We start from the raw sequence: 189,486 nt of genomic DNA on the forward strand, positions 1-189,486 counted from the left end.
CCCGCGGAGCGGGTACCACATCGCTGCGCGATGTGCAAGCGAACAACCGTGCTGCGCACGGTTGTTGCGCTCCCGCTCCGCGGGAGCGCTGGCGCACGGCTGCGCTGCGCGCGCATCGGGCTTGCTGCGCAAGCCCGATGACGCTCCGTCCGCTGCGCTTCCGGAGCGGCGAGGCCTTTGCCTCGCTTGCGGGGTCACGGCTTTGCTCGTGACCCCGCGGTCGGTGGGTCCGCTGCGCTCCCCCACCGCAATGGTCCTTCCGGCTGCGCCTCCAGGACTAGGGCCCGCCTGCGCGGGCCGGGCTGGCTGCGAGGGTGCGGTGCTCGTTTGTCGGGTTCCGGTGTCACATGGATCAAATTGATGCAGCATGTAGTGTTGGCAGAAATGTGGGATGCCCGCCAGCCGTTTCGTGCTTTTTCGCGCGAATTGCCTGCCTCAGGCACGGACAAGCCCGGGGGAGAGGGTTTGTACCTCCGGCAGGAATTCGGGTGCTGATTTTCGTTGTGTGGGTGGGATGTTGGGGTTTGAGTTGAGGATTCATCATGATGCTTAAGCAAGGTGGAGTTTCGGGGAAATCTCCGATTCCCTTAGGAGTGAGGATATTTGATTCGTATTCCGTGAGGGAAAGTAAATCACGGAATACGAGAGGAAGTCGGGCCCCTTCGGGGCCCGATCCTCTGGTATGAGGTGAACGGTTGGGGCTGCCTCCGGTAGACCGCAGTGCGGTTTGGGCGCTCCAGCGCCCGAGCGCGGAGGCCCCGCCGACGCGCAACCTAAAACCCCGGCCCCGATCCCCGAGGCCGTCGCGCCGCCCCAGCCCGCCCTCACCTCTTCTCTCATTCGGGCAGGGAGAGCGGCAGCAGAGGGGATGTCAGCACCTCTGACCACGCGTAAGGCGCCTCGTGACCTGGGGTGTTGGAAAGGCCGGCCGCTGGTCGAGGGCAGGGGATGGCGCAGGAGATAGCGCAGGAGTTTGCGTGTGGGGTGGTGCAACAGATCGAGACTGCTGTATTATGGAACATGTCGGAGGGTGGCCCCCTAACCGGCACCGCCGAACGTTCGTCAACAGAAAGGCGTAAGCGTGGAGATCGTCATCAGCGGAGGCAAGGTGGCTCTCAGCTCGGACGAGATCAAGACCCCTCAGGCCGCAAAGGCCCGCCAGATCGCCAATTTCCTCCCGCGCCCGGAACTTCTCTGGGACGCCGTCATCGTCCACAACCAGGACGACAACACGACGTCTATCCGGTTCGACACCATGGCCGGTCCCATCCGCATTCTTCTGCCCGTCGCTCAGGGGTTTGAGTTCCACATCATCCACGACAGCGAAACCGGGCCCCGCATTCTCGGAACCTTCCGGAGCGCAAAACTTTCGGTGCGAGCCGTCGCATTCCGCATCAGTGAATTCCTGCGGACGCACGGACTGAAGTAAGAGGCAGCTTCGGGGGCCCGGCCAACCGGGCCCCCGGGCAAGCCCAACACTCACACCAATCGGAGGGACAGTCACTGTGAGCATGACGAGCATTGAGCCCGACCGCCGCGCCGTTCCGGCGAGCGAGGGCGAGCGAGAGCAGATGGAGGCCGCTTTCCGGGCGGCACTGGAACAGCTTCCCGAGAACACCCGTTTCCCGCACGCCGTGCGCGAGCTGGCCCGGCCCCTGTTCGAGGCGGGATGGATCTCTGGCGTACGGACCGGGCACACCGGGCCCGCACTGGCCGATGTGCCGTTGCCGCCCCACACGTTCGGTACGGCACTGTCCAACCTGACCACTGCCATGAGCGCGGTCAGTGGCCCCAGCATCGGACAGTTGGTCAGCTATCACGGGTCGCAGCAGGTCTACCACGGCCGCTACTGGGTGACGCGCATTGAGCGCGAACTGGACCGCCGGGGACGGGAGTCCGTGACCTACCGCCTCAGCGAGTACAGGGACGGCGCATTCGTCACCGTACTGACCGGAGTCCACACGTGGAGCGTCGCGGCACTGCCGAGCCACTGGCAGCGGTGAACCCGCGCGGAAGGGGACTGATCATGAGTCAGAGGATCACCAAGCAGCTCAAGACCCACCCGCGCGCCCATGTGGTCGAGCAGGGCGGTACCGACCGGACCGGCGCCATGCGCTACCGCGCACAGGTCAAGTACCTCGAAGTCGGTGACACGCTCGCAGGCTTCGACAAGGTTCTGCAGTGGTCGGAGACTGACGCGGTCGACGGGTGGCGGATGTTCCGGATGGTGACCGAGCACCCGCAGATGCGGCACAAGTCGCCGTAGTCGTAGCCGCAGGTCAGCAGTCCGCCCCGGGGTGGGGCGCGCCGGAGATTTAAGCGGTTGCCCCACCCTCAGGATTAGGTATTATGGAACCAGTTCGGAAGGGTTGGCCCCCTACCGGACACGCCGAAAGTTCGTCACCAGAAGGGAAGCCCCAAGTGGCTCACGAGATCGAGCAGTTCACCGACGGCACCGCCGCTTTCGCCTCCGCCAACACGAGCGCCTGGCACAAGCTCGGCACCGTCACCAACGGCGCGATGACCGCCCAAGACGCCATGCGCATCGCGTCTCTGTCCGGCTGGAACGTGCGACTCCTCCCCCTGACCGCGACCGAGATCACGGCCGACGGAACCACGCCGCTGGAGGTACCGCAGCACTTCGCGACCGCGCGCACGCACCCCAAGACCGGCCGCACGCAGACGCTCGGAGTGGTCGGCAGCGACTACCACCCCGTGCAGAACGAGGAACACGCCGAGTTCCTCAACCTTCTGGCCGACGAGTCCGGCGCGCACTTCGAGACCGCCGGATCGCTCAAGGACGGCCGTCAGGTGTTCCTGACCATGAAGATGCCGCAGGGTCTCACGATCGGCGGGAACGACGACGTTGATCTGTACATCGCAGCGTTCAACAGCCACGACGGAGGCTCAGCGTTCCGCATCGTGGTGACGCCGGTCCGGGTGGTGTGCGCGAACACCATGCGTGCGGCCATCCACGGGGCCCGTTCCTCGTTCGTGGTGCGGCACACCGCCGGAGCCAAGGCCCGGATCGCGCAGGCCCGTTCCGCCCTCGGTCTGACGTTCCGGTACGCCGAGGAGTTCGAGCAGGCCGCCCAGCGCATGATCGAAGCCGAGATGACGCTCAGCGAGCTGAAGTCGGTGGTGGACGAGCTGTGGCCGGTCAAGGACAGCGACCACGCCCGCGCCAAGACCAACCAGCGCCAGCGGTGGGGGGCGATCTCGAACCTGTTCGAGATCGCCGACACCCAGGCCGGTATCCGGGGCACGCGGTGGGCCGGATACAACGCGCTGACCGAGTACGCCAACCACGTCGCCCCGACCCGGGGCAAGACCGACGCCGAGAAGGCGAACGCCCGCGCCGAGCGGGTCATCAGCGGAGCGGCGAACGACCTGATGGAGAAGGCATTCGCCCTCACCACGGTCTGACCCCCTGACCGCCGGGTGGGCACCCCAACTCCCCCACGGGGGTGCCCACCCGGCCCCACCGGCCAGCAGTGGCCGCACCCGCCCCCGAGCGCGGAGCGCTCAACCCCGCACCCAGGAGCGCGGAGCGCTGCCCACCGGCCCCTGCCGCGTAGCGGCAGCGCGTCGCGTCTGCGGAGCAGACCGCGCGCCAAGAACACGTCCGCCCCTCCCAGCGCCCAGGCCGCGCCGGCGGACGCCCAGCAGCTCGACACCCACCGCCCACCCACCGCCCCACGGAAGGCCATCCATGCCCATCCCGAAGTGGACGATCAAAGGCATCGTCGACGACTACGACACGTGCGGTTGCTGCGACCGCCGCGGACTCAAGCGCACCGTCGCGCTCATGCCGCTGGACGCCGACGGGAACGAGGACGGCACCGCCGAAGACGTCGTGTACTACGGCACGTCGTGCGCCGCTACCGCGCTGAGCTGGACGCAGGGCAAGGTGACCGACACCGCGCGCGCCGCCCAGGCCGAGCGGGACCAGCGCGACGCCTACGCCCGCCGGGTGATCAGCATCTACGCCCCGGTGGAGTTCGCCCCCGTCCGCGACAAGGCCCGCGTCTACTACGGCCGCAACCAGCACCAGCGGGACACGGGCGTGAAGGCGACCGAGGAAGTGGCGAAACTGCTGGACAAGGCCCGCGCCACGCTGGCCGACACCACCACCGGCCCGGCCCGCCCCTCGCGTATCGAGGACTTCCGCCGCTACCTCGTGATCTTCACCAGCGACGACCGGATCTTCCTCGTGCGGCGCGTGCCGGAGGAGGAGGCCGAGCGCCAGGAGCAGGCCGCCGCCGCCCAGCGCCGCGCGGACCAGATCCGGGGCAGCGTCCGGGTCGTGGCCGCGCTGGACGCCGAGTCCGCGCGCGACGTCGCGTATGCCGACGAACTGACCCGCGAGTGGAACACGAAGGCCTGGCAGGCCGCCCATGCCTGAGACCGCCCCCGCGCCCAGGTTGTTCATCGGTAGCCGCGTCACCTACCACGGCAGCATCACCGAGATGCACGACCGCCCCCTGTACCTCCTGCCGTGCACGTGGTTCGGACACTGCGACGCCTGCTGGGAGCAGGACGACGAGTTCGGCGAGCAGCACCCGGAAGAGCGGGACCACTTCACGGCGGTCGACCTCACCACCGACCGCCGTTTGCACCACGCCCGCCGAGCGCACCTGACCCCGGTCCCGCACGAGTGGCCCGAGGACGCCGTTCCGTTCAACATCAACGGCTACTGGTACGCCGCCGCGTACACCACGGCAGGCGGAAGCGGCCGGGCCCGGACGGTGCACTTCTACACCGCCGAGGACTTCATGGGGCGCACCTGGTGCCACTTCCGGGAGCCCGCGCCCGACATCCGCCGCCTGGACGAGTTGGGCCGCCGCCGCCCCGTCATCTGACCAGTGCCCGCGCGCCACAGCGCGCGGGACACCCCCGCCCGCCGCGCGCAGCCGGCCCCCAACCCGTCGCCCCGCTGGAGTCACCGTGCTGAACCCGCAGCCCGACCAGCCCGCCCGCGCCGACCGCCGCAGCCTGCCCTACCCCGGAGACGAAGCGATCACCGCCGCCCGCGACCGCGCGCACCTCGCATTCGCCCAGCTCTTCACCGCCCTGGGGGCCGGACGTCACCGCCTGCACTACGCCGCGGTGGACGTCGACGGCCGGTACCGCCTGGCCAGCGCCACCGTCACGGTCACGACCGCCCCCGCATGGCACCTGGACGCCGACCCGGACGAGTTCGCCACCATCGAGGCCGCCGTCACGGCCGCCCTGGAGGGCAGCTGCACCGTCCTGGCCACCCTGGTCGTGCAGACCGACCAGGAACCAGACCCGGTTGTCTGCGGGTGGCGCATCGAGCGCGAATGGCTGCACGGCATGAAGCCCGCCGCCGTGCAGGCCGCCGTACGGCCGTGCGGGGGCAGCTCAGCGCCCGTCGCCCGCGCATACCCCGCCCCGTTCCTCCCGGACCCGTCCGTCACCGGCTGAGGCCCCCGCCCGGCCCCGACGGGGCCGGGCCGCCCGCCAACTCCCCATTCCCGTACGCCCTGTGAGGAGACACCCCGTGATCACCATTGCAACCCCGTCCGGCACCGTCCGCGCCGTTCCCTCCGAGGCGGACGCCACCGGAGCCGTGCTCTACACCCTCACCGGCGCAGCCACGGGAACTGTCCACGTGACCGCGACCAGCAGCCCCGCCCGATGGGACCGCTTCGACGCCGTCCGCGCCAGTCTCGGATCCGTCAGCGCGCGCGAGCTCCCCGCCGAGCCGCTGGTATGCATCCGCGGCCGCGCCTACCACGGCAACACGGTCCGGGTGCTCGCCCACTCCGCCGACGTGCCCTGGGGATGGCTGGAACGCGACCTGACCGACACCGACGACCGGCCCGCGCCCCCGCAGGCCAGCCAGACGCTGACCGCCATCCTGCGCGCGTGCGCCGGCCACTACTCCGCGCGCAGCGACTTCCCCAGCCTCCAGCACGCGGCCCGCCTCCACGACACCCCGCAGCTGCTGAGGTGGCTGGACGCGATGATCTCGCACGCCGAACGGACGCAGGCCCGCTGGCTGGAGGAGGCCGAGGCCCACCGGGTCCAGGCCGCCCGCAGCCTGGCCGCCTGGTGGACGCTGGCCCGCTGGTTCACCGCCCGTCCGCACCCGGTGCTCGCACTCCTGCTGGCACCGGACCGCGAGAGCCTGGCCCACCGCGCCGAGTACCTCCCGAAGTGGGCCGAGATCAGCACGCGCGCAGCCGAGGACGAGGGCCGCCGTCTGACGCTCTTCCGGTCGGAGTACGAGGGGTTGGCCCGGCCCGCCGCCGCGCCGGAGAGCCAGGACCGCCCGTACTTCGTGGTCGGTCAGTGGAAGGGCGGCGGCGACGTCGACATCTGGCACGTCGAGGAGGCCCCCACCGATCCGGGCGAACTGTCCGACCTGTGCGAGCAGCACACCGTGAACGCTGAAGACGCGTTCGGCAGCGTCGAAATCGTCTACGCCGCCAGCCCGGAAGCCGCAGCCGAGCAGGCCCGCCGGGAGGCGAGCGAGACCAGCGAGCGCATCCACCGCGAGCTCACCCGCCCGTAGGCCGATACGGCCGCTCCCCGGGGTGGCCTACCGCCAGGCCGCCCCGGCCCCGCCCCTGATCACGAGGCGAGACGACCCGTGGCAACGTTCGCGCACGCCACCCCGGAACGCTGCGCCCAGCTCGGCCGCGCCCTCACCGCCGCCGGCCTTCGCTGGAGCGACAACGGCCGCCAGGACGACCCGCAGTTCCTCACCTACACCGTGACCGACCCGCACGGCCGCACGTGGCAGGTCAGCCCGGCCACCAACTTTCAGATATCCCCGTCCAGTCCGGGGCAGATCTGGCAGGCCAACTGCGCGGCCCTGATGACGAGGGCCCCGGTGCTGTCCGCCCGCCTGGTGGCGGAGCACATCAAGGACGTCCCGGCATGAGCAGCCCACCGCCGCCGTTTAGGCCCGAGGACTTCGAAGAGCGGTGCGAGACCTGCAACGCCCCGCCCGGACAGCTCTGCCACGCCTGGTGCGACACCGGATACACCGCCGAAGACGCCCGCGCCGACGCCGAGCGCCACGCCGCCCAGCGCGACGCCAAGCCCCCTGCGCCGTAGGCGCACCGCCCCGACTCCCCCGCCCTCCCCACTTCCTCGAAGGAGACCCGCTATGGAACTGTCCACCCCCGCCGGCCTTGAGTTGCTCGCACGCTCGGTTGCCGAGCAGCTCGGCGCCGACCGCACCGAGAAGGACGGTGACACGGGCCGGGTGCGTGTCGTCTACGCCGACGGCCGCGCCCTGGAACTCACCCCCAACCGCCCCCGGACCCGGATCACCGTCACCGCGGTTCTGCCCGAGCAGGCCACCGCGCACGGCATCGAGGTCAAGGCGATCACGGTCACCGCCCTGCCCCGCCCGCGCCCCAGCGAGAGCCAGGCCAAGGCCACCGCGCGGCACACGGCCGACCACATCCGTCAGCGGCTGCTGCCCGCGCACACCGCCGCCCTGGCCGAGCTGCGCGAGCGCACCGCCCCCCCAGGTGGCCACGTTCCAGCGTGCCGAATCCGCCCTTGCCGGATTCCTTGACCGCCCCCGGGGCGGAGTGGCGATCTCCGAGCAGCCGGTACGCCGCCCGCTGGGGCTGACCGCCCGGTGCGCCGTCGCCTGGTGGCACACGCTCGACGGCCCCTCCCGCGCCGTGGCACCGTTCATGGCCGACGCCCTGCGCCGGGCCGGACTGGCGACGACGGAGCCGCACGGCAGCGGCTACGTGTTCTTCGCCGAGCCCCCGGCCGAGCAGTCCGACACCCGGTTCCGGATCGCCCCTGCCGCCAGCGGCGCAGGGTGGGACCTGGTCGACGAGTTCACCGGCGCGTGCGTACGGACGTACGACGACCGGGAGTGGGCTCAGGGGATCGCCGAGAGCGCGAACGGCGAGGAGGACGCCGCCCGGCGCGCCGCCGTCGCGTCCATGGACCTGCCGGGACTGTCTGCAGATCTGATCGAGGACGATCAATTCCGGTCCCTGGCCGTGGAGTTGGCCACCGTCGGACACATGCCCTACGGCCTGACCGACGTCGACTACACGCAGACGCCGGGATTCCACATCTACCCCAGCGCGGAGCCGGGCAAGGCCAAGGTGGCACGGCTGCTGGAGCCCTGGGGGGCGATCCGGCCCGGTGCCCGCTTCGAGGCGCCCGAACGCGAAGTCGAGCGCTACGACAAGGACATGGAGGCCTACGCGCGGCTCCTGGCCAGGCCCGGCCGGACGGTGGCCGTCAGGCTGGACGGCATCCAGGTCACGTTCAGCGATCCACCGACCGGGCCCTGACCTGCATGTATCGGGTGGGGCAGCGCCGAGAAAAGCGGTTGCCACCCTTCGCTTTAGGTATTATGGAATAATAGGCCCGCGGGGGCGCGTCAGCGCCGCGTGAACCCGCACCACGACCGCGCTACTCACCGGACCGAATACGCCGAGCGAGGGGCCAGCCCCTCCACCCACCACACCCGCACCAAGAAAGGGCACCTACCGGCCAGCTGGAGGGATCCGAATGGGATCAATGGAAGGTGGCCGCCGTGGCGGACGCGGGCCTGCGAGGCTCAGCACCTGACCAGCATCAACGAGCCGTCCGGCTGGTTCCGACCGGCCGACCGGGCCAGACAGGAGAGGGCCGGGAACGCAAGGGCGGGCAGGCGTACGACGCCTCCACCGTCCTACGGCTGGAACGTGACGGTCCCGTCGCACCTGGGTGCCCGCGCAATGGCCGAGAAGCACCGCCGCGAAGCCACCAGCGGCGAACCCGCGTAATCGCCGACATCCCCGTCCGCGAAGGGCGCGCACGGCACTCCCCGACGAAGAAGGAGGCTCCTCCATGCCCCGATTCGTACTGTCCCCGCCGCCCGCGCCGGCCCCCGCGTCAGATGACGACCGCAGGTGCGTCGACTGCGGCCTGTCCTGCACCGAGCAGGTGACGTCCATCCCCCTCATCGGGGGCGGCACGCGCGCCGTGTACGCCTGCTCAGTACACGCGGCCCGTCGCCGCCGGGCACCCTGAGATGCTCCTCGAACAGAACGCCGTCCTCCGCCACAACCTTGAGGAGGCGCGAGCTCAGCACCGTGCGCTACTCGTGCAGGAACCCCGCGCCCGGGCCCGCGACGGCCCGGGGCTGCCAGCTGCACGGGATTCGACGACGGCTGGGACGACAACGCTGCCGTCCGCCACGGAGCCGAACTCCTCTTCCAGATCCCGACCGAACGCGAGGAGAAGAACAGCGTCGCGATTACCTCGAACGAATCGTTCGGCAAAGCGCACATGTTCCGGCGAACCCGTGCGAGGTGCCGCCGAAACTTCACGGGTTCGATCTGTGTGTGGTCCGGAAGTCTTGGTACTCGTCGCAGACGATGCCCTGGTTGACCCAGCGTTCGGGGTCCGCGGCGAGTTCGTGCTCTGCTAGGTGCAGGGCTTCTTCGGGAGTGGGCAGGACGGCGACCTCCCGGCCCCACGTCTCCTCGTCGGGATCCAAGGGCGGGAACTCGGTGATGTCGAGGAAGGTGTCGGTACCGACGTCCTCGACATCGCTCAGATAGATGGTGACGCCCGTCGGGCCGGGGCCGAGGGCGATCCAGCGGAGCCCGGGCTGGCCGTCGATTTCGATGGCGCCGAGGAACTGCTCGATCTGCTTCCCGCGCCGGAGGGCACCGAGGGCGAAGGCGGGGGTGAGGTGCCGCATGTCAGTTCCTTTGCTGGTGCTGGTCGGGTAGGCGTCCCGGGTCTACGTGGTCGGCGAGGTAGATCATGACGCCTTCGGGGTCCATGCCGAGGGCTGCGGCGATGAGCTTGGGGTCAAGGGTGTTCACCAGCTCGGCGAGCCGGGTGCTCCGCAGGGTCCGCGGTGGGACGCCACAGGGGTCGAGGACGTGGCTGACATAGGCGGTCGAGGCTGGTGTCCGGCCGGATTTGGTGATCTTGGTGACGATCACGTGGGGGTTGTCGGTGTGCTGGCTCTCGCGGTGGGCCAGGCATCGTTGAAGCACCGACCAGCTGGCCGGGTCCATGGGCACTGGATGCGGCCGTTTGCCCAAGCGGATGCTGCGGTTGGTGGGGTCGAGGTCGTCCACGCGCATGAGCCGGACCTCACTGCTGGTGGCTGCGTGGATGAGGGCCAGGATTCCGAGCAGTGCCTCGTGCGGGTGCGCGTCGGTGTCGGTGGTCCAGCGGCGGAACAGCTGGCGCTGCTGGTCGACTGCGACGGTGGTGCCACTGAATCCTGACGAGCCCTTGGCCTTCACGCCCCGGGTGGGATCGATGAGCACGATCTTGCGGGAGCGCGCGAAGCGGAAGAACTGCCGCAGCACGGTCAGTCTGCGCTGGCGGGCCTTGGGCATGGTCGCCAGGAACGCTTCGAGGTCGTGGACGTCGGTCAGGGCCCAGTCCTGCTTGTTGCGCGTGCCGGTCAGGAAGCGGGCGAGGTCGCGGACGATGGCCAGGGCCGCTTCGATGGTGCTGTCGGTGCGGGGCAGGGTGCCGGCTTTGAGGGCGCGCTCGCGTGCTCGCAGCATGGACTCGGCGAACGCATGGACCTGCGGTTGAAGCGGGAGCGGGGTCGCGTCGATGCGGCGTTGGCGGCGTCCGGTGGCGAGCCGTTGCGCTTGGTCGGTTGGGAGCGCGAGGCCGCGCTGGGTGAAGAAGCCTTCGAGAGCGCGGGCGTGACATCCCACGCCGGCCGGCCCAGGGCCTTCAACGTCCGCTCCAGCAGGCCGATGTCGTTGTCGACCGTCACCGGGCTGAACCCCCGGGCCCGCCAGGAGGCCACGAACGCCTCGACGCATAGGGCCTGGAACTCCCACGGATCCCAGGAAACGGGCGCCTCGGGCACCGTCCGGCCCTCGATCACCCGCAGACGCGACTCCACCATCCGGCACACCTTCCTCGCACCTGACGAATGAAGGTAGCGCCTACAAAACCGCGCTGTCAGCAAGACAATCAAAGAGACGCCCAAGACCCCGAAACCGGCAGGTCGCAGGACAGATGCTCTCCAGGGAACAAGTGCCAGCCCCAGATAGCTGGACCAAAACCTTCACCGACCCCCGGCTCTGCGCGGCCGTCGTCGACCGCCTCACCTTCAACGGCAGAGACCGGCACTGACTCCTATAGCCTCGCCAGCACACGAGCCTCAGTGGCGTCCAGACGCCGCTGGCGCGGTGTGGCGCATCGGCGCCGTGGTGGCGCCGATGGCGTTCGGCTGCCGCCTGTGCGCGGCACGGCGGACCGGGACGGCGGTGCGGCTGGTGCGGTATGCGCCGCGGTGGGAGCGGGTGTGCGCCCGACACGGCCGGTGGCTCCTGGACGCCGACGCCGACCAGACGCTGGAGCACCTCGACCTGCGTGCCCTGCCGGAGGTGGCCGCGGCACAGCAGCAGTGGGTCCGGGTGGCCCGCCGAGCGGTACGGGCCGCAACGGAGCCAGCAAGGGTATTCGTCCTGGCGCACGCGGCGGTGACCCGGTGGTGGGAGCAGGCCCTGCACCGGGAAGGCGAGGTGCTCTGGCCGCCGACGGGCTGTCTGCCACCGGCTCGACGAGCGGATGGGCCACACGTGGCTGGGGCCGGCTGGCCGCGACCGATTACGGCAGCCCGCCGACCTCCTGGATGGGCGCTGTCATCCGCGTCCGCCGCGGCGGATGCGGGCCACCCGAATACGCCAACGACCCCTGGTGGGCGCGCCAAGAACACCAGCCCACCACCATGGCCGGACAATTGCGGGTGCTGGGCAAAGAGAAGAAGGCACCGGGCTCGGGAAGGGATGTGGCGCGCGACGGGACCCGCCGGGCAGCGCGCACTGATCACCACCATGATCGAAAGCGCCGAGGAACAGCTCGTCCAGCTACGCGGGGTCCAGACGGGGCCGTGTGAGCGGTGATGGGGGGTGATCGCGCCCTCTGTGGCTTCCGCCTGGCTGACATACATGTCGTGCGCAATGTCCAGGCCGCGGCTGGGCGGTGTGTCGCCGAAGTGACGGTCGTTGATCTCTTTGAGGCGTGTTCCAGACTTCTTGGCTCCCGCCGGGCCGTGCTTCCATGCGGTCGACCAGCCGCTTCGGAGTCTGCTCGGCGCTGCGGCCGCAGTTCGGTGGGGAAGGCAGGCGTGGCTGATCCTTCGCACCCGCGGCCAGGCTGCGATGCGAAGGATCAGAGAGCAAAACAGTCCCCGGTAGTGCTGCGCGTGTCTTGAAGCTTCAGCCGTCACTGTCGCCTCGGTGTCGCGCCGGCTTGCCGGGGGCCTAAACCACATCCTGTCCAAGTCGCTCCGCCGATTAGACGTCCTCATCGACTTTGCAGCTCTTCCGGTGTTATGGCCTATTACCTACTTTATCCGAATCACACTGGATAAATAGCTTCTATGCGAATTTTCCATATATTGGTGGTGCACGTGCGTGGCCGGCCCCCGTTGGTTCTGGACTGCGGGCGGTGGCCTTCAACGGCTCGCGGCAGTGCCTGCACCGGCGCACGACGGGCTGGCGGGGTTCGGCCTGGTGGCGTCCCAGCAAAGAGACTAGCGTGATCCACAGAGTAGTCGTGGTTCCGAAGTCGTTCGCCCGCGGTCACCTTGCCCGCGGGCGCTTTGCTGTGCAGCCCTCTCCGGACCAGGGCGATTACCTCCGGGCCCGCACGGTGCGGGTCCGAACCCCCTCGAAGGAGACAGCCATGGCCAAGGGCACTGTGAAGTGGTTCAACGCGGAGAAGGGCTTCGGCTTCATCGAGCAGGAGGGCGGCGGCCCGGACGTGTTCGCCCACTACTCCAACATCGCCGCTCAGGGCTTCCGCGAACTGCAGGAGGGCCAGCACGTGGAGTTCGACATCACCCAAGGCCAGAAGGGCCCCCAGGCGGAGAACATCCGCGTCGTCTGACCCCAGCACCCCAACAGGCCCGGCACCGTGAAGGGTGCCGGGCCTGCGTGCCTGACCACGCCTTACTCATCGGCGCCGACTGCCGCTCCCCCACACAGCCGCCCTTCGTAGGCGCCAGCGCAGGACACCGGGCTCGCCAGCTTCGTTGGCATGCTCGGCGGCCTGGCAGGCTCGCTGATCTGCTACCTGGTGGTACGGCCCCTGGGTGCCGCACCGCTCGGTGCCGCCGCCTCTTCCGGAGGTAGCTTCATTACGGTCTCCACCTTCATCTACTTCATCGAGGAGAAGCTCGGTCTCCTCTGAGAGGTGGGCGGTCACGGCGGCGGTGGTCCGCGAACCCGGGCTGCGGTGCGCGACTCGGTTGGGCCCCGTTACAGCTAATGGGGCCCAACCGATCTTCATCAGGCAGTCTGTGCGCGGTCGGTGTCGTCTGGGCTGCGTCGGCGTTCCGGAGCGATGTCGTTGTGCGGGTGCTCGCGTCCACGGGACGCCCTCCCGCGTGGCCGTGGCCGTCTCGCGGCGACGGCGAGCCGGGCGGTCCCGGCGCGGTGTGCTGGCCTAGAGCTGGGGGCCCTGGCCGTACTCGCCGGCTTGCGGATCGGGACCGTCAGGCGCCATCCCTGACCGGTCAGGCAACCCCCTTCCCCCCGGAACGTCAACGGGCATTTTCTGGAGCACCCCAGGGTCCGCCGCGGGTTGAAGCGTGCCCCAGTGCAGGGGAAGGCCCCGCCCATCCGCCACGGGGGAGACGGACGAGCGGGGCCGGTCGTGAGGCCTACCAGTGGATGCTCTGACCCTCAGGAGTCACGCGCACGGTGGCCTCTTCCACCGTCGGCGTGCGAGCGGCATGCCACCGGCCGAGCTGTTCCTCTACGGCATCCCAGAGCGCGTCCGAACCGCCCTGCCGGACGACCCAGCGGCCGTCCTCTTCGTGGAGCGCGGCGAACGATCCGGTCTCGGCGTCGATGAGGACGTCCTCGTCGTACTGGCCGTTCCGTAGTTTCAGACGTTGCGCAGTCGGTACGGCGAACTGCGCGACGAACCGGGTGGTCCAATCGTCCAGGACGTCGGCCCCGATGATGGCCTCGCGTTCCTCGCCCGCGCTCAGGTCCGGAAGCATGCCGAGCGAAGGCGCCTGGTGGGGGCGGGCGAGCATGAAACTGACCTGTCCGCTCAGCACCGGCCCGGATGCTGTGCCGTCTTCGTGGACCGTCAGGCGCACCAGCTCGGATGCGTTCAGCCAACCGCCGATGGTCGTCAGAATCTGCCCGCCGGGCCGGATCTGCTCAAGCCAGACCGCCGGCACGGTGCGTACGGCGCACGTGGCGATGATCCGGTCGTACAGTGCGCCCTGGTCACCGCCCAGGAGGCCGTCACCGATCAGCAGGTTCGGGTGTGTGCCGATCCGGCCGAGAGCCTCCCGGGCGCGCAGGGCCACCTCCTCGTCGTACTCGATCGAGGTGACGCGGCCGCCGCCCAGGCGCGCGCAGAGCACCGCGGTCGAGTAGCCGGTGCCGGTGCCGATCTCCAGCACCGTCATGTCCGGCTCGACCTGGAGGTCCTCGAGCATGCGCAGAACGAGGGAGGGGAGCGTGCTCGAGCTGGTCGGTTCCCGCATGATCTCGCCGCGGATGTCCGCCGGTTTGATCGTGCCGGCGATCTGCGTCACCAGGGACTCATCGGCGTAGCAGGCCTCGAGCCAGCCATCTCCGTCCTCCAAGACCGGGGCCCAGGCGGTAGGCGAGGATCCGGACACCACGCGGAAGAAGCCGCTGCGGAGGAACTCGTGCCTGGGTACCGCCGCAGCGGCGTCCTTCCACGGTTGCGTGCGCAGGGAGCCACCGGCGGTCATGTTCTCGATGAGCCGCTGGACGAGCTTGTCGTGGTCGCTCACGGCTTCCTTTCCAGTAGGTCGACCAGGGCCGCGCACATCGGCAGGCCGGTCTCGTGCTCCAGCCAGTGCCATTGACCGGAAGGGTTGCATTCCAGGAACCACCATTGCCCGTCGGCGCCCAGGGCGAAGTCGAAAGCGCCGAAATGGAGCTGGAAGTGGTCCATGTACTCGTGAAGCCCCAGCTCGACGTCCGCGGGCGTGGGTACGGGGGTGTAGCTCAGGCGGCTGTAGTCGGTCCGCCAGTCCAGGAGGTCGGAGTCGATCCGGACGCTGAAGGTGTGCGGGCCGATGACAGTCACGCGGATGTCGGCCGTCTTCGGTACGCGCTGCTGGAACAGGTGGGCGGTGCCGGCGACCCGCTCGTCGATGTCCTCGACGGTCACCTCGGCGATCTCGACGACGGAGGAGACGTCGTCGACCCGGTACACGGGGTTCCACAGGGGTTTGTAGATCACGGAGTCGTGCCGCTTGATGAAGGCTCTGGCGGCGTCGGGGTTCGACGTGATGAGCGTGCGCGGCACCTGCAGGCCGGCCGCTGCCGCGGCGGCCAGGCCGGACGGCTTGAATTCGGCGTCACCGATGTAGTGCGGATGATTGACGTACAGGCAGTTCGGAAGGGACGCGAGCACGCCTCCGAGGCCGTAGCGGGCCTGGGTGATGGCGAACCGTGCGTCCTGCTCGTCGAGGTGCGGGAAGGCGAAGCCGGTCGGACGCCGGTAGTACAGCGCGCGGACGTCGTCGAGGTCGGCAGTGCGCGAGGGGGTGTCGAGGCGCCCCCGGATGCCGTCCTGGGTGATTTCGGCCTCCACCGACAGTGATGCGGGGAAGTCCCCCGAGTCGAACCGCACTACCGGGACGCCCCGGTCGTGCAGCTCGCCTATCACCACGTCGGCGGTGGGGTCGTACAGGCTGGTGACGACCAACACCGGACGCAGGTCATTCACTGGTCGTTGTCGCTCCCCTGGTCGCTGTCCTGGGTGCTGCCGTTGCCGTCGGGGCTGGTCCCCGTGGACGGGGAGGTGCCGGTGCTGGTGCCGTGGCCGGGCATCTCCATCACCTGACCGGAGCGGTCGAAGAACACGGCAGTCTGGGTGGCCGGGTTCAGCTCGACCCGGGCGTGCTCCGGGGCCATGGTCGGGTACGGCGCCATGCGGCTGAGGCCCCACGGCTTCGGGGTGATGGTGCCCTGCGGGACCGCCGGGCTGGTGGGCAGGCGGTCGGTGTGGACGAACATGCGGCTCCTTCGTGTCGCAGTTCCAAGGTGGGTGGGTGGGCCCGGTGCAGAGGTGGAGCCGGGGGCTGCTCCGCGGGCCCGCCCGACGCCGGCCGCCTGTCCTTCGTACGTGGCCGGCCGGCGCGTCGGGCCCCGGCGCGGGGCGATGTTCGAGCCGTGGGGGGACGGTTCGGTGTTGTCCATCCCTGCGCCGGGAGTCTTAGGCCTGTCCGATGGACTGGGCCGAGAGGGCATCCGGGCCACCGGACAGAAGTCATGCGGTGGGTACGTGGTTCACGGACCGAGTACGGCGCGTACGGTCTTGCCTCCGCCTTCGTGTGGCAGGAACCAGGTAACCCGGGGCCCCAGGTGGGCGACGTGCCAGAGGCCGTATCCCTTCTCCCCGCGGATGGCGGCTTCTGCATCAGGGAAGGCTGGTACCAGGTCGCGGACATCGAAGACCATGGTGTCGGCGTCCCGTGAGGGACGCGGTCAGGGAGAGCCTGCGCTCCTCGGCGGGCGCGCGGGCGGGCAGGCCGTGGCGTACGCCGTTGGCCACAAGGCGGCTGACGACTTCCACGGCATGCAGCATGTCGCCGTTCCAGCCCATCGCGGCAACCGTCGTTCGGGTCCAGAAGCGGGCTGCCAGGATGGCGCGCTGAGTGCCGGGAAGCTCGGCGGTCCGGCTGATGAGCGCCACACCAGTGGGGGTGAGGGGGCCGGGGGCGGTCACAGGTTCTCGCTCAGGGAGTCCGGAGCTTTCACATACCCGATCTCGACCAGCAGCTCGAGTAACTCATGGACGGCCCACCCCAGCCGCCGCAGGTGGCTCACTGCCTTCGCGTAGTCGCCTGGCATCTCGGCCTGGATCAAATCGTGGGCGCAGCCGATGTGCTGCTGGGCTCGCGGGTCCTGCTTCTCGGCCTCGAACGTGATGGCGATGCCGACGAGCTGCTTCAGGTTTCCGCGCAGCCGCTGGCCTAGTTCCTCCACCACTTCCTCGGCGGGGGCCACGGTGTCGAGAACGTCGCCGGCGTCGTCTAGCAGGGCGTCCCCGTCGTAGGGCTTCCAGGCGCGTACCGCCGCGAGCGCTGTCCGTAAGGCTGCTTCGTTCGGGGGCTGCGCGGGTTCCACCGAGTGGTGCCACCTGGATACGGCATCGCCGGCGCGGTTGAGATGGATGGTCGTGGTCACTGGCTCTTGGCCTCTCTGCGGAGTTCGCACCACACGCCGGTTCCCTGGTCGGTGCCGCCCCAGGTCCCCCCGTTCTCCTTCACCAGCGCTGCGACGAGGGTGAGGCCCCTGCCCGTTTCGGCATCGTCGTCTGCGTTGTGCGGCTCGATCGTGGCTGGCCTTCCGTCATCGACCACGATGCGGAGGGAGCCGCCCTGCAGGATGAGACGGAGTCGGATCTCCTGAGTGCCGCTGTGGAGGAGCGCGTTCGTCAGCAGTTCAGAGACGATCAACATTGCCGCGTCTATCAAGGCCTCGCATCCGCCGAAGCGGAGTTTCGCTGCAGCGATCCGGCGCATGGTCCCGATGCGCCATGCGTCTTCTTCCCGGGGTGGCCCATCGCCGCGGCGCGGAGCAACGCGAATACGTTCGTCCATCAGGTCCCCGTCACGGCGGAGGCCGGCGTAACGCGCCCATACGGCTGTCGTCGTCATCACGTCCTCTTGGGGAAACGCGGGGCCAGCAGGGGGGATTGACCGGCTTCTAAGGCGCTTAGACGGGTGCGCCCCGAGGCCGGGATGTGGGCAGTCGTCATGTCGCTTGCCTCGCGCTCGCGGTCGGTTCGGCGCCCTGCCCGTCCCTTACGGGGGGTGAAGAAGCGGGCAGAGCCGTCGGCGGCCAGCCACGCGGGGAAGGGGCTGGCCGGTAACCAGATAACTCCGTTGCGTGGCGAACTGGTTAGGACGATCGGACGCTGATCCGACGGAACGTCCTAGGGCGATTTGGCTGTCGCTTTGCCTGACGGGTGCGCGGGACCGCTACGGTGCGGCCATGGAAGCCACGCGCAATGAGGCTCTTGAGGCGTGGATGGACGAGCACGGCTACAGCTCCAACAGCCTGGCTGAAGCGGTGAACAGGGCCCATGAGCGCCTTACCGGACGGCCCGGCGGACTGGACGGATCATCCATCCGGGGCTGGAAGGCGGGCAAGGTCCGCTGGCCCAAATCCGCCCAGCGCGCAGCACTTGAGGACGTCAGCGGACTGCCCGCCACCGCTTTAGGGTTCGTCCCACGGGGCCGGACTCCGTCCGCCCCAGCCCCACCGCAGGAGGACCTCGATATGAAGCGTCGTCACCTCGTCGGCGGTATCGCTGCCGCCGCTGCAGCAGCTGCCGCACCCGGCACCGTAGGACCCCGCCGTATCGGCATGAGCGACGTCCAGCGCCTACAGCGACGCTTCGCCGAGATCATCGCCAGTGACCACCGCTACGGCGGCCAGCTCGGCATCGAGCAGCAGGCCGCCGCGCTCGCCGACGAGGCACTGAACCTGCAGAGCGCCGGCAGCGCCACGCAGCGCGTACGCAACAATCTCTACGCGTGCGCCGCCTCGTTCCGCTCCTCCGCGATGTGGGCAGCGATCGACGGCCGCCGCTACGCCGACGCCAAGGCGCACATGCGCGAGGCCCAGGCCCTCGCCGAGATGTCCGGCGACCAGGAGATCAAGTTCCGCATCTGGAGCCATGCGGGGACCATGTTCCGGCACATCGGCCGCCCCGCCGAAGCCTTCGCGGCGAACGACGTCGCCCGCAACCTGCACATCACGCGCCGCGACCCGATGTTCGCCTCCCTCGGCTTGGCCCGGCAGGGGGCTATCTACGGCGCGGCGCATGACCGCACCGGCGCCCGCCGCGCGTTCGGTCAGGCCGAGGACGCCCTTGAGCGTGCTGACCCGCACGCCTACCGGCCGATGTGGCTGCTCGCCTTCTACGACCAGGCCGAGCTGCATTCACTCGCGCTCTCCGCCAATCTCTCCCTCGGCGACTACCCGACCGCCGAGTTCCACGCCCACCGCTGCCTGTCCATCCTGCGACCCCACATGCGCCGCTCCCACGCCATCACCACCACACGCCTCGCGCACGCCCAACTCGCCCAGGGCGACATCGAAGCCGCCACGGCCACCGCTATGAAGGTCCCCACTGACGCCGCTACCCAGCACGCCCGTGTGTCTCGCATGCTGCAAGAGTTCGGTGCCGCGCTGCGTGCGCGAGCGCCGCGCAGTTCCACCGCGCAGACCTGGACCGAGCACACCCGCGACGCCTGGAAGGCCACCGCATGACCACGGCACCCGCGACCGAAATCCGAACCTTCACCGACCTCGACCTCATCCGCGGCGACGTGATCGATGTCTACGCCGAGGTGCGCGCCCCGCTGCTCCACCTGCCGAACTATGCGATCCACGCCTTCGGCGAGCGGCTGGACCGACACGGCGACGAGCCGGGGTTCACGGCAGTCCTCGCGTACGCGGACAATCAGCCGGTCGGATACGCCTACGGAAACCGCATCGAGCATGGTGACCGTTACTGGCAGCGCACCACCCCCGAACCGGCGGAGGAATACACCAGCCGCCCGGCCGTGGCCCTGAAGGAGATCGGCGTACGGCCAGCGTGGCGGAAGACCGGCACCGCCCGGCGCATCCATGACACCTTCCTCACCACACGAGAAGAGCCGAACGTGACGCTCATGGTGAACCCGACGGCCGGCGACGGGAAGGTCCACAGGCTCTACCAATCGTGGGGCTACCACGACATCGGTCAGAGCCAACCGTCAGCGGCCTCGCCGGTCCTCACCGTGATGATCCGCGCCACCCACTGACGCGGGCACGCGGCACAGGTCCGAGCCGCCCGCAAAGCGTGTGGTCGAGCGGTCCGGAGGGATGGCTCGTAATGCTCATCAAGGATCCTCTCGCGGTGGCGGACGGGGGCGCCGTGCCGGGTCAGGGCCGCACGGGAGGAACGGTAGGGCCAGGATCGGACATCGCCGGTCGCTGCCACCCCTACAGTGGATGAGAAATGACCATGGAGATGAACCCCACCGCCCTGCTACTCGGTCTTACCACCCGGGCCCAGAGCGTGAGCGACCCGGACACGCTGCACGATTTGCTGTCTGCGGGCCACCGGGCCTGGTGCGGGGGCGTCGCCGACGTCCTAGCCGACGTCGGCCGGGAGACCGCGAGCCTGTCCGACGCCGAGCTCGCCGAGCGGTGTGCCGCTGCGGGCGCGCCATGGGAGGAGGGGATGACGCGCAGCGAGGCGGTTGCCGCTCTCGCGTTCGCGACTTGGGATGCCACACCGGCCGCCATGGCCTACGCGGAGCTGGAGGAACGTGCGGCGTGCTTTGGGGTGTGTCTGCTGGGCGAGGAAGTGCTGTAGGCCGTCTTGGTGTCAGGCTGGACAGCAAACCACCGCCTTTGGCATTATCGAACATGTCAAGCTTGTCCGAGTGCCGGCACCGCCGTGCTGATTCTTCCAAAGGGGCCCTGATGTCTTCCGCCGACCGGCTCGTGGACACCGCGCAGATCGTGTCCGAGTTCGGTACGAGCAAGCCCCGGATCAGCGACTGGAGCAACAACCCCGACAGCGGCTTCCCCCCAGTCGCGCACACCGAGGGCCGCAAACGGTTCTGGCGCCACGACGAGGTCGCGGCGTTCTTCGCCCAGCGTGCCCCGAAGAAGCGCGTGCTGCCGGCCGCGGTACTCGAGGCCGACCAGGACGAGCTGCTCACCAAGCGGGAGGTGGCCCAGCTTCTCGGCTACACCCGCACGTCGACCATCGACGCCTACTTCCGCGACCGGCCCGGGTACTTCCCCGAGCCCGACGACGACGCCGACGGCCCGATGTGGCGCCGCGGCACGATCGTGGCCTGGGTCGCCAGCCGCCCCGGCAAGGGCCGGCGCAGCTCCGCTCTGGCGGCAGCCCGGCCTGAGGTGTCGGCAGAGGGCGACCCCGACGAGCTCCTCGGCACAGCCGAGGTCGCCGCGCTGCTCGGCTACGGCAGCCCGGCCTCCTTCTCCAGCGCCCTCTACCAGGGGCGCATCCCCGAACTGCCCGAACCGGACACCCTGGAGAAGGAAGAAGGCAGCCGCGGTCCAGGCCGCAAGAAGTGGCGGCGGGCCACCGTCGTCGCCGCAGCACGCCAGCGTGGAGTGCTGCCGCCGGTCGACCAGGACAAGAACGAGGACCTGGTCGGCGCCGCCGAAGCAGCCCAAATTCTCGGATACAGCAACGCCGACAGCTTCATCAGCGCACTCGGGCACGGACTCCTGCCCGACCTCGAGCAACCCCACGGATACGAGTACCGGCGCGGCAGCGGCGGCCGCCCCCGCCAGCAGCGCTGGAAACGCTCCCGTCTCGAGGACCTGGCAGCCCGCCGCTCCTCACCCTCCTGACTGCGGCACGACCAGCCGCGCCGCAGGCGGGATACCGTAAGACCGCGGCCTCTGGTTTAAGGGATCGACGAACTCCCGGCGGGCCAGACGCCGCACGATGGCCGGTATGGAGAGGCCAGCCACCTCTCCCCCGCAAAGCCGCACGGCCTTGCGGAACCGGCCATCGCTACGGATCCCCTACTACCTCTGCCCCAGCCGCTCGGGAAAGTACGTCCTGAGCATGTTGAGGGACGCCCGGCCCTCGTGGAGCTCATCTGCTGGAAGTTCTGCCCCAGCGCTACGCCTACGCCCAGAAGCGTGAAGAGAAACTGTCGGAGCTGCTTGGCAAGGTCAGCAGTCTCCGTGAACGCCGGGGCGGTGAGAGTCGGCCCCTCCCGCTGACCCGACTCCGCGAACGCAACAACTGATCAAAGGACTACAGCGCCCCCAGAGATGGCCGGGGGGCGCTGTAGTCCATGACTAGCGGTAGATGTGCTGTGACTGACTTCGGCGCTTCGAGGTGGGGCCGGTTCATGCGGCTGACTGATGGTCAGCGGCGCGCTACGTCGTTGCTATGCGCTATGCAGATGGGGACGGGCTGACGGCGAAGGGCCGCCGGCGCCGCGAGGCGGCGCGTTTGGAGGCCGCCGGGTTGTTCGCCAAGGAGGTCGCCCCGTCGGAGGTCGCTCGCCGGTTGCGGGTCAGCTCGAAACCGGCCTACCAGTGGCACGAGGCCTGGCGGGGGGGCGGGACAGCGGCGCTGACCTCCCGCGAACTCCTCGCCGACCTACACCATCTCCGACACCGTCGTCGAACACCACCTGCAGGGCCGGAACCGCACCCGCGCTGACCTGCCCGGCAGCTACCGGCTGCCCCCTTCATACCCAAGTGGCAGTAGGACGCCGTCGACCTGGTTGCGTAGGAACGAGGAAGTCCCGCCCGTGCGCATCGGGGGTATGCGCGCGGGCGGAGCTGCATGTGGGTGGTCAGAGCCGCTGTGACCAGCTACCCCGCGACAGGGTCGCCGAGCCGTCCGGGTCGATGTTCACCTTCGCACCGTAGACCGGAAGGGCGCCACTGCGGTTGAGCCGGTTGCGGATGCGGTCCATCTGCGACCACAGCCGCTGAGGGCCGCGCTCGTGCACCACGGGCGAGTCCAGGAACCCGCCGGCTGTCGCCCGCGCCCACGAGCCGTCCGGATGCAGCACCCACACCGTGCGGCTCTCGCCGTCCTGTTCCTGGCGGTAGATGAGGCCGGGCAGCTGGAGCTCCAGCATCGACATCACATCCCAGGCGTCCTCCGGGTACAGCAGCGGGTACCGGCTGGTGAAGGGTCGACGAGCGGAGGCAGCAGACCATCGCCGGGCCAGAGGGACTGCTCGGCCACGAGCTCGGCGAGGAACCTGCCGACTTGGGTCAAGGCCTCGGCGCGCTCAGTGGGCCCGTAGACGATGAATTCGTCGGCCGCGGCGTCGTAGGCGCGGACTTGGCTGTGCGAACCGTTACACAGGAGGGCGCGCGCGATCTCGGGCAGTCCGAGACTGAGGGCATCGCAGCGCCCTGCGTGTACCAGCTGCACCAGGTCGGTGGTGACGACCTCCCAGTCGCCGACCTTCGGCCAGTCGGCGCCACCGTTCAGTTCGTGGGTGAGAGTGGCCAGCGGGATGATTCCGCCCGGCTGCCTTCCTTGGGTGAGGAGGTCGTGGATGCGGGCTCCGTCGGGCTGGCGCACCTGCGGGTGGAGAAGGGAGTCGGCAGCGACGACGGTGGTGTTGATCTCCTGGGTTCCGGGGCCGGGGTAGTACGGCTCGTGCGCGAAGAGGAGGTACACGTCCGGGGTGCGGGCGGCGGGGCTGGATTCGGGCTGGGGCATGAGCACGGTTTCCTTCAGCGATGATGTGGCGGTCATGTGAGGTGTCGCCGGCCGGGCGCCCGGTGGGTGCGGCCCCAGGGGCCGCCCGGATTCGGGGGTGTGGTCCGCGTCGGCAGTGCGATGGATGATCTGGGCGACTTGGTGGGCGAGTTGGAGCATCAGCCGTTCGCGGGCGATGAGGTCGTCAGAGGCCGCGTGGGTGTCCCGGGCCTGGAGAAGCCCGGCGGCGTCCCACAGCAGGTTGTGGCCGATCTCGGCCGAGCGGCGTAGCTCGTAGCGGTCGCTGCCGGCAGCGGTCCGGGCAAGTGAGGTGTGCAGGGCGGCGAGGCGCTGCAGATAGCGGCAGGCATTGTCGCCTTCGACGATGCGGACGTGTTGGCGGGCCCAGGCTTCCAGTCGGTCGGGCAGGTGCTCGGCGAGCAGCGGGGCGAGGAGCATCGCCGGCAGGGCGACGTCGAAGGGGACTCCGTGGCCGGTGGCGAAGATGCCGGCGAGGAGACTGATGAGGGCGACTGCAGCGGCGGAGAACCGCAGGGATCCGGGGACGGTGTCCAGGGCGATGCGCTGGGCGGGGCGCCTGGTCAGCCAGCGCAGGGCAAGGCGCTGCGTACGCGTGGCGGCTGGGGTGAGCACCGCGATCTGGTGGGGGATCTCGGGCGGGCTGCCGTCGCCGGGGACGGTCCAGGCGAGCCAGCCCCATGGGGTGCGTTCGTGGACGAGCACGGTCTCGCAGGCGGCCGAGCAGGTGTGGTCGCGGACGTGGCCGGTCCGCAGGGCGCGGGAGCGTTTCCTTTCCCACCGTCCCGGGTCGTGGGTGAAGGGGCACTGGTGGTGGGCGGCCGCGGCCGGGGGTGGTGTGTGGAGCGTGGTTGTCACGGGCTGATTCCTTCCGGTTCGTTGGTGAAGGCGGAGGCGCACGTGGTGCAGCGGCCGTCGCCGTCGGGGTGGGCGCGCCGGGGTGTGGGGCCGGGGCAGGTGCGGCAGGGCGGCCAGCCGAGGCAGGCCGGGCAGAGGTCTTCGCCGGGGGCGGTGCCGGGAACGCCGCAGCCGGCGCATTCGACCAGCGCCCGGTAGGTCAGGGCCTCGCTCACCGTGCGTGCGGCGCCGGAGCCACTGATCGGCTGCTGCGGCGGGTCGTCCCACACGGGTGCGTCGTGGTGGTCGGCCGCGCGGGTGGGCGGCGGGTAAGCCTGGGCGGCGCGCAGGCGGGCAGCGATGATCGCGCCGACCGTGGTCCGCACCGGATGGGGCAAGGGCCGGGCGGCGATGACGTGCCGCAGCTGGTCGCGGCTCCAGCCGGATTCCAGCATCACCGTCACGACGCGGCCCTGGTCTGTCAGCGCCTGCCCGGTCAGCAGCAGCTCGGGGCGAGCCGCCCCAAGTTCGAGCAGCAGCAGGATCCCCGGGGGCGTCTCATCCGCCGCGGGCGAGGCCAGCGGGGGCGTCGGCGTGTCCGGCCGGTCCGTCCGTCCAGGTGCTCGCGACGCGTCGCCGCGGCACGGACGGAGGGGGCTGGTGTTCTGCTGAGTGGTCTTCTTTCTGTTGGTGTTCTTAGTGGACCGATCAGCCAACGTAGGGTCATCCACTGGTGGAAAACCCGACTCTGGTTGTGACCTGCTGCTTTGCAGAGCGGGCAGGTCGGTGATGAAATACGCCGCCGCGCCGAGGGTGCCGTCTGGGCCGCGCTCACGTTCACGGACCAGGAAGCCGTGTTTCTCCAGCTCCTTCAGCCCGCTCTTGACGGCTGAGTCACCGTCGCGGCCACGGCGGGCGATGTCGGTGACGGTCATCCGCCAGCCGTCCCGGTGCGTAGAGAGCAGTCCGAACAGGCCCTTGGCCTTGAAGGACAACTGGGTGTCGCGGAAGAGCCCGTTGGCGATCTGGGTGAACTGATCGGTCGCCATCACGCCCCGGCGGATCCCCGCCGGGAGGCCGTCGGCGTGCTCGGCCTTGGGGGCCGTGACCACCAAGTCGGCTTCGATCAGCGCGATGTCCACGGTGGCCGGGCGGTCGGTGATGCAGTAGACGATCTCGCCGAGGGTGCCGTCCGGGCGGCGCAGGCGGTCACGGATCAGGTAGCCGTGCGCCTCGAGCTCCTGCAGGCCGTTGCGTACCGCTTCCCGTCCGTCCGGGCCCAGGCGGACGAGGTCGGTGACCGTCACCTGCCAGCCGTTCCTGTGCGTACTGACGTACCCGAAGATCCCCTTCGCTTTGAACGACAGCCGGGAGTCACGGAACAGCGCGTTGGCGATCTGGGTGAACTGATCGGCCGCCATGACGCCCCGGCGGATCCCCGCCCCGAAGCGGCTCACCGCCGTGCCCCCGACGCACGCCGCGCGCAATGGCCACGGCGGCACACCGGGCCCGCCGAGGTGGGGCGGTCGGTAGTCCTGGGCGTGGAGGCGTGCGTGTGTTCCATGGCGTCAGCTCACCCGCCGACCCCGACCAGGCTGACGGCCACGAACCCCGACCATGGGTCACGATCCGGCAACGGAGCCGTCTGGCTGCCGTGGTCGGGCTCATGGTCGGGCCGACCACGCACCTTCAGCCCGGGCGCTCAGCGGTTGCGCAGCCGACTGCGTAGCCCCGGACGGGCGTTGCGCAATCGGGCTGCGCAGCCGGTCGAGGATCCTGCGCAGTCGAGTTGTGCCGAGGCGGCTGCGCAGTCCGCCCGAGGGTTCCTGATCTCCTCTTGCGCAGGTCCGTCTGGCGCACTGCGCAGGTGTCTGTCGCGGCCCGGCCGGCTTTCGTCTGCGCATCGGTGTCCGGGCCCTGTGGCCGGGCGGCACGTGATCGCACGGCGGTCGCCGGTTCCGGGCAACGCGCGCCGGACGCGATGGCCTGTCGACAGTCCGAGCCTGCCCCATGGTCGGGGTCATGGTCGGCCCGACCATGACCCCGACCATGGACTTCGTGTCCCCATCGTGACCATGGTCGGGGGTTCGTGGTCGGTGGTCGGGTCGGGGTCGACGGGTTTTCTCAAGGTCAGCAACATCCGTTCTGACCTGGGAGTTTGACCATGTCTCCTGGCAAACAAGCCTCACAGAGCGAGGCCGCTGCTCCGATGGCGGCCGGCGCCCGGCTGGAGGCGACGCGCCGCCGCGTACGCCTCTCACGCGTGGCGGTGTGGACCGTCATCGCGGCCGGCCCCGTCGCCCTGTGTGTCGCCGTCGCCTCCACCCCGACCACGGTCGCGGCGGCCACGGCGGCCAAGCCCGCCGCCGTGCGCACCGCGGCGGCCGCCGCCGACCCGGGCGGTTATGCGCAGGTGTTCGTCGGCGCGTGGTTGCGCAGCAGCGCGGACGACGCGACGAGTGCGCAGGCGCGGCTTGCGCAGTCGATGGCGCCGGACGTCGATCTGCCCGACCCGGCCGCCGATGCGCAATCGGCGCCTCAGTCGGTGACGTCGGTGCGCAGTGCGCAGCGCGCGGACGGTGCGTGGGCGGTGACGGTTGCTGCGCAGTACGCAGGCGGATCGGTGCGGTACTTCGCCGTGCCGGTGGCCGCCGACAGCGCGGGTTCCTCGTTCACGGTGACCGGGACGCCCGGCGTGGTGGCTGGCCCGGCCCGGGCCGAGGTGCCGAAGTCGTCGTACGCCGTGACAGTCCCGGAGGGGGATCTGTCGTCCGCCGTCGGGCAGTTCCTCGCCGCCTACCTGACGGGTGCCGGTGAGGTCGACCGCTACCTCGCGCCCGGTGTGAAGCTGTCGGCCGTCTCCCCCGCACCGTACTCGGCGGTCGCCGTCCAGCAGGTGTCCGCCGTCGAGGAGGCTGCGGCCGCCGAGCAGGTACCGGCGGACGACACGAAGGTGCGTGTCTTCGCCTCGGTGGAAGCCCGGGACGCGACCGGTCGGTGGCCGCTGGCCTACGAGCTCACGCTCAAGGCCCGCTCGGGCCGGTGGGAAGTCGCGGCGCTGGAGTCCGGGACCGCCCAGGACGGGGGTGTCCGATGAACACGGTGCACAGCCTGGTGCTCGCCGGGGAGCTGGGGGACTTCGGCGATGGGTGGATCGCCATGTTCAGCCACTGGGCGACCAAGGGTCTGCAGACCGGTCTGGTCGTGCTCGTCGTCGTCATCATGATCCAGCGGTTCAGCCTCAAGGCCGGGATCGGCGCGCTGATCCTGATGGTGATCGCGCTCGGTCTGTACAACTCGCGCAACGACCTGGCGGAAAAGTTCGAGGACGAGGTGAAACACCCGTCCAAGGGCGCTCCCGCCGTCCCCGGCATCGTCCAGTTCGAGCTCCCTGCCTCTCGTGATCACTCGCCGGGCGTCGGAGGGTGGCTGTGAGCGCGGCCGCAGGGCGGGTGGGCCGCTTCTACACCGCCGCCCGCCGCCACCCGTGGGTGCTGGGCAAGGTCGCCGACTGGAAGATCCCGCTTGGGCCATACACCCCGGCACAGATCGCAGTGGCGGTCGGTGGCGGCTTCCTCCTGATCAAGACCATCAGCTGGTGGTCGTGGATGGGACCGGTCCCCCTCGTCGCCTGGGTGTTGGCCATTTGGGCGGTGCGCCGGCCGAAGATCGCCGGCCGGGCGCCGATGCAGGCCGCTTTGGGCTGGGTGCTGCTCGGCTGGCAGCCCAGGGGAGGGCGGATCGGCGGGCGGGCCGCCCGCGACCGCGCTCCCCACCCGCTGCTCGGTGGCTTCACCATCGAGGGCGCGCCCGCACCGGGCCCTGCTGCCAAGGCCTCGCCGTCCCGGCCGGCTCGGCAGCGTGCCCCTCTGCCGGCCCCCGCGGGCCGCTCGTCCGCACCCTGCCGCACACATCCGCGGGCTCCGGCTGCGGCAGTGGGGCCGGTGTCGGGGGTGCAGCAGTTGCTCGCCCGCGCCCAGCAGAGCGGGGGTGCGCGGTGAGGGTTCCGATCCGTCACATCGCCGGGCACCTGGTGTGGTCGACCCAGGGAAGCGTGTGGGCCGTCTACCGGCTGCGCCCGGGTCCGGACGCGCGGGGACAGCGAGAGGAGACCGTTCAGGGCACCTATGTGCCCGCCGCGGTCCGCGACGAACAGCTCGCGAAGATCACCCATCTGATCCGCTCGCTGTCCGGGGCGCCGCGGTTGTTCGGTCTGTGCGCGCAGGTCGACCCCGGTGAGATCGCCCTGCGCATGATCGAAGGCATCGAGCCGGCCGAGCAGGCCCCGGCTTCGGGCCGGCATCCGTGGGTGGAGAACGTCGAGGCCACCCTGGATCTCCTGGATGACCAGGAGATGCACCGCCGCACCCTGTGGCTGGCCGTGCCCCTCCAGAGCGACACCACCGGCCTGCAGGTGTCTGCGTCCCTCGGCGCAGCGTGGGCCGAGGTCGCGCCGATGCTCGGCATGCGCCCGGCGCCGGTGGCGCGGCGCGAGGTGAGCGCCTACCGCGAGAAGGCCTCCCGGGTGGAGGCCGCGCTCGCCGGCGGCATCGCGTTCCGCCCCGCCCGCCCGGCGGAGATCGTGTGGATGATCCAGCACGCCCTGCACCGCGGCCTCGCAGAGCCACTGCTGGCCGAGGCCGAGAGCAGCGACCTGTACGGCGGGCACATCCGTGACGGCGTGCTGCGCTCCCCCAGCTACGCCGACCTCGGGCAGGTCCGCCTGCAAGAGGGCGGCATCGACCCGGAGCTCGACGACGTCGACGAACTCAAGAACGCGGGCCGGATCACACGGTCGGGCCGCAAGGCCTGGTGGCGGCTGAACACCGGCTCGCCGCTCGGGCGGCGGTGGCTGCAGGTCGAGTCCGACGCCGGGGTGGGCTACCAGGCGCAGTTGGCGCTGGCCGAGTGCCCGCCCGCGGTCAGCCAGGAAGCCGCCGATCTGTTCGCCCAGTTGGAGACGCTCGACTTCCCCGTCGACTACACCGTCGACCTCGCCCTCGTGCCCGCGGAGAAGGCCCGCGACCAGGTGCGGCGCAAGAAGAACGAACTCATCGACCAGGCCGACCAGTACGACGCCCGCCCCACTGGCATGCCCGCCTCGATCACGGAGGCCGCCCGCGACCTCGGCGAGCTCGATGCTCGCCTTTCCCGCACCAGCGTGGAGGTCGAGGTGCAGTCGGTGACCGTGCTGACGGTGTGGGGGCCGACCGCCGCCGTCTGCGACACCCGGGCCCGCGCCCTGGCCGCCCTGCTCGGCGGCGCTGACTACCGCGCGGTGCGCCCGGCCGGCCTGCAGGAGGCCCTGTTCACCTTGGGCCTGCCCGGCACGGTACGGCCCGGCGTCGTGCGTGAGTTCACCCAGCACCAGATCAGTGAGGACTGGGCACTGTCCGGGGCCTTCACCGCCGCGGACGTCGGCGACCCGAACGGGATGTTCCTCGGCATCGACCTGGACAGCGGCACCACCCGTCCCGTCATGATCAACGTGGCGGATGCGCCCAAGGTGGACGCGTCCGCCTCCATGGGCATCGTCGGGGACCTCGGCGCGGGCAAGAGCGTCCTGCAGAAGCTGATCGCGGAAGCCGTGTGGGCGCGCGGCGGCTGCGCGATCTGCATCGACCGCACCCCCGTACGCGAGTGGGCCACCTTCGCCCGCACCGCCGCCAAGGGCCGCGTCCAGATCATCGACGCGGCTCAGGCCGAGGTGTCCATCGACCCGCTGCGGATGTTCGACGGCCCTGAAGGCCGCCACTACGCCCTGTCCTACCTCACCCTCCAACTCGGCATCGGCCCGATGAGCACCAACGGCGAGGTCCTCCACCACGCCGTCGAGCAGGCCGCCCTCAGCGACGCCCCCTCCATGCACCGCGTCCTTGAGGTCCTCGAGGAGATGGCCATGCGCGAGGTGGCCAAGCGGCAGGACGCGGCCGCCACCCTCGCCGGCCTCATCCGGGTCGTCGCCACCAACTCCCTGGCCCGGATGGTCTTCGACCCGACGCTGCGGCCAGTGCGGCTGGATGCCTCCAGCGCCTCCGACATGATCGTGATCACGACGACCGGCCTGAAGCTGCCGCCGAAGGCCGCATTCGACAAGCCGGAAGTCCTGCACCAGCAGCCGCTGGAGGCGCTGATCGGCCGCGCGGTGCTCTACCTGATCGCCGCGATCGCCCGGCAGACCGCGTTCGAGGACCCCGAGCGATTCACCGCCGTGGTCCTGGACGAGCTGTACTGGCTCACCTCGTCCGCCGAAGGCACCGCCCTGGTCCACGAGATCCTCCACGACGGCCGCAAGCACGGCGCCGGCCTGCTGGGCGCTTCCCATGACGCCCTGGAACTCGGCCCCGACCGCGGACTGATGGCCTACCGCGCCCTCGCCCGCACCACCGACCGTGAACGCGCCCGCCGAGGCCTGGAGTTCGTCGGTCTCGACCCAAACGACGGCGAACTGCTGCGGCTGGTGACCACCGGCCTGTCCCCCGTCGGCCAGAAGGGCCGGGAGGGCGAGTTCCTGCTGACCTGCCCGCGACAGAACACCGGCCGCATCAAGGTCTCCATCCCCCGCATCCCGCGCATCACCACCTCCATCACCACCACGCCAGGACACCGCACGAGCGCCGTCTCACCCTCCGTGCCGGAGCCACTCGCCGGTGAGGCCGTTCAGACCCGTCCGAAGGAACACGTCTGATGACTACTTCTTCCTGGGACCGCACCCGGCGCGTCGCCGCCGCTGCGAGCGCCCTCACCGTGATCGCCGTCCTGGCTGCCGCGGTCGTGCTCGCCCTCGGGGTGGGCGTGCCGCAGGCGTGGTGGCCGCACACCGGACGGGCCTTCGCCGCCGACGCCGCGCACCGGGATCCCTGCGCCCTGATCGTGGGCCCGGCCAAGGCGTACTGCGAGCGCGGCGCCGCGACCACTGCTTCCGCCAGCCAGCAGGACGTGGCCGGTGGAGCGTGGAGGCTGGTGCCCGCCGGTGCAGGTGTGGGTGCTCTCGTGGTGTGGCGTCTTCGGAGCACCACACAAGGGCGGCGCTGAAATGTTCCGTCCAGACCGCGGTGCCCTTCGTTCGGCCGGGTTCGTCGTGCTGCTGGCCGGCGTGTTTCTCCTGGTGAACAGCCAGGTCGTGTACGCGGCGAGCAGCAGCAGCGAGACCGGGGACCTGCTCGCCCCGCTGAACATCACCTCCTCCGAGGGCGTGCCGATCAACGGCTACGAGCTGAACGCTTCGGGCGGCTCGATCGTCGACTTCAAGGGCCAGGCCCTCGCCTTCGCCCTGTCCGGGCTGTTCACCCTGATCCGCCTGCTGGTGGGTCTGTCCGGGTGGGCGATCGAGCTGGCCTTCCGGTTCCCGCTGCTGAAGATCCTCACCGCGCCGGCGCAGAAGGTCGCCGACGTCTACAACGGGATCGTCGTCGACACGCTGGGGTTGAAGGGACTGCTGCTGGCGTGGGCGTTCGTGTTCGCCGCCTTCATGATCGTGCGCGGGAGGGTCGCACGCGGCCTGGGCGAGATTTTCCTGACTCTGCTGATCGCGGCCATCGCGGCGTCCGCTTTTGTCCGCCCTGACTACCTGCTCGCCCAGGACGGGCCACTCGGGCAGGGCCAGCAGGTGGCCGCCGAGGTCGCGCAGGATTCGGTCAACTCCTACAACTGGGGCGGGAAGATCGCCAGCCACAGCCCATGCGACGGCATGGCGGGCAACGCTGAGCTGAAGTGCCTGCAGCGGGAGGGTGAGGGCCCGGTATCCGCCGCCGAGGTGGCCCGCCCGATCCAGGACTCGATCACCAACGCGCTGATCGTCAAGCCCTTCATGCTGCTCGAGTACGGCCGCATCCTCGACCCGGCCAAGCCGTCCGACCGCAAGGCCTACGCCGTTCACCTCAGGTGGATCACCGGCGGCTACAAGGCCTCCGGCGGCAGTGACGGCAGCAACAAGGGGTGCGACAAGCTCGCGCCGCCGTCCCGGCCCTACTGCGAGGACCACCAGAGGGCTGACCCCTGTGAACTGGTCAAGGGCCCGGCCAAGGAGTTCTGCGAGGACGACAACAGCGGCCGACCCGGCAGGGCCGACAAGCTGCCAGCCCTGACGCCGGGCGGCGAGTTGCTGGACGCCTCGCACGCGCTCGTGTCCGACGAGGACCGGGAGTTCTCCGCCTTCCTGCAGGACATGAAGGGAGCGGGCCCGGTCGGCAAGTCTTGCGCCACCTACGCCGAAAAGCCCACGTGGTGGCGGGTCGGCGGAGCTGCCCTCCTCCTCGTCGCCGCGCTGTTCATCTGCGGCATGCTCCTGTCCAGCGCCATCGTTCTGCTCGCCACCCAGGGCATCTGCGCGGCCGCCGCCGCAGCCGGCGGTGTCACCTTCGTGGCCGGCATGCTGCCCGGTCCTGCCCGGCAGTCGGTGTGGAAGTGGCTGTCGCTGTGGGGCGTCGCCATCCTCATGCTGGTCGGGGTCTGTGCGTTCATGCCGTTCTTCGGGATCGCCGTGGACGCCACCATCACCAACGGCCCCGACCTGATGGTGGAACGGATCCTGCTCATCGACGTCCTCGCCATCGCCGGCGCCGCCGGGCACCGCCGCCTGCTGACCGGGATCACCTCGTTCGGCCAGCGCATGGCCATGCGGATGCGCTACGCCAAGGTCGGCGGCACCCACATGCCCGGCGACACCAGCGAACTCGGCGCAGCCCTCGCCATGAACTCCCCCGCCGCGCGCGGCGGATACGGCGGTGGTCTGCGGATGTTCGCCGGTGGCGGCCGGTTCGGCCTGCTCGGCACTCGCCACCGCCTGATGGGGGCGTTGACCTCGCTGTTCGACGGGGCGGGTCTGCCGGTGGACACCGGGGGGATGCTCGCGGATGCCACCGCCGAGGCAGGGCGCGGTCTCGCACCGCTCACTGCGGCAGCGGCAGTGGGCGGGCTGGGGGTGCGGCTCGGCGCGAAGGGCGCGTACTGGATGCTGATCGGCCGCCGCCCGGACAGAGAGCAGCTGGCCCAGTGGCGCAAGCCCACCGCCGGCGGCGACCCGAACACAGGTGGCCCGGCAGGTGCGGGCAGCGGGGGGCCGCGCAGGCCCGGGGGTCCGCCCGACCGCTACCGCAACGCTGAGGGGCAGATCGTCGACCGCCGCACCGGCGAAGTCCTGCATGACCAGAACACCGACCGCGCTCTGCTGTCGACGCGCGCCCACAACCGGCTGGTCCGCTTCCGTGGATACCGCATCGCCCACCGAGGCGGCCGCGCCGCCTACGGGGCGACGGTCGGTCTGCCGGCCAACATCCAACGCACCCGTGCCGGGGGCTCGCGCTACTCCCAGGACGCCCGCCAGCAGGTGCGGGTGTGGGGCAACACCGTGCGCGAGGACGGCCGTGCCTGGGCTGGCGCAGGACGGCAGGTCGCGGGCGTCGTGCGGGAGCACACCGACGACCGCGGTGGTCCCGGCGCCTTGGCCAGCCGCCGACTGCCCACCGCAACATCTTCCGCCGTCCCGTCCTCTCGCGGCACAACCACGCAGCAGCCGCCTGGCACGCGCGTCTCAGGGCAGGGTCGACCGACCGGTGCCCGGACAGCGGCGCCACCCGCACGCACGACCTCCGGCAGCCGCGCCAGCCGCCCGTCTGCTCCAGGGCCGTCCCTGGACCGCTTCGAGCGGCTGATGAACGATCCGGCGGAACTCCGGCGCGCCACCATCCGAAATGTCGCCCGGGTCGACCCCGACCTCGCACGCCGCATGCAAGGCAGCAGCGCATCGCAGGCCGGCAACAGGCCAGGCCCTTCAGGTGCCGGGAGCTCCACACGCGAGGAGGCGCGCGCCCGGTGGGAGGCGCTGATGCGGCGCACAGCAGCCGACGCCGACCGGCTGCGCCAGCAGCGCAGCCAGCCGGACGCCCCCGAGGGCGGTGACGACGAGTGAAGAGTCGACGCCGTCTCGGGCGATGGGCGTGCGTGACAGCTCTGCTGCTGTTCACCGCCGTGTGCTGTGCAGCTCCGGTCTCCGGAGCGATCAGCGCGATCGTTGCGCTGCAGACCGCCCGGCAGGACGACGGCGGGATCGCCGACGGTGGCACCGCCGCAGACATCCCCCCGCGCATGCTGACCGCCTACAAGAAGGCCGTCGTGCAGGTCGGCCGGTACGCGCCGAAGTGCAACGGCATGCGCTGGCCGATCCTTGCCGGGATCGCCAAGGTCGAGTCCAACCACGCGGTGGGCCGCAACATCGCCGCCAGTGGAGACATCCGACCGAAGATCTACGGGGTGCTCCTCAACGGCTCTGGCCAGGGCGGCAACACCACCGCCTTCCCCGACACCGACAACGGCCGCTGGGACGGCACCGCCACCGGTGAGCGCGCCGTCGGCCCCTTCCAGTTCCTGCCCTCCACCTGGGAAGGCAACGACAAGGACGCCAACGGCGACCAGAAGGCCGACCCGCACAACGCCGACGACGCCGCCCTCGGCGCCGCCCTCTACCTGTGCGGAAACGGCCGAGACCTGACCAGGCGCACCCAGCTCAAGGCTGCGATCCTCCAGTACAACCACTCCAACGAGTACGTCGCCAACGTTCTGGGCTGGATCGACCAGTACACGGCGGCGGCCAAGAACCCCGACCTGAAGAACGTGTCCGAGAAGGTCCGCACCGTCATCGAGGCGGCACTCTCCCAGCGGGGCGTGCCCTACTCATGGGGCGGCGGCAACGCTGGCGGCCCGTCCTACGGCTTCTGCTGCTCTCCCAGCGGGAAAAGCGGCGCGAGCATCAAGGGATTCGACTGCTCGGGCCTGACCACCTACGCGTACGCCAAGGCCGGCATCAGCCTGCCGCGCACCGCCGCCGCGCAAGCCGGCGTCGGCCAGCGCATCCCCGCCAGCCTTGGCACGAGCGCCCTTAAACCCGGCGACCTCGTCTTCTTTGCCTACGCCCCTGGACACGATTCCACGATCTATCACGTCGGGATCTACGCCGGCAGCGGACAGATGATCAACGCCGCCCGCCCGGGCACGGTCGTCCGGCTGGACTCGGTCAGCGCCATGTCGGGCTATGCGGGGGGAGCACGCCTACTGTGACCACCAACCCGCGCTCACCGCGTCTGCTGGTGCTGTGCACCATCACGCTCGCCGTCGCTGGCGTCGCCCTCCTCGGCATACCGCACGGCCAGGAGCCACCGGTCCCGAAGGCTTCCCCGACTGCTCACGCAACGACGGATCCGTCACTTGCGGCCTCTACGCCGACCACTGACCAGCCGACCGTCGGCACGTCTGTCTCGACGCCCGCCGCGTCGACACCGGCGGTCCTTGAGTCTGCACTGCCGCCGCACGGCGAAGGCCCGGCCGGCGACGCGACCATCCAAAAGGCGTTGGAGGCCGCGTGGCCCCCAGACCTTTCCTCCCGCGACGCACGCGAACTGCTGGCATCAGGACGCGACCTTCTGCGCGCCGACGCCACCGGGATCGGCCGCGCGAGATGGCCTGCGGTCTTCCCCGCCTCATGGCAGGGCCTCGCGCCGGCGTTCGCCACCGCCCGTTTCCGGATCCAGGCCGCGATCGCCCGCCGCGACGGCAGCCCGGACAAGGCGGTGGTGCACCTGGTGTGGGCCGGTACCGACCGCGGCGGCACCTTCACCGACGGCCGCATCACCGACTGGCACTTCACCCGCACCACGACAAAGAAGGGGGCGTCCACGTGGACTCCCAAGCCCCATACCTGACCAGACAGGTGCTCGGCCTCATCTCCGGCATCGTTCACACCGTCGGCTGGGCTATCACAAACTGGTGGGTGGTGGCCTTGGCCGCCCTCGCGGTCTGGGCCGCGGGCGAGGCGGTGGTGCGCCATCTGGCGCGGAAGGCCTCGGCCGAACGGATGGCGCTGGAGCTCGTTCCGTCGCGGCACTTCGACCCTGGTCTGGAGGAGATCTTCCGCCGGGGTGTTCAGCTCGCCCGGGCCTCGACGAGCATGCCGTGGTGGGCGCCGCGCCGGTCGAAGGCGGTGCAGATCCGGCTGCGCGCCGACGGCTCCAGCCCGCTGCGCTATCGCATCGAGGGCCCGGCCGGCGGCGAACGCCTTCTGTCGATCACGCCGTTCGGTCCGGCCGTCACCGTGAACCGGGCCCGTCCCCTCGTCGACAAGCCCCGTGATCACGTGGTGCGGGCGGAGTTCATCCTGCGCGGCAAGCCGACCGCACCCCTGCGTGAGGTTCCGCTGAGCCCGGATCCGTTGCAGCCGCTGATCGACGCCGTCTCGGACCTCCGTGCCGAGCTGGGGGACCTTGCCGAGATCCGGCTCGACATCCAGCGCGCCCCCAAGTGGGCGCTGCGGGCGCGCCGTATGCAGCTGATGAGCAACGCGCGTCGCGCGGAGCGGCGGGAGGCCCAGCGGGCCGCGCGGTGGGTGCGGCAGGACGCCACCGGCATCGAGGACTCGCTCACCTGGCAGCTGCAGCAACTGGTATCCGGCAAGCAGGGGGGAGGTGGGCGCCGGCTGGTCATGCCTCCCGTCCCGCGCCGGGTGGACCCGGAGGAGGCGCTGGGCAAGCTCGCCGGGGACGACCACCTGGTGCGGGTGCAGCTGCTGGTGATGTGCGCGTCGAACACCGAGGGCCGCGCCCAGGCCCGGCTCGCTCAACTCCAGGCCGCCCTGGATGTGTTCGGCGGCGGTTCGCGCTGGGCGATGCGGGGCTGGAGGGTAGGCCCCTGGCGGTTCGGGGCGGACCGCTGGCCCAGCCGGCGCGGCTTCGAACGCCGCTGGGCTCTGGGGCACTGCCAGCCACCCCGTCCGAACTGGGTCCGGCTGGAAGAGCTGACCGGCCTGCTCAAGCCGCCCACGGCGCACTGCCGTCTGCCTCTGCTCGCTGGAGACCTGCCGACGTTCGCGCATGGGGATCCCGAGCTGTTGCTGCAGGGGATCTACCGCGGCCCGGACGGCCGCCGACGCCTGGTCGCCACCTACGCCAAGGAGACGCTGTTCGAGGTCGGGGTGGGCAAGGCGGGCGGCGGCAAGACGGAGCGCGCCCTTGGCCAGGCGATCGGCTGGGCGCATGCCGGCGGCGGGCTGATGTTCGTCGACCCGCACCGCGACTCGTGGCCGCGTGCCCTGCCGTTCCTCGCCCACGACAACCTGATGTCGCGTGTAGCGCTGATCGATCTCAACGCCAGCGGGCCCGCTCCGCAGCTCAGTTGCTGGAATCCGATCGGCATGCACCAGGGCCAGGTCGCGCACGAGGTCGTCGAGGCGACCGCAGACGCCTACGCGTCCGTGCTCGGCTGGGACGACGCCACCGCTCCCCGCGCGCTCACCATCTTCACCGCCGCTCTGGCGGTGCTGGTGGCCGTCAACGAGGCCGCCTGCCTGGCCGGGCGGCCGGAGGACCAAGCCACGGTCTTTCACATGCGGTCCTTGCTCACCGACCCGATCTTCCGTACGACGGCGCTCACCGCGGTCGAGACACGCCTGGACGAGGAGACCCGCTCATGGTGGCGGACGGTGTTCCCGACGCTGCCCACCGACGCGTTCGCCGTCGTCCTCAACCCGATCGCCCGCCTGGCCGCCAACCCCGTCACCCGGGCGTTCCTCGGTCAGCCGGCTGGTATCTACAACATCCGTGCCGCGATGGACTCGCGGATGATCGTGTGGGTGTGCCCGGGCGGTAACGGGCCCACCGACCGGCTGATCACCGCGCTGCTGGCCCGGGACCTGCTGCGGGCCGTGCGCTCGAGGAGGGACACCGCGGAAGAGCGGCGGGTGCCGTTCCGCCCGTACTTCGACGAGCTGATCACCCTCACGGGCGCGGCCCCGGAGACGATCGCTGCGATGTTCGAGGACTTCCGCAAGTACAAGGTCCACGTCCACGGCATGACCCAGCTCCTTGGCCGCCTACCCCAGGCGGTGCGGCTGTCGCTGCTCCAGAACGCCTCCACCCTGGCCTCCACCGCGGGCTCGCAGTCCGCCATCGCCCCCATCACCGCAGAGTGGGGCGACACCCCCAGCCCGGACGTCGTCGCCGGCCTGGACCGGTTCGAGCACTACATGTCGCTGACCGTCGAGGGCCGTCGTGTCGGTCCCGTCCAGATCACCGGCCCTCACCTGGACGAGGTGTTCGCCGACTACGCCCGCCCGGGCCAGGCCAGGGCACTGGAGCACGCTGCCCGAGCCACGGCCGGCGCCGCCCCCCTTCACCAGCTCACCGACCGGGCCGCTAACCAGCTCACCCGCGTAAGCGACTTCCTCGCCCAGCACTCCTCCGCCGCCAAGCCGGCCGTCCATCTGCAGAAGAAGGGATACAAGTGACCACCACCTTCGAGACCATGCCGTCCGGCCGTACGCCGAGCCCGGTCGAGCCGCTGCCGCATCTGCTCCTGGCCGTGCTCGGCCAGCACCGGATGGCGACCACGAATCAGCTCCACGAGCTGCTGCGGCCCGGCGCAGCGCGGCAGACCGTCTCCGCGCCGCTCAACAAGCTGCGCCGCGACGGCCTGGTGGACTACACGGTGCTGCCACAGTCCAACCGGTCCCGCGCCTGGTACCTGACGAGCGAGGGCGCACGGCTGACCCGGGACTTCCCGGCCCTGCGCGGACGTCCCGCGTACCCGATCAACTCGGCCACGGCGGCCTCGCTGAAGACCCCGCACACCCTGACCGTGGTCCGCACCCACCTCGCGTTCGTCACCGACGCCCGCCGGCGCGGCGACGAACACGGCCACCTGGACTGGACACCGGAGGTCTCCCACCCGCTCAGCGACGGCGAGCGGATCATCACGGACGCGGTGATGCACTACACCCTCATCGGTGACGAGGAGCGGACGAAGCTGCGGGCGTTTGTCGAGGTCGACCGGACGACCATGGGCAGTGAGCGGCTCGCCTCCAAGCTGATCGAGTACGCCCGGCTGTGGTCGTACGAGCCGCAGCCCGTCGGCCGGACACGCTCGCGGCAGCCCGCCGCTACCGGGGCGGTGTGGCTGCGCTGGTATCCCGTCTTTCCCCGGGTGTTGTTCGTCCTGACCGGGGCCTCCCGGTACGTCCTGGGCAACCGGATCAACGACCTGCAGGCCATGGTGGCCGAGCACCCCCTCGTGGGCACGCTGGCCCGGCAAGTCCCACTGGGGGCAGCCGTCCTCGACGACCTCGAAAACCAGGGGCCCACCGGCGACGTCTGGGTGCCTCTGGCCGGCGGCGAACCGCGTCCCTGGACCGATCTGTGAATCGGCGGCCAGATACCCGACGCGGTACAACGGCCACGCCTTCGGAACCAGGCGCCTACGAGAAGCCGTCAATGCCTCCAGAACCGACGGGTCGGTCTCCTCCTTCTGCGAGCAGGAGACACTCGGGCGGAGTACGGCCAGTTCGACCCGGTCGGGTTGCGATTGGAACAAGCGAAGGCCCAGAACTACAAATCGACATCCGGTTTCGAAAGTGACCGGTTACATCCCGAGTTGCGCGAGTCAACTCAAAGAAGTCGCTAGGAAGTTGACAGGCGCATGCGTAATCTGGCGACTACACAGACACATCACAGCAGCTTGATCCAGCCACTGTGGTGGGTTGCCGCCTGCCGGCACCCAGCACACCGATCATCGCGAATCGCGCCGTACAGGGAGACAAGGTGACACGAGCAGCACGACTCCGAACCAGGCTCGGCCCTGTTCGCATCCGCATGTCCGCAACCGCTTTGCTCGGCGTGAGCGTGCTGGTCGCCCTGTCCGGGTGTAGCGGCGGGGACGGCTCATCGCAGGACAAGGACAAGGGAAACCAGACCGCCGCCGCTGTTCCGTCAACGACGAAACCCGCGTCGGCGGACCCTGAAGCCGCGGAGAAGACGGCCGTCCTGCAGGCCTACGACTCCTATTGGAATGAGCAGGTCAAGGCCTACACGCGGGCCGATATCAAGGGCACCGGCCTGAAGAAGTACGCCACAGAGAGGGCGCTGACGCGCGCCATGGGTGACCTGCTGGTGATGCAGAAGGCGGGAACGGCCACCACGGGCCGCCCTGGTCACAAGGTTGAAGTCACCTCGCTGACGCTCACTGGGAAGATCCCCAAGGCCAGCCTCCGAGACTGCCTCGACATTTCGAACTGGAAGACAGTGAAGAGGAACACAGGGCAGGTCAAGCCTTTCCCACCGAATCAGCCTCTGCGGTACCTCACGACTGTGTCAGCGGAGAAGTGGGGGAAGCAGTGGATGATCACCGATGCCGCGCCAGACGGGACGAAAACGTGCTGACCCGTGCAGCATCGACGTCGGCCGTGCTGCTGATTGTTCTGTGTGCCCTCGCTGCCCCCTCGGCCTCAGCCGATGACGGTCCGGTCATCGGCGGCCACTGCGAGGGGGAGCCTTCATGGGTCACGGTCTGTCGGCAGCAGCCAGGCCGAGGCCACGGTGAGAACCAGAAGCCGTCCGGCAAGCGCGGGAGGAGAGACTCCGAGCCTCACCCGCAGACGTGCGTGGTGGAACGCCTGGATCCACAGCCTCCAGCAAGCGATCCCGTATGGAAGGGCCACAAGCCTGGAGACGGCGCAATCTACGCCCGGGTCTGCCTCAGCGACGCTCTCGGCCAGGCAGCAGGAGCGGACGCGCTCCCTGGCGTCTTCTGGGCCGCTGAGGCACCGGCCGTCAACGTGGATCCAGAACAACTCGCCCGGGAAGCCGTAGACCGGATGCTTTTGACTGGTCCGGACATTGCCAGCCCCACACCCACGGGCCGCTACCTCGTCGGAATGCCCGTGTGGATGTGGGCCAATCAGGGCCCCACAACCTACGGGCCGAACACGGCGTCGGCTTCGCTCGCGGGCGTCACCGTCACCGCGACTGCCAAAGTCACAAGGATCGACTGGGCGATGGGCGATGGCGGCACTGTGACGTGTCAGGGCCCAGGCACCAAATACGTGGCCTCGTACGGCAAGCAGGACTCGCCGACGTGCGGTCACACCTATACACGTACGTCGGCATCCAGGCACGGCGGGAAGTACACCGTGGCTGCGACCGCCATCTGGACCGTGGACTGGCAGGTGAACGACGGCGGAGAAACGGGCCAGTTCACTGAGGTCAGACAGTCCCAGGAACAAGTAGCGGTCGGTGAGCTACAGGTAGTCCGATAGACAGCACGCCGGAAGGATGGAGCGTTGAGCAAGACCCAAGAACGTGCAAACGCCGCCAGCTCAAACGGCTTTCCCCAGCAGGGCAGCGTGGCCGGCCCCGTGACTCCCCCGCGGGTGTCAGCCCGCCGTCGCCGGCCTGGTGTGATCGCGCTGTCACTGGCGCTCATCGCCGCGGGAGGGGCCGGTGTCGCCGTCCTGGTGCTCCAGGTCGGCCACCGTACCGAGGTCGTGACTGTGGTCCGCGACGTCCAGGTCGGGCAGGTCCTCACGGAGGACGACCTGGGCAAGGCCTCTCTCGCCCTGGACCCTGCCGTGAAGGCGGTGCGCGCTGACAACCTGGATTCGGTGGTGGGTAGGCGGGCCGCTGTGGAGCTGAGGCCTGGTTCCCTCTTGGCGCCGTCGCAGGTGACGAAGGACTCCTTGGTGAAGGCCGGCGAGCAGCTGGTGCCGATCGGGCTCAAGCCCGAACAGGTTCCGGCGACGGCGCTGGTGCCGGGTCAGAAGGTGGAGTTGGTCCACGTGCCGGCCCAGGGGCAGGCGCCGGACACGGGTAAGTCGTCCGAGCCGTCGCCGCGGACTGTCGAGGGGCGGGTCGTGAAGGCGTCTGGGGCCGCACCCGGCACTGGGATCGTGGTCGTCGACGTCGCTACTTCTGCCGAGGACGGCCCCATGGCTGCCGCGTGGGTGTCGGCGGGCGCCCTGCACCTGGTTCTCGCTGCCCCGGACGGTAGCTGATGGCTGTGATCGCGCTGGCAGGCTGCAGTGGCGCGCCCGGCGTGACCACGAGCGCTCTCGCGTTGCTGCTGTCGTGGCCGCTGGAACCAGGCCGGCGGATGGTCCTGGCCGAGTGTGATCCGGACGGCGGGGCGGTGCTGCACGGGCTGTTGCAGGGCACGCTCGGCGACCGATACGGGATGCGTAACCTCTCGGTGGCGGCCCGCAAGGGCGAGTTCGGCGATGCCTTCTGGCGTCAGCTGATCGACCTGAGCAGCGATGACGGCAAGCAGGACTCGCCGCGTGACCGGCTGCTGCTGCCGGGCATCACCGATCCCGCCCAGGCGGCGAGCCTGGGCTCGGTGTGGAAGTCCCTGGCCGTGATCTTCCGTGGCATCGAGGTCGAACACGGCCACGATGTCCTGATCGACCTCGGCCGCCGAGGAGCGTTCGGGCCCTGCGGCGTCCTGGCCGAGCAGGCCGATGCCGTGGTCGTGGTGGTGCGTAACACGCTTCGCTGCCTGCAAGCCGCCCAGGCTCGGGTGAGCGCGTTGGAGGAGCGTGTCGGAGAGGTGGGGCTGATGGTGATCGACGAGGGCCCCTACCCGGCGGGCGAAGTGCAGAGGGTTCTGCAGGCGCCGGTGGTGGCGACCCTGCCGTGTGCGCCGAAGGAAGCTCGTGTGCTGTCCGACGGGGCCGAGCAGCCACGGCACTTCACCAAATCGCCGCTGATGAAGGCCGCCCGCACGGCCAGCGCCCTGCTGGTCCAGCGGGCTGCAGTACGGCGGGCGCGCCTCGATCCGCGCGGCGCGTTTGCGGCAGGTGAGGTGACCCGTGCGTGGTAGGCCGTTGCACTCCGATCCGACCGTGGCCCCGCCCCCCGGGCGTCCCCCGCAGGCATGGCCGCACCAGGTGAGCGGAACCCCTTCCGGTGCTGCCTCCAGTACACGGGGGCTCGGTGCCACCACGCCGCAGATCACCGTCGATTACGGCGTTGCCCGGCACATCGCGTCCCAGGTCGCCAAGCAGCGTGAGGAGCTGCTGAAGACCGCCCCGGACATGGACCGGGCCAGCGAAGAGCAGCGGTGCCTGGACTGGATCAACGAGGCCGTCGCGCTGTGGTCGGACGCGCACGCGGCCACTCCGCAGGAGGACGAGGCGCTGCGGCGCGCCGTGTACGACCTGCTGTACCGGGCCGGCCGGCTCCAGCCCTATCTGGACGACGACCGGGTCGAGGACATCATCATCCAGGGCCCGCAGGAGATATGGCTCGACTACGGCGACGGCGAACGCCGCAGGGTGGGACCGATCGCGGACTCGGAGGAAGAACTACTCGACCTGCTGCGCGAGCTGGCGCGGAGTTCCGGGCACAGCGAGCGCACCATCTCCACCGCGAACCCCACCTTGGCCCTGTCCTTGCAGGACGGCTCCCGGCTGCAGGCGATAACGGGGCTGGGCCCGATGACCTATGCGGTCATCCGCCGGCACCGGGTCTCCCACGCCGATCTCGACGACCTGGTGCGACTGGGCACGATCGATTCGGTCCTGCGGGAGTTCCTCGGCGCGTGCGTGCGCGCCGAGAAGAACGTCATGATCGCGGGTAAGCAGAAGGCCGGGAAGACGACCCTGCTGCGGGCGATGCTCAAGGAGTTCGACCCGGAGTGCCGGTTTGCCACCATCCAGACCGAGGACGAGCTGTTCTGTCACGCCAACGGCTACCACCGGCAGGTGGTCTCCCTGGTGGGCCGCGAGTCCAACGGGGAGCGGGACGTCACCGGCCGCGGTGCCGGCGAGATCACGCTCCTGGACCTGATGCATCCGGCGCTGCGGATGTCGCTGGAGCGGATCGTGGTCGGTGAGGTCCGGGGTCCGGAAGTCGTGGCCATGATGCAGGCGTTGACGAACGGGTCGGGCGGCAACCTGTGCACGATCCACGCCCGCCGCCCGGACATCATCTTCGACCGGGTCGCCGAGCTGTACGCGCTCGCCCAGGGCAACCTGTCCGAGCAGCTCGCCTACCGGCAGACCGCCAATGGCCTGGACTTCATCGTGTACGTCGACATGACGGATGAGACGCGGATCGGCGGCCGGCGCCACCGCTATGTCTCCCACGTCCTGGAGCTGACGGGAATCGGCGAGATGGGCCGTCCCGCCACCAACTCCGTCTTCTCGCCGGGGACCGAGTTCGGGGAGCTGCGGGCGGTGCCCCGGATGGACCCTGGCTGCATCGATGACCTGCGGCGCGTCGGCTTCGACTCCGCGCTGCTGCAGCAGCCCTACGGTGCCTGGCCCGCACCGCTGCCGTTGAAGGTGGGGGCGGTCCGGTGATCCTGCTGTGGGCGCTGCTGTGCGGCATGGCCGTCATAGGTGGGCTGATCGGCGTCGTGGCCGGCGTGGTGGGGACCGCGGCGCCGCGCCGGGCCCCGCTGCGGCAGCGATGGCAGGAGCTGCGCGCCAGAAAAGATCAGGGCGAGGACGCCCGGATGCGCCGGTGGACCCTCGCCGTCGCCTCGGTCGCGGTCTTCGTAGCCGTGTGGGTGGCCTCGGGGAACTTCGTCGGGGGTGCGCTGTTCGGCGCCGCCGTGGTCGGTGTGCCCTGGCTGATCACCCCGGCGCAGATGGCCCAGGCGCGCATCGGCCAGCTGGAGGCCATGAGCGAGTGGACCCAGAGGCTGGCCGGTCTGCTGCGCCTCGGCATGGGCCTGGAACAGGCGATGATCACCAGCCGTCAGGGGGCACCGGAGGAACTCACCGAGCAGATCGTCACCCTGTCCGACCGGCTGCGTCTGGGCTGGCGTCCGGAGGAGGCGCTGCGCGCGTTCGCCGAGGAGCTGGACGATGTCACCGCGGACAAGGTCGTCGCCGCGCTCATCCTGTCGGTCAACGACCGCGGCCCCGGCCTGGCACAGGCGCTTGAGGACCTGTCGGGCACCGTCCGCGACGAGGTCGCCCGTAAACGTTCGATCGAGGCGGACCGTGCCAAGCCGCGGACCACCGTGCGATGGATGACGATCATCACTGTGGGCGTGGTGGTGGCCGGGTTCGTCGTGCCCTCCTACACCAAGCCCTACTCCACGCTGCTCGGTCAGCTGGTGCTCGCTCTCCTGACGGCGGGGTTCATCGGGGTGCTCGCCTTGATGCGGCAAATGGGATCCTTCCGCCGCGTTCCACGATTCCTGGTCACCGACCCGACCAGCACGGTCCGGCTGCCCGCGCCCCTGACCGCTGGCGAGCCCGACCTGCCCGTGGCAGGCCGTGAGCCGGAAGAAGTCACCTCATGAACCTGCTTCCTGCCATGCTGACCGGTGGCACCGTCGGCGCCGGCCTGGCACTCCTGGTGCGGGAACTGCTCCGGCCCCAGCCCGCGTTGGCGCCGGCGCTCGCGCGCAGCGCCCCAGCCACCCTGACCATGCCCGAGCCGGAACTGGACCGCGAGGAACGGTGGGGCCGCTGGCTCCTGGCCCGCCTCGAGCGCCTGCCCGGCGTGCGCGTTCCGGCAACGAACCTGGCCCTGCTCGGACAGGGCCCGGGCCAGTTCATGCTGAAGAAGACCTTGCTCGCCGGACTCGGCCTGCTCTGCCCGATGGTCGCAACGGTCCCGTGGATCATCGCGGGTGTCTCTCTGCCGTTCTACGTGCCTGGCGGTGTCGGGCTCCTTCTCGCGGTCCTGCTGTTCATCACACCCGATCTCGCCGTGCGGGACCAGGCCAAGCGGGCCCAGGAGGAGTTCGCGCACGCCCTGTCCGCCTACCTGGACCTGGTTGCCCTCAAGCGGGCCGCCGACGCCGGCCCTGCGGAGGCGCTAGAGAAGGCCGCCGAGGTAGGCAGCGGCTGGCCCTTCCTCTACCTGCAGGGAGCGCTGCGCCGGGCCCGGCTGGAGAAGATCCCGCCCTATCAGGCACTGACCGAACTCGCCGCCGAGTACGACCTGCCCGTCCTGGTCGACGTCGCCGACATCATGCGGGGATCGGCGACCGACGGTGCCGCCGTCTACAAGGCGCTGCGGGCCCGCACCGCCGCCCTCAACGCCGAACTGCTCGCCGATCAGGCCGCGGAAGCGAACACCGCCAGCGAGAAGATGACCGCCCCGGGTGCCCTGCTCGCCGTGCTGGTGATGCTGCTGATGGCGTTCCCCGCGGTGATCCGCATGCTCACCGTCTAACACCCCACAACTCGACGAACCCTTTTGAGGAGCACCCGTCATGAGGTACATCGCCACCCGCACCCACGGTGCCGTGCACTGGCTCAGGACCCGCTTCGAGGAAAGCCTTCAGGAAGCCAGGCGCCGGCCGGACCGAGGCGACATCAGCATCACCACCGTGATCATCTGGGTAGCCGCCGTCACCGGCGCCCTACTGATCGCCGGAACCATCGCCATCGTGATCGGCAAGTACAACAACAAGCTCACCGGGCTGTGATGTCCCCACCGAAGCGGCCGCACGCCCGGTGGCGAAGCCAACGGCGCGACGACCGCGGCGACGCCTCCATCCAGATGGCGATCATCTTCCCCGTCGTACTGCTCGCCACAATCGCCGTCATCCAGGCCTCCATGTGGTACTTCGCACGCCAGATCGCCCTGACCGCTGCGCGGGAAGGAGCCACCGCTGCCCGCGCCTACCAGGCGGGCCCCGGCGACGGTGCGGCCCGGGCACGAAGCGTGCTGGAGCGGACAGCGGGTGACAGCCTGCGCGGCTACAGCGTCTCGGTGAGCAGCGACGGACAGCGCGTGCGGGTCGAGGTCTCCGGCACGGCTATGTCGATGATCCCGGGCCTTTCAGGTCTGCAGGTCACCCAATCCGCTTCGGGGCCGGTGGAGCGCTGGACGGTCCCGGGGGAGTGAATCACGTGCGACACCTGAGCCGTTGGGCTCGAAGAGTCCGCAGCGATGAGGGCAGCGTCGCGATCGAGGCGGCCATCGTCCTCCCGGCGCTCATCATGTTCGTCTGCCTGGCGATCGCCGGCGGCCGTATCGTCACGTCCGGCTCGAAGATCGACGCTGCTGCCGAGGATGCGGCGAGAGAGGCGTCCATTCACCGCACGGCGGCGGCCGCCCAGGGTGCCGCGCAGGCGGCGGCCGCCGAGTCCCTGAACGACCAGGGCATCAAGTGCGCCTCGACGTCGGTCAGCGTCAACGCTGGCGGCCTGAATGTGCCCGTGGGCCAGGTAGGGACCGTCACGGTGACCGTGACGTGCACGGTCAGCCTGTCCGATCTGCTGCTGCCGGGCGTACCCGGGGCCAAGACCCTCACCTCGACGGCGACCTCGGTGGTGGATCAGTACCGGCAGCGGGGGGATTGATGACCAGACGACGGCTGCTGCGGGCGCACCGAGATGACCGAGGTGGAGTCACGGTGTTCGTTGCCGTGTGCGTGGTTGCGCTGATCGGCATCATCGGCCTCACCGTCGACGGCGGCAGCAAAATGCGCGCCACCGAACACGCCGACTACATCGCTGGTGAAGCCGCCCGCGCCGGCGGCCAGGCCGTCGATCCCGCAGGCGCCATCAGTGGCAAGAAGATCGCCGTGGATCCGCAGGCCGCCCAGGCCGCCGCTCAGGCCTATCTGCGCGCTGCCGGCGCCACCGGCACCGTCAGCATCTCCGACGACGGCAAGACGCTCACGGTCACCGTCACCGGCTCCTACGACACCAAATTCCTGTCGGCGGTCGGGATCGGCTCGTTGTCGGTGACCGGCCATGGCCAGGCCACCCTCCTGCACGGCGTCACAGCTCCTGAAGGAAATTGATGCGCACCACCCACTCCCCTGCAGCGGCGGCCCGCCGAACCCTGAGCAGACTCTTCAAGGCTGGCCTGAGTCTTCTCGTCCTGGCCGCCGTGGTCGCGGGGCTGCCAGCCCTGCTGGCCTGGGTCACCCCCGTCATCTGGGCTTACACCCATGACGACCTCACGCACCTGCTGGACCGCCAAGACACCGGCGCGGCGTTCCTGCTGCTGCTCGTCGCGATCGGGTGGATCGGATGGGCGCAGTTCACGTTCTGCGCCGTACGCGAGCTGCTGGCGCAGCTGCGCGGCCGGACCTGGCATGTGCCGCGCGGACTGGGCGCCTCACAACGTGCCGCGGCCCTTCTGATCGGCAGCATTCTGGTGCTGTTGCCCACGAGTTCGGCGCTGGCCTCCGATGCCCAGGCCGCACCAGCCCCGACGGCGGCCCGCGTCCCCGGACAGGCCCAGGCCCCGCAGGCAACCGATACCCGTCAGTCCCAGGCCTCCGCCGCGAGCACACCGCGCGCCCACACCTACACGGTCCGGGAGGCGCGGCCTGCGGAGAGTCTGTGGAGCATCGCCGAGCGGGAGTTGGGGGACGGTGAGCGGTGGAGGGAGATCGCCGACCTGAACGAGGGCCGGACCATGGTCGACGGCACGGTCTTCCGCGCGAACAGCTTTCTGCAGCCCGGCTGGCAGCTTCAGATGCCCGAGACCGCTGCGGCTGTGGGAGGCGTCCGTACGCAGCTGGGTGACGGCGCGCCCGCTGCCGACGACAAGGGTGGGCACGTCGTCACGGTCCACTCGGGCGACTTCCTGTCGAAGATCGCAGAGGAGGAGCTCGGCGACGGCGACGAATGGCCGCAGCTGTTCGCGGCCAGCCAGGGCAGGCCCCAGCCGCACGGCCTGCCCGAGATCACCGATCCCGACGTCATCTACGCGGGGCAGCAGGTCACCGTGCCCGGTGCCCAACCCGACCCGCCGCCCCGAGACCGCGACCCAGCTGAGGAGTCGGGCAGCCAGGAAACCACTCCCCCGGCCAACCAGAACCCTCACGGCACGCAGGCTCCGGGCGACGGCACGGGGAATGCACCAGCGCTCGCGCCCAGCCACACCCAGGCGCCTGCACCGCGGTCGTCGGGGCCCAGCGCACCGTCCAGTCGCCTTGCCGAGCAGCCCGGGCAGGACCAGTCCTCTCCGTCCGAGGCAGCGTCCACGACGCCCGAGCCCAGCGTCAGCGCCTCGGCTTCGGCTGCCTCCCCCTCCATGTCGGCCGAGCCGTCCAGCTCCGCCGGCTCCTCCCCCGCGCCCAAGGCCCCGGCGACAGCTCCGGCCAGCAGCCCACTGAACTTGCGCATCGTGCTCGGCGCTGGCGCGCTGCTTGCTGCCGCCGTCACCGGTGCGCTCGCCCTGCGCAGGACGCTGCAGCGCAGGCGCCGCAAGCCGGGCGAGAAGATCGCCATCGCGTCGGAGACGTCCGCCGCGGAGGCCCAGTTGGCGGCGGCCGCCGAGACCGGCGGTGCTGCCCGTCTGGACGTGGCGCTGCGGACCCTGGCCCACCACGTGGCCCAGCAGGAGAAGGAGGCCGACACGGTCCTGCCGCCGCTGCGGGCCGCCCGGATCGGGACCCGTGCGGTTCAGGTGCTGCCCGAGGACCTCGCCCAGGAACCGGTAGCGCCCTTCACTGCCGGGCGGGGCGGCTGGTGGGTTCTGCCCGCTGATGCCGCCCTCTTGGACGAGGAAACAGCCCGCAACGTGCCGGCACCCTATCCGGGGCTGGTCACGATCGGCAACACCGAGACGGGCGACCTGCTGCTGCTCAACCTCGCCGCCCTGCCCGCGCTACTCCTGGACGGCAACCCGGTCCATATCACCGAGGTGTGCACCTCGCTCGCGCTGGAACTCGGGATGAGTCCGTGGGCGGCCGAAGTCGAGGTCGTCACCGTGGGGTTCGGCGAGGACCTGCCGCAACTGCTGCCCACCGCGCGGATCGCCCACGTGCGCCAGGCCGCGCACGCGCTACGCCATCTGAGCGAACGCCTGCTGGAAGCGCACCAGATGCCCGAAACCCAGCATCACCCGTATCTGTTGCTGTGCGCGTCATCCCTAAACGAGGACACGGCCTGGCAGTTCGCCGACGTCATCGACCGGGCGGGGGCGGTACCCGTCACGCTGATCGCCCCGGCGAGCACCGCGGCCGCTCGTTTCCCCGAGGCGGAGATCCTCAACGCCTCTCTCAGCGAGCCGCAGAACCTCGAGCATGTCGGCACCGACATCACGGTGCAGCGCCTGGAGCACTCCGCCTACCTGCAGATCGCCACCGCGTTGAAGGTGTCCGGGCAGCCGTCCTACCCGGCCGAGGGGCCCTGGCAGGACGTCCCGGACGAGCTCGACAGCGTGGAACAGCCCGAGCAGGTGTCGCTGGAGGATTTCGCGCCCGCAACCGTTGCCACCTCGATTCCTTCGCCGGCGGCGGCAACGGATGTGAGCGGCGAGGTCTTCCCGGCCCTACTCGCCGCCAGCACCGATCCGTCTGGGCTCCGTCTCCTCTCCCCCGCCGCGTCGTCGACCCGGGTCGACGACGACACCGGATCGGACACCGACGCAGCGGTGCCTTCGGCCCCGGCTTCCCCGACTGCTGCGGACTCCATCAACGTTGCAGAGGCAGCGGAGTCTGACGATCCGGGGGCCGACGCCGAGGAACCTGCGGGGCCGGAGGCGAAAGAATGCGAGGGGCAGGGCCTGCACGCCCCGGAGATCCGGGTGCTGGGGCCGGTTGAGGTGACGGGCGTGGACAGCACCGGCCACGGTCCCAGGATGGCGCAGCTGGCCGCCTTGTTGTACTTCCGGCCCGGCCGGAGCGCGGATGTCCTATGTGCCGACATGGATCCCCTCAGCCCATGGTCCACGAGCACCCTCAACGCGCGGATGCAGGGCCTGCGCAGCTCCCTGGGCAGCGACTCGTCCGGCAGCCTCTACGTGCCGCGTCGCAAAGCGGGCGAGGACCCCTACCGGCTCGCTCCCGGCGTGCGCTGCGACTGGACCCGTTTCCTGCACCTCGTCGAACGCGCGCTGCCGCTGGGACCGTCCGGCCTGACCGACTTGGAGAAGGCCCTGACTCTGGTGCGGGGCAAGCCGTTCGGCGGCCGGCCACTGCCATGGGCCGAGCCCCACCAGCAGGAAATGATCACGCGGATCATCGATGTCGCCCACACCGTGGCCACCCACCGCACACCCGCAGGCCCCCACCACGACCTCAACGCCGCGCGCCAAGCCGTCGCGACCGGCCTCGAGACAGACGAGACGGCAGAGCTGCTGTACCGGGACTGGATGCGTCTTGAGGCTGCACGCGGGAACCGCTCCGGCCTGCACACCGCCATCACCCGCATCCAGCACATCAACCAGACATTGGACTGCTCACTCGAGACGGAGACCGAACAACTCATCAACCACCTGCTCAACAGTGCAGTGGAGCCAGGACAGGGCATTCTCTGACACCCCATAGCACCGCCGAGAGCATGCGGCACATGGGCAGGGTCATCACCTGATGCAGAAGGGGAGTACGAGTGGCCGCGCCATTGCAGCTGACTCGGATGCACCGCATCTCATCGGCGTGGTCGTTTCCGGTGCGTTGATCATCGCCGGCATCGGCTTCGCCGGTTCGTACGCGGCCGTCCGTGAGCTGGCCATCAAAAAGGGCTTCGGGAACTTCTCCTACGTCTTCCCGGTCGGTATCGACGCGGGCATCTGTGTCCTGCTCGCCCTCGACCTGCTGCTGACCTGGATCCGCACCCCCCTCCCGCTGCTGCGCCAGACGGCCTGGCTCCTGACGGCGGCGACCGTCGCCTTCAACGGCGCCGCAGCCTGGCCCAACCCGCTGGGCGTGGGCATGCACGCGGTGATCCCGATCCTGTTCGTCATCGCCGTCGAGGCGGCCCGGCACGCGATCGGCCGCATCGCCGACATCACCGCCGACAAGCACATGGAGACATCAAGGCGTGGGCGTACCAGGTCGAGCTTCTGCAGGTGAGCGCTTCGGGACCATCCCCGCGGGTGCGGGGAGCAGGTGTTGAGGCATCGCCAGGGGTCTCGGATCCTGGGACCATCCCCGCGGGTGCAGGGAGCAGCGCTCCCGCGCCTACGCTCCGAAGACCTGGGACCATCCCCGCGGGTGCGGGGAGCAGCTGCCCTTCCTGCCGACGAACAGCATGATTTGGGGACCATCCCCGCGGGTGCGGGGAGCAGTTCTGGTTCAAGAGCACGGTGATGTAGGGCATGGGACCATCCCCGCGGGTGCGGGGAGCAGCGCAGGCTGAGCGCTTCTACCTCAACCGGATCGGGACCATCCCCGCGGGTGCGGGGAGCAGCGTTTCGCCGCTCATGCTGCTTCCTCCATCTGGGGACCATCCCCGCGGGTGCGGGGAGCAGACTCAGTGACCTGCGGGTTTATGACCGCAGGTCACGGAAATTGAGCACTTCCATGTAATCCGACATCTGCTGTAAATAAGGGCACATCAGGCGTCCAGCGGGTCAGCGTTTACCGAAGCGGCGGCGCTTGGCCGCCTTGCTCCAACCCGACTGGGGTGGGGTCACCGAGGAGGAGGAGGCTCGGTCGTTGGGGCGGCGGATCAGGGTGAGGCCCTCGTGGTCGACGGGGTGCCAGGCGTGCTTATGGGTACAGAAGGTAAAGCCTTGCTCGTTGTTGGTGATGTGGGCAAGCAGAGCGCGACCCTGGCCAGAATACTGGCGGACCTCATCCCACAGTACGTCGCGGACACAGGCGGAGGGGCTGCCGATGAAGACGCCGGGCAAGATTTCGAGCAACCAGCGAGTGAGGAAGCCGCGCAGGCTATCGACGACAACCCGCGGCGCGGGCTCGCACTCCGCCAGGCGCTACGTGAACTCACCGCCTCAGCGGGAAAACCGCATCAACCGCAATAGGTCAACGCCGCCGCCGTGCCGGTCGGCGTAGTCGGTGCAGCGCTCAAGCTCGGTGGCGAGGTGGACCAGGGCCTGATGGATGTCGGCGACGTCAGCGCGGCAGGCCGTGCCTGGCGCACCCGTCCGACGTTCCCTGCCCTGCGCGAGCACTCTTCCGGGTGGTCAACAGGCTCGCTTTTCGGGGTCCACAGCCCCGACGTCGACGTATTCCATGTCGGTGAAGCAGACCTCTTCCTGTCCGGCTCCGGCCGTTCGGGCCGCCGCGCGTACGCATCGTGAGCAGGCGATGCACGAAACCGTAGGACCTGCCGCAGTCCTGCGCGAGGGTCCGGATCGAGGCACCCTTGTCGTATGACTTCTTCAAGTCGGCGCCCAGTTTCTCCCTGACAAGTCCCTTGAGCTGGGCGCGGCTTCGCATCATATCGGCTCCCTGTCCGTCTCGTCGCAGACCGTGAACAGCCACTGCCGTACGCCGGGAGCGATGCCGGGCGGCTCACGGCCGGGTGGCGTCGATATCGCTGGCGTTGATCAACGCCGTCCTCAATTCCTCCAGCGCGGCCGGACGTCCGGGCTGTGGCAGGGCCGTCGCGGCGTCCAGCAGGGCGCGAGCGTGCCATCGTCCCGCCACGTCCCGACGGCGCGGGAGACCAGCAGGGCGTCCTGGCTGCCGGGGTGGGCGGCGGTCCAAGAAGGAACGCCAGGCCCTGCCCCGCCTGCAGGTGATCGCCATGACCGACTATGCCGCCGAACTCGACGAACTCATTCAGAGCGTCACCGCGGACGGCAGCAAGGAAGGTACGAGGTCGGCGTGAACGACGAGACACGGCTGCGTATCCGGCATACCTTCGACCGCCTCCCGGCCAGCGGAAGAGCGCTCACGGACATCGACCGCGGGCTGATGGAGGCGTTCGAGCGGCTGATGCACGGGCTGCCCGAGCTCACCGACGGCAAGATCACGGTCGTGAATCTGTGCACGGAGGCCGGTGTCTCCCGCGCGTCCTACTACCGCTCGCCGGTGGCGCAGGCGGTGAAGGAGATCCTGGAAGCGCCGCAGACCCGCCGACCGGAACCGGAGGAACTGCGAGCGGAGGTATCCCGGCTGAAGAAGGCGGAGCGTGAGCTTCGCAGCGAGCACGCTGCCGAGATTCGGGAGTTGAAGGACACCGTGGCCACCTACGCCAACCAGATCCAGGTCCTGGCCTTGCGCAACGCCGAACTGGAGACAGAGAACGCCCGTCTCCTTGAACGGCTGCGGCAGTGGGGGGACAACATCGCGGTCCTGCCGGCCCCGAGTCCTCCTTTGCCCTGACCGGGCGCGTCACCTGCCCGTTCGCGTGGCCTTCAGCGGTGTGACTAATGTGTCGCGCGACAGGCATATGCGGCCCGCCACGGGGGACCTGCTCCTCCCAGAACGACAGGGGCGGGCCTTTGACCTGGCAGAGCACGTTTCGGGCGAGTGGGTATGCGAGCTATCTGGTGATGCGCGAGCTGGACGAGACGGCCGCTGGCGGCCCGATTGGGGCCCGCCTGGCCGCCTGGCGCCGCCGCCGGGGACTGACCTGGGATGACCTTGCCTCCAACACCGGTCTGGAGCCCGATTACCTCGCCGGGCTGGAGGCAGGCCGGGAGTGGATGGACCGCCGCGGCCGACTGGCGGCGCTGGCCACAGCCTTGCGGCTGGATGTCGCGGACCTGACCGGTCAGCCCTACCCGCCACGCGGGGAGGAGCACGCGGCGGTGCGGGCGGTCGCCTTCCACCTGCGGCGCCGCCTGGTCCACCGACAAGCTGACACGGCCCCCGGCGTGCTGCTGGAAGACCTGGCGGAACGGACCCGGGCTGCCGCACGGGCCAATGCCGCGGGCGATGAGCACCATCTCGCGCTCGCGCTGCCGGAGCTGATCGAGGCGGCCGACCGCGCGATGGCCGCCGCTGCGGGGCCAGGGCGGGAGGAGGCGGTGCGGCTGCGCGTGGACGCGCATGTGCTGGGCGCCGGGCTGCTGCGTCGGCTGGGCTACAAGGACCTGGCGTGGATGCTGCTGCACCGGGCTCGTCCCGGCACGCTCGAACCGCTGCCGGTGCTGGTCGAGGAGGTGCGGCTGCTGATCGATCTCGGCCTGCCGGAGTACGCGCTGGCCCGCGCCGAACGCGCCGAGGACGCCGGAGCCGACTGGCAACTGCCGGCGCTGGCCGCCGTCGCCCAGGCTATGGCCGGGCACCGCCCGGAGGCCGAACAACTCCTTGCCACCGCCGCCGAACGGGCCACCGACGCACGGGAGTCGTCCCTGGTGGTCGCAGCCCGCGCCGCTGTCGCCGCCGAGTACGGCGACGCGGGCGAGGCCGCCGACCACGCCCGCGCGGCGGACCAGGAAGCCCTCAGCAGCGCGGGCCGCTCCGGTCTGCTGCTGGTCGCCGCAGCGGCCGAGGCCCGCCAGGACCGCGCCGACCAGGCCGCCGCCCGGCTCGTCGAGGCCGAAGCTGTGGCACCGCTGCGGCTGCGGCTGGACCCCTTCGCCCGGGACCTGGTCGCCGCGCTCATTGACCGCACCACCGTTCAGGCCGCGGCGGTCCGGGATCTGGCCGAGCGGGCCGGGCTGCGGTGATGCCGCTCGTCTTGGCGGGAAAGACCCCTGGGGGCGGCAGGCTCGCCCTACGCTACGGCTGAGGCACGGGAGTTGAGGCGGGGGCGATGGACGAAGAGCAGGCCAGGCGGATCGGCGAGCGCCTGCGGTCGGCCCGCCGCCAGCGCGGGATGAGCCTGCGCAACCTCGCGGGCCTGGCCGGGGTGTCGGTCGGCTACCTGTCGATGGTGGAGAACGGCCGGCGGCTGCTGGATCGCTCCAGCCACATCACCGCCTTCGCCGAGGCCCTGCAGATCGCCCCGTCCGAGCTGACCGGCCAGCCCTTCGCCCCGGCAGACCCGCATGCGAGCGCGGCGCATGAGGCGATCCCAGCCCTGCGGCTGACGCTGATGGGGATCACCATGGCCACCCCGCCGGACCGCCGCCCGCCCCGGGTTCCGGCGGCGGTGCTGGCCGAGCGGGTGGAGAAGGCAAACCGGCTCTACCACGCGGCCGAATACGGCACCCTCGCCGCCGGGCTGCCCGCCCTGCTGTCCGACCTGCACGCCGCTGCCGAGGCCGCCATCGGTGCCGCCCGGCACCCGTTGCTGAAGCTGCTGGCGGACGCCTACCACCCGGCCTGCACGCTGCTGCTGAAGAACCTCGGCTACACCGACCTGGCGTTCATCGCCGTCACCCGGGCGTCCGAAGCGATCGCGGAACTGGATGATCCGGTCTACTCCGCTCTCTCCGGCTTCTTCCACACCCATGTGCTGATGTCGGCCGGCAGCCCCACTCAGGCCCTGGCCCAGGCCACCGCCGCGGCCAACACCCTGGAAGCCCATCTGACGAGCCTGGCCGCGCACGCTCTGCTCGGCGAACTCCACCTGATCTCCGCCACCTCGCTGACCCAGGACCGGCAACGGCCCGGGAAGGCCCGCGCCTCAGAAGTCCGCGGCCACCTCGCCGAGGCCGCGAACCTCGCCGGCCGCACCGGCGAGACGCGCGCCTGGCACCTGAACTTCGGCCCCACCAACGTCGGCATCCACAAGGTGAGCCTCAACACCGACCTGGGCCTGCACGGCGAGGCCGTCACCGCCGGGGACGGGGTACATCCCGAGGCCCTGGAACACGCTCCGGGGAGGCAGGCAGCCTTCCACGCCGATCTGGGCCGGTCCCTGTCCCATCTGCGCGGCCGGGAGGCCGATGCGGTCGCAGCCCTGCTGACCGCCGAACAGATCGCCCCCCAGCGCATCCACGCCAACGCGCCGGTGAGGAACACCGTCGAGTTCCTCACCGACCGGCAGCTGCCCGCCCACACCGCCCGGGACCTGCTGGGCCTGGCCCACCGCATCGGCCTGCCACTCTGACCGGCGGCGCCTCTTCGCCCGGCTGGGGACATAAGCCCGTACGCGTCACAGTCGTACGCGGCTGAGTACCTTCGCCCGTACACACCTCAGCGCGGAGTCCGTACGCGACGGAGCACGTTGCTTCGTACACGAACGATCCGTGCGGCGGTGCTTCGTCGGCCCTGAACCGGTTCGGGGGTCCATGGGTTCACGACGGTGAACACCCCTGCGTGCCGGGGCCCTTACCTTCGGTCACGGTCCGGGCGGTTGCCGCCCGGAGAGAGGGTGAGCTGCGCGATGTCCAGCACTGCGATGCACCACGACCTCCAGGTGATCTCCACGGCCGAGCACGTCCCGCTGGCCCGGCGCGAGACCGTCAACGTCCTCGCGAGCTGGGGTATGTCCGAGCAGGTCGTGGACACCGCGTGCCTGATCATCAGCGAGCTCGTGACCAACGTGGTGCGGCACGCGGCCGTGCTCTCGCCCACCGCCACGGTCACCTTCACCGTCGAGGACGAGGCCGAGCTGGTGCTGGCCGTCGCGGATGCCCACCCGTTCAAGCCGAAGCCTCTGCCGGCTGCCCACGACTTTGGGGGCCGCGGCCTGTTCCTGGTCAACGCCCTGGTGAAGGAGGTCCATGGCCGGGCCGAGGTCGTCCCGGACCCGGCTACTGGCGGCAAGCGGATCGTCATCCGCCTGCCCCTGGTCCCCGTCCCCGCCTGATCCATCGCACTTCCGCGCAAAACCTCCGCAGGCGAACTCCCGTCACAAGAAAGGGACATGCTGATTCACCAACGCCGGTACTGACCTCGCCGGTGACCCTGGCGGCAGGCACGCCCCTGAGGCCCCACGGCCCGACGAAACACACCCGCTGTCGGACCGCCTTCGGCGTCCGGACGACAGCAGCACCCGAACGACACCCCGAGAGTGCCAAGAGAGAAGGGGCTCCGCGTGTTCATCGACATCCCTAGCGAACTCGAAGCCGCTCTGATCGACCGTTTTCTCCCGCCCTGGGAGCTGGACGGTTCGTTCCTGGCGCGGTCCACCATGGAGGAGTACCGGACGGAGCTGACAGTCACGCCGCGGTTCGAGGAGACCGCCGCGACGCTGCACCACGCGCTGGCCGGGGAGGGTGACGGATACGCCGTGCTGCGCCTGGGGAACCTCGCCAAGGCGCTGGGGGTTGACGACGACCGGTTCCTGCGGCTGGCGACGGGCTTCGCGGCCGAGGTGGCTGTCCCCTTCTCGCCCTTCCCGCGCTGGCCCCTCTGGAAGGACATCGGGGTCAAGGTCGACAAGGACCCCGGGAAGTCCAGCGGCATCGGGTACAACGCCTTTCACATGGACCTGGTGAACGGAACCTTGCCCCCGGACTACACCACGCTCCTGTGCGTTCGCCCCGACCCGCTCGGCGGCGGCCCCAGCATCCTCTCCGACGCACACGCTGCGGTGGCGCGGCTGTCGGAGGACAGCCGCGCCCTGCTGGCTGAGTCGGCCTACCACTACGGGACCTTCTTCGACCTGTTCGGCGTGGGCGAGGAGTACAAGCCGTTCCCGATCTTGGATGGCTCCGACCCGGGCGAGGGGTTCGTCCGGTTCACCGCCAAAATGCTGGAGCGGTCCCAGCTCAGCCAGGCTCACGCCGACGCCGCCGGGGAGCTCGCCGAGGAGCTCGTCCGAGGGCAGGTCTCCTTCATGCTCCAGCCCGGGGACTACCTCATCGTGAATCAGCGCCGCTTCCTGCACGGCCGGGAGGCGCTCCACAGCGGTCAGGAGAACGTCCCGGTCGCCGACCGGCGGCTGCTCCTCCAGCTGTTCCTGCGTGCGAGGGCCGGCGACGGCTCGGCCGCGTAGCCGGCGGACGGCACCGGTGACCCACCGAGTCCCACGCCCGGGTCCCGCCCCCGAGCACGCCGCACGGCCACGGGGCGGGACCCGGTCGGGCACCCCCGGAAACAGTCGCGCACCAGGCTCCCTGGGCCCGTGCGCGGAGCTAGATGCGAGAGTTGCGCAGCGACTGCCACACAGCTCCGGCCAGCGCCCGCGTCGACCGGGGAACCGACAGATGCTCGTGCTCGCGGTACAGGGCCCAGTTGTATTGCACGAGCGACAGCTTGTTGGAGGACAACGATCCCGCCTGGTGGGCCCTGTACACCGCAAGCGGCTCATCCAGGCCGCGGGCGTCAGCGCCGTCCCGCATGATCGACAGCCAGAGGGCGTAGTCCTGGCGCTTACGCATCTCCGGCATCAGCCTCGTGCCCAGGACATTGCGGTCGTACATAGCGGTGAGGGCACCGATGTGGTCTCGGACCAGCATCGCGCGGTAGTCCACGTGCTCCCGCGCACGGACCACCCGCCCGTTCGGGACCCAGTCGGTGCTCTCGCCGTCGTAGTCGGCGTCCATCTTGAAGTACGAGGCGAACGTCAACGGCGCAGTGCCCTCCGCAGCGAAGGCGAGCTGCTTCTCGGTCTTCTCCGGAAGCCACATGTCATCGCTGTCCAGGAAAGCGATGTAGTCCCCGCGGGCCCGCTTGATCGCGAGGTTGCGGGCCCGGCCGGCACCGCCCCGCTCGGGTGCCGACTCCGGCAGGACGCGCTCGTCCTGCTCAGCGAACTCGCGGAGCAGGTCCATGGAGCCATCGGAGGACTGGTCGTCGGTGACCAGAAGCTCCAGGTCGCTGTGGGTCTGCGTGAGCACCGATCGGACGGCTGCGCCGAGCGTGGCGGCCGAGTTGTAGACGGGCATCACGACGGACACCAGGGGCACTGCGCTTCTCCTTGCTCGGTCAGGAACGACGGTCCATTCAAACACTGGAATCACTAGGAGCTGTCATGCATGTTGTTGTCGCTGGTCAGGGCTATGTGGGGCTGCCGCTGGCGGTGCGCGCCGCCGAGGTGGGCCACCGAGTCGTCGGCTACGACGTGGACACGGACCGCATCAAGCGGCTCACCGTCGGTGATTCGTACGTGAGGGACGTGGACTCCTCGCGGCTCCGCGAGGTGCTGGACTCCGGGGCCTACTCCGCGACCGCCGACACTGCCGCTCTGGCCGGCTTCGACATCGCGGTGATCACTGTGCCGACTCCGCTGACCGAGGGCGTGCCCGATCTGACCTACATCGAGTCCTGCGCCCGGACCCTGGGCAAGCACCTTCGCCCTGGCGCGACGGTGGTCCTGGAGTCCACGAGCTATCCCGGCACCACCGAGGAGCTGCTGCTGCCGATCCTGGAAGAGGTGTCGGGCCTCAAGGGTGGGGTGGACTTCCTGGCCGGATTCAGTCCCGAGCGGATCGGAAACAAGCGGTGGTCGTTCGACGGGACGCCGAAGTTGGTGTCCGGAATCAACGCCACATCACTCGATGTGATCAAGGGTTTCTACGACGGCATCTTTCAGACCACGGTGCCGATGTCCGGGACGAAGGTCGCCGAGCTGGCCAAGCTGATCGAGAACACCTTCCGATTCGTCAACATCTCCATGGTCAACGAGATGGCGATGCTGGCCGCTTCCCTCGGTGTGAACATCTGGGAGGCGATCGACGCCGCCGCGACCAAGCCCTTCGGATTCACGCGGTTCACCCCGGGGCCGGGAGTCGGCGGGCACTGCCTGCCCGTTGACCCGATGTTCCTCTCGTGGAAGGCCCAGCAGGAGCTCGGCGTCCCCTTCCGGTTCGCGGAACTCGCCGCCGACGTGAACCGCCACATGCCCGACTACGTCGTTCGGCGTGTCGTGGAAGGACTCGACAAGCGCGGGCTGCCCGCCAGGGGATCTCGGGTTCTGCTGCTCGGCCTGACCTACAAGTTCAACGCCACCGACCTGCGCAATTCCCCTTCGACTCGTGTCGTCGAACTTCTCATCGACCTCGGCGCCGACGTGCGCGGCGCCGAACCCAACGTCCCGAGCGACGCCAAGCTGGACGTGCCCAGGGTCGATGCGACTCCAGACGAGGTAGCGGCTGCTGATGCGGTGGTTCTTCTCATGGACCACCCGCGATTCGACCTCCCGATGATCGAGCAATGCGCGACCTATGTTCTCGACTGCCGAAACCGCTTGTCAGGAGCGAATGTCGAGACCCTGTAGCTCCCGAACTCCCCTGGCCCGCTGCAGACTTCAACCCCAGGAGTTCCCTTGCGTGACGAATGGGAGAACGCCCACACGGACTACACCCGGCCCGCGCAGCGCCCGGCCCCGGCCTCGCTGGCCGAGAGCGAGGGCGAATGGCGCCGCTACCTGGAAGGTGACACCCCCAACGGCTGGCTGATCCAGCACAGTGCGATGACCGACGCGCTCGTCAGCGGCCGACCCATGTACCTGCTGCACACCACCAAGGACATCGCCGCCATCCGCACCAGCGGCGAGCTGCACGTCTCCACCGGTTGCCTGGTCGGGGCCCTGTACTGCTCCCCTCTGGCCCGTCAGCGCGAGGGACTGCGCCCGCACAACCTCGGGGCCTACCTGATGCAGACGAAGCCCAACACCACACCCGTGATCTTCGAGGTCATCCCGGACGCTCCGATCCCCACCAAGGGCGTGGACTATCTGCACCTCGGGGCCATTCACCTGCGCACCTACCTGCGCTACCAGAGCTTTCTCACCCTGGCCGAGAGCGACCAGCTTGACCATGCCGTGGCGGCCGGGCTGGGCGCCGCGGCCGTGTTCCTAGACACGGCTCTGCGCAACGCAGCCGGCCGCGCCACGGCGGCTCCCGAGTTCATCGACCAGTTGGCCGCTGCCGTGCCTGCCGTGCCGTTCCTCGGATACCTGTACTTCGAGGTGCTGTCCGAGTACCTGATGCTCCACTCCACGACTCCAGAGACCAAGAACTACGCCCAGGCCGGGGAGCTGAACAATTGGCTGTACAAGCGACTCGCGTTCGCCGCCGTGGACGGCATGCACCAGTTGTTCGACCTGGCCCGCTTCCACCCGCGCCACCAGCAGCTCGTCCAGCTCATCGAGGGTGTGGAACCGGCGCTCGCCCCGGGGGCTGCCGAGTACGTACGGCGGCGGCTGTCCCACCTGCTCGCCCGGACCGCGCTGCACCCGTCCCAAGACGCGGCGTCGGTCAGCTTCCGGGGCACTGATCTCAGCACGCTCCGGCACGTCGCGCCGGGCCTGATCGGTCAGATGGTCTTCCGTGAGATCCGGTACATGCGTCGCTACAAGCAGCTTTACCACTGCTTCGAGAAGGCCAAGGCGCTGGAGGCATGGAACTACTGGAACCACGAGGGCATCCCCACGCCGTTCAACGGCATCCTTCCCAAGGGCGAGATCGGGATACACCCCGTCTACCCGCGGTCAGCCGTCAGAGCGTGGACGGCTCAGCAGGACAACAGAGGTCTCCTGCACCCGGTCCAGGAGGTGAACGCCGTCCTCACGCCACACCTGGCGTCGTGGTGGGCGCCACCTCGCAACCGCAGCCGGAAGGCCACCACCGATCCGCGGATCACGGTGGACCGTAGTGCCTCGCTTCCCGCCCGCCACCTATCGATCAAGGGGAACTCCGCATGACCACGAAACCCCTGACCATCCTCACCGGAATCAACCGCACGTCCGAGCCCTCGTCCGGGAGCCTAATCCTCGTCAACGACCTCTACCGTGCCATGCCTGACACCCATACGATCTACCTCGGCCGGACGCCGGTCGATCAGGCGTGGAAGGCCGCGTTCGATCACCTGATCCCCCTCTCCACTACGAAACGCCCCCAGGGCCCCGGCTTCGCCGACTACGTGGACGAGCTGACGCGTGAGGTCGGTGCGCTCGTCGAGAAGATCCAGCCGAACGTCATTCACGCTCAGTACCTTGGGTTCGCTCTCAGTCTGGCCTTCAGCAGAACCGCCGGCAGCATCCCGATCGTCGCCATCGCCCACGGTCCCGACGTGATGGCGGCCGAACGCAGCCCATCGGAACGCGAGGGCATGAATGAAGTCGCTGCCGCAAGCGCCGCGATCGTCGCCCCGACCTCCGCCCTCGCCGACCACATCGACCGTCTCACCGGACGCCGATTCACTGATCGACTCACCATCATCCCGTGGGGTATCCGGTTGAGCGATGCCCAGGTACGCGATCAACCGCCTACTGGAATCGGACCGCTGTCTCTGGTGCATGCCGGTCGCCTGGACGACAACAAATCCACGATCACCGCCATCGAAGCCCTCGCTTTAACCGATCAGCCGCACCACTTGACCGTGATCGGCAAAGGAACGCTACGGGAGGGTCTGGAACAGCGGGCTCTCGAACTCGGGCTGCGGGACCGGGTTCGGTTCGATCCGTTCGTGTCCCGCACCGAACTGTGGCGCCGCCTGCCGAACTTCGACGCCTTCGTCTTCACAACCAGAGGTCTGGAGGCTTTCGGGCTCGTCCTCATTGAGGCCCAAGCCCACGGACTTCCGGTTGCCTACTCCGATCTTCCCGGTGCGAGGGACATCCTCGGGAGCACTGGTGTTCCCTACACTCCTGGCGACCCGCGCTCGCTGGCCGTGGTCCTGGACGACATGAGCCGGGACTTCCACCGGCGCCAGGCCCTGACCAAGGCGGCTCTCAATAACGCGCGCGGATACGACATCACGACCACCGGCCGCCAGCTACGCGAGCTGACGCTCTGCGTTACGAAGTCGTACGCACCGAAGCCATTATCGCCACCCTGACGACTTGCGCGTTGCTGCCTGGCCGACGACCTCGTCATGCGGCCAGGCAGCAGCGCAGTCTTGAGACACTCCCGGACTGGAACAGGTTGACAGACGGCATAACGGCAGTGCTCATCCACTGGCACCAGGACGGAGCCGGGTCCTGCGCATTCGTCAGCAGCGTCGCCTCGGCCGCCTTCAGGTCCTGGTCATGCGCCGGCGTTTCCCATCGCGGCGTGTGCACGGGCCCGGCGCAGATGGAGCACCGACTGGGCCACGGGGTGCTTCGTGTGAATGAGGGCCTGGCTCAGCGGCTCCACGGCCGACTCTGGCTTCCCGAGCCAGATCGCTTGATACGCGAAGTCTGACAAGACCCCCGAGCCCTGGTCTCGGTCCCGGACAGTGTGTGCGTTGGACAGTGCGGCGTTCCACAGCTTCCCGGCCGCGCAGTGCTGGCCCTGGTCGAACCTGTACCAGCCGCATGTACTGGCGAGCGACGACGCCAGCAGGTGCAGACGGCACCCCGTCGGCTCGTTGTAGCGGCCTGCCTCCAGCAGGTCCATGGCCGTGTCCAAGTGCGCTTCGGCCAGCTTGATCATGTGCTGGCGCTTCTCCGTTGGGAGCGACGACAACTTCGCGCCGGTCTGCTCCAGCCAGCTCATCAGCTCCTCGTCGACACGGGTGCCGCCGTCTGCGGCAGCTGTGAGGCGTTCGGGTTCCAGGTCGGCCCACTGCGAGGCGAGCCCCGCCAGGGCGAGTGCGCTGTAGGTCAGGAAGGTTCGACGTTCGCGGTCCATCACGGCTCTCTGTGCATCTCGAAGGGCGTGGACGGTGTACGCCGACCCGAGCGGCACCGGGTCCTCGCGGCCAGGCAGCCAGTGAGGCCACGGATCCCGCTCGAGGTCGGAGATCGGTACGTCGAACGCGTCAGCGATGAGGAGCTGCGATTCGACGTCGGGCTTCTTCCGGTCGTTCTCCCACCGACTGACGGCCGCCTTGTCCGCCCCGCACCGAAGCCCCTCTGGACGCATCCGTGCGGCCTTGTGCATCCGGGTTACCAGATCGCTCTGCGACCAACCGCGCAGGAACCGCGCATATGCGAGGGGATGCCGGATCGGTTCGTCCACGGAATCAACCCCATCATCGACAGCTGCCCCGAGGGTAGCGAGTGTGCGTCCGGGACAACCCCGGGACAACACCCAATACCTGGATGAGGCACGGAAGTTGGGCTGTACTCGTCATCCCCGGAAGCGTTCGACGCAGACCCGGACACCCCCCGCACACAAAGCGACGCGCCGCCGTACTCCCGCGCGCCCAGAGAGAACCCCAAGAAGGGACTTCCTACGTGGATCGCTGCTTACCCCGTCGCGAACGGCTGCTGACGTCATCCAGGCCCCTGCCGGACTTCGACGTCGTGGCCGCGAGCGGACCCTGGCTCCACTGTGCTGACGGCCGCCGGATCTTCGACGGATCGAGCGGACTCATCTGCGTGAACGTGGGACAAGGCAGCCCCAAGGTCTTCTCCCGCATCGAGCAGCAGTTCCCCCGCTCCTAGTTCGCAGGCGCCGCCGTCGTGCGGCCCCACACCCAACTGGAGCTGATGGGCCGCCTGTGCCTTGCGGTGGGACGTCCCGAGGACTCCGTCGCGCTGATCACCTGCGGGACGCTCGGCGTAGAGATCGCCGTCGGGCTGGCCCGCAACATCGCGCGCGTCCGCGGGGGGAAGTGGCTTCACGTTCGTCCTGGCGCCGGGCCGGGACCCGCAGCCGTTGCACGCACCGGCTCCACGAGATGTACCACGTCAACGAGATCGAGGACGAGCTACTCCGCAGCCGGCTACACCAGTGTGGGCGCGGTCCTGGTGTCCCCCGAGATCGCACCGCTGCTCCGCCACGACAGCGCAGACCCCCTGCCCGCGATGGGGACCATGGCCACCCACCCCCTCCAGGCGGCGGCCTGCCTCGGTGTCCTGGACGAGCTCGAATCCATGGACTTCGGTGCTTTCACGGCTCGCGGACCGCACCTGGGACCGGCGCATGCGCGAGATCGTCCGTCCCGACCTGCTGATCCTCGACGACTTCGCCATGCGTCAGATGACAGCCCCGCAAGCCGACGACCTCTATGAACTCATCTCCGAGCGGCAGGGCCGGTCCGTGATCATCACCAGCAACCGGGCACCCAGCGAGTGGTATCCGCTCTTTAGCAGCTCGATGGCGCTCCTGCCTCGTTGCCCTTGCCGCGTGAGAGGCTACCCGGCGACACCAGGAGAGGGATGGAGAGCTGGCGGGATGAGGTTCGAGGGCGAAGTCTGGCGACTGATGCGGCAGGAGGACCTGCTCGGCGAGATCGTGATCGACGAGGCCGACTTTCCATGGTTGAACGGCCGCTTCGTTCCAACGCCGACGTTCGGAGATGTGAAGCCGTGGTTCGACGAGTCGTTGGCTCTGCTGGAGGCGGAGGAGTACGAGCGGTTCGACGACTCCTACGACCAGATCGCGGACACCTTGTCGCTGGTGGCCCCGTCAGGTCCGGTCGCGGAGTTTCTTCTGCACATCAGTGACGGCCGTGCTTGGTTCAGGTGGAGTGACGAACCATTCGATGAGGTCTGAGCCCGCCAGACCTTGGGGAATTGCGTGACCACAGCCCCTGGGGAATTCCACCGTCGTCGACACGAGCCTTCGCCCGACTCAAGTCCTGGCGCATCATGCGACGAGCACGCTGCTCCACCCGCCGCATCAGCCGCACCGTCCAAGCCATCCACGTACTACTGACCTGCGACTATTCAGGATGAAAGAAGTTCACTGACACCAAACCGGAACATCGCACAGGGAAGCGGCGTGATAGCGTTTGCATACAAGCTGTATGCGATGTCTGGGGGTTGCCGTGCCGTCCGGTCGGGAAAGGGCGTACGCGTATCTCAAGGACACGGTGCTGACGGATCCCGAGATGCAGGGGGTCTTCCTGTCGGAGCAGGAACTCGCCGACCGGATCGGTGTCTCCCGTACACCGATCCGGGAGGCTCTGCTGCAGCTCGCGGCCGAGGACCTGGTCGAGCTCGTGCCCAAGCGCGGCGCCCGGGTGGCGCCGTTGGCGGGGCGGGAGATCCGGGAGCTGATGGAGTTGCGGGGCATCGTCGAGCGGTACGCCGCCCAGCAGCTCGTCTCCCGGGGAGGAGCGCCGGTCGCGGAGCTGCGGTGCCTGCTGGAACGGCAGCGCGAACTCACCGGGGAGGACCAGGCCCGGGAGTTCATCGCCGTGGACCACCAGTTCCACTCGGCGCTGGTGTCCGCCGTCGGCAACACTCTCCTGGATCGGCACTACGACGGTCTGCGAAGCCGTCAGGTTCGCGCCGGAGTGGTGGCCCTCTTCAACCGGCAGGGGCGTCAGGAAGCCGTACTGGAAGAACACGGGGCCATCCTGGACGCCCTGGCCGCCGGTGACGCCGAGGCGGCGTGTGCCGCCATCGACCACCATCTGGGGTCGACGCTCAAGGTACTGCTCGCGGGCTAGACGCTCCGGCGGCTGGACCCGCATGGTGGAACGGCCTGACCACCTGTGCATCAGATCTTCCCCGGCGCTTGGGCCACTCCGGCGACGCCCTCGTGGGCTTGCCGGCCGCCGTACCGGGGTCGCGTCTGCCTCGGTCCGTCGATCACTGCCTGCCGGGGTCAGGGTAGGTGATCACCAGCATGGTGACACCGTCCTGCGACGTCCAGGGGCCGTGCGGCATCCCGGGAGGGCGGCACGCATACATGCCCGCGGTGAAGGTCCGGCCCAGTGTCAGGTCGTGCAGCGTTCCCTCGACGAGGTAGACCTCCTCCCAGAAGTCGTGGTGTACCACGCCCTGTGCCGAGGTGTCGGTGCCCGGAGCCCAGCGGACGAGCGCGGTACGGCACCCGCGCCCGGGGTCATCGGCCAGGACCCGCTCCTCGACGCCCGGGCCGGCGCCGACCGGGGTGCTCCACGGTCCGCCGGGGAGGTGGAACTCCAGCTCGGGCTTGCTCACCGCCACACCTCCGGACGCCGGTTGGCCAGCACGGAGGTCTTCTGCCGGACCGCGGTGACCTCGTCGATGTCCAGGTCGGCCAGTAGCAGTTCGGGCTCGGCACCGAGGGAGTTGCGGACCGTGCCGTCGGGTCCGACGACCTGGCTGTGCCCGATGCCCGTCGGCAAGTGGCCCGCCGGAGTACCCGGGCAGGCCTGGTCGACGGCGGCGACCCATACGGTGGCGTCCAGCGCACGGGCCCGCACCAGCAGCTCCCATTGCGCGAGCTTGCCAGGCCCGGCGCCCCAGGAGGCGGCCAGCAGCGTGCCGACGGCTCCGGCGTCGGCGTGGGCCCGGAACAGTTCCGGGAAGCGCACGTCATAGCAGGTGGCGAGGCCCAGCCGGGTGCCGTCCACGTCGATCACCGTCGGGGTGGAGCCCTGGGCGACGGTCTCGGACTCGCGGTAGCCGAAGGCGTCGTACAGATGGATCTTGTCGTACGACGCCTCGACACCGGCCCCGGTGGCCAGCAGGGTGTTCGCCACCCTGCCGCCGGGAGCCGGGGTGAACATGCCGGCTACGACCACCGTGGAGGTGGCCCGGGCGATCTGCCGTACCCCGTCGGCCCAGGGACCGTCCAGGGGCTCGGCTACCGGGGCCAGCGGGGTGCCGAAACAGGCCATCGACGCCTCCGGGAAGACTACGACGCGGGCTCCAGCGTCCGCTGCGCGCTGGGTCCATTCCTCGATGAGCCGGAGGTTCTTCTCAGGATCGGGACCGGTGATGAACTGGCTCAGGGCGATCCGCACGGTGCGGTTCCTCCTCTGCGGGACGGGGTCGGGGGAATTCACAGGGAAACGGACGGGGGGAGGACGCCGATCAGGAAGGTGGCCGCGCCGATGAGGACCAGCGTGGCCATCAGCACCTTCTCGCGGCCGATCACATCACCGAGGCGACCGAAGACGACCCCGCCGAGCGGACGCGATACATAGCCGACCGCACAGCTGGAGAACGCCAGGAGCGCTGCGGTGAGCGGGTCCTCCGAGGGAAAGAACAGCTTGCCCAAGACCAGGGCAGCCGCCGCGGAGTAGACGGCGAAGTCGTACCGCTCCAAGGTCGTGCCGGTCAGGCTCGCGGCGAAGGCCCGGCCGACACCGGAGTGCCTGTCGTATGCCCTCGCGTCGCCGTTCGAGGTGTCGTGCATGGTTCTCATCCTTGCTCGGGGACATCGACCCTCTGGCATACTTCTTGTATACAGGTCGTATGCGCAAGTCCTGCGCGAGAACTCGACCACGGAGAATGCCGGCCGTGGTCCCTCACCCGATCTGCGGGAGTGCCCTCATGGCCGTACTGACCTTCGAACTGCCCGACGGATCGACGCGCGAGGTCGACGTCGTCCAGGTCCTCAACGCCGGGTACGCCGGACGCAGTCAGGAGGACGTCGCCGCGCACGTCGCAGAGCTCGCCGAGCTGGGCGTGCCCGGCCCGTCCGTGACGCCGGCCCTCTACCCCGTCTCCCCATATCTGGCCCAACAGACCGACCGGGTCCTGGCACAGCATGCGCGCACCTCCGGGGAGGCGGAGTGGGCGCTCGTGGTGACGGACGGCGGGGAGCTCCTGCTGACGGCCGCCTGCGACCATACCGACCGTGACCTCGAGGTGCACGGCGTGGCCTGGAGCAAGAACGCCGGCCCCGACGTCCTCGCCCGGCGCGCCTGGCTCCTGGCCGACGTCGAGTCCCGCATCGACGAACTCACCCTGCGCGCCTGGGTCACGCACGGCGACCAGCGGACCGAGATCCAGCGCGGCACCCTCGCCGAACTCCTCACCCCCGCGTACTGGGTCGACGTCCTGCGCTCACGCGGCGCGCTCACACCCGGCACCGTCCTGATCTCCGGCACCATCCCCATGGCCCCTGGCGTCGACCAGTTCGCAGGCGGCTGGAGCGTGGAACTGGGGGACCCCGCCACCGGGAACACCATCCGCCTCAACTACGACGTCCAGCCGATGCCGGCTCCCATCGGCTGACACGACCGCTCGCCTGTCAGGCAGAGAGACATCTCACGTGCCCAAGAAGTCACGCCGCGACCGCGAGATCGGCTGAGGAGGAGGTGAAGGCCTGTTGCTCGTCGAAGGGCTGCCGCGTATGCAGGCAGTGGTGGAGTTGGCCGATCACGCGATTGAACAGATGCCGCTGGGCCCGGGCAGCGAATGCCGGGCCAAGCCCTCGAACGCACTGCAAACCGCCGTCTTGGCTGGCCTGCGGTACGTCCCTACGCTCAAGGCCCGTGACGACCATGGTAGCCACCCCGCCACCGCTTGGGCAGGTCCCAGCTGTCCGCACTAACGACCTCGTGCACGGTTGGCTGTGGCACGTCGAGGTGCGTGGACTGTCGGTGTTCACGCTCGAAGGCTGCGGCCGAGGGTAGCGGTCTGCTGGTGTGAGAGCAGACTGGCGACGGCTTGGACGATGTCACTCATGTGTTCGCGTCGGCCATGGTGGCGGGCGAGAGCCCGCCAGTTTTTCAGGTGTGCAATGCCGTGCTCGACGCGGATGCGCCGCGAGGAATGGGCCTTGCGTTGCTGCTCGTGCCGCTCCTCGTACCAGGCAGGAGCGTTCTTCTTGAACTTGCGATGTGGTGGTCTCAGCACGCGTCCGCCGGTCTGCGCGCCCATGCCCTCGTAGCCAGCATCCGCGAGGATCTCCATGAACGGGCCGTCGGCCAGGAGCTGGGCCAGTCCCAGCTGCCGGGCCTGGGTGATGTCGGCGCAACTACCCGGCCGGACAGGGCTGCAGAACAGCATGCGTCCCTCGGCGTCCGTGAGGACCATGGACTTCACCGCGTTCTGCTTGGTCTTTCCGGAGACGAATTTGTCCCGGTCCTGGCGGCCTGCGGCCGGGCGTCGCACACGGATCTCCGTGCCATCGATGATGCCGGTCCCGCTGGCGCCCAGGTACTCGATGACCTCGGCGAGAGTGCGCAGTCGGATGCCCCGGGCGACGGTGCAGCCCCGTTGCGCCAGCAGAGGCCGTACCTCGCCGATGGCACGGGTGACGGTGGAACGGTCCACGCCGAACCAGCAGGCCAGCACGTCGTGCGTGGCGCCATGGCGCAGACTGACCAGCGTGGCCAACAGCCGATCGATGAAGACGAACTTGTGCCTCGCTCCGGCTCCGACCGCCCGCTGCCGTGGCCGAGCGGTGAGCCGAGCCTGATGCTGCTCGCGCCACAACGGCGCTACCTCGGCGACAAGTGCAGCGAACACCGTCGGCGACAACCCCGTGACCCGGTACTCCGCCACGATCAACTCACGCGCCCCAACCCCCATCCATGCCCAATTCAACGAGCTACCGAGCCGCCGAGTACGGCCAACCGTGCACGAGGTCGTTAGTCCGGTCGGTTGGGGAGGGCCGCTGTTACTCACTTTCGGGTGACGATGCCTCAGGGACCGAGGTGCCGGATCGGTATCGGCACACCAGACAGGCCAGTGACGGTACGGCCCGCTTCCCTGACAAACGGCCAGTCCGGCGCGTCAGAGGCATACATGGACATTGCAGTGGAGAGTCACAGAAATATGCTGAACTCGTAATGACGCACACATCTCCCCCACGATTCGGGCGCACGGGCTGCACAGTGTGAGTGCGCGGCCAGCCGGCCGCCACCCGCACAACGCACCACCACCGGCCTGCGGCGTTTCTTACGCCGGCAGGTTCGTACCGGGGGGTGCCATGGACTCCTGTAGGGGGATCCTCGTGACCGTTTCCGCATCCGTGCGTCGCATGACCGCCGTTGCCGCCGTAGCGGCCGCCGCCGTGGCCACTGTGGCGCTGCCGGCCGCGGCCGCCGACCACCACCCGGGCCGCCACCACAGCACCGTCTACATCAGCGCCGTTCAGTACGACTCGCCGGGACGCGACGACCGCTCCAACCGCTCCCTGAACAGGGAGTGGGTGGACATCACCAACAACAGCCGCCGCGCGGTCAACCTCGACGGCTGGACCCTCTCGGACGAGGACGGCCACACCTACACCTTCGACCACTACCGCCTCCAGGGCCGCTCCACCGTCCGCGTCCACACCGGCACCGGCCACGACACCCGCACCGACGTGTTCCAGGACCGCCGCCACTACGTCTGGAACAACGACTACGACACCGCAACCCTGCGCAACGACCACGACCGCTTCGTCGACGAATACTCCTGGGGCCAGCACCGCATCCGCCACTGACCCCACCTCACCCCCTCGCCGGTGAACGCCTCATCGTCGTTCACCGGCAACCGGTGGGTGTGGCACGCGCCCAGGCGCGTGCCACACCCACCGGGCCGTCGACACGCGGCACCTCGCCCCTTGGTCGCCGCCGACAGGCCGCAGCGATGAACCTGGCGGCCTCGCCACCCAGGCAAGCAAAGCTGAACTGTCCGTCAGGTGAGACCGAGCCGGCTGAGCGCGGTGGTCCAATCGGAGACGATGGCCTGCTGCGCGGCTTTGAGGGTGACCTTCCCGGAGCAGACCGCGGTGTGCAGCTTCGTCTCCACCGGGTCCTTCTTGTTGTTCACCCCGCTGCCCGGCTGGTGGCCCGGATCGGCCGGCTCGACCCAGAGGTTGCGGGCATCGTTCGGGTCACCGCCAAGCTGGAGGGAGATGAGGTGGTCATACTCCGCGTCCCCGAGGCTGCCTGTGTAACCGTACGAGGCGGCATTCAGCTGCTTCTCCTTACGGGTGATGGACTCCGGCGGCCGGATGTTCTTGGTGTAGCCGCCCTTGCGGCAGATCGTCGAGCCCAGGTTCGCCTGCGTCACAGCCGGCGAAGTTGCACCCGGTGTGCACGCCGGGTCCTCGAGGGGCTCACCCTTCTCGTACCGGAAGTGGCAACGGCCCGCAGGCGGCTGCTGCTGCACCGTGTACGTCGTCTGCGGTCCCGCACCCACCGGAATCTGCGCCGTCCCCGCAGGTACGGCCGTCCCCGACGCCCCCGCCGCCGACGCTCCACCCCTGTCCGAGACACCCGCCCCGGAATGCGAACCGGATGAACAGCCCGCCACCAGCAGGCAGACGAGCAGCATCCTCGGCGCAGCCCGGCGAATGGAACCCATGACAACCCCTCACGAACAAGCAACAACTAGGCAGATACTCCCCCACCCAGACACCCTTCTACCGCTCGACTTGAGACGCAAAGGAGACACGTACCGACCAGCCGGGGAGGGTGCACCGGATCCGAGCCCGGCTCATGGATCTTGGATACTGCTGCGGGCGGCCGCCCACATCACGCCCCACTGACCGTCACCGAACCACACAGGCACAGCACTACGTCACGCCCGGCTCGGCCCCCAAGACCCCTGGCACACCATCAACGACAGTGGACTACAGCCCGAGTCCATCGACGACATCTCACCCGCGTTGGTGAGCGCGCCAAGATCGAGATCCGATTCACCGACGGAACCATCCCCGCAGGTGCGGGGGGGGCGGAGCTGTTGGCGGAGAGGCACCCGCGGCCCGCAGGCACCACCCCACCATCGTCCCTGCCATCAGCACCACCAGGACGTGACCGTTCACCAGCCGAGTCCCTTCACCGGGAGGGAGCGGGCCCGTTGCCCCTCCCTCACCCTTCCGGGACGGCCGGCAGCAGGACCGGCAAAGAATCTTTCCGCTCTCTTGTTCTTGCGAGGTCTTCGCCGATCGCCTCGCACAGCGGTGCCAGGGCGCGGGGCAGCGCGTGGGGCGCCGTCCTCGGCGGCCGGTTCCAGACAGAGCTCGACACCGGCTTCACCATGGCCGGTGAACCCTTGGGGGCCGACCCGTCACTCCTTTCGATTCCGCACCGCGAGCACGGCGCCGGCGAGCGCGGCGATCCCGCCGCCGATCATGGGTACCACCTGCATCGACGCTTTGTGGTCCACGGCGTAGAACCCCAGCCAGACGAAGGCCACCCCGAACCCCACCACGATCGCCTGCTCAAGCAGCCGAAACCCGTAGCCCGCCCACTGGTCGAGGCGTTCGCGGCGCAGTTGGCTCTCGACGAGGTCCCGTCGCCAGGCGAGGTGGTCCGGGTCGATCTCCTGCCACTTGCGCGCCTCGTCGGCTGCGGGGAAGGACGGCACCATCGAGGCGGGCGCCTCGGCAGGCGGTGTCTCCTGGTCAGACATCACTCGTCCCCCTGCCCCTGCCCCTGCCCCTGCCCCTGCCCCTGCCCCTGCCCCTGCCCCTGCCCCTGCCTGATGATGCGGCTGCCACCCGCTGGTCGACCGTCAGCAGTACCTCGTCCACGCCCTGTTCGGCGGCAGTACGGCGTCGGTCACGCTCCTCGTCGGTCCACGGTTCGGGTGGTGCAAGCGATCGGACGTAGCTCCGCCATAGGGGTACCTTGGGGGAGCGCCGGTGTGCGAGGGCCATGCGTGCTTGTACAGCGAGGACGCAGACTCCGAGGGCGAAGACCACCCAGGGCAGCAGAGTCACGAAGAAGCCCGAGACGTCAGACGCACTGACGTGCGCCAGTGCCAAGGCGCCTGCCATCGCGAGGACCAGCCCGAGCCCCCACTCGACCACGCCGACGAGGTAATTGACCGTCGCCCTGCGCTGCAACACACGGGATCGCAACAGACGGGGTCGCGTCGTGGAGGCTCCCGCCGCGCTGGCGCTGGCACCCGAGTACGTCTCCCTTTCGCCCCAGCCGAGCTCCCGCCGCGCCGCGGCCACCGTCAGCCGCCTGTCAGGGTCCTTGACCAGGAGCCCCTCGATGAGCCGTTCAAGCCTGCCGCTGTGCCCCAGTGGCGGCGGCTCCTCCATCACGACGGCCCCGAGGGTCGCCACGACGCTCTCCCGGTGGAAGGGCGCGTGCCCTGCGACGAGGTGGTAGAGCGTCGCCCCCAGCGAGAACAGGTCACTGCTCGGCATCCGGAGACCGCCGTGCAGGACCTCGGGGGCGCTGTAGTCCGCCGTGGCGAAGCTCTCATCGTCGTCCCGGGTGGTCTCGAAGTCCGCCCATGCCAGTGCGCCTGTTCCGGGAAGCAGGACCCACCGGGATTGATCTAGGCGGATGTTGGCGGGCCGTACATCTCCGTGGACAACCCCGGCCTCGTGTATGGCCTCCAGCGCGGCAAGCACAACCCTCGCGACCTCCCGCGTCTCCCCGGTAGACATCCGGCCGCCGACCAAGAAGTCGGCGAGGGACGGGCCGGCGACAAAGGGCGCGACAGCCCACACCACACCGCCTGCCTCCACGACGTCGTCCACAGGGATGACGTAGGGATGGCCCCGCAGCCTTCTTGCGGCCGCGCGCAGGGCCCCTGCCACCCACTGCGTCCTCTCCGCATCTGCCGCCCCGACTTCCTCGATCGTCACCTCCTTGTGCAGTTCCTCGTCGTAGGCCGTCCACACGCGCCTGTACCTGCCGGATCCGATCTGACTGCGGACCCGATAGCGCCCACCGAGCACCCGCCCAGGCTGCATCCTCTGCACCACGGCCCCCCTCCCGTACGGCCGAAGACGCCGTACCCACCGTCCCGCGTCGGCAAGCCCCCGCCACCAGTTTCACCATCTCCTGGCTTCGTTCACGTGAAGTAGCAGTGATTGGTCATCGCTTTGGGCAGCAGCTGACGATCTTGCGTGCTGCGGATGTTCACCAGAGATGACGTCGCCCAGCGGCGATGAGGATCGTTGAAACTGGGTCTGGCCGCAGCTTCGTGAGAGAACTTGGAGCGCCCTGCCCTGGCAACAGGGTTGAGTAGAAAGCCTCGGCCCCCACGTCTCCGCGCGACTACCGTGCTGCTGGCAGATCGTCGTGACCAACGAAGGGAGCTGAGTCGTGCTGACCACTACGCACCCGCCGTAGGTGCCTCTGGAAAGCCCAGGGGGCCTACGGCGGGTCTCGATGTCCCGAACTGTCCGCACGACTCCCAGGCGATTCCGCGTCCAAGAGGGCGCATCGGAGTCCATGTCGCTGTACGACCTGCGCTATGCGACTGCTGAACTGGCCCAAGCCGTCCGCGAAGACGGTCGCCCCGCCCCGGCGAAGACGCTGCGCCGGCTCACCTCTTGGCAGTGGATGGTGCTCTACTGCAGGAAGGGCTCGTTTTCCGCCGAGATCGCCACGACTGAGGGCCGCGCCCGGCTTCAGAGTCGACTCGAAGCCCAGCGGATCCGCGCACTGCACCGCGCCGGCCACGAACTTGACGACGCGGACATACCGCCGGTCCGCCACCGTCATGGTGTGCTCTGGAATGCCTGGTAGAGGCGAAGCGCCCAGGATTGACCGGCACTCGCGAGCGTAGGAAGTGCGCACTGGTGGTGTCCCTCCGCCCGGAGGGCCGCCAAGCAGGAGCCTGCGCAGCCATCCGGCCTTGGCGGGCGCTTCGGTCCGCGCCCGGGTGCTGGCGAGGCGGTAGTACAGAGCCCCCCGCTCGCCGCATTGACCTCAACTGACCGAAGCGGCTCCAGCAGGCGCACAGGCCTCCCGGTATGCCCGATGGACAACCGCCTGGGGGTATCGGATCGCAGTCCGGGCTCGAGCCAGCGCTTTCGCCGTTCCTGTCCCACGTGCTCGCGGGCACAGGCACCATGGTTTGTGCCAGGGCGAGTTGACCAGTTCCTCGGTGCGGCGCTATCTGACGGTGGCCGCGGCGATGCAGTCGCGGAAGGGGCCACATGATTGTGCTGGGGTGGGTCGTCGCAGTGACGGCCCTGGGAGTGCGGTGGGTTCTCTGGCGGCTTGTCCGGCACCCCGGGGGCTGCACGTACGCGTTTCACAAGGAGCACCAGGAGGCACGCAGCGCTCCGGAAGATGCTCGCAGCGCCGTGCGCGGGCTGCGCAGAACAGCTCGTCGTGAAAGATGGCGGGCGTCGGCTGGGGGGAAGCGGGCGGAATGGGTGTACCGGCGCCGGGTCCGCCGGGCCGAGTCCGAGCTGGAGCAGCTGGGCGCGACGTACCGTGGTGCACGTGTCGAGAAGCCGGGTGACAGGCCGGCCCCACGGCTGCTCTTCCAGGACCGCATCGCCTCCACCGGGCTCGCCGTGCGGCCGGTTCGCCCGCCCGGAACTGTGTGGGTCGGCTTCGCCCCGGCTATCGGCGTGCGCGATCCCGACCTGCCCGAGCAGACCGTGACCATCGCCTTCGGGCCCGGGAGGCCGGACACGCCCCTCGTCTTCTCCGACGGACCGCGTCAATCCCCCCACCGCTACAGTGACGGATCGCTGTGCATGTGGTGTCCGGGCGATCCCCCTGAGCAGTGTTGGGACCGACGGCGCGACGGCCCGATCGTGCTCCTGGGACTGGTGCTCGCCCACCTGATGCGCGAGGAATGGTGGCGCCGGACCGGTGGGTGAGCCGACCCAGAAGCCCCGCACACCACCACCGCCACTGCCAGCACCCCGGAGGCCGCCGCATGACCCGCTCCCCTCTCGCGCTAACACCCACCATGCACACCACCGCCTCCGGAGGCGGAACCGGGCTACTGCTGGCCATGGTGGTGTCCGGCGTGTTCCTCGGCGCGCTGATCACCGTCACCATCAATATCTGGCTCAGCCGCCGCAAGAGCCACGAGGAAGAACGCAACCGCCCCCGAGCCGCCTTTCTTCGCCGATGACTTCGCGGTCCACAGCGCGTACAAGGAGTTGCCGTACGCGATCCGGCGGCGGCGCGCCGACCAGCTCGCCGAGGAACGTATCCGGCTATCGGAAACCCTCCGGGAGATCCAGTCTGACCTGGCCTACCACCAGGCATGGACCCTCCTGGAATCACCCGCGGTCGGAGCCGCTTTCCAGAACCTGGTCGACCATGGCATGCCGTCGCTGGCGCAGCGATGAGGGAAGCCTGGGCTGCTCCCCCGCTGGACAACGACGCCGGCATGAATATCCCGCCTTCCGTGATCGACCTCAGGGGCCTGCGCGAGCATGAGACCGCATACCTGGAAGCCGTCGCCACCCACCTGAAAGACCTCAAACCGCGGTGGAGCGTGTAGGCCAGGCTCCCGCACATTGAGAGACTTCGCCGCTGCGCCGGGGCGGGCTCCGTCTTCGTTCCTGCGGGCCGGGGACGGTGCTGGCGGCGACTCTTTCGCTACGTTTGGCGGGAAGGGGCTATGTGTGAGGCGGTCCAGCCGCGTGTAGAGGGCGCGCACGAGTCGGGCGCACGAGCGCTTCGTACGGGGCGCGGTCCAGGGGGAGTTCGGCTTCAATCAGGCTGTGGGGGTCGTGGAGCACGGCATGGGTACCGCTCACCGGTGCCCTGCCGCGTCGCTCGGGGCCTGGAGGGCGAGGAAGCGGGCGTAGCCGCGGTTGGCGCGGGCCAACAGTGCCAGGGAGGGCTGGTTAAAGGCCGCGGCCTTCCGGCTGGGGGCCGGCGGTCGTGGGTGCGCTCATGAGCACCGCCTCCGCTGCTGGGTGCGTCGGTGTCGTTCGGCGCTACGGAGAGATCCACTCGGCCTCCGGCACCGATCCGGTCCAGTCCGGTGCCCCCTGATGCTCGACGGTGTCCAGGACTGCCGCCAGCAAGACGCGGACCGGTTCGAGGGAGTCCACTTCCAGCCCTCTGCCCTGCCCTGAACATCTTGAGATGCGTGGCACCAACTAGGTACCATCGGAAGATGCCATCACTGAACGTGTCCTTCTCCGACGAGGAAATGGAAGGCGTCCGCGCCGCCGCTGCGGCGGAGGGTAAGAGCCTGAAGCAGTACCTGCACGATCTCGGTGTACGCGAGATGCACCGCAAGCGGTTCGTCGCTGGCGCCGCCGCCTGGGCCGACAGGCTGCGTAGCGAGTTCGACGAGGCGTTCCCCGAGGAGGTCCCGCCTTCTCGGCGCGGCGACGGGATTGCTGCTGCCTGATGGTTGTGCACATCGATGTCTCCTGGTTGCTCGATGTCCAGGAGGCCGCCCTCGGGCACGAAGACGTGACGGTGACCGACTACTCGGCGTTGGTGGCGGCCGTGGCGCGGCACAAGACCAGAATGCCGACGCTCGAAGCATCCGACCCGGACAACGCCTGGCGCGCCGCCGCGCTCCTGCACACGATCGTGCGCCTCGAGCCGCTCCCCCACCGCAACAGCCTTTTCGCCGCTTTCGTTACTGCTCAGTACATGGATCAGTCCGGCGAGGGCATCGATCCGCCTTACGGCGCGCTGTCCGACCTCGTCAGAAAAGTCCGGGACACCCGCCTGAGCGTCTACGCCGTCGCCGACATCCTCCGCTCCTGGCGCATCTGATCCAGACAGGCCCCGGTCGGCGGGTGACGCGCTGGGGTGCCTGCCACGGAGGAAAGGGGCCGACGCGGTCTCCGATGTCATGTGCGAGATCGGCCGGGCCGACGGACTCTCCAGCACGTCCTTGGTCGCGCACCAGCTGACGGCACTGGAGCGCAGGGGTTTCCTGCGCCGCGACCCGCACCGCCCACGTCCCCTCTTCCTTGTAGGGAGGTGGCCGCCAATCCGGGTTGGGCTGGGGCCGTTCAGTCGGAACCGCGTTTTGTCGGTGCCTTGAGTGAACCCGGGGCGCCTGCCCGGCCGTTGTGTCTTTATGGGTGGGCAGAGCGTCCATCCATAAGGGGGCGATCGGTTTCGACTGCTTGTGTGGAGCCTGGAGAAGCGTGCCGAGGGATGCGGTGACGGCCTCGTAAATCTGACCACCGCAAACGATGAATGCCGACAATGAGCCGGCCGTGCGTGACACCTACTCCCTCGCTGCCTGACAGCGGCTGGGTGGTGTGACCACTGTCAGCCCGGGAAGCCTCCGGCCCGGGATCTGGCATCAGCAAGGAGGATCCACTTCCGGACCCGGCTGCGGGGCCCGGAAGGACACTCCACAGCAGCTGGGCCGACCGGCAGCGGGTCCGCACGACCGCCGGAGGCCGAGAAAAACGACACGCGGACTGCGCACGGAGAAGAACTGGCAAAGCCCTGCAGGACCCGGGTTCGATTCCCGGCGCCTCCACGTGCGGGCCGGACTGTACCTTTCCGGCTCTTCCCACAGCCCGGCCCGGCTGTGGATTGTTGCCGATCACCCAGCCCGGCCCGCCTCCCCCTTCCGGCGATCAAGCGCACCTGAACTCACGCCTCGTCGCGCACAAGGCGACGAGAGGTTTACTGGCACCTGCCTCCTAAGCACAGGGGTGCCAGCGTGGATGCGACAGAAGTGGAGACGGCGATGTCCGTGCATGAGCTCGCTTGCCATTCAGAGGCTCCCGCTGAACGCGTCGCAAGAGCCGGATGGGATGCGAGCCTGTCCACGTACTTCGCACACATATTCGACGAGGATTCCGACGGTGAGACCATCGAGGTGGTCCGGGTTGGAGCAACCCCGTATGAGGTCCTGGATCCAGACGTCGTAGTCGATGCGGTGCGGCCGTACGCTCTCATCCCCAAGGGATTTGAGGATGCCCTCGCGGCAGATTCTGTTGCAGAAGGCGAAAGCTTCATCGGACGTCCTGGCACACGCATTGTCACCGAGCTGGCCAGTCACGCCGGTGTGATGCCGGACGGAGCGGACGCAGCCGGTGATCCCTTCATCATCGTCTACCGCCTGGCGTGAGCTGGGCGCGGGGACGTTCGAGGTACTCCGTGGCGGCCGAATCGTCCAACGCAAGCGCATCGTGCACGTGTGCAGGACAGCTTTGGAGGCAGAGGGGCGATCCTCACCCCGGGACGGCGTGCAGCAGGTAATCCGTGGAGGCTGTGGAGTTGGAGTGCAGCAGCAAAGCGGCCAGAGGCGTTGTCGGTTTCGAGGGCTGCAACGTGACGGCCTCGCGGTCGCGTACGAGGCTGAGCGGCCCGAGAAGGCCGAACCCGGTCAATGCTCTGCCTTCGTGACGGGAATCTCTGTCAATCGTCCGTGCTGGTCTGCTTCTTGTTCTGATACGAAATCCACGACGCCCCGGCTCCCGTCCGCCTGGTTGCCCATCCGGTCACCCGACTGACCGGCTGATGTCCCCTGCGACGTGCTGCCGGGGCGGGTGGAGGCCCGGGTCAGGGCCACCGCGGCGACGACCGTGAAGCCGCCGAGGAGGGTGTTCCAGCCGACCGGTTCGGCGAACAAGACGACACCGAGGGCGGTCGACCAGAGCGGGGTGACATAGGTGACGGCGGCGGCGACTGTGGCCCCGGCAGTGCGGACCAGGTTCAGGTTGAGGATGTAGGCGAAACCCGTGCCGACGGAGCCGAGTACCAGTAGGGCGGTGGCTGGACCGGCCCCCGGCCAGTGCGGGACGCCTGCGGCGAGCGGGGCGACCAGCGCCAATTCGGCACCGCCGCAGGTGATCTGGACGGCGGACAGGCCGGTCGCGGAGTGTGGGCGAGCGGAGAGATGGAGGCGCAGGTAGGCGAAGCCGGCCCCGTAGCAGCAAGTCGCGGCCAGGCAGGCAAGGCCGCCCGTTGTCCCCTTGGAGCCGAAGCCGTGCCACACCCCCAGAACGGTCAGCACGCCGGCGAAGCCGAGGGCGAGCCCCACGAGGCGGCGCGGGCCGGGGTGCCGCTCCTCGGGTACGGTGGCGGCCGCGAAGACCAGGGTGAACAGCGGGGTGGTCGCGTTCATCACCCCGGCCAGAACCGAGCCGACCCGGGTCTCGCCGTACGAGAACAGAACGAACGGCACGGCGTTGAGCAGCGCTGCTGCCACCGCCGAGTGGCCCCAGGTGGCGAGGTCGCGCGGGGCTGGTTCGCGACGCAGCACGAGGATCGCCCAGAGCGCCGTCGCCCCGAAGACACAGCGCCAGCACGCCACCCAGAGCGGCGGTACCCCCGCGTCGACCGCCACCTTGATCAGCGCGAAGCTCGCACCCCAGATCGCCGACAGAGTCATGAATCCTGGCCACCACCGCCGCACCCCGATCACCCGCCCTCTCCCTCGCTCGTTTCGCCGTCCACCCCGCCACCCGGTCTTTCACCGGTCTCGCGTGACAGAGCGTGGCCCGTGGGCGGAACATGAGTCCAACAAGTGATACCGCTCTATCGATGAGGAAGTCTCATGACATCGGAGGTCAACCTCGCCCAGCTCCGGGCGCTGATCGCGGTCGCCGACGCGGGCGGGTTCGGCGCGGCCGCGACCGACCTGGGAATCAGTCAGTCCGCCGTCTCGCATGCGGTCGCCGCACTGGAGCGCGCCCTCGGCGCTCCCGTCCTGCACCGCACCACTCCGGCACGGCCGACGCCGCTGGGCGAGCAGATCCTGCCGCACGCCCGGACGGCGCTGGCCTCTGCCGCGGCCGTCTGCAGCATCGCCACCCAGCACTCGGGCGGCCTCACTGGGGCCGTCCGGCTCGCCGCGCCGACCACCGTCTGCCAGGGGCTGCTGCCCGCCCTGCTGCAGGACTGGCGGGCCGCCCACCCTCGGCTCACCGTCCGGGTATTCGAGGGTGAGGACGACGAGCTTGCCGCCTGGCTGGAGGCGGGAACGGTGGACGCCGCCGTGCTGGTGGACGCCGACGCGGTGCCGCCGGGGGCGGTGCCGCTCGGCACGGACTCGTTGCACGCACTGCTGCGCCGAGACCACCCGCTGGCCGGGCAGGAGACGGTCGACGTGGCCGATCTGGAGGACGACGACTTCCTGCTCGCCGAGGGGGGCTGCGAGCGCAGCATCCGCGACGCCTACCGGCGGGCCGGCGTACGGTTTGCGCCCCGGCACCGGATCCGCGATCTGAACACGCTGATCAGCATGGTGCACGCGGGCGTCGGGGTCTCTGTGGTGCCCGCGCTGGCGCAGCCGATGCTTCCCGCCGACTGCGCCCTCGTACCGATCCGCCCCGCCGCCCATCGCGCACTCACCCTCACCGGACCGGCCGGCCGGCCGTGGTCTCCAGCAGTGGGCGGGCTACTGGCAGCCGTCCGCACGGCGGGCATCAGGGTCTGACACGGCAGTTGTAGTTCGGGCGGCTTGCCTCGACGGACGCGGGCGCATCGCCTGGCGCACCGCACCCGATCCGACGGTGTCCACCGTCGATCGCGGCGCCCGACACATCCGCAAGAATCGCACCCGCCACCAAGACGGCTTGAAGGGACGCGTCTTCTTCGAGCCGGAGGGCGGGCTGTTCACTGTCGACGCTGTCACCGGCGGCTACGGTCCCGGCAACCACGAAGCGGCCGTTGCCCGTGATCTGCTGGACGGCAAGGCCGGCGAGTCAACTGTGCTCGGCGACTCCGCCCACGGCACCGGGGAGCTGCGCGAACAGTTGCAGGGGCCGCGGGCCACGGCCTGGTCATCAAGCCACTGCCGTTGCGGCTGGCCGTCCCAGGTGGCTTCACCATGGACGGCTTCCGCATCGACCCAGCCGTCGGCGCCGCGGCCTGCCCGGCCGGACGTACCGCCGTCCTCGGCTGCTCCCGCGACGGGTTCAGACACGGGATCGACGCCGGCGAAGGCGGCAACACCCGTGGCGGAGTTCTCCTCGCCCTCGCAGTCCACCCGAGTGCGGTGTGCGGGCGCCCTCCGCGCCTGAGCATCCGGTAGCGCAGCTCTCGCGCCGTGGATCCTGCTTCGATCGCCGTCGCATCGAACCCCGGAACGCCACTGTGTGCGCCGGTCCGTCGCCGTCAGTGTGAGGCTGTGGCAGAGGACGGCGGCGGCATCTCCTGGCGGCGCTCCGTGGCGGCGCCTGAGTGACTGCTCGGCTGCGCTGTGGTGCTGGCGGTTTCTCAGCCCTGCGGTGGCAAGGATGTGGCGTCGTCGGAACCGGGGTGGGCCAGGGCGTCAAACGCCCGCCGTAGCCCTCGGATCTGGTCCTCGAGGCGGTCTACCGAAACCCTGTTTGTGGTGTCCGTCGGCGTCTCTCCGAGGCCTTGGGTGATCGCCGCTACCCCTTCCTCTACTGCCGCAAGCCGGGCGCGGAGCTCGGCCAGAACCTCGGTCGGGTCCGCACCGGGGCTGTCCTGAAGCTTAAGGCGCAGTTGGGCTGCCTGGTCCTGGAGCTGGATGTTCTTCAGGTGGAGCTCGACGTAGACGGAGACTTTCGCCCGCAGCACCCATGGGTCGAACGGCTTGGAGGCGTATTCGACTGCGCCCGCTGCATAGCCGCGGTAGGCGTGGTGCGGACCGTGGTGGATCGCGGTGAGGAAGATGATCGGGATGTCTCGGGACCGTTCACGCCGCTTGATGTGCGCGGCGGTCGCGAAGCCGTCCATGCCCGGCATCTGGACGTCCAGCAGAATGACCGCAAAGTCGTCCGTGAGTAGTGCTTTGAGGGCTTCTTCCCCCGAAGTTGCCGTCACCAGGGTCTGGTCGAGCGCGGGCAGGACTGCCTGCAGCGCGAGGAGATTCTCCGGCCGGTCATCGACGATGAGGATCTTGGCTTTGCTCTGGGGGGCACGCAGTTGAGGTAGGGGGCGACGTTGCTCGCTCGTCCGACTCGGCGCGGGTGTCTGTACGGGCCGCTCTGGCAGGGGCGGGGCGGCGGAACCCAGGTCGGTGCCGGGGTGGGGCGTAGCGCGCCGGATGTGCTGTTTGATCAGCTCAAGTCCGGCGTGCGAGTCGAAGACGGCTTCGAGGGGGTGTCCGAGGGCGGCTTCAGTATCGTGCAGGGCCTCATCGAGTGCGTCGTGCGGCGTGGTGGCGTCGTCAGTCATCGCTCGCCTCCCCGGTCGCGGCGAGAAGTCGGGCCCGGGCCTGGTGGATGAGATTGCGTACGGTGCTCGCGGAGACTCCCATGTCGGCGGCGGCCTCGGCGGTGGAACAGCCTGCCAAGTGAACGAGGACAAGAGCCTGTCGCTGTCGCTCGCTCAGTTATCCAACCGCCTCCATCATGCCCTGGTAGGTCTCTTTGAGCACCACATGGTCTTCGAGGAGAATACGATCGTCCGTGGGCTCGCTGTCTTCCAGCACGACGTGGCGGGAGTGGCGGCGGCGGGCGAACAACACGTGGCGGACCGCCGTTTTGATCAGCCATCCCTTCCAGTTGACGATCTCGTTGAGGTGCAGTTTCTGCATGTGCTCCCAGGCCTTGATGAAGGCGTGCTGAGTGGCATCCCAGCCATCCGCGGTGCACCCGGCCGCGGCCAGAGTGGCCTTGCGCAGCACGACGCGGTGATAGGCCGCGTAGAGGTCTTCGATCTGTTTCTCCCAGACGGCCTCGCGCTGTGGCGGGTCGGGCGGGGGTTCGTCAGCTGTCGCGCTCATCGATGCTCCCGGCTGCCGGGGGAAGGGTGATCTCCCATTCCGCGGTTGCCCTCCCCTGGCTGTCCACCGACTTGAAGCGCACTTGTGTGCCGTCACGCCCCTGCTTCAGGACGGCCGTCACCGCAGTCCAGCGGGCACGTTCCCGCAGCCGGTATGCGACCGCAGCCCCTATCGTGCCGAGCACAGGCAGCAGTGTGAAGACCGCCAGCCCCGTCTGCTCACCCATCCCGATCACCGCTCTGTTGACGACAACTACGCACACCTCATGGAGCGTTGGGAGCACGAAACCGTCTAGGCCGCGGCAGGTTCTACAGATCACGACGTCCGCCTCGCTCATCTGGTGACCGCGGTGATCCGCGGGAGCGCGCGGCTCCCAGGCAAGGCCGGTGGCCGGCCTGCGCTCTTCTCCCAGCCCGTGACCCACCGGGGTCGGCTCGACCCCCGCACCATCCCCGCTGTCCTGCCCGAGCACTGGGCGGCTTTGCTGGACGATCTCGACGCGCCGAGACGGCAGCTACGACGGGACGCAGCGTCCGCCTCGTCCAGATGGCCACCGGCCGCTCCCGCCGCTCTGCCGCCCTCTGCCTCGAAATCTCCTGGGCTCGCTGCAGTCCACCGCCGTCACCGTCCGCGCCTGGCAGAAAGAACCAGGCAACGCCGGGGCGTGTCGGAAGGCCCTGCACTGGGTCGCCGGAATCGCTGTCACCGAAGGCCACGGCTGGGAGGGGACGCCCCGGGCCGGCCAGGTGGTGTGTGGAAAGTGCTGGTTGTGTCATGGCAGGCGATCACGGCGGGTGCATGACGGGGCTGTGCTGCAATGGGTGAGTGAAGTTTGAGCATGACAACATGGTCGGTGTCCGTCTGGCTGTGTCGCTGGTGAATCTTGAGGCGGGTGGTTCGTGGCGGGCCGAGGCGTTGGAGCAGGTGCTTGAGCGTCATGCGATTCGGCGTGCGCGCGTCACCGGTTCGGCCGGCGAGGAGATCAGGGCGTGGTCGCGGCGGCTGCGATGTGTTTTCGAGGCTGCCTCGCAGGACGAACGGTGCGAGACGATCAATGCCCTGCTCGCCGACGGTACCGGAAAGGTCTATCTGACCACGCACGACGGGTTGCGGCCGCATCTGCACTTCACGCCGGACGGCCAGGACGTGCAGAGCCGTCTGCGGGCCGTGACCGCGGGAGGGCTGGCCATCTTCGCCTGGAGGCCGAGGGCCGGCGCCTGGGGGTGTGCGCGTTGGATTCGTGCCGGACGGCCTTCGCCGACACCAGCCGTAATGGTCGCCGCGCCTATTGCAGTGCTCGCTGCGCCAACACGGATGCGGTCCGCCGCCACCGTACGCAGCAGGGCTGACAGCGGCTGGCAGCGGGCCGAGGGCCCGCAGCCGTCAGACGGGGAGCAGGCACATGACCAGCGGGACGGTCGCGATGCCCAGGAGGGTCTGTGTCGCGGTGATGCCCGCCATCATCGGTGCGTCCCCGCCCAGTTGTCGGGCCATGATGTACGACGACGATGCCGTGGGCAGGGCCTGAAAGAGCACGGCGACGAGCAGTGCCGACGACCCGAGGCCGAGCGGCTGGGCCAGCAGGAAGGTCACGGCCGGCATGAGAACGAACTTCATGGCCGAGGACGTGAGAATCGAGCCCGTCCACGCGCGCGCCTGGCCGAAGCGCAGCGCGGCGCCGATGCACAGCAGTCCCAGCGGCATCGAAGCGGCTCCCAGCGCCCGGAGTGCCGGCTCGATGCCCGGTGACAGACGCAGGTGAAGAGCCTGGAGGAGGCCGCCTGCCACGCACGCGAGGATGAGCGGGTTGGTCAACAGCTGCCGGATGATGCCCGTCAGACTTAGAGCGTGTCTCTTTGGTGAGCTGGTCAGTTGATCGGACGTGCCCATCCGGTTAGTGATCACTGATGCGATGTGGGTCCGGATCAAGCCGCTGATGCCGGCCGACCCGGTCCGCGGTCGGCGATGGGCCGACCACCGCCGCACCCTTGAGGCCATTGCGTGGAAGTACCGCACCTGTTCGCCCTGGCGGGACCTGCCAGAGGAGCTTGGCTCCTTCCAGACAGCGCACAAGCGTCTCATCAGGTGGGCCGTCGACGGCACCTGGGCACGGATCCTTGCCGCTGTCCTCGCCAGCGCCGACGCTGATGACGACGTGGAGTGGACGGTCTCGGTGGACTCCACCATCTGTCGGGCCCATCAGCACGCGGCTGGCGCTGTGAAAAGGGGGCTGATCAACGGTCCGAACCCGACGATCACGCACTCGGCCGTTCTCGTGGCGGCCTGACTACGAAAGTACATCTGGCCAGTGATAACCGGGCACGGCCGTTGGCCTTCTACGTCACAGCTGGTCAGGCGGGTGATGCTCCGGCATTCGAGGCCGTCATGGCCAGAATCCGCGTCCCGCGACGCGGCCTCGGCAGGCCCAGGACTCGACCGGAGACCGTCCTCGCGGACCGTGCCTATTCTTCGCGCGCGATCCGCAGCCATCTCCGGCGGCGAGGCATCCGCGCCGTCATCCCGCAGCCTGCCGACCAGGTCGGACACCGTCTGCGGAGAGGGCGAGCCGGAGGCCGGCCACCAGGTTTCGACGCGGAGGCATACAAGCAGCGCAACGCCGTCGAACGGTGCATCAGCCGCTTGAAGCAGTGGCGTGGTCTGGCCATGCGCACGGACAAACTTGCCTTGGCCTACGAGGCTGCTCTGCACCTGGCGGCCATCCTGATCTGGTCCCGCTCGACGCAGTGATCAGAGCAGCTCGTGCACGACCAGTCGCGACTGCTTCCCCGAAAAGGCTCTTCGTAGGGCTCGAGCCTCACGATTCCGGGCAGCGAAGACTCCTTGCTTGTCCACGTGCACGACCAGGACGTCGTAGCTGTCGATGACCTCGGAGACGCCCCGTGTCTGGATGGTGTCCCGCCAGGCTTCCGTGTTCCGGCCGAACCACTCCGGCAGTCCGCAAGGCTCACCCACGGCGTTCCAGAAGTCATCAAGCGTCTCGATCGGCCTACCTCGCAGGTCAACCACCAGTTCCGACTCCTTGGCCATAACGACAGAGTAATCGGCCCTGTTCCAAGGCGTCAGGGCTCCAAAGAGACAGGGCCTAGGCGGGCGTCGCCGAACCGGGCGAAGACCAGCACGCACAGCACGTTGACCGTGGGCACGATCGCCGCGTTGCAGACCGCGGCCATGGCCACGCCCTGCGTGCCGTACAGGCCGGAGGCGATGGCCACGCCGATGTAGTTGTTGAATCGGATGCTGCCCTGGAAGACCGAGGTGAAGCCGCCTGCGGGCAGCCGCATCAGGGGCCTCAGTGCGATGACCAGCGCGGCAATCCCCACGGTGGAAGCGACCAGGACCGCTGTCAGGGTTCTCACCGGAAGGCCGTGGGGGGGGGCGGCCGTCGCCAGGCCGTGCAGGAACAGGGCCGGCAACAGCACCCGGTAGCCGAGGCTCTCGGCCCCGGACCAGAAGCTCTCGCCCTGGATCATCCACCGCTTGACGACGAAGCCGAGCCCGATCAGCAGGACGACCGGTATCAGTGCCTTGAGTGTCAGTGCGATCACGAGGCGACTGCGTCCAGGACGTCGACGACGGTGGGGCAGCCCTCTTCCAGCGTGATGATGCCGGTGGCGAAGGAGAGTCGCAGATGGTCCGGCGCTCCGAAGGCGCTGCCCGGCACCGTTGCGCATCCCGCGCACCCCACCGCTACCTGGGCGTCCGTGCATTCCAGTGCGCGATCCCGCTCCACCGCGTGCCGCACGGCCCGGCGCAGTTCGGGCAGCCCGTTGGCGGGGCTGTATCCCAGCACGCGGCTGGCCGCCTCCTGGGCTGCGGCAATGACATGAGCGGGCGGGGCGAAGTCGGGCTCACCGAGCGTGAGATCGACGAGGTTGCGGCCCTTGGCGCGCCGCTCGGCCGCACGGCGGGCCATCTCCAGGACGGGTGATCCGGCAGGCGCCGCCAGGCGACCGGTCACCGCGCATTCCTCCCCCAGGGGATCGGCAGCCGCGCACGGTGGAAGGTCACCTTGTGCCGCCGGCGCGGATGTCCAGGGGCACCGAGTATCGGGGAAGGCATGCGGACAGACTGATGTAACTGTGCGGGGCACTACAACCATTACATGGCAGGCTCAGGAGTCGTACGAAAGGGCCGGTCACAGTCGCCCCTCGAGCGCCATCCCGGCACCCCGGCGACCGGCCCCTACCTGAGAGCCGCACGCCGCCGGCGCGTCGCTGAGCATCGACACTGTCTGCCCAGACCGACCATCTCGCTCAGTCGCAGTTGCCAAGGACTGTCTGTTCTTCGTGACGGCAGGCTCCGGGCGGGTTTCGGTGGTGCGACTTTCCACCCGGGCGAGTGAGCGGAAAGTGGTGTCGTGCATGGGCCGTCCCGGCAGCCGGTACGAGATCACGAACCTGTCCATGATCTTCGAAGGGAAGGCCCGTGCGTCACCCCCGCCTCCTGGGCACAGCGGCTGCCGTGTCCTCAGCGTTCGCCGCTCTGCTCGCGCCCACCACCGCTCACGCTGCATCCCCCACACCCGCACACGCCATCTCCTCGCAGCGCCACGCTCCCGGGGACCCGATCACTCTGCCGGTCCGCGACGCCCTGGCGGCGCTGACTGTCCAGGACGAGAGCCGCGCCGGTTACAACCGTGACAAGTTCAAGTACTGGACCGACGCGGACAAGGACGGCTGTAACACGAGGGCGGAGGTGTTGTTGTCCGAGGCGGTCAACGCCCCTGAAGTCGGGCCTGGTTGCACCCTGACCGGCGGGTCTTGGTACAGCCCGTACGACGCCCAGTACTTCGACAGCGCCCGCAAACTCGACGTCGACCACCTGGTCCCTCTCGCTGAGGCCTGGGACTCCGGCGCCTCGACCTGGACAGCGAAGGAGCGCGAGCTCTACGCCAACGACCTCGACGACGAGCGCGCCCTGATCGCCGTCTCCGCCGCCTCCAACCGGTCCAAGGCCGACCAAGACCCGAGCACCTGGCTGCCTCCGTACGCCGGCTACTGGTGCACCTACCTCACCAACTGGGTCGCCGACAAAACCCGGTACCAGCTCACCATCGACCCCACCGAGCAGACCGCCCTCGCCGAACGCCTCGCCGCCTGCCCCAACCAGCCCATCACCGTCACCCTCACCCGGTAGACGGACGCCGACCCGGCCGCCCCCGGTGGTCAGCACGGGCGGCCAGGGTGCCCCGCCTTCACATGCCCCCTGCAGTGTCCCGGCACCGAGTGTCTGCGGGGCAGCGCTGAAGGGTCCCAGGCCGACTACGGCTCGGGACCCTTCGCCGAAGACGCAGGCCGCATGCCGGCTCGTCCGGTCAGCAGCTCCGCGCGTGGCACTGACCTGGCCGAGCAGCCAGCTGTCACCGGCCTGCTCGGGTGAACGAACCACCCGGACCACATACGGTCCACCGCTTGGCGCGGCCCGGGCGCGGTCAGTTGGTGCAGGTGTCGAGCATGGTCGACAGCGCAGACTTCTCCGCGTCCGTGGTGGTCAGCTTCCAGACGGACTTGATGTGCGTGTAGTCCTTGGCGTAGGTGCACCAGAAGACGTGGTTGGTGGGCTTCCAGTCAGCCGGCCCGCTGTCGGACTTGGAGGAGTTCGCGGACTCCGAGGCGATCAGCAGTTGGGGGTCCCCCAGGTCGTTGCCGAAGTCCTTGCGCTGGTCCGCGGTCCAGGTGTCGGCACCGGACCGCCAGGCTTCGGCCAGCGGGACCATGTGGTCGATCGTAGCCTGGGCGACGTTGGTGACGGTGGTGTCGTCGTAGACGGAGTACCAGGAACCGCTGGTGGGCTGGCAGCTGCCCGGCTTGTCCTGCACGTCTTTGCCGTCACGGGCCAGGACGGCCTGGCGGGTGGTGCAACCGTCCGGCTGGGTGGACCAGATGTCGAACTTGTCCCGGGCGTAGCCGTCCATCGAATGCGGAGCGGCCACGGTGAGCGCGGCCAGTTCTGCGCGTGCGGTTGCCGTCGAGGACGGCGCGGGCGGCTCCGCGAGGGCCGGGGCGGCACAGACGCCCATCAGGAGCAGGGTGGTTGCGGGCAGGCCATAGATGGCGTTGCGCATGAAGTCTCCAATAGGGGTGGGGGGTTGGAGATGCGCACATGAGGAAACCGCAGTCCCGGCATGCTTCACTACGCGCGTTGACCAGATGCGACAACTCCCCCACGCCGCCTTCACCCCACGGTCACCCGCCGCAGCTTCGACCGGCCCGGCACGCCGACCCGACGAGCGTCCTCTAGCTTCCACCAGGGCATGAGTTCGGCAAAGACCCTGACCAGGCTGGCCGACGCCCGTAACCAGCGCAGTCGGGGCCCGTTACCCCCGACATGGACGAACTCGCCGATCCCCTAAGGGCTCGCAGAGAATCAAGGTGTTGCTTCGCGTGATTCGGCTCGTTGTTGTGATACGAGCGTCTCCGATGAGGCCCGTGGTCAACTCGCTGTGAAGTTCGGGGTGTTGTTCCCGCATCTGGACGAGCGCCAGCGCCGGTTGATGATGGGAGCCGAGGCCCGGATCCTGGGGCACGGCGGTATCCGGGCGGTCGCGAGGGCAGCCCAGGTCAGCGAGACGACGGTCCGCAAAGGCGTGGACGAGCTGGACGCCGGCGACGAACCTCTGGGCCGGGTACGCAGGACCGGTGGTGGTCGGAAGAAGGCCGCGGACCTTGATCCGGGACTGCGGCCCGCGCTGCTGGCACTGGTGGAGCCAGACGAGCGAGGCGATCCGATGTCGCCGCTGCGCTGGACGGTGAAATCGACCAGGAGCCTCGCGGCCGAGCTCACCCGTCAGGGGCACAGGGTGAGCTCGGACACGGTCGGGGACCTGCTGCGTGAGGAGGGCTTCAGCCTGCAGGCCGGCGCCAAGACCATCGAAGGCAAGCAGCACCCCGACCGGGATGCCCAGTTCCGCTACATCAACGAGCAGGCCAGGGAGCACATGGGCGCAGGCCAGCCGGTGATCAGCGTGGACACGAAGAAGAAAGAACTCGTCGGCGACTACAAGAACGCGGGCCACCAGTGGCGGCCAGCCCGTGAGCCGGCCCTGGTCAAGACACACGACTTCCTGGACAGACAGGGACCGGGCAAGGCGATCCCGTGCGGCATCTACGACATCGCCGCGAACACCGGCTGGGTCAGTGTCGGCACGGATCACGACACCGCCGCGTTCGCTGTCGCCTCTATCCGCCGATGGTGGCAAGCCCGCGGCCGGCACGACTACCCGGCCGCGAGACGTCTGCTGATCACCGCGGACGCAGGAGGGTCCAACGGCTACCGCACCCGCGCCTGGAAAACTGAACTCGCAGCCATGGCCGCCGAGACGGGCTTGGAGATCACGGTATGCCACATGCCACCGGGCACCTCGAAGTGGAACAAGATCGAGCACCGGCTGTTCTCCCACATCTCCATGAATTGGCGCGGCCGCCCGCTGACCAGCCACGACGTCATCGTGAACAGCATCGCGGCGACCACCACCCGCACCGGGCTGACAGTCCACGCCGAACTCGACCCGGGCACCTACGACACCGGCATCAAAGTCACTGACAGCGATATTGACGCTCTGCCCATGCACCGGCACCGCTTCCACGGCGACTGGAACTACACCCTCCAACCTCAGCCTTCCGACACCACAAGCGTGGCCAAGAACCCGCGGTCAACTGGGAGCCCGTCACCCCCACCTTGCAGTGGGTGTCTGCGCAGCCCGGAGCTGACCGGCATGCCCGAACCGGTGTTGGACAAGGTCGTCGATCAACTGGACGAGTTACGGGAGCAAGGACGACGCCAAAAGCGAGGAGGCGAACGCATCCGCGCTCGTGGCGCAGGGGCCAAGGACAAGCTGACCACCGCCGCCAGGGTCCTGGCCACCGTGCTCTACCTGCGCAAACTCGGCACCCGAGACCTGCTCGCCCAGCTCTTCGGAGTCAACGGCAGCACCATCACCAGGGCCGTCCGCCAAGTCCAGCCCCTCCTGGCCGAGCACGGCTACACCATTCCATCCTCGGCAGCCAGGTTCCGGACGCCAGCTGATGTCACCGCCTTCCTCGCGAACAGCAGCCCCACAGCGATCAAATCAGCATGTTGATTCTCTGCGAGCCCTAACGAGCTCGTGCACGGTAGGCGGTGAGGTGTCGTGGGCCTCGGCGGGGCTTGGCGTTTCACATTGTTCGCGCCGGGGCCAGGTCGGCGGTCTGTTGGTGGGATAGCAGGGCGGCGACGGCCTGGACGGTGTCGCTCATGTGTTCGCGGCGGCCGAGGTGCCGGGCCAGTGCCCGCCAGTTCTTCAAATGCGCGATGCCGTGCTCGACGCGGATGCGTCGTGAGGAGTGCGCCTTACGTTGCCGCTCGTGCATCTCCTCGTACCAGTCCGGGGCGTTCTTCTTGAACTTGCGATGCGGTGGCGTCACCACGCGCCCGCCGGTCTGGGCGCCCAGACCCTGATAGCCGGCATCCGCGAGGATCTCCAGTGCGGACCCGCCGTCCAGGAGCCTGACCAGTCCTAATTGGCGGGCATGAGTGATGTCTGCGCAGCCGCCGTGCTGAGCCGGGCTGCAGAAGAGGACGCGGCCTTCGCCGTCCGTGACGACCATGGTTTTCACCGCGTTCTGCTTGCTCTTGCCGGAGATGAACTTGTCCCGGTCCTTGCGGCCGGCGGCCGGGCGCCTGACGCGGATCTCGGTTCCGTCGATGATGCCGGTCTTCCCGCTGGTTCCGATGTGGTCGACGACCTCGGCCAGTGTTCGCAGCCGCGCACCTGGGCTGATGGTGCACCCTCGCTCGGCGAGCAGTGGCCGCACCTCGCCGATGGCACGGGTAATGGTGGAGCGGTCCACACCGAACCAGCAGGCCAGCACGTCGTGAGTGACCCCATGGCGCAGATGCACAAGCGTCGCCAGGAGCCGGTCGACGAACACTAGCCGGTGCTTCGCACCCGCGCCCACAGCCCGCTTCCGCGGCCTGGACGCGAGCTTGGCCTGGTGTCGCTCGTGCCACAACGGTCCTACTTCGGCGACGAGTTCAGCGATCACGTCAGCCGACAGGCCGGTGATCCTTCGGTCGCTGATGATCGCTGCACGAGTCGTGCTCCCCATCACCCGACCATGATCGACGATCGAGAACTCGAGGCCTCACCGCCTACCGTGCACCAGCTCGTTAGCGGGCATGCCTGAACTCCACGAACCGCGACTGGCCTTGTTCACCCTCTCGGAAGCACACGCGTTGCTGGACGTCCTCCACCACTTCGGTGCGACCGACCACGACTGGGGAGCGCAAGCGCGGCACTTCGCGGCCGAACTCGCAGCCTGCGTCCCCTCACGCGACGCCTGACACTACGCCGAGGACTCGGGGCTGAAGCTGACCATCTGCGCCGCCGCCAGGATGGTGTGGGCTCGCCGGTCAGCGGCAGCCCAGCAGCCCGCGCGTGCTGAAGGCTGGGGCAGGTGAGCCTCCTGGAACGCGGTGGCGTTTGGCGTCATCCAAGGCGCCCAAGCTAGGCGATCACGGTGGCGGTCAGCCTTCGACTACCTGAATGTGCTGATTCAGCTCCTCGGCAATGCGCGTCGTGCCCCCACGCGCGGGCACGCGCCAGTCCACCTAGATGCCCGCTGCGACGGCGGGCTCCGAGCTGAAGCGGATCAGGTCCGGTGAGGGAAGGAAGGAGTCGCGGAACCAGGCGATGAAGACGGCCGCTTCATCGGCGGTACTGTCCCTGAGGACGACGATGTCGCGGCCTTAGTGGTCGAGCTTGGAAGTCCTTCGGGGGTTGACATCGGAGTCTGCTACGCGTACACGCCGACGCCTCGCGCGCGCAAGCCCGCCCGCAGTGACACCACGACGATGTTGGCCTGTCACCTGGAGTTGGCCTTGGCCTGTCCGGATGGAGCGGCTGAGGATGGGGGCCCAGGCTGCTTCGCCACAAGCAGGGCGTCGCTGCGAGCTGTCCCCTATGCAAAGGTTCCGGTCTTCGAGGCTGCGGCGGGGCCTCCACCCAGGAAGCGCTGCGGTGTCCAGCGTCGTCGCGGGTCACCATGTGGACAAGGCGTCGGCTGCTCGGCGACGCGCGACCAGATGAGGCGCCGACGCGCGGTCATCGTTCTTCGGCCTGTCAAGTCAGCCTGTTGCGAGTGGCGATCGCATCACCGAACGGTGAGTCGGCATTCGCACGCGGCTACGGCATGACGTTCGACCGCCGGTCGCGCGCGGGGCGTGCGCCTGCCGCGCATGTGCTTGGTGTGCGAGCGGCCCTCGCCCGTTCGGGTGATACGGCCCCGGGCGGATGGGTTCCTACCGTGTCAGAGAGGCAGATTCCATCGCCTACCTCCGGGAGGACCTGCTCCCGCACGAGGCTGCCTGTTTCCGGGAGGGAAGCTGCATGGCAGGACGTCCTCGCATGCCCGTAGGTATGCTCATCCCCCTGCTCGGCGCTGTCCTGGCCGCGGTCACCTGCCTGCAGGCGCCGGCCTGGGCTGACACGCCTCCGCCCGCGACAGCCGTCGCTGAGGTGCCGCAGGCCACCCGTCTGGTGGCGCTGAACAAGAGCGGCGAACTGGAAGCGTTCGCCCGTGTCGCCGGCGGCACCGTCTGGCACACCGGCCAGAGGGAACCCGGCGCCGACTGGAGTGACTGGAGCACGTTGGGTGGTGCCGCGGACACCGACCCGGTGGTGGCGACGAACGCGGACGGACGTCTGGAGGTCTTCACCACCCATGGCGGCATCGTCTCCACGATGGCGTCCACAACCACCGGTGACAGCACCTGGAGCACGACGTGGGTGACGCATGGTGGCAGCCTTGCCAATGCGACTGGGGTCACGGTCGCGGCGAACCAGGACGGACGCCTCCAGGTCTTCGGAGCGGGCAAGGACGGCACCCTGAAGTCGATGGTCCAGACGGCGCCCGGCAGCGTGTACGGGGAGAACTGGGACCCCTGGACTTCTATGGACGCCCCCACCGGCGTGAAGCTGGCCGGCCGGCCGGCTGTCGCGATGAACAGCAGCGGGCAGCTGCAGGTGTTCGACTGGGGCAACGACGGCCACTGCTGGACCCGCGTCCAGAACAAGGCGAACACGAAGAACTGGCGCCCCTGGAAGGCTCTTCCGACCCTGAGCGGCGGTGTCCAGAGCTACCCTGCCGTGGCGCGCAACCAGGACGGGCGGCTGCAGGTCTTCGTCCGGGACACGAAAGGCAACGTTTACTACGTCGCGCAGAACAAGGCTGGCCAGCAGCAGTGGGGAAGCTCCTGGACGCAATTGACGGGCCAGGGTACTCCTCTCGGTGGTGTGGCCACCGTTACCGACCTCAACGTGGCCGCCAACGCTGACGGACGTCTGGAGGTCTTCGCGCGCCAGTCCGACAACAGCCTTCTGCACACGATGCAGACCCAGCCCAGCAGCGTCGACTCGTGGAGCACACCAAGCAGTCTTGGCGGCGCGATGACCAACAGCTGGTCCGTTGCGGCCAACCGGGACGGCCGTCTGGAAGCCGTCGCCGTACAGGCAACCGGCGGTCTGGCGCACAGCGCGCAGGAAGAGTCCAACCCGCCCCCCAGCGACAAGTGGGCCGACTGGGAGATCCTCGGCTACGGCCCCGCTCCGTGCGCGGGCACCGGCACGACGGCCTGTCTGAGCGTGGTGAACGTGGCAACAGGCCACGCCCTGGCGCCCGAGGACACCACCGACCCCACCTCGGGGGTCGGTGCCACCCCCGTGAAGAACGGCGTCACCACCCCCCGGCAGCGGTGGTCAATGATCCGGGACAAGAGCGGGTTCTTCCAACTCAAGAACAGGGCCACCAACCGGTGCCTCGATTTCGTCCCGGATCAATACCTTCCTTCTTCCGTCGATTGGGACCGCACTCTCCAAGTGAAGTGCAACACCCGGACCCAACAGCGCTGGTACATCCAACCCTCCATCACACCGGGGGCGTACCTGATCCGGAACGTGGACAACGGCAGATGCCTCACGGAATTCCCCAGCCTGGACAGCACGGGCAACGACAGGGGCGAGCTCCCCAGCGAAACCGATCAATGCAATACCTCAGCGGCTGCCGACCAGTGGCGGCTGAGCATCTCCGGCACCGGCACCGCGCCGGGCCTGAGCGAGCTCGCGACGCGATACGCCCTGGCCTTGTGCGCCCAGGACAACAACTGCGGCTTCACCTGGACCGGCGATGAGAACGCCTACGTCGACCAGCACTCCTGCGTCAACGGCACCTTGACCTACAACGCCACCAAGGCCGAGCAGGAGGTGGAGATCAGCGTCGCCGACAGCGCCGGCTGGGAGAACACTGTCGGCGGTTCCCTGACCGTAGGGTATGAAGCCGGAGTCAGTGTCGAAGTCTTCGAAGCCAAGGTCAGCACGGCCATCGAGGCCCACTACGATCACGCTTGGAACGGCAGCACGACGACGACGGTCGACGGCCACATCAAGATTCCGCCAGGAGAGTACGGCTGGCTGGGAAAAGGCAGAGTCGTCAAGGAAGTCACCGGCACCTGGACCTTCAACCAGAACGAAAGCAACTTCACCTGGACCGAACCCGGGCAGAGCACCGTCCCTGCCGTAGACGGTACCGACGGAGTCAACAGCACCGCTGTCGTCCTCAACAGTTCGAACGTGCCGCCCAACAACTGCTGACTCCCGCAAACGGGACCCGACCAGCGTGAGCCCGGCGGCGGCCGCGCTCGTGTTCAGGGGCTGCAGCCCCTGAACACGAGCGCAGTGCAAAGTGCTACTTCAAACTCCCTTGCGGGCGAATGGCCCTCGACCGGCTGCCGGACGGCTGGAGCGCCAAGGCCCCGGAGATCGCCCACTGAGCTGCCCGCACGGCTGGCCCCGCCCGCGCCCGTCCCCCGGCGCGGCCGGGGCCAGCCGTCGTTCATTGGCTCCACTCGTACGACTCGCCGTCGTCCCCGACGCGGTGCTCATCGCTGAGCAGGTCGTTCAGCTGGCCCTCGATGGGCTCCACCGTGTCGTCCGTGGCCTCATGAGGCGTCTCGGCCGTGAGCCAGGCCTGCGCGCCGGACGGCTGGCCCGGCTCACCGGTGAGCAGCAGCCTGGTGTGTTCCGGCGGTGGGGCACGACCGCCGTCGTGCCGGGCGGGCCGGGGACCGGGCACGGCAAGCTACGGGCTGTCGTGATCCACTTCCTTCGATCGGTCCTCCCCCTCATGCCCGTTGCCCCGGCCCGCCCGATATCTCCGACCGCCTCCGAGCGTGAGCGGCTGAAGAAGATGGCCTACGGCCACAAGACCCAGTACCGGCTGCGTCTGCGGGCACAGGTGGTTCTGCACGCGGCACGTGGACGCTCCAACGCGCGCATCGCTCGGGAGACCGGCCTGCATCTGGACACGGTGCGCAGGTGGCGAGGCCGATTCGCCGAGCAGGGCCTGGCCGGGCTGACCGACCGCCACCGCCCCGGTCGCCCTTCCACGTTCACCGCGCTGCAGACCGCCCAGGTGAAGGCGCTGGCCTGCCAGATACCCGTCGAGACCGGCGTGCCGCTGTCGCGCTGGTCGTGCCCGGAGCTGGCCAGGGAGGCCATCGCCCGGGGCATCGCTACGCTTATGTCAGCCTCCACCGTGCGCCGCTGGCTCGCCGAGGACGCGCTCAAGCCCTGGCAGCACCGCTCATGGATCTTCATCACCGACCCCGACTTCCGCGCGAGGGCCGGGCGCGTCCTGGACCTGTACGCCCGCACCTGGCAGGGCCAACCGCTCGGTGAGGACGAGTACGTGATCAGCGCGGACGAGAAGACCTCCATCCAGGCCCGCTGCCGCTGCCATCCAACCCTCGCCCCCGGCCAGGCCCGCGCGATGCGCGTGAACCACACCTACGGTCGCGGAGGCGCCTTGACGTACCTGGCCGCCTACGACGTCCACTACGCAAAAGTGTTCGGCCGTACCGAGCCCAGGACCGGGATCGTACCGTTCATGACCCTGGTCGCCCAGGTCATGAGCCAGGAGCCCTATGCCAGCGCGAAGCGCGTGTTCTGGATCGTCGACAACGGCTCCTCCCACCGAGGCACGAAGGCCGCCGACCGGCTGATCACCGCGTTCCCGAACGCGGTGATGGTACACACACCCATCCACGCTTCATGGTTGAACCAGGTGGAGATCTACTTCTCCGTCGCCCAGCGCAAGGTCGTCTCGCCCAACGACTTCACCGACCTCGCCCAGGTCGGGGACCGGCTCCGAGCCTTCGAAGACCGCTACAACGCCACGGCACAGCCGTTCCAGTGGAAGTTCACTACCTCCGACCTGGACGATCTGCTGGCCAGGCTCGACCGGCACACCGCCGATCACCCGGAAGAATTCTCTCTCCGCCTCACCGCGTGACCAACCCCCGAAGGACTTCCGGCGCCGACCACTTAGTTGATCAGCGGCTGGAGGTCAACGCCCCGACAGGGTCGTGGACAGCCCCTCCCCGTGGCCACATCAGACCAGGCCGGAAAATCGCATGCGAGTACGGGAAGCACCCACCGACCTCGCCACCGCCCTGCCCCCGTTCACCTCACCCGTCGTCCACATGTTTGCCCTGCCGTGCACTCTGCGCGCCGTAGCCCATGGCCTCATCTCATCTGCCGGCCTGCTGCGCAGCATCCGCCCGCGTGGGCACACAGAGATCTGGGTGGAAATGTTCCACTGAAGGCTGGCTTCAGCCCCCGGACCTCAGGTCCATACCCGTGGAGGCGCAACTGCTCGCCCCACGTTTCTGGGTCAAGTACTTGGCCGCAGAACACACTGCCGCCCCACCCCGCTGCCCTGTCCACCACTTCACCGTCGGCACTGCGGCTGCTCGCACTCGTCCCGGCCACGCACGCCAGTGACCCACGTTGTGCACATCGTCGACATGGACGTGCTCACCCGCCGGGGCGGGAGTTCTCCTTGCCAAACCGCAGAGCTGCTCCGACCAGCTGGTTACCGTGCACGCGCCGGCGGCCTGGCGCCATGGCGGGACAGCGACGAGGTGCCCTGGGACCGTTCGCGCAGCACATCAGGGTGCGGGTTTGCACTGCACGATCCGCGACAAGGGCATCCGGTCGCGCAGCTCCCGCACGCGGGCCTGACATCAAAGTGCTGTTCGCACAGCAAACAATGGGCTTCCCGCCCGTATTATTCGCTGCACCACGCATGGTGCCCGGGTGCCTGACCTGCCGCAACGACCTGCAAAGGGCTTCAGCCCGGGCACGAAACCAAGGGGAGACTGATGTCTGAAAACACGACAGCCGGCACAGAGTTGACTTCGCAGTACACCAGCCAGGTGGCCGGCGACCTCGAACGCAACCTCAAAGAGCAGGAGCGGATCACCGCGGAACTCACCGCACTGCAGCAGCAGTTGGCTGCACTGCAGCATGACCACACCGTGCTGGTGAGCATCCAGCAGGCCATCGGTGTCCCGGCAACAGCCCCTGAGCCTGCCGTCGCCGACAGCACCTCGGTTCCCGCCCCCAGGAAGAAGACGACGAAGGCGTCTGGCACTGGCCAGCCGGCGAAGGCAGCCACTGCACAACGCCCCAGGGCCAAGAAGCAGCCCGGCACGAAGCCCGCCGGCAAGAAGACGGCAGTGAACAGTACGCGGCCCACCCTGGTCAACCTCATCCACAGCCACCTCACCGAGCAGAGCGAACCCCGCTCCGCGGCTGAGGTGGCCGAGGCACTCGGCCACGCGCACCCCGACCGCACCATCGCAACCACGGTCGTGCGCACCACACTCGAAAACCTCGTGGCCAAGAGCCTGGCCCAGCGCGCCAAACAGGGCTCCTCCGTCTTCTACACCGCTGCCCCTGTGCCGGAGCCGACAGCACCCACAGGCGAGGCCGAGCCCGTAACTGCCGGTTAGGCCTCGTGGCTGTTCAGGCCCGTGCCAGCACGCTCGCCTGCCGTCTGGTGCTAGTCAACGCGCCCGGATGCAGGCGTCGCAGCTATCGCTCTGTCGAAGCACCGACGCCTCTTGATCCGGTGCGGGCTGTACCTGGATGAGGTACCGCTCGGTGATCTCGTTTGAGGCAAAGTCGATGGCGGTGTCCGGCCACGGGCATGGATACGCAGCGGGTGGTCGTCCTGGGCCGTGGGGAGGTGACGGGTAACTCTTCGTCGAGGTCGTTCATCAGACCTCGCGCCGTGAGTTGTGCCGGTACCGAGTGCAGTGACACTTCGACGATCTCTTCCCACTCAATGCCTTCTGGCTGCGGGGCTTGCGTGTGGAAGGTGAGGTGTTGTCGACATCGCCGGTGTGAAGGCTGGTGAGGACCATTGCGATGTTGTCTTCGACCTGGACGAGACCGTTGCGCTCGCCGGGCAGTCGGGGGCCTGCCCGCCCTCGTAGACGGGGAGCCCCCCGGCGTTGATCACGTCCAGGGCCGCCGCTAGGAACCTCCTGGAACTGATAGCCACCCTGTCGATGCTGCACCGCCGGCTCGACGGGACCTCAGCCCATGATCTGCGGTGTGGGGCCCGGATCTCACTGACCGGGCCCCACTAGCCAGGAGGAACTGGCACATCGGCACGCGCAAGCCTATGTCCTGGCGCCAGCGATGAGGCCTGGAGACGTGAATGATCACGGACAGATCTGGGAGTCCGGGGCGGTCCCACGCGACGTGCGATCGGAGCGCGGGACCGCCGAGCCCTGCTGTCCTGTAAGAGCCGGGCATAGAAACCATACGAAATCACGCCATCCTTCGCACGTTCATCGGCAGGTCGGGCGGCAGACGATTCGCGGTGGGGACAACTGATCGTGGTGAGTCCGGTCAGCTCACAGCCCCATGCCGACCGGGTACCGCCGGTGGCACGGTCAGCGCCGAACAGCGCGGTGACCTCATCCTGTCGGCGTTCGTACTCAACCGAACAACAAACAGGCTTCGGCCAGCGAAGGGGGTATGTGGAACAACTTCTCAGAGGCTGTTGTCGTTCCGATCTTGAGGGGTGTGGACCGAACGGGAGTTTCGATCGGGTGAGCTAGCCTGTCCGCCGTGAACCACGCCCCCGAGCCGCTGAACTGCCCTGACTGCGGGCGCGTGATGAAGAGCCTGGGCCTTGTCCTGTCTCTCCGCGATGAGGACAAGCAGCGTGTGTGCCGACACGCCTGGAAGTGCCCGGAGGGTCACACCTGGTGGCACTGGGCGGATCGGCCGGCTGAGCCCCTGGATGTCTGCCCCTACTCCCAGCTGTTCCGGCGATGACGGCGACCTGCTGTCGCCTGCCCGCGGCCTTCGGCTCACGAGCTCGGTGGCTGTCGCCGGCCCGATCCTGATCGGTATCGGTCGGCCGGAGTCTCAATCGGGTGACTGCGGCGGCCGGCGCGCATGAGAACAGGGCCTCTTGGTAGCTCAAAGGGTGTCTACGCCAAAAAGCTGTCCAGGAGGCCCTGTTGTCGCAGTTCTACGACATCATGTGGGTGGAGTCCACTTCGATCACCCTTGCGTGTGACTGCCTGGCTCACCGGTTCGGGAACGCCGGCGACCACCCGGTGCGCGAGCGCCGCTACCCGACCGACATGTCGGAGGCGGAGTGGGCGGTGGTGAGACCGTTGCTGCCGGTGCCGGGCTGGCTGCGCGGGCGGGGCGGGCAGCCGGAGGCGTACTGCCACCGCGCGATACTGGACGCGATCCGCTACCTGGTCGACAACGCCGTCAAGTGGCGGGCCATGCCGGCCGACTTCCCGCCGTGGGACCGGGTCTACGCTTTCTTCCGCCGCTGGCGCGACCACGGCATGGTCAAGGAGTTCCACGACCGCCTCCGCCGCAAGGTCCGCGAGCAGGCAGGGCGGGCCCCGGAGCCGAGCGCGGGGGTCATCGACTCACAGTCGGTCAAGGCGGACGCCGTCGTCTGCGCCAGCACCCGCGGCTTCGACGGCGGCAAGCTCATCAACGGCCGCAAGCGGCACGCCGTGGTCGACACCCTCGGCCTCCTGCTCACGGTGATGGTCACCAGCGCGGATGTCGGGGACCGTGCGGCGGCCCAAGTCCTGCTGGCCCAGGTCGCCGCCGCGCATCACCTGCTGGCCCTGGTCTGGGCCGACGGCGGTTACACCGGCAGCCTTGCGGATCTGGACGGCCGGACCCCGCGCACCAGCTTTGAACACCGTCGGATCAACCTCCCACCCGTGCTCGCCGAGCCACTGCGCCAAGACCGCAGAGTCCTCGCTGCTCGCATCGCGCGGCCACTCGTACGTACTGACGGCGTCCCCCACTCCGTGAACGGATCGTCCGGTCGATCCTGCCGCCAGGTACTGACATTGATGCTGATACTCAGGTTCCGGTGGTCGTGGCTCGGGCACTGACTGACGCCCTGCTGGATTGTCCTCAAGCTGTTCTGTCTGACCACCGGGACCTGTTCTCATGGCTCCGGCCGGGCGGAACATGACCTGATAGGAGCCTGGCCGGTAGCCTCGTCAATGTCCTGTCTGCGCCCCCGGCCGGTGCCGTCCACCGGCTGGAAGGCATCATCGGCATGACATCAGCGGTCGCAGCGGACACCGCGGACCAGCACGTGTTGGGCGGGGTCGACTCCCACGCTGACACCCCCTCCACGTCGCAGTCATCAGCGACAACGGCGGCCATCTCGCGGACGCCGAGTTCACCACTACCGCCGCCGGATACGCGGCGGCCCTGGCCTTCCTGAACGCCCACGGCCAGGTGATCGCGATCGGCGTGGAAGGCACCTCGTCCTACGGAGCCGGCTTCACCAGCGCCGCGCGCTCACATGGGCACCTGGTCGTCGAGGTCAACCGGCCCGACCGGGCCGAACGCCGCCGCGTCGGAAAGTCCGACCCCATCGACGCCTACGCCGCCGCCCGCGCGGCCTTGTCCGGACGGGCCTCCAGCACCCCGAAGGACGACACCGTCGCCGGCATACGCGCCTTGCACAACGCCGCCCGCTCCGCCGTCAAGGCCCGGACCGCCGCCCTCAACCAGATCACCCACATCCTCTTCACCGGGCCCGAAACCATCCGCGCCAGATTCAGGCACCTCACAGGGACGGACCGCACCGATGCCCTGGCACGGCTGCGGCCGGTTGGGGACGCGGTCCACGTCGCTGTCCTCTCCGCGCTCAAGAGCCTCGCCCGGCGCGTCAAGGAACTGACCGCCGAGCACGAAGAGCTGACCCGGGCCCTGGACAGCGAGGTCACAGCCTGCAATCCCGGTCTGCGGGCTGCCTACGGGGTCGGCCCCGACACCGCCGCCCAGCTGCTGATCACGGCGGGCGGCAACCCCGGGCGCATGCGGACCGAGGCCTCCTTTGCCGCCCTATGCGGAGCCGCACCGGTCCCCGCCTCCAGCGGCAAAACCAACCGGCACCGCCTTTCCCGGGGCGGTGACCGGGACGCGAACGCGGCCCTCTACCGCATTGCCCTGGTCCGCATGGCCGGAGACTCCCGCACCCGCGAGTACGTCGCTCGTCAGACCGCCGCCGGCCGGACGAAGAAGGAGATCATCCGGCTCTTGAAACGGGCCATCGTCCGGGAGATGTTCCGCTGCCTGACCACCACGGTCACCGTCCCGGACATCGCGGACCTGCGGCCCCTACGGCAGTCCAAGAACATCACGCTCACCGCCGCCGCCCGCCACTTCGGACTCTGGCCGACCGCCATCTCCAACCTGGAACGCGGCCTTCGCCGCGACGACGAGCTCGCCAGCACCTACCGGAACTGGCTCAACGCCGCTTGATCACACGCGAGGTCACACCACGTCCGGCACGTTCGGCCGCCGACGGCCCTCGGCGGAGACACCCGCGAGCCGACCAGCGCGAACGAAGTCGCCGTACTCGTCCTGGACGACGCCCTCGTTGACCCACTGGCCCCGCTCGGCTCCGGCACGCTGCTCGGCAATCTGCAGCGCGGCCAGCGGGTCCTCAGCCGTGCCCAGGAGCAGGCCGAACTCGCTGGCCTCGTCGTCTGGATCGAACGGCGGGAACTCGCCCAAGTCCAAGAAGCTCTCGCTGCCGACATCCTCGACTGCGTGGAGATAGACCTCAAACGGCCCCTTCGTCGCACAAACCTCGACATAGCGCACACCAGGCCGCTCGGCCGAGCCGCACGGCCCAAGGAACTGCTCGACCGAACGACCCCGCCGCAAGGCCCCAAGAATGAACGACTCCGCCAAGTACCGCACCCGGCCACAATAAGGCGCTCAGCCCGCCCTCAGGGCTTGACGATCAATAGGAGCATCAGCCCCGTCTAGGTGCTTTCGGATCGGTGCCCGCCTGTGACTGGTCGCGGTAGTTGTCACCTGGTCGCGCAGACCGTCACCACCCCTCGACCAACTGGTGACAAATAGCGTGACCAGCGCGAGGCGTAGCAGCAGCTCGCGGTGCGTTCTCGGTGACAACTACCGCGACCAGTCACACCGTTCTGGGTCAACTCGTGCCGCGCTCGGCGGTGACAGTGGGAGGCTTGGCGTCGTGAATTCGAGGAGATATCTCGGGCAGGCCGCTATGGAGGCCGCTGTCCTTCCCTCCCGGGCGGCCTACCTGATTGCGGCCGGCAGCGAGGCCGGGTTCCGGATCGCGGTGATGCAAGCCAGCATTCGGTGGGGCGGTATGACCGAGCCCATCGTCGAGGCCTCGACATCGGGTCTGTCCGAGCAGCACGAGCAGGCCGTCCGAATCGCTGGCGTCGAGGCGCTCGTCAATGTCGATGCTGATCCTCTGGCTGCTGAGGAGATCGCGGAGAGTCTGAGGCTGCCCGTCGTCGCGCTGGCGGACATGCGGAAATACGCGGTGGCGTTCACCTGCTCCCCGGACGGGGTCAGGGAGTTCACGGATCGGTCGTATCCTCCGATCGCGGCGAGCCTCGATGGGCCGCTGTGGCAGTTGGCTGTGGCCGGCGGCGTGGACCCGGGCCAGCGTGAGCATGCCCGGGTCAGTGAGCGACAGGACGAGTTCGGCCGATACCAGCTGCAGAGCGACACCAGGATCCAGGGCACGGTCGACCAGTTCGGCGAGTACCGGAGCACCACCCCGGGGCACACGCCGCTGGTCCTGTGGGTCGCCGAGGAAGACGGGTTGGCGGACAGCCTCGACTTCTGGAACACCCGAGCCCTGCGGCCGGTGGACACGATCGACATGCCGATGCTCCTACTGCCCGGCGCCAATGTGGTCAGGCACTGGCTGGATTTCCCCAAGCAGGTGGCGCATCTCCTCGCGTCCCGCCCGGGCCGGTTCGCTCCCGACGTCGCCCTCGTCAGCCGCTCGGCATCGCCGGGGCAACTACGGGAACTTGCCTCTGCGCTCGGCTTGGACGCCACCAACGAGGAGCCGCGGGCCGGAGTGCGCATCCCCGCACCGCCCGCTCGAACCGCCCCGTTCACCTTCCGGACGGACCTGGACCCGTGGGACTGGGTGACCCTCGAACGCCACTACGGAGTCCCGACGTCCTTCGACGTGCAGGTCTTCGCCGACGGGCCGAGCACTCTGCGCTTCGCCCAGCCCGTCCGGTTCAACGGGCACGCCGGGGCCCTCGTGAGGTTCTGGGGTGAGCCCCTGCTCGGCCTGCCCGCACGCCCGTCCATCGCCCGGCTCGTCCACCCCGACGCCCAGTGGCGGGACGGCAAGCTGCAGCTCGCGTTCCTCCCCATCAGCCATCAGCTGGCCGTCCAGATGACGTTCCCCCTGCTACCGCAGGCCACCGAGCAGCTGCTGGACGACGTAACCGTCACGCACCAGCTGTCCTCGGCCGGCCGCCTGGGCGCGGCCCTGACCGAGCGCGCCGACAGCTCCGCGCTGCTCGAGCCGGGTATCTACGAGGCGGCCATCGCCCTGACCACACCGCGGTCCAAGGAGCTGATGAAAAGGCTGCAGGAGCTGCGGGCCGACGGCAGCCCGGACGCCGACCTCGCCGAACTGGCCGCCGCGTGGGGCGGCCGGTCCGAACGCCGCTATCTGCCCGCCAACAAACTGCCCAACGTACGGGCGGAGGACCAGGCGGCTGCGCTGGAACGACTGTGCGCCCTCGGCTGGGCCGAGCGCGGCCTGGAGAGCACCTGCCCCTCGTGCGCCAGCCGCTCCTTCGTGCCGCTCAACCAGACCAGCGGCTCCCCTCGGTGCCCCGGCTGCGGAGCCGTGTCCGCGTACCAGTCCGGCAGCGTGCCGCCCGCCGTGCACTACCGGCTCGACAGCTTCACCGACCGAGCCAGTGACAACGGCCTGCTGCCGCATCTGCTCGTCATCGCCGAGCTGTGCCGACGCAAGCCCCGCTCCCACTTCCTCCCCGGCACCGACGTCACCTTCGGCGACGGCCGCCAGGAGGAGGTGGACATCTTCGGGATCTGGGACGGGAAGGTCCTCTCCGGGGAGGTGAAGACCTCAGCCTCGGAGTTCGACGAGGCACAGCTCCGACGGGACGTCGCGCTGAGCCAGCGGCTCGGAGCCGACGTCCACCTGCTCGCCTCGGTCACCCCGGTCGGACAGGAAGTCCGGGACACCGCGCGAGAACTGTGCGAAGCGGTTGGGCTGGAGCTGGAGGTCCTGGACCAAGCCGCCCTTCGCCCGCCCGCCCACAAGGCGGCTCCCGCGACCGCCGCCGACGGCCTCGGCTGGCTGCGCACCGCGACCGCCGACCTGGCCTCGCTGATGGAGAAGGGCAGGCCCATCAACCGCGGCCAGGTGGCGCAGATCCTCAAGACCGCGTCCGGCGGCGGCGCCCCGGTCCTCGGCCACATCGAGGCCCTCTCATGGGCGCTGAGCGAGCACGGGGACGGGGCCGCGGAGCTGCTGCGCGGCCTTCTCGACGCCCTCGACACCACGATCCGCGAGCACGACGCCGCCAAACAGAAGGAGTAGAGCCCGCTCGGCGGCTACCAACCGCCGAGCGGGCGCAGGCCAGCCGGATGGCACAGGTACAACCCTCGCATAGCACGCCGCCATGGCCGCGAGGCGCTACCACCCAGAGCTAGTGCATCCGTTCAAATCAGCCAGTTGACGGCCTGGGGGGGGACGATTCGCGTGACCACCCCGGTCTGGTAACAACTGTCTCGACCAACTGGTGACAGATAGCGTCACCAGCGCAAGGCGAAGCCGCAGCTCGCGGCGCGTTCTCGGTGACAACTACCGCGACCAGTCACGCCGCCAGCCCTACGAACGTCAGAGCCTTCGACCGGGGCTTCGAAGACTGAGCCGCCAGCCTCAATCAGCGCCCGGTGACGCGATCAACCGGTTGGTCAGCTCCACCGTGGCGAGGTACCACCAGAAGATCCAGTCCAGAAACGCTTCGTCATAGTCGCCGCGCTGGTCTGCCTTGCGGTGGCGCAGATTGTAGCGGTTGGCAACTTCGAACAGGGCGCCTTCGTCAGGCTTGCCAACCTGGTCTTTGATCAGGGTGCGGCGTTCCTCGAGGATACCCGCGAGGGTGACGATCGCCGATCGCTTGCTCTCGGCTGTCGTGTCGCGTCCCCGGAAGAGCGCGATGGCGTGGCGGATCCGGGGGGTGACGCCCGGGGCGCTCGTTGAGTGCGCGGTGCACCAGTGTGCGACGGGCGTCGTCGGTGATGGCGACCAAGCGCCCGAGATCCTCGCCTTCGGCGGCGAGTTCGTACTCGATGCCGGCCTCACGCAGCAGCTGGTTGACCTTCCACCGGTACAAGAGGCGTGCCGGGCCGTTGTGGAACTCCGAGTGGTGCCACCCGCACATGTTCCAGTCGTGGAAACGGCGCATGCGGGGGCGGCTGACCAGGTCGTGGAACACCTCGCTCAGGCCGTAGAAGGTGTCCTCGTTCCACGTCTCCGGGGCCAGGGGCCGCAGGTGAGGGATGCCGAGGCGCCGGCCGATCACCTCGGAGGCCTCCGGAGATCATGGGGGTCGTCGACGCATTCCTCGCCGAACACTTCGACGGGGTAGCCGTTGTCGGCGAACTCGTTGATGATTCGTGCGAAGTTCGCGCCGGGTGTCCCGTGGCGTGCTGCCGTCGTGCGAGAGGTCGCTGCGACCAGTAGGGCCGGGGGCGGCCGCGTGCCTGATCTCGGCTGCACGGCTGACGAGCTCGGTGAACCACTCCCGCTGGTCTGCCCCGGTCCGCCTGCCCCAGCCGGGGGTGGTTGTTGCCCAGGGGTCGTCCGTGGGCACAGTGTGGTTGGGCAGGTCCTCGAAGTCGGCAACCGCCGTGGTGCCGGCCAGGGCCTCCCTCATGAGCCATATCGCCCGGCCCTCCCAAGAGGAGCGCGAGGACCGAAGGATGCGCTGGCCCTCGGACACGAACAGCGTTGCGGGCCGGAGGAGTTCGTAGTTACTCAGGTCCGGACTCACCGCAACATCATCACCCATCAGTGATGTGTCCCAGCCCCGAGTGACGGATTCCCTATCAGTCCCCGATGAGCTGCTCGAACTGCGGACATCCGACGGCATGCCACTCCCTGACGAGGATCTCCCCGTCAACGACCACGACTTCCGCGTGCCATGGCAGGCACTCGTGGCACACCTGAGTCGCCAACCCCTACAGCGAGCCACCCTTCCGTCCGTATGGTCCGGCACGGCAGGATCCATCTCATGAGACTTCTGGTCATGGGCGGGACGTGGTTTCTGGGCAAGCACATCGCGGAGGGCGCACTGGCGCGGGGATGGGAGGTCACCACCTTCAACCGGGGGCTCTCCGGCCGCGACGTGGATGGCGTGGAGGCTGTCCACGGGGACCGGACGAACCGCATCGACTTGGAGCGCCTTGCCTGGCAAGGACCGTGGGACGCAGTGATCGACACATCGAGCTCCGAACTCCCGCCGCGTGACGTCCTGGCGGCCGCGACCGCACTACGCCCGGCCGCCCGTCGATGGGTGCACATCTCCACCGTGTCCGTGTACGAGGGATGGCCGCACCAGCCGCTCTCCGACACGTCGCCGCTGCTCGAATGCCCGCCGGACGCCGATGAGTCGTACGGCTACACCGGTGCGGACGGCTCACCCACCCAGTACGGATTCCAGAAGGCCGGCGGGGAGCGCGCCGTGACGGAAGTGTTCGGTGGCGCCGCTGTGTTGCTGCGCCCGGGCGTGATCCTGGGCCCCGGTGAGTACGTCGGCCGACTGCCGTGGTGGCTGGAGCGTGCCAAGCGGGGCGGCCGCATCCTCGCCCCCGCCCCGGCCGAACAGCGCATCCAACCTGTTGACGTGCGTGACGTGGCGCGGTTCGCCCTCGACCAGGCGGCTGGCTCGGCGAGCGGCGGTTTCAACGTCACTCACCCCGAGGGCATCACGTTCCGCAGCTTTCTCGAGGCGTGCCTTGCTGAGACGGGCGGTGCCGGGGCACCGGCGTGGGTCGATCCCGCGGTGCTGATCGAGCAGGGCGTGAAGCAGTGGACGGAGCTGCCCCTGTGGCGCACTCATGCCGGAGTGTGGGCTGTCGACTCCAGCCGCGCCGTGGCGATGGGGCTTCAGTGCCGGCCGCTCGCCGAAACGGTCCGGGACACGTGGCGGTGGTGGGCCGGGGACGGGCGTCCCGTGGACCACCCGCGGTGGGCGGAGCACGGGATCGCCCCGGAGAAGGAAGCGAAGATGCTCGCCTCTCTGTAGGTCAGCTCTCGATCGCGAGGAACCCGATGCGCGGGCCGATGCGGTGCGGCGGGGAGACGCGGTTGAAGTCCTCGATCCGCTCCACCAGCGCTGTGGGGACATGGGCGCCGTGGTACTCGGGCCGGGCCAGGTGCTGCCGGATGCGGGCCGTACGGACGACGATGCCCGTCTGACGGTGCTCCGCCGGGACGTCCCACACCGGACGCAGGGCTTCGGCCGCGCCGTCCACGTCGTCGGCCAGGAGGCGTGCGAGCGCGAGGTCCGCGGCCGCTCCCGCCCGCACGTGGGCCGACTGCTCCTCACTCGGGCGCTGCCCGATGAGTTCCAGGGCGCGCCGCGCATCGGCTTCGGCCTGTACGGCGTCGCCGATGAGCAGGGCCGTGGTGCTGGTGGACATGGCCAGCCGTTCTAGGGGGAAGGCGAACTCACCGCCTACCCCGTCGTGCAGGTCGTCCCGGCGGTCCTGGCCGTCCTGCGCGGACAGCAGGATCGCTTGCCGGGCTGAGGTCACGTCGCCAAGGTGCGCGTGCGCCCGGGCTTTGATGGCCTGATGCCGCCGCTGAGCCATGTCCCCGAGGCCACCGTAGGACAGAGCGCGGGTGGCCTTCGCTAGAGCGTCGGTGGGGTTGCCCGTGTGGTACGCGATGTAGGCCAAGGTGCCGTCGGCGAAGGCCTGGAGCGGTGTGAATCGGGTGGTTTCGCCGAACACGGCGGCCGTACGCGCCAGGCTGCGGGCGCTTGGGAAGTACCCGAGATCGAACGCGGCGACCGAGAGAAGGGCGGCGGTCTGCCCGTTCAGGATCATGAGTTCTTGCTGCTGGACGGGAACCTGCGTCCGATCCCGCTGACGCTCGATCGTCAGGCGCAGCCTGTCGGCTTCTTCGTAGGACTCGCCTGGTGACTTCAGGTGGTACCGCTGAGCGATGGCTGTCACCTGGTCTCGCAGTTCATCGATGGTGTTGTCGGAGATGGACGCTGAAGCAGTCGCGTCGGCGCCCTCAAGGGCTTCTTCTGCGGTCATTCCAACTCGCTCTTCCAGGTCATTCGCGGGTGCCTGGGGATCGTTCTGCGGTGGCGGCCCGAACAGCTGGTGAGCTGTGTATTCCGGCCACATCGTCTCAAGAATTCGGCAGGTGGCAGGGCCGGGCAACGTTCGTAACCTGCCGCCGGTCCACCGCCGGAACTACGACTCGCCGCAGGTCGGGTTGTTGGGGCTGTTCCCGAACAGCCGGACACCGACCTCGATGAACCGCTCCTCGAACTGGCGGTAGACAAGTCTGTCCCGATCACACAGCCACGCGAGCAGCGTTCTCGGCTCAGCAGTTCTCATACCGCCCCCAGTCCGCGGCGCCGCAGTCAGCCGGCCTACGAATCGATCCCTTCTCCGGGAAGGGGATACCGCCGTTGCTCGCCGCGGCAACCCAGCCCGCACAGAAGCCACTTCAAAGCTACCCCGAGGCCACCTGTGTCGCCTGGAAGTGACGGAGAGGCCACGTGGCAGGCCATGGCGAGGCCACGTGCAGTGGGTGAACTCTGATCGCCTACTTCGCTGAGAGTGCACAACCGAGCACAGAAACTGGGAGTCTCCCCGTGAACCCTCCAACGCAGCAGCCCGCTTTATGCATAAGAGGCGTGGAGACTCCCACGCCCGAGGCCTGGGTGTGTCCCCCTCCCGGTGCCGAGAACGCCGCAGCCGCCGGACACCCGGTGCACTCCGCCCTGGTCCTTGTGTCTCTCGAACCGGATTACCCCAGCTTCAAGTGGGAAACCAGGCTGGTGGCGAATGAGGCGGCTGGCGCCAACGCTCGGTTCAGGGCACGTCCTCGGCTGACGGTGGCCGGCTGGCCTGGGGATGTGGACGTGGCCGCTCGCATCGCCGACAAGCTCGTGAGTAACGCGGCCGCACACGGCAAGCCCTTCGGCAACGGCTGTGTCGCCTTGCGGCTGACGGTGCTCCCGAAGACGGAAGACCTCCTGATCGAGGTGGACGACGCAGATCCCGTCTTCCCCAATTTCGATGCGGTGAACTCCGACGCTCACCCCGCAGGCAGCGGCCTGGGCTGGGTGAAGAGATCTGGGGCCCACCTGTTCTGGGAGGAGAAGCGGGACGCCGGTGACGCGGTCGTCGGCAAGACGGTCAAGGCACTCGTTCCTCTGGCCAAGGAGGCAGCAGCATGAGCCTCATGCGGCCCCGCGACCCGGTATCCGCAGCCCTGGGCACGTTGTGGGCGGCCGGCCACGTCGCCGCCATCACCCTGCTCGGCATCCAGGTGTACGACGACACCGCCGGCCCCCAGGCGGCCGCGGCCGCGCCGGACACCCCACTGCCCTGCCCCGATCTGCCGTCCGAGCTGGGCGACGTATAGACCGGCGTCGGCCGTGGGCGCTCCCCCCGTCGTTCATGGCCGACGCCCTCCTCTTCCACCCCGTCACCGACAGAGAGAGTCATGTCCGAACTCCTCATGCACAAGGGCCGTCCCGTCCCCTACATCACCGCGTGGAGCGGCGAGCAGGTACTGCAGCCGCCCGTCATCGTCGTGGGCGGAGGCATCGCCTATGCCGGCCCCACGCCGGGTCGCGGATCTGCCGGGCTGCTGTGGAAGCCCTGGGCAATCAATCAGGGGGTAGGAGAACCGCTCTGGAAAGTCGTGCACGGACCGCGGCAGCGCCGCGCCATGCGGAAGTTCCTGTGCCAGGTGTGCGGCGGACCGGCGGACCGCGACAAGCGGGGATGGCTGTGGCTGCTGGAAGACCACCGGGACGAAGGACCGAAGTGGCCCCATGGGGAGATGACCGTGCACCCGCCGGTGTGCCGTTCATGCGCACCCGTCGCCGCCCGCCTGTGCCCGCATCTGCGGCGCGAGGGAGTCGTACCGGTACGGGTCGGCGACGTCATCCTCGACGCCGTCTACGGACAGCGCTTCTACACCGGCCCGCTCGGGCTGGTGGGCGGGGAGATGGACGTGTTCCTCATGACCAGCTGGCGCGCACGATGGGTGGTCGGGGGCCAGCTGGCCGCCTCGCTCGCCCGGTGCACGGTCCTGGACCCGGCCGAGGTCGGCATCGAGACCCCGGCGCCCCGAGAGGCGGTAGGCCGATGACCGCCGCCGTGGCGTCGGCCGCATCGGTGCAGATCAACGTCGACCTGATACGGCGCACGTACAGCACCGTGCTGGGCGAGCCCCGGATCGGCCGCCCGGACCTGGGAAGCGACGAGCAGCGTGCGCACCTGGCGGGGCTCCTCCGCGGTCAACTCCGGGTGCTTGTCCTGAACATCGAAGGCCAGGTCACCGTACTGCGCGGGGAGACTCGTCACACCGCCATGCACGTCATCACCCGTGCACGTGAGGCCTTGGCCGTGGGCTTCGCCGACGCCCGAGATCCCGAACACCTCCACGACCTGGCAACCCTCACCCGATCGCTCCTCACCCTGCACGATCTGGCCGCGCGATCCCTGCCTCTTTCCACCGCGCCAAGTGGCTCAGGCCAGCAATTGCTTCCGCCTCAGCTCGTTGGCGCAACGGGCCCCCTGACAGAGCGACACAGCGCCAGACCCCCGCACCGTCCCGGCGTGAGTGACCCTCCCGGGGCGGTGCAGGATGCCAGGCCGCCGGTCGTCGGCTCTCCGCGTTGCCCTGCCACCGCATCCGCCGCACACCTCGCCGGCCAGGACGCCCCCGAGGCACGGACTGTACGCCTGTCGACGTCGACGCGTTGACGGCCCTCGCCGCATAGACCCCGTCCGGCGGTCCGGTTGCCCTCTCCCCTCCACCTGGGCCCGGACCGTCGGACGGCTCCACCCACCCATCCCCCGACATGGAGAGTGCCTTGCTCACAGCACCGACATTCCGGGCTATGCCGGACTTGGCGATCGTCGATCGTGCGGCCCGCTCCCTCGGGGCTGTTGGTGCCGTTGAGGACAGCGACCGTGCCATCGTCGTGGAGGGATTGGACGGGCCGCCCCGCTACTACCTGCAGCACGGGTTCGGCTACCAGTGCCACGCCCGTGAGCACCCCCACCTGTACCGCCAGCACGGCCGGGCCCGCATCGGCTGGGAGGCGGAGATCGGAACCGGCCCCGCATGATCTTCAGTACCTGGCCCGCGCTGCTTGTCCTCGATGTCGAGGGCAACGGCACTGCTCCGCCCGACCTCGTTGAGGTGGCCGCCCTGCCGATCCGGGACGGCCGCCCCGACAAGACCACCGCGAGGGCGTGGCTGACCCGCCCGAACCGGCCCGTCACGCAGTGGGCGACCCGGGTGCACGGCCTGTCCAACAGCGACTTGGCGGACAAGCCCGCCTGGTCGGAGATCGCCGAGGAGGTGCACGGCTTCCTCGGGACCGCCTGGATCTGCGCGCACAACGCCGACACGGACTACCGCGTGGTCTTGGCCCGCCTGCCGTCGTGGCAGCCGGCCGGAGTGCTGGCACTCTTCGCCTGGCCAGAAAGGCCTTCCCGGGCCTGGACGGCTACAGCCTGGATGACCTCATCAAGCACATCCAGCCCGACCTGAGCGAGGCCCCCGCGCAGCGGCACCGGGCCACCTTCGACGCGTACGCCACGGCCCAGCTCCTCATCGCCATGGCCTCCCGATACGAGACCTGGGACCAGCTGGTCGCCGCGGCCGTGCCGCCCAGCCTGCCCGGCGCCCCCGAACCTGAAAGGGACTCAACCCTGTGGTGACCTCCCCGCCGATCCGCATGGGCGTGCTCGGCACCCACTCCACCGGCAAGACAACGCTCCTCAAGCGCATCGAGATGGAGCTGCGTGGCCACGGCCTCACCGTGGCCCGCACCGGCCGGCTCGGCCAGCGCGCGGCGAAGGCCGGCCTGCCAGAAATGCAGCACCACATCGAACGGTCGACCGAATGGATCATCACGCAGGGCATCGCCGACGAGACCAGCGTGCTCGCCCTGGGCGCCGAGGTCGTCGTTGCCGACCGGGCCTCCTACGACGCCATCGCCTACTGGTACGCCGAGCTGGAGTTCCGCGGCGACACGGCACCCCCTCTGGAGCGCGAACGCCTGCACGCACTCGCCTCCACCCAACTTCCGAAGTACGACCTGCTGTTCGCGACCGTGCTCGACGAGAGCGTGGCCGTCAACACGGGCCACGACTACGACCCCCGCTACCGGCGCCTCGTCGACCAGCACACGCACCACCTCCTGGCCGAGGACAACATCCCCACCAGCGCGTGACCAGCGACCCCGACAGCCCGGCCCACACCGTCGAGGTCGCCGTCCAGCACTGCCTGAAGGAGGCCCACACATGACACCCCCGCCGCCGGCAGGCACCATCACCATCGCGGGCAAGACCGTGTCCCGGCTCGGGTTCGGCACGATGCGTCTGACCGGCCCCGGCATCTGGGGCGACCCCGTCGACCGTGAGACGACGCTCAGCGTGCTCCGCCAGGCCGTGCACACCCACGGGATCAGCCACATCGACACCTCCGACGCCTACGGCCCCCACACGGTCGAGCAACTCGTCCGGGACGCCCTGTACCCGTACCCGGAACACGTACTGATCGCCACGAAGGTCGGCTTGGTCCGTCCCCCGCCGGGACAGTGGAGGCCGCTGGGCAACCCGTTCTACTTTCGCGCCTGCGTCGAGGCGAGCATTCGCCGCCTGCGGATGTAACGCCTGGAGCTGTGCTACCTGCACCGCATCGACCCCGAAGTGGCGCTCGACGACCAGATCGTCGTCCCGCAGGCCATGCAGCAGGAGGGGAAGATCGGGCACATCGGCCTGTCGAAGGTCACGCCCGAAGACCTCCGCCTGGTCGTCAGCATCAGCCCGTCGCCGCAGTACAGAACGTCCTCAACACCCAAGACCGCTACGACCCCACCGTGGAGTTCTGCCGGGAACTGGACATCCCCTACGTGGCCTACCGGCCCCTCGACGCCGGCGCACTGGCCCGAGCGCACGGACCGCAGGCACCGCTGAACTGGCTCCTCAACTACGGGCCCCACATCGCGCCCATCCCCAGCACCAGCAAGCCCCGCCATCTCAACGAGATCGTCTCGGCCGTCCAAGGCGGCCCTGCCTGATGCCTGCCGCCGCTGCCACACCACCCTCCAAGCATCACGCCGCCTACGAGAACTGGCGTCCCCCGGTGGTCGGCGTCGCCCTCCTCGTCCCAGTCGGAACCGACTGCCTCGCCGTCGCCGACCTGCAAGGAACGCTCATGCTGCCCGCCGGCGCCGTGCACACCGGGCAGGCGCCGGAAGATGCCGCCCAACACGTCCTCTCCGGCCCTGCCTGCGGGATGCAGTTTGTGCGTCGCGTCGCGGTCGATTGGGTGCAGATGCGGCGTATGGACGTCATCACACACGTCCTGGCAGCTGCGCCCACCACCCGCGACATGGTGGAACGGCTGGTCTACCGCGACCCACGCGCCACCATCCGCGTCATGCCCACTCTCCGACTCATCGACCAGACGTGGCCCACCATCCAGACCCGCATCCTGGTCGGCCTGCAGGGCCTCGCCACGGGCCAGATCGCCTGTATTGAGGCGGGCACAGTGCAGCAGCAGCCCTGCGGCTCCAACAGGAGAGGACGCTCAAGCGGGAGGTCGCTCCATCAACGGGGTATGCATTGGCTCCAGCGATAGCCGCGAGACGAAACCTGTGAATGGTGAGGGCTCCATGCCGCAGTGGCACTTTCCGGACGGTGATGGCGTTCCAGCGTGTCAGCTTGTAGAGGGGACCTTGGCTCCCATCGTCCTTCTCGACGCGCAGCTGCGTCATCTGTACGTCAATCCGGCATGGGTCAAGGTCAGTGGCCTGCCCGCCTCGGCGTTCCTGGGACGAACGCTCGGGGAAGTGCTACCGGATCTCCAGAGGCCGGACGACGTTCTGTGCGAGGTGCTCGCGGATGGGCAACCTCGGGAAGCGACCATCTCAGGAACGACAGGGGTCTCCTCGCCTCTGGGGCAACGGCTCTGGCGAGCGGTCTATCACCGCGTGGATCTGCCCGGACTAGGTCCGTGTCTGTGCGGGATCAGCGTGGAGATCAGTAATCTGCGCCGCTATCTGGACGATCTGGAGACCGCGCATCAGCGGCTGGCCCTGCTGGATGCCGCGGCCACGCGCGTCGGCACCACGCTCGACATCGAAACTACGTGCCAGGAGCTGGTCGACCTCCTGGCTCCCTCATTGACCGACGTGGCCGCGGTGGCAATCGTCGAAGAGGAGTTCACCGGCGCTCCCCCGCCTCCTCCCGGGTTCCTGCGGCTGCGCAAGACGAGGGGGGTGGCGCCCCCTGGGATGGAATGGTTGCTGCGCCAGCTGGGCGGACCAGGACCATATGTTGACGTTCCCCGCGGCGTCGCCACACGGCGTTGCCTGGACACCGGGCGACCGTGGCTGGGCAACCTGGCCTCGGACGAGCTGTTCCAGAAGGTGACCGTAGACCCCGAACGAACCAAGCTCTTCCGAGCGGCCGGCGTCCACTCACTTCTCATCGCTCCCCTGATCACGGCCGGCCGCCCGGTCGGCGTCATCTTTTTGGGAAGGGCCGGCGCATCGCGCCTCTTCAACGACGACGACCTCGTGACGCTCCAGGCGCTGGCCGACCGGGCCGCACTCTCCATCGACAGCGCGCGCCGCTACAGCTACGAACACACCATGGCTCTGGAACTCCAGCGGGCCCTGCTGTCCGAACCCAGGACCCCCCACCCTGCTGTGGAAGTGGCTGCCCGCTACATCCCCTCCGGCCACAGTGTCCTCGTCGGTGGGGACTGGTACGACTCGATTCCCCTGCCGGACTCTCGCACCTTGCTGGTCATGGGCGACGTGATGGGCCACGGATTCCAGGCCGCTGTCGCCATGAGCCAGTACCGCTCACTGCTCCGCACCATTGCCACTTCCGGCACGGCCGTCGACAAGGTCCTCAGCGAGTTCGACCGTCAGGTCGCGGAACTGGGCCTTGACCGCCTGGCCACCTGCCTTCTCGCGGTCATGGATCCGCGGGCGGGCACCTGCACAGCGGCCAGCGCAGGGCATCTGCCGCCGGCCGTCCTGCGACCGAGCGGCGGCGTCGAGGTCTTGTGGCTCCCGGTCGGCCCACCCATCGGCACCGGAGTCGGTGGCTACCAATCGCTCACCGTACGCGTGGACCACGGCGCCACGCTGCTCCTCTACACCGACGGACTGGTGGAAAGACGCGGCACAGACATCGACGTCTCGGTACAGGCGCTCGAGGCGCTGAGCCTGCCGGCGGACGGCCCTCTGGACGCCATGCTCGACACGTTCCTGGCCCGCCTGGCCAACGGTGCGTACGAGGATGACGTCGCCATCCTCGCCGCCCGCCGGCGCGCCGAGAATGAGTGACCCGCGCCATTCAAGAACTCTCGGGAGACGCTCTGTCTTTCACCTTCATGGGCCCGACCACTCGCGCCGTCCGTCAGTCCACCGGCCAACACCACACCCAAGTTCACCAAATGGGGTTCTGGATCGCTTTCCGTGACGCGTGTACGGTGGGTGATCTTTGCTGGGAGACCAGTGGGACCGAGGGGGGCCTCAGGTGCAGACGACGGGGCAGCCGCGCCGGATTGAGTGCTGTGCAGCGCGCAGGAACAGTGCGACGTAGAAGGCCGTGTCCAGGTCCTTGGTCCACGGTCCTGTTCGAGTAGTGGCCAGTTCCTTTGCTTGGTGCCTGAACCATGTGCTCAGGTCGAGGTTGTCGCATGTTGCCGGGGTTTCGGCTGGCAGATCGATGGCTGCCGCCAACTTCTCGGCGAGTGGTAGTACCTGAGGAGCGCCGGCCACCATGGACTCGTGGTCGTCGGATTCGATGGGCAACCAGATCTCCTCATCGAGCGAGAAGGGCACGAGCACGGTCCAGCCGCAGAGGATCTCCGATTCCTCCCGTGACAGGTGCGTCTGACACAAGGTGAGAAACCCGGTCATATCGGGGGTCAGCTTTTCCTCGAAGGCTTGTCCTGAGCCAGGTGCGAAGGCCGTCTCGGCGGGGACGTCCTCGTAGGGCGGCAGACCCCGCCGCTTGAGTTCAGCATTGAGTGCCGAAGCAACTTCACCCCATCCGTCCTCCTCGTCACCGAACCATTCCTCCGCGCCGACGCTCACCAGATAGACACCCATGTCGGGAAGCTATCGCGCGCATCTGACATCGATCAGTGAGCCAGCAGGACTCGCTTGCGGAGCAGTGCGAAGCCGGCACGTCCGAACATCTGGCGCTTGAGCATCTTGATCCGGTTGACGTGTCCTTCGACGACGCCGGAGCTCCAGGGCAGGGTGAGTCCGGCGATGACGGCATCGCGGTCCCGGTCGATGCCGGCCGCGAGAGTGTGGAGGCTGGGCAGGTCGTCCTGGCGGACGGCGTCGAGCCACTGCGGGAGCCGTTCGCCCTGGCGCTCGGTGAGCATCTGGGCGAAGGACCGGACGTGACCGGTCAGGGCATCGAGTTCGGGGCAGCTGGCCAGGACGGCCTTGAGCCGGAGCTGTTCGGTCTCGGTCAGCGTCTCGGGTCGGCTGAGAATCCATCTCGTCACCACGCGGGGTGCCGGCGGCTGCGCGGTGACCGGCCGTGGCGAGGTCCGCTTCGCCCGCAGGTAGGCGCTGACCCGGCCGTAGCTGCCTCGATAGCCCAAGGGAACGATCTCCTCCCAGAGCTTCCAAGCGTTGGTGCAGCCCTCGTCCCAGCGTTCGTCCAGGTAGGGCTTGTACTCATCGAGGACGGAGGTCCTGTTGTGCTGCCACTGACCACGAAAGAGGTCTTCCGGCTTCGCAGCGTCGGCGAGGCTCTTGACCGTGCGGTGGGTCATGTTCAGTCGGCGCCCGATGGAACGGCGGCTGTGACCGGCTTCCAGCAGCGCGTGGACCGTGGCGTGCCTGGCTCGGACACGGTTGGCGAACCGCTCGCTCCGCCATGGAGATTCCGCCTTCTCCTCGGGCGGCGCCGGTTCGTCGGCCTTCCCCTCGCGATCGGGGACCAGGACGCGAAGGCACTGGCGGTGGCGGGCGACAGCCCGCTCAGCAGCCTCCCCGAGGTTGTGCCACAAATGCCAGCGGTCGGCGACCTGCGTCGCCTGGGGCGCCCCGGCTGTGGCGCCTTCCGCGAAGAACGGCGCGCGGTCCCGGCAGACGATCTCGATCCCGGGTCGCTTCGCCAGCCATGCGGCCAGGCTGGACGCCTCCCGGTCAGGCAGCAGATCCACCGGCCGACGCGTCTCGACGTCGACGAGCACCGTGCCGTAGACCCGTCCTTTGCGTGTGGCGTACTCATCAACACCCCCCACCCGCGGGGCCGGGACCTCGGGCTCGGGCAAGGCACCGAGCAGCCGCAACACCGCGCTGCGGCTGATGGACACCCCGAAGGCCCTCGCCAAGCGGGCACCGGCCCGGCCGGCGAGGGCGAGACCCACCGCGGCGAGACTCGACCGCAACCGCTCCGTCCACCTGCTGTGCCGCCGAGTCAGCCCCGGCAACTGCTCAACGAACGTCCGCCGAGCACACGAAGACTCCGGACAGAAGAACCGCCGAACTCGCAGTTGCAGGACCACCAGACGTCCCCCACTCGGCACATCCGCAGGAAACCGCAGGTAAGAGCTGTGCACCCGGGTCGACTCACTCCCACAGCCCGGGCATGCCGCCCCGGCCGCCGTACTGCAGACGTCGATGCGTATCGCCTCGTGGCTCACCTCCAGCGACAGCACCGACACGTCCGCGATGGACGGTAACAGCAGGCCCTCCAGGCGGGGCGAGGTCTCTTCCACGACGCCGCACTGTCGACCACACCAAGATCGGCCCCGGTTATTTTCAGGCAACTTCCCGAAGCCTGATCCGAGTGGCAGCCGTCACTCAGCGTGCGCGCGTCACGGAAAGAGAGCCAGAACCCCAAATGGGACTGCACGCACGGCAACTTTCACACCACCAACCTCACCGCACGCGGCTCCCTCGTCGACTGGGAAGGATTGGACCTGGCCCCCGCGGCTACGACATCGCCCTGCTCTACGCCTACGTCCAACTCGCCCCGTGCACCGCCGCACACATGCATCACCAGTTCGTCCCGCTACTCGACAGCGCCTCCGGACGGGCTACGCTGCTGATGGCCTGCGCCAAGCTGCTGCAATCCTCATCCCGCTGCGACCATCCCGACCTCACACCCAGACTCTGGATCTGGCCGACAGATCCGCGGTTGCTTGAGCTTCACGGCGTGCGCCTGATCTCACAGATCAGGCTTGGCCCACACATCAATCGATTGGGCATCGTTGTTGGCTCAAACAGCTATAAACTCCCGCTGCACTGCACCACTTCAAAGGGGGGTTTCTTTGCGCGCACGTCTTGCTGTCCCGGCCCTGGCTGTCGCCCTGGCCAGCGTCCTCTTCAGTGCACCAACTGCTTCGGCGGCGGCATTGCCGTCCACCAACACGGCCCACCGCTGCATCCAGCACACCACCGGGGTGTGCGGCTGGACGCACCACCAAAGGCCGAAGGACAAGTACGAGACGGCGAAGTGCAAGGATGCTTCCCTGTCGTACTCGCGGCACTCGCAGGGCACGTGCTCGCACCACCACGGCGTCAAGTACTGGTTCAAGTAGATCGCCTCAACGCAGGTCGCCTCCTCCCGCTCGTTGAGAAGGTGACCTGCCTGGACCCACTGCCGGCCCGAGTTCCGCAACTTCCTGAGCTTCCAGGAGACAGTCTCGGTGAGCGAGGCAACGCGGTCATCCTGGTGCGTGTCAGAGGCGCATCAGGTCGGCGTCAGAGGCTCCTGCCAATGTTGTTCACGTGAACGGCGCGGGTCACCCGATGCCGGGAGCAGGGAGAGGTGCCCGGAGTGGTCGATCGGGGACCAGCGAGCACGCCTCAAGGTCGGGCCTCACAAGGCTCACGCAGGTTCGAATCCTGCCCTCTCCGCCAGGCAGGATGCCGCAGCACTGGGCGCCGGCATCCCCCGATTCGCACTCTGTACGCACTTCTGTGAAGCCCGGTGGGTGTCTCTGTCCTTGCCCGGATCACAGACCACTTCGAGGGCCTGGTCACGTCGGCGCTCTATGGGGTGGAGGTGGACACCGTCACAGAGTCCACGGTCGACGACTCGGCCGTGTTCGCTCGCAAGATCACCCACTTTCGAAGCTACCTGAGTGCCTGCGCCGGGGTGTTCCGCACCAGTGACGTCGTCGACCTGTCCGGCCGGTTGGTCCACGTACAAGGACCCGCTGCACGCAGCGGCTTCGGAATCGAGCTGAGCCCGTGGTCGGCAGCCGAGTCCTTCCTCGCCAACCTGACCCGCTGAGCCATGGGCACGGCGTCCATGGCCTGCGTTCACGGCTGACGGAATCCCTGCCTGTACCCCTGGCGACTCTTCCGCATCTCGCGCAGTCCTGAATTGCGGCGTCTTCTTGCGGCATCGGGGCCCGGACCACGCTTGCAGCTGTGTGGGAGCACGTTTGGCGCATGGTCTGGGCGCCTGCCACCGAGCCTGGCGCCGGTCCGATCACTGCGATGCGGCACCCGCCGGCCTGGCAACGCCGCCCCAACCTCGATCAGGAAGCAGGCGCCGCCCAGGCACCTTGATGCACCGTCCGAGCACGCCAAAGGCCCGTACTTCCTTCCGTCCGCTCGGAGGAAGTACGGGCCATTTTGCGCTTTGCCCCTGCCAGGGACGTTAAACCGACTGCTGCTCCTGTTGGGCCGGTACCAGGTCGGCGTACTCGATGGGTTGTTCGTCCACCCTCATGCGAGCCGCCCGCCTGGAGCAGGGGCGGCCTGCAGAGTGCGTCGAGAGTACGGTCAGCGCGGCGGCTCGAGTAGGTAGTCACTGAACTGGCTATCAGCCTGGTGGCGTTTGCGCCGGTGTGCGCTGAATGGATTTTCAAGCGACGGCGCACGCTGTATCAGGACGCTTTACCAGCAACATCGGTCGCGTTCTGTCAAATGTGCTCAGCATTTTGCATAACCGGGCCGGCTGCAGCCAGAAAGGTGATGTCGGTCTTGGTTTTCACCCACTGATGCGGCGACTTACCCGTTATTGCCTCACTCTGATGGCCGAGTGAGGCAGCCGCACGCTAATGTCGCGCCGGAGACGGGTCCCGGCCCCGAGGGTGGCACCGAAAGACCTGGACCCCTCCGCACTTTGACCAGCCGTCAATTCGCTGAGGAAACAGATGACTGATCCCCGCATCGTCACCGGCACCGTGGTGTCCGGGACGCCCCTGGACGGTAGCAATACCGACGGGAATTACGCACGCCTGCGTGCCTTCGCTGTCACGCTGAGCTTGGGCCCACTTGTCGTACTTGCTCTGTCCTTCGTTCTGTCGCGCTCCGACTGGCCTGCCGCCGCGTGCGTTGCGTTCGCGATGACCGCTGCGGCCACGGCCCGCGCGTCCCGCATCGAATTCCTGTGGGCGCAGCTGGACTGAACCTGCCGCAAGGGGGTGGTGCTGGGCAGCGTCAGCGCGTTCCGGCACCACCTGGCCATGCCGATGGCAGGGCACCGTGCGACCGGAGCAAGGTCAGGAGAGGACTGTGTGTGATGGATCGTGGATCGCAGGTAGACACGTGTGTGGTGTGTGCGGGTCCTTTGGTGCAGAACACGGGTGCAGGCCGGCGCCGCCGGTACTGCGGCACCGCATGCCGCCGTCGGGCGCAGCGGCAGCGGCAGGCGCGCCGGAGTGCGGTCGCTGAACAACAAGGCCCGTTGGGGCGCGCGGTGGCCACGGAAGTCCACCGGCTGGCTGCGCAACTTCTGGACAGTGAGCTGCGCCAGGAGGAGCTGGCCACGCTGCTGGAACGCGCCGAGGCGATCCGCCGTGAGCTGGATATGTACACCGCGGCTGCGGTCCAGGACGCCCGGCACCGGGGTGAGAAATGGGAGGCCGTGGCCCGGGCCGCGCACGTCGCGCCGGAGACGGCACGGGCCCGATGGGGACCGGAGCGGGTGGCGCGAATGATGGTCTTGCACGCCAACGACAAGCGGGCCGCTCCCGCCCGGTGGCGTTCGGCACGGCCGGTGCCTGCCGCCGAGGCGTGCGAGGACACGGCCGTCGATCAGAGCGAGCACGCTGCCAGTCCGGTCAGCCAGCTGGCATCGGCGCTGACACAGCTGCAGGTCAGCAGTGGCAGGACAATCCGGGAAATCGCCGACCTCACCATGCTGTCGCCGTCGTTCATTTCTCGGGTCCTGTCCGGAGACCGCCTGCCGACCTGGGACCTGGTGTGCGCACTGAGCGACATCTTCTGCTCGGACCCTGCCGAGTTGCGGGTCCTGTTCGAAGCCGCGCACGGCGTGACGGCACCGCAACGCCAGCCGGTCACCGCGGCGATCGAGCAGCTGCACGCGGCCGTGCGGGGACTGTACCTGGCGGCCAAGTCACCCTCGGCGGACCAGATCGAGGTTCTGAGTGCCAAGGCCGTCTCAGTCACAGCAGCCCGCCGCATGCTGGCGGGCGTCGACGTTCCGGAATGGGATGTACTGTCTGCTCTCGTCTGCGCGCTGGGGGGCCGACCCGCGGAAGTCAAACCCCTGTGGGAGGCCGTGCACTATGCATTTTTGATGTGCGACGACCCGCGGCTGCCGGACGGCACGACGCACATCGCCCCACTGGGAGAGTGCTAATGACCGGGCACAGAATTCCGTCCCACCTCACTGAGCGGAGGACTCACACCGGCGTGCGTCGTGTTCCGCGTCCTGGCCGCGGCACGCTTCGGGCTGAGCGCGCCGCCGTGACTGCTTTCGCCGCCTTTCGTGAGCGTCACTATGAACCGTATCTGCAGTACGCGGCGCTGCGGATCGGCCAAGACTGCGCGGCCGAGACGGCGGTCGCTGCAGCATTCACCGAGCTGGCGGTGTCGTGGACCGTGGTCCTTGGCAGCACGATTCCAGCTGCTGTCGCCTGGGACATTCTGCACGACCACATCGATCACGCGGTCGGCGTGAAGACGCAGACCTCAGCGCCAGGGAGAGCAGCGAGATCCCTACAGCTGGATGCACACGTGTTGCACCGCAGGCTGCGGCTCAGTTCAGAACGTGTTGCCGAGGTACTGGGGGTAGCGCGCGAGGATCTTGTCGGTCTGCTGCCTTCCTCCGCCGCTCCGTTGGAGTGATAACCGGCCACTTCACGGCGCGTCGATGTGACTGATGTCACTATACTGTGCCATCTCGGCGCCGGGTGGCGGTGTGCGGGCAGGAGGGGGACACGGGTGAGCTTGCCGTACGGAGTGGATGTCTCGGTTCCGAGTGTGGCTCGGATGTACGACAGTCTGCTGGGCGGCCGGGACAATTTCCCCGCCGACCGTGCAGCCTGCGGCGAACTCCTCAAACACGTGCCCAGCATGACGGAACTCGCCTTGAACAACAGGCAGTTCCTGCGCCGGGTCGTGCACACGCTGGCCGCCGATTACGGCATCCGTCAGTTCATCGATCACGGATCGGGGCTGCCCACCCAGGACAATGTCCACGAGATCGCGCAGCGCGTCGACCCCGCAAGCCGGATCGTGTACGTCGACAATGACCCCAGTGTCCGTGCCATGGGGAGTGTTCTGCTGGAGAGCAATGAGCGCACCGCCGTGCTCCAGGCGGACATGCGCGATACCGCGGAGATCTTCGAGAGCGATCCTGTGCGCCGGCTCATCGATCTCGATGAGCCGGTGGCTGCTCTGTTCGTATCCGTGCTGCACTGCATTCCCGACAGCAGTCGGCCTGGCGAGCTGATTGCCAAGGTCGCGGACAGGTTGCCGTCTGGCAGCATGATGGTGGTCTGCCAACTCGTCAGCGACTCGTCCGAGATCCGCGACTTTGTCACCGGCTTCATGGACGAACAGACCCAAGGGCACTGGGGGCGCGTGCGGGAAAGGGCGGACGTCGCGGCCTTCTGTGCACCCCTGGAGCTGGTGGAGCCGGGTCTGACAGAAGTCTCAGCCTGGCGGCCCGTCCATGACGATGTCCCGGCCCAGCTCACCTGGGAATGGGAAGAGTACGGGGGCGTGGGCTTCGTGCGCCGCTGAGCGGCACAGACGCGCGGCAGCGGGTCAGCGTCACCGCCAGGCTTCCAGTGCCTCCTGCAGCAGCAATGGAGTCTGCTCTACAGGGCTTGCCACTCCACACAGGTGGTTGAGAACAGCCTGGTACCGCTCGGACTCCGACGGCTTCTCGCGGTAGACAGCGCCCTCATATTGCTCCAGGTACACCATGTCGGGCAGGTATTCGGGGGTGAAGAACCGCAGGTGCACGATCGGGTGCCCGATCGCGCCGGCCGCCCCCACCGACAGGGGGGCGATCTGCAGGCGCAGCCGGTAGCGCAGGTCCTCCAGCAGGGCGAGCAGATGCTTGATCTGTCGGTACATGACGCCGGGGCTGCCGACGGTGCGCCTGAAGACTTCGGAGTCCATCACTGCCAGCAGCGTTGGCGGGTCGGTTTCCCGGCGCAGCATGTTGATGCGCTGCACGCGCAGGCTCACACGGTCTGCGATCTCCTTAGCCGGCAGGGTCGGGTGGGTTGCCCGGCTGACGATCTGGGCGTATTCCTCGGTCTGCAGCCAACCCGGCACCAGCTGCGGCTCGTAGGAAAGAATGCGCCGAGCCGCCGGCTCCATGGCCAGCAGCGGCCGCAGGGAGGTCGGTGCGGCGTGAGCATACGGCTGCCACACCTCGGGTTTGCCCGCTTCCAGCATGAGCACGGTGATCCGCTGCCGCTCGGCGGGATCGCGCACGCCGTACGCATCCAGCAACCGCTCCACTTCGGCCGGCTTGAGCGGGGTGAGACCAGTCTCCAGGCGACTGATGGTCGATTCAGAGGCATCGATGCAGCGGGCGGCCTGCCGAGGGGCGATCCGGGCGTGATCACGACAGCGCCGCAGATGCCCCGCGAGCGCCCTTCGATGAGCGCTTGCACCCCACTCCGGCCGGTGCGGGAATCCGAGAATAGAAGGCGCCTTTTGCTCGGCTGCCATACCAGGCACTCCTATCGAACTGTTCAGGGAGCCCAAGCATGGCAGCCGCAACGCACTAGTGTCAGGAAGTGGCCATATCTCTACCGTGGGTTACGAGAGGGTGAAGTCAAACTCCCCCTCCTTGACCCCCGCGAAGAATGCGGCGATCTCCTCCCGCGTGTAGATGAGGGCCGGTCCCTGAGGGAAGCGGGAGTTACGCACCGCCACGCCTCCATCAGGAAGGGAAGCGACCTCCACACAGTTCCCGTTCCCCCCACTGTGGCGGCTCTTGCACCATGCGACGTCCTCGATCACGTCCGCGCCGACACCGTTTTCCACGCGCTCCATGCCTACCACGCCCCTCCGAGTCATTCCTTAGCCGGCCTTAAGTTGGAGCATCGGCCGACCAGGTGTACGAATAGTGCCGTCCTGCAATTGCAGGACGGCACTTGCAAGAACGATGAACAGGCCGGAATAGTGACGGTCAAGACGGCACGCCAGAAATGAAACGGCAACCAGGTCCCGGGGGACGGACGATGACGTCACGTCACAACGACAACATTCAGCCATTGCCCGCACCCAGACCGGCCAGTGCCCGGCAGCAACCCCTGTTCCTCGGCGAACCACCGGCGTTCACTTCCAATCTGGCCGTCCGTACGGGCCTGGGCAGCACCCCGTTCGCCGCACGCCGCATTCCCGCCACCACCGACTGTTGCTATGTCGCGCGCCAGTTCACCCGACAAACCCTGTACAGCTGGAACCTGATCGGCATCTGTGACGACACCGTCCAGGTCGCCTCCGAACTCGTCGCGAACGCAGTTCGCCACGGCCGGTCACGCACCCTTCGCCAGGACAACCCACAGGCCGCCGTCTGGCTCGCACTCGCCCTGCGCCCACACACGCTCCTCTGCGTAGTTCGCGATCCCAGCCGACGCCGCCCCCTGCTCGTCTTCCCTGCGCTCATGGCCGAAGACAACCGCGGACTGCCCATCGTCAACGCCCTCAGCAACACATGGGGTTGGACAGCAGACACCCGCGCCAGGGGAAAGTCCGTCTGGGCCCGGCTCTCACTCCCCGACGACTGAGCTGACGTCGGCAGGACGGAAGCTGACGATGCCGCACGAGCCATGACAGGTCCCGCGATGGAGTCTTCCGTGTACAACACCGAACATCGCCGCCCGGCACAGCGTTACGCTCAGCCCTGAGATTCTGGGCAGTGACCGAGGGTTCAATGAGGACTGCCTGCCCACTCCAGATGGGGCTGCACAATGTCGCCCCGTCAAACACCAACGCAACCACGGCCTACCACGGCGGCGTTCGAACGCAATCGTGTGCTGACCAGGCTGATAGCCGCACGGTAGCGGCCAGGCTTCTTGTCCTAGCGGGTGGCGATGCTCCGACACTGCTTGAGGCGAGGGACGCAGCCTTCGACGACGTTTCGGCGCTTGCGGACAGCCTTGTCGAACACGCAGTGGCATTCGCCTCGCCGCGCCGGCCTACGAGTTGGTCGACGCGCTCGGGGATGGCCGCGAGCCCCCATGAGTGTCGGTGAGGCCACCTGGAGTGTGCCGTCACTGATTTTCAGGTCGAACTCGACGTGCTCGATGTCGGTGAAGCTGACCCTTTCCAGCTGGCCGGCGCGGCGGCCGCTGTCCTGGAAGTAGACCTCCCTGAGTGCTTCGGCGGTGATCTGCTGGAGTTGTTGGTCGGTGGCGCCTTGCTGCTGGGCGCGAAGAGGCGGGCGTCGTCGGTGGTGCCGATCGGGGCGGTGTAGCCGATCCGGGCGCGGGTGTCGATGACGATGCCGTCGGTGGTCGCCGCCTTTCGGCGGGCCTTGGCGCGGATCTGCGGCTGCCACCGCTTCTTCACCTCGTTCTCCAGGCGGGCGGCGAGGTCGGGGCGCGGTTTTTTGATCTGGGCTTTGACGTAGCGTTCGACGGTGCGCTGGGAGATCCGCAGCATCTGGGCGACGGCCCTGGTGGTCCCCAGTTGTTTGACCAGGTAGCGCATCTGCGCGGGCGCGGTCTTGGGTGCCGGGCGGGTGAACGACTTCTGCACGGCGGCGTCCAGGCCGTTGCCGAACAGGCTCATCGTCCTCTCCTACTCTCCGTTGTCGATGTCGGTGACGGTGCCGTCCTTGATGTACCGCGCGAGGTTGAGCTCCGGGGCGTCGAACCGCTCGCGGACCTCCTCGCCCCACAGGACGCTCTGGGTGCCTTCGTGCTTGACCAGGCCCGGGTTGACGCCGAGCTTGAAGCCGCCGGGCAGCGGCTTTCCGTCCCGGTAGGGCAGGAAGTCCAGCGGCGAGGCGCCGCCGGCCGCGTACACGACGCAGTCGGACAGGATCGCGATGGGGTACTGCCCGGTGAACGCCGCATGCTTGACGATCTTGCGGTGCAGGTTGATCCGCGTGCGGGAGATGACCGCGGCGTGGATGTCCGGCCGCCAGCCCTCACCCCGGGTGCGCTCGCGCAGCTTGCCCAGCCCGCCCTTGACCGTTGCCTTGATCGCCGAGACGACGATCGCCAGCTCCGGGTCGCGTTCGTTGTAGCCGTACATCGCCGCCAGGAAGCCGGCCGGCGGCAGGTCCGCGTCCACACCGAGGTCGGCCATCGTGGCGAGGTAGGCGTCGCGCAGCCGGTTGTACCAGCCGTCCAGGTAGCGGCCGTTGTCATACCGCACGTAGGCCTCGACCGGCGCGACGTGGTAGCCCAGCTCCACCGCGTACGCCTCGGTCGGCGTCGCGTACCGGGCCGGCCCCGTCGGACGTTCGCCCTTCGGCGTGAACGGGGAGGGCGGCATGCTGCCGTCCAGCTCCACCCACTCCTCGCCGACCTTTACCTTCGACAGGTCGATGTGGGAAAGGTCCACCAGCCAAGAGCCGGGCAGCTTCGCATTGTACACCGGCGCCTTGACGTGCGTCGGCTCGCCGAGACCGACGACCAGGCCTGATCGGAATGGACTCTCCCGTGGCACCGCGCTGTTCGATGGGTGGAAGTGCTGGAACAACGTCCAGTGGCCCTTGGAGACCGCTTCGACGGCTTCGCCGGTCAGCCTTGTGGCGGTCTGCTCGTCGATCGCATATGCGGGACCAGCGATCCCGGCTGCCCAGCCACTCGCACGCCCCGTATGGACTTCGGCTGTGTCCGCGTCGGGTCACGCATTGCAAGGGCAATAGACAGTACTGGCATCCAGGTTCGGGGTGATCTTTCCGTATCTCGATGGGCGGCAACGGTCCTACCGGCTTCTGCGGGGTGTTCAAGTCCCCTTCCGGAGGCTCGGGCAGGCGCTCTTGCCCAGGGGGCGACTTATCTCAGATAGGCATCCAAGCAGCCAGAAAGCCCCACTGGCTGTGCAAACCTTGGCTACTCTCCGATCATGGCTCTTCTCGGTCGCCGTAGGGACACGGTCCCTCGACTCGCCCCCGAACTCGACGATACCGACCTCGGCAAGGTTCGCAAACGGCTGGTGGACCCTGCTGCCTCCAACGGCCGCACCATCACCATCGCAATGATCGAGCAGCTTCTGCGCGCATCGGGGAGGGACTGGGACCGCAGGGCCCACCGCACGGCGCTACTGGCGGAGTCGACCACTCCGGCCTTTCAGCGGTCGTGGGCGGAGGAGCGAGTCCAGGACCCGGACGCCCAGTTGCTGTTCGCCTGGGGGGTGCTACGGCGCACGCTGTACGAAGAGAGCCCTGATCCCAACGAGGCCGGAGAGGCACTCGACGCCTCCATGCGAGCCTCCTCACTACGGCCCGAGGATCCCAACCCCTGGGTGGTGCGCCTTGGTCTGCTGCGCCTGTGGCGCCGTCCTGCCGAGGAAGTCTTTCCGCTCTGGCGGGAGATCGTCCAGCGTGATCGGTGGCATCGCGAGGCCCACCTCCAGATGCTCCGCTACCTGTCTCCCAGGGAGTGCGGATCCCGTGCTCAGGTGGTCGAGTTCGTCGACCAGGTGCGCCACTCGGCACCACCCGCCACGCCTGCAGCGGGAATTGAACTTGTGGCGTTGGTTGACCTCTACCGTGCGAATCTCGAGTACGGAGGGGTGGAGGCTATCACCGCTGGCCATCTGTGGACCCGCGTCGACGCCAGGGCCACGCTGGACAACGCGCTGGCGGAGTGGCCACGCCAGGGGTATCTGAATCATGCCGCCGCCGTCGCAGATCTCAACATGCTGGCCTACGCGCTCGTCCAGGCGAAGCGCACCAAGCAGGCCAGTGAGGTGTTCGGGGCCATCCGCGGTCTCGTCACGGCGTACCCCTGGAATCTCGAGAACGACGACCCTGTGGAGACGTTCACAAACTGGCAGCAGCGGGCAAAGGGCTGACACGCGCCTGCCAGCCCCCTTGGGCGTTCGTCCTCCTGCACGAAAGCGAGCGGTGGCCGGGGGCGTCACGGGTTCTCGGCCACCGCTCGCTTTCGCACACGCTCAGGAGATCAACGGGCGCCGTCGGGACGCGGGGACAACCGCGGCATCAACATGCCCAGGATCAGGCAGCCCGGCACTGTCAGAGCCAGCCATGTGGCTGTCTTCGCGTCACCGCCAATGAGGGTGGTGAAGTTGCCGATGATGAGCCAGATGGCACCGGCAATCCCGATGGCACCCAGTGCCGGGGCGATCAGAGTATTCCAGGCCCGGGTATCGGCCGACTGTTCCCGTCGGAAGTAAACGATTACCGACACGGAAGTCAGCAAGTACAACGCCATGATGGCCAGCACCGCGAGACCACTGAACCAGGCGAAGAGGGAGAGCACCGGGTCCTCGCCGGTCAGCGCGAAGGGGAATACCAGCAGCGCCGCCAAGCAGGTCTGGACCAGGCCGGCGAACCAGGGCGACTGCCTGCCGTTGAGGCTGCTCAGCTTCCGCGGCAGCAACGCTTCCCGGCCGAGGGAGAAGAGGTAGCGGTTGGCGGAGTTGTGGAAGGCCAGGATGCTGGCAAAGAGGGAGGTGGCCAGCAGAATCGGCAGCAGGTCGCCGCTCCACGTGCCGAGTTCGGCTGAGATTGGGGCGGCGACGAATCCGGCCGCATCTCCTGAAGCCAGCGCTTCCGTGGCCTCAGCAACACTCGAGGACGCACCGTGCGCAGAGATTAGCATCCAGGAAGTGAAGGCGAAGAAGGCCGTGATGAGCACGACCGCCAGGTACGTCGCGCGAGGTACGGTCTTGTGCGGATCGCGTGCCTCCTCACTGTAGATCGCCGTCGCCTCGAAGCCGAACATCGACGCCACGGCGAACATCAGCGCCACGCCGGGCGTTCCATGGAGAATCGCAGACGGAGAGAACGACGCGCCGGGATTCAAGCCCTCGGGGCCGCCACCCTTGAGGAACAGGACCAGACTGAAGACCAGCAGGAGACTGGTCTCGGCCAGCACGAACACCGCCAGCACCTTGGCACCCATGTCGACACCGGCCGCACCGAGGGCCTGCACGATCAGCATGGTGACCAGAGTGATCAGCCACCAGGGGACGTCGATGCCCAGATATTGGGCCGCGAGGCCGCTCGTGACGGCACCGAAAAGGCCATAAACTGCGGCCTGGACGGTGTGATACGCCAGAAGCGCAACGGCTGCACTGCCCGCAGCCATCGTGCCGCCGAGGCCCTTGCCGATGTACGAGTAGAAGGCGCCCGCATCGACGACGTGGCGGCCCATGGCCACGTAACCGACCGAGAAGAGCAGCACGACCGCGCCGGCCGCCACATACATAGCCGGAACGCCGGGTCCGTCGCCGATGGCGATGGCGACCGGGGCCGCACCCGCGATGCCGGTTAGCGGAGCCTGCGCGGAGAAGACGAAGAACAGGATGCCCAGAACACCGAGGGCGTTCTGCTTGAGAGGGCCCTGCGTCTCGTAAGCGTCACCTGCGGCCTGCCGTCTTCGCCTTACGCCTGTATCCATGCCTTACCTGCCGACGGATCGAGTAGTGGAGGGTTGTTTCTGTCCAAACGAGATCATGATCAGTTACTGATGCATGCTTGACAAGAGGCGCGGTGCAGCAAAGGGCGACTGACGGTGCGCCCACCCGCACGCCCTCCCCCGGCTGGTTAACGGCAGTTGGCTGGGACGGTGACCCTGGTCAACCTCAAGGGAAACCTGTCCCGGGCCCGCCATTACGGAGGCCGTGCCCAGCTGGGCACGGCCTCCGTCGCTCGCATACCGGGTAGTGATCCAGACCCATGTCGGTCACAGTGCCCCAGTCGGCCTCGTGAACCAGGAGACCAAGCCGACGGTCGCACAGATCGAGATCGACGGACCGGAATCCGACCGACACGGCGTACTGTGTGGCGGGGCGGTCGCCCTCTGCCGCATACACCACCGGCGACAGCGGGGATCAGCTGAGCGAACGGCTCACACCAGATCGTCGAGGCGTGCCATGGAAGACTTCACACGCTGACCCCGGGCCGAGTACAAGTTCCACGTCGTGGGCGCCGACAGGATAGGCATGCATCCCGCAGTCGGCCGCCGCACAGCGGCCCACGCAAGCCATGACCTCGGCTACCCCGCCCACGCAGGCGCGCCTGCCGCGGCAGCGGTTTCACGACTCAGCGGTCGCCTGCCATGCGCCGACGACGGTGAGAACGGGAAGTTCGGGTACCGCAAGCACGTCAACTCGCCCCGCCTGCGTGCCACCGCACGACGACCTTGCCCAACTTGCCGGAGGCGTTCCTCGGTACGGCAGGCACGATGGTCAGCCGTCTCGGCAGCATGGAGCGGGCCAGGCGTCCCGCCGCCCAGGCGTGCACGGACTCCATCGTGATCGGCGTCGTGTCGTCCATGCTGATCACTGCCGCCACGGTCTCCCCCACTGTTCGTCGGGCACTTGGACGACCACGGCGTCACCCACTCCCGGCATGGCGGACGGAGCGCGCCGGGTCACCACTACCCCGAAGGCTTTCGGATGACCGGAAGCCGGACGCCTTCGGCAGGATCTCACTCTCGACCCCCATCTCTCGTCGACAGGCAGCGGTTTGAGGTTGCTTCGAATTCGAATTAAGCAGTATCGTCTCCTCGACTGCTTCGAACTCGAAGCAGTTTGGGTGCGGGTTCGCTGGTAGGCCAACGAAGGCCATGTCGGCCAAAGACACCTTGAGGAGCAACACCGTCGGCAAGGGAGCCACACTTCAGGGACGCATGGCGTCGAGGTTCCGGCAGGCCATCACAGCAAACCTGCGTTGGCGGCCGGCCTCACCGGAGTCAGCCCGCAACCGAACAAGCCGCTAGTTCACACATTCGCTGCTCGTCCAGCTTGCCCTCCGTCAGACCCACGGCGTCGGGATCGTGCGGCCCCTCGCCCGCACCTGAGGCCAGCACGCAACACACGCGGCGAGAGCCGCTTCTCAGAGAGCCCCTGTCATGCCCTTCCTCAAAATCTCGGCCGGCGCTGCCGCATTGGCGGCCGTCGCGGCCCTGTCCGCCTGCTCTTCCGGCGGTGTCGACGCGACCAACTCCTCATCCAGCCTGGCTGTACATCCAAGGATGTACACCTTCACTTCCGATGCCAACGGGTTCGATACCCAGACGCACTTCCTCGACACGGGCAAGAGCGTGGTCGCCTTCGACGCCCAGTTCACGCCTGCCTACGCACGCAAGGCCCTGGCGTATCTGAAGACGAAGACGACTCATCCCGTGAAATACGTCGTGGTCACCCACCCCAATCCCGACAAGTTCCAAGGCTTGCCAGTCTTCACCGACGCTGGGGCCACGTCGCTGGCCTCCGATGCCACAGCCCGAGCAGTGAAGTCGGTCTGGACGTACAAGAAGCACTACTTCGTCGACATCGCCAAGACCTTCACCTCCGCCAACTATCCGCCTCTACCTGCAGTGCAACAGACTTTCCACGACCGTCGCACCCTCACGGTCGACGGGGTCCGCATTGAGCTGACGGTGCTCAAGCATCCGGGCATATCGACCACGCAAACGATCGCCGCCATCCCCGCGCTGCACGACGTCGTGGTCGGCGACCTCGTCCACCATGACGCCCACGCCTGGCTGGAAGGCGGGATCGCCAACGGCCGTCCTGTTCCCACCATCGATGGCTGGAAGGATGACCTCGACCAGGTTCAGCAGCTGACGGGCAAGGACTGGACTGTCTACGCCGGCCGCGGCCCATCGGCCTCGGTGGGCAAGGCGGTCACCCAGGAGAAGTCCTACCTGAGCGTTGCCGATCACGATGCGGCTAACCTCGTGAAACCCCTTGACCGCCGCGAGAGGCGGGCAGCCATGGCCGACCCCTCAGCGCTGGTCCAGCAACTCTCGAAGGAACTGCAGTCCCAGTTCCCGACGTATCAATTCCCCTACATGATCACCTACGGGGCCTACGGCCTAATCGATCAGCATCTGGCCGAGTAACAACGGAGGGGTGTCCCGTCCAAAAGTCCGGACACCCCTCTCAAGCTCGTCCCCGCCGATCCGTCTCTCCAGCCCACCAACGGCGTAACCGGGACATCTGTCCCTGAGTCCTTCAAGCGCCACGGCCTTGTGCCGTGCGCAGAGTACGAACCCGACGTGGTGGCCAGGGTGTCGGTGTGAGCCCTGCCCCGAGTTGCGTGGAGTCCGGATAGCTGACTTCGCGCTACAGGTGTTGCGCACAGCTCGTACTCGTCAGGGGTCAGCCTCTCAAGGGCAGACTTCCCGGGACTGAGGATGCTGGCTGGGGTGTGACGTACCGCCAGTGGGGTTGAGCCACCGGCGGCCTCCGACAGGCCGATGATCGGCCGTCCGGTCTCCGGAGAACGCAGTAGGACGGTGATGTCGTTGCGCACCATGTGTCGAGGTCCGGGTCGGCGTGCTACGGCGCGCTCCCCGCGCCTGGCTGGAGCGTGCTGACGCTCAGGATGCCGACCGTCCCGGCGCAGGCAGTCGAGCTGTAGGCGACGTAGATCGGGGTTGTCTGACCCGGCGGGTAGACCTGCAGGTATTGCGCGACGGTCGGGTGGCACTGCTCCTCGGGATAGTTGCCTGCGTTTGTGATCCGTAGCAGCGCGTTGCCGGTGGCCCCCGGCGCCAGCGTCACCAGCGTGGGGGGTGTGATGGTGCTGCGGGTGGCGGCCGGGCCGATCTGACGGACGGGGCTGCCCCCGGCGAGCGACACCCCTGGATAGCCGTACAGGGTGCAGGCGCTCTTGGAGATGTTGGTGAAGTCGATTACTTGGTAGACGCTGCCAGCGGCGCCCTGACTGACACCCGATCTGGCGTTCAGATAGCGGGTTGGGCAGGGGGCAGCGGTACCCCTATGTGTGGTGCCGGTCGGCGCCTCGGCGCCGGAGCTCGTACTGCTGGCCCGAGCTCTAGCCGTCGTGGCAGGCGCCGTCGTAGCTGGCACGCCCCAAGTAGCCGGTGCGTCGGAAACCGTGGCTGCGGCGGTGCCATCGGAGGAGGAGCTGCCCGAGCCCGCGCTGCAGCCGGTGGCGATCAACGCGATGCAGGCGAGTGCGGTAGCGGGGAGTGCTCGCCGGAGTATGAGTGAAGCTGACAACGCGGTTGCCCTTCTGCTGCGCGGAGCGGCTCATTGGCCGTGTAACACTCATGACGCCGCGCGTGCGGCACCGGTTGTACCAGACACGTCCCGGCGGTTTCACTGTTGTGTCCCGACCGCTCGGCGCCCAGACCGTCTTGCCGGACGATCCCCACCGAGGCCGCCCACCCGATCATCGACGCCCTGCGCGGCGACCGCCCGCCCCTTCCGCGTCCAGACCTCGCAGTGGGCTTCGCGACTTCGTCTCCACCACAATCGCCGACCTCGACGGCTCCGCCGTCCAGGCCCTCACCCGCGCGTGGGTCTGCTGAACCACCCCTTCTCGGAAACCGTGGGTGCGCTTTCCGTAGGGTCGGCGGAGCTGCTACGGGAGCGGAACACATCCTCCCAACGGCTGGAGTGGACGCGTGGGTCCTGCCCGGCCCTGTGGGCTTTCGCTCCAGGGCCGGGCAGGATTCGGGATGCTCAGCAGTCCGGGATGACGGAACCGCTGTTGTCCTTGGCTTGGTCGTTGCCCCAGCGTGCGAGGTAGTAGGCGGAGACCCACTGGCCGGCGGGTCCGATGTCAGGGTCGGTCTTCAGCCACCAGTGGTTGTAACTGCTGCCGTTGATGATCTCGCGGCCCCAGACCTTGCAGTAGACGTAGTTGGTGCCCTTGTTGAGGGTCCCTGTGCTGGTAGTGCTGGTCGGGGATCCGTAGACGGGCGCGTCGGCGAGGGTGTCGACGTAGTACTTGGTGCTGTTCGCCGGCGGTGTGTTCTTGGCGCCAGGGTAAAGGCGGATGGCACCGTAGTAGTCACCGTGCGAGGACAGTGCGGCCACCTGCACAAAGCCTCCGGAGTAAGGCGCCTCGACGATGTAGCCCTGGCCGAGGTACATCGCCACGTGGTGAATACCGGAGGGTGAGTCGCCGAAGTACACCAGGTCACCAGGGAGCAGTGGGGCCGTCCCGTCACTCCGGGTAAAGCGGGCGACCGCTCGGCTGGAGGTCCACTGGACGCGGGTCGTTCCGTTGATGACGTCCTCGCCCACCGCGAGGTAGTACGCGTAGCGCACCATGCCGGAGCAGTCCAGGCCGCGGACGTGGCAGTCGTTCGGGGCGCCGTTGGCGGGGTCGCACAGTCCGTACGTGGGCCCGGGCTGTGCGGCGTGGCCGCCGCCCCACGAGTAGGGCGTGCCGATCAGGCCGCAGGCGGACTTCACCGCTGCGGTGGCCTGCGGCGCGGCGCCGGGGGAGAGAACTCCGCAGGAGGGGACCGCCGCGGCCGGCTGGGCGACGCCGCCGAAGCAGACAACGAGGGAGGCCAGTAGTGCGAGAAGTGCGGCCCACCGCGAGACAGGTATGGCCTGGCGCGGAAGTGGGGTGATGCGCGTAGACATAGAGAAACCCTGGGTCTGTGTGCCACAAGTGGCGGAAGAGGATGGGGACTTCGTGGAGCGAATTAAAGCATCGGTCCATCCTCAGCTGACAGCCCCTCACACGAGTAATCGGAGATGGCCCACCAAGTTTTCCTCTTCTGTACGCCTGTCAGCCCGATCCGCTCCGCCAAAGTGCACCGCGCGTCATGCAAATACATGACATCGCGACAGACTTGTGCAGTCCAAACACAGTTCGAGGAAGCACACGAGTACGGCGAGACTGGCAATGCTTTCCAGAACGAGGAAACACCTCTCCTCGCCGGGGCTTCTCCATCGCCAGGCAGCCGCGACAACAAGTCTGATGAAGCGTCCTGACAAACAGCTGTAGGACGACGCCCCTCACCGCCTACGATGCTCGACCGAGGGCGCCAGGTGCACCTGCATGCGGGTCCAGGGTGTGGTTGCGGCGGAGGTTCAGCTGGCAGGAGACCGCGGATCTCGGCTGGTCTGAAGGCCACGCGGCCGGGCATGTCGTCGTCGAAACTCCCCCTTTCCGCGTTCCTGGGTGGCCATGGCAGAGAGGAACGGGGGGCGAGCAAGGCGAGGATGATGTGCCAGTACCAGCCGGTGTAACGGAGCACCGGTTGGGCCCAGAGACGTGATCGGCATGTAGACGCCTCAGGCACGCAACGCGTCAAGCAACGGCGGCGAGTTCGGTGGGGAACGCGCGGGTATTCGTCAACATGCCCGTCCCGGCCCCGCCTTGGCAGGGAGGCGGTAGATGCGACCCGTGACCGCCCTGCCGTAAGGAGCAGTCCGGAGCATAAACAACGTGGTATCGAACCAAGTTAACAAGCTCGGTCGCTCACCACCGAGTAGTTGACTTGCGCGACTGCCAGGTCCGGCCCCGCATCCGGAACGCCGGCGGCCTTCAACTGCGATGACTGAGCAGGGGCAGTTCGAGGAAGGAGTCGACCAGCTGGTGGGCCCGCAGGCGGGCATCACGGGACTCTTCGCGCGTGCGCAACAGCAGTTGCTCCGTCGAGAGGCCGAGCTGTCGGGCCTGAGTATCGCCCCCATGGGCGAGCCACGCCGCAAGCGTCTCGGGGGTGAGTTCCGGGTGGAACTGCACGCCCATGCTGCGGCCATGGACGAATGCCTGGGAGGCAACGGCGTTACGGGCGATCTCCCGGGAACCGGGGGGGAGCACCCACCGATCGCCGTGGAACTGGAACCAGGGGCCCTCCTGGACAAGGCCAGGCACTTCGCTGTGGATCTCGGTCCATCCGAGTTCGAACCGTGGAGACCGCTCGACCCCGCCGCCGAGCGCGGTCGCCAGTGCCTGGCCGCCGAAACAGATACCCAGAATCGGCACGCCCGCGGCATGTGCGGACCTCAGGAACCTCAGCTCCGGCTCGACCCACGGTCCGATCAGATCGCTGTGGTCGACGGACCACGGAGCGCCGAGGGCAACGACAAGATCGAAATCCTCGGCTACAGGAAAGGCGCATGTCACGCCCGGGTCGGTGAAGCGATCTTCGGGTACGACGATCAACTCACGCAGTTCGTATCCTCGTTCTGCCAGCCGCTCTCCCACATAACCGGGCGTGGAGAGGTGGTCGTGCTTGATGATCAGAGCCCGCAACGGTCGCCTCCTTTGCTTCCGGCGTCGGCCCGTCCGTGGTCAGGAACGCGCAAGGTCTTCCAGTTGGGCGTGCACGTGGTCCACATGGAACTCGGACTGGGGCTTCATGAGCACGCTGTGCAGGATCCGGCACCAGCGGCTGCGATCTTCGTGTGACGAACCGTCATTGCCTCGGCGGTGACGCGCAATGTGCTGAGGTGCACAGGGTCTTCAGTGTCGTTCATGCCGAGATACAGGATCCGGGAGCTCGCCTCATCATTCCGGGAGAGGTTGGCACTTGTCCGAGGCCATGGCGCGTCGGGGCGAGAGCTGGAAAGGGAGCCACAGTGCCGACCGCCCGCGAGCGTTCGCGCAGGGCGAGCGCCTTGTGGATCGGGTTGACGGCACCGAGGCCGGTGGTGGCCGCGGTGAGTACGACGCCGCCGATCCAGACATGCTTGGGATACCTTGACGTGGCGTCCGTCCGGGGTGACGTATTCGTCGCCTTCGCGGATGGCCTCGAAGACCGCGCCGTCGAGAAGAACCCTGCGGTGCTCAGGCATGGAGGGGCTCCTCGTCATGGTGTGGGTCGGCGTGATGGTGGATGTCGTGGCGGGTGGCGTTGCGCAACCGCGGGGTGGTCCACCCGTTGGCGGGCCGGTCGAACCACAGGTGGACCTGTCCGGTGCCCGCCGAGTTCTCGTACTCGCTGAACAGGCGCCCGCGGGCGGTCAGCCGCTCCTCGCCGAGAGCTCCGGCCATCATCAGGTAGTGGCCGAAGCGAGCCTCGGGCTTGTGCTTCAGGAACTCCGGCATGGTCTCCAGTACCCGGTCGTGGCGGCCTTGCACGAACCAGGCGATGCGTTCGAGGTCGGCCTCACGCGCTTCGGGGGTGAAGATGTGCTTCGGGTCGCTGGCTTCATGGTCGCGGATCTCGCGCAGTGGCCAGAAGGTGTGCGACAGGGCCCCGGAGGCGATGAGCAGCACCTTGCGGTCGGTGCCGGCGACGGCATCACCGAGCGCGCGGCCGAGGCGCAGATGGTCCTCGGTGTCTCCGGTCTGGCACACGCTGATGGAAACCCAGCGCTTGCCCTCGACGCCGAGGTATTTCCAGAGGTTGACCGTGGCGTAGCCGATCGGCAGGTATGGGTCCTCGATCGCGGTGATCCAGGTGCCGTGCTGGTCCGCCCTGGCGGCGATCGTGTGGGCGAGCTCGGGGTCGCCGAGGAAGTCGTAGGGGATGCGGGACATGCCGCGTGGCAGTTCCTCCGAGGTGAACAGTCCTGCCCGGCGGGCCTGCGCGGTAACCACGAACTCGACCGTGGTCGCCCAGTGCGAGTCGAGTAGCACCACGGTGTCGTAGTCGACCGTTTCGAAGACCTCACGGTGCAACCGCTCGAGGCCGGCGACGAGGGTGGTGTCTTGGCCGTGGTTGAGCTTCCGGCGGGTGTCCTCGGGGAGCATGATGGTGGGGAGGTGGGCGATCAGTCCCGCCCCGACGATGTCACCCACGTGCGTGCCATCCCTTCTGCGCCGTCACGGCGTTCATCACGTCGCCGTAGAAGTGGAAGCTCCAGGTGCCGCCCTCGCGCCCGGCGTCGGCCCGACGGGAGCCTCCGAAAGGCACCTGGAGGTCACGGTCGAAGAAACAGTTGTTCCGGGTGTCAGCGACGAGCTCCTCGCTGACGCACGCGGCTCGGTTAGGGTCTCCGGTGGCGAGGGCGGCGGCGAGGCCGATGCGGGTGCCGTTGACCAGCTGGATCGCTTCCTCCTCGGCGTCGAAGGTCTGCAGGGGCAGTGCGTGGCCGGAGACCTCCTCTGTGAGGATCGCCGCGTCGGGGGCGGCGTCGGTGAGGAGGATCGGGCGGTAGTAGAGGCCGCCGACTTCGGTGACGTCGCCGACGACTCTCGTGCCGGTCACGCCTGTGTCACGCCGTGGGGACATGGTCAGCCTCCCACTTTCGTTTGGTCACAAACAAGCTAAGCCGACCAGGGGCGTCCATCAAGCCCCGTGTCGCTATCTTGTTTGAACCCAAATGTATTCAGGTGCATCTATCGCACCTGCATCCCATGAAGAGTGGCCGACCCTCGCGGCCGTCTGACGCCGCCGACCCAGCACCTCATCGACAGGCCGATGCCCCCTGCCAGACCGGTATCTTCCCCGTAATATCACCTCGCGAAGGATATGTCCTGGCCGAAGTCACCAACGCGGGCGCCGACAAGGTCGACCGCGATGTCACAGCCACCCGTCGCGATAGGATCACGGCCCCTGGCCCCGCCTGCCACCGACCAAACCTGCCCGGATCCTCCAGCGCCTCCCCCGTCGGCGAGCACCTGGCCGGAGCACTGCTCCCGCGGAACCCGCTGCGGTCCGATGCCCCGCCCACTCTGCGCCACCTGCGCGCGGCAGGCATCGAACGACTACTGATGCTCACCAGCGACCGATCCACACCAGCTCACGAAGATGGCCGCCGTCATCGACCCGGATGAGGTACGCGGCTAACTCGGTCCCGCCGACAAGGTCGCTGCCGTACGCGCCGAACGCGAGCACACAGTCACCGTGATGGTCGGCGGCGTCAACGACGCCCCCGCCGACATCGGCGTCACCATGGGCGCCCGCGGCTCCACCGCCTCCTCCGAAGCCGCTGACATCGTCCTGACCACCGACCGCGTCGACCGCCCCGCTGACGTGGTCACCATGGCCCAACGGGCCCGGCACATCGCTGTCCAAAGCGCCCTCGGCGGTATTGCCGATGTCCCTGGCCGCCATGGCCGCAGCTGGCCTGCTCCCGCCTGCCGCCGGAGGCCTGCTCCAGCAGGGCATCGGCGCCGCGGTCATCCTCAGCGCCCTGCGCGCCTTGCGGGTCGACCAGACTGCGCGACCGGCTCTCTCCCCCGCCGCGGAAGCCCTCATCCACCGCTTCGCGGTCAAACACGACGTTCTCGGCTAGGAGTGTCCTGAAGATCTTGGAATCGCGCCCGGCTTGCGCCAGTTCATGGCGATTGACATTTACCGGCAATCCAGGGCGAGCCGGGCGGCCGGAGCAAGATCTTCATCAGTCTTCTAGAAGGCTCATGAAGATCTTGGGGTTCTGGCCCCGCCGCGTGAGCGGCGGGGCCAGACTCGTTTCGTGGTGATGGGGGAATGGGCCGGACAGACGGTCGGGCCGGATGTGTGGGAGACCTGCCGGGAGTTGATCCCGGCCGGGAGCGTGTTCGCGTTTCTGGCCGAGCACCGTGGTGCGCTGTTCCCGGCGGAGATGTTCGCGGACATGTACCCGTCGGCGAACGGACGACCGAGCATGCCGCCGCAGATCCTGGTCGCGGCGGTCACGCTGCAGGCCCTGCACGGGCTATCGGACTTCGAGACGGTCCAGGAACTGCAGTGTGACCTGCGATGGAAGGCCGCGTGCGGGCTGGGCCTGAACGACATGGCGTTCGATGCGTCGCTGCTGGCCTACTTCCGCCGCCGTCTGGCCCGCTCCACCCGCCCTAACCGCGTCTTCGAGGCGGTGCGCGAGGTGGTGAAGGCCACCGGTGTCCTCAAGGGCAAGCACCAGCGGGCCTTGGACTCCACCGTGCTGGACGACGCGGTCGCCACCCAGGACACCGTCACCCAGATCATCGCCGCCGTCCGCGCGGTGATCTGCGAAGTCCCCCACGCCGCCGAGGTCGCTGCCGTTGAGTGCACCGCGCATGACTACACCGATCCCGGCAAACCCCGCATCGCCTGGAATGACGAGCAGGCCCGCGCCGACCTCGTGGACGCCTTGGTCACCGATGCCCTGCGGCTGCTGGGCCACCTGCCCGAGCAGGAACTGGGCGAGAAGGCGGCGAACGCCGTCGGCCTGCTGGCGCTGGTCGCCGGGCAGGACGTGGAGCCGGCCGAGGACTCCGACGGCCGCGACGGACGCTGGCGCATCAGCCGGGGGACCGCTCCGGGCCGCGTCGTGTCCACCGTCGACCCCGAATCCCGCCACATCCACAAGACTCGCACCCACCAGCAGGACGGATACAAAGCCCACCTGGCCATCGAGCCCGAGACCGGCTTATACACCGCCGTGGCTCTGCGGCCCGGCGCCGGAGCCGAGCACCACGAGGCCGCTGTCGGCCTGGGTCTGCTGGCCGACGAGGAGAGCCTGGTGGAGGCCTTCGGCGACACCGCCTACTCCGCCGGCGACCTGCGCCAGGCCCTGCACCAGGCGGGGCACCGGCTGTTCTTCAAGCCCGCCCCGCTGAGGCCCGCCGTCCCCGGCGGCTTCACCCTGGACGACTTCGACATCGACACCGCCGCCGCCACGGTCACCTGCCCCGCCAGGCACACCGTTGCCCTCTCGCAGGCCGGCGGACAGCACAACCAGCGCAAGGCGGCCTTCGGGAACCTGTGCACCGGATGCCCCCTCCGCCAGCGGTGCACGAAGGCCCAGGCCGGCCGCATTCTGACCATCCGCCCCCACCACGACCTGCAAACGGCCGCCCGCCGCCAGGCCGCCACCGACCCCGACTGGCAAGCCGACTACCGCCGCTGGCGACCACCGGTCGAACGCGCCGTCGCCTGGCTCGTTCACCACGGCAACCGCAGACTCCGCTACCGCGGCACCATCAACAACGACACCTGGCTCCACACCCGAGCCGCCGCCCTCAGCCTCCGCCGACTGATCAACCTCGGACTCACCCGCACCGGCGGCAACTGGCAACTCGCCCCGGCCACCGCATAGCGAAGAGGGGCTGCCCGGCCTCCGGCCGGACAGCCCCTCACCAAGATCTTCATGAGCCTTCTAGTAGGACTCCGTTAGGTTGCTCTGGCTCTTGAGTTTGGGCTGGTGGCGGATGTTCTGGGCAGGGGGCGGTGGCAGGTGGTGCAGGTGCCGGTCCAGCAGTTCAGCAGGTCCTGGATGGCGTCGAGGATCTGGTAGAGGGTGAGCCCGCTGTATCGGCTTTTGGGGCCAGTCGCTGTTCGGTGAGGAACGCGTGGGCTGCGGTGACCAGGGTGACGTGGTGATGCCACCCGGCCCAGGATCGTCCCTCGAAGTGGTCCAGGCCCAGGCCGTGCTTGAGTTCCCGGTAGTCGTGCTCGATGCGCCAGCGGATCTTGGCGAGTCGGACCAGTTCAGCCAGCGGGGTGTCGGCGGGCAGGTTGGACAGCCAGTAGTCGATGGGTGCTTCGGCGCCTTCGGGCCATTCGGCCAGCAGCGTGACCTCGGGCAGGACACCGTCCCAGTGGCCGTCTTCGGCGGTGGCGGCGGCCTGGGCCAGGCGGCGGGCCCGGACCCCGGCCGGCCGCGCCCGCAGTGCCAGAAAGCGTGAGCGCATCGGTCCGCGGGAGCCTTCCCGCCAGGTTGCCTCGGTGAACGCCTGCCGTCCGTGACCAACGGCTAAAACGGACACAGAGGACGGCTTGTCCCGGTAGCGGGGCTGCGGCCTGCGACCGTTCCCGGACCACGCCGGGCTGGTAGGCCGCGCGTCGTGCGGGTGGACGGTTACGTCCGAACGGACCGCCACGACATATCCGATGCCCCGCGCGCTCAGGCCGTCGCGGAAGTCGGCGTTTTGCCCGTAGCCGGCGTCGGCCACCACCACCGGCGGCACCAGACCCCACCCGGCCAGCTCGTCGAGAGTGTCCAGGGCCAGGCGCCACTTCTCCCGGTGCCCCACCTCTGGCGGTATCCCGGTCTTCTGCCGCCGTGGCGCATCGTGCGCCCACTCCTCGGGCACGAACAACCGCCACTGCAGCGGACAGGAGGCGGTGTCGGAGACCGCGTGCACGCTCACCGCGACCTGGCAGTTGGCCTGCTTGCCCAGCGCTCCGCAGTACTGGGGAGCGACCGCCACCGACATCTTCCCGTCCTTGGGGAACGAGACGTCATCGACCGCCCAGGCATCCGGGCCGATCTGCGGCACCATCCGCTCCGCGATCCGCCGCCGCACCGGCAGCGGGTCCCAGGTCGACTGGTTCACGAACTGCTGCAGGTTCTGCTCGTTGCCGTCCGGCAGCCGCTCCGCCATCGGCTGGATCGATTTGCGCCGCCCGTCCAGCATCAGCCCCCGCAGATAGCAGTCACCCTTCGCCCGCTGATCCTTGCGCGGCACCGACGCGAAGACGTCAGCCACGAATAACGCCAACTTCGCCCGAGCACGGTTCACTTCATGTGCATCCACACCACCAACATGCCCCCAAACACGACAGCGAGACAGACCTAACGGAGTCCTACTAGTCGGCATTGTCACCCGCCGTGCCCTGCTCCGGGTATTCCTGCGCTCCGACGAGGAGATTCGGCACGCCGTGCAGCGCGAGGTGTTCGCCGACGTACTCTGGCTCAGCGCGCACATCGCCGAAGCCGCCGTGCACGACGATGTGATCACGCTCACCGGACAGCTGGAGCGTCGCAGCGACACCGCCCTCGCGGTCGGTCTGACGCACCGAATGGACGGTGTCGTCGACGCCGTGGACCACCTCACCTAGCGCTTCGACGACAGGCACACACAGCCTGCCGGACCGGCCGACCGCCGCGTGCCCGACACATGGCTGGGCCGACCGTTTGTAACTAAAGCGCACACCATCCCTTGGCTTGATCGACTGAGAGGCAACTGAGAGTTGGCTGTGCCAGGCTGGCGCGCAACTTACCCCCTCAGGAGCTCTGAATGAGTCTGATCAACGGTCTGCCCAGCCATGTCCTGCTGGTCCATGTGGTTGTCGTGCTGATACCCCTGACCGCTCTGGCTCTGGTCGCGGCCGCGCTGTGGCCGCGCGCCGCCCGGCGGCTGGGTCCGCTGCTGCCCCTGCTCGCACTCGTCGCCCTGGTCAGCGTGCCGCTGACCACGCACGCCGGCGAGTGGCTGGAGCGGCACGTGGACGACGATGCCCTGGTACGCCGGCACACCGAGCTGGGCGATGGCCTGCTGCCGTGGGCGTTGGGCCTGTTCGTGCTGGCGGCGGTCGTGTGGTGGACGGGGCGGCGCGCTCCGGCGGAGCCTGGGCAGGGCGGCGGCACGCGCTGGTCCGCACTGCCCGTACGGATCGTCGTGGGCGTGCTCTCGCTGGCCGTTGCGGCAGGGGCGGTGGTGGACGTCTACCGGATCGGCGATTCCGGGGCGAAGGCAGCCTGGCACGACGCCTACTCGAAGACGGCGACAGGATCAGAAGGCGGCTCCTGAACCGGCGCGGGCCCGTTTGCCCGCGTCGAGAGGCAGACCGCGCCAGTTGTGCCAGCGCAGGTCAACGAGGCCTCGGAAGAGGCCGCGGTCGAAGAGGATACTGGCGTGGTCGCTCTCGACCACGAACTCGCTGTCGATGACGGTGTCTAGACGCCGAGGAAGTTGAACAGGTGCCACGGCGACCCGGTGCCGGACGATCTCGTCCTCGCCGCGTTCGACAAGGGTGTCGATCGCGGCGGCGACGGACGGGGACAGCCCCGTCCGAGTGAGGCGTCGGCGACCCCGACGGCGTACGCGACCAGGCAGCCGGTCCAGCTCCCACGCCACCTCCAGGGCCTCGCCCAGTCCACGCGGGCGGAACTCGTCCAGCCGGGCCAGCCGACGGGCGTCCTGTTCGAGGCGTTGGATGCGGCCGGGTAACTGGCCGTGTGTGCGCTGATCATTCGAGTACGACGGTCAGGTCCATGTGGTCCCACATCTGGATCAGCCGCCCGGATCGAGGTCGCACTCCGCCATGACGATGCCGAGAAGGAAGGGCCCCTCCACTACCCGTTCACGCAGTCGGGACAGTACGGCGCGGCCGACACCGTCGGCGTGCCGGGACGGGTCACCGACCGCGATGATCGCGACTCGCGTAGAGGTGCGCATGATGTGCCTCCCTCCACTGCGGGTACCTCCAGCCCGCGGTGCGACGGACGGGACCCATGGACCGAAGGTACCCGGGCGGCCGCGCGGCCGTCGGGCATGCAGCGGCCTGGTGGGACGTACTGCCGGTCGCTCTGGTCATCTGCGACGGCGATGGTCGGATCCTGCAGTGGGCGATGGCCGCCGAGGCGCTGCTCGGCTACCGGGCCGATGAGGTCCTCAGCCGGTCCGTCACCGACTTTCTGCTCTCCGAGGACCGACGCGCTGTCCCTGCTCTGGGGGAGACGGTCGCCTCTGGGCGCAGCGTGATCGGATCCTTTCTGGTACGGCACAAGAACGGCTCCCTGGTGCCACTCGAGGTGTGGGGGTGCCCGGCAGCCGGAGCGGACGACAGAGGCTGGGGCATGATCTGGCTCGCTGCCGACGCCCGCGCCGCCCAGCGTGCCCGAGGAGCCGACGCCTTGCTGGACGGACTGTTCGCCCGCTCGCCCGTTGGCCTGGCCGTCTTCGACACCGAGCTCCGTTTCGAGCAGGTCAACCCTGCGTTGGAGGCGATGAACGGCGTACCGGCCGCCGCGCATGCCGGTCGGCGGCTGGGGGAGGTCCTGCCCGGGGTCAACACCGAGCAGATGGAAGCGGCGATGCGCCGGGTGCTGGACACCGGCGAGGCGGTGGTGAATTTCCGGCGCATCGGCCGCACTCCGGCCAACCCAGACCAGGACCGGGTCTGGTCCTGCTCCTACTTCCGCCTGGATGACCCGGGCGGCCGCCCACTGGGCGTCAGCGCCTCGATCATCGACATCACCACCGACCAGGACGACGTGGACACCGCACGCGGGCGGGCGCGACTGGATCTGCTCAACGAAGCCGCGCTGCGGGTCGGCACCACCTTGGACGTCACCCGCACAGGGCAAGAGCTCGCCGACCTCGCCGTACCCCGTCTGGCCGACATCGCCACCGTCGACGTACTCGCAGAGGTCACCGAGGCCGCCGACCCTCTGACAGGCCTGTTCGCCGGCGCGGTCATGCGCCGACTCGGCAAGGCCCCGGCCTACGGCATGCCAGCCGCCGATGTCCTCGCCCCCGTAGGCGGTCCCCTGCGCTTCCCAGCCGGCGCCCCCTACGCCCAGGCACTCATCGACCGCCACCCCTACCTCCTGGAACGCTTCGACACCCAGACGCTGGCCCGCGCCGCCCGCCACACCCCCACCCCGGGCCGACTGGACCGCCTGGGCGTGCACTCGATGCTGATGGTCCCCCTCGTCGCCCGCGGCATGGTTCTTGGCATGTCCACCCTGCTGCGCGGCCCAGGCAGCCCCGCCTTCGACACCTCCGACCTCAGCCTCGCTTGCGACCTCACTGCCCGCGCCGCACTGAGCATCGACAACGCCCGGCTCTACCATCGCGAACACGACACGGCACTGATCCTGCAGCGCAGCATGCTCCCCCGCCACCTGCACCCGCCGGACGGCATGGAGATCGCCCACCGCTACAGGCCGGCTACACCTGCCTGTACGCCGTCTGCGACGCCAGAACCGGCCGCTGCCGACTCGCCCGCGCCAGCCACCCCCCGCCTGTCCTCATCACCCCGGACGGCACCGCACGCCTGCTCGACCTGCCTCCCGGTGCCCCTCTCGGCATCGGCGACATCCCCTACACCGCCACCGACATCACCTTGGAACCAGGCAGCACCCTCGTACTCTTCACCGACGGCCTGATCGAAACCAGAGGCGGCGACCTAGACCAGCGCCTGACCGAACTCACCGACCTGCTCACCGGCACCACCCACAAGCTGGACCAGTTGTGCGACACCCTGATCAGCCGCCTTGCCCCCACTCCGGCCGAGGACGACATCGCCATCCTTGCCGCCCGCATCTGTCCTCCGAACTGACGACCGGGCAAGGGGCGAGCGGCGAGCGGCGAGCGGCGAGCGGCTGATGCTGACCTTTTGCTGACCAAGAGCAGTGGCGCAGGCCGTTGACCTGCGGGAACAAGAGCGGTATGGGATATGCGGTGGAATTTCCCTTTCGCTCTGGGCACCAAGGAGATCGCCCCCGCTCTGGAGGCAGGTTGCGCCGTCGTGCTCAAGCCGTCCGAACAAACACTGCAATCGGCACCCCGACTGGGGCACCTCGCCGCCGTGGCTGGCATATCCCCGACGGCGCCCTCAACGTGACCACGGGGCAGGGCCGAGCTGCGGGGCAGGCGCTCGACCTACAGGGACGTCGACATGCTCACCTTCACCGGCTCCATCGCCGAGCGGGTCGTCGACATGGTCGTCAGGCGGGGTCCGCGCCTTGCATGTGACCGACCGTCTCGCCCCGGCCACCGAGATTGGGACCTATCGCCACCGCACGCCAGCACGACAGCCGTGCGCACACAGCGGAGCCGACCGGCAGGCCATCCAGCCCCATCATGTTGGGCTCCGCCTCCATCCCACCACGTTCGACCACGCTCCACGGTTTGGCCCCTCGGGGTCCATCAGCACCCCGAGGACACATCCCAGAACCCCGCCCACCAGACCTCGTCACCACACTGATCAAAGCAGCGCGCTGACCAGGAAAAGCGCCCCGATGATAAAATTCACAGGGCTCGACAAAAGAAATACCGCCTCCGTTCCATACGGCCGCGGAGTTCCCAGGGCCACGGCACAGCCGATCGCCCCGAGTCGCGGAGTGGGTGTGCCGCATGTACGACGTGATGTTCCACGACGCCTTCGGCGATCATCCCCAGCCGGGTGACGAAGCGTACGCCGTCCTCGACGCACAGGGTGCGCTGACGAACTGGGGCACCGGCGCCCAACGCCTTCTCGGCTATACGCCGGATGAGGTGCGCGGACGGCACGGAAGCGATCTCCTGTACAGCGCTGCGGACGCCTCTCGTTTGGTCGAGCGCTGTCAGGAGACAGAAACACCCATCCTGGAGCGCGCAGTCCTGCGCCACCGGGACGGCAGTCGGATCGAGGTCGGCCTGCTGGCGCATCGCCTCGCGTCCACCGACGGTCGGATGCAGTGGTTGATACGCGCCGAGACCGCTGATGTCTTGCGCCGGAGGAATTTCGGCAGGGCACTGCTGCGGGGCCTGTTTACCGAATCACCTTTCCTTATCGATGTCTTCGATACCCGACTGCGGTTTGTCGCGCAGAATGACGTGCAGCGTCAGGCGGCGGGTTTTGTGGACAAGGATTTCTCGGGCCGCACGATGCGGGAAGTGGCTCCAGCCGGCCTGTTGGATATGACAGCCTTCGAGGAACGGCAACGGCAGGTCCTGGTGACCGGTGAGGCGATGGTCGCCACGGAGGTACACGGCCGGGTTCCCGACGATCCGGATCGGGATCATGTCTGGTCGGAGACGATCGTTCCGCTCCGAAGCGACTCCGGGGAGGTGATCGGACTCACCCATGCGGTGTTCGACGTAACCGAAAGGGTCCGCGCTCGGGAGCGGCTGGCATTGGTCAACGATGCAAGTGCGGCGATCGGCAGCACTCTCGACGTTCTGCACACCGCTCAGGAGCTGACGGACGTAGCTGTGCCACTCTTCGCCGACCACGCCTATGTCGACCTTTTGGACCCTGTCTTCAGGGGTGAGGAGCCAGTGGCCGGTCCCGTTGCTGGAGATGCGGCCCTGCGTCGTGCGGCAAGTTCGTCGATACCCGGGGGTCCCGCCGAGACCGTGGTCGCTACGGGAGACATCGACTCATTCACTTCGGCACCGGGCTCTCCTTTCGCCCGGGCCCTGGCCAGCGGCAAATCAGTGCTGCTGACAGGCGAGGAAGTGCTCGCCGAGCTGACCCACGTCGATCCCCGCCGAGCCGCACTGGCGCGTGGGTACGGGGTTCATTCGTGGTTGTTGGTCCCGATGTCCGCGCGAGGTGCCGTACTGGGTGCCGTTGCCTTCGTACGAATCAAGCGGACGTATTCATTCGAGGCAGACGACATACTGCTGGCCGAGGAGTTCGTGGCGCGTGCCGCCGTGTGCATCGACAACGCGAGGCGGTACACGCAGGAGAGGTCTACGGCTTTGGCCTTGCAACGCAGCCTCCTTCCTCAGCGGTTGCCTGTGCTCAACGCCGTGGAAGTGGCCTCACGGTACCTTCCGGCCGACGGCCATTCGGTTCTGGGGGGTGCCTGGTTCGACGTGATCCCGCTGTCAGGCGCACGGGTTGCGTTGGTGGCCGGAGATGTCGTGGGAAACGGTTTGCACTCGGCGGTAACCATGGGGCGGCTGCGCACGGCGGTCCGCACGCTCGCGGACCTGGATCTGTCGCCCGATGAGCTGCTCACGCACCTGGATGACCAGGTCAGCCGGCTCTCTGACGAACGCGTGGACAAGCCCGTCATCGGAGCCGCTGGCTCCACGTGCGTGTACGCGGTCTTCGACCCGGTCACCAGGCGATGCGCGATCGCCCGGGCCGGCCATCCGCCACCCGCACGGGTATCGACGGATGGAAGGGTGGAGTTTCTCGAACTGCCCGGCAGCGGCTCCCCGCTCGGTCATGGCGGGGCTCCCTTCGAGTGCGGCGAGGTGACACTCACCGAAGGAGAACTACTCGTCCTGTGCAGCGACGGCTTGGAACAGCCCACAGGCACCGGCCACGCGTGGCTCCGCGAGGCCCTGTCCGATTCCCACCTCACGACATCCATCTGGCTCGACGGAGTCTGCGACACGGTCATCCGTCACCTGCCGTCGCCCCGTCCGCAGGATGACCTGGCGCTACTCGTGGCGCGGGTACACGGGCTGGCGCCGGACCGGGTCATTACCTGGGAGTTGGCAGCGGAGCCCGAAATGGTCGGTGAAGCACGTGTGCTGGCAACGCAGAAACTGTCCGAGTGGGGCCTGCAGGAACTCGAGTTCACGACTGAACTGATCATCAGTGAACTGGTCACCAACGCCATCCGATATGGAAGTCCACCGATCCAGTTGCGGCTGATCCGCGATCGAAGCCTGATCTGTGAAGTCACCGACGCCAGCAGCACCTCACCACACATCCGTCGCGCCTTGGAGACGGACGAAGGAGGCCGCGGACTGTTCATGGTTTCTCAGTTTGCCCAGCTCTGGGGCACCCGATACCACGCCCGCGGCAAGACCATTTGGGCCGAACAGCCTCTCGTGTGATCTCAGTCCCGTTGCACCGTAGCGGGTTCCAAGCGGTTCACTGAACTTCCGCATCTCTTCATCCGCCGCATCGGAGCGTGTCCATCCGGGACGGACTGCGTCGACACACAGCCCGTATGGGCCGTGGCCGGGGCGATACACCGGGTGCGCATCATCGCGCCGGCCTTCGACGCGCCATAAGCCACATCGCGACGCGGACTCCCGTCGCTGCGGCCAGCCCAGCGACGCGGCGCGGATACCACAGCCCGCACTCGTGACCAGCACGATGGACACGTGCACGTCCCCAACCTGTTCTGACTGCCATCAGCTCGGGATCCCGCCCACGTCCGCAAGGCGCGAGGTTCCGTCGTCGCCGATGCGTGCCTGCCGACGGCCGACGACAAGAGCGATGACCACAGCCGCGGCGAACCAGGAGAGCGCGGCGTAGGCCGCGTAGAGCGTGGGCGCGGGAAGCCTGTACACCGAGTCGAAGAGAGCTCCGGCGGTCAGCAGGGCGCCCACCGTGCAGCACAGCCACACCAGCGGGCGGGACACCTGTCCGCGCAGACCGCGAGGTGCGCCGACAGCCATCATGAGGTAGATGGCGGCGAGGCAGAAGATGCCGAAGGTCGAGAACCAGGAATAGACGGCCAGGTACGCGGGGGCGCCGGGGAGCGCCAGCAGTTTCGGGAAGAAGCCGGACATCGCGATGACGGCCACGTAGACGACGCCGATGAGCACCGTGCTGCCAGCGGGAGTGCCCTGCCTGGCGCTGACCGAGGCAAGGGGCCGGGGCAGCCAGCCGTCACGGGCCATGGTCAGCACACCTCTCGTCGCGGACACGGCGACGCCGATGTAGACGGCAACCATATCGAGGAAGATCACGAGTTCGACGAGGCGTCCCCAGGTAGTGGATCCGTACCCGTCCGTTCCGCCTCCGGCGAGCCTGTTCAGCGGAGCTCCAGCCGCCTGCGTCATTGCGGAGAGGTCGAAGTGGAAGCCGGCAACCTGTGCATAGGTGCCGATCAGAAAGAAGACTGCCGCGGCGAGAACGGAGAAGAACACGGCCTTGGGGATGTGGCGGTGCGGGTCCTTCGCTTCCTCAGCCAGGTTGGCCGCTGCCTCGAAGCCCGTAAAGAGCAGCACTCCGTAAAGCACGGCGAACAGGATGCCGCTCCAGCCGTCATGCGCGGTGCCGGGGTTGAAAGCCTTGGCGCTGTTGTCGTGTCCCACCGCGACGATCACGTAGATGAAGAAGACGAGCAGGACGCCGACCGAGATGAGGGAGAGCACGAGTTGGGTGCGCACGGAGAACTCGACACCGACATGGACCACGGCGACCAGACCTGCCAGGAGCAGTAGCTGCCAGCCCCAGACGGGAAGCGGTTCGATGTGGAATTCCGCCAGTAGATTGTCGTGCAGGTAGCCGCCAACAAGAGGGCCGATCGCGGCGCCCAGCAGGAGCACGCCGGCGTAGTACATGAGGCCGGCGGCCGCACCAGCGCGGCGGCCGAGGCCGAGAGTCACATAGTTGTACAGCGAACCGGCGACCTTCACCCGACGTGCGTACGCGGAGACGATCCAGCCCAGGGCGAGCATGCCGACGGTGGCGAGCAGTACCGCGAGCGGGGCTGCGACGCCTGCTCCACGGCCGGCCGCGTTCACACCGATGAGCAGGGGCAACAGGATCGACACGGAGAAGACCGGCCCCATGAAGCCCACGGACTGGGCAACCACGTCGATCAGTGAGAGGCCGTGGCGTCTGGGTTCTGAGGAGGATGCGGGCGGCTGGCTCATGGGTGCGCTCCATCCGGAAACTCGCCGTCCCGGCGCGCTCCGGCAGATGGTGCCACGGCCAAGTCTGCCAGGAGCCATGGAACGGCGGGAAGGGGTGAGGGATGAGGATGTGCGGGGGTGCCTCGGCCAAAGGCCCGGTCGGACGGGTGGGAATCCCGTCCGGGATTCCCTTGGGGTCCGTACGATATCCACCGGACGTACCCCCTCACGGGATGTCCACGCAGGCAAAGGCCCGCCCGGTCGCGGTATCACGGCCAGCGGGTCACGGAGCGGCCGGGCGGGCCAGGGAAGAGGATCTGGGCCAGGTGGGGCTAGTCTAGGTGCGCGGCCGACGGCCGGAACGACGAGGAGCGGGCTCCGCGCCGCCCAAGAGCTCCTGCCGGCGCTCCTCGCCATACTCTTCGAGCTGGGCAACGACGGCCCGCGGCCCGTCCGCGAGCCGCAGATACTCCTCATCAGCGCCGAGCCGGGAGGCCACAAACACTTCCTCGTCATGGAACGCCGGGAAGAGCCGCTCCACCAGCCCCCGCGACTCCAATGTGTGTGCGACGCAGGTCAGCGTCCTCTTGGTGATCCAAGTCTCCTCCGCTACAGACCAGGTCTCCGACTCACCCCAGAGCCACAGCACCCACAGCACCCCGAACCCGGTTCAGGTCACTTCGGACGCCGCAGCTGGAAGCCGCTCAGCTTCTCCTGAACTGCCTGCTCGGTCTCAATGATGGATCGCAGGCCGGACACCGGATTCCCCCTTACTTTCGAATGGTGTACGCACCCGCCACCAGGACGTTCCTTTGCTGCCCGATGCAACCCCGGCGGCAGCTCCGGGCCCGGCAAGGCCGAAGGAAGCGGAGGCGAATGCGGAGGGCCGCACCCCGCTCCTGCGGAGCGGCCACAAACGTCATATCGCTTGGACTCAAGCAACCACTCCAGCATGACCTTGATCGCAAAGGCACAATGGTGGCTGGGTGAAATGTCTAGACACATCGCGACTTCCTGTCGGCCTCCGAGGAGCGACCAGTGAGCGCTGAAAAAACCGCAGAGATCCACCAGAAGATCGAGGCACTCGCCGCCCAAGGGGTCGATGTCGTACGCGTCGCCTACCCCGACCTGATCGGCTCCGACCGAGGTCGGGACATCCTGCTGCATCACCTGCCCAGCGCGATCGGCCACGGGCTCGCCTTCTGCCGGGCCATCTACCACACCGCCGCCAAGGGCGAACACTCCGACATACCCGGCGGCCTCGACACCGGCATGCCCGACATCGCCGTACGCCCCGATATGGCCACCCTGGTCCGGCTCCCCTGGGAACCCGGGGTCGCCTGGTGCATCGGTGACGCCCGAGATCCGAAGACCGGTCTGCCCGCACCCGAATCGCCCCGGGACCTGTTGCGCCAGGTCACCGGCCGGCTGCGGCAGACTGGGCTGACGGCCGTGGTCGGCCCCGAGCTGGAGTACGTCCTGCTGGATCCGGACCCGGATTCACCCACCGGCTGGCGCCGCTACGCCGACGCACCCGGCAATGTCTACACCGTCGGCCGCAAGGGCGACCCGGACGGTCACCTCCTGCGAACCCTGCGCCACCTGCACGACCTGGGCATAGGGGTCAGCGGTGGCAACCGGGAGTTCGACGGCGGTCAGTTCGAGATCAACCTCGACCACTCCGAGGCTTTGGACGCCGCCGACCGCGCCTTCAGTTTCAAGGCCGCGGTCAAGGAACTCGCCCGGACCGAGGGCCGCTTGGCCACTTTCATGGCCAAGCCACTCAACGACGGTGGCGGCTCCGGCTTTCACTTGCACCTGTCCGTCGTCGACGACGAGCGCAACGTCTTCGACGACCCGGACCAACCGCACGGGCTCTCCGCCGCCGCCCGTCACGCCGTCGCCGGACTGGTCGACCACGCCCCCGCGCTCGCCGCCCTGTTCAACCCCACCATCAATTCGTACAAGCGCTTCGGTCCCGACACCACTGCCCCATGGCTGATCGACTGGGGCCTGGACAACCGAGCCGCCATGGTGCGCATCCCTCCGGAGCGCGGCGCCAACGCCCGCCTCGAGATCCGGCTCGGCGACGCCACCGCCAACCCGTACCTCGCCATCGCCGGTCTGGTCGCCGCCATCCACCTCGGCATCAGCGACGCGGCCGAGCCCCCGGCCCCGATGAGCGGCTACGGATACGACCCCGCCGCAGCCCCCAGGCTACCGACCCACCTCGGTGAGGCACTGGAAGCCCTGGAAGCCGACGACCGGCTCACCGACGTCCTCGGCACGTCCTTCATCGAGGCGTTCGTTACCTTCAAGCGCGACGAACTGGCCCGCTTCCACAGCTATGTGACCGACTGGGAGTTCCGCGAGTACGCCCAACTGCTCTGACCCCTGCCCCACCCGCGCACGCGGAGATACCCGTACGGCACCGCCAGGAGTTCAGGTTGTGTTCGTGCGCCGCTCAGTGAGCTCTTTCCAACCTGCTGGCCGGGTTGGGTAGTTGGCCTGACAGACGGGTGAATCCCCTGGTAGATGGGTTTTCGACCAAGAGAACCGTCTCCACCAGAGGCTTCGCGTGCTTGCTTACCCGTCCGGCGTCGACGTGTCCAGCTCTGCCCTGCGCTTCCTCTCCGCCCGTCTGAGGGAACGCCGCCGCGCCCGCGGCACCCGTTGGCGGCGCCTGAGCGCGGGACGGCAGGCTCTGCCGGCGGCGAGGCCGCCCGCCGCCGACATCCGGCGTGCGGCCTCGCCGCTGGTTGAGAGGTGCCGCGATCACCACCCAGCCGGTACGCCTAGATCGACGCACGCGCGTCGCCCGAGGACCCGACCGGGTATATGGCGCGTATCGTCGCGTTCCTCGACGAACAAGCCCCGCGGCACTCCCGGTTCACCGAACGGCTAGAGATCTTTAACGGCTGAGGTTACGGCGGAGGGAAGTCGAGCCCGGTCTTGGCGATGAGTCCCTCGATGAGGCGGGAGCGGTACTGCACTTGTTTCAGCCGCGTCTTCACCAGCGCGGTGAGCTGGTCGAGGCTGTGTTTGGTGAGGTTGGCCAGCGACCGCTTCAGGTGCGACCACACGCCCTCGACGGGTTGAGCTCGGGTGCATACGGCGGCAGCTGGTAGACGGTCAGCCATAATCGGGCGGCGATCAGCTCACGCATGGTGCGGCTGACGTGCGTGTTCAAGTTGTCCCACACCAGCACGATCGGGCCGCCGAGCTGCTGGTGCGCGGCATCCAGCAAGCGGGCGTAATCGGTCTCGGTGAAGCCCTTCCGCCGGTCCTTGGCGGGACCACGGTCGAGGTGGATGCGGTAGATCAGCCGTGGCCGGTGGCCGGCTTTGGTGCAGATCAGCGCCGCCATCGACACACGTTTGGTGCCTGCTGCGGTGACCCGCACCACCGGGGTGTGTCCCCGGCGGCCCCAGGTGCGGCCCTTGGGCGGCCTCAGGCCCTGGCCGGCTTCGTCCTCGAAGCAGAGCCAGGCGCCCAAGTCCGCCGCCCTCTTTTTATGACGGGCCACTGCTCGTTTGTCCAGGCGGCGATCTTCGCCTCATCCCGCTCGGTGGCCTTGCGGGTCGGGACCTGCACGCTCCAGCCGATGCGGTGCAGCAGCAGATCCAGTCCGGCCAGGGTGTACTCGACACCGAACCGGCGGCGCACGATCTCGGCGATCCTCGCCAGCGTCCAGCACTGGTCAGGCCAACCGGAGACGGCCGGGCCGGCATCCAACATCGTCTCCAGAACCCGGAGTTGTGTCGGGTCGAGCTTGCATCGGGCACCACCGGGCCCCTTGGAGGCCGGGGCCTGCCGGCCTCCTGAACCCAACGCCCGCCGCCAGCGGTTGGCCGACATCCGGGTCACCCTGAACTGCCGGGCCACCTCCCGGTCACTGGCCCCCGCTTCGATCAGGTCGGCAGCCGCGAGCCGGACTTGCTCACGCCGATCCCGCTCCTCGGCCGTCAGTCCACCGCCATCGGGATACCTCATCCTCCTGACATAGCGCAGCCCACGACAGCCGTCACGACCCGCCGTAACCCACACCGTTAAAGATCTCTAGACCTTCGAGCAGTTCCCCCACAGGGCCGCCAGGGCTGCCGGGATCTTTTTGGCGCAACCGCTGTCGGGGTTGGTGTCGCTGGCGAGGAACTTCCAATCGCTATCCAGGGGGCGCACGAGGTACTGCCTCAAGGAGCCCTCGTCCTGGCTTGCGACCCTCTCGGCCTCGGTGGCGTCGGCGGTCGGCTCGAACACCGCAGCCGCGTACTCGACACCGCGGCACTCGCCGTAGTAGAACGTGCCGGCCTTGGGCCTGATGTGCTCCCGGTGCGGATTGCTCATGACTTTGTACAAGCTGGTCACTTCGTCCTTGTCCGGGGCTGACGCGGTGAGTGACCTGCAGCCGCCGGTGGAGCCGTTCGCAGCGCCGCCGCCGGACTGGGTGCCGCCGCCCGACTTGGTGCCGCCGCCGGACTTGGTGCCACTCGCGGACGAAGTGCCACTCGCGGAGGTGGAAGCGGATGCGCTGCCCGGTGTCGCGGCGCCTCCCTCGGACGCCGTGGCGGCGGACGGGGAGGATCCCGCGTCGCTCGACCCGTTCGACGAGCAGCCGGTGAGCAGGGTGACGCCCACGGTGAAGACGGCTGCGACCGTGCCGACGGAACGGCGGGACAGGTGGCTCTGACGTATCAACTCAAACCTCACAACTAAGCGGATGCAACGGCCCGCGCACGGAGGCGGGGCCAGGTACCGCGGCGCCTCGGACACGGACCATGATCAACAACCTAGACGAGCCCTCCGGCCCGCCGAACGTTTCGGAAGGAACTTGAGTAGTGGAATGAGTAGTTCCCCCCACTACTGCTGATCCGCGCCGACCGGGTTCTCGCCGGGCCGCCGGACAGCCCCTGGCAACCGCCGATCGGCCTGAGGGGCCCACTCGCCCCGGCAGCCCGGCCGGTCCACGGGAGACCACACTCGAACCGGGCGATTGCGTCCTGCTCTGCACCGACGGAGCCGTGGAAGCCTGCGACACGGACGGCGAGGCGGTCACCCCCACGCCGCCTCCGCACAGCGGTACGGAATTTCGCGCTGCCGGGCCAGGACCAGGTGGAGCGTCCAGCAGCAGACGCAAGCGGCGCCGCCGACGCGGTATGCGTTGGAGGCGCCCACGAGTGTGCCCACGGGCAGACCCGCCAGCAGCGTCGGCCGAAGCCTGGCGTCCGTGGTGGCGCGAATGCCGAGGAAGGCGAAGCCGACGGTCAGCAGCAGGGTCACCACGCCCTGGAGCAGGGCGTACCGGGCGGAGCGACGGATGCCCTCGTCGGGGCGTCGGCGGGTGTCCTTCAGAGCGGGGTGCATACGGTCGCCCACGAAGAGGAACGCGTAACCGACGGCGCATAGGCGGAAGGGCAGGGGCACACAGGTCAGAAAGGTCTCCACGCCTGTCACCATGGTGACTCTCAGCAGCACAGTGGCGATCAACGCCTTGCGCGCGTCCATCCCTGCCCAGAAACAGCACAGACCCAGCGGCTCAAGGAGATCGCCTTGTGGCGGCCGGCCCTCCACCTGCTTCGGCCCCGGCTCGGGCCGCAACGGCTCGATGAGCGACCACAGTTCATGCGAAACGCACCACTGCCTTGACTGACGCCTTCACACCACGAGACCTACGAGCGGAAGGACGAATCCACGGCACATGCGGCCATGGAAAGCAAGCTCCGGACGAGCAGGTGATTCCTTTCGGCCGCAAGGACGGTCGCATTACGACTAATATGATGATCTTTGATGAATCAAGGTCTTTCAGTGACCGAGCCACGTAGGGTTCGCAAGCGGTTCGGGTAACGCTGCATGTCACCCGACCGAAGGAGTTCTTTCACTGGGGAGCGGGCGTCTTGTCGGGCTTCACGCACGGAACGACGCGGCCGAAGCCCGCGCGAAGTGACGGCCCGCCGGGACTGGAGGGGAAGTTCATGGCTGACATCGATCTCGGACTGGCGTCGGACTGGGATGAGGGCGACACCCATGGCCGTATCAAGCTGCAGCAGAACCAGGTCTACCCTGCCTCGCCCAAGAAGGACGTGCTCATCAGCTCACCGTGCAGCATCGAGCTGTCGGTGAACACGAACTACTCGACCTCTCAGGAGGCGGACAAGATCATCTTCACGACTTACCACGGCTCCACGAAGAAGATCACCCCGGTACTCGACTCCGACGGCAACCTGCAAATCGCCGGTCGCCTGACCACGGAGCAGAAGGACCTGTCGTACTAGGAAACGACACAGGTCACTCATCCTGGGCCGGTGTGCCATAGGGGCCTCTGACAGCGGTGAAGTGGTACCTCACCGACACCGGCAGCATCGCCATCGGTGAGTTCCGGGAAGGCATCACAAGGGTCAAGGCATTCACGTCTGCCTGATGGCCCGGTGGGGGCGGTGGCAGGTTCTGCCGCCGCCCCCACCGGCATTTCCGGGTGGTCGGGCGGGCGAAGTCCGCAGCCGGCTGGACCCCCACGTCCGGCTGGTCCGGAAGACATCTCAGAAGTCGTCGTCTGTACCGCCTCCGACCACGCTGCCGGTCATGTCACCGACAGCACCCTGACAAGGCTGGTACCGGCCCGTCGACGAGAGCTCCTTCTTCCACAACCTCATCGGCCCTCAGCAGCATGCCGTCCGTAACACCCTCTGAGGCCGTGGGGGCCTCCATGAAGGTGCCGGGCAGGCCGTATCAGGGGACCAGCACCAACTTGCCCGTCAGATGGCCCTCTTCACCCATGACATGGGCACGGACGGCCTCGGACAGAGGCAGCGCCTCCTGGACATGAGCGCGCAACACCCCCTTGCGGGCCAGGTCGGCGACGGCCGTCATGCCCGTGTGGTCGTGCTCGACCAGCATGGCGGCGTAACGGACACCACGGCGGGCGGCTGCGGCCAGCTCCGCCTCAGCGGCGCCTGGCAGGAGGGCGACCAGGGTGCCGCTGGGGCGCAGCACGTCCAGGGTGCGGATGCGGGTGTCGTCCGTCAGGGGCACGAGTGCGGTGTCGACGTCCCGGACGACGTCGCGGAAGTCGGTGGTGCGGTAGTCGACGACGTCGTCGGCGCCGAGGGAGCGCACGAAGTCGTGCTTGGCCTCGCTGGCCGTACCGGTGACACGGGCCCCAAGATGTTTGGCCAGCTGCACGGCGAGGTGGCCGACGCCCCCGGCAGCGGCATGGATCAGCACATGCTGGCCGGGCTGGACGTCGGCGGTGTCGACCAGAGCCTGGTAGGCCGTGAGGGCGGCGAGCGGCAGGGCCGCCGCCTGGACGTGGTCGATCTCGGCCGGCTTGCGGGCGAAGGCGCGGGCCGGGCCGACGGTGTACTCGGCGTGGGAACCCACCCCGTGCGGGTAGGGCAGCATGCCGAACACCTCGTCACCGGGCTCGAACAGGGTGACCCCGAAGCCCGTTTTCTCCACCGTGCCGGACAGGTCCCACCCGAGGATCTGCGGGGGCCGCTCGAACCATACCCGGCGGGCCCGATTCTTCCAGTCGGTGGGGTTGACGCCCGCGGCCCGTACCCGCACGAGGATCTGCCCGGGACCGGGCTCGGGCACCGGCAGTTCGACCTCCTCGAGGACCTCCGGGCCTCCGTAGACGTCCTGCTGGCTGATCGCGCGCATGGTGCTCCTGCTCGTCGTCGGACGGGGGCGGTCAGGTCACCGTAGAACCTCGGCGGATCGGCTGGGTGGTGGCAGTGACACCAGGATCAGCACCCACCTGTCTGCCTTTTCGGACCGGCAGCACTATCGAGTAATGATCCAGTCACTGACAGAGACACTGCGGTCACACGGAGACCGAGAGGGGATCATCTTCCATGGAAAGAGCACGAGTTACCGGACGCTGCTGACTGGCGTCGGGAAGTGGCAGGCCCGGCTGGAGGAGCACGGGATCCGCGCAGGAAAGGTCGTCGCGCTGGAGTCGGCCTACTCGCCGCAGGCCTGCGCCGCGCTCGTCGCACTCATCGAGGCCGGCGCGATCATCGTCCCGCTGGTCACGCTGCCGGAGGCCAAGCGGGCCGAGTTCCATGAGATCGCCGAGGTCGAGGCGGTCATCGCGCTCGACGGGACGGAGAGCGGCTGGAACATCACCGGCACGGGACGTACGGCGGGCCACGAGTTGTTCACCGCGCTGCGCCGGGAGGGACGGCCGGGTCTGGTCCTGTTCAGCTCGGGCACCACGGGGCGCAGCAAGGCCTCCGTCCTGGACTTCACCAAGGTTCTCGCCCGCTACCAGGGCGGCCGCCCCGCGCGGACGCTCTCCTTCCTCAACCTCGACCACATCGGCGGTGTGAACACGCTCCTGCACACGCTGGTGCACGGTGGTGCGGTGGTCACCGTGGCCGAGCGCACCCCGGACAGCGTCTTCGCGGCGATCGACGCGCACCGGGTGGAGGTGCTGCCGACCACGCCGACCTTTCTCACCATGGCTGTGGTCTCGGGTGCTTACAGGCGGCACGACCTCTCCTCGCTGCGTCTGGTGACGTACGGTACGGAGCCTATGCCGGAGCAGACCCTGCTCGCCTTCCACGACGCGATGCCGGGCGTCCGTCTGAAGCAGACCTATGGCCTGTCCGAGCTGGGCATATTGCCGACCCGGTCCAAGGACGACTCCTCTTTGTGGATCAAGCTCGGCGGCAGCGGTTTCGACTACAAGATCGTCGACAGGGTTCTGTGGGTCCGCTCCGAGATGGCCATGCTCGGCTATCTCAACGCGCCCGCTCCGTTCGACGAGGAGGGCTACTTCAACACCCAGGACGTGGTGGTGCGCGAGGGCGAGTACCTGAAGATTCTCGGCCGCCGCTCGGAGATCATCAACGTGGGCGGCGAGAAAGTCTACCCGGCCGAGGTCGAGAATGTCGTCCTCGAGGTGGACAACATCGCGGATGTCACCGTCTCCGGCCGGCGCAGCCCGGTGACCGGGATGGTTGTCCAGGCCACGGTCAAGCTGGTACGTCCGGAGGACGAGCAGGCTGTGTCGGACCGTGTCCAGGAGCATTGCGCCGACCGGCTGGAGGCCTACAAGGTCCCGCTCGTCGTCCTGGTCTCCGAGGCCGAGCAGCACTCGGACCGTTTCAAGAAGGCCAGGAGCGCGGCATGACGGACGTGGCGCTGGTCAGCGGCGGCAGCCGCGGGCTCGGCCGGACGCTCGTCACCCGACTGCTGGCCGCGGGCTGGAGAGTGGCCACTTTCAGCCGGACCGCCAGCGACTTCGTCCAGGAGACGCTCGAGGGCAGCCCGGGCCGGTTCTTCTGGACGGAGGCCGACCTGCACCGGCCAGACAGCGTGCGTGCGGCGGCGAAGGCGGCGATCGGGCACTTCGGCCAGGTCGACTTGCTGGTGAACAACGCGGGCGTGCTGGATCAGGGCCTGTTCGTGACGATGCCGCCGGAACAGGCCGAGGCCCTCATCACCGCAAACCTGACATCGCCCGTGGCGCTGTCCCAAGTGGCCGCCCGGAGCATGGTGGCCTCGGGCGGTGGCCAGATCATCAACATCTCCTCAGTCAACGCCGTCCGCGGCTACCGGGGTGTGGCCGCCTATAGCGCGGCCAAAGCGGGCCTGGACGGTCTAACGCAGAGCCTGGCCCGCGAGCTCGGACCCGCCAGCATCCGGGTCAACACGGTTGTGCCAGGCTTCTTCGACTCCGACATGACCGAGGGCGTCACCTCGGAATACCGCGAGCGCATTCAGCGCCGCACCCCGCTCGGGCGGATCGGCGACCGTGAGGAGATCGCCGACGCCGTGCTCTTCCTGGCTTCGCCGCTGGCCGGTTTCGTCACCGGCCAGCGGCTCGTCATCGACGGAGGAATCACATGCTGACCACAGACGTACAGCCCGCGGTCGTCAAGGAAATCACTGCCCTCCTGGATGAGGACGCCGTCGACGAACTCGGCGAGGTCACCTCCGAGACGGAGCTGAGTGCGCTCGGCCTCAACTCCCTCGCCTTCGCCCGGCTGATCATCAAGCTGGAGACCCTGCTTGGTGCCGACCCCTTCGGCGGGGGCGGGGACTTCATTGCCCTGCGTACCGTCGGCGCCCTGGCCCAGGCGTACGAACAGGCGCTGAGCAATCATGCGGGGGTCTGAACCATGACGATGCTGCCCCTGCTGCACCTGCCCTCGGTCGATGACTACCTCGGCCCCGCCGAGAGCCGCTTCTTCGCCGCCGGTTACCGACGGGCTGAACACACGCTCCACGACGTTCGAATAACCACGCGGGAGCGACCGGGTGTCACCGCGGTCGCCTCCCTCGCCTACCCTCGTGACTGGTCGAGGAAGAAGACCTCGACCGACCTGTTCCCACATGTCAGCACCGTCGACATGCTGGTGATCGGGCTCCAGCTGTGCGAGGCGTACCTGGTGCACGTCCACCGGCTCGGCGCCGCCGAGCGCCGCCTGGCCCGGGTCAGGAAGATCACTCTGAAAGCGGGGATCACCCCGCAGGAGGAGCTGACGGGCCTGTCCGCCGGAGCCGAACTCCGCCGTACGCAAATGGATCCCGGCGCCGTGGGCGGTCGTGTGTCGACGTTCAGCGCGCGCGTGGGCGTGATGACGGCCCGGTACGAGATCGAGCACGCCTCTTGGGGCGAGGGCGTCGCGGACGGCACGTACACCTCACTGGAGGACGTCCTCGGCTCGGCCGGCACCCGCTACTACGGCGATGGCTTCAAGCTCCGCAAGCACACGGTCGATGACGTCCTGGCCAACGTGGCCGAGCTGGCCGCCACCGCGACCGTCGCCACCCAGACCCTGCCGGGTTTCGACGCGGTCGTCGACGGCCTCGAAGGGCAGCGCCTCGCCGGTGAGATGTCAGCCGTCGACTGTTTCGTCACGAACCTGCAGCTCATCCAGGTGCTTCTGTACGAGCTGGATGGCATCAGCCGCCAGGACAGCAACACCCTGTGGATGCAGCAGACCGTCCTGACCGCCGTTGGCCCGGGGCATCCCGCGACCGGGGCTGCCACCGCGCACGCCGCCATATCCGGCACGGAGTTGGTGCCGCTGCGCGGCGGCCTGTGGCGCGACGTCACGATCAGCGGCCGCTTGGGCGGTTTCGAGATGCAGGGCTCCTTCGCCCACGAACTCCCGCTGCACGCCGCCGCGCTCGCCGCCGCCGGCCAGACCCCGAGGGCCTGACTTGACTTCCTCCCCCGCCTAAAGGCGGGGGATTCCAGCGGTTGCCCGCTGGGGTTCCTGTTTCATCGACGACCGCCCCGTCCGGGAGGACTCCCGTTGAGGTCTTACACCGTCTCCGCAGGCAGACGCCGCCAGCCCGGCGGCCAGGATGTTGCGTGCCGCGTTCACATCACGGTCATGCACGGTGCCGCACTCGCACGTCCATTCTCGGACGTTCAGCGGCAGTTTCCCGCGGACCGTGCCGCAGGTTCCGCACAGCTTCGAGCTGGGGAAGAAGCGGTCGATCACGACGAGTTCGCGCCCGTACCAGGCGCACTTGTACTCCAGCATCATGCGCAGGTCCGTCCAGGCCGCGTCCGAGATGGCGCGCGCGAGCGTGCCGTTCTTCAGCAGGTTGCGGACGGTGAGGTCCTCGATCACGACCGTTTGGTTCTCACGGACGAGCCGAGTCGACAGCTTGTGCAGGAAGTCACGGCGCCGGTCAGCGATCCGCGCATGCACGCGCGCGACGCGCTGACGGGCCTTCTCCTGGTTCGCCGAGGCCTTCGCCTTCCGCGACAGCTCCCGCTGCGCCTTCACCAGGCGGGCGCGGTCACGCCGCTCATGCTTCGGGTTGGCGATCTTCTCCCCGGTGGACAGGGTCACCAGCGACGTGATCCCGGCGTCGACGCCGACCACCTTGTCGGTGGCAGGGGTTGGGGCGATGGCGTCTTCGCAGAGCAGGGACACGAACCAGCGGCCGGCCGCGTCGCGGGACACGGTGACCGTCGTGGGCTCGGCACCCTGCGGCAGCGGACGCGACCAGCGGATGTCCAGCGGCTTCGCCATCTTCGCCAGCGTCAGCCGCCCGCCGTGCCACGTAAAGGCGCTGCGGGTGTACTCCGCCGATGCCCGGGACTTCTTCCGGCTCTTGTACCGGGGGTACTGGGACCGCTTGGCGAAGAAGTTCCCGAACGCCGTCTGAAGGTGGCGCAGCGCCTGCTGCAGCGGAACGGAGGACACCTCCGCCAGGAAGGCGAGTTCCCCGGTCTTCTTCCACTGCGTCAGCGCGGCCGACGACTGCACGTAGGAGATACGGCGCTGCTCGCCGTACCAAGCGCGGGTGCGCTCCTCCAGCGCCTTGTTGTACACGAGGCGGACACAGCCGAACGTGCGCGACAGCTCAGCTGCCTGCTCGCCCGTGGGATAGAAGCGGTACTTGAAAGCCCGCTTCACCGTCTGCGCCATGCCTCACATTCTATCAACTCCCGTGTGAGGGGCGGAAATCGGCCGGTAGATGGTGGACGCCGGTCCGCCCTGGCTGCGAACCGGCTTTCCCTGCCCTGCTCCGCAGGAGCTTCGCTTCCTTCCCGGCCTGAAGGCCGGGGTATCCACGAAGGAGAGCCCCGATGAAGATCTCCGTATCCGGCACCTACTCCGCGGGCAAGACCTCGACGGTCATGGCCCTGTCCCACTACCTGGGCCTGCCCCGCGCGCTGGCCAGGACGATCCGCGAGATCCTGCCGGAGGCCGTGCCGGGCAAGGCGCTCGCCGAGGTCACCCCCGCCGAGTTCCTGCACCTGATGCTGCGCCGGCACTGCGGGCGTGCGGTCGCGGAGGCCAGGCTCGGCGACTCGTTCCTGTCCGACGGTTCCTCCCTTCAGGAGTGGCTTTACGGCGCAGCCCGCGTCGTGCACGGCATGAACCCCAACGCCACCGCCGCCAACGAGGGCGGCCTCGCTCCCGAGGTCAGTGCCGGGATGCGCTTCTTCGGCGAGGTGGTCGACGAGTACGGCAAGGCCTTCCGGCGGCACGTCAAGGAGACCTACGACGTGTTCATCCACCTCGAACACGAGCTGGAGATCGTCTCGGACGGCCACCGTCCCATGAACAAGGGTTTTCGCGACACCATTGACCGCATGCTCCTGGAGACCGTCGAGGAGCTGGGGATCCCGCTGCACCGGGTCAGTGGCTCCATGCCCGAGCGCATGGAGAAGATCACCGCCGTCCTCGGCCTCACTCCCGTGATGAGCATCGGGCAGGCCTTCGAACTCAGCATGCGGGAGTACGACGCGCAGGACTTCCGCCTGGAGACCGAGCGGGTCTCCTCCACCACCGGCGTGTGAGAAACGGGAACGGCGATGCACCGTAGAACCATCCTCTTTTCCGCCGCGACGCTGACGGCCGGCCTCCGCCTGGGCGTGGACGGTGGCACTGCCCACGCCGCCGACGCGGTCGCCGGTCCGGACGAATCGACGCTGCACGAGCGGTCGCTGACCGGTCGGAAGCTGCGTCAGCGGGCCGCCGAACGGGACTACCCCACGGCGTGGCCGGAGCACCCGGTGAACGGCGACGAGTCCATCCCGTCGAAGATCGGCACCTACACGAAAGGGCTGCCGCACAACGATCTCGGCGAGGTCGACCTCACGGCATACGCCCGGCTGCGGCTGGCCCTCGCCTCCGGAAAGCCCGCCGACTTCGAGGCCATCCCCATAGCGGGTGAGCGCAAACTGCTCGGCCCGCAGGGCGGCCTCGCCTACGACCTTGCCGGGCCCGACCCCTTCAAGCTGGTCGTCCCGCCCGCGCCTCGCCTGAACAGTGCACACGTTGCTGCGGAGATGGCGGAACTGTACTGGCTGGCGCTACTGCGTGATGTGAAGTTCACCGACTTCGAGGACTCGGCGCTGGCGGCCGCCGCGGCCGACGACCTTTCGGCGTACTCCGACATCCGCATGCCCAAGCAGGGCGGGAGGATCACCCCGCTGACGCTCTTTCGCGGGAACACCCCGGCTGACCTGTCCGGGCCGTTCGTCTCGCAGTTCCTGCTCCAGCCCGTCCAGTACGGCACACTGCGCGTGCCGCAGCTGCACGACACTGTCCAGCCGGGAGCGGACTACGGCACGGAGTTCGGGGAGTGGCTCGCTCTGCAGCGCGGTGCGGCACGCTCCACCCAGCGGGACTTCACCGGCACCCGCTATCTGCAGACACCCCGCGACCTGGCGCACTACACCCACTTCGACGTCCTGTACCAGGCGTACCTCAATGCCGCGCTAATCATGCTGGGGCTGCCGCAGGCCCAGGTCCAGGACGCGGGCAATCCCTACCTGGCCTCCAAGAACCAGATGGGCTTTCCCACGTACGGGACGCCGCATCTGGTCTCGCTGCTGGCCGAGGTCGCCGTCAGGGCGATCAAGCACACCGAGTACCAGCAGTTCTTCGTCCACCGGCGGGTGCGGCCCGAGGCCTTGGGTGGACGGATCGAGGTGCACTTGCGGCGCAGCCCCGGGCGGTACGCCGGGCTGCTCCATGACGAGATCCTGCACTCGCAGGCGCTGGAGCGGACTCTGGCGGCGAAGGGTTCCTACCTGCTGCCGTTGTCATTCCCTGAGGGCTCGCCGATGAGCCCGTCGTACCAGAGCGGACACTCAACCGTCGCGGGCGCGTGCACGACGGTGCTCAAGGCCTGGTTCAACGAGGCGTACGTGCTGTCGAACCCGGTCGTGCCGAGCGCCGACGGCAAGTCCCTGGTGCCGTACACGGGTTCGGACAAGGGCTCCCTCACCATCGGCGGCGAGCTCAACAAGCTCGCGGCCAACATCGGCGCGGGGCGCGCCTCCTCGGGCGTCCACTACCGCACGGACAACACCGCGGCCTACGAACTCGGCGAGACGATCGCCCTGGAGCTCCTGCGGGAGCAGAAGGCCCTGTTCAACGAGGGTGGCACGTTCTCTGTCACCTGCTTCGACGGAACCACCGTCACCATCTGATCGAGCGAACAAGAGGAAGACAATGCAAAAGACACAGCTCGGAAGCCAGGGCCTGGAGGTCTCGGCAGTCGGCCTGGGATGCATGGGCATGACCTTCGGCTACGGCTCTGTCGAGGAATCGCGTTCGATCGCCACGATCGAACGGGCCCTGGAGCTGGGAGTCGACTTCCTCGACTCCGCGGACCACTACGGCCCGGAGACCAACGAGTCTCTGCTCGGGCGGGCGATCGCCGGCCGACGCGACCAGGTGGTGCTGGCCACCAAGTTCGGCAGCTACTCCACCGAGAACCCCCCGCGGATCCCGGACGGCCGCCCCGAGACCGTGCGCTGGGCCGTCGAGGGCTCCCTCAAGCGCCTCGGCACCGACTACATCGACCTCTACTACCAGCACCGAGTCGACCCCCAGGTACCCGTCGAGGAGACCGTCGGCGTGATGGCCGAGCTGGTGGCCGAGGGCAAGGTGGGCTACATCGGCCTGTGCGAGGCGTCGGCGCAGACGATCCGGCGCGCCCACGCTGTGCACCCGCTGACGGCCGTGCAGACCGAGTACTCCCTGTGGACGCGGGACGCCGAGGACGAGGTCCTGCCGACCGTCAAGGAGTTGGGGATCGGCTTCGTGCCGTACAGCCCGCTGGGCCGCGGCTTCCTCACCGGGACGATCGCCTCTCTCGACAGCCTCGCCGCGAACGACTTCCGGCGGATCGCCCCGCGCTTCCAGGGCGACAACCTCTCGGCCAACCGCAAGCTGCTCGGCCAGCTCCAGGAGATCGCGGCGGAGCGGGGCGCGACGCCCGCACAGGTGGCACTCGCGTGGGTGCTGCGCTCTGCCGAGGGCATCGTGCCGATTCCCGGCACCACCCGGCCGGAGCGGGTGGACGAGAACACCGCTGCGCTGGACATCGCCCTGAGTGACGCAGAGCTCGAAGAGCTGTCCGCGATATTCGCCCCGGGCTCCGCCGTCGGCGACCGCTACCCCGCGGCGATGATGGCCACCCTCAACGGCTGACGCGGCAAGACGGGGCGCCCCCTCCAGGGAGGCGCCCCGCAGCGCCGGGCCAGGCGTGGGCTGATCCCCGGGTGTCCATGCTGGTCCGAGGTTTCCGGGCTGGGAAGCCATCCCGTGCCAGTACTGCGCCCCGATCCGGGCGCCAGTGCCCCCGTTCAAGACACGGGAACGCAGCTCGCCGCCGGCGAAGAAGGCGACCAGGGAATTCCGGTCGGTCTTGCGGTACCCGAGGATGTCGTACGTGGCCTGGTCGGCGATGACCAGGTTCCCGTGCGGGTCCAGCAGCCACGGCACGGACGTGTCTCGTGGTGGCCAACGCCGATGGCAAACAGCCACAGGATTTGCGAGTCTGCCGCTCTCTGGTCAGACAGGACAGGGTGTATGCAGATGCGCATACACTGGTGCATACTCATGATATGGCTGACACCAGCGTACGGATCAACACCACCACGCGAGACCGCCTCATGGCGCTCGCCAAGGCCCGCGGCCTGAGTCTCGCCGCCTACCTCGACGACCTCTCCCGGCAGGAAGAACACCAGGCGCTGCTCGGCCGGGCAACCGCTGCCTTCGACGCCGCCCTCGAGCGTCCCGGCTTCGCCGAGGCCTTCGACGAGGCCTTCGGCGGCATGCCAGACTCACCTAGCGCCGGCCACGGCCCGACCCACCAGGCGGCCTGACCTTGGATCTGCATATCGACATCCGGTGGCTTCTCGACCGGCAAGAACGCATTCTGGGCAAAGAGCTACAAGTCCGCGACTACTCCGCCCTGGTCGCGGCCGTCGCCCGGCACCGGGTGAACACACCCCACCTGGACGTGGACAACCCCGACAGTTTCTGGAGGGCGGCCGCACTGCTCGACACGATTGTGCTGCAGCGCCCGCTGCCGGCCCGTAATGAGTTGTACGGGTATGCGGTCGCCGTGGCCTATGTCGAAGCCTCCGGCGCAACCGTCGTCGCCGATCAACAGCACTGGATCCAACTCGTCGAGGACATCAAGGCGCTACGGCTGACCACCTTCGACATCGCCGACCGGCTTCGATCTTGGCAGCCGTGACCATCCCCATTCAGTCAGGCGACGTGCCGGTTGTGCCGATATGGACATGCTGCAGCTGATGCGTCTGCTCTGGTCTCTCTGATCGAAACGTCCACAGCGAGAGGTCGCTGCGACGATCCGCTGGCCGCGCCGTCGGTCTGGCGACCGACGCCGACACCCGCCTGATCGCCGAAGCCATATTCGGTGCGGACGAAGACTGACGTGCCCAGCCTCCCCGGGAGCGCACGTCACTGTCGACCACGTCGAGACGGCGGCTGAACTCGGCACGACGCCCTCGCTCCGTGTCCACGTCAGACTCGGCGATCTCGCCCCCGACGACCTGGGGGTCCAGGCGGTCTCGGACCACGTCGACACGGACGACCGCACCACGGACACAACGGCAGCGGCCCCGAAACCGGCAGGCGGCCCGGACACGGAGAGCATCTTGGGATACGAGAGCCAGCTCCTCTCGACCGCGGGGGCCCCTCGGCTGCACGATACGCATCCTCCCCTCCCTCCGCCTGCTCGCGTCGGGCGCGGAACTTGGCCCGGTGGCGACACTGTCGGAGGAGACAAGAAGGGCGCCTGGGAGCTGATGCGGTGAGGGTTCCGCCCCTTCAACGCTGCGCGGGGCTCCGTTGATACGTGTGCGCGCAAGTGCCCCAAACTGCGTCCTATCTATGGCCACCACGCGGTCGTGTCTTTCGGTGTGTGCGAAGATCCAAACACAGCATCACAACACCGCCATACCCCCTCGCGCAGGCATCGGTGGAGGCACCAGCATCGCGGTCATGCGCAAAACCCTCACCACTGCCGTATCCCTCGTGGCCTTACTCACGACGCTCACGGCATGCAGCAGCAACTCCCCCAGCCAGCACAGTTCGGATGGGAAAGCCTCCACCCTTGTCAGCATGCCTATCACCGCCGATTGCGCCTTTAGGCGCGTCTCGGCCGCAGTCTCGTCCGCGAGGGGGCCCGGCTTCGTAACGGCCGCGATCGACCCGAACCACCTGCTCGGCCGTCCCCACCAGTACACGTCCAAGGTCACCTTCGACGACAGTCGGGTCCCGGCCGACCAGATCAGGGGCATGGACAAGGGCGACGTCGGTCGCGGTGGCGCCATCGAGGTGTTCGGCAGCCCGGCCGACGCAAATGCCCGTGCCAGGTACATCCAGGCGGTCTTGAAGTCGATGCCACCACTCGCCGAGTACGACTACGTGCACGGGAGGGTCCTCGTACGCGTCTCGCACTACCTCACGCCGAAGCAGGCCGCCGCGTACAAGACAGCCGCCGGCGAACTGGACTGAGGCCGGGAATGAAGCAATCCCTTACCGCTGGTGCCGCCGTGTTCGCCGCGCTGATACTGGCTGGTTGCTCCGGCAGCGGCCCCAGTGCCGACGACAAGAAGTACGCGGAGGCCGTCACCGCCGCCGATCCCGCCGACTTCAGTGACATCCCCACCGACAAGCTTGCGCACGCGCTCGGCTCCGAGGGCGACGAGTTGTGCGGCCAGTTGAAGAGGGGCTCGTTCGAGGCTGCGGCGGCGTATGCGAAGACCGAGTTCTCCGACACGGAGACGGCCGCGCTCATCTCGGCCGCGGTGCTCGTCTACTGCCCTGATCAGAAGAGCAAGATCCCTAAGGGGTGAGGCTCATACTGGCGGCGGGAGGTCATGAACGCTGTGTGGCGCGAACTGGAGGCGGCCGCGTCTGGAAAATGCTCGAGCTGCACCGCGAAGTCATCGGCAAGTGCGCCGAGTGCAGGCGGGGCTGCGCCCGTGCCAGAGCCTCCTCTTCTTCCTCGCCGGCCGTCGGGGACGATCCCATGGTTGTGCTGTCCGCGGCGGCAGGCCCGTGACTCGTGTACAGGACGGTGCTCTTCTGCTTTGAGTCTTCGACTGCGCTCTTCGCGACGAGCCGGTCAAGGGTGTTGCACGATGGTGGTGTCCCGAGCGTGCTCGGGGAGTGCTTCCTCCAACTCGCTGGTGGCCTGCGCAGCCATGCGCGGTTCCCGGGGGTGCTTGTCCAGGATCTGCTTGAGGAGATCGTCCAGTGATGGCGCGGCGGCCTGGTTCGCTGCCGACTTGTGGCCCGGTGAGCTGCGGCCCGGGGCTTCGCACGGGGCCGTGGACGGTGTGACCTGGCGGGCGTTCCGTGCGGCGGGCAGCGTAGGGTCGTTGCGGATATCGAGGGGGAAGCCATGACCGTCGAGGGATGGGTGGAGAGCGCTGCCTGCCGCCATGCCGACCCGGACGAACTGTTTGTCCAGGGGGCCCAGCAGAACCGGGCCAAGACGCTTTGCCATGGATGCTCAGTGCGCACCGAATGCCTGGCCGAAGCCCTCGACAGTCGCATTGAGTTCGGCGTGTGGGGCGGTATGACGGAGCGCGAGCGCCGGAACCTGCTGCGTCGCAGACCCGATGTCGCATCGTGGCGAGCACTGCTCGGCGAAGCACGCCAGGCGTTCGAACACCCCGCGGTCAGCTGACCGGTGCAGCTGCCAAGTACGCTGCCGGGGGCCTTTTCGCGAGCGGCTGCCCCGGGGCCCCGTGGTGCGGCCTGCCGATCATTGAGGACTGATACGAGTCTCCGACCCTAGTCTGCCGGAGGCTTGGTAGTGCCGGGGTCCGGACGCGCAGCGGTGGACAGGCTCGCTGGAGCGGCTGGTGATGGCACACATTGACTGAGGTGTACGAGGCGGAAGCTTGCTGGCGGTCGGGAGGCGCAGCCACGTTGGCGGCATGGGGTGTTCGTGGGGGCTGGCCGTGCTGCGGACGGTCGGGCATGTGCGGGGGTGGTTGGGCCTGTTCGCGTGGCGTCGCTCGTGGCAACCGGGTGCACCCTGTTCACGGCAGGCGCATGGGCGCCAGAACCTGACGGCCTTTTTCGTGATGCGCGGCGGGATGACAGTCTTCCTGGTCATCCCAGTGCTGGCGGCTGTCTACCTCAACTCCCTTGACTGGCAAGACGTGTCCTACGTGGGAGCTGGCCGACGGTCGGCCCGGCGAGGACGCGGCAGTTGTGCGGACCTGATCTGCCGCCGAAGACGCCTGCTACTGCGACTACGCCAGGATGATGATCCTAGAGGAGGGCGAGTAGTGCGGTCGTGCTCGCGCAGCGGATCGGATCGGATCGGATTGTGGGAGGATCACTCTGCTGACGCCCTTCCGCGGGAACCCCCGGGCCGACCTGGCCGGACCGTTCGTCTCGCAGTTCCTGCTCCAGCCCGTCCAGTACGGCACACTGCGTGTGCCGCAACTGCACGACACCATCTCGCGGGGCGCCCCCCTACTGGGGGCACCCCGCAACGCCAGGTCAGGTGTAGGCAGAGCGGAGGATCCCCCGGGTGTCAACGCCTGTTTCCTGCTCGGGCCGGGGATTGTACAGCACAATCAGCAGGTCCGGGAACTGGGGAATACGCATCCGGGTGACATCGAAGTGCAGCACCCCGAGGTCGGGATGGTCGACGACCTTGACGTTGACACCCTCGGCCTGTACATCGTGCCGTAACCACAGCTCTGCGAACTCCGTGCTGATCTTCACGAGTTCACTGACGACGATCTCGTAACCGAGGTCTCCGGGCCGGGTGGCCATCCCGTATCGGTATTGCGCCACGATCCGGGGCGCCAGTTCCCCCCAGTTCAGGACACGGGAACGCAGCTCGGTACTGGTGAAGAAGGTGACGAGGGAGTTCCGGTCGGTCTTGCGGTACCCGAGGATGTCGTACGTGGCCTGGTTGGCGATGACCAGGTTCCAGTACGGGTCGAACACGAACGCCGGGTAGGGGAGGTTGTTCTCCGTCAGATGTGTCAGCATGACATCCACCTTGAGCGGCTCGAAGCTCAGTGGCAGGGGCGGATTGAGACCGGCCTGCACATATAGATAGGTACGCTCGGCCTGGTCAAGGCGGAGCACCTTGGTGATGGCGTCCAGCACCTGCGGAGACACCGAGATGTTCCGGCCCTGTTCGAGCCACTGGTACCAGGAGGCGCTGACCCCGGCAAGAAAGGCCACTTCCTCCCGCCGCAGTCCGGGAGTCCTGCGACGGCCGTAGTCCGGGATCCCGACGTCCTCCGGAGTCAGCCGGCCGCGCCGGTTGACCAGGAAGTCCCGCAACTCTCTGCGCCGACGGCCCTCGGCCGCCAAGCACCGGCCGGAAACCGCCGCACCAGACCCGGACGGCTCCGCCGCCGACGACGCTCCCGATACGTGCGCAGGGGATTCCGCCCCCGAATTCCCGCTTACCGCATGCACGATCTGCACCCCCTTCCGGCCGCACTCCCCAGCGGCCCGCGTCTCGTGCGATCCCAGCCCTCCGTACGGAAAGACGTGGGAACCGGTACTCGCAGGTGAAGCCCCCTTGTTTGCGTGTGAGCGAGCTGGCGAATCCACAGCGCGCTGCCGAAGACACACGCAAGGCTTTCCTTGACCGCGGCCGCCCTTGTCGCGGGGATCAGCTCGTACGGGTCGCCGTTCTTGAGAACACATCCGGCAATCCCGCCGCGCACGGCCCGGTCGGCGTGGTCGTCGGTGCCCGACGACGTCAGGGCGACGAGACAGGTTCCAGGCACCATGCCGCGTAACGCCCGTGGTGTCCCTCCTGAGGTGGCGCCGATCATGCCGCTGTTGATGAGCAGCACGTTCGGCTTGTGTACCATCACCAACATCGTCGCCTCGCCCCCACAAGTGGCTCGGCGGCCAAGTGAATGTCGGGCGCCTGGTGCAGGATGACGCGGATGCCGTTACGGGTCAGCACCTCGTTGTCTGCGACGACGATACAGATCATGTCACTGTGCCTCCGTCCGAGCCCCGAAGCGGACTGACGTGCGAGAGTCCCGTGGCCAACCGAGCGAGGCGAGCGGTTACGGTCGTCGAAGATCTGTACACGTTGGACCTGTCTGTAGTTCACACAGGTTCCACGGGTAGGGGGACCGGTCGGGTTCACAGATCCATCCCGCGGCGTGTCTGTCCGGCGCGCCGTCGTCATACAGCGTCCATGTCAGGCGCCGTTCATCGTGAGGGTGTGCCAGGCGTCGCCAGAAGACGTGGTCGGGTGCCCAGCCCTGGGTAAGCAGAGTGGCCCCGATTCGGTCGCCGTTGCCCGCAGCAACCCGCTCTGCGGAGTGGACGACGTGGGCCAGGCAGGGGAGGTTCAGGCAGCGGGTGAGAGCCGCCGAGGTGAGCGCTGTGGTTACGCCGCTGCAACGGGGCCTGTTCGCGTGCTCGACCAAGGCGTCGATCAGTTCCACGGCCCAACGGTCGGTGGCTTCGTCCTGCGCGGCGCACAGCACTGGGGCGTAGCCCACCGCAGTGCCGTCCAGCCGGGCCAGGTAGGGAAGCAGCCCAGAGCGCTCAGGCGCCCTCCTGAGCTAGCAGGGTGGCGGTGTCCCAGTCGGCGGAGTGACCGGTCCGCGCTGCCCTCGACCATGGCCCGGCCAGCCGTTCGGTGATCCGGTCGTCGTCCAGCGCTGCATGGGCGGGACTGATCACGACGCCGTGCAGGGTCAGGGCAGCGGAGGTGGCAACGTTCGGGCCCGCGGGATGGATCACTAGCTGATGGTGCGCTGCCAGGGCTCGCTCAGCCGGACGGTCCCGGGCGCCCGGAGGACCACCGCTGTCGCTGCGGGTTCCAGGGCATGCGCCTGCTCGGCGAGGTGTGTAAGCCAAGCAGCTCGGTCAGCAGTTCCTCGTCGCAGTACTCGACCGGAAGCTGACGCTCGTTCGGCAACGGGCTTCGTGTACGCCGACGACGTAGCGGTGGCCCCGAGCACGCTCCACGAGTACAGCGGCGGCTTCGGCGAAGGAGCGCTGGGAGGCGGGCGCTGCGGGGTTCACGTGGCTTCTGGGCGGACCACGGTGACAAAGTTCGCCAGTACCTCGGCGGCCGCCCGCTGCACGTCGGTGGCCGACACAGCGGCGACATCGGCAAGCTCCCGGGTGATGTCCCAACGCCTGGGGTGGTGCAGGGCCCGAGAGGCGAGCAGCCGGACGTGCTCCAGCGGTGTCTCCTTGTCCAGGATCAGGTTCGTCCGGGCGTGCCGCAGCGCCGCCTGCAGATGGCGGTCGGTAGGCCCCTGGTGCGCCAGCCGGGACAGTTCGTGGGTGACGATGTCCACCGCTTTGGGGCCGTTGCCTCTCTCCACGCCGATCAGCACCCGCCAGGCGCCGGCTTCGGTGTAGCCGCGGTCCCATGCCTGGAACGAGTAGGCCAGACCTGCTGCGACCCGCAGCTCCTGGTACAGCACCGAGTAGGCGCTGCCGCCAAGCAGGTTGGCCAGTACGGCGTACCGATGGCGGTTGGCGTCGGCCAGGCCGTGCGAGCGGCCGCCGACGGCCACCCAGCCGGAGGAGTTGGGCCAGGCAGGCTGGCTGGCGCGGACCGCGCCGAGCGGCACCGGGGCCGGTGGCGCGGATTCGGCACGACGCCCGGTCGGCAGGCCCGCCAGCGCCCGGGGCAGCCGCGGTCCGACCACGGCCAGCGCCATCGGGGCGGTCAGGAACCGTTCACGGTGGCCGCGGACGACCGCGTCGAGATCGAGACTGGTGATCTCGGGCACGGTTCCGCCGACCGGGCGGCCGAGGGGGTGGTCGGCGAAGATCGCGCCGAGGAAGGCATCCTGGACCACGTCCGCGGGGTCGGCCTCAGCGGCAGCGAGCTCTTGCAGCACTGCCGAGCGCTCGGCCTCCAGCGTGGCCGCATCCAGAACTGGGCTGAGCAGGCTGCGCAGCAGGAGGTCGGCGACCTCGTCCGCGTCCTCGGCGGCAACCTGGGCGTAGAACAGCATGTGTTCCAGACCTGTCTCGGCGTTGGCGCTGCCGCCCAGGCTCTCGATGTGCTGGACCAGCGGGCCGGTATCGCCGACGGGGGCCGCCATCAGCAGGTGATCGAGCATGTGGGCTAGGCCGCCGCGGCCGGCCGGATCATGGCGCGCCCCGTACGCTATGGCGACGCAGATGCTCGTCGTTCGCAGCTGTTCGTCGAGCGCGTGGACCAGATGTATCTGATCGGCAAAGGTCATCGGGTTTCCTTGGGGTGGTGCGAGAGTCAGGTTGCCGAACGGTGAAGTTCCTGTTCGGCAAGCTCCGTGAGTCGGTGGACGAGCGTCGCGGGGGGTGTGGCCGCCAATCCCGCGTGGTCCTGACGGCGGAGCGCGGCGCCAGCGGCGAAGCGGCCGCAGAACAGGGCGTCCGCCAGCCGGCCGGCGGCGAGCAGCGCGTGGGCGTCGGCGAGTGTTCGGTGGTCGGTCCCGGGCGACGCTGCCTTCCGCAGCGTCGCCCGGACCCCTGCCTCGCTCGACTCCGCCACCTGCCACGCCTCACACAGCACCTCCCACAGGTCCAGCCGGCCGATCGTCCGGAGGTCCGCGGGGACCCATTTGGGCTTGTGGTAGCGCACTGGCTGGTTGGCCAGCGCCGCCACGGTCAGTGCAAAGGCGGCCGACCGGATCCCCGACCAGCCTGGCCTGCCGCCGCGCCGCGGATTCCGCACCGCTCGTAGCACCCTGTCCAAGTGCGCGGCCAGCAGCGCGGGCGGCACTGACTGCTGTGCGGCGCGGTCGGCCAGTCGGCGTGCCTGGCCCTGGTTATCCAGCAGAGGCAGGCCGGTGAACTGCGCGGCCAGTCCCAGCCGGTGCAGGACGGTAGGGAAGAGGTTCGCTGAGGACAGCGACGGGTGCTGAGCGGCGGTCAGCCACTCGGCCTCGTCGAGCGAAAGGTACTCGACGAGCACCTCCACGCCGTTGCGGATAAATCGCGGCCGGTGCCGACCGTCGGCCAACGACCCCGCGCTGTGTACGACCAGCAGGTTGAGGTCGGAGTCGGGGCACGCACGATTGCGCCCCACCGAGCCGGTGACCAGCACCGCGGCGGTGCCTGGTGCGCGCCCGAGTGACACGGCGAGCTGCCAGGCGACGTCGATCCGGCGCACGCTGTCGGCGGTGCCGGGGAAGTCGTCCACCTCGCACCGTCGGCCGGCCTGCAAAGCTCGAGCTGCGCGTTCAGCTTCGAGTCCGCCGGTTAGGGTCGCCACCGCGCGCCGTCGGCCAGCCAGTTCGAGGAACGGATGGGTCAGCACCGCTGCGGGATCCGTACCAGCCTTCCTCAACCGGCGCCCCGGGGAGGTCTGTTCCGGCGGGACACCGAACCAGGTCAGGGTGTCGTGCATCGCCTCGGCCACGCCGTTGCTCAGGTGTATTCCGTTGTTGGTGCGGTGTACCGGCTCGCCGGTCGTTCCGCGCAGCGGAAACAGGCCGGCCAAGGCATCGCCGCGCAGACTGCCCGGTAGTGCTTGGGCGGGATCGGTTACGCCACAGAACTCTTGGCTCACGCGCTTCCAGCTCAGCGCCTGTCTGCCGACGGCGGACACCAGGACGGCCACCGTGCTGTTCTCGGGGTGCTCCAGCTGGGCGAGCACCCCGGGCATGTGCGGATTCACCACGATGACCGGTTCGCCCCCGTTGAAGTCGGGATCCTGGAAGACGTTCACAGATAGACAGTCGCCGATCTCGTTGGGGCCGTCGACCGCTCCGCTGTCCAGTCCGCGCAGCTCGGCGGAGGCCGTGCTCCACTTCTCCAGCTGTCCCGGGGTGAGTCGTCCCTCGGCGAGCAGCCGGTAGGCGGGCACCACGTCGAGGTCATGCGGACGCGTGCCGAACCGGGCTTGGAACTCGGGTCGGTCGTAAACTCGCAGCAGAGTGATTCGTTCCTCCGCGGTGAGGGTCCCGCGCCGCGCCAGCTCGGTGTGCGGGTGGTAGTGAGCCGTCGCGGCCCCGCTGTCGATGATCTCCTGCCCCGGAAGCACTTTGGCCTGGTCGGCGCGGTAGCCGCACTCGGCCAGCCGGTCCGCCAGCTCACGTAGGGCCGAAGCAGTGACCGTCATGCCCGGTTTGAACAGGAGCACGCCGTCCGCCCCTGGTTGATCGTATGCGGCATGGGGGTGCCGCCAGCGGCCGCTGAGCAGGAGCGACTCCAGCCAGGGAGAGGCACAGGCTTCGGCATCCGGCACCCGGCGCAGGCTGCGGCGGAGCATGGCCGCCGCCCACCAGGTCGCGTCGCACGGCAACCGGCTGGGAATGGTCAGGGCCAGGTCGGGGCCGCTGCCGTCGAGCAGGATCACGGTTTCGGCCGGCCCGGTCGGGGTCACGCGGAGAGCACGGGTCTGGTCGGAGATCAGGTCTAGCAGGCGCCCGTAGTCCAGCTCGCCCGAGATCGTGAGCCGGGTCACAGTCCGACCAGCTCTTCCTGCGTTCCGCTCATCGCGCGTCCTGCGTGGGCCAGGAACTCCTCGATGGCGTCTTCGCCGTGGGCGGCCGAGAGGAACCAGTTGTGCATCGGGGGGACGAAGCAGCCCTCGACCACCAGATTTCCTGCGAAACGCCGCATCTCGAAGTACTCGTCTTCACCGTCCACTGTGACGTGCGGCATGGCTGCCGGCCCGGTCATCTCGACACCCTGGTCCAGCAACACGGTGCAGCACGCCGCGTCATCCAGGAGGATGGTGGGCCCATCGCCGTCCAGCCAGCTCAGCGCTTGATCGACGCACCACCAGAACTCGTCCGGGCCCTGGCGCTTCCAGGTGAACACGGGGACGCCGAGCCGGTCGCCACCTGGTCCCGCCGCCACCGCGGCGGCTGCAGGATCCTGGGTCGGCAACACGTTGGAGCCTGTCCAGCGGACCTGGGCGCCGAGCTGGACCAGTGTTTCGATCAGCACTGTCCTCTGAACGGTCGTGCGGACAGTACCGGTGATCCTGGCACGGGCCAACGGAGCGCTCACGGCGTAACACGCGCGCAGCGCCATCAGGACCGGCATCTCGTGTTCCGCCAGTCGGATCGCATTACGGCCCTGTGCTGCGAGCGAGAAATCCCGCCCCCGGAAATCCGGATCGGTACGGCGGTCGTTGTGAAAGGTGTGCGGCTTCCGGGCGGAGGCATCCGGCCCCACGCTCGGAGTGGTAGAAGAGGTCATGCCCAGTCGTCCCTGCGTCTGCGGTCTTGCTTGGAGCATCGTTTTTATGGGACTGACTGCTCAAGGGTTTTCTCGTTTCCTGATTGAACAGGAAACGTGCCGGCCATGGGCGAACCGCCAGGCCGTCGTATGTGCTGCATGGGAAACGGTTCGAGAAGCCGGGCCGAAATTCCGCGGCGACACGATCGGCGTGGCCCAGTGCCGCGTTTCCTCCTCGAGGAAACCTATTGTCCGTACGGATTACCGTCGGCAAGACTCTTGAGCCAGGAGAACGCTGGCCCGAAAAATCCCGCGGAACCTGACAAACCCCTTGCCAGGAGAGGAAGGGTCCAAGACGCGTAACCACAAGGTGGGTCTCCGCCTGCGTCTGAGCAAGGCCAAGGTCAGCCGCAGAGTTGGCCGGCGGCGTGTGCCACGGGCGTTCTCACGTCCATGGCACACGCTTCCTTCTCGTTCCCCTGCTCCTACTGCCACGATCAGTAGGAGCCGACTGGCTCCTTGCCCGAGCCAAGGCGCGGTCTTTCAAGTGGGCTGGACGGACTGCAGTTGCCGTGCCGCAACAGGCTCAGGATCCTGGTGACGTCCGAGAGTTCGATGGACACAGCGTCCATGTTCAGACGGTCGGCGTGCGCGATGGCAAGGCGCAGGTTCAACTCCTCCGCCTTACACCACCGCCAGGCGTGCTCCGAGGTCGGAAAGCGGCCTGTTTCGACCACCGCTCCGTCGTGTTCTGGGCTCAACAGTACGCATAGTGCCTCCTGCGCGGTGCGCTGGTACCACTCCAGGAGTCGGCGGGAGCCCTCGTCGCACTTCTGCCGGTCTAGGGCGGCCAGCTCCGCCGCATAGACCCGCAGGAGACGGTGAACGCGGTAGCGGCCCCGGCTGGGCTGCTCTACCAGGTGCACCTGGTAGAGGGCGTCGAGTCGGCGCCAGGCGGTCGCCTCATCCGTGTCCAGCAGGAGGGCGGCCGCGGCCAGCGAAGTGCCGGTTTCGGCATGCCTGCCGAGAAGGCGGAAGGCATGGGCGACTTCGTCGTCCAGGGCCCGATACGACTGCTCGAACGCCGCTCTGATCGAAGCCCCCTCGTCGTTTCCGGCAGACAACAGATCAAGACAGACCGCATTGCTGCCCAACCCGTTCAAGACGCCTTGGGCTCCTGCCAGCAGGCTCTCCGCGGCGATCCGTAACGCTAGCGGCAAGTGTCCGCAGCGTCCCACCACCTCGGCCACGGTCGCAGGGGCTACGCCCAGCTGTCGCTGCCGCGTCACCTGGCGAAACAGCTCGCAGGACTCGTTCGTGGACAACGGCTGGAGGGTGACCCGGGTGGCCCCGTTCCTGGCGACCAGGCCCGGGAGACGGTCCCTGCTGCCGACCAGCACAAGACTGCCTGGCGCGCTGGGCAGTTGCGGACGTACCTGCTCGGCGGACACCGCGTTGTCGAGCACGACGAGCACCCGGCGCTTCGCCAGCAGAGTGCGATAGAGCGCTGCCCGTTCCACGGTCTCCTGCGGGATCTCTTCGGCCCTTATCCCGAGAGCCTGCAGGAAACCCGCGAGTACCTGCGCGGCATCCGCTGCAACGCCGCCGGGACGCAGATCGTAGAAGAGGACCCCGCCGGGGAACTGCTCGGCGACGCGGTGCGCCCACTGGAGCATGAGAGCTGTCTTTCCCACGCCTGCCATTCCGTCCACGACGATGACGGCCGCTGCTTCACGGCTCTTGGTGCGGAACCGATCGAAGGCAGCGTCCAGCGCGGCCAGCTGCATCGTCCGTCCGATAAAGGGGACGGTGGACATGGGCAGTTGGGCCGGCCTCTGGGGTTGCGCCCGCGGCGCACCCAGGCCAGCCTGGTAGGCAAGCAGCAACTCGCCGCCAGCGCCGAGGGCCTTGTCGCAGCTGCGTGCCAGCTGCGACGAGGCAGGCTTCTCGCCGTTCTCGACTTTACTCAGATGGCCCTTGCTGTAATGCACCAGGGTCGCCAGTGCCTGCAAGGACATCTTTCGGCCAGTCCGATGGGCATGCAGTTTGCTGCCGAATGGTGATCTGCCCTCGGTTGGCATGTGTTCCTGCAACGTGTCGTCTCCTGTCGTTTCCTACTACAGGAAACGGAAGGATCATCGCTGGCGGTTCCCCCTACGCTGGTGACGCATGGTCCGCTGACCCCTGTCGGCTCGCTTCGAGACGTCCAAAACGGGGAGTCAGCCCCTCAGTGCCGCCCTCTCCGAGCCGAGGTGATCCCCGCTCATGCCCAGTGACACCGCACCGTTCCTCACCGCGCCCTCGGGCCTTCTGTTCGTGCTCTCGGGCCCGTCGGGCACGGGAAAAACCTCCCTGGCCCAGGCCCTGGTTGAGGCCGACCCTGCACTGGGCCACGCCCGGTCGGTAACGACCCGGAAGCCGCGCCCCGGCTGGGGTGAGGAGCACTTCGACCACGTGAGCCGTGACGAGTTCCTCTGGATGGTCGCCGACGGTGAGTTCGCCCACTGGTTTCATCCGTCCTACGACGAGTACTGCGGAACACTCCGCACTCCGCTGGAGAGGGCCCTCTCCGCTGGGCGAGACCTGGTGTTCGACTACTGCCCTGAGGGGTACTTGAATCTGAAGCGTTGCTTCCCCGGGCAAACGGTCGGCGTCTTCGTGATGGCGCCCAGTGTGGAACTCATGGACCAGCGCTTGGCCGGCCGCGGAAGCGAGAATACCGAGGAGCGGGAACTACGGCACGCAAGGGCACTGCGCGACTTCAACTTCGTGGACCAGCACGACTATCACGTGGTCAATGACGAGTTCGGCCACACGCTGGAGACCTTGCGCGCGATTCGCCGGGCCGAGAAGGCTCGGTTGTGCCGCCAGCAACCGGTGCTGGATGCCTACGCACGCTACGCCGAGCCGACAATGCTGCGCTACCACCCGATGCCGGCACCTTCTTCGTGCCCTCCTGATCACGAGGGCAGCATCAGGAACTCCTGACGTGCTCCCTGGCCTGACGCCCACCGACCGGCACCCCCAGCCCGGGCTGGGGGTGCCGGTCGGTGGGCGTCTGCTGCCGGGGGCTGTCCGTATTCACTGCTGGGGCCGGCGGCCAGTGCACGCCGTCGCGTATGGCCAGGCATGATTCGGATTAGTCGGCCCTGCTCAAGACAGGCAACCTGCGGGCGGCAACATCCGGTCCGCTATGAAAACTTCAGGTGCCCGAGGTGCCGTTGCCGAGCCTGGCCCGGCAAGCCGGCGACCACAACATTCACCGTTGGGGTCGATCCAGGTCGATGATTGCCCCGGCCTGGCGGACATGGTCCCAGGCCATGGTGCGGGCCAGTCCGCAACGTTCGGTGACCTGTACCGTGGCCGTGTCGGGATCACCCCAGGCTTCCGGCTCGACCAGGCGGAACTCCGGACCGTACTTGGAACCCAGTTGCCTTGCGGCGGCCTGGTGCTGCACGCGGCAGGGCAGCGCATCACGCGGTCAGAGTGCAGCCGTCCGAGCACCTCAGGCGGCCCAACCCTGGGTGCCGGGTCTTCCTCTCGACTGGTGATCTATCCTCCGTGCCATGAATGCAGTCATTGCCTGTGTCGCTGGTCTCATGGCGGCCGGGAACCTGGTTCAGGTGATCATCGGTCGCCAGCTCATCAAGCCATCGGCGAGCAAGCGCTCTGCCTCCCAGCTCCGGCGCGAATCCGCGGCTGCCGCTGTTGCAATGATCGGTACTGCGCTGGCGGCGATGCATGTGTTCTGGGGACTGTTGCTGACCGTACGCCGGATGGCCTCGATGATCCTTACACGCAAACAAGCTGTCGCGAATTGAGAGCAGTTGGCGGCCCGCCCAGCCGCAGTGCGGATGGCGGCCTGGTCGTGGATCCGCTCCTGGTGGCTACGCCGTGCCGTACCTGCTGCATTCCGGCTGAGTGACGCTCGATTGCGAGATTGCAATCAGCAGGAGAGTACATGGGTAAAAAGGGATGGTTCGATGCTGGGGGCTTCTACGATGCCCTGGACGCCGCGCGGCTTACGCGAGGTCTCAACTGGAGGCAGATTGCTGCAGGTTCAGGAGTGAGCGCCTCCACGTTGACCCGAATGTCCCAGGGCAAACGGCTGGACGTGGACGGACTTGCGGCACTGTGCGCGTGGTCCGGCCTCGATGCGGGCGACTTTGTCCGCTCGGAGGACAAGGATCGTCCGGTAGCGGAACCACTGGCCATGATCTCCACTTATCTGCGCAACGACCGTAACCTCTGCACCGAGTCGGCCGCCGTGCTGGAGGCAGTCATCAAGATCACTTACGAGCGGCTGCGCCAAAAAGACTAAATATTTCCAGGTGCGACACGACAATGAGAGTGCAGGCCGAGCGTGGCCACTCCGCTCATGCGGCGGCAGTGGGACGACCGTGTTGTCCCCGATCTCTGAGTCTTCATCTGCAGCAATCGCGTTCGGCTGCGTCGGTGCCGTGGGCGGGCGGACGGTGCCCTTGAGTACAGGAGAAGCTCTGTCACGTTCGGCATCATCAGCTCACCGGATCGCCGCTCCTGCGGCCTGCATGATGGTCCTCCGCGGCCGCACCAAGTCTGAGCCGTACAACTCTGTCTCTGCCTGTGACCTCCCCGTACAACCGGTCCGCATGGTCACGAGCAGGCCATGCCCGGGCGCACTGTGTGAACCTCGATCTGTCGCCCGCCGTAGTCACATTGGGGCCCGAAACCCGGGCCAAGGCTGACAGGGAGGGCGCGGTGCAGGAGACGACGCATGCGGTCGAGCTGACGGAGGCTGCCATAGCCAAGGTCGGCGACCTGCTACGGCGGGAGGAGCCCGGGCTGGCGCTACAGGTTTCGGTGCAGCCGGGTGGCTGCTCGGGGCTGCGGTACCAGTTGTTCTTCACCGGCAAATACGCCAAGGCCCTCGTCAAGACTCTGGCAGAGCGGGATGGCGAAGGGCCCGCGGAGGAGGACGACGCGGAGACGGCGGCCCAACGGGCCGCTCTGGTCGCGGAGAATATGTCGGTGGTGTGGTTCGACCGCTTCGCGATGGTGATCGACCCGAAGAGCGGGCCGTATCTAGAGGGGGCAAGCATCGACTACCTGGACACCCTTCAGAAGTCGGGGTTCGTAATCGAGAACCCGAACGCGAATGGGTCCTGCGCCTGCGGCGACTCGTTCCAGTGACCACGCAGGCCTGGACAGCCGAGGTCCCGTTGGCCTGGCTTTGCGCGCAGGACGGCGCCGGCCGTCTACTCGCACGCAGCGAGGCGCCCTGGCCACCGGGCTCGTTCGAGTACCGCGCTGTGCACGATGTACTGGCCCTGACGCTACTGTTCGCCTGCCCGGTCGAAGCCTTGCCCGGAGTCGGCTCGACAGACCTCCGCGCGCTGCGTGCGGTAGTAGCCGACGACGTGGAATGGGCTGTCTGGTGCCAGGAGCGCCTTGACGTCGGCGCTTGGGATTTGCCGCCGACGGACAGGAAACCGGCTGGACGAGCTTTTCACTGGCTGGCGGCGAGCCGGTTGCTGGGCGGTTCCGTCGACGAGGCAACCGGAATCTGCGCGGCTGCGGCAGCATGCCGCGGGGCGGGCGTGAGCGTCGGTGTGGCGTTAGCCCGGCGTGTGCTCGCCCCGTGAATCCCACGGTGCCACGCCGGCCCGGGGCGGTCGCTCAATCGGCCGCGGTCCCCCCATTTCTGTCGTTCCCGGCTCAGACACAGCTTGTCAGCGGTGTGGGGGCTCCGCTGATGACCTCATGAGCTGCAGCGATGTGATCAGCGGGCGAGTCGTCCGACGCTGGCAGGTGGTGTGCAGCTGGCCAACGGCCTGGTGGCTGCCCGAATCGCTCATCGCAGGTACGACCCAGGCCGGAGGGCCGACGGAGGATCATGCGCCCGAGGATCCTGGTAGTTGAGGATGATCACGCCCTGCGGGACGTGCTGTACCGGGGGCTGTACGAAGAGGACTTCGACCCCGTTCTGGCCGCTGACGGCGCCACAGCTCTGTGGCTGGCGACTACCGACATCGCGGCGGCCGTCTTGGATATCGGCCTGCCCGACGCGGACGGACGAGACGTGTGCCAGGCCATGCGGGCGAATGGCTTCTTGGCCCCTGTGATCTTCCTGACCGCCCGGCACCAGCTCACCGACCGCCTGTCCGGCTTTTCCGCCGGAGGCGACGACTACCTGCTCAAACCCTTCCATCTCGCCGAACTCGCCGCCAGGCTGCGTGCAACGCTCAGACGGGCTGCCCCCCAACCCTGCGCCACCACCGGTGATCTGGTCCTGAACGCGGTGGATCACAGCCTGACCGTGAGCGGCGTCCGCGTGACTCTCTCCCCGACGGAGTTCCGGCTGCTGGCCACGCTCGTGGCTGCGGACGGGGCCCTCGTACGCCGTCGGGATCTGGTGCGGGTCGGCTGGCCCGAAGGCGCGCAGGTCAGCGACAACACCTTGGACCAGTACCTGAGCCGGCTGCGCCGCAAGCTGCGTGAGGCGGGCAGCCGACTCACGATCGGTACGGCCCGCAGGATCGGACACCGCCTGTCATGAAACGTGCCTTCCATGTGTTCCATCGCCTTGCCCCGCGCACCTTGCGCGGCAGCCTCTCCCTCGTGGCGCTGACCACTACCACCCTGCTGATGACGATCCTGACCGGGGTGTTCAACATGGTGATGGACCGGCACTTGCAGCACCAAGTGGACTACGAACTGCGGAACCGGGCAGCAGCCGTTGCGACGACCGTCGACACCAGCGGTCCCCGGGTCCGCATCCTGGAAACCGTCAACGACCGCCTTCTCGACGCGAACGTGTGGATCTATGACAGGACCCGTCTCCTGGAAAAGCCTCCGTCCGCCACAGTCCGCAGTCCGCTGACCCAGGCTGCCGACCGGCTGGCCGCGCAGCGGAAGCGTATATGTGCCACCGTCCACGGTCACCGGCCCGTCCGACTGTGCTCCCAGCACATCGCCGGCCGTGCAGCCGCCACCGTCGTCACTGCCCTGGACCTGGCTCCGTACCGGAGTTCGGCTGACACCCTGCTTCTGGGGTCGCTCATCCTGGATGTGGTGATGCTCGGCTGCACTTATGCCCTCACCCGGCTGTCCGTCGGCCGGGCACTGCGACCGGTGCGGACGATGACCGACCAGGCCACGCAGTGGAGCGCCGTGGGCTCCGCCGAGCGGTTCGGCACGGAGGATCAGCCCGCCGAACTCGTCCGCCTGGGTACCTCATTGGACGAACTTCTGGACCGCATACGCACGGTACTGCGCCACGAACAGCAGCTGACGGGAGAGCTGTCCCACGAACTGCGCACGCCGCTCGCCCGGATCATCATGGAACTCGACTGGTGCCGGGCCCGCCCGCGCACGGATGCCGAGACCCGCGCCGCCCATGAGGTGATCGCCGAGGCCGCGCAGTCCATGCGCACGATCTGCGACACGCTCCTCGACGACGCGCGCGAGAATGCGCGCAACCCGGCGACGGTGCCCGGCACAACCGACGTCGTGGCCGCCCTGGACCGCCTGCTCGAGCAACTTGATGCACCGGATCAGGTGAAATCCGCCTTGGAGCCCGGAGCCCCGATGCTGGAGGCGGGGGTCGCACCCGCTCTCCTCGAACGGATCCTCAGCCCGCTGATCGCCAACGCCGTCCGCTACGCCCGCTCCAGCGTGATCGTGTCCGCGCAGCGCCTGCCCGGTTCCGTGCGGATCGATGTCGTCGACGACGGCCCCGGCGTGCCCGAGACGTTCGTGGACGACCTGTTCCAGCCGGGCCGACGCGCCGACACAGGCGACGGACACGACGGCGCGGGCCTCGGGCTGCCGCTCGCGCGGCGCCTGGCCCGCGCCGTCGGGGGTGATGTCTCCTACGACCCCGGACACACGCCCGGGGCCAGATTCACGGTCAGTCTCCCTGCCGGGTGACCGAGTCCAGCCCCTCCCGGGCCTTTGCTTAGTACTGCAACGGTGCTTGCCGTGACTGGTGGCCAGTTGGGTCGTTGGTCTGGTTATGGGTGGGGACCTTGCTGATGTCAGGTTGTGGGCGGGTGAGCTCGAAGCGGTGCATGAGCGGTTTGTGCACCGGTTCAGCCGGGAGGAGCCGCGTCAGTCGGCGCTGGCCTATATGCGCGGGCTGGTCGCGCCGCTGGAGCGGAAGAACGGCTGGACGCTGGCGGAGGAGGCCGGTCATGGCGGTCCCGATCGCATCCACCGGCTGCTGAACCGGATCGACTGGGACGCCGACGAGGTTCTGAACGATGTGCGTGACTACGTCGTCGAGAACCTCGGTGACCGGGATGCCGTCCTGATCGTCGATGACACCGGCCTTCTGAAGAAGGGTGTCCGTTCGGCCGGGGTCCAGCGGCAGTACTCCGGCACCGCGGGACGCACCGAGAACTCCCAGATCGGGGTCTTCCTCGCCTACGCGACGGGCCGCGGACGCACGCTGATCGACCGGCGGTTGTATCTGCCCACGTCGTGGACCGATGACCGTGAGCGCTGCCGGCGGGCGGGCATCGACGACAGTGTCGCCTTCGAGACGAAGGTGGCGATGGCCAAGGCGATGGTCCGCCGGGCCATCGCCGAGAAGATCCCGTTCGGCTGGGTGACGGCGGACGCTGCTTACGGCTTCAGCAAGGGCTGGCGGTTCGAGCTGGAGCAGGCCGATGTCTTCCATGTCATGGCCACCACTCGGCACGACACGGTCGTCACCCGCTGGTCGATCGACCACCCCGTCCACGATCTGTTCCCCGCTCTGCCCCGGCAGAAGTGGAAACGCCGTTCCTGTGGTGAGGGAGCCCACGGCCGGCGGATCTATGACTGGGCCCGCGTTGAGGTGAGGCCCTGGCACCGCGAGGACCGCCGGCATTGGGTGATCGCCCGTCGCAGCGTGAGCAGGCCCGAGGAGATCTCCTACTACATCGCCTACTGTCCCG

General features: G+C 68.4%; 190 protein-coding genes, 1 other RNA gene, 16 pseudogenes and 1 CRISPR repeat array. Of the genes and pseudogenes, 137 read left to right on the forward strand and 70 right to left on the reverse strand.

The genetic code is table 11. The features are described 5' to 3' along the window. Positions 1 to 1,081: 1,081 nt before the first annotated feature. From FB157_RS29520 to FB157_RS48010, 14 genes and pseudogenes are all read left to right on the forward strand, one after another. Complete coding sequence (locus FB157_RS29520) at positions 1,082 to 1,429, forward strand: hypothetical protein (RefSeq protein WP_145883722.1); 348 nt, start codon at positions 1,082 to 1,084, stop codon at positions 1,427 to 1,429. 82 nt (positions 1,430 to 1,511) lie between these two features. Next, positions 1,512 to 2,003 carry a hypothetical protein gene (locus FB157_RS29525; RefSeq protein WP_145883723.1) on the forward strand — a complete coding sequence of 164 codons (492 nt, stop codon included), beginning with the start codon at positions 1,512 to 1,514 and terminating at the stop codon, positions 2,001 to 2,003. A 23-nt stretch (positions 2,004 to 2,026) separates the two neighbouring features. Continuing rightward, on the forward strand, positions 2,027 to 2,266 hold the full coding sequence (locus FB157_RS29530; protein ID WP_145883724.1) for a hypothetical protein: 240 nt from the start codon (positions 2,027 to 2,029) through the stop codon (positions 2,264 to 2,266). 155 nt (positions 2,267 to 2,421) lie between these two features. Continuing rightward, positions 2,422 to 3,426, forward strand: coding sequence for a DUF932 domain-containing protein (locus FB157_RS29535; RefSeq protein WP_145883725.1), 1,005 nt, complete (start codon positions 2,422 to 2,424; stop codon positions 3,424 to 3,426). 286 nt (positions 3,427 to 3,712) lie between these two features. After that, a complete protein-coding gene (locus tag FB157_RS29540; RefSeq protein WP_145883726.1) occupies positions 3,713 to 4,405 on the forward strand; it encodes a hypothetical protein in 693 nt (230 codons plus the stop codon). Next, on the forward strand, positions 4,398 to 4,862 hold the full coding sequence (locus FB157_RS29545) for a hypothetical protein (RefSeq protein WP_145883727.1): 465 nt from the start codon (positions 4,398 to 4,400) through the stop codon (positions 4,860 to 4,862). The genes FB157_RS29540 and FB157_RS29545 overlap by 8 nt, the downstream gene beginning before the upstream one ends. An 85-nt stretch (positions 4,863 to 4,947) precedes the next feature. Then, positions 4,948 to 5,448 (forward strand): hypothetical protein, encoded by a 501-nt coding sequence (locus FB157_RS29550; RefSeq protein WP_145883728.1) that lies wholly within the window; start codon positions 4,948 to 4,950, stop codon positions 5,446 to 5,448. Between the two features lie 76 nt (positions 5,449 to 5,524). Continuing rightward, on the forward strand, positions 5,525 to 6,541 hold the full coding sequence (locus FB157_RS29555; protein WP_145883729.1) for a hypothetical protein: 1,017 nt from the start codon (positions 5,525 to 5,527) through the stop codon (positions 6,539 to 6,541). 78 nt (positions 6,542 to 6,619) lie between these two features. Next, positions 6,620 to 6,913: a hypothetical protein gene (locus FB157_RS29560; RefSeq protein WP_145883730.1), complete on the forward strand. Its 294-nt coding sequence runs from the start codon at positions 6,620 to 6,622 to the stop codon at positions 6,911 to 6,913. Further along, the gene (locus FB157_RS29565; RefSeq protein ID WP_145883731.1) at positions 6,910 to 7,089 is read left to right on the forward strand and encodes a hypothetical protein; all 180 of its coding nucleotides are present in this window, start codon (positions 6,910 to 6,912) and stop codon (positions 7,087 to 7,089) included. Before FB157_RS29560 ends, FB157_RS29565 begins: the two co-directional genes overlap by 4 nt. Positions 7,090 to 7,141: 52 nt before the next feature. Then, a complete protein-coding gene (locus FB157_RS29570; protein WP_145883732.1) occupies positions 7,142 to 7,558 on the forward strand; it encodes a hypothetical protein in 417 nt (138 codons plus the stop codon). Between the two features lie 16 nt (positions 7,559 to 7,574). Then, complete coding sequence (locus FB157_RS29575; RefSeq protein WP_145883733.1) at positions 7,575 to 8,303, forward strand: hypothetical protein; 729 nt, start codon at positions 7,575 to 7,577, stop codon at positions 8,301 to 8,303. 541 nt (positions 8,304 to 8,844) lie between these two features. Continuing rightward, positions 8,845 to 9,027 carry a hypothetical protein gene (locus tag FB157_RS29580; RefSeq protein ID WP_145883734.1) on the forward strand — a complete coding sequence of 61 codons (183 nt, stop codon included), beginning with the start codon at positions 8,845 to 8,847 and terminating at the stop codon, positions 9,025 to 9,027. A 162-nt stretch (positions 9,028 to 9,189) separates the two neighbouring features. Further along, positions 9,190 to 9,276: pseudogene (locus tag FB157_RS48010) on the forward strand (AAA family ATPase); the annotation flags it as partial. 46 nt (positions 9,277 to 9,322) lie between these two features. On the opposite strand, the gene FB157_RS29590 reads toward FB157_RS48010, so the two are convergent. Further along, entirely contained in the window at positions 9,323 to 9,703 is a 381-nt protein-coding gene (locus FB157_RS29590) for a hypothetical protein (RefSeq protein ID WP_145883735.1), read from the reverse strand. A 1-nt stretch (position 9,704) separates the two neighbouring features. Continuing rightward, the gene (locus FB157_RS48710) at positions 9,705 to 10,532 is read right to left on the reverse strand and encodes a hypothetical protein (protein ID WP_261386595.1); all 828 of its coding nucleotides are present in this window, start codon (positions 10,530 to 10,532) and stop codon (positions 9,705 to 9,707) included. 15 nt (positions 10,533 to 10,547) lie between these two features. On the opposite strand from FB157_RS48710, the gene FB157_RS48020 reads away from it, so the two are divergent. From FB157_RS48020 to FB157_RS47500, 4 genes and pseudogenes are all read left to right on the forward strand, one after another. Further along, positions 10,548 to 10,919 carry a hypothetical protein gene (locus FB157_RS48020; RefSeq protein WP_222440966.1) on the forward strand — a complete coding sequence of 124 codons (372 nt, stop codon included), beginning with the start codon at positions 10,548 to 10,550 and terminating at the stop codon, positions 10,917 to 10,919. A gap of 118 nt (positions 10,920 to 11,037) precedes the next feature. Then, a pseudogene (locus FB157_RS48025) lies at positions 11,038 to 11,140 on the forward strand (AAA family ATPase); the annotation flags it as partial. A 1,535-nt stretch (positions 11,141 to 12,675) separates the two neighbouring features. Then, positions 12,676 to 12,879: a cold-shock protein gene (locus tag FB157_RS29605; RefSeq protein ID WP_145883737.1), complete on the forward strand. Its 204-nt coding sequence runs from the start codon at positions 12,676 to 12,678 to the stop codon at positions 12,877 to 12,879. A 150-nt stretch (positions 12,880 to 13,029) separates the two neighbouring features. After that, positions 13,030 to 13,182 carry a hypothetical protein gene (locus FB157_RS47500; protein WP_186581738.1) on the forward strand — a complete coding sequence of 51 codons (153 nt, stop codon included), beginning with the start codon at positions 13,030 to 13,032 and terminating at the stop codon, positions 13,180 to 13,182. A gap of 472 nt (positions 13,183 to 13,654) precedes the next feature. Here FB157_RS47500 and tgmC read toward each other — a convergent pair whose 3' ends face one another. From tgmC to FB157_RS29635, 6 genes are all read right to left on the reverse strand, one after another. Further along, a complete protein-coding gene (gene tgmC, locus FB157_RS29610) occupies positions 13,655 to 14,773 on the reverse strand; it encodes an ATP-grasp peptide maturase system methyltransferase (protein ID WP_261386596.1) in 1,119 nt (372 codons plus the stop codon). Next, entirely contained in the window at positions 14,770 to 15,717 is a 948-nt protein-coding gene (tgmB, locus tag FB157_RS29615) for an ATP-grasp ribosomal peptide maturase (RefSeq protein WP_145883738.1), read from the reverse strand. The genes tgmC and tgmB overlap by 4 nt, the downstream gene beginning before the upstream one ends. Continuing rightward, on the reverse strand, positions 15,714 to 16,007 hold the full coding sequence (gene tgmA, locus FB157_RS29620) for a putative ATP-grasp-modified RiPP (RefSeq protein ID WP_145883739.1): 294 nt from the start codon (positions 16,005 to 16,007) through the stop codon (positions 15,714 to 15,716). Before tgmA ends, tgmB begins: the two co-directional genes overlap by 4 nt. Positions 16,008 to 16,410: 403 nt before the next feature. Further along, positions 16,411 to 16,686 carry a hypothetical protein gene (locus FB157_RS29625; protein ID WP_145883740.1) on the reverse strand — a complete coding sequence of 92 codons (276 nt, stop codon included), beginning with the start codon at positions 16,684 to 16,686 and terminating at the stop codon, positions 16,411 to 16,413. Positions 16,687 to 16,715: 29 nt separating this feature from the next. Continuing rightward, positions 16,716 to 17,180, reverse strand: a complete 465-nt coding sequence (locus FB157_RS29630) for a DUF6415 family natural product biosynthesis protein (protein WP_261386597.1) — start codon at positions 17,178 to 17,180, stop codon at positions 16,716 to 16,718. Then, a complete protein-coding gene (locus FB157_RS29635) occupies positions 17,177 to 17,653 on the reverse strand; it encodes an ATP-binding protein (protein WP_261386598.1) in 477 nt (158 codons plus the stop codon). The genes FB157_RS29630 and FB157_RS29635 overlap by 4 nt, the downstream gene beginning before the upstream one ends. 337 nt (positions 17,654 to 17,990) lie before the next feature. Here FB157_RS29635 and FB157_RS29640 point away from each other — a divergent pair, with 337 nt between their 5' ends. The 5 genes from FB157_RS29640 to FB157_RS49700 all read left to right on the forward strand — a co-directional run bounded on the left by FB157_RS29640 (position 17,991) and on the right by FB157_RS49700 (position 22,212). Then, positions 17,991 to 19,274, forward strand: a complete 1,284-nt coding sequence (locus tag FB157_RS29640) for an XRE family transcriptional regulator (protein ID WP_145883741.1) — start codon at positions 17,991 to 17,993, stop codon at positions 19,272 to 19,274. Beyond that, the gene (locus FB157_RS29645; RefSeq protein ID WP_145883742.1) at positions 19,271 to 19,810 is read left to right on the forward strand and encodes a GNAT family N-acetyltransferase; all 540 of its coding nucleotides are present in this window, start codon (positions 19,271 to 19,273) and stop codon (positions 19,808 to 19,810) included. The genes FB157_RS29640 and FB157_RS29645 overlap by 4 nt, the downstream gene beginning before the upstream one ends. 197 nt (positions 19,811 to 20,007) lie before the next feature. Continuing rightward, a complete protein-coding gene (locus tag FB157_RS29650) occupies positions 20,008 to 20,367 on the forward strand; it encodes a hypothetical protein (protein ID WP_145883743.1) in 360 nt (119 codons plus the stop codon). A 110-nt stretch (positions 20,368 to 20,477) separates the two neighbouring features. Next, complete coding sequence (locus tag FB157_RS29655; protein ID WP_145883744.1) at positions 20,478 to 21,383, forward strand: AlpA family transcriptional regulator; 906 nt, start codon at positions 20,478 to 20,480, stop codon at positions 21,381 to 21,383. 553 nt (positions 21,384 to 21,936) lie between these two features. Continuing rightward, complete coding sequence (locus FB157_RS49700; RefSeq protein WP_398947460.1) at positions 21,937 to 22,212, forward strand: helix-turn-helix domain-containing protein; 276 nt, start codon at positions 21,937 to 21,939, stop codon at positions 22,210 to 22,212. A 136-nt stretch (positions 22,213 to 22,348) separates the two neighbouring features. Here the strand turns inward: FB157_RS49700 and FB157_RS29660 are convergent, their stop codons facing one another. The 3 genes from FB157_RS29660 to FB157_RS29670 are packed head-to-tail and all read right to left on the reverse strand — an operon-like array spanning position 22,349 to position 25,547. After that, the gene (locus FB157_RS29660) at positions 22,349 to 22,645 is read right to left on the reverse strand and encodes a hypothetical protein (protein ID WP_186581739.1); all 297 of its coding nucleotides are present in this window, start codon (positions 22,643 to 22,645) and stop codon (positions 22,349 to 22,351) included. Further along, the gene (locus FB157_RS48715; protein WP_261386599.1) at positions 22,645 to 24,111 is read right to left on the reverse strand and encodes a hypothetical protein; all 1,467 of its coding nucleotides are present in this window, start codon (positions 24,109 to 24,111) and stop codon (positions 22,645 to 22,647) included. The genes FB157_RS29660 and FB157_RS48715 overlap by 1 nt, the downstream gene beginning before the upstream one ends. Next, a complete protein-coding gene (locus FB157_RS29670) occupies positions 24,108 to 25,547 on the reverse strand; it encodes a hypothetical protein (protein WP_145883745.1) in 1,440 nt (479 codons plus the stop codon). The genes FB157_RS48715 and FB157_RS29670 overlap by 4 nt, the downstream gene beginning before the upstream one ends. 707 nt (positions 25,548 to 26,254) lie before the next feature. Between FB157_RS29670 and FB157_RS29675 the strand changes: the two genes are divergently transcribed. The 23 genes and pseudogenes from FB157_RS29675 to FB157_RS29785 all read left to right on the forward strand — a co-directional run. Continuing rightward, on the forward strand, positions 26,255 to 27,187 hold the full coding sequence (locus tag FB157_RS29675) for a conjugal transfer protein (protein WP_145883746.1): 933 nt from the start codon (positions 26,255 to 26,257) through the stop codon (positions 27,185 to 27,187). After that, the gene (locus FB157_RS29680) at positions 27,184 to 27,525 is read left to right on the forward strand and encodes a hypothetical protein (RefSeq protein ID WP_145883747.1); all 342 of its coding nucleotides are present in this window, start codon (positions 27,184 to 27,186) and stop codon (positions 27,523 to 27,525) included. Before FB157_RS29675 ends, FB157_RS29680 begins: the two co-directional genes overlap by 4 nt. After that, positions 27,522 to 28,091 (forward strand): hypothetical protein, encoded by a 570-nt coding sequence (locus FB157_RS29685; RefSeq protein WP_145883748.1) that lies wholly within the window; start codon positions 27,522 to 27,524, stop codon positions 28,089 to 28,091. The genes FB157_RS29680 and FB157_RS29685 overlap by 4 nt, the downstream gene beginning before the upstream one ends. Next, complete coding sequence (locus FB157_RS29690; protein WP_145883749.1) at positions 28,088 to 30,778, forward strand: ATP-binding protein; 2,691 nt, start codon at positions 28,088 to 28,090, stop codon at positions 30,776 to 30,778. Before FB157_RS29685 ends, FB157_RS29690 begins: the two co-directional genes overlap by 4 nt. Beyond that, complete coding sequence (locus FB157_RS29695) at positions 30,778 to 31,125, forward strand: hypothetical protein (protein WP_145883750.1); 348 nt, start codon at positions 30,778 to 30,780, stop codon at positions 31,123 to 31,125. Before FB157_RS29690 ends, FB157_RS29695 begins: the two co-directional genes overlap by 1 nt. 1 nt (position 31,126) lies before the next feature. Then, positions 31,127 to 34,000 carry a hypothetical protein gene (locus tag FB157_RS29700; RefSeq protein ID WP_145883751.1) on the forward strand — a complete coding sequence of 958 codons (2,874 nt, stop codon included), beginning with the start codon at positions 31,127 to 31,129 and terminating at the stop codon, positions 33,998 to 34,000. A gap of 32 nt (positions 34,001 to 34,032) precedes the next feature. After that, positions 34,033 to 35,145: a C40 family peptidase gene (locus FB157_RS29705; RefSeq protein ID WP_261386600.1), complete on the forward strand. Its 1,113-nt coding sequence runs from the start codon at positions 34,033 to 34,035 to the stop codon at positions 35,143 to 35,145. Then, a complete protein-coding gene (locus tag FB157_RS29710) occupies positions 35,142 to 35,786 on the forward strand; it encodes a hypothetical protein (protein ID WP_145883753.1) in 645 nt (214 codons plus the stop codon). Before FB157_RS29705 ends, FB157_RS29710 begins: the two co-directional genes overlap by 4 nt. Then, complete coding sequence (locus FB157_RS29715) at positions 35,762 to 38,362, forward strand: ATP/GTP-binding protein (protein ID WP_145883754.1); 2,601 nt, start codon at positions 35,762 to 35,764, stop codon at positions 38,360 to 38,362. The genes FB157_RS29710 and FB157_RS29715 overlap by 25 nt, the downstream gene beginning before the upstream one ends. A 17-nt stretch (positions 38,363 to 38,379) precedes the next feature. Next, positions 38,380 to 39,273 (forward strand): replication-relaxation family protein, encoded by an 894-nt coding sequence (locus FB157_RS29720; protein WP_145883869.1) that lies wholly within the window; start codon positions 38,380 to 38,382, stop codon positions 39,271 to 39,273. A 473-nt stretch (positions 39,274 to 39,746) separates the two neighbouring features. Next, on the forward strand, positions 39,747 to 40,289 hold the full coding sequence (locus FB157_RS29725; RefSeq protein ID WP_261386602.1) for a hypothetical protein: 543 nt from the start codon (positions 39,747 to 39,749) through the stop codon (positions 40,287 to 40,289). 224 nt (positions 40,290 to 40,513) lie between these two features. Then, positions 40,514 to 41,164: an ATP/GTP-binding protein gene (locus tag FB157_RS29730; RefSeq protein ID WP_261386603.1), complete on the forward strand. Its 651-nt coding sequence runs from the start codon at positions 40,514 to 40,516 to the stop codon at positions 41,162 to 41,164. Between the two features lie 24 nt (positions 41,165 to 41,188). Next, complete coding sequence (locus FB157_RS29735; protein WP_145883756.1) at positions 41,189 to 41,899, forward strand: SAF domain-containing protein; 711 nt, start codon at positions 41,189 to 41,191, stop codon at positions 41,897 to 41,899. Then, positions 41,899 to 42,723 (forward strand): hypothetical protein, encoded by an 825-nt coding sequence (locus FB157_RS29740; RefSeq protein ID WP_145883757.1) that lies wholly within the window; start codon positions 41,899 to 41,901, stop codon positions 42,721 to 42,723. The genes FB157_RS29735 and FB157_RS29740 overlap by 1 nt, the downstream gene beginning before the upstream one ends. Next, complete coding sequence (locus FB157_RS29745; RefSeq protein WP_145883758.1) at positions 42,713 to 44,206, forward strand: CpaF family protein; 1,494 nt, start codon at positions 42,713 to 42,715, stop codon at positions 44,204 to 44,206. Before FB157_RS29740 ends, FB157_RS29745 begins: the two co-directional genes overlap by 11 nt. Continuing rightward, complete coding sequence (locus FB157_RS29750; protein WP_186581740.1) at positions 44,203 to 45,159, forward strand: type II secretion system F family protein; 957 nt, start codon at positions 44,203 to 44,205, stop codon at positions 45,157 to 45,159. Before FB157_RS29745 ends, FB157_RS29750 begins: the two co-directional genes overlap by 4 nt. After that, on the forward strand, positions 45,156 to 46,040 hold the full coding sequence (locus tag FB157_RS29755) for a type II secretion system F family protein (protein WP_145883759.1): 885 nt from the start codon (positions 45,156 to 45,158) through the stop codon (positions 46,038 to 46,040). The genes FB157_RS29750 and FB157_RS29755 overlap by 4 nt, the downstream gene beginning before the upstream one ends. Before the next feature lie 40 nt (positions 46,041 to 46,080). Further along, positions 46,081 to 46,296 carry a hypothetical protein gene (locus FB157_RS29760; RefSeq protein WP_145883760.1) on the forward strand — a complete coding sequence of 72 codons (216 nt, stop codon included), beginning with the start codon at positions 46,081 to 46,083 and terminating at the stop codon, positions 46,294 to 46,296. Beyond that, positions 46,296 to 46,718, forward strand: coding sequence for a TadE family protein (locus FB157_RS29765; RefSeq protein WP_261386604.1), 423 nt, complete (start codon positions 46,296 to 46,298; stop codon positions 46,716 to 46,718). The genes FB157_RS29760 and FB157_RS29765 overlap by 1 nt, the downstream gene beginning before the upstream one ends. Positions 46,719 to 46,732: 14 nt before the next feature. After that, the gene (locus FB157_RS29770; protein WP_145883873.1) at positions 46,733 to 47,176 is read left to right on the forward strand and encodes a TadE/TadG family type IV pilus assembly protein; all 444 of its coding nucleotides are present in this window, start codon (positions 46,733 to 46,735) and stop codon (positions 47,174 to 47,176) included. Next, on the forward strand, positions 47,176 to 47,622 hold the full coding sequence (locus FB157_RS29775; protein ID WP_145883761.1) for a pilus assembly protein TadG-related protein: 447 nt from the start codon (positions 47,176 to 47,178) through the stop codon (positions 47,620 to 47,622). Before FB157_RS29770 ends, FB157_RS29775 begins: the two co-directional genes overlap by 1 nt. After that, positions 47,622 to 51,095 carry a LysM peptidoglycan-binding domain-containing protein gene (locus FB157_RS29780; RefSeq protein ID WP_145883762.1) on the forward strand — a complete coding sequence of 1,158 codons (3,474 nt, stop codon included), beginning with the start codon at positions 47,622 to 47,624 and terminating at the stop codon, positions 51,093 to 51,095. The genes FB157_RS29775 and FB157_RS29780 overlap by 1 nt, the downstream gene beginning before the upstream one ends. Before the next feature lie 98 nt (positions 51,096 to 51,193). Further along, positions 51,194 to 51,606, forward strand: a pseudogene (locus FB157_RS29785) (DUF2637 domain-containing protein); the annotation flags it as partial. A 31-nt stretch (positions 51,607 to 51,637) separates the two neighbouring features. Then, positions 51,638 to 52,028: a CRISPR direct-repeat array (repeat unit 29 nt; unit sequence GGGACCATCCCCGCGGGTGCGGGGAGCAG). 102 nt (positions 52,029 to 52,130) lie between these two features. On the opposite strand, the gene cas2e reads toward FB157_RS29785, so the two are convergent. Continuing rightward, positions 52,131 to 52,448: a type I-E CRISPR-associated endoribonuclease Cas2e gene (gene cas2e, locus FB157_RS29790; protein ID WP_145883874.1), complete on the reverse strand. Its 318-nt coding sequence runs from the start codon at positions 52,446 to 52,448 to the stop codon at positions 52,131 to 52,133. 108 nt (positions 52,449 to 52,556) lie between these two features. On the opposite strand from cas2e, the gene FB157_RS48720 reads away from it, so the two are divergent. Beyond that, positions 52,557 to 52,820: a hypothetical protein gene (locus FB157_RS48720; RefSeq protein ID WP_186581741.1), complete on the forward strand. Its 264-nt coding sequence runs from the start codon at positions 52,557 to 52,559 to the stop codon at positions 52,818 to 52,820. On the opposite strand, the pseudogene FB157_RS48725 reads toward FB157_RS48720, so the two are convergent. Then, positions 52,798 to 52,962 (reverse strand): annotated as a pseudogene (locus tag FB157_RS48725) (helix-turn-helix domain-containing protein); the annotation flags it as partial. The gene FB157_RS48720 and the pseudogene FB157_RS48725 overlap by 23 nt on opposite strands. A 72-nt stretch (positions 52,963 to 53,034) precedes the next feature. Continuing rightward, positions 53,035 to 53,169, reverse strand: coding sequence for a hypothetical protein (locus FB157_RS48730; RefSeq protein ID WP_261386605.1), 135 nt, complete (start codon positions 53,167 to 53,169; stop codon positions 53,035 to 53,037). 180 nt (positions 53,170 to 53,349) lie between these two features. Between FB157_RS48730 and FB157_RS29800 the strand changes: the two genes are divergently transcribed. The 5 genes from FB157_RS29800 to FB157_RS29820 all read left to right on the forward strand — a co-directional run bounded on the left by FB157_RS29800 (position 53,350) and on the right by FB157_RS29820 (position 58,303). Then, on the forward strand, positions 53,350 to 53,850 hold the full coding sequence (locus FB157_RS29800) for a hypothetical protein (protein ID WP_186581742.1): 501 nt from the start codon (positions 53,350 to 53,352) through the stop codon (positions 53,848 to 53,850). A 170-nt stretch (positions 53,851 to 54,020) separates the two neighbouring features. After that, the gene (locus tag FB157_RS29805; RefSeq protein WP_145883763.1) at positions 54,021 to 55,142 is read left to right on the forward strand and encodes a helix-turn-helix domain-containing protein; all 1,122 of its coding nucleotides are present in this window, start codon (positions 54,021 to 54,023) and stop codon (positions 55,140 to 55,142) included. A gap of 86 nt (positions 55,143 to 55,228) precedes the next feature. Then, positions 55,229 to 56,470, forward strand: a complete 1,242-nt coding sequence (locus FB157_RS29810) for a helix-turn-helix domain-containing protein (protein WP_145883764.1) — start codon at positions 55,229 to 55,231, stop codon at positions 56,468 to 56,470. Between the two features lie 276 nt (positions 56,471 to 56,746). Next, the gene (locus FB157_RS29815; RefSeq protein WP_145883765.1) at positions 56,747 to 57,172 is read left to right on the forward strand and encodes an ATP-binding protein; all 426 of its coding nucleotides are present in this window, start codon (positions 56,747 to 56,749) and stop codon (positions 57,170 to 57,172) included. A 228-nt stretch (positions 57,173 to 57,400) separates the two neighbouring features. Continuing rightward, positions 57,401 to 58,303: a TauD/TfdA family dioxygenase gene (locus tag FB157_RS29820; protein ID WP_261386606.1), complete on the forward strand. Its 903-nt coding sequence runs from the start codon at positions 57,401 to 57,403 to the stop codon at positions 58,301 to 58,303. Between the two features lie 139 nt (positions 58,304 to 58,442). Here the strand turns inward: FB157_RS29820 and FB157_RS29825 are convergent, their stop codons facing one another. Further along, entirely contained in the window at positions 58,443 to 59,216 is a 774-nt protein-coding gene (locus FB157_RS29825; protein ID WP_145883767.1) for a glycosyltransferase family 2 protein, read from the reverse strand. A gap of 65 nt (positions 59,217 to 59,281) precedes the next feature. Between FB157_RS29825 and FB157_RS29830 the strand changes: the two genes are divergently transcribed. Genes FB157_RS29830 through FB157_RS29840 form a run of 3 tightly spaced genes read left to right on the forward strand, consistent with a single transcriptional unit; the run spans position 59,282 to position 63,090 of the window. Beyond that, positions 59,282 to 60,526 (forward strand): nucleotide sugar dehydrogenase, encoded by a 1,245-nt coding sequence (locus FB157_RS29830; RefSeq protein ID WP_145883875.1) that lies wholly within the window; start codon positions 59,282 to 59,284, stop codon positions 60,524 to 60,526. A gap of 48 nt (positions 60,527 to 60,574) precedes the next feature. Then, the gene (locus tag FB157_RS29835) at positions 60,575 to 61,954 is read left to right on the forward strand and encodes a hypothetical protein (protein WP_145883768.1); all 1,380 of its coding nucleotides are present in this window, start codon (positions 60,575 to 60,577) and stop codon (positions 61,952 to 61,954) included. Further along, positions 61,951 to 63,090: a glycosyltransferase family 4 protein gene (locus tag FB157_RS29840; RefSeq protein ID WP_145883769.1), complete on the forward strand. Its 1,140-nt coding sequence runs from the start codon at positions 61,951 to 61,953 to the stop codon at positions 63,088 to 63,090. The genes FB157_RS29835 and FB157_RS29840 overlap by 4 nt, the downstream gene beginning before the upstream one ends. A 188-nt stretch (positions 63,091 to 63,278) precedes the next feature. Here the strand turns inward: FB157_RS29840 and FB157_RS29845 are convergent, their stop codons facing one another. Next, positions 63,279 to 64,196, reverse strand: a complete 918-nt coding sequence (locus FB157_RS29845; protein ID WP_261386607.1) for a helix-turn-helix transcriptional regulator — start codon at positions 64,194 to 64,196, stop codon at positions 63,279 to 63,281. 218 nt (positions 64,197 to 64,414) lie between these two features. On the opposite strand from FB157_RS29845, the gene FB157_RS29850 reads away from it, so the two are divergent. From FB157_RS29850 to FB157_RS29870, 4 genes and pseudogenes are all read left to right on the forward strand, one after another. Further along, complete coding sequence (locus tag FB157_RS29850) at positions 64,415 to 64,624, forward strand: hypothetical protein (protein WP_145883770.1); 210 nt, start codon at positions 64,415 to 64,417, stop codon at positions 64,622 to 64,624. 442 nt (positions 64,625 to 65,066) lie between these two features. Beyond that, positions 65,067 to 65,678: an ATP-binding protein gene (locus FB157_RS49480; RefSeq protein ID WP_315903847.1), complete on the forward strand. Its 612-nt coding sequence runs from the start codon at positions 65,067 to 65,069 to the stop codon at positions 65,676 to 65,678. Between the two features lie 62 nt (positions 65,679 to 65,740). After that, a pseudogene (locus tag FB157_RS29865) lies at positions 65,741 to 65,860 on the forward strand (IS5/IS1182 family transposase); the annotation flags it as partial. A gap of 92 nt (positions 65,861 to 65,952) precedes the next feature. Then, positions 65,953 to 66,579 (forward strand): GntR family transcriptional regulator, encoded by a 627-nt coding sequence (locus FB157_RS29870; protein WP_145883771.1) that lies wholly within the window; start codon positions 65,953 to 65,955, stop codon positions 66,577 to 66,579. A gap of 142 nt (positions 66,580 to 66,721) precedes the next feature. Here FB157_RS29870 and FB157_RS29875 read toward each other — a convergent pair whose 3' ends face one another. From FB157_RS29875 to FB157_RS29885, 3 genes and pseudogenes are all read right to left on the reverse strand, one after another. Further along, positions 66,722 to 67,075: a cupin domain-containing protein gene (locus FB157_RS29875; protein ID WP_145883772.1), complete on the reverse strand. Its 354-nt coding sequence runs from the start codon at positions 67,073 to 67,075 to the stop codon at positions 66,722 to 66,724. Further along, the gene (locus FB157_RS29880) at positions 67,072 to 67,863 is read right to left on the reverse strand and encodes a carbon-nitrogen hydrolase family protein (protein ID WP_145883773.1); all 792 of its coding nucleotides are present in this window, start codon (positions 67,861 to 67,863) and stop codon (positions 67,072 to 67,074) included. Before FB157_RS29880 ends, FB157_RS29875 begins: the two co-directional genes overlap by 4 nt. A 56-nt stretch (positions 67,864 to 67,919) precedes the next feature. After that, positions 67,920 to 68,258, reverse strand: a pseudogene (locus FB157_RS29885) (MFS transporter); the annotation flags it as partial. Between the two features lie 137 nt (positions 68,259 to 68,395). Between FB157_RS29885 and FB157_RS29890 the strand changes: the two are divergent. Continuing rightward, complete coding sequence (locus tag FB157_RS29890; protein ID WP_145883774.1) at positions 68,396 to 69,082, forward strand: DUF2848 domain-containing protein; 687 nt, start codon at positions 68,396 to 68,398, stop codon at positions 69,080 to 69,082. Between the two features lie 49 nt (positions 69,083 to 69,131). Here the strand turns inward: FB157_RS29890 and FB157_RS49705 are convergent, their stop codons facing one another. Both FB157_RS49705 and FB157_RS29900 read right to left on the reverse strand, forming a co-directional pair. Beyond that, positions 69,132 to 69,353 (reverse strand): hypothetical protein, encoded by a 222-nt coding sequence (locus FB157_RS49705; RefSeq protein ID WP_145883775.1) that lies wholly within the window; start codon positions 69,351 to 69,353, stop codon positions 69,132 to 69,134. A gap of 101 nt (positions 69,354 to 69,454) precedes the next feature. Continuing rightward, the gene (locus FB157_RS29900; RefSeq protein WP_398947469.1) at positions 69,455 to 70,189 is read right to left on the reverse strand and encodes a transposase family protein; all 735 of its coding nucleotides are present in this window, start codon (positions 70,187 to 70,189) and stop codon (positions 69,455 to 69,457) included. Between the two features lie 646 nt (positions 70,190 to 70,835). On the opposite strand from FB157_RS29900, the gene FB157_RS29905 reads away from it, so the two are divergent. Then, positions 70,836 to 71,282, forward strand: coding sequence for a lamin tail domain-containing protein (locus tag FB157_RS29905; RefSeq protein ID WP_145883776.1), 447 nt, complete (start codon positions 70,836 to 70,838; stop codon positions 71,280 to 71,282). 194 nt (positions 71,283 to 71,476) lie between these two features. Here the strand turns inward: FB157_RS29905 and FB157_RS29910 are convergent, their stop codons facing one another. The 3 genes from FB157_RS29910 to FB157_RS29920 all read right to left on the reverse strand — a co-directional run bounded on the left by FB157_RS29910 (position 71,477) and on the right by FB157_RS29920 (position 74,501). Beyond that, the gene (locus FB157_RS29910; protein WP_145883777.1) at positions 71,477 to 72,148 is read right to left on the reverse strand and encodes a hypothetical protein; all 672 of its coding nucleotides are present in this window, start codon (positions 72,146 to 72,148) and stop codon (positions 71,477 to 71,479) included. Positions 72,149 to 72,853: 705 nt separating this feature from the next. After that, positions 72,854 to 73,198 carry a hypothetical protein gene (locus FB157_RS29915; RefSeq protein WP_186581745.1) on the reverse strand — a complete coding sequence of 115 codons (345 nt, stop codon included), beginning with the start codon at positions 73,196 to 73,198 and terminating at the stop codon, positions 72,854 to 72,856. After that, positions 73,191 to 74,501, reverse strand: a complete 1,311-nt coding sequence (locus FB157_RS29920) for a serine/threonine-protein kinase (protein ID WP_261386627.1) — start codon at positions 74,499 to 74,501, stop codon at positions 73,191 to 73,193. Before FB157_RS29920 ends, FB157_RS29915 begins: the two co-directional genes overlap by 8 nt. A 484-nt stretch (positions 74,502 to 74,985) precedes the next feature. On the opposite strand from FB157_RS29920, the gene FB157_RS29925 reads away from it, so the two are divergent. The 9 genes and pseudogenes from FB157_RS29925 (at position 74,986) to FB157_RS29965 (ending at position 79,570) form a co-directional block, all read left to right on the forward strand. Further along, complete coding sequence (locus FB157_RS29925; protein WP_145883780.1) at positions 74,986 to 75,282, forward strand: hypothetical protein; 297 nt, start codon at positions 74,986 to 74,988, stop codon at positions 75,280 to 75,282. A gap of 635 nt (positions 75,283 to 75,917) precedes the next feature. Next, on the forward strand, positions 75,918 to 76,373 hold the full coding sequence (locus tag FB157_RS29930) for a hypothetical protein (protein WP_145883781.1): 456 nt from the start codon (positions 75,918 to 75,920) through the stop codon (positions 76,371 to 76,373). Positions 76,374 to 76,465: 92 nt separating this feature from the next. Beyond that, positions 76,466 to 76,633, forward strand: coding sequence for a hypothetical protein (locus FB157_RS47515; protein ID WP_186581746.1), 168 nt, complete (start codon positions 76,466 to 76,468; stop codon positions 76,631 to 76,633). 28 nt (positions 76,634 to 76,661) lie between these two features. Then, positions 76,662 to 76,853, forward strand: coding sequence for a hypothetical protein (locus tag FB157_RS29935; RefSeq protein ID WP_145883782.1), 192 nt, complete (start codon positions 76,662 to 76,664; stop codon positions 76,851 to 76,853). Positions 76,854 to 77,632: 779 nt separating this feature from the next. Continuing rightward, positions 77,633 to 77,872 carry a hypothetical protein gene (locus FB157_RS29945; protein WP_186581747.1) on the forward strand — a complete coding sequence of 80 codons (240 nt, stop codon included), beginning with the start codon at positions 77,633 to 77,635 and terminating at the stop codon, positions 77,870 to 77,872. Continuing rightward, on the forward strand, positions 77,872 to 78,249 hold the full coding sequence (locus tag FB157_RS29950) for a toxin Doc (RefSeq protein ID WP_145883783.1): 378 nt from the start codon (positions 77,872 to 77,874) through the stop codon (positions 78,247 to 78,249). The genes FB157_RS29945 and FB157_RS29950 overlap by 1 nt, the downstream gene beginning before the upstream one ends. Before the next feature lie 79 nt (positions 78,250 to 78,328). Next, positions 78,329 to 78,439 (forward strand): annotated as a pseudogene (locus tag FB157_RS29955) (repressor LexA); the annotation flags it as partial. Positions 78,440 to 78,586: 147 nt separating this feature from the next. Next, positions 78,587 to 78,976, forward strand: a transfer-messenger RNA (tmRNA) gene (ssrA, locus tag FB157_RS29960). A 183-nt stretch (positions 78,977 to 79,159) separates the two neighbouring features. Beyond that, positions 79,160 to 79,570 (forward strand): hypothetical protein, encoded by a 411-nt coding sequence (locus tag FB157_RS29965; RefSeq protein WP_145883784.1) that lies wholly within the window; start codon positions 79,160 to 79,162, stop codon positions 79,568 to 79,570. A 258-nt stretch (positions 79,571 to 79,828) separates the two neighbouring features. Here FB157_RS29965 and FB157_RS29970 read toward each other — a convergent pair whose 3' ends face one another. Further along, entirely contained in the window at positions 79,829 to 80,836 is a 1,008-nt protein-coding gene (locus FB157_RS29970; protein WP_145883785.1) for a DMT family transporter, read from the reverse strand. Positions 80,837 to 81,001: 165 nt separating this feature from the next. Between FB157_RS29970 and FB157_RS29975 the strand changes: the two genes are divergently transcribed. Both FB157_RS29975 and FB157_RS47520 read left to right on the forward strand, forming a co-directional pair. Continuing rightward, the gene (locus FB157_RS29975) at positions 81,002 to 81,883 is read left to right on the forward strand and encodes a LysR family transcriptional regulator substrate-binding protein (RefSeq protein WP_145883786.1); all 882 of its coding nucleotides are present in this window, start codon (positions 81,002 to 81,004) and stop codon (positions 81,881 to 81,883) included. Positions 81,884 to 82,276: 393 nt separating this feature from the next. Beyond that, positions 82,277 to 82,480 carry a hypothetical protein gene (locus FB157_RS47520; RefSeq protein WP_186581748.1) on the forward strand — a complete coding sequence of 68 codons (204 nt, stop codon included), beginning with the start codon at positions 82,277 to 82,279 and terminating at the stop codon, positions 82,478 to 82,480. 185 nt (positions 82,481 to 82,665) lie between these two features. On the opposite strand, the gene FB157_RS29985 is transcribed toward FB157_RS47520, so the two are convergent. From FB157_RS29985 to FB157_RS30000, 4 genes are all read right to left on the reverse strand, one after another. After that, on the reverse strand, positions 82,666 to 83,340 hold the full coding sequence (locus FB157_RS29985) for a two-component system response regulator (protein WP_261386628.1): 675 nt from the start codon (positions 83,338 to 83,340) through the stop codon (positions 82,666 to 82,668). A 244-nt stretch (positions 83,341 to 83,584) separates the two neighbouring features. Further along, positions 83,585 to 83,749, reverse strand: coding sequence for a sigma factor-like helix-turn-helix DNA-binding protein (locus tag FB157_RS29990; RefSeq protein WP_145883789.1), 165 nt, complete (start codon positions 83,747 to 83,749; stop codon positions 83,585 to 83,587). Beyond that, positions 83,750 to 84,142 (reverse strand): RNA polymerase sigma factor, encoded by a 393-nt coding sequence (locus FB157_RS29995; RefSeq protein WP_145883790.1) that lies wholly within the window; start codon positions 84,140 to 84,142, stop codon positions 83,750 to 83,752. Beyond that, positions 84,126 to 84,479, reverse strand: coding sequence for a hypothetical protein (locus tag FB157_RS30000; protein WP_145883791.1), 354 nt, complete (start codon positions 84,477 to 84,479; stop codon positions 84,126 to 84,128). Before FB157_RS30000 ends, FB157_RS29995 begins: the two co-directional genes overlap by 17 nt. Positions 84,480 to 85,149: 670 nt before the next feature. Between FB157_RS30000 and FB157_RS30005 the strand changes: the two genes are divergently transcribed. Beyond that, positions 85,150 to 85,491: a CGNR zinc finger domain-containing protein gene (locus FB157_RS30005; protein WP_222440972.1), complete on the forward strand. Its 342-nt coding sequence runs from the start codon at positions 85,150 to 85,152 to the stop codon at positions 85,489 to 85,491. A 34-nt stretch (positions 85,492 to 85,525) separates the two neighbouring features. Here the strand turns inward: FB157_RS30005 and FB157_RS30010 are convergent, their stop codons facing one another. After that, the gene (locus tag FB157_RS30010) at positions 85,526 to 86,032 is read right to left on the reverse strand and encodes an AEC family transporter (protein ID WP_261386608.1); all 507 of its coding nucleotides are present in this window, start codon (positions 86,030 to 86,032) and stop codon (positions 85,526 to 85,528) included. 22 nt (positions 86,033 to 86,054) lie between these two features. Between FB157_RS30010 and FB157_RS30015 the strand changes: the two genes are divergently transcribed. Further along, positions 86,055 to 86,890 (forward strand): IS5 family transposase gene (locus FB157_RS30015; protein ID WP_398947503.1). Its coding sequence is split into 2 segments (ribosomal slippage): positions 86,055 to 86,361 and positions 86,361 to 86,890, totalling 837 coding nucleotides; the frame shifts between segments, so codons are not numbered across the junction. Here FB157_RS30015 and FB157_RS30020 read toward each other — a convergent pair. Genes FB157_RS30020 through FB157_RS30030 form a run of 3 tightly spaced genes read right to left on the reverse strand, consistent with a single transcriptional unit; the run spans position 86,891 to position 88,121 of the window. After that, entirely contained in the window at positions 86,891 to 87,190 is a 300-nt protein-coding gene (locus FB157_RS30020) for a barstar family protein (protein ID WP_145883793.1), read from the reverse strand. A 32-nt stretch (positions 87,191 to 87,222) separates the two neighbouring features. After that, positions 87,223 to 87,708, reverse strand: a complete 486-nt coding sequence (locus tag FB157_RS30025) for an AEC family transporter (RefSeq protein ID WP_145883794.1) — start codon at positions 87,706 to 87,708, stop codon at positions 87,223 to 87,225. After that, positions 87,705 to 88,121: an aminotransferase class I/II-fold pyridoxal phosphate-dependent enzyme gene (locus tag FB157_RS30030; RefSeq protein ID WP_145883795.1), complete on the reverse strand. Its 417-nt coding sequence runs from the start codon at positions 88,119 to 88,121 to the stop codon at positions 87,705 to 87,707. The genes FB157_RS30025 and FB157_RS30030 overlap by 4 nt, the downstream gene beginning before the upstream one ends. 503 nt (positions 88,122 to 88,624) lie before the next feature. On the opposite strand from FB157_RS30030, the gene FB157_RS30035 reads away from it, so the two are divergent. Next, on the forward strand, positions 88,625 to 89,299 hold the full coding sequence (locus FB157_RS30035; protein WP_398947474.1) for an HNH endonuclease family protein: 675 nt from the start codon (positions 88,625 to 88,627) through the stop codon (positions 89,297 to 89,299). A 295-nt stretch (positions 89,300 to 89,594) separates the two neighbouring features. Here FB157_RS30035 and FB157_RS30040 read toward each other — a convergent pair whose 3' ends face one another. Beyond that, positions 89,595 to 90,227: an HNH endonuclease family protein gene (locus FB157_RS30040; RefSeq protein ID WP_145883796.1), complete on the reverse strand. Its 633-nt coding sequence runs from the start codon at positions 90,225 to 90,227 to the stop codon at positions 89,595 to 89,597. Positions 90,228 to 90,659: 432 nt separating this feature from the next. Between FB157_RS30040 and FB157_RS30045 the strand changes: the two genes are divergently transcribed. Then, positions 90,660 to 92,243, forward strand: coding sequence for an ISAzo13 family transposase (locus FB157_RS30045; RefSeq protein WP_398947505.1), 1,584 nt, complete (start codon positions 90,660 to 90,662; stop codon positions 92,241 to 92,243). Between the two features lie 73 nt (positions 92,244 to 92,316). Here FB157_RS30045 and FB157_RS30050 read toward each other — a convergent pair whose 3' ends face one another. After that, the gene (locus FB157_RS30050) at positions 92,317 to 93,072 is read right to left on the reverse strand and encodes a transposase family protein (RefSeq protein WP_145883881.1); all 756 of its coding nucleotides are present in this window, start codon (positions 93,070 to 93,072) and stop codon (positions 92,317 to 92,319) included. A gap of 247 nt (positions 93,073 to 93,319) precedes the next feature. On the opposite strand from FB157_RS30050, the gene FB157_RS47525 reads away from it, so the two are divergent. Next, positions 93,320 to 93,484 carry a hypothetical protein gene (locus tag FB157_RS47525; RefSeq protein WP_186581751.1) on the forward strand — a complete coding sequence of 55 codons (165 nt, stop codon included), beginning with the start codon at positions 93,320 to 93,322 and terminating at the stop codon, positions 93,482 to 93,484. Between the two features lie 1,075 nt (positions 93,485 to 94,559). Next, positions 94,560 to 96,788: an RICIN domain-containing protein gene (locus tag FB157_RS30055; protein WP_145883797.1), complete on the forward strand. Its 2,229-nt coding sequence runs from the start codon at positions 94,560 to 94,562 to the stop codon at positions 96,786 to 96,788. A 241-nt stretch (positions 96,789 to 97,029) separates the two neighbouring features. Here the strand turns inward: FB157_RS30055 and FB157_RS30060 are convergent, their stop codons facing one another. Beyond that, the gene (locus FB157_RS30060) at positions 97,030 to 97,269 is read right to left on the reverse strand and encodes a hypothetical protein (protein ID WP_145883798.1); all 240 of its coding nucleotides are present in this window, start codon (positions 97,267 to 97,269) and stop codon (positions 97,030 to 97,032) included. A 51-nt stretch (positions 97,270 to 97,320) separates the two neighbouring features. Between FB157_RS30060 and FB157_RS30065 the strand changes: the two genes are divergently transcribed. The 4 genes from FB157_RS30065 (at position 97,321) to FB157_RS30085 (ending at position 103,817) form a co-directional block, all read left to right on the forward strand. Continuing rightward, positions 97,321 to 98,487: an IS630 family transposase gene (locus tag FB157_RS30065; RefSeq protein ID WP_261386610.1), complete on the forward strand. Its 1,167-nt coding sequence runs from the start codon at positions 97,321 to 97,323 to the stop codon at positions 98,485 to 98,487. Positions 98,488 to 99,412: 925 nt separating this feature from the next. Then, positions 99,413 to 99,991: a BlaI/MecI/CopY family transcriptional regulator gene (locus FB157_RS30070; RefSeq protein ID WP_315903846.1), complete on the forward strand. Its 579-nt coding sequence runs from the start codon at positions 99,413 to 99,415 to the stop codon at positions 99,989 to 99,991. Between the two features lie 1,527 nt (positions 99,992 to 101,518). Beyond that, positions 101,519 to 102,430 (forward strand): IS5 family transposase, encoded by a 912-nt coding sequence (locus tag FB157_RS30080; RefSeq protein WP_145883801.1) that lies wholly within the window; start codon positions 101,519 to 101,521, stop codon positions 102,428 to 102,430. Positions 102,431 to 102,689: 259 nt separating this feature from the next. Then, positions 102,690 to 103,817: an IS110 family transposase gene (locus FB157_RS30085; protein WP_261386631.1), complete on the forward strand. Its 1,128-nt coding sequence runs from the start codon at positions 102,690 to 102,692 to the stop codon at positions 103,815 to 103,817. Positions 103,818 to 103,829: 12 nt separating this feature from the next. On the opposite strand, the gene FB157_RS30090 is transcribed toward FB157_RS30085, so the two are convergent. Continuing rightward, complete coding sequence (locus FB157_RS30090) at positions 103,830 to 104,252, reverse strand: hypothetical protein (protein ID WP_145883802.1); 423 nt, start codon at positions 104,250 to 104,252, stop codon at positions 103,830 to 103,832. Between the two features lie 436 nt (positions 104,253 to 104,688). On the opposite strand from FB157_RS30090, the gene FB157_RS30095 reads away from it, so the two are divergent. Further along, complete coding sequence (locus FB157_RS30095; RefSeq protein WP_145883803.1) at positions 104,689 to 106,929, forward strand: hypothetical protein; 2,241 nt, start codon at positions 104,689 to 104,691, stop codon at positions 106,927 to 106,929. 342 nt (positions 106,930 to 107,271) lie between these two features. On the opposite strand, the pseudogene FB157_RS49485 reads toward FB157_RS30095, so the two are convergent. Then, positions 107,272 to 108,388: pseudogene (locus FB157_RS49485) on the reverse strand (hypothetical protein). 240 nt (positions 108,389 to 108,628) lie between these two features. Between FB157_RS49485 and FB157_RS30105 the strand changes: the two are divergent. After that, positions 108,629 to 109,642: an NAD-dependent epimerase/dehydratase family protein gene (locus tag FB157_RS30105; protein ID WP_145883804.1), complete on the forward strand. Its 1,014-nt coding sequence runs from the start codon at positions 108,629 to 108,631 to the stop codon at positions 109,640 to 109,642. A 1-nt stretch (position 109,643) separates the two neighbouring features. On the opposite strand, the gene FB157_RS30110 is transcribed toward FB157_RS30105, so the two are convergent. Together FB157_RS30110 and FB157_RS47530 are read right to left on the reverse strand one after the other, a co-directional pair. Then, on the reverse strand, positions 109,644 to 110,663 hold the full coding sequence (locus tag FB157_RS30110; protein WP_145883805.1) for a DNA-binding protein: 1,020 nt from the start codon (positions 110,661 to 110,663) through the stop codon (positions 109,644 to 109,646). A 162-nt stretch (positions 110,664 to 110,825) separates the two neighbouring features. Then, a complete protein-coding gene (locus tag FB157_RS47530; protein WP_186581752.1) occupies positions 110,826 to 110,972 on the reverse strand; it encodes a hypothetical protein in 147 nt (48 codons plus the stop codon). A 398-nt stretch (positions 110,973 to 111,370) separates the two neighbouring features. On the opposite strand from FB157_RS47530, the gene FB157_RS30115 reads away from it, so the two are divergent. The 11 genes and pseudogenes from FB157_RS30115 to FB157_RS30150 all read left to right on the forward strand — a co-directional run bounded on the left by FB157_RS30115 (position 111,371) and on the right by FB157_RS30150 (position 117,973). Continuing rightward, entirely contained in the window at positions 111,371 to 111,820 is a 450-nt protein-coding gene (locus FB157_RS30115; RefSeq protein ID WP_145883806.1) for an ATP-binding protein, read from the forward strand. Then, entirely contained in the window at positions 111,817 to 112,008 is a 192-nt protein-coding gene (locus FB157_RS30120; RefSeq protein ID WP_145883807.1) for a hypothetical protein, read from the forward strand. Before FB157_RS30115 ends, FB157_RS30120 begins: the two co-directional genes overlap by 4 nt. An 81-nt stretch (positions 112,009 to 112,089) precedes the next feature. Then, positions 112,090 to 112,743, forward strand: a complete 654-nt coding sequence (locus FB157_RS30125; protein ID WP_145883808.1) for a hypothetical protein — start codon at positions 112,090 to 112,092, stop codon at positions 112,741 to 112,743. Next, on the forward strand, positions 112,740 to 113,360 hold the full coding sequence (locus FB157_RS47535; RefSeq protein ID WP_186581754.1) for a hypothetical protein: 621 nt from the start codon (positions 112,740 to 112,742) through the stop codon (positions 113,358 to 113,360). The genes FB157_RS30125 and FB157_RS47535 overlap by 4 nt, the downstream gene beginning before the upstream one ends. Positions 113,361 to 113,497: 137 nt before the next feature. Beyond that, positions 113,498 to 113,728: a hypothetical protein gene (locus FB157_RS30130; RefSeq protein WP_186581755.1), complete on the forward strand. Its 231-nt coding sequence runs from the start codon at positions 113,498 to 113,500 to the stop codon at positions 113,726 to 113,728. Next, positions 113,725 to 114,156: a 3'-5' exonuclease gene (locus FB157_RS30135; RefSeq protein WP_261386615.1), complete on the forward strand. Its 432-nt coding sequence runs from the start codon at positions 113,725 to 113,727 to the stop codon at positions 114,154 to 114,156. Before FB157_RS30130 ends, FB157_RS30135 begins: the two co-directional genes overlap by 4 nt. A gap of 166 nt (positions 114,157 to 114,322) precedes the next feature. After that, complete coding sequence (locus tag FB157_RS30140) at positions 114,323 to 114,841, forward strand: ATP-binding protein (RefSeq protein WP_261386616.1); 519 nt, start codon at positions 114,323 to 114,325, stop codon at positions 114,839 to 114,841. 142 nt (positions 114,842 to 114,983) lie between these two features. Next, positions 114,984 to 115,586, forward strand: a pseudogene (locus FB157_RS30145) (aldo/keto reductase). Next, positions 115,490 to 115,690: a hypothetical protein gene (locus FB157_RS48745; RefSeq protein ID WP_261386634.1), complete on the forward strand. Its 201-nt coding sequence runs from the start codon at positions 115,490 to 115,492 to the stop codon at positions 115,688 to 115,690. Before FB157_RS30145 ends, FB157_RS48745 begins: the two are co-directional and overlap by 97 nt. Next, positions 115,690 to 116,253, forward strand: coding sequence for a hypothetical protein (locus FB157_RS47540; protein ID WP_186581756.1), 564 nt, complete (start codon positions 115,690 to 115,692; stop codon positions 116,251 to 116,253). The genes FB157_RS48745 and FB157_RS47540 overlap by 1 nt, the downstream gene beginning before the upstream one ends. Before the next feature lie 97 nt (positions 116,254 to 116,350). Beyond that, on the forward strand, positions 116,351 to 117,973 hold the full coding sequence (locus FB157_RS30150; protein WP_186581757.1) for a SpoIIE family protein phosphatase: 1,623 nt from the start codon (positions 116,351 to 116,353) through the stop codon (positions 117,971 to 117,973). 189 nt (positions 117,974 to 118,162) lie between these two features. On the opposite strand, the gene FB157_RS30155 is transcribed toward FB157_RS30150, so the two are convergent. Then, the gene (locus FB157_RS30155) at positions 118,163 to 118,744 is read right to left on the reverse strand and encodes a hypothetical protein (protein ID WP_145883810.1); all 582 of its coding nucleotides are present in this window, start codon (positions 118,742 to 118,744) and stop codon (positions 118,163 to 118,165) included. A gap of 32 nt (positions 118,745 to 118,776) precedes the next feature. Beyond that, on the reverse strand, positions 118,777 to 120,378 hold the full coding sequence (locus FB157_RS30160; protein ID WP_222440969.1) for an ISL3 family transposase: 1,602 nt from the start codon (positions 120,376 to 120,378) through the stop codon (positions 118,777 to 118,779). A gap of 555 nt (positions 120,379 to 120,933) precedes the next feature. Here FB157_RS30160 and FB157_RS30165 point away from each other — a divergent pair. The 7 genes and pseudogenes from FB157_RS30165 (at position 120,934) to FB157_RS30195 (ending at position 125,611) form a co-directional block, all read left to right on the forward strand. Then, the gene (locus tag FB157_RS30165; protein WP_222440970.1) at positions 120,934 to 121,203 is read left to right on the forward strand and encodes a DUF3761 domain-containing protein; all 270 of its coding nucleotides are present in this window, start codon (positions 120,934 to 120,936) and stop codon (positions 121,201 to 121,203) included. A 224-nt stretch (positions 121,204 to 121,427) separates the two neighbouring features. Then, positions 121,428 to 121,525 (forward strand): annotated as a pseudogene (locus tag FB157_RS47545). A 70-nt stretch (positions 121,526 to 121,595) separates the two neighbouring features. Next, complete coding sequence (locus FB157_RS30170) at positions 121,596 to 121,901, forward strand: hypothetical protein (protein ID WP_186581758.1); 306 nt, start codon at positions 121,596 to 121,598, stop codon at positions 121,899 to 121,901. A gap of 871 nt (positions 121,902 to 122,772) precedes the next feature. Beyond that, positions 122,773 to 123,027 (forward strand): hypothetical protein, encoded by a 255-nt coding sequence (locus FB157_RS30180; protein WP_145883811.1) that lies wholly within the window; start codon positions 122,773 to 122,775, stop codon positions 123,025 to 123,027. 290 nt (positions 123,028 to 123,317) lie between these two features. Next, positions 123,318 to 124,223, forward strand: a complete 906-nt coding sequence (locus tag FB157_RS30185; protein ID WP_261386618.1) for a helix-turn-helix transcriptional regulator — start codon at positions 123,318 to 123,320, stop codon at positions 124,221 to 124,223. A 107-nt stretch (positions 124,224 to 124,330) separates the two neighbouring features. Further along, positions 124,331 to 124,711 (forward strand): hypothetical protein, encoded by a 381-nt coding sequence (locus tag FB157_RS30190; RefSeq protein WP_145883812.1) that lies wholly within the window; start codon positions 124,331 to 124,333, stop codon positions 124,709 to 124,711. 96 nt (positions 124,712 to 124,807) lie between these two features. Then, complete coding sequence (locus FB157_RS30195) at positions 124,808 to 125,611, forward strand: SAM-dependent methyltransferase (RefSeq protein WP_145883813.1); 804 nt, start codon at positions 124,808 to 124,810, stop codon at positions 125,609 to 125,611. Between the two features lie 30 nt (positions 125,612 to 125,641). On the opposite strand, the gene FB157_RS30200 is transcribed toward FB157_RS30195, so the two are convergent. After that, a complete protein-coding gene (locus FB157_RS30200) occupies positions 125,642 to 126,556 on the reverse strand; it encodes a helix-turn-helix transcriptional regulator (RefSeq protein WP_145883814.1) in 915 nt (304 codons plus the stop codon). 90 nt (positions 126,557 to 126,646) lie between these two features. Next, positions 126,647 to 126,883 carry a DUF397 domain-containing protein gene (locus tag FB157_RS30205; RefSeq protein ID WP_145883815.1) on the reverse strand — a complete coding sequence of 79 codons (237 nt, stop codon included), beginning with the start codon at positions 126,881 to 126,883 and terminating at the stop codon, positions 126,647 to 126,649. Between the two features lie 221 nt (positions 126,884 to 127,104). On the opposite strand from FB157_RS30205, the gene FB157_RS30210 reads away from it, so the two are divergent. After that, on the forward strand, positions 127,105 to 127,620 hold the full coding sequence (locus FB157_RS30210) for an ATP-binding protein (RefSeq protein WP_261386619.1): 516 nt from the start codon (positions 127,105 to 127,107) through the stop codon (positions 127,618 to 127,620). A gap of 497 nt (positions 127,621 to 128,117) precedes the next feature. On the opposite strand, the pseudogene tpg reads toward FB157_RS30210, so the two are convergent. Beyond that, positions 128,118 to 128,626: pseudogene (gene tpg / locus FB157_RS30215) on the reverse strand (telomere-protecting terminal protein Tpg); the annotation flags it as partial. Between the two features lie 9 nt (positions 128,627 to 128,635). Continuing rightward, positions 128,636 to 129,487 (reverse strand): annotated as a pseudogene (locus FB157_RS30220) (transcriptional regulator); the annotation flags it as partial. 426 nt (positions 129,488 to 129,913) lie between these two features. Between FB157_RS30220 and FB157_RS30225 the strand changes: the two are divergent. Then, positions 129,914 to 130,864: a hypothetical protein gene (locus FB157_RS30225; protein ID WP_145883817.1), complete on the forward strand. Its 951-nt coding sequence runs from the start codon at positions 129,914 to 129,916 to the stop codon at positions 130,862 to 130,864. Positions 130,865 to 130,974: 110 nt separating this feature from the next. On the opposite strand, the gene FB157_RS30230 is transcribed toward FB157_RS30225, so the two are convergent. Together FB157_RS30230 and FB157_RS30235 are read right to left on the reverse strand one after the other, a co-directional pair. Continuing rightward, positions 130,975 to 132,435 (reverse strand): APC family permease, encoded by a 1,461-nt coding sequence (locus FB157_RS30230; protein WP_145883818.1) that lies wholly within the window; start codon positions 132,433 to 132,435, stop codon positions 130,975 to 130,977. 707 nt (positions 132,436 to 133,142) lie between these two features. Next, positions 133,143 to 133,313 carry a hypothetical protein gene (locus tag FB157_RS30235; protein WP_261386620.1) on the reverse strand — a complete coding sequence of 57 codons (171 nt, stop codon included), beginning with the start codon at positions 133,311 to 133,313 and terminating at the stop codon, positions 133,143 to 133,145. A 577-nt stretch (positions 133,314 to 133,890) separates the two neighbouring features. On the opposite strand from FB157_RS30235, the gene FB157_RS30240 reads away from it, so the two are divergent. Beyond that, positions 133,891 to 134,886: an MBL fold metallo-hydrolase gene (locus FB157_RS30240; protein WP_145883819.1), complete on the forward strand. Its 996-nt coding sequence runs from the start codon at positions 133,891 to 133,893 to the stop codon at positions 134,884 to 134,886. A gap of 439 nt (positions 134,887 to 135,325) precedes the next feature. On the opposite strand, the gene FB157_RS30245 is transcribed toward FB157_RS30240, so the two are convergent. From FB157_RS30245 to FB157_RS30275, 5 genes are all read right to left on the reverse strand, one after another. Continuing rightward, on the reverse strand, positions 135,326 to 135,859 hold the full coding sequence (locus tag FB157_RS30245) for a DUF4232 domain-containing protein (RefSeq protein WP_261386633.1): 534 nt from the start codon (positions 135,857 to 135,859) through the stop codon (positions 135,326 to 135,328). Positions 135,860 to 136,477: 618 nt separating this feature from the next. Continuing rightward, positions 136,478 to 137,392 carry a C40 family peptidase gene (locus tag FB157_RS30255; protein WP_145883821.1) on the reverse strand — a complete coding sequence of 305 codons (915 nt, stop codon included), beginning with the start codon at positions 137,390 to 137,392 and terminating at the stop codon, positions 136,478 to 136,480. A 910-nt stretch (positions 137,393 to 138,302) separates the two neighbouring features. Continuing rightward, positions 138,303 to 139,016: a type 1 glutamine amidotransferase gene (locus FB157_RS30260; RefSeq protein WP_145883822.1), complete on the reverse strand. Its 714-nt coding sequence runs from the start codon at positions 139,014 to 139,016 to the stop codon at positions 138,303 to 138,305. 534 nt (positions 139,017 to 139,550) lie between these two features. Next, complete coding sequence (locus FB157_RS30270) at positions 139,551 to 140,507, reverse strand: catechol 1,2-dioxygenase (RefSeq protein ID WP_145883823.1); 957 nt, start codon at positions 140,505 to 140,507, stop codon at positions 139,551 to 139,553. After that, the gene (locus FB157_RS30275) at positions 140,500 to 140,916 is read right to left on the reverse strand and encodes an aldehyde dehydrogenase family protein (RefSeq protein ID WP_398947486.1); all 417 of its coding nucleotides are present in this window, start codon (positions 140,914 to 140,916) and stop codon (positions 140,500 to 140,502) included. The genes FB157_RS30270 and FB157_RS30275 overlap by 8 nt, the downstream gene beginning before the upstream one ends. Before the next feature lie 419 nt (positions 140,917 to 141,335). Between FB157_RS30275 and FB157_RS49490 the strand changes: the two are divergent. Together FB157_RS49490 and FB157_RS30285 are read left to right on the forward strand one after the other, a co-directional pair. After that, positions 141,336 to 141,940: pseudogene (locus tag FB157_RS49490) on the forward strand (heavy metal translocating P-type ATPase); the annotation flags it as partial. Between the two features lie 189 nt (positions 141,941 to 142,129). After that, a complete protein-coding gene (locus FB157_RS30285; RefSeq protein ID WP_398947508.1) occupies positions 142,130 to 143,713 on the forward strand; it encodes an IS1182 family transposase in 1,584 nt (527 codons plus the stop codon). 163 nt (positions 143,714 to 143,876) lie between these two features. On the opposite strand, the gene FB157_RS30290 is transcribed toward FB157_RS30285, so the two are convergent. Next, a complete protein-coding gene (locus FB157_RS30290) occupies positions 143,877 to 145,154 on the reverse strand; it encodes an IS701 family transposase (protein ID WP_145883825.1) in 1,278 nt (425 codons plus the stop codon). A 124-nt stretch (positions 145,155 to 145,278) separates the two neighbouring features. Here FB157_RS30290 and FB157_RS30295 point away from each other — a divergent pair, with 124 nt between their 5' ends. From FB157_RS30295 to FB157_RS30305, 3 genes are all read left to right on the forward strand, one after another. Continuing rightward, positions 145,279 to 145,458, forward strand: a complete 180-nt coding sequence (locus FB157_RS30295; RefSeq protein ID WP_145883826.1) for a hypothetical protein — start codon at positions 145,279 to 145,281, stop codon at positions 145,456 to 145,458. Between the two features lie 179 nt (positions 145,459 to 145,637). Then, on the forward strand, positions 145,638 to 146,150 hold the full coding sequence (locus FB157_RS30300) for a DUF2231 domain-containing protein (RefSeq protein WP_145883827.1): 513 nt from the start codon (positions 145,638 to 145,640) through the stop codon (positions 146,148 to 146,150). Between the two features lie 186 nt (positions 146,151 to 146,336). Continuing rightward, positions 146,337 to 146,570: a hypothetical protein gene (locus FB157_RS30305; protein ID WP_145883828.1), complete on the forward strand. Its 234-nt coding sequence runs from the start codon at positions 146,337 to 146,339 to the stop codon at positions 146,568 to 146,570. 63 nt (positions 146,571 to 146,633) lie between these two features. Here FB157_RS30305 and FB157_RS47550 read toward each other — a convergent pair whose 3' ends face one another. Continuing rightward, positions 146,634 to 146,798, reverse strand: a complete 165-nt coding sequence (locus FB157_RS47550) for a hypothetical protein (protein WP_186581760.1) — start codon at positions 146,796 to 146,798, stop codon at positions 146,634 to 146,636. Positions 146,799 to 146,854: 56 nt separating this feature from the next. Between FB157_RS47550 and FB157_RS30310 the strand changes: the two are divergent. The 4 genes and pseudogenes from FB157_RS30310 to FB157_RS30325 all read left to right on the forward strand — a co-directional run. Then, a pseudogene (locus FB157_RS30310) lies at positions 146,855 to 148,117 on the forward strand (PAS domain-containing protein); the annotation flags it as partial. A 26-nt stretch (positions 148,118 to 148,143) separates the two neighbouring features. Then, positions 148,144 to 148,686, forward strand: a complete 543-nt coding sequence (locus tag FB157_RS48750) for a PP2C family protein-serine/threonine phosphatase (protein ID WP_145883887.1) — start codon at positions 148,144 to 148,146, stop codon at positions 148,684 to 148,686. Positions 148,687 to 148,803: 117 nt separating this feature from the next. Next, entirely contained in the window at positions 148,804 to 148,971 is a 168-nt protein-coding gene (locus tag FB157_RS48755; RefSeq protein ID WP_261386621.1) for an aldehyde dehydrogenase family protein, read from the forward strand. 512 nt (positions 148,972 to 149,483) lie between these two features. Then, complete coding sequence (locus FB157_RS30325; protein WP_145883830.1) at positions 149,484 to 151,910, forward strand: SpoIIE family protein phosphatase; 2,427 nt, start codon at positions 149,484 to 149,486, stop codon at positions 151,908 to 151,910. A gap of 303 nt (positions 151,911 to 152,213) precedes the next feature. Here FB157_RS30325 and FB157_RS30330 read toward each other — a convergent pair whose 3' ends face one another. Next, a complete protein-coding gene (locus FB157_RS30330; RefSeq protein ID WP_186581761.1) occupies positions 152,214 to 153,686 on the reverse strand; it encodes an APC family permease in 1,473 nt (490 codons plus the stop codon). Between the two features lie 316 nt (positions 153,687 to 154,002). Beyond that, complete coding sequence (locus FB157_RS30335; protein ID WP_398947490.1) at positions 154,003 to 154,314, reverse strand: hypothetical protein; 312 nt, start codon at positions 154,312 to 154,314, stop codon at positions 154,003 to 154,005. A gap of 389 nt (positions 154,315 to 154,703) precedes the next feature. Here FB157_RS30335 and FB157_RS30340 point away from each other — a divergent pair, with 389 nt between their 5' ends. Both FB157_RS30340 and FB157_RS30345 read left to right on the forward strand, forming a co-directional pair. Beyond that, the gene (locus tag FB157_RS30340) at positions 154,704 to 156,056 is read left to right on the forward strand and encodes a glutamine synthetase family protein (RefSeq protein WP_145883832.1); all 1,353 of its coding nucleotides are present in this window, start codon (positions 154,704 to 154,706) and stop codon (positions 156,054 to 156,056) included. A 187-nt stretch (positions 156,057 to 156,243) separates the two neighbouring features. Next, positions 156,244 to 156,372: pseudogene (locus FB157_RS30345) on the forward strand (IS5/IS1182 family transposase); the annotation flags it as partial. 217 nt (positions 156,373 to 156,589) lie between these two features. Here FB157_RS30345 and FB157_RS30350 read toward each other — a convergent pair. The 3 genes and pseudogenes from FB157_RS30350 to FB157_RS30360 all read right to left on the reverse strand — a co-directional run bounded on the left by FB157_RS30350 (position 156,590) and on the right by FB157_RS30360 (position 158,009). Then, positions 156,590 to 157,119: pseudogene (locus FB157_RS30350) on the reverse strand (transposase). Next, positions 157,116 to 157,658 (reverse strand): winged helix-turn-helix domain-containing protein, encoded by a 543-nt coding sequence (locus tag FB157_RS30355; protein WP_145883833.1) that lies wholly within the window; start codon positions 157,656 to 157,658, stop codon positions 157,116 to 157,118. The pseudogene FB157_RS30350 and the gene FB157_RS30355 overlap by 4 nt, the downstream one beginning before the upstream one ends. A 66-nt stretch (positions 157,659 to 157,724) precedes the next feature. Then, entirely contained in the window at positions 157,725 to 158,009 is a 285-nt protein-coding gene (locus FB157_RS30360) for a hypothetical protein (protein WP_145883834.1), read from the reverse strand. Between FB157_RS30360 and FB157_RS30365 the strand changes: the two genes are divergently transcribed. Further along, positions 158,008 to 158,352 (forward strand): hypothetical protein, encoded by a 345-nt coding sequence (locus FB157_RS30365; protein WP_145883835.1) that lies wholly within the window; start codon positions 158,008 to 158,010, stop codon positions 158,350 to 158,352. The genes FB157_RS30360 and FB157_RS30365 overlap by 2 nt on opposite strands. A 362-nt stretch (positions 158,353 to 158,714) precedes the next feature. Here FB157_RS30365 and FB157_RS48765 read toward each other — a convergent pair whose 3' ends face one another. Further along, positions 158,715 to 159,107 (reverse strand): hypothetical protein, encoded by a 393-nt coding sequence (locus FB157_RS48765; protein WP_261386622.1) that lies wholly within the window; start codon positions 159,105 to 159,107, stop codon positions 158,715 to 158,717. A gap of 527 nt (positions 159,108 to 159,634) precedes the next feature. Here FB157_RS48765 and FB157_RS30380 point away from each other — a divergent pair. Beyond that, positions 159,635 to 159,934, forward strand: coding sequence for a DUF6342 family protein (locus FB157_RS30380; RefSeq protein ID WP_145883837.1), 300 nt, complete (start codon positions 159,635 to 159,637; stop codon positions 159,932 to 159,934). A 454-nt stretch (positions 159,935 to 160,388) separates the two neighbouring features. On the opposite strand, the gene FB157_RS30385 is transcribed toward FB157_RS30380, so the two are convergent. Then, the gene (locus FB157_RS30385) at positions 160,389 to 161,321 is read right to left on the reverse strand and encodes an NADP-dependent oxidoreductase (protein ID WP_145883838.1); all 933 of its coding nucleotides are present in this window, start codon (positions 161,319 to 161,321) and stop codon (positions 160,389 to 160,391) included. Positions 161,322 to 161,454: 133 nt separating this feature from the next. Here FB157_RS30385 and FB157_RS30390 point away from each other — a divergent pair, with 133 nt between their 5' ends. The 4 genes from FB157_RS30390 to FB157_RS30405 are packed head-to-tail and all read left to right on the forward strand — an operon-like array spanning position 161,455 to position 164,836. Further along, on the forward strand, positions 161,455 to 162,798 hold the full coding sequence (locus FB157_RS30390) for a class I adenylate-forming enzyme family protein (protein ID WP_145883839.1): 1,344 nt from the start codon (positions 161,455 to 161,457) through the stop codon (positions 162,796 to 162,798). Next, positions 162,795 to 163,520: an SDR family NAD(P)-dependent oxidoreductase gene (locus FB157_RS30395; protein ID WP_145883840.1), complete on the forward strand. Its 726-nt coding sequence runs from the start codon at positions 162,795 to 162,797 to the stop codon at positions 163,518 to 163,520. Before FB157_RS30390 ends, FB157_RS30395 begins: the two co-directional genes overlap by 4 nt. After that, the gene (locus FB157_RS30400; RefSeq protein ID WP_145883841.1) at positions 163,514 to 163,786 is read left to right on the forward strand and encodes a phosphopantetheine-binding protein; all 273 of its coding nucleotides are present in this window, start codon (positions 163,514 to 163,516) and stop codon (positions 163,784 to 163,786) included. The genes FB157_RS30395 and FB157_RS30400 overlap by 7 nt, the downstream gene beginning before the upstream one ends. Before the next feature lie 3 nt (positions 163,787 to 163,789). After that, positions 163,790 to 164,836, forward strand: coding sequence for an AvrD family protein (locus tag FB157_RS30405; RefSeq protein ID WP_145883842.1), 1,047 nt, complete (start codon positions 163,790 to 163,792; stop codon positions 164,834 to 164,836). 18 nt (positions 164,837 to 164,854) lie between these two features. Here FB157_RS30405 and FB157_RS30410 read toward each other — a convergent pair whose 3' ends face one another. Next, the gene (locus FB157_RS30410) at positions 164,855 to 166,063 is read right to left on the reverse strand and encodes an RNA-guided endonuclease TnpB family protein (RefSeq protein WP_145883843.1); all 1,209 of its coding nucleotides are present in this window, start codon (positions 166,061 to 166,063) and stop codon (positions 164,855 to 164,857) included. A gap of 161 nt (positions 166,064 to 166,224) precedes the next feature. Here FB157_RS30410 and FB157_RS30415 point away from each other — a divergent pair, with 161 nt between their 5' ends. The 8 genes from FB157_RS30415 (at position 166,225) to FB157_RS30450 (ending at position 173,108) form a co-directional block, all read left to right on the forward strand. Further along, positions 166,225 to 166,941 carry an AAA family ATPase gene (locus FB157_RS30415; RefSeq protein WP_145883844.1) on the forward strand — a complete coding sequence of 239 codons (717 nt, stop codon included), beginning with the start codon at positions 166,225 to 166,227 and terminating at the stop codon, positions 166,939 to 166,941. A gap of 15 nt (positions 166,942 to 166,956) precedes the next feature. Continuing rightward, positions 166,957 to 168,582 carry a vanadium-dependent haloperoxidase gene (locus FB157_RS30420; protein WP_261386624.1) on the forward strand — a complete coding sequence of 542 codons (1,626 nt, stop codon included), beginning with the start codon at positions 166,957 to 166,959 and terminating at the stop codon, positions 168,580 to 168,582. 22 nt (positions 168,583 to 168,604) lie between these two features. Beyond that, positions 168,605 to 169,588: an aldo/keto reductase gene (locus FB157_RS30425; protein ID WP_145883845.1), complete on the forward strand. Its 984-nt coding sequence runs from the start codon at positions 168,605 to 168,607 to the stop codon at positions 169,586 to 169,588. 416 nt (positions 169,589 to 170,004) lie between these two features. Beyond that, positions 170,005 to 170,265 (forward strand): antitoxin MazE7, encoded by a 261-nt coding sequence (locus tag FB157_RS30430; protein WP_145883846.1) that lies wholly within the window; start codon positions 170,005 to 170,007, stop codon positions 170,263 to 170,265. 2 nt (positions 170,266 to 170,267) lie between these two features. Further along, positions 170,268 to 170,642 (forward strand): toxin Doc, encoded by a 375-nt coding sequence (locus tag FB157_RS30435; protein WP_145883847.1) that lies wholly within the window; start codon positions 170,268 to 170,270, stop codon positions 170,640 to 170,642. Between the two features lie 890 nt (positions 170,643 to 171,532). Then, the gene (locus FB157_RS30440; RefSeq protein WP_261386626.1) at positions 171,533 to 171,928 is read left to right on the forward strand and encodes a hypothetical protein; all 396 of its coding nucleotides are present in this window, start codon (positions 171,533 to 171,535) and stop codon (positions 171,926 to 171,928) included. An 8-nt stretch (positions 171,929 to 171,936) separates the two neighbouring features. Beyond that, on the forward strand, positions 171,937 to 172,269 hold the full coding sequence (locus FB157_RS30445; RefSeq protein ID WP_145883849.1) for a DUF732 domain-containing protein: 333 nt from the start codon (positions 171,937 to 171,939) through the stop codon (positions 172,267 to 172,269). Positions 172,270 to 172,820: 551 nt separating this feature from the next. After that, the gene (locus tag FB157_RS30450) at positions 172,821 to 173,108 is read left to right on the forward strand and encodes a WhiB family transcriptional regulator (RefSeq protein ID WP_145883850.1); all 288 of its coding nucleotides are present in this window, start codon (positions 172,821 to 172,823) and stop codon (positions 173,106 to 173,108) included. An 827-nt stretch (positions 173,109 to 173,935) separates the two neighbouring features. Here FB157_RS30450 and FB157_RS47560 read toward each other — a convergent pair. The 6 genes from FB157_RS47560 to FB157_RS30480 all read right to left on the reverse strand — a co-directional run bounded on the left by FB157_RS47560 (position 173,936) and on the right by FB157_RS30480 (position 182,658). Continuing rightward, positions 173,936 to 174,766, reverse strand: a complete 831-nt coding sequence (locus FB157_RS47560; RefSeq protein ID WP_186581762.1) for a helix-turn-helix transcriptional regulator — start codon at positions 174,764 to 174,766, stop codon at positions 173,936 to 173,938. 1,206 nt (positions 174,767 to 175,972) lie between these two features. After that, positions 175,973 to 176,170 carry a hypothetical protein gene (locus FB157_RS30460; RefSeq protein ID WP_145883852.1) on the reverse strand — a complete coding sequence of 66 codons (198 nt, stop codon included), beginning with the start codon at positions 176,168 to 176,170 and terminating at the stop codon, positions 175,973 to 175,975. A gap of 281 nt (positions 176,171 to 176,451) precedes the next feature. Beyond that, on the reverse strand, positions 176,452 to 177,639 hold the full coding sequence (locus tag FB157_RS30465) for a pitrilysin family protein (RefSeq protein ID WP_145883853.1): 1,188 nt from the start codon (positions 177,637 to 177,639) through the stop codon (positions 176,452 to 176,454). Positions 177,640 to 177,665: 26 nt separating this feature from the next. Then, a complete protein-coding gene (locus FB157_RS30470; protein ID WP_145883854.1) occupies positions 177,666 to 179,843 on the reverse strand; it encodes a nucleoside-diphosphate kinase in 2,178 nt (725 codons plus the stop codon). Beyond that, positions 179,840 to 180,586: an adenosylhomocysteinase gene (locus FB157_RS30475; RefSeq protein ID WP_186581763.1), complete on the reverse strand. Its 747-nt coding sequence runs from the start codon at positions 180,584 to 180,586 to the stop codon at positions 179,840 to 179,842. Before FB157_RS30475 ends, FB157_RS30470 begins: the two co-directional genes overlap by 4 nt. Before the next feature lie 476 nt (positions 180,587 to 181,062). Then, on the reverse strand, positions 181,063 to 182,658 hold the full coding sequence (locus tag FB157_RS30480) for a helix-turn-helix transcriptional regulator (protein ID WP_145883856.1): 1,596 nt from the start codon (positions 182,656 to 182,658) through the stop codon (positions 181,063 to 181,065). A gap of 172 nt (positions 182,659 to 182,830) precedes the next feature. Here FB157_RS30480 and FB157_RS30485 point away from each other — a divergent pair, with 172 nt between their 5' ends. Continuing rightward, positions 182,831 to 183,553, forward strand: a complete 723-nt coding sequence (locus FB157_RS30485) for a guanylate kinase (protein WP_145883857.1) — start codon at positions 182,831 to 182,833, stop codon at positions 183,551 to 183,553. A gap of 271 nt (positions 183,554 to 183,824) precedes the next feature. On the opposite strand, the gene FB157_RS30490 is transcribed toward FB157_RS30485, so the two are convergent. Next, positions 183,825 to 184,022: a hypothetical protein gene (locus tag FB157_RS30490; protein ID WP_145883858.1), complete on the reverse strand. Its 198-nt coding sequence runs from the start codon at positions 184,020 to 184,022 to the stop codon at positions 183,825 to 183,827. 109 nt (positions 184,023 to 184,131) lie between these two features. On the opposite strand from FB157_RS30490, the gene FB157_RS30495 reads away from it, so the two are divergent. The 6 genes from FB157_RS30495 to FB157_RS30520 all read left to right on the forward strand — a co-directional run. Beyond that, complete coding sequence (locus FB157_RS30495; RefSeq protein WP_145883859.1) at positions 184,132 to 184,386, forward strand: hypothetical protein; 255 nt, start codon at positions 184,132 to 184,134, stop codon at positions 184,384 to 184,386. A gap of 140 nt (positions 184,387 to 184,526) precedes the next feature. Then, entirely contained in the window at positions 184,527 to 184,886 is a 360-nt protein-coding gene (locus FB157_RS30500; RefSeq protein ID WP_145883860.1) for a helix-turn-helix domain-containing protein, read from the forward strand. Positions 184,887 to 185,305: 419 nt separating this feature from the next. Beyond that, complete coding sequence (locus FB157_RS48770) at positions 185,306 to 185,737, forward strand: iron-sulfur cluster assembly accessory protein (RefSeq protein WP_145883861.1); 432 nt, start codon at positions 185,306 to 185,308, stop codon at positions 185,735 to 185,737. Positions 185,738 to 186,440: 703 nt separating this feature from the next. Then, the gene (locus FB157_RS30510; RefSeq protein WP_145883862.1) at positions 186,441 to 187,103 is read left to right on the forward strand and encodes a response regulator transcription factor; all 663 of its coding nucleotides are present in this window, start codon (positions 186,441 to 186,443) and stop codon (positions 187,101 to 187,103) included. Further along, the gene (locus FB157_RS30515; RefSeq protein WP_145883863.1) at positions 187,100 to 188,476 is read left to right on the forward strand and encodes a sensor histidine kinase KdpD; all 1,377 of its coding nucleotides are present in this window, start codon (positions 187,100 to 187,102) and stop codon (positions 188,474 to 188,476) included. The genes FB157_RS30510 and FB157_RS30515 overlap by 4 nt, the downstream gene beginning before the upstream one ends. Positions 188,477 to 188,561: 85 nt before the next feature. After that, positions 188,562 to 189,486, forward strand: a 925-nt coding sequence (locus tag FB157_RS30520; protein WP_145883864.1) for an IS701 family transposase, incomplete at its 3' end; no start/stop codon positions are given.

Origin of the sequence: Streptomyces sp. BK340, assembly GCF_007827595.1 — a bacterium.
Lineage (GTDB): Bacteria > Actinomycetota > Actinomycetes > Streptomycetales > Streptomycetaceae > Streptomyces.

Excerpts from the sequence above, each read along its gene's own strand:
- FB157_RS29525 (WP_145883723.1), top strand. The coding sequence starts at position 1,512 with ATGACGAGCATTGAGCCCGACCGCCGCGCCGTTCCGGCGAGCGAGGGC.
- FB157_RS29530 (WP_145883724.1), top strand. The coding sequence starts at position 2,027 with ATGAGTCAGAGGATCACCAAGCAGCTCAAGACCCACCCGCGCGCCCAT.
- FB157_RS29540 (WP_145883726.1), top strand. The coding sequence starts at position 3,713 with ATGCCCATCCCGAAGTGGACGATCAAAGGCATCGTCGACGACTACGAC.
- FB157_RS29545 (WP_145883727.1), top strand. The coding sequence starts at position 4,398 with ATGCCTGAGACCGCCCCCGCGCCCAGGTTGTTCATCGGTAGCCGCGTC.
- FB157_RS29565 (WP_145883731.1), top strand. The coding sequence starts at position 6,910 with ATGAGCAGCCCACCGCCGCCGTTTAGGCCCGAGGACTTCGAAGAGCGG.
- FB157_RS29570 (WP_145883732.1), top strand. The coding sequence starts at position 7,142 with ATGGAACTGTCCACCCCCGCCGGCCTTGAGTTGCTCGCACGCTCGGTT.
- FB157_RS29580 (WP_145883734.1), top strand. The coding sequence starts at position 8,845 with ATGCCCCGATTCGTACTGTCCCCGCCGCCCGCGCCGGCCCCCGCGTCA.
- FB157_RS29590 (WP_145883735.1), bottom strand. The coding sequence starts at position 9,703 with ATGCGGCACCTCACCCCCGCCTTCGCCCTCGGTGCCCTCCGGCGCGGG.
- FB157_RS48710 (WP_261386595.1), bottom strand. The coding sequence starts at position 10,532 with ATGCTGCGAGCACGCGAGCGCGCCCTCAAAGCCGGCACCCTGCCCCGC.
- FB157_RS48020 (WP_222440966.1), top strand. The coding sequence starts at position 10,548 with ATGGACCTGCGGTTGAAGCGGGAGCGGGGTCGCGTCGATGCGGCGTTG.
- FB157_RS29605 (WP_145883737.1), top strand. The coding sequence starts at position 12,676 with ATGGCCAAGGGCACTGTGAAGTGGTTCAACGCGGAGAAGGGCTTCGGC.
- FB157_RS47500 (WP_186581738.1), top strand. The coding sequence starts at position 13,030 with ATGCTCGGCGGCCTGGCAGGCTCGCTGATCTGCTACCTGGTGGTACGG.
- tgmA (WP_145883739.1), bottom strand. The coding sequence starts at position 16,007 with ATGTTCGTCCACACCGACCGCCTGCCCACCAGCCCGGCGGTCCCGCAG.
- FB157_RS29635 (WP_261386598.1), bottom strand. The coding sequence starts at position 17,653 with ATGACGACGACAGCCGTATGGGCGCGTTACGCCGGCCTCCGCCGTGAC.
- FB157_RS29640 (WP_145883741.1), top strand. The coding sequence starts at position 17,991 with ATGGAAGCCACGCGCAATGAGGCTCTTGAGGCGTGGATGGACGAGCAC.
- FB157_RS29645 (WP_145883742.1), top strand. The coding sequence starts at position 19,271 with ATGACCACGGCACCCGCGACCGAAATCCGAACCTTCACCGACCTCGAC.
- FB157_RS29650 (WP_145883743.1), top strand. The coding sequence starts at position 20,008 with ATGACCATGGAGATGAACCCCACCGCCCTGCTACTCGGTCTTACCACC.
- FB157_RS29655 (WP_145883744.1), top strand. The coding sequence starts at position 20,478 with ATGTCTTCCGCCGACCGGCTCGTGGACACCGCGCAGATCGTGTCCGAG.
- FB157_RS49700 (WP_398947460.1), top strand. The coding sequence starts at position 21,937 with ATGCGCTATGCAGATGGGGACGGGCTGACGGCGAAGGGCCGCCGGCGC.
- FB157_RS29660 (WP_186581739.1), bottom strand. The coding sequence starts at position 22,645 with ATGTCGATGCTGGAGCTCCAGCTGCCCGGCCTCATCTACCGCCAGGAA.
- FB157_RS29675 (WP_145883746.1), top strand. The coding sequence starts at position 26,255 with ATGTCTCCTGGCAAACAAGCCTCACAGAGCGAGGCCGCTGCTCCGATG.
- FB157_RS29680 (WP_145883747.1), top strand. The coding sequence starts at position 27,184 with ATGAACACGGTGCACAGCCTGGTGCTCGCCGGGGAGCTGGGGGACTTC.
- FB157_RS29695 (WP_145883750.1), top strand. The coding sequence starts at position 30,778 with ATGACTACTTCTTCCTGGGACCGCACCCGGCGCGTCGCCGCCGCTGCG.
- FB157_RS29700 (WP_145883751.1), top strand. The coding sequence starts at position 31,127 with ATGTTCCGTCCAGACCGCGGTGCCCTTCGTTCGGCCGGGTTCGTCGTG.
- FB157_RS29720 (WP_145883869.1), top strand. The coding sequence starts at position 38,380 with ATGCCGTCCGGCCGTACGCCGAGCCCGGTCGAGCCGCTGCCGCATCTG.
- FB157_RS29740 (WP_145883757.1), top strand. The coding sequence starts at position 41,899 with ATGGCTGTGATCGCGCTGGCAGGCTGCAGTGGCGCGCCCGGCGTGACC.
- FB157_RS29755 (WP_145883759.1), top strand. The coding sequence starts at position 45,156 with ATGAACCTGCTTCCTGCCATGCTGACCGGTGGCACCGTCGGCGCCGGC.
- FB157_RS29760 (WP_145883760.1), top strand. The coding sequence starts at position 46,081 with ATGAGGTACATCGCCACCCGCACCCACGGTGCCGTGCACTGGCTCAGG.
- FB157_RS29765 (WP_261386604.1), top strand. The coding sequence starts at position 46,296 with ATGTCCCCACCGAAGCGGCCGCACGCCCGGTGGCGAAGCCAACGGCGC.
- FB157_RS29775 (WP_145883761.1), top strand. The coding sequence starts at position 47,176 with ATGACCAGACGACGGCTGCTGCGGGCGCACCGAGATGACCGAGGTGGA.
- FB157_RS29780 (WP_145883762.1), top strand. The coding sequence starts at position 47,622 with ATGCGCACCACCCACTCCCCTGCAGCGGCGGCCCGCCGAACCCTGAGC.
- FB157_RS29805 (WP_145883763.1), top strand. The coding sequence starts at position 54,021 with ATGCGCGAGCTGGACGAGACGGCCGCTGGCGGCCCGATTGGGGCCCGC.
- FB157_RS29810 (WP_145883764.1), top strand. The coding sequence starts at position 55,229 with ATGGACGAAGAGCAGGCCAGGCGGATCGGCGAGCGCCTGCGGTCGGCC.
- FB157_RS29815 (WP_145883765.1), top strand. The coding sequence starts at position 56,747 with ATGTCCAGCACTGCGATGCACCACGACCTCCAGGTGATCTCCACGGCC.
- FB157_RS29830 (WP_145883875.1), top strand. The coding sequence starts at position 59,282 with ATGCATGTTGTTGTCGCTGGTCAGGGCTATGTGGGGCTGCCGCTGGCG.
- FB157_RS29840 (WP_145883769.1), top strand. The coding sequence starts at position 61,951 with ATGACCACGAAACCCCTGACCATCCTCACCGGAATCAACCGCACGTCC.
- FB157_RS29890 (WP_145883774.1), top strand. The coding sequence starts at position 68,396 with ATGGCCGTACTGACCTTCGAACTGCCCGACGGATCGACGCGCGAGGTC.
- FB157_RS49705 (WP_145883775.1), bottom strand. The coding sequence starts at position 69,353 with ATGGTCGTCACGGGCCTTGAGCGTAGGGACGTACCGCAGGCCAGCCAA.
- FB157_RS29905 (WP_145883776.1), top strand. The coding sequence starts at position 70,836 with ATGACCGCCGTTGCCGCCGTAGCGGCCGCCGCCGTGGCCACTGTGGCG.
- FB157_RS29910 (WP_145883777.1), bottom strand. The coding sequence starts at position 72,148 with ATGGGTTCCATTCGCCGGGCTGCGCCGAGGATGCTGCTCGTCTGCCTG.
- FB157_RS29915 (WP_186581745.1), bottom strand. The coding sequence starts at position 73,198 with ATGTCTGACCAGGAGACACCGCCTGCCGAGGCGCCCGCCTCGATGGTG.
- FB157_RS29920 (WP_261386627.1), bottom strand. The coding sequence starts at position 74,501 with ATGCAGCCTGGGCGGGTGCTCGGTGGGCGCTATCGGGTCCGCAGTCAG.
- FB157_RS29925 (WP_145883780.1), top strand. The coding sequence starts at position 74,986 with ATGTCGCTGTACGACCTGCGCTATGCGACTGCTGAACTGGCCCAAGCC.
- FB157_RS47515 (WP_186581746.1), top strand. The coding sequence starts at position 76,466 with ATGCACACCACCGCCTCCGGAGGCGGAACCGGGCTACTGCTGGCCATG.
- FB157_RS29945 (WP_186581747.1), top strand. The coding sequence starts at position 77,633 with ATGCCATCACTGAACGTGTCCTTCTCCGACGAGGAAATGGAAGGCGTC.
- FB157_RS29950 (WP_145883783.1), top strand. The coding sequence starts at position 77,872 with ATGGTTGTGCACATCGATGTCTCCTGGTTGCTCGATGTCCAGGAGGCC.
- FB157_RS29970 (WP_145883785.1), bottom strand. The coding sequence starts at position 80,836 with ATGACTCTGTCGGCGATCTGGGGTGCGAGCTTCGCGCTGATCAAGGTG.
- FB157_RS29975 (WP_145883786.1), top strand. The coding sequence starts at position 81,002 with ATGACATCGGAGGTCAACCTCGCCCAGCTCCGGGCGCTGATCGCGGTC.
- FB157_RS47520 (WP_186581748.1), top strand. The coding sequence starts at position 82,277 with ATGGACGGCTTCCGCATCGACCCAGCCGTCGGCGCCGCGGCCTGCCCG.
- FB157_RS29995 (WP_145883790.1), bottom strand. The coding sequence starts at position 84,142 with ATGAGCGCGACAGCTGACGAACCCCCGCCCGACCCGCCACAGCGCGAG.
- FB157_RS30000 (WP_145883791.1), bottom strand. The coding sequence starts at position 84,479 with ATGAGCGAGGCGGACGTCGTGATCTGTAGAACCTGCCGCGGCCTAGAC.
- FB157_RS30005 (WP_222440972.1), top strand. The coding sequence starts at position 85,150 with ATGTGTTTTCGAGGCTGCCTCGCAGGACGAACGGTGCGAGACGATCAA.
- FB157_RS30010 (WP_261386608.1), bottom strand. The coding sequence starts at position 86,032 with ATGGGCACGTCCGATCAACTGACCAGCTCACCAAAGAGACACGCTCTA.
- FB157_RS30020 (WP_145883793.1), bottom strand. The coding sequence starts at position 87,190 with ATGGCCAAGGAGTCGGAACTGGTGGTTGACCTGCGAGGTAGGCCGATC.
- FB157_RS30040 (WP_145883796.1), bottom strand. The coding sequence starts at position 90,227 with ATGCGCAACGCCATCTATGGCCTGCCCGCAACCACCCTGCTCCTGATG.
- FB157_RS30045 (WP_398947505.1), top strand. The coding sequence starts at position 90,660 with ATGGGAGCCGAGGCCCGGATCCTGGGGCACGGCGGTATCCGGGCGGTC.
- FB157_RS47525 (WP_186581751.1), top strand. The coding sequence starts at position 93,320 with ATGCCTGAACTCCACGAACCGCGACTGGCCTTGTTCACCCTCTCGGAA.
- FB157_RS30055 (WP_145883797.1), top strand. The coding sequence starts at position 94,560 with ATGCTCATCCCCCTGCTCGGCGCTGTCCTGGCCGCGGTCACCTGCCTG.
- FB157_RS30065 (WP_261386610.1), top strand. The coding sequence starts at position 97,321 with ATGCCCGTTGCCCCGGCCCGCCCGATATCTCCGACCGCCTCCGAGCGT.
- FB157_RS30095 (WP_145883803.1), top strand. The coding sequence starts at position 104,689 with ATGACCGAGCCCATCGTCGAGGCCTCGACATCGGGTCTGTCCGAGCAG.
- FB157_RS30105 (WP_145883804.1), top strand. The coding sequence starts at position 108,629 with ATGAGACTTCTGGTCATGGGCGGGACGTGGTTTCTGGGCAAGCACATC.
- FB157_RS30110 (WP_145883805.1), bottom strand. The coding sequence starts at position 110,663 with ATGACCGCAGAAGAAGCCCTTGAGGGCGCCGACGCGACTGCTTCAGCG.
- FB157_RS47530 (WP_186581752.1), bottom strand. The coding sequence starts at position 110,972 with ATGAGAACTGCTGAGCCGAGAACGCTGCTCGCGTGGCTGTGTGATCGG.
- FB157_RS30120 (WP_145883807.1), top strand. The coding sequence starts at position 111,817 with ATGAGCCTCATGCGGCCCCGCGACCCGGTATCCGCAGCCCTGGGCACG.
- FB157_RS30125 (WP_145883808.1), top strand. The coding sequence starts at position 112,090 with ATGTCCGAACTCCTCATGCACAAGGGCCGTCCCGTCCCCTACATCACC.
- FB157_RS47535 (WP_186581754.1), top strand. The coding sequence starts at position 112,740 with ATGACCGCCGCCGTGGCGTCGGCCGCATCGGTGCAGATCAACGTCGAC.
- FB157_RS30130 (WP_186581755.1), top strand. The coding sequence starts at position 113,498 with ATGCCGGACTTGGCGATCGTCGATCGTGCGGCCCGCTCCCTCGGGGCT.
- FB157_RS30135 (WP_261386615.1), top strand. The coding sequence starts at position 113,725 with ATGATCTTCAGTACCTGGCCCGCGCTGCTTGTCCTCGATGTCGAGGGC.
- FB157_RS47540 (WP_186581756.1), top strand. The coding sequence starts at position 115,690 with ATGCCTGCCGCCGCTGCCACACCACCCTCCAAGCATCACGCCGCCTAC.
- FB157_RS30155 (WP_145883810.1), bottom strand. The coding sequence starts at position 118,744 with ATGGGTGTCTATCTGGTGAGCGTCGGCGCGGAGGAATGGTTCGGTGAC.
- FB157_RS30180 (WP_145883811.1), top strand. The coding sequence starts at position 122,773 with ATGACTGATCCCCGCATCGTCACCGGCACCGTGGTGTCCGGGACGCCC.
- FB157_RS30200 (WP_145883814.1), bottom strand. The coding sequence starts at position 126,556 with ATGGCAGCCGAGCAAAAGGCGCCTTCTATTCTCGGATTCCCGCACCGG.
- FB157_RS30205 (WP_145883815.1), bottom strand. The coding sequence starts at position 126,883 with ATGGAGCGCGTGGAAAACGGTGTCGGCGCGGACGTGATCGAGGACGTC.
- FB157_RS30225 (WP_145883817.1), top strand. The coding sequence starts at position 129,914 with ATGGCTCTTCTCGGTCGCCGTAGGGACACGGTCCCTCGACTCGCCCCC.
- FB157_RS30230 (WP_145883818.1), bottom strand. The coding sequence starts at position 132,435 with ATGGATACAGGCGTAAGGCGAAGACGGCAGGCCGCAGGTGACGCTTAC.
- FB157_RS30235 (WP_261386620.1), bottom strand. The coding sequence starts at position 133,313 with ATGGACGACACGACGCCGATCACGATGGAGTCCGTGCACGCCTGGGCG.
- FB157_RS30240 (WP_145883819.1), top strand. The coding sequence starts at position 133,891 with ATGCCCTTCCTCAAAATCTCGGCCGGCGCTGCCGCATTGGCGGCCGTC.
- FB157_RS30255 (WP_145883821.1), bottom strand. The coding sequence starts at position 137,392 with ATGTCTACGCGCATCACCCCACTTCCGCGCCAGGCCATACCTGTCTCG.
- FB157_RS30300 (WP_145883827.1), top strand. The coding sequence starts at position 145,638 with ATGAGTCTGATCAACGGTCTGCCCAGCCATGTCCTGCTGGTCCATGTG.
- FB157_RS47550 (WP_186581760.1), bottom strand. The coding sequence starts at position 146,798 with ATGCGCACCTCTACGCGAGTCGCGATCATCGCGGTCGGTGACCCGTCC.
- FB157_RS48755 (WP_261386621.1), top strand. The coding sequence starts at position 148,804 with ATGCGGTGGAATTTCCCTTTCGCTCTGGGCACCAAGGAGATCGCCCCC.
- FB157_RS30325 (WP_145883830.1), top strand. The coding sequence starts at position 149,484 with ATGTACGACGTGATGTTCCACGACGCCTTCGGCGATCATCCCCAGCCG.
- FB157_RS30330 (WP_186581761.1), bottom strand. The coding sequence starts at position 153,686 with ATGAGCCAGCCGCCCGCATCCTCCTCAGAACCCAGACGCCACGGCCTC.
- FB157_RS30355 (WP_145883833.1), bottom strand. The coding sequence starts at position 157,658 with ATGAGGTATCCCGATGGCGGTGGACTGACGGCCGAGGAGCGGGATCGG.
- FB157_RS30365 (WP_145883835.1), top strand. The coding sequence starts at position 158,008 with ATGACTTTGTACAAGCTGGTCACTTCGTCCTTGTCCGGGGCTGACGCG.
- FB157_RS30360 (WP_145883834.1), bottom strand. The coding sequence starts at position 158,009 with ATGAGCAATCCGCACCGGGAGCACATCAGGCCCAAGGCCGGCACGTTC.
- FB157_RS30380 (WP_145883837.1), top strand. The coding sequence starts at position 159,635 with ATGGCTGACATCGATCTCGGACTGGCGTCGGACTGGGATGAGGGCGAC.
- FB157_RS30385 (WP_145883838.1), bottom strand. The coding sequence starts at position 161,321 with ATGCGCGCGATCAGCCAGCAGGACGTCTACGGAGGCCCGGAGGTCCTC.
- FB157_RS30390 (WP_145883839.1), top strand. The coding sequence starts at position 161,455 with ATGATCCAGTCACTGACAGAGACACTGCGGTCACACGGAGACCGAGAG.
- FB157_RS30395 (WP_145883840.1), top strand. The coding sequence starts at position 162,795 with ATGACGGACGTGGCGCTGGTCAGCGGCGGCAGCCGCGGGCTCGGCCGG.
- FB157_RS30400 (WP_145883841.1), top strand. The coding sequence starts at position 163,514 with ATGCTGACCACAGACGTACAGCCCGCGGTCGTCAAGGAAATCACTGCC.
- FB157_RS30405 (WP_145883842.1), top strand. The coding sequence starts at position 163,790 with ATGACGATGCTGCCCCTGCTGCACCTGCCCTCGGTCGATGACTACCTC.
- FB157_RS30410 (WP_145883843.1), bottom strand. The coding sequence starts at position 166,063 with ATGGCGCAGACGGTGAAGCGGGCTTTCAAGTACCGCTTCTATCCCACG.
- FB157_RS30415 (WP_145883844.1), top strand. The coding sequence starts at position 166,225 with ATGAAGATCTCCGTATCCGGCACCTACTCCGCGGGCAAGACCTCGACG.
- FB157_RS30420 (WP_261386624.1), top strand. The coding sequence starts at position 166,957 with ATGCACCGTAGAACCATCCTCTTTTCCGCCGCGACGCTGACGGCCGGC.
- FB157_RS30425 (WP_145883845.1), top strand. The coding sequence starts at position 168,605 with ATGCAAAAGACACAGCTCGGAAGCCAGGGCCTGGAGGTCTCGGCAGTC.
- FB157_RS30430 (WP_145883846.1), top strand. The coding sequence starts at position 170,005 with ATGGCTGACACCAGCGTACGGATCAACACCACCACGCGAGACCGCCTC.
- FB157_RS30440 (WP_261386626.1), top strand. The coding sequence starts at position 171,533 with ATGCCTATCACCGCCGATTGCGCCTTTAGGCGCGTCTCGGCCGCAGTC.
- FB157_RS30445 (WP_145883849.1), top strand. The coding sequence starts at position 171,937 with ATGAAGCAATCCCTTACCGCTGGTGCCGCCGTGTTCGCCGCGCTGATA.
- FB157_RS30450 (WP_145883850.1), top strand. The coding sequence starts at position 172,821 with ATGACCGTCGAGGGATGGGTGGAGAGCGCTGCCTGCCGCCATGCCGAC.
- FB157_RS30465 (WP_145883853.1), bottom strand. The coding sequence starts at position 177,639 with ATGACCTTTGCCGATCAGATACATCTGGTCCACGCGCTCGACGAACAG.
- FB157_RS30475 (WP_186581763.1), bottom strand. The coding sequence starts at position 180,586 with ATGACCTCTTCTACCACTCCGAGCGTGGGGCCGGATGCCTCCGCCCGG.
- FB157_RS30485 (WP_145883857.1), top strand. The coding sequence starts at position 182,831 with ATGCCCAGTGACACCGCACCGTTCCTCACCGCGCCCTCGGGCCTTCTG.
- FB157_RS30495 (WP_145883859.1), top strand. The coding sequence starts at position 184,132 with ATGAATGCAGTCATTGCCTGTGTCGCTGGTCTCATGGCGGCCGGGAAC.
- FB157_RS30500 (WP_145883860.1), top strand. The coding sequence starts at position 184,527 with ATGGGTAAAAAGGGATGGTTCGATGCTGGGGGCTTCTACGATGCCCTG.
- FB157_RS30510 (WP_145883862.1), top strand. The coding sequence starts at position 186,441 with ATGCGCCCGAGGATCCTGGTAGTTGAGGATGATCACGCCCTGCGGGAC.
- FB157_RS30515 (WP_145883863.1), top strand. The coding sequence starts at position 187,100 with ATGAAACGTGCCTTCCATGTGTTCCATCGCCTTGCCCCGCGCACCTTG.